The organism is Streptococcus sp. 2342 (genome assembly GCF_013276795.1).
Classification (GTDB): Bacteria; Bacillota; Bacilli; order Lactobacillales; family Streptococcaceae; genus Streptococcus.
Window position 1 is genome coordinate 13,303 of the sequence record NZ_VMLR01000001.1, and the last position, 230,686, is coordinate 243,988.

Sequence of the window (230,686 nt, forward strand, 5' to 3'; positions counted from 1 at the left end):
ATGAGATACGTGAAGTCAAACGTGTGACACCGGATCGTGTTGATGAGGTTGATGATAGAGATGGGGTCAATGAAATCACATTAGTAACCTGTGAAGACCTTGCCGCTACAGAACGTATTATTGTAAAAGGCGATTTGAAAGAAACAAAAGATTATTCACAAACATCTGATGAAATCCTAACAGCTTTCAATCAACCATATAAACAATTTTATTAGTACAAATCAGTGAAATCCAAGATTTCACTGATTTTTTAAGATTTTCATAAAAAAACTTTTATGAAATAGAGAAAACGCTTCCTAAAATCTAAAGTTTGTGATATAATTATCAAGAAAAAAGATTTAGGAGTTTATTATGGTTTCTTCAGAATTTATCTCAAAGATTGAATTTGCTTGCAAGAAGAAAGAAAGTCTTTATAGCCAAAGCAAATTTAAGTATGCGATTCGTTCTATGTTTGCAGGTGCATTTTTAACCTTCAGTACAGCTGCTGGTGCAGTTGGGGCTGACTTGATTAATAAAATTGCACCAGGTAGTGGACGTTTCCTCTTCCCCTTTGTTTTCGCTTGGGGCTTGGCCTACATTGTTTTCTTGAATGCCGAGTTGGTAACATCAAATATGATGTTCTTGACTGCTGGTAGTTTCTTGAAAAAAATCTCTTGGAGAAAGACAGCTGAAATTTTACTTTACTGTACCTTGTTCAACCTTATCGGAGCCTTAATAGCAGGTTGGGGCTTTGCTCATTCGGCAGCCTATGCAAATCTGACTCACGATAGTTTCATCTCAGGGGTTGTTGAGATGAAGTTAGGCCGTTCAAATGAATTAATCTTGCTTGAGGCGATTTTGGCAAATATTTTCGTAAATATTGCGATTCTTTCATTTGTTTTGGTTAAAGATGGTGGTGCTAAACTATGGCTCGTTTTATCAGCGATTTACATGTTTGTATTCTTAACAAACGAGCACATTGCTGCGAACTTTGCTTCTTTCGCGATTGTAAAATTCAGTGTTGCTGCTGACTCAATTGCCAACTTCGGTATTGGAAATATGCTTCGCCACTGGGGTGTAACCTTCATCGGAAACTTTATCGGAGGAGGCCTCTTGATGGGTCTTCCATATGCCTTCCTCAATAAAAATGAAGATACTTATGTAGATTAAGAAAATGAGCACGATTGAGTCGTGCTTTTTTTGTTTCGTAAGAAGTAATAGCCACTTCTTATATCAAAATATAGAAAAGAGCTATTAGTCAAGATAGGTCGATAGTGCTACAATATCCTTAATCAAACTATATGGAGGTCGCCTTATGACTCGTGATTTTAAATTTGAAACCTTACAATTGCATGCTGGGCAAGTAGTTGATCCAGCAACTAAGTCTCGTGCAGTGCCGATTTATCAAACAACATCTTTTGTTTTTGATGACACGCAGGAAGGTGCCGATCTGTTTGCCTTGAGAAAACCAGGGAACATTTATACTCGTATCACCAATCCGACAACAGCTGCCTTTGAAGAAAGAATCGCTGCTCTTGAAGGTGGTGTTGGAGCTCTTGCAACAGCATCAGGTATGGCCGCAGTGACTTATACGATTTTGGCTCTTGCCCATGCTGGTGACCATGTAGTGGCTGCTTCGACTATTTACGGTGGAACCTTCAATCTTTTGAAAGAAACCCTTCCTCGTTATGGTATCACAACAACCTTTGTGGATGTGGATCATTTGGAGGAAGTGGAAGCAGCTATCAATGACAATACCAAGCTTGTTCTGATTGAAACCTTGGGGAATCCCTTGATAAATATTCCTGACTTGGAAAAATTGGCTGAGATTGCTCATAAACACCAGATTCCACTTGTTTCTGACAATACCTTTGCCACACCTTACTTGATTAACGTTTTTTCTCATGGTGTAGATATTGCCATTCACTCTGCGACTAAGTTTATTGGTGGGCATGGTACGACTATTGGTGGCGTTATTGTCGATAGTGGTCGTTTTGACTGGGAAGCTTCAGGAAAATTCCCTCAATTTGTTGAGGAAGATCCAAGCTACCACAATTTGAGCTATACTCGTGATGTGGGTGCAGCAGCCTTTATTATCGCTGTCCGTGTTCAATTGCTTCGTGATACAGGTGCAGCCTTGTCACCATTTAATGCCTTCTTGTTACTCCAAGGACTTGAAACCCTTTCACTTCGTGTCGAACGTCATGTACAAAATGCAGAGAAAATTGTTGATTTTCTTGTAAATCATCCTAAGGTAGAAAAAGTCAACTATCCAAAACTTGCTGATAGTCCTTACCATGCCTTGGCTGAGAAATATTTGCCAAAAGGTGTGGGCTCAATCTTTACCTTCCATGTCAAAGGTGGGGAGGCAGAAGCACGCAAGGTAATTGATAATTTGGAAATCTTTTCTGACCTTGCAAACGTAGCAGATGCTAAATCGCTTGTTGTCCATCCAGCAACAACCACTCACGGTCAATTGTCAGAAAAAGACCTAGAAGCAGCAGGTGTCACACCAAACCAAATCCGCTTGTCTATCGGACTTGAAAATGTAGATGATTTGATTGAAGACTTGCGCTTGGCCTTGGAAAAAATTTAAAGAAAAAGAAGATAAACAGTGGGTTTCGACTCGCTGTTTTTGATTTTCCCTTAGGCATGATATAATGGTTAAAGAAGTCTAGAAAGAGGAACGATATGAACGAAATCAAATGTCCCAACTGTGGGGAAGTCTTTACAGTAAATGAGAGCCAGTATGCTGAACTTTTGTCTCAAGTGAGAACAGCAGAGTTTGATAAGGAACTACATGATCGAATGAAGCAGGAACTGGCTTTGGCAGAGCAAAAGGCCATGAATGAACAACAGTCTAAACTAGCTCAAAAAGACCAAGAAATTGCGCAATTACAGAGTCAAATCCAAAACTTTGATACAGAAAAAGAGTTGGTCAAGAAAGAGGTTGAACAGACAAGTCAACAGGCACTCTTGGCTAAGGACAAGGAAGTGCAGGCCTTGGAAAACCAACTGGCTACCTTGCGTTTAGAGCATGAAAATCAACTGCAAAAGACCCTTTCTGACTTAGAAAAAGAACGTGATCAGGTTAAAAACCAGCTTCTTTTACAAGAAAAGGAAAATGAGTTGTCTTTGGCTTCTGTTAAGCAAAACTATGAAGCCCAGCTCAAGGCAGCCAGTGAACAAGTCGAGTTTTATAAAAATTTTAAGGCTCAACAATCTACAAAAGCGATTGGGGAAAGCCTAGAACAGTATGCAGAGAGTGAGTTTAACAAGGTACGAAGTTTTGCCTTTCCAAATGCTTACTTTGAGAAGGATAACAAGGTTTCTGCGCGTGGATCTAAGGGGGACTTTATCTTCCGTGAATGTGATGAAAATGGGGTTGAAATCATTTCTATCATGTTTGAGATGAAGAATGAAGCTGACGAAACAGAGAAAAAGCACAAGAATGCAGATTTTTATAAGGAATTGGACAAGGATCGTCGGGAGAAGAACTGTGAGTATGCTGTTTTGGTGACCATGTTAGAAGCAGATAACGATTACTTTAACACAGGGATTGTCGATGTCAGTCACGAGTATGAAAAGATGTATGTGGTCCGTCCTCAATTCTTTATCCAGTTGATTGGGCTCTTGCGAAATGCGGCTCTTAATTCTTTAAAATACAAGCAGGAGTTGGCACTTGTCCGGGAGCAGAATATCGATATCACGCATTTTGAGGAAGATTTGGATGCCTTTAAAGTAGCTTTTGCCAAGAACTATAATTCAGCTTCGACCAATTTTGGTAAAGCTATTGATGAAATCGACAAGGCCATCAAACGCATGGAAGAGGTTAAGAAATTCCTAACTACATCTGAAAACCAACTTCGACTCGCAAACAATAAATTGGAAGATGTTTCCGTCAAAAAATTGACCCGTAAAAATCCAACCATGAAAGCGAAGTTTGAAGCATTGAAGGGGGAGTGAGAAAGCAAAAATGAACGGTATTATCAACTTAAAAAAAGAAGCGGGGATGACCTCGCATGATGCGGTTTTTAAACTGCGTAAGATTTTGGGAACCAAGAAAATTGGTCATGGTGGAACCTTGGATCCAGATGTGGTGGGTGTTTTGCCGATTGCGGTTGGCAAGGCGACACGCATGGTCGAGTTTATGCAGGACGAGGGCAAGGTCTATGAGGGGGAAATCACTCTGGGCTATTCCACGACGACTGAGGATGCCAGTGGGGAAGTGGTCGCAGAGACACCTGTTTTGTCGCCCTTGGATGAAAAGCTTGTCGATGAAGCGATAGCCAATCTGATTGGGCCTATTACTCAGATTCCACCTATGTATTCGGCAGTCAAGGTCAATGGTCGCAAGCTCTATGAGTATGCGCGTGCTGGTCAGGAAGTGGAGCGTCCAGAACGTCAGGTGACCATTTATCACTTTGAACGAACAAGTCCGATTTCTTATGAGGATCACCTCGCACGATTCACTTTTCGTGTAAAATGTAGCAAGGGAACCTATATTCGTACCTTATCGGTTGACTTGGGAGAGAAGCTTGGTTATGCGGCTCATATGTCACATCTGACACGGACTAGTGCAGCCGGTTTGCAGCTAGAAGATGCTCTTAGCTTGGAAGAAATTGCTGCAAAAGTGGAGGCTGGTCAGCTGGATTTTCTCCATCCTTTAGAGATTGGGACAGGTGACCTTGTCAAAGTTTTCCTAAGTCCAGAAGAGGCTACGGAAGTTCGCTTTGGTCGTTTTATTGAGCTAGACCAAACGGACAAAGAACTGGCTGCCTTTGAAGATGATAAATTGTTAGCCATTCTAGAAAAACGAGGCAATCTCTACAAACCAAGGAAGGTTTTTAGCTAGTCTAACTGGGTGTAGGGATTGGAAATGTTTCCCTTAGACTATCCAAAATCAGACTATAAATTTTGTAAAAAATGTGATAGAATAGACGACGGATAAAAAAACGGAGGATAGCATGCAAAATAGACCAATCATTATAGGAGTGACAGGTGGTTCTGGTGGTGGTAAGACCAGTGTTTCAAGAGACATTTTATCGCATTTTCCTGATGAAAAGATTTCCATGATTGAGCATGATTCATATTATAAGGATCAGTCTCATTTGACCTTTGAAGAGCGTGTCAAAACCAACTATGACCATCCTTTTGCCTTTGATACAGACTTGATGATCGAGCAAATTAAGGAATTGTTGGCAGGGCGTCCGGTGGACATTCCGACTTATGACTATACAGAGCATACACGAAGCAGCAAGACCTATCGTCAGGAGCCTCAAGATGTCTTTATCGTTGAGGGGATTTTGGTCTTGGAAGACAAGCGCCTACGCGATTTGATGGATATCAAAATTTTTGTGGATACGGATGATGATGTGCGCATTATTCGTCGTATCAAGCGCGATATGGAAGAACGTGGCCGTAGTCTTGATAGCGTTATTGACCAGTATCTAGGTGTGGTTAAACCAATGTACCACCAGTTTATCGAGCCAACCAAACGTTATGCTGATATCGTCATTCCTGAAGGGGTCAGCAATACAGTGGCTATCGATCTGTTGACAACCAAGATTGCTAAGATTTTGGAAGAAGCTCGAAACAGCAAATAATCAGATGTGGAGGCCTTGCCTCCTTTTTCTATTTTTCCCTCATAATGGTACATAAATGAAGATTTTTAGGCATATTTTTGGTATAATAATACCTATGAAAGAGCAAGAAAATGAATAGTAGGTGGAGATGGAAAAGTATTTATCGGTAACAACTTTGACCAAGTATCTGAAAATGAAATTCGATAAAGACCCTTACTTGGAACGGGTCTATTTAACTGGTCAAGTTTCCAACTTTCGTAAACGACCTACTCACCAATATTTCTCCCTAAAAGATGACCATGCAGTTATTCAAGCGACCATCTGGTCTGGGATTTATCAGAAATTAGGCTTCGATTTGGAAGAAGGGATGAAAATCAATGTAATTGGGCGTGTGCAGGTCTATGAACCAAGTGGTAGCTACTCCATCATCATTGAAAAGGCAGAGCCTGATGGAGTTGGTGCGCTTGCGATTCAGTTTGAACAACTCAAGAAAAAATTGACAGAAGAAGGCCTGTTTCAAGAACGCTTCAAGCAACCTCTGCCCCAATTTGCTAAGCGAATCGGTGTAGTAACCAGTCGCAGTGGAGCCGTTATTCGAGATATTATCACGACAGTCAGCAGGCGCTTTCCAGGTGTCGACATTCTTCTCTATCCGACCAAGGTGCAAGGAGATGGAGCAGCAGAGGAAATAGCACGGAATATTGCGCGTGCTAATCAACGGGACGATTTGGATTTGCTCATTATTGGTCGTGGTGGTGGTTCCATCGAGGATCTCTGGGCCTTTAACGAAGAAATTGTGGTACGAGCTATCTTTGAATCTCGTTTACCAGTTATCTCTAGTGTGGGGCATGAGACGGATGTGACCTTGGCAGATTTTGTGGCAGATCGCCGAGCTGCGACACCAACGGCTGCTGCTGAACTAGCAACACCTGTGACCAAGTTGGATCTATTAGCTCATTTGCAAAATCAGGAAAAACGGATGGCAACAGCAGTCCGAAATGTCCTATCTAAGAAACAAGAATCTTTGAAAAAATGTAGTCAGTCAGTCATCTTTAGACAGCCAGAGCGTTTGTATGATGGCTATATGCAACGCTTGGATCAACTGCAACTGCGCTTGAAACAAAGTTTACGAACAAGGATTTCTGATAGCAACCAATTAGTACAAGCAAGGACGCATCGACTGGTTCAGTTATCACCTGTTACCAAAATCCAACGCTATCAAGATCGTCTTGGTCAGCTGGATAAGCTTCTCCGCAGCCAAATGGCTTTAGTTTATGATGCCAAGGTTGCTGAAGTCAAGCGACTTTCAGAAGCCTTGCTCATGTTGGATACCAGTCGAATCGTGGCGCGTGGCTATGCTATTGTCAAGAAAGAAGATTCCGTTGTAGATTCGGTTGAGAGTTTGAAGAAAAAAGACCAAGTGACGCTTTTGATGCGAGATGGTCAAGTAGAATTAGAGGTTAAAGATGTCAAAACAAAAGAAATTTGAGGAAAATCTAGCAGAACTGGAGACCATTGTCCAAAGTTTGGAAAATGGTGAGATTGCTCTGGAAGATGCGATTGCTGCCTTTCAAAAGGGCATGATCTTGTCAAAAGAGCTCCAAGCGACGCTGGACAAGGCTGAAAAAACTTTGGTTAAAGTCATGCAAGAAGACGGAACAGAAAGTGATTTTGAATGAAGAAGCAAGAAAAATTAGCTCTTGTTGAGTCGGTTTTGGAAGACTTTTATGGAGACCAGCAGTTTGCCTCTAGTTTACGAGAGTCTGTTCTCTATTCCATTCATGCTGGTGGCAAGCGTATTCGACCTTTTCTCTTGTTAGAAGTTTTGGAAGCCTTGCATATTGCCATCAAACCTGCTCACGCGCAGGTGGCTGCGGCCTTGGAAATGATTCATACAGGGAGCTTGATTCATGATGATCTTCCAGCTATGGATGATGATGATTACCGTCGAGGGCGTTTGACCAATCATAAGAAATTCGGTGAAGCTATGGCCATTTTGGCAGGAGATGCCTTATTCCTAGATCCTTACGCCTTGATAGCGCAGGCAGATTTGTCAAGTCAGATCAAGGTGGACTTGATTGCTAACTTATCCCTAGCGTCAGGAAGTCTGGGTATGGTGGCAGGGCAAGTTTTGGATATGGAAGGCGAACACCAGCACTTGTCCTTGGAAGAACTTCAGACCATTCATGCTAATAAGACTGGAAAACTACTAGCTTATCCCTTCCAAGCGGCTGCTATTATAGCCGAATTGGAACCTGAAATGCAGGTGAAGCTGAAAATTGTTGGTGAATTGATTGGACTGGCTTTTCAGGTCAGAGACGATGTGCTGGATGTGACAGCTAGTTTTGAAGAAATTGGTAAGACACCACAAAAGGATCTACAGGCAGAAAAGTCAACCTATCCAGCCTTGTTGGGCTTGGAAGAGGCTATTGCCTTTTGTAACCAAACATTGGATCAAGCTAATGCCAAATTAGAAGAAATTGCCCAGCAGGTTCCTTTTGAAACAGAATCGATTGTAAAAGTAGTAGAAAGTTTGAGAATCAATGGCTAAGGAAAGAGTGGATGTACTAGCTTATAAACAGGGCTTGTTTGAAACGCGAGAGCAGGCCAAGCGCGGTGTCATGGCTGGTCTAGTCGTAGCAGTTCTTAACGGAGAACGGTTTGACAAGCCAGGAGAGAAAATTCCAGATGACACCGAGTTAAAACTCAAGGGGGAGAAACTCAAATATGTTAGTCGTGGTGGCTTGAAACTGGAGAAGGCCTTGCAGGTCTTTGATTTGTCAGTAGAAGGAGCTACAACAATTGATATAGGTGCTTCTACTGGAGGCTTTACCGATGTCATGTTGCAAAATGGTGCCGAGTTGGTCTTTGCAGTCGATGTTGGTACCAATCAGTTGGCTTGGAAATTACGCCAAGACCCACGAGTTGTCAGTATGGAACAGTTCAATTTCCGCTATGCTGAAAAGACTGATTTCGAAAAGGAACCGAGCTTTGCCAGTATTGATGTAAGTTTTATTTCCCTCAGTCTGATTTTGCCGGCCTTGCATCGTGTCTTGGCTGAACAAGGTCAGGTCGTGGCTCTGGTTAAGCCTCAGTTTGAGGCAGGACGTGAGCAGATTGGGAAAAATGGAATCATTCGTGATGCTAAAGTTCATCAGAATGTCCTTCAATCTGTCACAGCTATGGCAGTAGAGGAAGGTTTTTCAGTTCTTGGCTTGGACTTTTCTCCCATCCAAGGTGGACATGGAAATATTGAGTTTTTAGCATATTTGAAAAAAGAAGAGTCAGCAAGTAATCAGGTTCTTGCTGAGATTGAAGAAGTAGTAGAGAGGGCGCATAGTCAATTTAAAAATGAATAAAAAAGAGAGACTTGAAAAAATTAGACGATTTGTGACAGATTATCAAATCGGTACACAAGAAGAAATTGTAGAACATTTGAAAGAGGCTGGCATCACTGCCACTCAGGCGACGGTATCACGAGATATCAAAGAGCTAGGCATTGTCAAAATTCCTTTGAGAGACAATACATATGTCTATGAATTGCCAAAATCAATCGTAAAAAGTTTGCAATTGGCTGAAGACAATATCGAATCAGCAGAATTGATGGATAAGATGATCAATCTTCAAGTCATTCCAGGAAATACTGCTTTTGTAAAAGCTCAGTTAATTGAGACTTTTGCGGACAAGATTTTTAGCTGTTTAGCTGATGATAGCTCGATTTTAGTCATTGCCAGAAGTGAAAGTCTAGCTGAGGAAATCTTTGAACAAGTAAAAAATTGGTAGGTCTGTATGTTACTTGAAATTTCGATAAAAAACTTTGCCATTATTGAGGCTATTTCCCTCAATTTTGAAAAAGGAATGACTGTTCTGACTGGTGAAACGGGTGCAGGGAAGTCGATTATCATTGATGCCATGAATATGATGTTGGGAGCTCGTGCTACGACAGATGTTATTCGTCATGGTGCGCCAAAGGCAGAGATAGAGGGGCTTTTCTCAGTTGAGAATAGTCGCCTTTTGCAGGAAATTTTTGATGAGCAAGGTTTGGAAATGGGGGATGAAATTATCATCCGTCGGGAAATCTTGCAAAATGGTCGGAGTATCAGTCGTGTGAATGGCCAGATGGTCAATCTGTCTGTATTGCGTGCTATTGGGCAACATCTGGTGGATATACATGGCCAGCATGACCAAGAAGAGTTAATGCGTCCTCAACTTCATATCCAGATGTTGGATGAATTCGGTGACGCAGCGTTTTGGGACTTGAAAGAAACCTATCAAACGAGTTTTGATGCCTATCGAAAAATGCGCAAGCAGGTTCTTGAAGTCAAGAAAAACCAACAGGAACATAAGGCACGTATCGAAATGTTGGAATTTCAAATGGCAGAGATTGAGGCAGCAAACTTGCAAGCAGGTGAAGACCTGGCTCTCAATCAAGAGCGTGATAAACTTCTCAATCATAAAAATATTGCGGATACACTGACCAATGCTTACAGTATGTTGGACAATGAAGATTTTTCAAGTCTAGCCAATGTTCGTTCAGCCATGAATGACATGGAAAGTGTCGAAGAGTATGACCATGAATACCGTGAAATTTCAAGCTCTTTGTCTGAGACCTACTATGTCTTAGAAGATATTAGCAAACGTTTGGAAGCAATCATTGAGGATTTAGATTTTGATGGTAATCGCCTCATGCAGGTCGAGAATCGTTTGGATCTCCTTCATACCATTACTCGTAAGTATGGTGGGACTGTTGACGATGTCTTGCTTTATTTTGCCAAGATTACGGAAGAATACAATCTCTTGACTGGCAATAATCTTTCGTCTGAGGACATGGAAGCTGAGCTCAAGAAATTGGAAGTCAATCTTGTTGATTTGGCAGGCCAGCTTGCATCTGCTCGTCATGACTTGGCCCAGCAGCTAGAAGCAGAGATTAAACAAGAATTGCAAGACCTTTATATGGAAAAAGCCCAGTTTCAGGTTCGTTTTAGCAAGGGCAAATTCAGTCGTGAGGGAAATGAAATGGTCGAGTTTTACATTTCAACCAACCCTGGCGAAGACTTTAAACCCTTGGTCAAGGTTGCATCTGGTGGGGAATTATCTCGTCTCATGCTAGCCATTAAGTCTGCCTTTTCACGTAAAGAAGGCAAGACAAGTATTGTCTTTGATGAAGTGGATACGGGAGTTTCAGGTCGTGTTGCCCAAGCTATTGCACAGAAGATTCATAAAATTGGTCAGCATGGTCAGGTTCTGGCTATTTCCCATTTGCCACAAGTGATTGCGATTGCGGATTATCAATTCTTTATTGAGAAGATTAGCAATGACCATTCAACGGTTTCGACTGTTCGTCTCTTGACGGTTGAAGAGCGAGTGGAGGAAGTTGCCAAGATGCTGGCAGGTGATGATGTGACGGAAGCAGCCCTGACACAAGCCAGAGAATTGTTGAGAAACAGGGAGAAATAAGATGACAGACTATTATGTTATTGGAGATGTTCACGGAAAAGCTGGGATGCTAGAAGAACTTCTCAAAACCTGGGATGGTCAGACCCAGTTGCTTTTTCTAGGGGATTTGATTGATCGTGGTGAGGATAGTCGCCGTGTTCTTGAAATGGTTAAGGACTTAGTGGACAATCAAGGGGCTATTTGTCTATCAGGAAACCACGAGTATATGTTTCTGACTTGGCTTGATGATCCTGAAGAAAGCTATGACCACTATCGTCGCAATGGTGGAGATACTACCATTAACTCTATCCTAGGTCGTCCCTTGGAAGCACCAGTTGACGGGATTGAGGATGCCAAGCGTGTTGCCACTGAAGCGGCAGACTTGGTCGAATTTATTCGTCAAATGCCTTTTGTGGTAGAGACAGATAAGTATATCTTTGTTCACGCAGGTATTGATTTGACCTTGGATGACTGGCATGAAACCACAGATTACAAGAAAGTATGGCTTAGAAAACCATTCCACGAAGCAGAAAATCATACTGGAAAAACCATTGTCTTTGGCCATACACCAGTTTATGGTTTGTTAAAGCAAGAGCGTGGTACAGCTGAGCTTTGGACTACAGAAGATCGCAAGATTGGAATGGATGGAGGAGCTGTTTATGGTGGTGTCCTTCACGGGATTGTCTTTACAGACCAAGGAATGACAGAACACCACTTTATCGAAAATGACGGCTTTGTCGCTGAAGATTAGTACTCCTAGCAGGGTATGGTCTTGTCAAAATGTCAAAAACAATTTATAATAAATAGATACCCTGAAAGGAAGAGAATCATGAACTTAGAAGAATTGAAAAAACGACAGGAGAAGATCCGTAACTTCTCTATTATCGCCCATATTGACCACGGGAAATCGACTCTAGCAGACCGCATTTTGGAAAAGACAGAGACGGTTTCAAGCCGTGAAATGCAGGCCCAGCTTTTGGATAGCATGGATTTAGAGCGAGAACGTGGGATTACCATTAAGTTGAATGCCATCGAGTTGAATTACACGGCAAAAGATGGCGAGACTTATATTTTCCACTTGATTGACACGCCGGGACACGTTGACTTTACCTATGAAGTTTCACGTTCGCTCGCTGCCTGTGAGGGGGCGATTTTGGTGGTCGATGCTGCTCAAGGGATTGAGGCTCAAACCCTTGCCAACGTTTATCTGGCCTTGGACAATGATTTGGAAATCATGCCAGTCATTAACAAAATTGACCTGCCAGCAGCGGATCCAGAGCGCGTGCGTACTGAGATTGAGGATGTGATTGGTTTGGATGCCAGTGAAGCAGTATTGGCTTCTGCCAAGGCTGGTATCGGTATCGAAGAAATCCTCGAGCAAATCGTAGAAAAAGTACCAGCACCAACGGGTGATGTGACGGCGCCACTTAAGGCCTTGATTTTCGACTCAGTTTATGATGCCTACCGTGGGGTTATTCTCCAAGTTCGTGTTATGGACGGAGTGGTCAAACCTGGCGATAAGATTCAGCTTATGAGCAATGGCAAGACTTTTGATGTGACTGAGGTTGGAATTTTCACTCCTAAGGCAGTTGGTCGTGATTTCCTTGCGACTGGTGACGTTGGATATATTGCAGCTTCTATCAAGACGGTTCAGGACACTCGTGTGGGTGATACTGTTACTTTGGCAACCAATCCTGCGGCAGAGCCACTACATGGCTACAAGCAGATGAATCCTATGGTCTTTGCGGGTCTATATCCAATTGAATCAAACAAGTACAATGATCTGCGTGAAGCCCTTGAAAAATTACAACTGAATGATGCTAGTCTCCAATTTGAACCAGAAACATCTCAGGCACTTGGATTTGGTTTCCGTTGTGGTTTCCTTGGACTTCTCCATATGGATGTTATCCAAGAGCGTTTGGAACGCGAGTTCAACATCGACCTCATCATGACAGCGCCATCTGTTATTTATAAAGTTAATTTGACCGACGGTGAGTCTATGGATGTGTCGAACCCATCTGAGTTTCCAGACCCAACTAAGATTGCGACCATTGAAGAGCCTTATGTTAAGGCGCAAATAATGGTACCGCAAGAGTTTGTTGGAGCAGTGATGGAATTGGCTCAGCGCAAGCGTGGAGACTTCGTGACTATGGACTATATTGATGATAACCGTGTCAATGTTATCTATCAAATTCCACTTGCTGAAATCGTATTTGACTTCTTTGATAAGCTTAAGTCATCTACTCGTGGTTATGCAAGCTTTGACTACGAATTGTCAGAGTACCGCCCATCTAAGCTAGTGAAAATGGATATCCTTCTCAATGGAGACAAGGTGGATGCCCTCAGCTTTATCGTTCACAAGGACTTTGCTTATGAACGTGGGAAACTCATCGTTGATAAACTCAAGAAAATTATCCCTCGCCAACAATTTGAAGTGCCGATCCAAGCAGCTATTGGACATAAGATTGTGGCTCGTACTGATATCAAGGCCCTTCGTAAGAACGTACTTGCTAAATGTTATGGTGGTGACGTTTCGCGTAAACGCAAACTTCTTGAAAAACAAAAAGCTGGTAAGAAGCGCATGAAAGCCATCGGATCAGTAGAAGTTCCACAAGAAGCCTTCCTCAGCGTCTTGAGTATGGATGAAGAATAAGTTATCATAATTGTTTTTCTTGTTCACAGGAAATTTACATAAGAATCAATAGTAAAACAGGCTTAAATAGGCCTGTTTTTTTGCATTTATAATAGGATTAAATCGTTTAAAGTGTTTGTTTTAAATGTTTGTTTTGGTTGTAAAGATAAAAAATAAACAAAATAATCAAAAAAAGGACAAAAAACAACAAAAAAATATTGACAACGATTTCATATAGTGTTATACTTATAGTATAAAGTTAATGGAAAGAAGGGAAAACCTTATGGGATTAGATCATTTCTTTGACAAAAACCTTGTGTTTTGCTTAGAAGCGGATAATCAAGAACATCTCTTTGATCAGGTAGCAACTTTATTGGAAGAACGAGAAATCGTAACTCCAACTTATCGTGAAGCCTTGATCACGCGTGAAAAGTCATTTCCAACTGGCCTAGATATGGAATTTTTGGGTAAGGATTTGCCGAATGTGGCTATTCCTCACACAGATATTGTTCATAATCTTGCCGAAAAAGTTGTGGTCGTTCGATTAGATAAACCAGTGACTTTCCACAACATGATTGCGCCAGATAAGGAAGTAGAAGTATCCTTGCTCTTCTTTATCATTAATAACTCAAGTTCAAGTCAAACGAACATTCTTGCTCAGTTGATGGACTTCTTTACTGGAAATGGTCATCTTGAGGCCTTATCAAAAATTTCTGAACCTGAAGCTCTCTATGCTTATATAGCTGAAGCAACTACATAATCTTGTCTATTAAAAATATAAAATCGGAGGAAATCCATATGATTAAAATTCTTGCTGCCTGCGGTGCAGGTGTTAACTCAAGCCACCAAATTAAAAGTGCTCTTGAAGAAGAACTTTCAAACCGTGGTTTTGATGTTCACTGTGATGCGGTAATGGTCAAAGACGTTAATGAAGACCTTATCAAAGGTTATGACATCTTCACACCAATTGCTGCGACAGACCTTGGTTTTGACCCAGGTATTCCAGTTATCGAAGCTGGACCAATCTTATTCCGTATCCCAGCTATGAGTGCCCCAGTATTTGACAACATTGAAGCAGCTATTAAAGAACACGGATTAAGCTAATAAATACTTTATTTAGTTAACATTCATATAACATAAAAAGGGAGGAACTGTTATGGATGCAATCTTTGGCCTAATCAAAGAATTTTTCACACCTATCTTAGATATGGGTGGACCTGTCATCATGTTAATCATTTTGACAGTATTGGCTTTACTTTTTGGAGTGAAATTCTCCAAAGCGCTTGAAGGTGGTATCAAACTTGCCATCGCTCTTACAGGTATCGGTGCTATCATCGGTATGCTGAACACTGCTTTCTCAGCATCACTTGCAAAATTCGTTGAAAACACTGGTATCCAATTGAGTATCACTGACGTTGGTTGGGCACCACTTGCTACAATCACTTGGGGTTCTGCTTGGACACTATACTTCTTGCTCATCATGTTGATTGTCAACATAGTGATGCTAGCTATGAAGAAAACAGATACACTTGACGTTGATATCTTTGATATCTGGCACTTGTCTATCACAGGTCTCTTGATTAAATGGTATGCAGATAACAACGGTGTGAGCCAAGGGGTTTCACTCTTTATTGCTACAGCAGCTATCGTACTTGTTGGTGTGTTGAAAATTATCAACTCTGACTTGATGAAACCTACATTTGATGACCTTCTTAACGCACCAAGTTCATCACCAATGACATCAACTCACATGAACTACATGATGAACCCAGTTATCATGGTTTTGGATAAGATTTTTGAAAAATTCTTCCCAGGTCTTGATAAATATGACTTTGATGCTGCAAAATTGAATAAGAAAATCGGTTTCTGGGGATCTAAATTCTTTATCGGTTTCATTCTTGGTATTGTTATCGGTATTATGGGAACTCCACATCCAATTGCAGGAGTTGAAGATGCAGATAAATGGCGTCTTGTTATCAGAGGATGGTTGTCTCTTGGTTTGACTGCCGGTGTATCTTTGGAACTCTTCTCACTTATCGGTTCATGGTTCATCGCAGCCGTAGAACCACTATCACAAGGTATTACAAACGTTGCTACTAAACGTCTTCAAGGACGTAAATTTAACATCGGTCTTGACTGGCCTTTCATCGCTGGTCGTGCTGAAATCTGGGCTTGTGCTAACGTACTTGCACCAATCATGTTGATTGAAGCTGTGCTTCTTTCAAAAGTCGGAAATGGTATCTTGCCACTTGCAGGTATCATCGCTATGGGTGTTACTCCAGCTCTCTTGGTTGTAACTCGTGGTAAATTGCTCCGTATGATCATCTTTGGAACACTCTTGTTGCCACTCTTCCTTCTTTCAGGTACACTTATCGCACCATTTGCAACAGAACTTGCTAAAGGTGTAGGTGCCTTCCCAGCAGGTGTGAGTGAAACTCAATTGATTACTCACTCTACTCTTGAAGGACCAATCGAAAAACTTCTTGGTTGGACAATTGGTAACACTACAACTGGTGATATCAAAGCAATCCTTGGTGCTGTAGTCTTTCTTGTATTCTATATCGGTATCTTTGCTTGGTACAGAAAACAAATGATTAAACGTAACGAAGAGTACGCAGCAAAAGCAAAATAATGCGCTCCTATAAAATGTAAGCTCAATGAAAATCAAAGAGCAAACTAGGAAGCTAGCCGCAGGTTGCTCAAAACACAGTTTTGAGGTTGTAGATAAGACTGACGAAGTCAGTGACCATATCTACGGCAAGGCAACGCTGACGAAGTTTGAATTGGATTTTCGCAGAGTGTAAATTGTTGAAACTAGGTTGTCATACCATTAGGAGTGACAGCCTAGTTTTTTATAAACTATTAAGAAATCGGAGAAAATAATGATAATTGAATTAAAATCAGAACAATTAAGAGTTGAATTTAACAGTTTTGGTGGGGCTCTTTCTTCTATAAAAGATGCCGAGGGACTTGAGTATTTGTGGCAAGGGGATGCTACTTATTGGAGTGGACAAGCTCCTGTTCTCTTTCCCATTTGTGGTTCATTGAGAGAGGATACAGCACTTTATATAGATGAGAACGGGCAAGAAAGCAAAGGAAAGATTCCTCGTCATGGTTTGGTTCGAAAGAAAGAATTTGAATTAGTTGAACAGACAGACAATAGTGTAACTTTTGCAATTGAAGACGATGAGAATAGCTATCAGAACTACCCTTATCATTTCCGCCTAGAAATCACTTATATCCTTACTGGCAAGACAATACGGACTCAATACAAGATTTTCAATAAAGAAACTAGCAAGGTCCTGCCTTACTTTATTGGTGGACATCCAGGCTTTAATTGTCCCTTACTGGATGATGAAGTCTATGAAGATTACTATTTAGAGTTTGAGAAAGCAGAGACTTGCTCTGTTCCACGTCCTTTCCCAGAAACAGGTATGTTGGATTTCCAAGATAGAAGTCCATGGCTAGAATATCAAAAAGAAGTAGACCTCAGCTATGATTTGTTTAGCACAGATGCAGTTACCTTAGATGAATTACAATCTAGGACAATTGCCCTTCGTTCTCGGAAACATGATAAGGGATTGAAAGTGTACTTTGCAGAGTTTCCAAACTTCATTATCTGGTCAACTTTGAATAAAGGACCTTTCATTGCCTTTGAACCATGGTCTGGCTTGTCAACATCCCTTGAAGAAGGAGATCATTTAGAAGATAAGAAGAATGTTCGTCTCTTAGAAGCCAATCAGGTTGAAGAATTAGGTTTTGAGATAGAAGTTTTATAAAAAAGTAAAAAATAAATAACAAAAACAAACATAAACTGTTGACTTTTTCAAACAATAGTAGTATATTATGTTTGTGAGGACTAATTGACTGTTTTTTAAAGACAGCCAATACACTGCTGGAATCCAGCATAGAAAAAATAAAAAGGAGTATACAATATGTCTATTGTTATCGGTGCAGATGCTGCAGGTTTGAGATTGAAAGAAGTTGTGAAAGACTTCTTAGAAAAAGAAAATTTCCACGTTGTGGATGTTACAGCTGAAGGTCAAGACTTTGTTGATGTGACTCTCGCTGTTGCTGCAGAAGTAAACAAAGAAGAACAAAACCTTGGTATCGTGATTGATGCTTATGGAGCTGGTCCATTTATGGTCGCAACAAAAATCAAAGGAATGGTTGCTGCAGAAGTATCTGACGAACGTTCAGCTTATATGACTCGTGGTCACAACAACTCACGTATGATCACTATGGGTGCACAACTTGTTGGTGATGAATTGGCTAAAAACATCGCTAAAGGATTTGTTAACGGTAAATACGATGGTGGACGTCACCAAATTAGGGTCGATATGTTGAATAAAATGTGCTAATACTCTTCAAAAATCAAGATAATCTGTTGTCAGCTCACTTTAGCTAACTTCAGTTATGCTTGCAGCTCGCTTCCTAAGCTAATCTTGATTTTTCTTGAGTAGGGATAAATGATATTAGATTTATATAATTAATCGGAGGGAATAACTAATGAGAATTGCAATTGGATGTGACCACATCGTAACAGATGAAAAAATGGCGGTTTCAGAATTTTTGAAATCAAAAGGATATGAAGTCATTGACTTTGGTACATATGACCATACACGTACTCACTACCCAATCTTTGGTAAAAAAGTAGGGGAAGCTGTAACTAGTGGTCAAGCTGATCTTGGGGTATGTATCTGTGGTACTGGTGTAGGTATCAACAATGCTGTAAATAAAGTTCCTGGTGTACGTTCTGCCTTGGTTCGTGATATGACTACAGCTCTTTATGCCAAAGAACAATTGAATGCCAACGTTATCGGTTTTGGTGGTAAAATTACTGGTGAATTGCTCATGTGTGATATCATCGAAGCTTTCATCCATGCTGAATATAAACCATCTGAAGAAAACAAAAAATTGATTGCGAAAATTGAACACGTTGAAAGTCACAATGATCGACAAACAGACGCAAACTTCTTCACTGAATTCCTTGAAAAATGGGATCGCGGAGAATACCACGACTAAGGGGTGACCTATGATTTTAACAGTCACAATGAACCCATCCATTGATATTTCCTATCCCTTGGATGAGTTAAAGATTGATACTGTCAATCGTGTGGTTGATGTAACCAAAACGGCTGGTGGTAAGGGACTCAATGTTACCCGAGTACTTTCAGAATTTGGGGATTCTGTTCTTGCTACTGGTTTAGTGGGTGGCAAACTTGGTGAGTTTTTGGTTGAACATATCGATGATCAAGTAAAGAAAGATTTCTTCTCAATTCAGGGAGAAACTCGGAATTGTATTGCTATTCTCCACGGTGACAATCAAACAGAAGTTCTTGAAAAAGGTCCTGAAGTATTGGAACAGGAAGGTCAAGACTTTTTGGAACATTTCAAAAAACTCTTAGAGTCAGTTAAAGTAGTAGCCATCTCAGGTAGTCTGCCGGCTGGCCTTCCAGTTGATTACTATGCGAGCTTGGTAGAAGTTGCTAATCAAGCTGGCAAGCCTGTTGTTTTGGACTGCTCTGGTGCAGCACTTCAGGCGGTTCTTGAATCACCACATAAACCAACAGTCATCAAACCAAATAATGAGGAATTGTCCCAGCTTCTAGGAAGAGAAGTTTCTGAGGATTTGGATGAATTAAAAGAAGTCCTTCAAGAACCTTTGTTTGCAGGTATTGAATGGATTATGGTTTCACTCGGTGCCAACGGTGCTTTTGCCAAACATGGTGACACTTTCTACAAGGTAGATATTCCTAGAATTCAGGTAGTAAATCCTGTTGGCTCTGGAGATTCTACTGTAGCAGGAATTTCTTCAGGACTTCTTCACAAAGAATCGGATGCAGAATTACTCATCAAGGCAAATGTCCTTGGTATGCTCAATGCTCAAGAAAAAATGACTGGTCATGTCAACATGGCCAACTATCAAGCTCTATATGATCAATTAATAGTAAAAGAGGTATAAAATGGCTTTAACAGAACAAAAACGTGCACGCTTAGAAAAACTTTCTGATGAAAATGGTATCATCTCAGCTCTTGCATTTGACCAACGTGGTGCTTTGAAACGCCTCATGGCTCAACACCAAACAGAAGAACCAACAGTGGCTCAAATGGAAGAACTGAAAGTCTTGGTAGCAGATGAATTGACTAAATACGCTTCATCAATGCTTCTTGACCCTGAGTATGGACTTCCAGCAACTAAAGCTCTTGATGAAAAAGCTGGTCTTCTCCTTGCTTATGAAAAAACAGGTTATGACACAACAAGCACAAAACGCTTACCAGACTGCTTGGATGTTTGGTCTGCAAAACGTATTAAAGAAGAAGGTGCAGATGCAGTTAAATTCTTGCTTTATTATGATGTAGATAGCTCAGACGAACTTAACCAAGAAAAACAAGCTTACATCGAACGTATCGGTTCTGAATGTGTGGCTGAAGATATCCCATTCTTCCTTGAAATTCTTGCTTACGATGAAAAAATTGCTGATGCAGGTTCTGTAGAATACGCTAAAGTAAAACCACACAAAGTTATTGGTGCTATGAAAGTCTTCTCAGACCCACGCTTTAACATTGATGTCTTGAAAGTAGAAGTTCCTGTTAACATTAAATATGTTGAAGGCTTCGCTGAAGGTGAAGTAGTTTACACACGTGAAGAAGCAGCAGCCTTCTTCAAAGCACAAGATGAAGCAACTAACTTGCCATACATCTACTTGAGTGCTGGTGTATCAGCTAAACTCTTCCAAGATACTCTTGTATTTGCTCATGAATCAGGTGCAAACTTCAACGGAGTTCTTTGTGGCCGTGCAACATGGGCTGGATCAGTTGAAGCTTACATCAAAGATGGTGAAGCAGCAGCTCGCGAATGGCTTCGCACAACTGGTTTTGAAAACATTGACGAACTCAACAAAGTTCTTCAAACAACAGCGACTTCATGGAAAGAACGCGTGTAAGAAAGTCCTTCGAGGTTAGGAACATGAATCTAAAAATTTTCAAAAAAAGTTGTATGTAAAGGTTTACAAAATAACTTGCTTGTGATATACTTAAATCACAAGTTAATACAAGGTGAGTGTTACTAAGTAATATTAGGCATGATCACAGGTGAATTAGAAATCAGCTAATTTTCTAGTTCATTTGTGGTCATTTTTTATACTCATATACCTTTAATATATAAAAGGAGGTTGACATGTATCGAATTCTAAATCCAATGAATCACAATGTCTCGCTTGTCAGAAATGATAAAGGAGAAGAAGTGATTGTGATTGGTAAGGGGATTACATTTGGAAAGAAGAAAGGGGATTTGATTGCTGAAAATCAGGTTGAGAAAATCTTTCGGATGAAGACCGAAGAGTCCAGAGAAAACTTTATGGCTCTCCTCAAAGATGTTCCGCTTGATTTTATCACAGTGACCTATGAAATCATTGATAAGCTTTCCAAGAAATATCACTATCCGATTCAAGAGTATCTCTATGTAACCTTGACAGATCATATTTACTGTTCTTACCAAGCTCTAGCACAAGGAAGGTACAAGGATAGTAATCTGCCAGATATTTCCGCTAAGTATCCTGTCGCTTTTCAAATCGCAAATGAAGCATTTGGAATTTATCGTCAAAAACTAGCAGATCATTTTCCTGAAGACGAAATTATTCGAATTGCTTATCATTTCATCAATGCCGAAGGCGAGAATGAAGTAGAAGTAGTTAAGTCGATTGATAAGAGGAAAGAAATTCTCAGGAATGTTGAAGAAGTTTTAAAGGACTATGCAATTCAACGAACCAAAGAGAATACCCATTTCTATGATCGCTTTATGATTCATCTGAATTATTTCTTGGATTATTTAGACAGATCTAGAGATGATAACCAATCACTTCTTGATATGGAAGACCATATCAAGCAATCCTATCCAAAAGCCTTCGAGATTGGTTCCAAGATCTATGATGTGATTACGCAACATACGGGTCTTGATTTGTATAAAAGTGAACGAGTTTATCTAGTTCTACATATCCAACGTTTATTGTCATAAAAATTTATTTAAAATTATATAAGGAGAATTCTATCATGAATAGAGAAGAAGTAACATTGTTAGGTTTTGAAATCGTAGCCTATGCTGGCGATGCTCGTTCAAAACTATTGGAAGCTTTAAAGGCTGCTGAAGCTGGTGATTTTGCTAAAGCGGATATCTTAGTTGAGGAAGCTAGTAGCTGTATTGCAGAGGCTCACCACGCGCAAACAAGTCTATTGACTAAGGAAGCTTCAGGTGAGGACTTAGCTTATAGTGTAACCATGATGCATGGCCAAGACCACTTGATGACAACTATCTTGTTAAAAGATTTGATGCACCATTTAATCGAACTCTACAAGAGAGGAGTTAAATAATGAACAAACTAATTGCATTTATCGAGAAAGGAAAGCCTTTCTTTGAGAAACTATCTCGTAATATCTATCTTCGCGCTATTCGTGATGGTTTCATTGCAGGTATGCCTGTTATTCTCTTCTCAAGTATTTTTATCTTGATTGCCTTTGTACCAAACTCATGGGGCTTTAAATGGTCTGATGAAGTTGTAGCCTTTCTGATGAAACCTTACAGCTATTCAATGGGTATTTTAGCTCTCTTGGTAGCTGGTACAACAGCCAAGTCATTGACTGACTCAGTAAACCGTAGCATGGAGAAAACCAATCAAATCAACTATATGTCAACATTGTTGGCAGCAATTGTTGGTTTGTTGATGTTGGCAGCTGATCCTATCGAAAATGGTCTTGCTACTGGATTCTTGGGGACAAAAGGTTTGCTTTCAGCTTTCCTTGCTGCCTTTGTTACCGTAGCAATCTATAAGGTTTGTGTTAAGAACAACGTCACTATTCGTATGCCTGACGAAGTTCCACCAAATATCTCACAAGTCTTTAAAGATGTGATTCCATTCACTCTATCTGTTGTTTCTCTTTATGCTCTTGACTTATTAGCACGTCATTTTGTTGGTGCAAGTGTGGCAGAATCAATCGGTAAATTCTTTGCTCCATTATTCTCTGCAGCTGATGGCTATCTAGGTATCACCATTATATTTGGTGCCTTTGCCTTCTTCTGGTTTGTTGGTATCCATGGTCCATCTATCGTTGAACCAACAATCGCAGCTATTACCTATGCAAATGCCGAAGTCAACTTGAACCTTCTCCAACAAGGTATGCACGCTGACAAGATTCTTACTTCTGGTACACAAATGTTTATCGTTACCATGGGTGGTACTGGTGCGACACTGGTTGTTCCATTCATGTTCATGTGGTTGACAAAATCAAAACGTAACCGTGCAATCGGACGTGCTTCAGTAGTTCCAACTTTCTTTGGTGTAAATGAACCAATCTTGTTTGGTGCACCACTTGTATTGAACCCAATCTTCTTCATTCCATTTATTTTTGCTCCAATCGCAAACGTTTGGATCTTTAAATTCTTCATTGAAACTCTTGGAATGAATTCATTTACTGCTAATCTACCATGGACAACCCCAGCTCCACTAGGTCTAGTTCTTGGTACGAACTTCCAAGTTCTATCATTCATTCTTGCTGCTCTTCTAATCGTGGTTGACGTAGTCATTTACTACCCATTCCTTAAAGTATATGATGAACAAATTCTTGAAGAAGAGCGTTCAGGTAAATCTAATGATGAATTGAAAGAAAAAGTTGCTGCAAACTTCAACACTGCAAAAGCAGATGCTATTCTTGAAAAAGCAGGTGTAGAAGCAGCTCAAAATACCATCACTGAAGAAACAAATGTCCTCGTTCTCTGTGCAGGTGGAGGGACAAGTGGTCTCCTTGCAAATGCTTTGAACAAGGCAGCAGCAGAGTACAATGTTCCTGTGAAAGCAGCAGCAGGTGGCTATGGTGCTCACCGTGAAATGTTGCCAGAGTTTGATCTAGTTATTCTTGCCCCTCAAGTTGCTTCAAACTTTGAAGACATGAAAGCAGAAACCGATAAACTCGGTATTAAACTTGCCAAGACAGAAGGCGCTCAATACATCAAATTAACCCGTGATGGAAAAGGTGCTCTTGCATTCGTACAAGCTCAATTCGATTAACGATAGGGACTGTGAAACAGTCTCCTCTCGTTACGGAAATCGCTATGGCGAATTTCCTAATCGCCTTGTTAATTCGTCGGTAAAAAGATATCGTTTTTACCTCCTCATGTCACAATTCGGTTAACGATAGGGACTGTGAAATAGTCTCCTCTCGTTACGGAAATCGCTATGGCGAATTTCCTAATCGCCTTGTTAATTCGTCGGTAAAAAGATATTGTTTTTACCTTCTCATGTCACAATTCGGTGACTTAGTACAAGAAGTGAGATGGAGAATAAAGCCTCACTAGCCTCCTCTCCATCTTATTTCTTTTTTAATTAAAAGGAGAATTATATGTCAAAAACACTTCCAAAAGACTTTATTTTCGGTGGCGCAACAGCTGCTTATCAAGCAGAAGGTGCTACACATACTGATGGAAAAGGACCAGTTGCGTGGGATAAATATCTTGAAGATAACTACTGGTACACTGCAGAACCAGCTAGTGATTTTTACAATCGATACCCAGTTGACCTCAAGTTGGCAGAAGAGTATGGTGTCAATGGCATTCGAATTTCTATTGCCTGGTCACGTATTTTCCCGACTGGTTATGGTGAAGTAAATGCTAAAGGTGTTGAATTTTATCATAATCTATTTGCAGAGTGTCACAAACGTCACGTTGAGCCATTTGTAACTCTTCATCATTTTGACACGCCAGAAGCTCTTCACTCAAATGGCGACTTCTTAAATCGTGAAAATATTGAACACTTTGTAGACTACGCGGCTTTCTGTTTTGAAGAATTTCCAGAAGTAAATTATTGGACAACCTTTAATGAAATTGGGCCAATCGGTGATGGTCAATATTTAGTTGGTAAATTCCCTCCAGGTATCCAGTATGACCTTGCCAAAGTTTTCCAATCGCACCATAATATGATGGTATCTCATGCACGTGCGGTAAAATTGTATAAAGAGAAAGGCTATAAAGGGGAAATTGGTGTCGTGCACGCTCTCCCAACCAAGTACCCACTTGATCCTGAAAATCCTGCAGATGTTATTGCGGCAGAGTTGGAGGACATTATCCATAACAAATTTATCTTGGATGCAACTTATCTAGGTCGCTATTCATCTGAAACGATGGAAGGTGTCAACCATATCTTATCAGTCAATGGTGGTAGCTTGGATCTTCGTGAAGAAGATTTCACAGCATTAGAAGCAGCAAAAGACTTGAACGACTTCTTTGGAATCAATTACTATATGAGTGACTGGATGGAAGCATTTGATGGAGAAACTGAAATTATCCATAATGGTAAAGGTGAGAAAGGAAGCTCTAAATACCAAATCAAAGGTGTTGGTCGTCGTGTAGCTCCTGATTATGTGCCACGTACGGATTGGGATTGGATTATCTATCCTCAAGGTTTGTATGACCAAATCATGCGCGTGAAGAAAGATTATCCCAACTACAAGAAGATTTACATCACTGAAAATGGTCTCGGCTATAAAGATGAGTTCGTTGATAACACTGTTTACGATGATGGTCGTATTGATTATGTGAAACAACACTTAGAGGTCTTGTCTGATGCTATTGCAGATGGCGCTAATGTAAAAGGTTACTTCATTTGGTCATTGATGGACGTCTTCTCATGGTCAAACGGTTATGAAAAACGTTACGGTCTCTTCTATGTAGACTTTGAAACGCAAGAACGCTATCCTAAGAAATCAGCTCACTGGTACAAGAAAGTAGCGGAAACTCAAGTGATTGACTAGTAGAATGAGTCATTAGATATAGAATTCTAGTGAGGTGAAAAGATGTTCAAAGATTTTATCCAATCTATTTATGAAAAAGTTTATATTATAAATTTCTAAAAATGTTCTCAAATACCGTGTTTGACGAATGAAGAACTGAAAAGCCTTGGGAAATGGTATGTCTCGACCGGTAAAGAATGGATTTGTCATTCAGATTATGAGCTGGAAGAATTTAAAAATATCTTTTTAAATTTTATCAGTCCTGAAGAATGGGATACTATCTCCTTTGATTCAGATTTTATGCCGTTTCAACAATCGTAACCAATTTCCAAAAAAGTTTTAAATCTTATATCTAGTACTCTGCAAAACTCTTATCTAATCACGTTGCTTATACTCAATGAAAATCAAAGAGCAACTTTAAACTAGGAAGCGAGTCGCAGGTTTCTCAATGCCTAGCTTTGAGGTGGCAGATAAAGCAAATGGGCAAAAAGTCTTTGATACAGAAAAACGCATAATATCAGGTGTTGAAAAACCTTGATATTATGCGTTTTATTGTGGGAAGATTTACTTCTGAAATTGAGTTCTTACCCAGAATCTTTCAGTTGATTAAGGCTTGATGACTTTAGTAAGTTTAGATAGCTCAAAAAGGATTGAATCACTTAGTTTAGAATCTGAAACAATAGTATCAAGATTTGATACATTATAAAAAGTATAAAAATCAAACTTATTGAACTTACTATGATCTGCGAGTAAATATTTTTTATTAGAATTATTTAAAGCGATGCGTTGAGCCTCTCCCTCTTCCTCGCTAAAAGTAGCTAGAGCTCCGTTTTGAATACCATTACAGCTAACGAAAGCTTTAGAAAATTGGAGATTAGAGAGATTTTGTAGGGTCAATGTGCCAACAAAAGCACCTGTAATATCGCGATAATTTCCACCTATCAAAATCAAATCTGTTAATTTTCGTTCGCTTAAAATCAGAAAAACAGGTAGACTGTTGGTCACGACGCGGATATTGTCAATAGGCAACTCACGTGCAAAAAATTCTAATGTTGTTCCTGGTCCAATAAAAATAGTTTCTCTTTCTTCTACTAGACTGCCTGCAAAACGGGCTATTTCTTGTTTTTCTGCCGTTTGGAGGGCTTGTTTTTCAATATTTGATCGCTCATTAGTCAAAAGGGAGTTGGTTCGAAGTTTTTCAGCTCCACCATGCACACGAATCAGCAAGTCTTTATCAGCTAATTCCTGTAAATAGCGCCTTGCAGTCATATCTGAAACGGCTATTTCGTCCATAATCTGCTTAACCGTTATGGTTCCTTTACTATTTACTATCTCTAAAATTTTGGTTAATTTTTCTTGTTTGAGCATATTATCACCTCGTTTCCTACTACTATCTTACCATAAACTAGCTCATCATTCAAATACAAAAACAACAAAATAAAACAAAAACAAAAATATCGAGGTTTATTTTCAAAGCTTTCGATATTTTTATTAAGTTATTATTTTGTTGTTTCTAGTTTACTTTTTGATGGTTAAGAGTGGTAGAGTATTAGTCCAAACCGTAGTTGTAGTCATCATCTTGCATGGCTTCAACTTCGCCAAGAAGGTAACCATTTCCGACTTGAGAGAAGAAGTCGTGGTTGGAAGTTCCTGTTGAAATACCGTTCATAACGATTGGGTTGACATCATCAGCTGAATCTGGGAAGAGTGGATCTTGTCCCAGGTTCATGAGTGCCTTGTTAGCATTGTAGCGAAGGAAGGTTTTAACTTCTTCCGTCCAACCAACACCGTCATAAAGACTCTCTGTGTAGCCTTCTTCATTTTCATAAAGAGTATAGAGTAGGTCGTACATCCATTCTTTGAGTTTTTCTTGCTCTTCTTCAGGCAATTCATTGAAACCAAGTTGGAATTTGTAACCAATGTAGGTTCCGTGAACAGACTCGTCACGAATAATCAATTTGATGATTTCTGCAACGTTGGCTAGTTTGTTGTTACCAAGGTAGTAGAGGGGAGTGAAGAAACCTGAATAGAAGAGGAAGGTTTCGAGGAAGACACTGGCAACTTTCTTTTCAAGTGGGCTACCGTTTAGGTAGATTTCGTTGACAATCTCAGCCTTTTTTTGTAGGTAAGGATTGGTATTGGTCCATTCGAAAATTTCTTCAATCTCAGCCTTAGTATTTAAGGTAGAAAAGATTGATGAATAAGATTTAGCGTGAACAGATTCCATAAATTGGATGTTATTGAAAACAGCTTCCTCATGTGGTGTACGGATGTCTGCGCGAAGGGCTTGAACCCCAGTTTCAGATTGCATAGTGTCGAGAAGGGTTAAACCACCAAAGACTTTTCCAACCAAGTCTTTTTCTTTGTTAGATAGCTTTCTCCAGTCATCCAAGTCGTTTGACAAGGGAATACGTGTATCGAGCCAGAATTGCTCCGTCAGTTTTTCCCAGGTTGATTTGTCGATGACATCTTCGATGGCATTCCAGTTAATGGCTTTGTAGTAAGTTTCCATTTGAAATCTCTTTCTGTGTTTAGTATTGCGAACTCACAATTATTCTATTTTACCATAATTCTATAGGAGTATCGCACAAAAAGTCGGAAGCCCGACTTTTAAAATGTTACATAAATTATGTTATGACATAGTAGATTTGATTTTATCAGTGCTGCTTAGGGAAAAATAGTGTTTCTATGCTAGAAACTAAATCACACAACTTTCACACTGGTTGGCACCGACTTCTCCACCATCATCTGTAAAGGTACGGACGTAGTAGATAGACTTGATACCCTTGTTAAAGGCATAGTTACGAAGGATAGACAAGTCACGTGTCGTTTGTTTGTTTTCTTTCTTCCATTCGTAAAGACCTTTTGGAATGTCACTACGCATGAAGAGTGTGAGTGAAAGTCCTTGGTCCACGTGCTCAGTCGCAGCGGCGTAAACATCAATCACTTTACGCATATCCATGTCGTAAGCCGAAGTGTAGTAAGGAATGGTTTCTGTTGACAAGCCAGCAGCAGGATAGTAGATTTTACCAATTTTCTTTTCTTGACGTTCCTCGATCCGTTGCGTAATCGGGTGGATAGAAGCCGAGACGTCATTGATGTAACTGATCGAACCATTTGGAGCAACAGCTAGACGGTTTTGGTGGTAAAGACCATCTGCTTGAACCTTTTTGCGAAGTTCAGCCCAATCAGCAGCACTTGGGATAAAGACATCTTTGAAAAGTTCTTTAACACGGTCTGATTTTGGAAGGAATTCGCCAGTTACATACTTGTCAAAGTAGCTACCGTTAGCATAGTCTGATTTTTCAAAGTTGTGGAAGGTGATACCACGTTCACGCGCAATATTGTTTGACTCAACCAAGGTCCAGTAGTTCATAAGCATAAAGTAGATGCTTGTAAATTCAACAGACTCAGGTGAACCATATTCAATCAGTTGTTGGGCAAGGTAGCTATGAAGTCCCATGGCACCGAGACCAAAGGTGTGGGCTTGGCTATTCCCATGGTCAATCGTAGGTACAGCTACGATATGCGAACTATCTGTAACGAAAGTTAAAGCACGAACCATAGCACGGATAGAACGACCAAAGTCAGGTGAAGTCATCATGTTGACTACGTTCGTTGAACCAAGGTTACATGAAACGTCCGTTCCCATTTGAAGGAATTCTTGAGCATCGTTGATCAAGCTTGGTTCTTGGACTTGAAGGATCTCAGAACACAAGTTACTCATGATAATCTTACCATCAACAGGATTTGCACGGTTAGCCGTATCAATATTGACGACATAAGGGTAGCCAGACTCTTGTTGCAATTTAGAGATTTCAGTTTCCAAATCACGCGCCTTGATTTTTGTCTTGCGAATATTTGGATTTGCGACCAATTCATCGTATTTTTCAGTAATGTCGATGTAGTTGAATGGCACACCGTATTCTTTTTCTACAGAGTAAGGGCTGAAGAGATACATTTCTTCATTTTTACGCGCCAATTCGTAGAATTTATCTGGTACTACAACACCAAGTGAAAGGGTCTTAACACGAACTTTTTCATCGGCGTTTTCTTTCTTAGTTGAAAGGAAGGCGATAATATCTGGGTGGAAGACGTTGAGGTAGACAACACCGGCACCTTGACGTTGCCCCAATTGGTTGGAGTAAGAGAAACTGTCTTCGAAAAGCTTCATAACAGGAACGACACCTGAAGCAGCTCCTTCATAACCCTTGATAGGTGCACCAGCTTCACGAAGGTTGCTGAGGGTGATTCCCACACCACCACCAATACGTGAAAGTTGAAGAGCTGAGTTGATAGAACGTCCGATAGAGTTCATATCATCCGTCACTTGGATTAGGAAACAAGATACCAACTCCCCACGACGAGCACGTCCAGCATTCAAGAAGGAAGGAGTAGCAGGTTGGTAGCGTTGGTGGATGATTTCATTGGCAATATCGATTGCAACAGCTTCATTCCCATCAGCGAAATAAAGGGCGTTAAAGAAGACACGGTCTTCCATACTTTCAAGATAATATTCACCGTCGTTAGTCTTTAAGGCATATTGATTGTAAAATTTATAAGCTGCCATGAATGACTTGAATTGGAAGTTTTGGTCTTTGATAAATTGAGCCAATTCTTCCAAGAACTCTGGACGGTATTTCTTGATAAAGGCTGTTTCGATGTAGTTGTGTTCAATGAGGTAGTTGATTTTATCAGTAATTGAATCAAAAACCATAGTGTTTGGAACGACATTTTCTTTAAAGAAGGCATCCAAGGCTTCCTTATCTTTATGAAGCATGATTTGTCCATTAACAGGACGGTTGATTTCGTTATTGAGACGGAAGTAAGTCACGTCTTCAAGATGTTTTAATCCCATAAAATTTCCCTTATCTAATTACAAAAGAAAGGCCTCTAAGTTAGCCCTAGAAGCAGTTTCTTCTGGACGATGTACTAAGATTATGCTAATTGTTTCAGTTTTCCTGGTTGGAAACCTGAAAAGACTTCAGTTGGTGTTTGAATAATAGGAGCTGCGCTAAAACCGAGCTCTTTGACTTGATCGATGTACTCAGGCTGCTCATCAAGATTGATTTCTTTATATTCAACGTTATTACTGTCCAAGAAACGCTTGGTCATTTTACATTGGACACAATTGTTTTTAGAATAAACGGTTACCATTGTGTAACTCCTCTTCAAAATTTAATACTATCTTAGTATATCAGAAAATAAAATTTTGTCAATGATTTGAACTAAATATAGTGGTCTGCTTTTCTAGTCAAGCTCACAAAACACAATATATAGTGTTTGTTTTATAAAACAGCAATGATTATCCTATAAATTGTTTTGGAAGAAACTATATCCTGTGTTTGTTATCTAGGATAGAAGATTTTCAGCAAGTTATCTGAAAGGAAATTGAAGGAAAATCCAGAAAATGCTTGAAAAAAATCCTAGAAGATGGTATAATACCAAATTGTAAGGGTTATCACATATAACTCAAAAAAAGAAAGAACAAAAGGAGAGTCAAACTATGGCTTCTAAAGATTTCCACGTAGTGGCAGAAACAGGTATTCACGCACGTCCAGCAACATTGTTGGTGCAAACTGCTAGCAAATTTGCTTCAGATATCACTCTTGAGTACAAAGGTAAATCAGTTAACCTTAAATCAATTATGGGTGTTATGAGTCTTGGTGTTGGCCAAGGTGCTGACGTAACTATCTCAGCTGAAGGTGCAGATGCAGATGACGCTATCGCTGCAATCTCAGAAACAATGGAAAAAGAAGGATTGGCATAAGGGAAATGACAGAAATGCTTAAAGGAATCGCAGCATCTGACGGTGTTGCAGTTGCAAAAGCATATCTACTCGTTCAACCGGATTTGTCATTCGAGACTATTTCAGTCGAAGATACAAACGCAGAAGAGGCTCGTTTGGATGTTGCTCTTGAAGCTTCTCAAAACGAGCTTTCTCTTATCCGCGAGAAAGCTGTAGGTACGCTTGGTGAAGAAGCGGCTCAAGTTTTTGACGCTCATTTGATGGTTCTTTCTGACCCAGAATTGATTGGTCAGATTAAAGAAACAATTCGTGCTAAGAAAGTCAACGCAGAAGCAGGTCTTAAAGAAGTGACTGACATGTTCATCACGATCTTTGAAGGTATGGAAGACAACCCATACATGCAAGAACGTGCAGCGGATATCCGCGACGTGACAAAACGTGTATTGGCAAACCTTCTTGGTAAAAAATTGCCAAACCCAGCTTCTATCAATGAAGAAGTAATCGTCATTGCGCATGACTTGACACCATCTGATACAGCTCAATTGGACAAAAACTTTGTAAAAGCTTTTGTAACAAATATCGGTGGACGTACAAGCCACTCAGCTATCATGGCACGTACACTTGAAATTGCAGCTGTATTGGGAACAAATAACATCACTGAAGTAGTGAAAGACAGCGATATCCTTGCCGTTAACGGAATTACTGGTGAAGTGATTATCAACCCAACAGATGAACAAGCGGCAGAATTTAAAGCAGCTGGTGAAGTTTATGCTAAACAAAAAGCTGAATGGGCACTTTTGAAAGATGCTCAAACAGTGACTGCTGACGGTAAACACTTCGAGTTGGCTGCTAACATCGGTACTCCAAAAGACGTTGAAGGTGTTAACAACAACGGTGCAGAAGCTGTTGGACTTTACCGTACAGAGTTCTTGTATATGGATTCTCAAGACTTCCCAACAGAAGATGAGCAGTATGAAGCATACAAGGCTGTTCTTGAGGGAATGAATGGTAAACCAGTGGTTGTTCGTACAATGGATATTGGTGGAGATAAGGAACTTCCTTACTTCGATATGCCACACGAAATGAACCCATTCCTTGGATTCCGTGCCCTTCGTATCTCTATTTCTGAAACTGGAGATGCAATGTTCCGTACACAAATCCGTGCCCTTCTTCGTGCTTCTGTTCATGGTCAATTGCGTATCATGTTCCCAATGGTTGCCCTTTTGAAAGAATTCCGTGCAGCCAAAGCAGTTTATGAAGAAGAAAAAGCAAACCTTCTTGCTGAAGGTGTTGCAGTTGCGGATGACATCCAAGTTGGTATCATGATTGAAATCCCTGCAGCAGCAATGCTTGCAGACCAATTTGCAAAAGAAGTAGACTTCATGTCAATTGGAACAAATGACCTGATCCAATACTCAATGGCAGCAGACCGTATGAACGAGCAAGTTTCATACCTTTACCAACCATATAACCCATCAATCCTTCGCTTGATCAACAACGTTATCAAGGCAGCTCACGCTGAAGGTAAATGGGCTGGTATGTGTGGTGAGATGGCTGGCGATCAAAAAGCTGTTCCACTTCTTGTCGGAATGGGCTTGGATGAATTCTCTATGTCAGCAACATCAGTCCTTCGTACACGTAGCTTGATGAAGAAATTGGATACTGCTAAGATGGAAGAGTACGCAAACCGTGCCCTTACAGAGTGTTCAACAATGGAAGAAGTCCTTGAACTTCAAAAAGAATACGTTAACTTCGATTAATGTCATTAACCTTGTAACCTAGTTGCAAGGTTTTTTGATACATTCGGGAATAGTATAGTCTTGTAAAGTCCACTTTTCAATGATGAAGAGGCATGATATAATAGGAGAAGCAAATAGAATAAGAGAGAAATCATGTCTAAAGAAATTGATATTGAGTATTACCACCAGCTAGCCATGCAAAAGCAGAAGGAACACCGTAAAGTTTTAGCCAATCTAAAGAAAAAACCTCCTAAAAACCTAGACAAGATAGCCCAGCAGATTCACCAAGAAGTCTTTGAGGAAATTGATTGCACGGCCTGTGCCAATTGTTGTAAGACATTGGGACCGGACTTTAAAGAAGCGGATATTACACGAATCGCCAAGTATTTTAAGATGAAATTACCAGCTTTTGAAGCGGAGTTTCTGCAGGTAGATGAAGATGGTGATAAGGTTTTTAAATCCATGCCTTGTCCCTTTTTAGGAGGAGATAATCTCTGTTCCATCTATGAAGTTCGTCCAAAGGCATGCCGAGAGTTCCCCCATACGGACCGTAAAAAAATTCATCAAATCAACCATTTGACGATTAAGAATACTTTGACCTGTCCAGCAGCCTATCTCTTTGTTGAGAAATTAAAGGATAAGTTATAGAGATTTAAAGGATAAAAAATTTCTAATAATAACTAGAGATATGAAAGGAGTACTCCTGTGCATAGACCGAAAACAAAAGAGGAGCTAATGCTGGCCTCTAAGGAAAATTATGAAAAGCTTAACCTCTTCATCTCTCAATTAAGTGAAGATGAGCTACAGACTCCATTTGATTTTTCAAGAGACCTAAAGAAAAAAGAAGCTCACTGGAAAAGGGATAAAAATCTACGGGATGTCTTGATCCATCTTTATGAATGGCAGCAGTTACTTTTGACTTGGGTACATTCTAATCAAGAAGGTCACGAAAGACCTTTTCTCCCTGAACCTTATACTTGGAAAACTTATGGAGAAATGAATGTCGCTTTTTGGAAGAAGCACCAGAAAACCTCCTTAGAAGAAGCGACTAGACTCCAAGAACAATCACATAGGAAGGTTTTAGAGTTGATAGAAGTTTTTAGCAATGACGAACTCTTTACCAAAGGTGGCTATAAGTGGACCGGCGGAACAAGTCTAGGTTCCTACTTTGTTAGTAGCACGTCAAGCCACTATGATTGGGCTCTGAAAAAACTCAAAGCTCATCGGAAGAATTGTAAAGGATAGATGGACTATTTGAAATAGAAAGAATGAGTTCTTTTAAACGTAAGATAAAAGCAAAGGGCTATCAAGTGATGTAGCCCTTTTGAGTTATATAAGCAAATTACCATGCAAATGCTGTCGTTGGAGCATTGAGCGCTTCTAACCACTGTTTATTTTTTACGGGGCAAAGAGTTACGGATATACCTGCCATATCTAGACTGGTCATAAATGTTCCTGATTTTATAAAGGTAATAGTGACTCCTTCAATTTCTAAGAGTTGAAGGAGATCATTGATAAATATGCCCATTTCTAAGTTGCTGGTAGTGCCTAGATTATTTACAAGCAATATAAAATGATCACCCTTTTTCCAATGATAGTGCAATCTTAATTTACTTATAATTTCATTTGCAAGGATTTCCGATGATTGGAATGGGACGATACGATAACCTTCTTCGCCATGTATCCCAATACCATAAGAAATATTTCCTTCTTCCAAGTTAAATAGTGGAAGGGTGGCTTGGGGGAGACTAGCAGATTTCGTTGCAAAGCCAATTGTTGCGATTTCGGGAGCAAGCTGATGACCTAAATCAGTTAGTTGCTCGATGTCGGCACCATTCTGAGCTGCATATCCTAGAACTTTATGAAGTAAAATAGTCCCTGCAAGCCCTCTTCCTCTAATTTGAAATCTATTGTGAGGTTCAATTGAAATATCGTCGTGTGCTAGACTATAGCCAACTTTAATTCCTTCTTTTCTAGCAGTGTTAATGGCCGAGCTAAATTCTTTGATGTCTGCTTCGAAATTTTTTACAATGATGAAGACACCGTGACCATTGTTTAAAAAACGAATGGACTCTAAGATTTCAGTTCTTGTAGGAGGAGTAAATAATTGGCCATAGATAGCAGCGGTAAGCATTCCTTCTCCCACATATCCAATATGCGCAGGTTCGTGACCGGAACCTCCACCCGACAATATTGGAACCTGATGAGGATTGCGATTTTTTTGATAGATTAATGGTAAGGTAGGATGTTTTTCTAATTCAGGATGACTGCTGACAGTTGCCGAAATGTAACTTGAAATAATTTTCTGTTTATGATTTGAAATAAATGTCATTGTGGTCTCTTTCCAATAATTGTCATGATTAGAAAGTCTGGTTGTGGAACTGGACTTTTTTTATTGACGTAAGCCTTCACGATTTCTGCTAGAGCATGTGAATGATAGTCTAACAAAAAACAAGTATAAGCAGATGAATCGATATCAATCTGACCGTATTCTCTTAAAATTTTTGATACAAGCAAGCGACAGTAGCTGATAAAGTGGTCATAGAAGTTATTTTGTCCTTGAATATCAAACAGTTGAATATAAAAGTCACGCTCTTGTTCGAAATAAAAAAATAATTCTTGTAATAGTTTTTGGCCCGAAATAAAATCCAAGTTATTGGTGATATACTCGGTTAAGTCATTTTCAAATATCCAGTCTAGCAGTTCATATTTGTCAAGAAAGTGATTATAAAAGGTCTGTCTACGAATGCCAGCTGATTCCATGATATCTACAATGGAGATTTTGTCAAATTCTCTAGTAGCTAATAGGTCTCTAAATGCCTTGGCAATCCGTTTTTTTGTAATAAATGATGATGCCATAGGAAACCTTTCTTTTACTTACTTCATTTTACCAAAAAAATGTTTTAAACGGGTTTAAAAGGGGACAAATAATAGAATCTGTCCCTTATCATCCAGCGATAAAAAATATATAATGAAAGCGAAAACAAAGGTACATGCCGAAAGGAGTTTCTCATGAAAAAAATTATAAATGAACCGACACAAGTTGTTGATGAAATGTTGCAGGGATTGTCATTCATGCATGATGACTTGGTAGAACGCTTAGATGGTTTTGATGTCATCGTTAGAAAGGCAGAAAAGACAGGAAAAGTTGGACTCATTTCAGGTGGAGGTTCAGGACATGAACCAAGTCATGCTGGATTTGTAGGAGATGGAATGTTGTCTGCTGCCATTTGTGGAGCAGTCTTCACTTCACCTACTCCGGACCAAATTTTAGAAGCCATTAAGGCGGCTGATGAAGGTGCTGGAGTTTTCATGGTCATCAAGAACTATTCTGGTGACATTATGAACTTTGAAATTGCACAAGAACTTGCCGAAATGGAAGGCATTGATGTAGCAAGCGTTGTGGTTGATGATGATATCGCTGTTGAAAATAGTCTCTATACCCAAGGGCGTCGAGGTGTTGCAGGTACTATATTAGTCCATAAAATTTTGGGTGCTGCAGCTCGTTCTGGTAAATCATTAGCTGAAATGAAGGACTTGGCCGATAAACTTGTCTTAGAAATTAAAACAATTGGGCTAGCCTTGTCTGGAGCAACCGTTCCTGAAGTTGGGAAACCAGGTTTTGTTCTAGAAGATGATGAATTTGAATATGGAGTTGGTATTCACGGTGAGCCAGGATATAAGAAAGAGAAAATGCAACCTTCAGCACAATTGGCCTCAGAGCTGGTTGAAAAATTATCTGAAGGTTTCCAACTTAAGGCTGGTGAACGCTATGGCCTTCTCATCAATGGTTTAGGAAGCACTCCTCTTATGGAGCAATACGTATTTGCAAATGATGTGGCTAAATTACTCCATGAAAAAGGTGTTGAGTTGGCGTTTAAGAAAATTGGAAACTATATGACATCAATTGATATGGCTGGCTTGTCATTAACATTGATTCGATTGGCAGATGATGAGTGGTTGGATGCTCTAAATGCACCTGTTACTACCCCAGCTTGGTAAAACTCAAGGAGGAAATGTCGCATGAATGCTGAACAAGCTCTTGAATGGATGAAGCTTTTTAATGAAAAGATTCAGGAACAGAAAGATTACCTTAGTGAGCTAGACACTCCTATAGGAGATGGAGATCACGGTGGAAATATGGCGCGTGGAATGGCTGCAGTTATGGAAAACTTAGAAGGAAAGCAATTTGAGACCAGCAGTGATGTTTTTAAGCTTGTCTCAATGCAACTACTGAGTAAGGTAGGCGGTGCTTCTGGTCCCTTGTATGGCTCTGCTTTTATGGGAATGTCCAAGGCTGATTCTAATTCGAAATTAGAAGAAATCTTACAAAGTGGTCTGGATATGATTGTCAAACGTGGGAAAGCAGAAGTTGGAGAAAAGACAATGGTTGACGTTTGGACTCCTGTTATTGTTGCCTTGTCTGATGGCCAATTGACTCAAGAGGTTATTGATAAGGTAGTGAATGCTACCAAAGATTTACTTGCAACTAAAGGAAGGGCATCTTATGTAGGAGAACGTTCTATTGGACATATTGATCCTGGATCATTCTCATCAGGATTACTCTTTAGTGCTCTTTTAGAAACTGGGGTGGTTTAATGGGAAGTATTGGTCTTGTTATCGTTTCACATTCCAAAAATATTGCACAAGGTGTTGTTGAACTGATTAGTGAAGTTGCTAAAGATGTTCCGATTACTTATGTAGGAGGAAACGAAGATGGAGGAATTGGAACTAGTTTTGATCAAGTAGATAGGGTTGTTTCCGAAAATCCAGCAGATACTTTACTTGCCTTTTTTGACCTAGGCTCTGCTAAAATGAACTTAGAAATGGTGGCTGATTTCAGTGATAAAAGTATCGTCATCAACAGGGTTCCAATTGTAGAAGGTGCCTATACTGCAGCTGCTCTTCTTCAGGCTGGAGCAGAACTGTCAGTTATTCAAACACAGTTGGCGGAGATTGAAATCAATAAATAAGGAAACTTACTATAACTCTTTTTATAGGTGGGTTATTGATTATCTAAACTATCAATTTTCAGTAGATAATTTCAAAATCAGAAAGGGATTGCTTTAGGCAGTTCCTTTTTAATGTAAAAGGAGTAAAGATATAGTGTTTCTAAATTATTAATCATTCAAAACTAATTGTGATAGGACTCTTCTAGCTTTAGAATTCTTCAAAAATTTAGATTTAAAGCAATCAATGGCTTAGAATAGTACAAAAACATTTAGTTTATAGGAATTCTAGGTCTAGAATTACATGGATATTTATGAAAATAGAGCATTCGATAGTTAGGATTGTTCTATTCTGAAAGATTTGGGCTGTCAATCTTCTAGAATAGTAGTTTGCCAATGAATTTTGTTGAAAGATTCCTTGTTTTATGGTAGTCTAAAGTAAAAGAAAGCCTTATCATTATATTTGTATCTTTAATCTGACTTGGTTTAGGTCTAGAAGAAGGATAGATCTTTTTGGGATTTTTAATAACAATTATATTTTCACTTGCAAAAAATGTATTTCAACTTTACCTAATGTAGAAGAAGGAAATATCATAAAATGCTTATGACTTGTTTGAAATAGAATGTAAACTAAAAATGGATTCCCTTTACATATTAGGAGTAGGTAGATGAGTAATCTAGAGTCAATTCGTAAAGCGCATATCATCGTGTGGGGTGCCTATCTATTTTTATCATTAAGGGCGCCGCTAATTAGCAGCACAGAGTATTTCTTGCTTATTTTTTTAGCGTTTCTCTATTCAATAGTATCGTTACCTATATACTCTGTGAAGAATAAAATAGTATCCATTTGTCTGGCTATAAACTCAATTCTGTTAATGAGTTTCCCGATTTTAATCAATAAATATTTCCCAGGAAAGGTTTCTACTTATATCGTATTAATCAGTATTTTTATCCTGGAGTTCTTAATCTTTAATATAATTGGTAAAGATTTTGATACTAGATTAGCTAGCGAGTATAGGAAAATCAGTCAGTTTAAAAGTAAGATGTCTCAATCCCCTTGGATAAAATATTTAGAGATTTCTAGTTTTATATTAACTATATTTCCATTTATTCTTCATGATACAGTTGCTAATCGTGTATTGGCTCTTATCTTTTTGATAAAAATTTGTGTAGATACTACGATAAAGATTCTATTAAACAGAATCTTTAATTCAAGTGAGATGATGAAAAGGAGGATATTTTCTCTTTTTGTACTAGATTTGATTGTCTATTTATTTTTAGGCTATGTTTTAGTAATGCAAAAAGATGGATACCTATTTTCAATTCTACTAATTTTTTCTAATTTCTCACTTCCCTTTATCAGAGAAAAAAAGTATGAATTATTTAAAAATAAGAAATGAGATAAATATGGTTAAATCTTAGTTCTCTTTAAAATCAAATCAGGTAGAGAAAGGACATCTTATCTAGGTAACAAAGTGCTTTAAACGCAGTCGACGATTACTGATTAGAGAACTATCCTAACCATGCAACGTTAAAGAGGAGAAATCTTATGAAACTCGTATCACCAAATAATTATGCTGCTATTGAGTAAGAAGAGATGAGGTGTATTGATAGGGGATTATCTCTACATAAAGACGGGGGAATGTTACAGTAAACGTTGCCACTGCTTATTTTATGGGGAATTAAATATGTTTAAACTAAGTGATAAAGCCAGAATAATATTTGCTATTATAGGAGTAAGTTCCATATTGGTTAGTATGTATCTTATACCTTTTATTAAAACTGAGAATAAATTTTGGGAAATACTTTTATTTATATTAGGTGTATTGCTAATTGGAATTGCGTTACTAAGTCATAAAAAAAATAAATTTTGGAAATAGCGTTAGTGAGAAGGACAGGATAATAGTATTATGATGGTTGTCTTAATTTCAGTGGTTGTGGCATTTCTGTATTATGTAAGTGCAGAATATTTTAAGAATAGTTATATTGACTGTATACTATTTCTATCATTGCTGATTTCTCATTTGATATGGGATTACTATTTTTTGCCCATTGAAATTTTAGTGGCATTAAGTGGAGTAAATTTGCTGTCAAGATTATTCAAAAAAATGAGAAGTCAATAGATTTGTTAGTGGATTATAAAGATGAAAGGTAAAATTGGGATATTTTAAATGAAACATTTTTTTCTGGTATCGGAGAGATAAGATTTAGTAGTTATCTATTGTCTCTATGTGTAGGATTAGCCCCTCTTTTTTATATATATGTCATAGGTTTGGAAATGAGTTTTGTGAAGATAGTATTATCTATTTTGGGAGTCATATTTGTATGTATTTTAACTATTACTCGAATTTATAGGAGATTTTTCTATAATTCACTAGAATAGTATGGATTAGTTAATCAATTGGAACGATTATTCTTTGTGATACTATACCACTTTTAAGTTTTTACATTAAACAACTGGCTGAAGTGAAAGTTGTTTAATTTAGAAAGGAGAAACATTAAATTGAAATACAAATTCTTACTTTTCGACCTCGACAACACTCTTCTTGATTTTGATGCTGCTGAGGATGTGGCTTTGACGCAACTTCTAAAAGAAGAAGGGGTTGCAGATATTCAGGCCTACAAAGACTTTTACGTTCCCATGAACAAGGCTCTCTGGAAGGACTTGGAGCAAAAGAAAATTAGTAAACAAGAGCTGGTTAACACGCGCTTTTCTCGTTTATTTGCTCACTTTGGACAGGAAAAAGACGGTAGTTTTCTAGCCCAGCGTTACCAATTTTACCTTGCCCAACAGGGGCAAACTTTTTCAGGTGCTCATGAACTTTTAGATAGCCTCATCGAGCGTGATTATGAGCTGTACGCTGCGACAAATGGCATTACTGCCATTCAGACAGGACGTTTGGCTCAATCGGGTCTGGCACCATATTTCAATCAAGTCTTTATCTCTGAACAGCTGCAAACACAAAAACCTGATGCTCTCTTTTATGAAAAGATTGGTCAACAGATTGCTGACTTTAGTAAAGAAAAGACGCTGATGATTGGAGATTCCCTAACCGCCGACATTCAAGGTGGCAATAATGCTGGGATTGATACGATTTGGTACAATCCTCATCACCTCGAAAATCCCCACAAGCCCAGCCAACCTACGAAGTCCATTCTTATCAAGACTTGCTGGATTGTTTAGATAAACTGTAAAAAGTGGTTTAGATAGCCACTTTTTGCTATAATAGAGGCAGTAAAAATGAAGGAGTCGGCTATGGAACATTCGTCTTGGCATGCTTTGATTAAGGCGCAATTACCTGAGGGTTATTTTGGGAAAATCAATCAGTTTATGAATCAGGTCTATGCTCAGGGGACTATTTATCCACCCAAGGAAAAGGTTTTTCAAGCTCTCTTGACAACACCGCTTGAAGAAGTTAAGGTGGTGATTCTAGGACAGGATCCCTATCACGGGCCAGGTCAAGCGCAGGGCTTGAGTTTTTCTGTACCTGACTCTATTCCAGCTCCGCCATCCTTGCAAAATATCTTGAAAGAATTGTCAGATGATATCGGGGTTAAGAAATCTCATGATTTGACAGCTTGGGCTGAGCAAGGAGTCTTGCTTCTTAATGCTTGTTTGACTGTTCCTGCTGGACAAGCCAATGGTCATGCTGGTCAGATATGGGAGCTTTTTACAGATGCTGTGATTCAGGTGGTCAATCATCTAGATAGACCAGTCGTTTTTGTACTCTGGGGAGCTTATGCACGTAAGAAGAAGGCCTTAGTTACCAATCCTCATCACTTGATTATCGAATCAGCCCATCCCAGTCCTTTGTCAGTTTATAGAGGATTTTGGGGTTCCAAGCCTTTTTCCAAGGTAAATACATTCTTAAAAGAAACAGGACAAGAGCCAATCGATTGGCTTAGATAAGGAGAAAATATGCCTCAGTTAGCGACGATTTGCTACATTGATAACGGGAAAGAATTGCTTATGCTCCATCGTAATAAGAAACCCAATGATGTCCATGAAGGGAAATGGATTGGTGTGGGTGGTAAGCTAGAGCGAGGAGAGACGCCTCAGGAATGCGCTGCGCGTGAAATCCTCGAAGAGACAGGACTGAAAGCCAAGCCAGTTCTAAAAGGTGTCATCACTTTTCCTGAATTTACACCAGATTTAGACTGGTACACCTATGTTTTTAAGGTGACAGAGTTTGAAGGGGACTTGATTGACTGCAATGAGGGGACGCTGGAATGGGTTCCCTATGATGAAGTTTTGAGCAAGCCAACTTGGGAAGGGGATCACACCTTTGTTGAGTGGCTTTTAGAGGATAAACCCTTCTTTTCAGCCAAGTTTGTTTATGATGGGGATAAATTGTTGGATACCCAAGTTGATTTCTATGAATAAAGGAGAAAGCAGATGCTACTAATCAAAAACGGTCGTGTAATGGATCCCAAGTCTGGTTTGGATCAAGTGTGTGATGTTCTAGTCCAAGATGGGAAAATTGTCAAAATTGATCCGGAAATCACGGAAGAAGGAGCAGAAATCTTAGAGGCTAGTGGTCTTGTGGTTGCTCCTGGCTTGGTCGATATTCATGTGCATTTCCGTGAACCTGGTCAGACCCACAAGGAAGATATCCATACGGGTGCCCTAGCAGCCGCTGCAGGTGGTTTTACAACTGTCGTCATGATGGCTAATACTAGTCCAACTATCTCGGATATAGAGACTTTGCAAGAAGTTCTCCAGTCAGCTGCCAAAGAGAAAATTAATGTCAAGACGGTTGCGACCATTACTAAGAATTTTAATGGGCAAGATTTGACTGACTTTAAAGCACTCTTAGAAGCTGGTGCGGTTGGTTTCTCAGACGACGGTATCCCACTTGAAAGCAGTAAAGTTGTCAAGGAAGCCATGGAGGAAGCTAAAAAGCTTAATACCTTTATTAGTCTTCATGAGGAAGATCCAGGTTTGAATGGAATTCTTGGCTTTAACGAAAATATTGCTAAAGAACATTTCCATATCTGCGGTGCGACTGGGGTGGCTGAGTATGCTATGATGGCGCGTGATGTCATGATTGCCTATGCAACCAAAGCCCATGTTCATATTCAGCATTTGTCTAAGGAAGAAAGTGTTAAAGTAGTGGAGTTTGCTCAAGGATTGGGAGTGCAAGTAACAGCAGAAGTAGCGCCACAGCATTTCTCCAAGACCGAAGCGCTCCTTTTGACACAAGGAAGCAATGCTAAGATGAATCCTCCTCTTCGTTTGGAATCAGATCGTCGTGCCGTGATTGAAGGTCTCAAGTCAGGTGTCATCACAGTTATTGCGACTGATCATGCGCCTCATCATGCAGATGAAAAAAATGTTGAGGATATTACCAAAGCGCCATCTGGTATGACTGGTTTGGAAACATCCCTATCTCTTGGCTTGACCTATTTGGTGGAAGCTGGTGAGTTGAGCTTGATGGAATTACTCGAAAAGATGACATACAACCCAGCCAAGCTTTACAATTTTGAAGCAGGTTACTTGGCTGAGAATGCTCCAGCAGACATCACTATTTTTGATGCTAAGGCTGACCGCCTTGTGGACTCCCATTTTGCTTCCAAAGCAGCTAATTCACCATTCATCGGTGAAACCTTAAAAGGGCAGGTTAAATACACCATCTGTAAGGGACAAATCGTCTATCAAGCTTGATAGGAGTTGGCATATGAATTATTTTCGAAAACGTAGGGAGAGACAAGCAAAATCTAATAGCGGAATTTACTGTCCCGCATCTAATCGTTCTAAAATTCAATATGAAACTAAAGAAAAAGCTGATCATGCGGTTCAATATGATAATGGAGGTTTAGTTAGAAGCTATTATTGTCGTACATGTGCGTGTTGGCATACTACTTCAAAATCTAATAACCCTCCGATAAGTTTGAAAAACTATGGTCTGAAACTCTTTGGTTTAGATAAATCAGAATAGAAAGAGAAGTATGTATAAGACAAAGTGTTTACGAGAGAAGTTAGTATTATTTTTAAAAATTTTCTTCCCAATCCTGATCTACCAATTTGCCAATTATTCTGCCTCTTTTGTTGACACTGCAATGACAGGTCAATACAATACTATGGATTTGGCTGGTGTGTCTATGGCAACCAGTATCTGGAATCCTTTCTTTACATTCCTAACAGGAATTGTGTCGGCCTTGGTGCCCATCATTGGTCACCATCTTGGTCGAGGCAAACAGGAAGAAGTTGCATCTGATTTTTACCAGTTCATCTATCTGGCCTTGGGTCTATCTGTGGTCTTGCTGGGACTGGTAGTTTTCCTGGCACCACCCGTTTTAAATCATATCGGACTAGAAGTACCAGTGGCAGCAGTAGCGGTTCGCTATCTCTGGTTTTTATCTATCGGGATTATCCCCTTGTTGCTCTTTAGTGTCATTCGTTCCTTGCTGGATTCGCTGGGCTTGACCAAACTGTCTATGTATCTCATGCTTTTGTTACTTCCTCTCAATAGTGGATTTAACTATCTTTTGATTTACGGGGCCTTTGGTGTTCCAGAACTGGGAGGTGCTGGTGCTGGTTTAGGGACTTCTTTGGCCTACTGGGTCTTGTTGGGAATTTCTGTTCTGGTTTTATTTAAACAGGAGAAGCTCAAAGACTTACACCTTGAGAAAAGAATTCCACTTAATATGGATAAAATCAAGGAAGGAGTTCGTTTAGGTCTGCCTATTGGGGGGACTGTCTTCGCGGAAGTAGCTATCTTTTCCGTGGTTGGCTTGATTATGGCTAAGTTCTCGTCCTTGATTATCGCTAGCCACCAGTCAGCCATGAACTTTTCAAGTCTCATGTACGCCTTTCCTATGAGTATCTCATCGGCTATGGCGATAGTCGTGTCTTATGAAGTGGGAGCCAAGCGATTTGATGATGCGAAAACCTATATTGGTCTAGGAAGATGGACAGCCCTTATTTTTGCGGCCTTCACCTTATCTTTCCTTTACATTTTTAGGGGAAATGTGGCTAGTCTTTATGGGAACGATCCAGAATTTATCGATTTGACAGCACGCTTTTTAACTTATAGTCTTTTCTTCCAGTTAGCAGATACTTTTGCGGCACCGCTCCAGGGAATTTTACGGGGCTATAAGGATACAGTTATTCCTTTTTACCTTGGTTTGGTTGGTTACTGGGGGGTGACACTCCCAGTAGCTATGGTATTCGACTCTCTAACAGATTTTGGAGCTTATTCTTACTGGATTGGTTTGATTATTAGTCTAATCGTGAGTGGGGCGCTCTACCGTTGGCGTTTAACGGTGATTATGAAGAGATTTGAATCTTTAGCAAAATATAAATGATAAAAAGTTTGTGAAAAAATATTCTTAGCAAGAAAATCCCTTATTCCTATAGGGTTTTCTTTTTTATTTTGTGAAATTTTCTTTAGAAAAACTTTGACGGTATTTTCCAAAAACGGTAAAATAGTAAGGTAAGAAGAAAGTTAGAAAGGCAAAAAGATGTCAACTTTAGATAAAAATAGAAAATCTAATTTTGGGGGTATTTTATAATTCTTAATTTAGGCTTTTTTAGTATCAAAAGATGTTTCATAAAATATAGACTCAATCTTTCAACTTAATCCTATTTATTACTTACTATCTACAATAAAATTGAAAAGGATGGAAAAAAGGTTGCATTTATGATATAATTTATTTTAAAGACCTTATTAGAAATCTTGAAAGAGTATTGAAAACTTAGAATGAGAAAAATTGTTATCAATGGTGGATTACCACTACAAGGTGAAATCACTATTAGTGGTGCTAAAAATAGTGTTGTGGCCTTAATTCCGGCTATTATCTTGGCTGATGATGAGGTGACTTTGGATTGTGTTCCAGATATTTCGGATGTAGCGAGTCTTGTCGAAATTATGGAATTGATGGGAGCTACTGTTAAGCGTTATGATGATGTCTTGGAGATTGATCCAAGAGGTGTTCAAAATATTCCAATGCCTTATGGTAAAATTAACAGTCTTCGTGCATCTTACTATTTTTATGGGAGCCTCTTAGGCCGTTTTGGTGAAGCGACAGTTGGTCTACCGGGAGGATGTGATCTTGGTCCTCGTCCGATTGACCTACACCTTAAGGCTTTTGAAGCTATGGGTGCCACTGTTAGTTACGAGGGAGATAACATGAAGTTATCTGCTAAAGATACAGGACTTCATGGTGCAAGTATTTACATGGATACGGTTAGTGTAGGGGCAACGATCAATACGATGATTGCTGCGGTTAAAGCGAATGGTCGTACTATTATTGAAAATGCAGCCCGTGAACCTGAGATTATTGATGTTGCAACTCTCTTGAATAATATGGGTGCCCACATCCGTGGGGCAGGAACTAATATCATCATTATTGATGGTGTTGAAAGATTACATGGAACGCGTCATCAGGTGATTCCAGACCGCATTGAAGCTGGAACATATATATCTTTAGCTGCTGCAGTTGGTAAAGGAATTCGTATCAATAATGTTCTTTACGAACACCTGGAAGGATTTATTGCTAAGTTGGAAGAAATGGGAGTGAGAATGACTGTATCTGAAGACAGCATTTTTGTCGAGGAACAGTCTAATTTGAAAGCAATCAATATTAAGACAGCTCCTTACCCAGGCTTTGCAACTGATTTGCAACAACCGCTTACCCCACTTTTACTAAGAGCGAATGGTCGTGGTACAATTGTTGATACGATTTACGAAAAACGTGTAAATCATGTTTTTGAACTAGCAAAGATGGATGCGGACATTTCGACAACAAATGGTCATATTTTGTACACGGGTGGACGTAATTTGCGTGGAGCCAGTGTTAAAGCGACCGACTTAAGAGCGGGTGCAGCTTTGGTTATTGCTGGTTTGATGGCCGAGGGACAAACTGAAATTACCAATATCGAGTTTATCTTACGTGGTTATTCTGATATTATTGAAAAATTACGTAATCTAGGAGCGAATATTACACTTGTTGAGGATTAAACCGTAGAGGTGTTTATGAATATTTGGACCAAATTAGCAATGTTTTCTTTTTTTGAAACGGATCGCTTGTATTTGCGTCCTTTCTTTTTTAGTGATAGTCAAGACTTCCATGAGATAGCCTCAAATCCTGAAAATTTACAATTTATTTTCCCGACTCAGGCAAGTCTGGAAGAGAGTCAATATGCGTTGGCCAATTACTTTATGAAGTCCCCTTTGGGAGTATGGGCTATTTGTGACCAGAAAACTGAAAAAATGATTGGTTCTGTTAAGTTTGAAAAGTTAGATGAAATCAAAAAAGAAGCTGAGCTTGGCTATTTTTTGAGAAAAGATGCTTGGTCGCAAGGATTTATGACAGAGGTTGTTAGAAAAATTTGTCAACTTTCTTTTGAAGAATTTGGCTTAAAACAATTATCCATCATTACCCACCTTGAAAATGAAGCTAGTCAACGGGTTGCCCTTAAGTCTGGATTTCGATTGATTCGTCAGTTTAAAGGAAGTGATCGCTATACAAGGAAAATGCGGGATTATCTTGAGTTTCGCTTTGTAAAGGGAGAAGTTAATGAGTAAACACCAAGAAATTCTAAGCTATTTGGAAGAATTACCCGTTGGTAAAAGGGTCAGTGTTCGTAGTATTTCAAATCATCTGGGAGTCAGTGATGGAACGGCTTATCGCGCTATCAAGGAAGCTGAAAACCGTGGAATTGTAGAGACTCGTCCAAGAAGTGGTACTATACGTGTTAAATCTCAGAAAGTTGCTATCGAAAGATTAACTTTTGCTGAGATAGCAGAAGTGACTTCTTCTGAGGTTCTGGCTGGGCAAGAAGGTTTAGAGAGAGAATTTAGTAAGTTTTCAATCGGTGCTATGACCGAACAAAATATTTTGTCTTACCTTCATGATGGGGGACTCTTGATTGTTGGAGACCGTACCCGTATCCAACTGTTAGCACTTGAAAATGAAAATGCCGTTCTGGTTACAGGGGGATTTCAGATTCATGATGATGTTCTTAAACTGGCCAATCAAAAAGGAATTCCAGTTTTAAGAAGCAAACATGACACTTTCACTGTCGCGACCATGATCAATAAAGCCCTGTCAAATGTCCAAATCAAGACTGATATTCTGACAGTTGAGAAACTTTACCGTCCGAGTCATGAGTATGGTTTTCTAAGAGAAACCGATACAGTCAAAGATTATTTGGATTTGGTTCGTAAGAATCGTAGCAGTCGTTTCCCAGTCGTTAATCAACACCAAGTGGTTGTTGGGCTTGTTACTATGCGTGACGCAGGAGACAAGTCTCCCAGCACGACGATTGACAAGGTGATGACGCGCAGTATCTTCGTAACAGGGTTAGCGACCAATATTGCCAATGTGAGTCAACGAATGATAGCAGAAGACTTTGAAATGGTACCGGTTGTCCGAAGCAATCAAACTTTACTTGGCGTTGTAACTAGACGAGATGTCATGGAGAAGATGAGCCGTTCTCAAGTTTCTGCTCTACCAACTTTTTCTGAGCAGATTGGTCAAAAACTCGCTTATCACCATGATGAAGTCGTCATTACAGTGGAACCCTTTATGCTTGAGAAAAACGGAGTTTTAGCTAACGGTGTATTGGCGGAGATACTGACTCACATGACCCAAGATTTAGTTGTGAATAGTGGTCGCAATCTCATCATCGAGCAAATGCTGATCTACTTTTTGCAGGCTGTTCAGATAGATGATATACTGCGCATTCAAGCACGCATTATCCACCATACTAGACGATCAGCTATTATTGATTACGATATTTATCATGGTCATCAGATTGTTTCAAAAGCAAATGTGACCGTTAAAATTAATTAGAAACTAGGAGAAAAGATGATAACATTAAAATCAGCTCGTGAAATCGAAGCTATGGACAAGGCTGGTGATTTTCTAGCAAGTATTCATATCGGCTTGCGTGATTTGATTAAGCCTGGCGTAGATATGTGGGAAGTTGAAGAATACGTTCGCCGTCGTTGCAAGGAAGAAAATTTCCTTCCACTTCAGATTGGGGTTGACGGTGCCATGATGGACTATCCTTATGCTACCTGTTGCTCTCTTAATGATGAAGTGGCTCACGCTTTCCCTCGTCACTACATCTTGAAAGATGGTGATTTGCTCAAGGTTGACATGGTTTTGGGAGGTCCAATTGCCAAATCTGACCTGAATGTCTCAAAATTAAACTTCAACAATGTAGAGCAAATGAAAAAATACACCCAGAGCTATTCTGGTGGCCTAGCAGACTCTTGTTGGGCTTATGCTGTTGGTAAACCGTCCGATGAAGTGAAAAACTTGATGGATGTAACTAAAGAAGCTATGTACAAGGGGATTGAGCAAGCTGTTGTTGGAAACCGTATCGGTGATATTGGAGCAGCTATTCAAGAATATGCTGAAAGTCGTGGTTACGGTGTAGTGCGTGATTTGGTTGGTCATGGTGTTGGCCCAACCATGCACGAAGAACCAATGGTTCCTAACTATGGTATTGCTGGTCGTGGACTTCGTCTTCGTGAAGGAATGGTCTTAACTATTGAACCAATGATTAATACCGGTGACTGGGAAATTGATACAGATATGAAGACCGGCTGGGCCCATAAGACCATCGACGGTGGATTGTCATGTCAGTATGAACACCAATTCGTGATTACGAAAGATGGTCCTGTTATCTTGACTAGTCAAGGTGAAGAAGGAACTTATTAAAATAATCAAAACCAGATTGGAGAAAAAGTGGCTCTTTGGACAATTTTCGGAGAGCCGTTTTTTTTATTTGCTGAGTCTAGGATAGGTCTTTCTGGTGAAAGATGGTGAGATGAAGAGTCTCGCATGAATGTTATATAAATTTAAAATTTCTGAAAATAATGAAAAATATACTAAATTTACAAATAAGGAATCTCTAAATCCTTTAAAACAAACAACTTGCATATATATATATAATTATCGATTTTCTAAAACAAAGTGAGGTTGAAGGGAGGAGACTAAGTTGATATAATGAAGTGTTAGTAAACACTGGGCTTTTTTGTCATTTTTTCAAGATGAGAAAAGGCCATGTTTTCCTGTTTTTGTAGCGAGTTGATGCTTGCTCAAACATGGATAGATGTGCAAATACAGGGCAGAAAGAAAGGTAAAAAAACATGAAACAGTTTAAAATGAATGAGCGTCAACGCTTTTCTATACGCAAGTTTTCAATCGGAGCAGCCTCAGTCTTGCTAGGGTCTGTCTTTTTTGTGGCTAATCCAGCGACAGAAGTTCAGGCGGCGGAAGCAAGTACAGAAGTGATCAGTCAGGATGGAAATGCTAACACTGGGAATCCATCTGTCTTCCCCCCATCAGATACAAGCAGTCAAAATCCAAGCGTAGGACAAGCAGGAACTGAAGCAGAAACTCAAGGAACAGAGAAAAAAGAGCAAGATAGTCTAGTTGAAGGAACTGAACTAAAGAGTGTAAGTGAAGTAAAAAAATCGGAGAAATCAGGTGAAGAAAAAGTTGATGGAGGAACTAAACCTGTATCCGGTGAATTATCTACTGTGTCTGAGGTAGAAAAAGATAAAAAAGAAGCTCAACCAGAGTCGGAAGAAAAATCCTCAATTATCAAAGAAGAAGCTAACAGAGAAGATAAGATAGATCAATCTCAAGAAGAAGACGGGTATCAGTTATATGATAAATTGATAGATGCATCTAAAAGCTTGAAAGAATCCAATCCTGAGTCGGCAGCAGATTTTAAAAACTTAGCAGATACCATCAACGAAAAGTTAGGACTTTCAGACGACGGAAAGATTTCTGGAGAACTTGTCGAAAAAGCTCACAAGTTACTGGATGGTAATCAGATAGACAAAGCCGAAATAGAAGGAGCTAATAACTCTAGGAGAAGAGGAAAACGTGATACAGAATTGACGGATGTTCAGATTGGCTTAACTAAAGGTCAAGGATTTGATAGTTCTAATATTCGAGTAGTACCTCCGGGGCAGGGCTATATAGCAAAAAATTTACAAGTCAAAATAGTATCAAAAAATGAAAAAATTAAGGGAATTACAGTTGATACTACCAATTATCAGGGAGAAAATTTTTTTGACAAGCATACTAAGGACGGTATTAATACAAAACAAGCGACATTATCGTTTGAAGGGAGAACTCCTAAGGGAGAAGGTGTGATTAAGATAACCGTAACAGGAGAGAGTGGTAAGACTAAATCATTTAGTTTCGGCTACTACCAACCTCTTCAACAACCAACCATTACTGCTATTAATAGAACCCAAAATGATAATAATAAACCTGAGGTAAATATTACAGTTGCAAAGTATCTTTCTCTGCCAGGTGATAGCAAAATGAAAGTGTATCTTGTGCGTAATGGAGAGCAGTACGGAATCTATGATCAAGATTACCATAGGAGTGGTGGTAAGAAGGAAGGAGTAAATGCTTATCCATCTAATTATGAAATTATTGCAACCGCAGAGGTAGGTGAAAATGGGAAAGCAATAATTACTGCCGATAATTATGTGTCTGGGAAAGATATTGGTTCGGGTAAGGTAAAAGCTGTAACTGTCTTAGAGATGTCTGGGAAAGTTAATGATACCGATCCGGGTGATCGCGGTTCGTGGTTCAGTGACGAAGTGACAGTCCCAGTGTTAACACCACAGATTGATAGAAGTAGTGCGATTAAGGCTGTAGAAGATAAGTTGGGATTAGTAGAATCTGAAATTGGTAAACAGACAGCATTAGAAGAATCCGAGCGAACAGCAGCAATAGTTAAGGCTAAAGCGGAAGCTCAAAAAGCAAAAGATGAGATTAATAAAGCTAGTACAAATGATAGTGTAGGGCAGGCTAAAACTGCGGGCTTAGTCTCTCTTAGCAAAGAAGAAGCTTTAGCAGTTGTTGATAATACGTTACGAGCTAAAGATCAGACTATTTCAGATAATTCTGGCTTAACGACAGAAGAGAAAACAAAAGTTAAATCTTCTACAAAAGCAGCGGCTGATCATGCCAAAGAGGAAATTAATAAAGCTGATAAGAATACAGAAGAGTTAGTTTCTCAGGCTAAAACGGCAGGAGTAAGTGCTATTAACTCTGTAGCAATTCCAACAGAAACAGAAAAAGGCAAAGCGATTAAGGCTGTAGAAGTTGCTGCATTTGCTAAGAAAACAGAAATTTCGAATCGTTTTGATTTGACAAGTGAGGACAAGTCAAGAGCATTGCAACAGGTGGATCAAGAAGCCAAGGATGCTAAGACTGCTGTAGACAAGGGCGTAACAAATAAGGATGTAGAACAGGCAAAAGTGGCAGGAATCGATGCTATCAATAACATCAATCCACAACCATCTCCACGTCCACTTCCTACGCCTCAACCGCAACCTTCTACTCCTACTCAGCCAGACCAAGGAGCTACTGAGACTCCAACAGCTCCATCTGAGCCAGCTCCACAACCGTCTCAACCAACTGCTCCGGGTCAACCTGCAAGTCCTGCCCCAGTTCCAAGTTCAGCTCCGACTCAAGCTCCTAGAGTGGCAGCAAGTTCTTCAGCTAGCTCAACGAGCACGCAAGCTCCAGCTCAAGAGCAAGTCGACAAGTCTGAACTTCGTGCCTTGACTCAAGAGTTAGACCAACGCTTGAAAGCTTTGGCAACAGTATCTGATCCGAAAATCGATGCAGCAAAAGCTGTCCTCCTAGATGCTCAAAAAGCTCTGGAAGATAGTGCCTTGACAGAGCAAGGTCTGCGTACTGCAGTAGAGTCTGTGAAGGTTGCCTTGGACTCTCTCAAAGATGTGAAAGCAAATGCTAGCGACAGCAAGCCTACACAGGACAAGAAGGATGCCAAACAAGGAACGGAAGATAGTAAGGATTCAGATAAGATGGCTGAAACAAACTCAGTTCCAGCAGGAGTGATTGTGGCCAGTCTACTTGCCCTCCTAGGCGTGATTGCCTTCTGGTTGGTGCGTCGTAAGAAAGAGTCAGAAATCCAGCAATTAAGCACGGAATTGACAAAAGTTCTTGGACAGCTAGATGCAGAAAAAGCGGATAAAAAAGTCCTTGCCAAAGCCAAAAACCTTCTCCAAGAAACCCTTGATTTCGTGAAAGAGGAAAATGGCTCAGTAGAGACAGAAGCTAAACTAGTAGAGGAGCTTAAAGCAATCCTTGCCAAACTCAAGTAAAACATGATTTATGAAATGTCAAATCTAAAAGACGTTTCCGTTTACAAAAGCAGCGACGAGTAACCCTTGTCGTTGCTTTTTGGCTATTTTGGGGATAAGATCCGCCTTGACTAGCAAAAGAAAAGATTGGTCCAGTAGTGCCCGATCCGATTTTGCGTAGCAGAAAGCATACAAATTAAATTGAATATAGTAAAATAGGATTAGAAATCTTAAGAAAGTTGGTTCTTTATTGGAAACGCTAGTATTTTCAATCTCCGTTTTTTTAGCAGGGGTCTTGTCCTTCTTTTCTCCTTGCATTTTTCCACTTCTGCCAGTTTATGCTGGGATTTTATTGGATGATCAGGAAAGTGCAAAAAGTTTTTCCTTGTTTGGGAGAAAGGTTCTTTGGTCCGGTTTGATTCGAACGCTTTGCTTTATCGCAGGTATTTCTCTCATTTTCTTTATTCTAGGCTTTGGTGCTGGTTACTTTGGTCATATTCTCTATGCAAATTGGTTTCGATATGTCATGGGAACCATTATTATCATTTTGGGTCTTCACCAGATGGAAATTTTTCATTTTAAGAAATTAGAGGTTCAAAAAAGCTTTACTTTTAAGAAATCAGAAGCCAATCGTTATTGGTCGGCCTTTTTACTCGGTATTACCTTTAGCTTCGGTTGGACGCCATGTATCGGTCCAGTTTTAAGTTCTGTTTTAGCGCTTGCGGCTTCTGGAGGCAATGAGGCTTTGCAAGGAGCTATTTATACCTTGATTTACACTCTGGGGATGGCCATTCCTTTCTTGGTATTGGCGCTAGCTTCAGGAGTCGTGATGCCTTATTTTAGTAAAATCAAGCGTCATATGATGCTACTGAAGAAAATTGGTGGTTTCCTCATTATTTTAATGGGAATTTTGTTACTATTAGGACAAGTAAATGTCCTAGCTGGAATTTTTGAATAAAGGAGAAAAAAATGAAAAAAATTATGTTTGCTGGCTTAAGCCTCTTGTCATTAGTCGTATTGCTGGCTTGTGGTAAGGAAGAAACTAAAAAGACTCAAGCGGCACAACAGCCAAAGCAACAAACGACTGTACAACAAATAGCAGTCGGAAAAGAGGCTCCAGACTTTACCTTGCAATCCATGGATGGCAAAGAAGTTAAGTTATCTGATTATAAAGGTAAAAAAGTCTATTTGAAGTTTTGGGCTTCCTGGTGTGGTCCATGTAAGAAAAGTATGCCTGAGTTGATGGAATTAGCTGCAAAACCAGATCGTGATTTTGAAATTCTTAGTGTCATTGCACCAGGTATTCAAGGTGAAAAAACTGTCGAGCAATTCCCACAATGGTTCCAAGATCAAGGTTATAAGGATATCCCAGTGCTTTATGATACCAAAGCAACCACCTTCCAAGCTTATCAAATTCGAAGCATTCCTACAGAATATTTAATTGATAGCCAAGGAAAGATTGGAAAGATTCAATTTGGTGTTATCAGCAACGCAGATGCAGAAGCAGCTTTTAAAGCAATGAACTAGCATAGATAAAGAGAATCTGATTACAAATTTCATGGTATAATAGATGGTAACCGTAACGTTGCCGTCTTTTTTGTCGGCCAATAGAAAGAGAAGAGAATGTTAAAGAAAAATGATATTGTAGAAGTTGAAATTGTTGATTTGACACATGAAGGCGCAGGAGTTGCCAAGGTGGATGGTTTGGTATTCTTTGTCGAGAATGCTTTACCAAATGAAAAAATCCTCATGCGAGTTCTCAAGGTCAATAAAAAGATTGGCTTTGGGAAAGTTGAAGAATACCTTGTCCAGTCACCATATCGTAATCAAGATCTAGATTTGGCTTACCTGCGTTCAGGAATCGCGGATTTAGGTCATCTTGCCTATCCAGAACAGCTCAAATTTAAAACCAAGCAAGTTAAGGACAGTCTCTACAAGATTGCTGGAATTGCTGATGTAGAAGTTGCTGAAACTTTGGGTATGGAAAATCCAGTCAAGTATCGCAACAAGGCACAGGTCCCTGTTCGTCGAGTGAATGGTGTCTTGGAAACTGGATTTTTCCGTAAGAATTCCCACGACCTCATGCCACTGGAAGATTTCTTTATCCAAGATCCTGTGATTGATGAGGTAGTTGTAGCCCTACGCGACTTGCTCCGTCGTTATGATTTGAAACCTTATGATGAAAAGGAACAAGCTGGCTTGATTCGAAACCTTGTGGTGCGTCGTGGCCACTATTCAGGACAAATTATGGTTATTTTGGTAACAACTCGTCCCAAAGTTTTTCGTGTGGAGCAATTGATTGAACAACTAATCAAGCAGTTCCCAGACATTACGTCTGTTATGCAAAATATCAACGACCAGAACACCAATGCGATTTTTGGTAAGGAATGGCGCACCCTTTATGGACAAGACTATATTACCGACCAGATGTTGGGAAATGACTACCAAATCGCTGGACCAGCCTTTTACCAAGTTAATACAGAAATGGCTGAAAAACTTTATCAAACAGCTATTGACTTTGCTGAATTAAAAGAAGATGATGTGGTTATTGATGCCTATTCTGGTATCGGGACGATTGGTCTTTCTGTTGCGAAATATGTCAAGGAAGTCTATGGTGTTGAAGTCATTCCAGAAGCGGTTGAGAATAGCAAGAAGAATGCTCAACTGAACAATATTTCAAATGCCAACTATGTCTGTGACACAGCTGAAAATACTATGAAAAATTGGCTCAAAGACGGTATTCAACCAACCGTTATCTTGGTTGATCCTCCACGCAAGGGCTTGACAGAAAGCTTTATCAAGGCAAGTAGCCAAACAGGAGCTGATCGCATTGCCTATGTCTCATGTAATGTCGCAACCATGGCACGTGATATCAAACTCTACCAAGAATTGGGATACGAGTTAAAGAAAGTCCAGCCGGTGGATTTGTTTCCTCAAACGCATCATGTTGAGTGTGTGAGTTTGTTAGTGAAACGAAATTAATCCTCAAAAAGTTCATTGAACCTTTTGAGTCTGCCAATGGGATAGCTGTCGTAGAGTAAGAAGTTTACGACGAAACGATAGGGTAACAGCGAACCGCCGAGTATGTAGCCTTTAAATGATGTTTTAAGAAGGTAGAAAAAAGAATTTACTATATCCTAAGGGGAACTAATCAGTATTATATTCTGAAAAATCAATCTACGGATAATTTAGATGAGGTTATAAATGATTATATTAGAGTTATATCAAAATAATTATTCAAAAGATTTAGTCGCATTTGATTCCATAGAAGAGGGGAAAGCCTTTGTAGCTCAAATTCCGGGATACACTCTGGAAACAGAAGATGGTTTTGAAGTGGAGTATTTTAATTCTAAAAACATACCGGATTATATGGAAATTATTTTTAACGGAAATATTGTTCCTTTATCTAAATTTATGTTCGATCCTGAGGAAAATGTAGACATTATTTGGAAAGAGATTTCAAATTTATCCCTCAAAAATGATAGAGTGATCGAAGGATATTCAAAAATTGATGCATATATCGTTAACAACCATGAGGTTAAAGACTATGTCGAAACAAGAGAAGCGAGCTATCGTAAAACAAAAGATTACTTAGAGCGTAATGGATATGAAATCGACAGAAGCTTTTTCGGAAGTGAAGACGGTGAAGCGATTCTTTACAGAAAAAAAGGGAGCGAAGATTGGCACTTCTTGTGTCATTTAGACCCAATGTTTGTAGAAATTGAAGATGTAGAAGAATATGTAAAAGAAGAGGTGGGAGAGATTCAATAGTCAACCAAAGTTCCTTGTGAGTATATACCTTTGCTAGTAAAATCATCAAAACGTTGTAACGAAGGGGGTTAAGAAAATCCTTGAGTGTAAGCCTTTTTCTTGTTTAGAGGGAAAGTATTAGAGTAGCCGCTCATAATTTATACTAGATTTGATAACTTATTTGAGACAGATTTTATTTCTATAAATACTGTGAAAATTTTTTAATACCAAAGATTTAAAGTTACTGTGTTAAAAATCCTCTCCACTTTTAAACTAATGTATTATAAAAGCCAGTTGACACAAGTGTTACACCTGTGATAGAATTAACTTGAGGTAAAGTAAATGGCAACTGATAAAAATAGAATAATGATTAGCTTGGATGATAAAAATCTAGAGAAACTTGAAAATTTAGTAGAAGATGCTAGAGATAGAAGGGGAATGCGACTAACAAAGTCCCAGGTTATAGAATTACTCCTAAATACTGTTGATTATTTCGATGATATTATGGGAGCTATTTACTCAAAAAAATAAGAGCAAAAAGCTATTATTTTTTTACAAATAGGTGTAACACTAGTGATATAGGAGTGATGAAATGGTTGTTTATATTAGACAAAGCAAACTACCAAGTGAAGTTTCAATTAATAAGTACAATGCTCAAGTAGGTGCCTACTTACAAGGAGAAGAAGTTATTTTATATCAATCTTTTTCTGAAATAAAACAGTTAACAAGTGAAGATATAGTTGTAGATTATATAACGGAGACTAGAGCATTACTAAAAATGATGGGCTTAAACGTTCCGGTTTATGACTATCCTATTGAGCTTAAAGAGTTTTATGGTCGAAAGATTTATGCTGGTATTTTAGGAGAGATTGTAAATATACCTGATAATTGGGGAAAATTTATTAAGCCTAAAGCTGGTTCAAAAGTCTTTACTGGAAGAGTTGTTAATGGAACACATGATTTAATAGGTATTGGTCTACCTTTCGACTATCCTATATGGATTAGTGAAGTTGTAGAATTCATAGCAGAATGGCGGTGTTTTGTGTTAGATGGTCAAGTATTAGATGTTCGACCCTATACAGGTGATTATCATGCACATTTTGATGCAAGTGTAATTGATAAAGCCATATCATGTTGGAAAGATGCGCCAATAGCTTATGGACTAGATATCGGTGTTACTTGTGATGGCAGGACACTTGTTGTTGAAGTAAATGATGGTTATGCATTGGGAAATTATGGCCTATCTCCTTTAAACTCAATCAATTTTCATAAAGCTAGATGGAAAGAAATGGTAAAACCCTATTTTGAAAAAAATGAAATTTTTAAAATCCAACAGGACATTGTTTTCTAAAATAAATATGTAAGTTAACTAATATAGAAAGTCTCAAAATGAATAAGGAGGAATCTTATGCTAGGAGCAATTATTGGAGATATTGTCGGTTCTGTTTACGAATGGAACAATATCAAAACAAAGGACTTTCCTTTATTTCGGAAGGACTGCTTTTTTACAGATGACACGGTTATGACCTGTGCTGTCGCAGAAGCAATTATGAATGGGGGACAAAAAGATGACTTCATTGACGCGATGAAGAAATATGGCAGAATGTATCCGAATGCTGATTACGGTGCTCGGTTTAATGCATGGCTAAACAGCGATAACCGTGAGCCTTATAATAGCTTTGGGAATGGTTCGGCTATGCGTGTTTCTCCATGCGCTTGGGACATGGACTGTAGTTTTTATGCGAGAACCGGAATGTGGCCATCATCTAGAGAACTTGCGAGCCTTTCTGCAGAGGTAACCCATAATCATCCAGAAGGTATTAAAGGTGCTATGGCTACAGTTGATGCTATCTTTCTGTGTCGTTTTTACTTTGGTGGTTATTGTAGAGAATACGAGCAACCAATTAAGGACAATCCAGCAGAGTGTAAAAGACGGATTAAGGATTATATAGAGAAGACATACGGCTACAATCTATCTCAAACTTTAGATGAAATCCGCCCTAACTATCATTTTAACGAAACATGTCAAGAAACTGTCCCTCAAGCCATTATTGCCTTTCTTGAAAGTAGAGACTTCGAAGATGCGATAAGGAATGCCATCTCACTTGGTGGCGATAGTGATACACTTGCTACAATAACTGGTAGCATTGCAGAGGCAGCTTATGGTATTCCTGATTGGATAAAGGATAAGGCCATTTCTTACTTGGATGAACCCTTAAAGGATGTAGTTATGCGATGGGAAAATAGAATAAAAGCGTTTTAATCTCCAGTACGTCAGATTTCTCTTTTCTATATTTTCATTGTATAATATGTTTACATTTACTTGCATACGACGAAATGTAAACATTTCTATTTAAAAATTAAGGAGTATTATCAATGAAAAAAGCAATGTTAATTATCAACCCTACTTCTGGTGGCGAGAAGGCTTTGGATTACAAAGAAAAGTTGGAGAATAGGGCAAAAAAATACTTTGACCACGTGGAAACCAAAATTACCGAAAAAGCGCTGGATGCAACACATTTTGCTGAAGAAGCTTCTAGTGAGAAGTACGATGCAGTGGTTGTGTTTGGTGGAGATGGGACTGTCAACGAAGTCATTTCGGGTATTGCTGAGAGAGACTACATTCCTAAGTTGGGTATTATCCCAGGCGGTACGGGTAACCTCATTACAAAACTATTGGAAATCAATCAAGACATCGATGGCGCGATAGATGAACTGGATTTCAACTTAACCAATAAGATTGATATCGGTAAAGCAAATGATAACTATTTTGGTTATATTTTTAGTATCGGTTCTCTGCCTGAGGCGATTCACAATGTTGAAATAGAGGATAAGACAAAATTCGGTATTTTAGCCTATGCTGTAAATACCATGAAGTCTGTTATGACGGATCAGGTCTTTAACATTAAGGTTGAGACAGAAAATGGAAATTATATTGGTGAAGCTAGTCATGTTTTTGTTCTCTTGACAAATTACTTCGCCGATAAGAAAATCTTTGAAGAAAACAAGGACGGCTATGCCAATATTTTGATTCTAAAAGATGCTTCTATATTCTCTAAATTATCCGTTATTCCTGATTTACTAAAAGGAGATGTTGTCGGCAATGATAATATTGAGTATATCAGAGCGCGTAATATTAAGATCTCTTCAGATAGTGAATTGGAGTCAGATGTTGACGGCGATAAATCGGATAACCTACCTGTAGAAATCAAAGTCCTAGCTCAGCGAGTAGAAGTATTTTCAAAACCGAAAGAGGATTAGTATATAGAGAAAGCCTTTTTTAAGGCTTTTTGTATACTTTAAAAGATAGTTCCTTTAAGAACGGACATTCCTTGCAAATAATTTACAAAAATAGTATACTGGATTTATTAATTTTGAAAACGTTTGCGTAAAATTTAAATTGGAACTCAAGGAGACAAATTGATGGAATTAAGTGCCATTTACCATAGGCCTGAGTCGGAGTTTGCCTATCTTTATAAGGATAAGAAGCTTCATATTCGGATTCGAACTAAGAAAGGGGATATTGAAAGCATCAACTTACATTATGGTGACCCTTTTATCTTTATGGAGGAGTTTTATCAGGATATAAAAGAAATGGCCAAGATAACTTCTGATGCCATCTTTGATTATTGGCAGGTTGAAGTGTCCGTTGACTTTGCACGTATCCAGTATCTCTTTGAAGTCATGGATACAGAAGGTCAAAGTATTTTGTATGGTGATAAAGCTTGTGTGGAAAATTCTCTAGAAAATCTTCATGCTATTGGGAATGGCTTTAAGTTGCCTTATATTCATGAGATTGATGCCTGTCAGGTTCCCGACTGGGTTTCAGACACGGTATGGTATCAGATATTTCCTGAGAGGTTTGCTAATGGAAATGCTCGATTAAACCCAGAAGGGGCTTTAGACTGGCATTCATCTATCACACCTAAGAGTGATGATTTCTTTGGTGGTGATTTACAGGGGATTATTGACCATCTGGATTACTTGCAAGACTTGGGAATTACTGGACTTTATCTTTGTCCTATCTTTGAATCTACAAGCAATCACAAGTACAATACGACAGATTACTTTGAAATTGACCGTCATTTTGGGGACAAGGAGACCTTTCGGGAACTGGTCGAGCAAGCTCATCAGCGTGACATGAAAATCATGTTGGATGCGGTATTTAACCATATTGGTTCGCAATCGCCTCAATGGCAAGATGTTGTCGAAAACGGTGAGGAGTCTGCTTATAAAGATTGGTTCCATATTCAACAATTTCCAGTGAGGACTGAAAAGCTAGCCAATAAGAGAGATTTACCTTATCATGCTTTTGGTTTCGAGGACTATATGCCTAAGCTAAATACAGCCAATCCAGAGGTCAAGGATTATCTTTTAAAGGTTGCGACTTATTGGATTGAAGAGTTTGATATTGATGCTTGGCGTTTGGATGTGGCTAATGAGATTGACCATCAGTTTTGGAAGGATTTTCGAAAAGCAGTTTTAGCTAAAAAACCTGATCTTTATATTTTAGGAGAAGTCTGGCATAGGTCTCAGCCTTGGCTAAATGGAGATGAATTCCATGCTGTTATGAATTATCCTTTATCTGATAGCATCAAAGAGTATTTCTTACGAGGAATTAAGAAGACAGACCAGTTTATCGGTGAAATCAATGGCCAATCTATGTATTACAAACAGCAGATTTCAGAGGTCATGTTTAATCTCTTGGATTCACATGATACAGAACGAATTTTGTGGACGGCCAATGAAGATGTTCAACTGGTCAAATCAGCCCTAGCCTTTCTCTTTTTACAAAAAGGAACACCGTGTATCTACTACGGAACCGAGCTTTCCTTGACTGGCGGTCCAGACCCAGATTGTCGTCGTTGTATGCCTTGGGAACGTGTCTCAAGTGACGATGATATGCTGAACTTCATGAAGAAGCTGATTAAGATTCGTAAACATGCGTCATCAATCATTTCGCATGGCAAGTATAGTCTCCAAGAAATCAAAGCTGATGTAGTAGCTTTGGAATGGAAATACGATGGACAAATTCTTAAAGCTATCTTTAACCAATCAACAGAAGATTGTATTGTAGAGAAAAAAGCAGTAGCACTAGCAAGCAATTGCCAGGAATTAGAGAATCAGCTTGTCATCTCTCCAAAAGGATTTGTGATTTTTCATTAAAGAGCGACAGGAAAATTGTAGTATAGAGAAGATTTTACAAGCAGACTATTTGTCGTCTTGCTGCAATTGGTATATAATTTAACTTAAAGAAAATAGGAGGACTGACCGAATGGAATTAAAAGATTTTACAGAAAAAGAACAGGAAATGATTAAGAAGGGGCTTACGACGTCTAAGATTAGTGACAAGGAAACTGCTGAAAAGATTCTTGCGCTAGTACCACAAGACTTGATTAAGCGAATCCCATTTTTCGTCAGAAAACATGCTACGACACGTACGATTAAACGCATTTCAATTGAACACCCTGAACTCTACGCTGCAGCTCAAACAAGTGGTGAAATTCCAGAAAAAGAACGCGAAGAATTACGTCAGATTATCACGACTATCTTTGAACAAAAGATGAATAAGCATAGTATTAAGTAGAGAATGAAAAAATATTTTATTGGCGGTCTGGGAAGCAATATCTATCATAGCAAGGATTTTCTTCAAGAACTAGATTCGCAGGTTTATTTTCTAAGTCCATATGAAAAGCATCTTCGAGATGAAACAGAATTGAAATTATGGTTTAAAAATGAGATTGTAGAAGGAGACTCTATCTGTCTGATAGGTCATTCTCTTGGAGGAGATTTGGCGCGTTATCTTGCATCGGAATTTTATGAAGTGACAAAACTGATTCTTTTGGATGGTGGCTATCTAGATTTAGATAAGATTTTACCTTTAGATGTGGAATTAGAGGAAACAAAAAACTATATTGAATCTCAAGTTGTTTCGGACTTAGATGTTCTTATTTCTAAAGAAAAATCTGAAGCAAAGCATTGGTCAGAAAATATGGAGGAAGCTGTAAGACAGTCCTATCACTGGAATTCTGAGTATAATAGATATGAGTTGGCTATAAATTATGAAAATATAGAAGCGATACTCCGCCTACGGAGGAAGATACAAGCTTTTAAGAGAGAAGTGGGAGATACCTTATTTATTAGTCCTCGCTATCCTAATGAAGCTACATGGAGAGAGGAAGCCCTAAAAGAATTGCCAGACTATTTTGATACTATTCTTCTAGAGAACTTTGGCCATGAGCTTTATACTGAAGCACCTAGAGAAATTGCTAGTCTGATTAATGAGTGGTTCTCTTATTCTCACTGGGATATTGAATAAATTATCATAATTAATATATAGTTGATTGGAATAAGATATGAACAAATTGATTAGGAATATCAAATTAATTTGGGCTCTTTGTCAACTGTAGTGGTTGAAGAAAAGATAAGATCTAGAAAGGACACATTTCGTCCTTTCTTTTTTGATATTTGATTCTTTGATATCGAGTGGTTTTGTGATAAAAAGTAATGATTCCATATGATTTTTTCTATGGAACTTTTTCTACACAAAATAGACTCTATAATATCCATAGGGGATTTACCCACTACAAATATTATAGAGTCGCTTTTTCTATTCAGGGCGCTTAAAGGGCTATCATCGGACAAAAGAAAGAAGTCATGATATAATATAAGGTAGATTTCTATATCATAAAACAAAAAACTATTTGAATATCATTCATTTGAGAACTCTCTATGTTCAAACGATAGTAAAATAAAATAGGGTATCTAAACCCTTGCTACGAAAGGAAAAAAATTCAATGGCTACTATTCAATGGTTTCCTGGTCACATGTCTAAAGCACGTCGACAGGTTCAGGAAAATTTAAAATTTGTTGATTTTGTGACGATTTTGGTGGATGCTCGTTTACCTCTATCTAGTCAAAATCCTATGTTGACCAAGATTGTTGGTGACAAACCAAAACTTTTGATTTTAAACAAGGCGGACTTGTCCGATCCAGCAATGACCAAGGAATGGTGTCAGTATTTTGAATCACAAGGAATTCAGACGCTGGCTATCAATTCCAAAGAACAAGTAACTGTAAAAGTTGTAACAGATGCGGCCAAGAAGCTTATGGCTGATAAGATTGCTCGCCAGAAAGAACGTGGGATTCAGATTGAAACCTTGCGTACCATGATTATTGGGATTCCAAACGCTGGTAAATCCACTCTTATGAACCGTTTAGCTGGTAAGAAAATTGCCGTTGTCGGTAACAAACCAGGTGTGACCAAGGGACAACAATGGCTTAAAACCAATAAAGACCTGGAAATCTTGGATACACCGGGGATTCTCTGGCCTAAATTCGAAGACGAAACTGTTGCACTGAAACTGGCCTTGACTGGAGCTATCAAAGACCAGTTGCTTCCTATGGATGAGGTAACTATTTTTGGTCTTAATTATTTCAAAAAACATTATCCAGAAAAGCTAGCTGAACGCTTCAAACAAATGAAAATTGAAGAAGAAGCGCCGGTTATTATTATGGACATGACCCGTGCCCTCGGTTTCCGTGATGACTATGACCGTTTTTACAGTCTCTTCGTGAAGGAAGTCCGTGATGGCAAACTCGGTAACTATACCTTAGATACATTGGACGATCTCGATGGCGACGATTAAAGAAATCAAAGGACTACTTGCAACAGTCAAGGACTTAGATAACCCTATTTTTTTAGAGCTTGAAAAGGATAATCGCTCAGGAGTTCAAAAAGAAATCAGCAAGCGTAAAAAAAAAATTCAAGCTGAATTAGATGAAAATTTGCGCTTGGAATCCATGCTTTCCTACGAAAAAGAACTTTACAAGCAAGGATTGACCTTAATTGCTGGTATTGATGAGGTTGGTCGTGGTCCTCTTGCTGGTCCTGTAGTCGCTGCTGCCGTTATTTTACCTCAAAATTGTAAGATTAGAGGTCTCAACGATAGCAAGAAAATTCCTAAAAAGAAACATCTGGAGATTTTCCAAGCCGTTCAAGACCAAGCCCTGTCAATCGGAATTGGTATCGTGGATAATCAGGTCATCGACCAAGTCAATATCTATGAAGCAACCAAACTGGCCATGACGGAAGCTATCTCCCAGCTCAGGCCTCAACCTGAGCACCTTTTGATAGATGCCATGAAACTGGAGTTGCCCATTTCACAAACCTCCATCATCAAAGGAGATGCCAACTCCCTCTCTATCGCAGCGGCTTCTATAGTAGCCAAGGTGACCCGTGATGAATTGATGAAGGACTATGATCAGCAGTTCCCTGGCTATGATTTCGCTACTAATGCAGGATATGGCACAGCTAAACATTTGGAAGGCCTCACAAAACTAGGAGTTACCCCAATTCACCGAACCAGCTTTGAACCCGTTAAATCACTGGTTTTAGGTAAAAAAGAAAGTTAATTGAAAGGAAATACCATGGAGGAACAGTCGGAAATAGTCCGTTCTAAGAAAGAATTCGCCTTTGCATCTAGCACTATACTATCCCAAGTTGGTCGAGGAATCATTGTCGGCCTCGTCGTTGGAATTATCGTCGGATCCTTTCGTTTCTTAATTGAAAAAGGCTTCCACCTGATACAAGGACTTTATCAAGATCAAGCGCACCTATTTGTTAATTTATTTATTATCGCCCTGTTTTATCTAATCATCTGCTGGCTCAGTGCCAAACTGACACGCTCTGAAAAAGATATTAAAGGCTCAGGAATTCCTCAAGTCGAAGCCGAACTGAAAGGCCTCATGACCCTTAACTGGTGGGGCGTTCTCTGGAAAAAATATATTCTAGGAATTCTAGCTATTGCCAGCGGACTCATGCTGGGGCGTGAAGGGCCAAGTATCCAACTGGGAGCAGTTGGTGGTAAAGGAATTTCCAAGTGGCTCAAATCCAGTCCAGTGGAGGAACGTTCCCTGATTGCTAGTGGTGCTGCAGCAGGATTAGCCGCAGCCTTTAATGCTCCAATAGCAGGTCTCCTCTTTGTTGTAGAAGAAGTCTATCATCATTTTTCGCGCTTTTTCTGGGTTTCCACTCTAGCAGCTAGTCTCGTAGCAAACTTTGTGTCTCTGCTCATGTTCGGTTTGACACCAGTATTGGATATGCCAGATAACATTCCTCTCATGACCCTAGATCAGTATTGGATATATCTCGTCATGGGAATTTTCCTTGGATTTTCAGGTTTTCTCTATGAGAAAGCTGTATTAAACATCGGAAGAGTTTATGACTTGATTGGTCAAAAAATCCATTTGGATAGAGCTTATTATCCAATTCTGGCCTTCATTCTCATCATACCAGTCGGAATTTTTTTACCCCACATCCTTGGTGGTGGAAATCAGCTGGTACTTTCCCTAACTGAGCAAGATTTTAGTTTCCAAGTTCTATTAGCTTACTTTTTAATTCGCTTTATCTGGAGCATGATTAGTTATGGAAGTGGTCTTCCAGGAGGAATTTTCCTACCAATTTTGGCTCTCGGTTCCTTACTTGGTGCCCTAGTTGGTGTCATTTGTGTGAATATTGGACTTGTCAGTCAGGAGCAATTCCCTATATTTGTCATTCTAGGAATGAGTGGCTATTTTGGAGCCATATCAAAAGCTCCCTTAACCGCTATGATCCTCGTAACTGAGATGGTAGGAGATATTCGCAACCTCATGCCACTTGGTTTAGTAACCTTAGTAGCTTACATCATCATGGATTTGCTCAAGGGTGCACCAGTCTATGAAGCCATGCTGGAAAAAATGCTTCCAGAGGCAGTATCCAGTGAAGGAGAAGTGACACTTATCGAAATACCAGTTTCTGATAAAATTGCTGGGAAACAAGTTCATGAACTCAACTTACCACACAACGTCCTCATCACTACCCAAGTGCATAATGGAAAGAGCCAAACAGTTAACGGCTCAACCAGAATGTATCTGGGTGATATGATTCATCTAGTTATTCCAAAAAGTGAAATTGGAAAAGTCAAGGATTTGTTGTTGTAAACTCTGTTTACATAATTTTTATTATGTAATAATAATATTTCTTAATTAAATACATTAGAAAGCCGATTCTCAGCAATGAAATCGGTTATTTTTTACTGAGGATCTTTTTTAATATACGCTTCGCTCCAAAATCATTGAAATTATTGCTCAAATTTGTTATGATATAAATATGAATAAAAGTAGACTGGGACGTGGCAGACACGGGAAAAAGAGACATGTATTATTGGCTTTGATTGGTATTTTAGCAATTTCTATTTGCCTATTAGGCGGGTTTATTGCTTTTAAAATGTATCAGCAAAAAAGTTTTGATCAAAAGATTGAATCGCTCAAAAAAGAGAAAGACGATCAATTGAGTGAGGGAAATCAGAGGGAGCATTTTCGTAAGGGACAAACCGAAGTGATTGCCTATTATCCTCTCCAAGGGGAACAAGTGATTTCGTCTGCTAAGGAGCTGATAAATAAAGACATTAAGGACAAGCTAGAAAGTAAGGACACTCTTGTTTTCTACTATACAGAGCAAGAAGAGTCAGGTTTAAAGGGAGTCGTCAATCGTAATGTAACCAAACAAATCTATGATTTAGTTGATTTTAAGGTTGAAGAGACAGAAAAGACCAGTCTAGGAAAGGTTCACTTAACAGAAGATGGGCAACCTTTTACACTTGACCAACTGTTTTCAGATGCTAGTAAGGCTAAGGAACAGCTGATAAAAGAGTTGACCTCTTTCTTACAGGATAAGAAATTAGATCAAGACCAGAGTGACCAGATTGTTAAAGGTTTCTCTGACCAAGACTTATCTGCATGGAATTTTGATTACAAGGATAGTCAGATTATCCTTTATCCAAGTCCTGCGGTTGAAAATTTAGAAGAGATAGCCTTGCCAGTATCTGCTTTCTTTGATGTTATCCAATCTTCGTACTTACTTGAAAAAGACGCAGCCTTGTACCAGTCTTACTTTGATAAGAAACATCAAAAAGTTGTCGCTCTAACCTTTGATGATGGTCCAAATCCAGCAACGACCCCGCAGGCATTAGAGACTCTAGCTAAATATGGTGTTAAAGCCACTTTCTTTGTGCTTGGGAAAAATGTTTCTGGGAATGAGGACTTGGTGAAGAGGATAAAATCTGAAGGTCATGTTGTTGGAAACCATAGTTGGAGCCATCCGATTCTCTCGCAACTCTCTCTTGATGAAGCTAAAAAACAGATTACTGATACTGAGGATGTGCTAACTAAAGTGCTGGGTTCTAGTTCAAAACTCATGCGCCCGCCTTATGGAGCCATTACAGATGATATTCGCAATAGCTTGGATTTGAGCTTTATCATGTGGGATGTGGATAGTCTGGACTGGAAGAGTAAAAATGAAGCGGCTATTTTGACGGAAATTCAGCATCAAGTAGCTAATGGCTCTATCGTTCTGATGCATGATATTCACAGTCCGACAGTCAATGCCTTGCCGAAGGTCATTGAATATTTGAAAAATCAGGGTTATACCTTTGTGACCATACCAGAGATGCTCAATACTCGCCTAAAACCTCATGAGCTGTATTATAGTCGTGATGAATAAGCAATAAAAAATAGGTCTGTCAGATATGTGATAGACTTATTTTTTACAAAAGATAGTACTACTTAAAAAATGTTTTATGCTATAATTGATGAATAATACTCAATGAAAATCAAAGAGCAAACTAGGAAACTAGCTGCAGGTTGCTCAAAACAGTGTTTTGAGGTTGCAGATAGAACTGACGAAGTTAGTAACCATATCTACGGCAAGGCGACGTTGACGTGGTTTGAAGAGATTTTCGAAGAGTATAAAATAGAAGGAGAAGCATATGAATACCTATCAATTAAATAATGGAGTAGAAATTCCAGTTCTGGGATTTGGAACCTGGAAAGCTGAAAATGGAGAGATTGCCTATCAAGCTGTCCTAGAGGCTTTAAAGGCAGGCTATAGGCATATCGATACGGCAGCTATTTATAAAAATGAAGAAAGTGTTGGTCGTGCCATTCAAGATAGCGGAGTTCCACGAGAGGAATTGTTCGTAACTACCAAGCTGTGGAATAGCCAACAAACCTATGAGCAAGCTCGTCAAGCTTTTGCAGAGTCTTTAGCGAAGTTGGGCTTGGATTATTTGGATCTGTATTTGATTCATTGGCCAAATCCAAAACCGCTTAGAGAAAATGACGCATGGAAAATCCGAAATGCTGAGGTCTGGAGAGCGATGGAAGACCTCTATCAAGAAGGCAAGATCCGTGCTATCGGCGTTAGCAATTTTCTTCCCCATCATTTGGATGCCTTGTTTGAAACAGCAAAAATTCTTCCAGCGGTCAATCAAGTTCGCTTGGCGCCAGGTGTGTATCAAGAGGAAGTCGTAGATTACTGTCGAGAAAAAGGAATTTTATTGGAAGCTTGGGGCCCTTTTGGTCAGGGAGAACTATTTGATAGTAAGGAAGTCCAAGAAATCGCAGCAAATCATGGAAAGTTTGTTGCTCAGATAGCCTTGGCCTGGAGCTTGGCAGAAGGATTTCTACCACTTCCAAAATCTGTCACAGCCTCTCGTATTCAGGCTAATCTTGATTGCTTTGGAATTGAATTGAGCCATGAGGAGCGTGAAACCTTAAAAGCGATTGCTGTTCATTCTGGTGCTCCACGAGTTGATGATGTGGATTTTTAGAAAATCATAAAAAGAATTGTACATTGTTCTAATTTTTGATATAATAGTCAGCAGGAAAGAAAGTCTTATGGCGTTCTTCAAGCGAGCTTGGGATAGTGGGAGCCAAGTAGGGCAAAATAAAGTGCTGGCGCTTTCTGTAGTATTTTCAAAAACAATGAAGTAATAAATTAGGGTGGAACCGCGTTTCTGACGCCCCTAGGTTAAATCAACCTAGGATTGTCGGACGCGGTTCTTTTGCTTATTCAGTCTATTGTGTGAAAGAAAGGAGAGACGTGGAAAACCTTTATCTTGTAAAAGACGATAGTCAACTAGCTACATTTCGTGATTTTGTAGTAAGAAATACTGAAAAGTTGAAAGATTATCAATCTTTTTTAAAGAATGAACTTGCAGTCTGTGATTTACCGCAAGCCGTTATTTGGTCAGATTTTAATGCTGCTACACAGATTATTAGGGAAAGCGCTGTTCCAGCCTATACAAATAATAGACGAATGGTTATGACGCCTGATTTAGCTGTTTGGAAAGAGTTATATTTGTATCAGTTGATGGACTACAAGTGTTCTCAGCAAACTCAAGCAATAGAAAGTCACTATCATTCTTTATCTGAAAATTTCCTCTTACAGATTGTAGGACATGAGCTAGCTCATTGGTCGGAGCATTTTTTAGATGATTTTGATGGTTACGACTCTTATATCTGGTTCGAAGAGGGGATGGTTGAATATATTAGTCGCAAGTATTTCTTGACAGAAGAGGAATTTCAAGCGGAAAAAATTTGTAATCAATCTCTCGTAGAACTTTTTCAGAAGAAGTATGGTTGGCATTCACTGAATGATTTTGGTTCTTCGACTTATGATAAGAACTATGCAAGTATTTTTTATGAATACTGGCGCAGCTTTTTGACAGTAGATAAATTGGTAGAAAATTTAGGTAGTGTACAAACGGTCTTAGATTCTTATTATCTATGGGCAAATACAGATAAAACTCTTCCCTTGTTAAATTGGTTTGTTCAGCAGAAATTAATTGAAAAAGAAATATAAAAACTAAAGGAGTAAATAATGTCTAAAAAATTAACATTTTACTGCGTCAGTGGCAGAAACCTCCTTACAGTCGGGCTGCTCCACGCTCAGCACTAGAGTGCCTGAGCTAGACGCAGTACTAACTCGTCTTGCCTCGTATGATCGACGAGGCAGACTCGTGTCGCAAGAAATCATTTTTTATTAAGGAGTATTCAATGTCTAAGAAATTAACATTTCACTGCGTCAGTGGCAGAAACCTCCTTACAGTCGGACTGCCCTACGCTCAGCACTAGAGTGCCTGAGCTAGACGCAGTACTAACTCGTCTTGCCTCGTATAATCGACGAGGCAGACTCGTGTCGCAAGTAATTTATAAAAAAGGAGTAAACAATGTCTAAAAAATTGACTTTCCAGGAAATCATCCTTACTTTACAACAATTTTGGAATGACCAAGGTTGTATGCTTATGCAGGCTTATGATAATGAAAAAGGTGCGGGAACCATGAGTCCTTACACTTTCCTTCGTGCTATCGGACCTGAGCCATGGAATGCAGCCTATGTAGAGCCATCACGTCGTCCTGCTGACGGTCGTTACGGGGAAAACCCTAACCGTCTTTACCAACACCACCAATTCCAGGTTGTCATGAAGCCATCTCCATCAAACATCCAAGAACTGTACCTTGAGTCTTTGGAAAAATTGGGAATCAATCCTTTGGAACACGATATTCGTTTCGTTGAGGACAATTGGGAAAATCCATCGACTGGATCAGCTGGTCTTGGTTGGGAAGTTTGGCTTGATGGGATGGAAATCACTCAGTTTACTTATTTCCAACAAGTCGGTGGATTGGCAACTGGCCCTGTGACAGCGGAAGTCACCTATGGTTTGGAGCGTTTGGCTTCTTACATTCAAGAAGTTGACTCTGTCTATGATATCGAATGGGCTGATGGTGTAAAATACGGAGAAATCTTTATTCAGCCTGAGTATGAGCACTCAAAATACTCATTTGAAATTTCAGATCAAGAAATGTTGCTTGAAAACTTTGATAAGTTTGAAAAAGAAGCTGGTCGCGCCTTGGAAGAAGGCTTGGTGCACCCTGCCTATGACTATGTTCTCAAATGTTCACACACCTTTAACCTGCTTGATGCGCGTGGTGCCGTATCTGTAACAGAGCGCGCAGGCTATATCGCTCGTATCCGTAACTTGGCCCGTGTCGTAGCCAAAACCTTTGTCGCAGAACGCAAACGCCTAGGTTACCCACTTTTAGATGAAGCAACACGAGTTAAACTCTTAGCAGAAGACGCGGAATAAAGAAAGTGACAAATTACGAAAATGGGCGAACAGTGTGAGCCCTGAACCAGTTGCAGCAGTGATGAAGGTATCCTTAGTGAAACTAAGGATACTAGGCAAAATTGGAGACTTTTGGCTCCAATTTTAGCAATGAAACAACGAAGTTGGTTGCTTGCGTACCAATCACATAAGGCAAACTGGAAAATAAAAAGATATTTTTCGGAGAAAAAACATGACAAAAAACTTATTAGTAGAACTCGGTCTTGAAGAATTACCAGCCTATGTTGTCACACCAAGTGAAAAACAACTAGGCGAAAAAATGGCAGCCTTTCTCAAGGAAAACCGCTTGTCTTTTGAAGCTATTCAGACCTTCTCAACACCACGTCGTTTGGCTGTTCGTTTAACTGGTCTTGCAGACAAACAGTCTGATTTGACAGAAGATTTTAAGGGGCCAGCAAAGAAAATTGCATTGGATAGTGATGGAAACTTCACCAAAGCAGCTCAAGGATTTGTCCGTGGAAAAGGATTGACTGTTGAAGATATCGAATTCCGTGAAATTAAGGGGGAAGAATATGTCTATGTCACTAAGGAAGAAGTTGGTCAAGCAGTTGAAGCAATTGTTCCTGGTGTTGTAGATGTCTTGAAGTCATTGACTTTCCCTGTCAGCATGCACTGGGCTAACAACACCTTTGAATACATCCGCCCTGTTCACACTTTAACTGTTCTTTTAGATGAAGAAGAGTTTGATTTGGATTTCCTTGATATTAAGGGAGGGCGTGTGAGCCGTGGCCATCGTTTCTTGGGACAAGAAACTAAGATTCAGTCAGCATTGAGCTATGAAGAAGACCTTCGTGCACAGTATGTAATTGCAGATCCACGTGAACGTGAGCAAATGATTGTTGATCAAATCAAAGCAATCGAAGCTGAGCATGGTGTACATATCGAAATTGATGCGGATTTGCTTAATGAAGTCTTGAACTTGGTTGAATACCCAACTGCCTTTATGGGAAGCTTTGATGCCAAATACCTTGAAGTTCCAGAAGAAGTTTTGGTGACTTCGATGAAAGAACACCAACGGTACTTTGTTGTCCGTGATCAAGACGGTAAACTCTTGCCAAACTTCATTTCTGTTCGTAATGGAAACGCAGAGCATTTGGAAAATGTCATCAAAGGTAATGAAAAAGTCTTGGTCGCTCGCTTAGAAGACGGTGAATTCTTCTGGCGTGAAGACCAAAAATTGGTGATTTCAGATCTTGTTGAAAAATTAAACAATGTGACTTTCCATGAGAAAATTGGTTCCCTTCGTGAACACATGATTCGTACTGGTCAGATTGCTATTCTCTTGGCAGAAAAAGCAGGCTTGTCAGCGGATGAAACGATTGACCTAGCCCGTGCAGCAGCCATTTACAAGTTTGACTTGTTAACAGGTATGGTTGGTGAGTTTGACGAACTCCAAGGAATTATGGGTGAGAAATATGCCCTTCTTGCTGGTGAAACTCCAGCGGTGGCAGCTGCTATTCGTGAACACTACATGCCTACTTCAGCTGAAGGAGAACTTCCAGAGAGCAAGGTCGGCGCAGTGCTTGCCATTGCAGACAAATTGGATACGATTTTGAGCTTCTTCTCAGTAGGTTTGATTCCATCAGGGTCTAATGACCCTTATGCTCTTCGTCGTGCAACTCAAGGTGTAGTTCGTATCTTGGATGCTTTTGGTTGGCACATTGCTATGGACGAGCTGATTGATAGCCTTTATGCTTTGAAATTTGACAGCTTGACTTATGAAAATAAGACAGAGGTTATGGACTTTATCAAGGCTCGTGTTGATAAGATGATGGGTTCTACTCCAAAAGATACCAAGGAAGCAGTACTTGCAAGTTCGAACTTTGTTGTGGCAGATATGTTGGAAGCAGCAAGTGCTCTTGTAGAAGCAAGTAAGGAAGAAGATTTCAAACCATCTGTTGAATCACTTTCTCGTGCCTTTAACTTGGCTGAGAAGGCAAAAGGAATTGCTACAGTTGATTCAGCTCTCTTTGAGAATGAAGAAGAGAAAGCCTTGGCAGAAGCAGTAGAATCACTCGTTTTGTCAGGGACTGCCAGTCAGCAATTGAAACAGCTCTTTGCGCTTAGTACAGTCATTGATGCCTTCTTTGAGAATACCATGGTTATGGCTGAAAATGAAGCAGTCCGTCAAAATCGTTTGGCAATCTTGTCGCAATTAACCAAGAAAGCAGCTAAACTTGCACGTTTTAACCAAATCAATACCAAATAAAATCTGTTAAACGGATTAAATCTTATCATAAAGGAGAGAAACATGGATCCTAAAAAAATTGATCGTATCAACGAGCTTGCCAAAAAGAAAAAAACAGAAGGCTTGACCCCAGAAGAAAAAGTGGAACAAGCCAAACTACGTGAGGAGTACATCGAAGGTTATCGTCGCACGGTTCGTCACCATATTGAAGGGATCAAAATTGTGGACGAAGAAGGGAACGATGTTACACCAGAAAAACTACGCCAAGCCCAACGTGAAAAAGGCTTACATGGCCGTAGTCTTGATGACCCAAATTCATAATAAGTATTCTTTCTTTTAACAAAGATAGATGAAATAATAACCAAAAGACTATCATACATAAATGGGCTGCACCTCAAAAGTTAGAGCTAGAAAATCTAACTTTTGAGGTGTTTTTATTATGAAATTGAGTTATATAGTGAATTGAAATAAGATGTGAACAAAAAGATTAGTGAATTCAAATTAATTTCTATACAGGTTTTAGAATTATGGGTATACTATTCTATGTTCAATCCACTATAAATATATGCTCTAAAATGATGGTCGTTGAGTCTTCTATCGTCAAGAAAAATCATCAAATCCCTCGTATTATAGTCATTTAGTTTTAAAAAAGCACTTCAAATATTCAAAAATATTTGGGACTTTCCTTAATAAATCCGTCACTTTCTTTTTCAAGATAGCCCAAGCTTGCTCAATAGGATTCAAATCTGGTGAATAAGCTGGTAGAGGTAAGAAAAAGTGTTTATCTTTAATGTAAAGTTCATCCAAGATATGCTTGGGATGAAAACTAGCATTGTCCATGACAATGACGTGAGGTGTCTTCAAAGCAGGCAAGAGCTGCGTTTTGAACCACTCCACAAAGAAATCCCTCGTCATACTTTCCTTGTAAATCATAGGAGCTATAAACTCTCCGTCTACTTGTCCTGCAACAATTGAAGTCAGCTCAAAACGCCGTCCGCTAATCTTGTTATAGACTTTCTCCCTTCTAGGAGCCCGTGCATAAGGACGATAGAGCTAGCGGTCGTTTCCCGTTTCGTCAATATATACGACTGGTAAATCTTTTAGGTTATCCAAAATATCAAGAAACTCAGCGACTTTCTCTGGATCTTGTTCCTTAGAGCTAGTTGTCTTTTTTTTTAAAGTGATATGAATTGCTTTAAAGCTGTCCATACTGAAGGAACAGCACAATCAAAATGTGCCGCAATTTCCCGTTAAAAAGCGTCTGGATGAGCCTTTACAAAGACTTTCAACTCCTCTAAAGGGATTTCCCGCTTTTTGACGACTCACTTTTTCCGCTCTAAGTGTCCTTGTTCACGTCTTTCTTTTCCCACGTGAAGAAAGTTCTGACGCCAACATCAAAAACTTTGACCGCCTCGATATGGCTGTGTCCTCTTTGATGTAATCTAATACTCCTTGTTTAAAATCTGTACTATATGCCATAGCTTTATTATAGATGCTTGTTTAAAACTAAGCATCTATACCATCCAATCTAAAGCATTGTGAAGAGCTACAGTAGTTGTTCCAAATTTCTTCTGAATTTTCTTTGGTTTATTGCTATCTAGTGAACCATCTAGAATACAACAAACAATGGATTTTGGATGGACATCAATACCACAACACGTTTCGATCATAGCTTCCATTATAAAAACCTCCTGTTAACTATTTGAACAATAGAACAAGAGGCTACTAGTAATATGTTTTCATGCTCCAAGCATATTCGAGTTTTCTCATGACTCTTGTTCATCCAGTTTTTTAAACAGGCTAGGAAAAGCCCTATTAAACACCACGGATTGGTATTGTTCGTCTTCATTATAGGCTAAACTTCTTTTTCTGTCACGAGTTAGCAGGCTCTTCCTGCTTAGAGTTTTTTATGAACTTGGTTTGCTTTTTAAAAAGCTCGATAAACATAGGGATTTTCTGGTTTATCGACTTTGGTAAAGCTTTCGATTTCCAAGGTTGGAAGGTTTTGTTTGAGTTCTTTATGGTAGTGATTGACCAGTTTTCCCTTGGCTGTTATCCAAGTATTATTTTCATATTGACGGGTATTTCCCTTGGTCAGTAAGCCATAGACACCTGAATCCGCGATACAGTGGATAATGCCGAAGCGGAACAGAAATTGGCTATTGGCATGACTGGGGTCATTGTAGACAAAGCCTGTAAACTGGATTGTCTTGCCCTCAAACTCATCTGGATAGTCGTAGATAGCCTCCATGACCTCCATATAGTTTTCATTAGTGATCTGAATACTATCTTGGGATAAGTATTTATCCGCCGCCGTTCGCATTTCCTTTTCATAGGCTGATTTTGAAAAATAAGAACTGGTATCTGGTTTCAAATATTGACTTGTTGTCCCTTCGCTTGTCTGAATGGCCAGATCCGTTCCTTCCGATAGGGGGAAATGATAACCTTTAGCAGAAACAGTCTGAGAATCCAAGCTAACAGTTGGGAAAGTTAAGCCGATGACAAGTGGAATAGCCAGAAGAGAAATACTCGTCATCTTGGCCAATCGGCTGTTCAGATGACTGTGGGTTTTGACTTGCTTCATCCAGATATACAGTTGAACAATTGCCAAAATAAAGGAAAGTACCATGGAGATATAGGCCAGATAGGAATAGTGCATGTTGATGTACTGGTTTAATTTGCCCGACAAATGGAGGTAAATAGTCAGTTCAAAATAGCCAGCTAAAACTAAAAATCGAATCATAGGATGACTCCAATCAAGAGAGAATAGACTAAGACGACAAGAGTTACAATCGTTATGAAGTGACTGATAAATCGTGCTTTCAAGTAATTTTTCATCATGAGAATATTTTTGATATCCAGCATTGGGCCAATCACCAGAAAGGCCATAACTGGTGCCAATCCGAAACTCGAGAGAAGAGAAGCACCGATAAAGGCATCCGCCTCACTACAGAGCGAAAGAAGAAAGGCCAAAAGCATCAAGAGCAGGATGGCAAAAAGAGGAGTCGCACTGATAGAGGTCAGAATCCGTGTCGGAACATAGACCTGTATAACAGAGGCAAAGAGACAGCCAAATACCAAATAACGTCCCGTATCAAAAAATTCATCAATGGCTTGCACAAAGACCTGAAAAACCTTTTTTGCAGGGCTTAAGTGAGTAAAATCATGCTCATGACAAGCCAGACGATTTTCTTTTTGAATCGGTTCTTGCCAGAAAAATCCTAGAAAAATCCCTAGTATTACAGCCACAACGATGGAACCCAGAGCTCGTAACAGGGCGATATGGAAGGAGTTGCCAAAGGCAGAATAGGTCGCAAAGAGAACAATGGGATTGATAACAGGTGCTGTTACAAGAAAAGGAACGGCCGTGTAACTAGGAACCTTCTTTTCCAGAAAACGATTGATGATGGGGACGATTCCACATTCGCAAGAAGGGAAAAGTATACCAACGAAGGTGCCAAAAAAGATTCTCCCCCAACGATTTCGAGGGAGAAAATGATAAACCTTGTCAGGTGTGATATAAACCTCAATCAGCCCAGAGACAATACTTCCTATCAGAACGAAAGGGAGTGCTTCAATAATTATAGAGAGAAAAATAGCTCCAGTTTGAAGTACACTAGATGGGAGTTGTTGGAAAGTAGTCATCTAGTTTTTCTTTTCTGTTTTGGCTTTTTTCTCTTTGTCATCAGGGAAAGTAACTTGCTTCAAATCTGGGAGTTTAGCAAACTCTTCAAACATCTTGTCCAAGTCGTCTCGTTTTGTAAATTTTACAGCCATAGGTGTACCTCGATTCTAAATTCTACCTCTATTATACTATTATTTTGAGGAAAAGGGAGTTTTTTAATTTGTTTTCGATAGTTGATACTCTTCGAAAATCTTTTCAAACCACGTCAGCTTCGCCTTGCCGTATATATGTGACTGGCTTCGTCAGTCTTATCTACAACCTCAAAACAGTATTTTGAGCAGCCTGCGGCTAGCTTCCTAGTTTGCTTTTTGATTTTCATTGAGTATGAAAAGGATTGGAGCAAGCCTTCCAGCTTGTGGTATAATAGATTCATGGATAAAAAATATGAAAAAATTTCCCAAGATTTGGGAGTGACGTTAAAGCAAATTGATACTGTTCTAAGTTTGATAGCTGAAGGGGCGACTATTCCCTTTATCGCACGTTATCGCAAGGACATGACTGGTAGTCTGGATGAGGTGGCAATTAAGGCCATTATCGACTTGGATAAAAGTCTGACAAATCTCAACGACCGTAAGGAAGCTGTCTTGGCTAAGATTCAAGAGCAAGGCAAGCTGACCAAGGAGTTGGAAGAAGCTATCTTAGCTGCCGAAAAACTAGCTGATGTAGAAGAACTCTATCTTCCATACAAGGAAAAACGTCGAACCAAGGCAACCATTGCCCGTGAAGCCGGACTCTTCCCTCTTGCTCGCTTTATTTTGCAGAATGTAGCTGATTTAGAAAAAGAGGCTGAAAAGTTTGTCTGTGAAGGATTTGCGACTGGTAAGGAAGCCTTGGCTGGTGCAGTTGATATCTTGGTCGAAGCCTTATCGGAAGATGTGACTTTGCGCTCCATGACTTATCAGGAGGTGTTGAGACACTCTAAACTCACTTCCCAAGTCAAGGATGAAAGTCTTGATGAAAAGCAGGTTTTTCAGATTTATTATGATTTTTCAGAGACGGTTGGAAATATGCAAGGTTATCGTACCTTAGCCCTCAATCGTGGGGAAAAGCTAGGTATCTTGAAGGTCGGTTTTGAACATGCGACGGACCGTATCCTTGCCTTCTTTGCTGCTCGTTTCAAGGTGAAGAATACCTATATTGATGAAGTTGTTCATCAGTCAGTTAAGAAAAAAGTCTTGCCTGCTATCGAGCGCCGTATTCGGACAGAACTAACTGAAAAGGCAGAAGAAGGAGCTATCCAACTCTTTTCTGACAATCTGCGCAATCTCCTCTTGGTTGCTCCGTTGAAAGGGCGCGTGGTTCTAGGATTTGACCCTGCCTTTCGTACAGGTGCCAAGCTAGCTGTCGTGGATGCAACAGGAAAAATGCTGACAACTCAGGTCATTTATCCTGTCAAACCAGCATCAACTCATCAAATCGAAGAAGCCAAGAAAGATTTGGCAGATTTGATTGGTCAATACGGCGTAGAAATTATTGCTATCGGAAATGGTACTGCTAGTCGTGAAAGTGAAGCCTTTGTGGCGGAAGTTCTTAAAGATTTTTCTGAAGTCAGCTATGTCATTGTTAACGAAAGTGGTGCTTCTGTCTATTCTGCCAGCGAACTTGCTCGTCAGGAATTTCCAGACTTGACTGTTGAAAAACGCTCTGCTATTTCTATCGCCCGTCGTTTGCAAGATCCCCTTGCTGAATTGGTCAAAATTGATCCCAAGTCAATCGGTGTCGGTCAGTACCAGCACGATGTCAGCCAGAAGAAGTTGTCTGAAAGTCTGGATTTTGTCGTGGATACGGTTGTTAACCAAGTCGGTGTCAACATCAATACAGCCAGTCCTGCTCTTCTTTCACACGTAGCTGGACTCAATAAAACCATTTCTGAAAATATCGTCAAATACCGTGAGGAAGAAGGAAAAATTACTTCGCGCGCCCAAATCAAGAAAGTCCCTCGTCTGGGGGCCAAGGCTTTTGAACAGGCAGCTGGTTTCCTTCGAATACCAGAAAGTAGCAATATCCTTGATAATACAGGAGTACACCCAGAAAATTACGCTGCTGTTAAGGAGCTCTTCAAACGATTGGATATCACGGACCTGAATGAAGAAGCCCAAAGTAAACTCAAGTCGCTTTCAGTCAAGGAAATGGCGCAAGAGCTAGACCTTGGTCCAGAAACCCTTAAAGATATCATTGCTGACCTTCTCAAACCAGGTCGAGATTTCCGTGATTCCTTTGATGCTCCAGTTCTCCGCCAAGATGTCCTAGATATCAAAGACTTAGTGGTTGGTCAGAAGCTAGAAGGAGTGGTGCGTAATGTAGTTGACTTTGGTGCCTTTGTTGACATTGGGATTCATGAGGACGGTTTGATCCATATTTCCCACATGAGTCGCAAGTTTATAAAACACCCTAGCCAAGTGGTATCCGTTGGTGATTTGGTAACGGTTTGGGTTAAGAAAATCGATACTGAACGTGAAAAAGTCAATCTGTCGCTTCTAGCTCCAAATGAAACTGACTGATTACGTCAAGCAGGTTTCACTAGAAGACTTCGGCAGACCTTTTATCCATCAAGCTCAGTGGAATTCTCGTCTACGTTCGACAGGTGGGCGATTTTTCCCAAAAGATGGGCATTTGGATTTTAATCCCAAGGTTTATCAGGAACTGGGTTTAGACGTTTTTAGGAAAATTGTCCGACATGAACTCTGTCATTATCACCTCTATTTTCAAGGGAAGGGCTATCAACACAAGAATCGGGATTTTAAGGAACTGTTGAAAGCAGTGGATGGATTACGCTTTGTACCAACCTTGCCAAATAGCAACTCCAAACCAATTAAGCTCTATCGTTGTCAATCCTGCCAGCAAAGTTATCAGCGCAAGCGAAAGATTGATACCAAACGCTATCGCTGTGGACTTTGTCGAGGTAAATTGCTACTAATAAATCAGCCTGAGGACTGATGAAAGCCGAGCCTACCCATGATATACTATGTCTAACCTAGCAGAAAGAGGAAAATCATGAACAGTAAATTTTATAAAATGAGACGAAATCGCATGATTTCAGGAGTTTTGGCAGGTCTGTCAGACAAGTGGAACTTTGATGTAACCCTTGTACGTTTTCTGTTTGCCATTTTTACAGTTGCAAACTTTGGACTTGGCGTGATTATCTATATCATCCTAGCTTCTGTCATGCCTACTAAGGAAGAAATTGAAGCAGAAATGTATGGAACAGGCCCACGCAAACGCAAAGAAGCTCAAGCCATTGAAGAAAATGATGGATGGTTTTGGTGAGGTTTTACAGAAGATTTGGAATAAGCAAAAAGCTTTAAATCAATAGTCTAAACTGCTTGATTTAAAGCTTTTTTACTTTTAATAATATTTCGCCAGCTTCATCTACAAACTAAAAGCATGTTTTTGAACTCATGTTTCTAATCTATTTTTGTTGCTGAGACAATACATTTTTTGAAAAATGGTGGATGCTGATAACAACTGATAGCCAGCAAATAGCATAAGCAGTAGCTGTAAATTCTGTACCGATAAAGTATGTTTTTTCAACTAAGAACTGACCGATGAATGGAGAGAGGAGAGAGAGGAGATAGAGAAGTCCGATGAGTATATGTTCTTTATGTTTCATTAAAGCGCCCCTTCTTTCCTTATAGGTTGAACAACTTGCAAGTGTTAAATTTAATGGTATGTTATCTAGGTAAGCTTACTCAAATGTTAGTTCCCGCTTCCTCCTTTCCAAAGTAAGCCTTTTCACACTTATATTTTACAATTTTAAAAATAGGAAATCAAATCATTTTCTAAGTAATTTTGCCTACATTTCCCCCAATCTTACAAAAATGTAAGATTAAAGTCTCTTTTGTAAGGTTATGTTATGGCAAGCGGTCTTTTTTTGATGTAAACTATACTCATAAAGAACAAAGGAGTAACATCATGAAACAAATCTTACATAAGAAAACAAGAAAACCAAGCCACAAAGATATCGAGCGCGTTCAGCTAGGATGCGCTATGATGCAAGCGACATTTCATTTGATGGGATATTAAGAAAGGAGATTCTCATGACACTTTTAGATGTAAAACACGTTCAAAAAATTTACAAAACTCGTTTTCAGGGCAACCAAGTAGAGGCCCTCAAGGATATTCACTTTACCGTCGAAAAGGGTGACTACGTTGCCATCATGGGTGAGTCCGGTTCTGGTAAATCCACTCTTCTCAATATCCTAGCTATGCTGGATAAACCAAGTCGTGGACAAGTTTACCTGAATGGAACAGACACCGCAACCATTAAAAATTCACAGGCTTCTAGCTTCCGTCGTGAAAAGCTGGGATTTGTCTTCCAAGACTTTAATTTGTTAGATACTCTCTCTGTAAAAGATAATATCTTGCTTCCCCTTGTCTTGTCAAGAAGACCCATTACGGAGATGATGAAGAAATTGGTGGTGACAGCTGAGAATCTAGGTATCAACCAATTGCAAGAGAAGTACCCTTACGAGATTTCAGGTGGGCAAAAACAGCGTGTAGCAGTAGCACGCGCCATCATCACTGAACCTGAAATTCTCCTTGCGGACGAGCCAACAGGAGCCCTTGATTCCAAGTCATCTGCAGCCTTACTTGATGTTTTTGATGAAATCAATGAGCGCGGCCAAACTATTCTCATGGTAACCCACTCCACAGCAGCAGCTAGCAGAGCTAAACGTGTACTCTTTATCAAAGACGGCATTCTTTACAACCAAATCTACCGTGGAGAGAAGACAGAACGTCAGATGTTCCAAGAAATCTCTGATACCTTGACTGTCATGGCAAGCGAGGTGAATTAGTATGTTTCGATTAACCAATAAGTTAGCGGTATCGAACTTGATTAAAAACCGCAAACTCTATTATCCTTTTGCGCTGGCTGTTCTCTTGGCAGTCACTGTCACCTATCTCTTTTACTCTCTAACTTTCAATCCCAAGATTGCTGAAATCCGTGGAGGAACAACCATTCAGGCTACACTTGGATTTGGTATGTTTGTCGTCACCCTTGCGTCAGCCATTATCGTCCTCTATGCCAATAGTTTTGTCATGAAGAACCGTTCCAAGGAACTGGGAATTTATGGCATGTTGGGCTTGGAGAAGCGTCATCTTATCAGTATGACCTTTAAGGAGTTAGTGCTATTTGGGATTCTAACTGTTGGAGCGGGTATCGGTATTGGAGCCTTGTTTGACAAGTTAATTTTCGCTTTCCTGCTCAAACTGATGAAATTGAAGGTTGAGCTGGTCGCTACCTTCCAAATGAATGTTGTCATTGCAGTACTTGTTGTCTTTGGATTGATTTTCCTAGGCCTCATGTTCCTGAATGCCCTTCGAATCGCCCGTATGAATGCCCTCCAGCTCTCTCGTGAGAAAGCAAGTGGAGAGAAAAAAGGTCGTTTCCTTCCTCTCCAAACTATTCTTGGTTCGATTAGTTTAGGGATTGGCTATTATCTTGCCCTTACAGTAAAAGATCCCCTTACAGCCTTAACCACCTTCTTCTTAGCTGTTTTGCTGGTTATCTTTGGTACCTATCTCTTGTTTAATGCAGGAATTACCGTTTTCCTTCAAATCTTAAAGAAAAACAAGAAATACTATTACCAACCAAATAATCTTATCTCTGTTTCCAACTTGATTTTCCGTATGAAGAAAAATGCGGTTGGACTAGCAACTATCGCTATTTTATCAACAATGGTTTTGGTAACCATGTCAGCAGCGACAAGCATTTTCAATTCCGCAGAAAGCTTTAAAAAAGTTCTAAATCCTCATGATTTTGGAGTTTCAGGGCAAAATGTTGAAAAAGAAGACTTGAACAAACTCTTGAGCCAGTTTGCAAGTGACAAAGGTTATAAGATTAAAGAAAAAGAAGTGTTTCGTTACACTTACTTCGGTGTTGCGAACCAAGAAGGAAATAAGTTAACCCTTTTTGAAAAAGGACAAAATCGTGTCCAACCCACAACAGTTTTCATGGTATTTGACCAAAAAGATTATGAAAATATGACTGGTCAAAAACTGTCTCTATCAGGAAATGAGGTCGGACTCTTTGCCAAGAATGAGGGAGTTAAAGAACAGAAAACTCTAATTCTGAATGATCATCAATTTTCTGTCAAAGAAGAATTTAATAAAGATTTCATTGTGAACCACGTTCCAAATCAGTTTAATATTTTGACTGCTGATTACAATTATCTTGTTGTACCTGATTTACAAGCCTTTTTGGATCAATTCCCAGATTCGGCTATCTATAATCAGTTTTACGGTGGTATGAATGTAAATGCCAGTGAAGAAGAACAACTCAAGGTCGCTGACGAGTATGATAAATACCTCGATCAATTTAATGCTCAATTAAACACGGAAGGTAGCTATGTTTATGGTAGTAATTTATCAGATGCTAGTACTCAGATGAGTGCCCTCTTTGGTGGTGTCTTCTTTATCGGTATTTTCCTATCCATTATCTTTATGGTCGGAACTGTTCTGGTCATCTACTACAAACAAATTTCTGAAGGCTACGAAGACCGTGAACGCTTTATTATCTTGCAGAAAGTTGGTTTAGATCAAAAGCAAATCAAGCAAACCATCAACAAACAGGTTTTAACTGTTTTCTTCCTTCCTTTGCTCTTTGCCTTCATACATCTAGCCTTTGCCTACCATATGCTTAGTCTGATTTTAAAAGTGATTGGTGTAATAGATACGACTATGATGTTGATTGTGACCTTGTCTATCTGCGCTATCTTCCTCATCGCCTATGTCTTGATTTTCATGATTACTTCAAGAAGCTATCGCAAGATTGTGCAAATGTAAAAAAGATACCTCGACTTCAAAATCGAGGTATTTCTTGTATTTTATACTCAATGAAAATCAAAAAGCAAACTAGGAAGCTAGCCGCAGGTTGCTCAAAACACTGTTTTGAGGTTGCAGATAGAACTGACGAAGTCAGTAACATATCTACGGCAAGGCGAAGCTGACGTGGTTTGAAGAGATTTTCGAAAAGTATTAAATGCTGAAAAGTTGTCCGAGCAAGAAGGTAACTCCCATAGTCAAGAGACCAATAGTGAGGTTTCGAATCATAGCTGTTTTGGTTGGGGCTTTTCCAAGTTTGGCACTAGTGTAACCAGTGAGAAGAAGGGCCACACCGACGATAAGGACAGTAGCAGGGATGCGGTATTCACTTGGGAAAATGGTAATTGAAAGCATTGGTGGTAAGCTACCAAGGAAAAAAGAAATAAAGCTAGAGATAGCAGCATGCCAAGGATTGGTAAATTCTTCATACTCAATCCCATATTTTTCCTCTACCAAAGCCTTGAGCGGATTATTTAAAAAGGCTTTGTTGGTGAGAAGTTGGGCTGATGTTTCACACTCATCATTTTGGATATAAGCAGCATAGAGGGACTTTTTGGCTAACTCTATATCTTGGTCTAGCAAGAGTTGCTCACGCGCAACGGCCGCTTCCTCAGTATCTTTTTGAGTTGAAACGGACACATATTCTCCACCAGCCATTGAAAAGGCACCAGCTAAGATAGCCGCAAAACCTGATAAAAAGATAATCCAGATATTGCTCGTAGCACTAGCAACCCCAATAACCACACCAGCAATGGAAATAATTCCATCGTTGGCACCAAGAACACCTGCACGCAGGATATTTAAACGCCCTGCAAAGTTTGAATCAATTTCGTGATTTGTTTCTGACATACTAATCTCCTTTTTATCCAGTATAAAGGAAAAATATAGGGAAATCAATCTTTTAAAAGTATCTGAAAAAAGTTGCACGATTTTAATGATATAAAAATGTCGACATCTTCTCTGATAGATCAAACACCGAAGGTAAAGAGTATAGAATAGCATAAAAAATTTTAAATTAAATACGATAAACATTTTGTTCACTTTATAATCGTTTGCAAGAGAATAATTAGTATTAAATCAAATAAAATCCAAATATTTTACGAACTTTTTTATATTTTTTTCGTAAAAGGCTTTACAAGTTCTTGGAAACATGATATAGTAATAAAGCTTAGAAAATGAGATGATGTTTTCTAGCAAATATAAACCCGAGTAAAAAATGCCTACGGACAGGCAGGGTTGAATGCCGAAGCGTGGTTGAAAAACCACATTATTGATAGGGTTAAAAGCCTACTTTTATAAGTTGATGTTAGGACACGTGTCCTAATTCATAAATTTTTAGTGTGGTGAAAGCACACGTCATCTTGTGAAACGATCAATAAAGTACGTAATATTTGCTACTAGAGAGTTAGGAAACATCGGGAACAGACATACTCAACAGAAACAAACATAAAAACGTCAGAAGATTGCAGAGCAGGTGAAATCCTGCTCTTTTTTCATGAGTCAACCTTTAGTTCCTTAGTTTTCATAAGGTCCTAAAAATATTGAAAGGAGTATGTCTTGAAAGAGTTAGATCAAAACCAAGCCCCAATTTATGAGGCCTTGGTGAAGTTACGCAAGAAAAGGATTGTTCCCTTTGATGTACCAGGTCACAAACGCGGACGAGGAAATCCAGAACTTGTCGAACTGTTAGGTGAAAAATGTGTTGGCATTGATGTCAATTCGATGAAACCCTTGGATAATCTTGGTCACCCTATTTCGATTATTCGGGATGCAGAGGAGCTAGCGGCGGATGCTTTTGGAGCTAGCCATGCCTTTCTCATGATTGGTGGAACAACTTCATCGGTGCAGACTATGATTCTGTCAACCTGCAAGGCTGGAGATAAGATTATTCTGCCACGTAATGTCCACAAATCTGCTATCAATGCGCTGGTTCTATGTGGTGCCATTCCCATCTATATAGAGATGAGTGTAGATCCTAAAATTGGTATCGCTTTAGGTCTTGAAAATGATCGAGTAGCCCAGGCCATAAAGGACCATCCAGATGCCAAGGCCATTTTGATTAACAATCCTACTTACTACGGCATCTGTTCAGACCTAAAGAGATTGACAAAAATGGCTCATGAAGCTGGCATGATGGTTTTGGTAGATGAGGCCCACGGAGCGCATTTGCATTTCACTAATAAACTTCCAATTTCTGCTATGGATGCAGGTGCTGATATGGCAGCAGTTTCTATGCATAAGTCTGGTGGGAGTTTGACCCAAAGTTCGCTTCTTTTAATCGGGGAGCAGATGAATCCTGAATACGTTCGTCAGATAATCAACCTGACCCAGTCAACATCCGCCTCTTATTTGCTGATGGCTAGTTTGGATATTTCACGTCGCAACTTGGCCCTTCGTGGTAAAGAGTCGTTTGAGAAGGTCATTGAGCTATCCGAGTACGCTCGTCGTGAAATCAATGCTATTGGTGGTTACTATGCCTACTCAAAAGAGTTAATTGATGGTGTGTCGGTCTGTGATTTTGATGTAACCAAGTTGTCAGTTTACACTCAGGGTATTGGCTTAACAGGTATCGAGGTTTATGACCTCCTACGAGACGAATACGACATTCAGATTGAGTTTGGTGATATTGGCAATATCCTGGCCTACATTTCGATTGGTGACCGTATCCAAGACATCGAGCGCTTGGTTGGTGCTTTGGCTGATATCAAGAGACTTTACTCGAGAGATGGAAAAGACTTAATAGCTGGAGAATATATTCAGCCTGAGTTGGTGCTGTCTCCACAAGAAGCCTTCTATTCCGAGAGAAAAAGCTTGACCTTGGATGAGTCTGTTGGACAAGTCTGTGGGGAATTTGTCATGTGCTATCCTCCAGGAATCCCTATCTTGGCTCCTGGTGAACGCATTACACGTGAAATTGTAGACTATATCCAATTTGCCAAGGAACGTGGTTGCTCCCTCCAAGGGACGGAAGATCCTGAGGTCAATCACATCAACGTCATTAAGAGAAAGGAGAACTAGATGGATTTATGGTTTTCTGAAGTTCATACTCCAGATGTCAAATTATCCTTGAGAACAGCCAAGCAACTCTACGCTGGTAAAAGTGAATGGCAGGATATCGAAGTCTTGGATACGCCAGCTTTTGGAAAGATTTTGATTTTAAACGGGCATGTCTTGTTTTCAGATGCGGATGATTTTGTCTACAACGAAATGACTGTTCACGTTCCAATGGCTGTGCATCCCAATCCCAAGAAAGTCTTGGTTATTGGGGGTGGTGACGGTGGTGTTGCTCAAGTATTAACCCTCTATCCTGAACTGGAGCAAATCGATATTGTGGAACCAGATGAGATGTTGGTTGAGGTCTGTCGTGAGTATTTTCCAGACTTTGCTGCGGGACTTGATGACCCTCGTGTTACCATTTACTATCAAAATGGGCTACGCTTTTTGCGAAACTGCGAAGATGATTACGATATTATCATCAACGATGCGACAGATCCATTTGGTCATACGGAAGGGCTCTTTACCAAGGAATTTTACGGCAACAGTTACAGAGCCTTGAAAGAAGACGGTATCATGATTTACCAGCATGGGAGTCCCTTCTTTGACGAGGATGAGTCGGCTTGCCGAAGCATGCACCGTAAGGTTAATCAAGCCTTTCCAATCAGTCGGGTCTATCAGGCCCATATCCCAACTAGCCCAGCTGGCTATTGGTTGTTTGGATTTGCATCGAAAAAATACCACCCTGTCAAAGATTTTGATAAAGAAGGCTGGAAAAAACGCCAGCTTTTCACAGAATACTACACTGCAAACTTACACGTGGGGGCCTTTATGTTGCCCAAGTATGTTGAGGACATTTTAGAAGAAGAGGAAGGAAAAAAATGAGTCGTTTACTAGTTATTGGATGTGGGGGAGTTGCCCAAGTTGCTATTTCAAAGATTTGTCAAGATAGCGAAACCTTTACAGAGATTATGATTGCCAGTCGTACCAAGTCAAAATGTGATGACTTGAAGGCTAAACTGGAAGGCAAAACAAGTACAAAGATTGAGACAGCTGCTCTTGATGCTGACAAGGTAGAAGAAGTGATTGCCCTGATTGAAAGCTATAAGCCAGAAGCCGTTTTGAACGTAGCACTACCATATCAAGATTTAACCATTATGGACGCTTGTTTGGCAACAGGTGTTCACTATATCGATACAGCCAACTACGAAGCAGAAGACACGGAAGAGCCTGAGTGGCGTGCTATCTACGAAAAACGCTGCAAGGAACTTGGTTTTACAGCCTACTTTGACTACTCATGGCAGTGGGCTTATCAGGAGAAATTCAAAGAAGCAGGCTTGACTGCTCTTCTTGGTTCTGGTTTTGACCCAGGTGTGACCAGTGTCTTTTCAGCTTATGCCCTCAAACACTATTTTGATGAAATCCATTATATCGACATTTTAGACTGTAATGGTGGTGACCACGGTTATCCGTTTGCGACAAACTTTAACCCAGAAATCAATCTACGCGAGGTTTCAGCACCAGGTTCTTATTGGGAAGATGGAAAATGGGTCGAAGTCGAAGCTATGTCTATCAAGCGCGAGTACGATTTCCCTCAGGTCGGACAAAAAGACATGTATCTTCTTCATCACGAAGAAATCGAATCATTAGCGAAAAACATTCCGGGTGTCAAACGCATTCGTTTCTTTATGACTTTTGGTCAATCATACTTGACGCACATGAAATGTTTGGAAAATGTCGGTCTCCTTCGTACGGATACCATTAACTTTAACGGTCAAGAAATTGTTCCAATCCAATTTTTGAAAGCCTTGCTTCCAGATCCAGCCAGCCTTGGGCCACGCACTGTAGGTAAAACCAATATTGGATGTATCTTTACAGGTGTAAAAGATGGCGTTGAAAAGACCATCTACATCTACAATGTTTGCGACCATCAGGAATGTTACGCAGAGGTTGGTTCGCAAGCGATTTCTTACACGACAGGAGTTCCAGCCATGATTGGGACTAAGTTGGTTATGAACGGTACTTGGAAACAAGCTGGAGTTTACAACCTTGAAGAGTTGGATCCAGATCCATTCATGGAAGCTTTGAATGAGTATGGTTTGCCTTGGGTTGTGGTTGAAAATCCACAAACGGTGGACTAATGAAGCTAGAACAAGTACCAACACCAGCTTATGTCATTGATTTGGCCAAGTTAGAAGCCAATTGTCGTATTCTAAAATATGTTCAAGAAGAAGCTGGTTGCAAGGTTTTGCTTGCCCAGAAGGCATATTCCCTCTACAAAACCTATCCCTTGATCAGCCAGTATCTATCAGGTACAACTGCAAGTGGTCTCTATGAAGCAAAGCTAGCTAGAGAAGAGTTCCCTGGTGAAGTCCATGTCTTTGCGCCTGCTTTCAAGGATGCAGACTTGGAGGAATTGCTGGAGATAACGGATCATATTGTCTTTAACTCTGAGAGACAGTTGCGCAAGCATAGGGCTCGTTGTCGGGAGGCTGGTGTCAGTGTAGGTTTACGTCTCAATCCTCAATGTTCAACTCAAGAAGATCACGCGCTCTATGACCCCTGTGCACCAGGTTCTCGTTTTGGCGTGACACTAGATAAAATTCCTAGCGATTTGTTGGATTTGGTTGACGGACTACATTTTCATACTCTTTGCGAGCAAGGCTCAGATGATTTAGAGACAACTTTGAAAGCAGTAGAAGAGCAGTTTGGTCCCTACTTACATCAAGTTAAATGGCTCAATATGGGTGGTGGTCATCACATCACAAGAGAGGACTATGATGTAGATTTGCTGATTTCTGAGATCAAGCGTATCCGAGAAACTTACAATCTTGAAGTCTATATCGAGCCCGGGGAAGCTATTGCGCTCAATGCAGGTTATTTAGCAACTGAAGTATTGGATATTGTAGAAAACGGTATGGAAATCTTGGTTTTAGATGCCTCTGCGACCTGCCATATGCCTGACGTACTCGAGATGCCCTATCGTCCACCTTTGAGAAATGGCTTTGAGGCACAGGAAAAAGCCCATACCTATAGACTTTCTTCCAATACTTGTCTGACAGGAGATGTGATCGGTGATTATAGCTTTGAAAATCCAGTTCAAATCGGAGACAGACTTTATTTTGAAGATATGGCCATTTATTCCTTTGTCAAAAACAATACCTTCAACGGTATTGGATTGCCAAGTCTCTATCTCATGGACGAACAGGGAGACTGCAGCTTAGTCAAAGCCTTTGGCTATCAAGATTTTAAAGGGAGATTATCATGATGGACAGTCCCAAAAAATTAGGCTATCGCATGCCAGCAGAGTACGAAGCACATCATGGTACCCTCATGATATGGCCGACTCGACCAGGTTCATGGCCCTTTCAAGGAAAGGCTGCTAAAAGAGCTTTCAGCCAGATTATTAAGACCATAGCAGAAGGGGAAAACGTTTATCTCTTGGTGGAGCGGGACTATCTATCAGAAGCCCAATCTTATCTTGGAGACAAGGTTGTTTATTTAGACATCCCCACCAATGATGCCTGGGCGCGTGATACAGGTCCGACCATTCTTGTCAATGATGAAGGCCAGAAATTAGCCGTGGATTGGTCTTTCAATGCTTGGGGTGGAGCTGTAGATGGTCTCTACCAAGACTATGAAGATGATGATCAAGTAGCCAGTCATTTTGCTGAGGTCTTGGAAATGCCCGTTTACGATGCCAAACCTTTTGTACTGGAAGGAGGCGCAATCCATAGTGATGGACAAGGAACCATTCTCGTAACTGAAAGTTGCTTGCTTAGTCCTGGGCGTAATCCTCACCTAAGTAAGGAAAAAATTGAGAGAAGTTTATTGGACTATCTAGGTGCTGAAAAAGTTATCTGGCTTCCTTATGGTATTTATCAGGATGAAACCAATGAACACGTTGACAATGTTGCAGCCTTTGTTGGTCCTGCTGAGGTTGTTTTGGCTTGGACAGACGACAAAAGCGATCCTCAATATGACATGTCAAAATCAGATCTCGAACTCTTAGAGCAAGAGACAGATGCAAAAGGTCGCCCTTTCACTATTCATAAGCTTCCTATCCCTGCAGTTCGACAAGTTGTTACAGAAGAAGATTTGCCAGGCTACATCTATGAAGAAGGAGAAGAAGAGCGATACGCAGGTGAACGACTAGCAGCTTCCTACGTAAACTTTTATATCGCCAATAAGGCAGTCTTGGTTCCCCAGTTTCAAGATAAAAACGACCAAGTGGCCTTAGATATCCTCAGCAAGTGTTTTCCAGACCGTAAAGTTGTCGGAATTCCAGCCAGAGATATTCTATTAGGTGGTGGCAATATCCACTGTATCACCCAACAAATCCCAGAATAGGAGAAAAAGATGAGAAATGTAAGAGTTGCAGCCATTCAAATGCAATGCGCCAAGGATGTGGCAACAAATATCCAAACCGCAGAGCGTTTAGTACGTCAGGCTGCAGAACACGGTGCCCAAATTATTCTCTTGCCCGAGTTGTTTGAACGTCCATACTTTTGTCAGGAACGTCAGTATGACTACTACCAGCATGCCCAGTCGGTGACAGACAATACAGCTATTCAGCATTTTAAAACCATTGCCAAGGAGCTAAAGGTCGTTTTACCAATCAGTTTCTATGAAAAAGATGGCAATGTCTTGTATAACTCTATTGCTGTCATTGATGCAGATGGGGAAGTGCTAGGCGTTTATCGGAAGACCCATATACCAGATGATCATTATTATCAAGAAAAGTTTTATTTCACACCCGGTAACACAGGTTTCAAGGTCTGGGATACGTGCTACGCTAAGATTGGGATCGGTATCTGTTGGGATCAATGGTTCCCTGAAACAGCCCGCTGTCTTGCGTTAAATGGGGCTGAATTGCTCTTTTATCCAACAGCCATCGGTTCAGAGCCGATTTTGGATACAGATAGTTGTGGTCACTGGCAACGTACCATGCAAGGACACGCAGCAGCAAATATTGTCCCAGTTATTGCAGCCAATCGTTATGGATTAGAGGAAGTCACTCCAAGTGAGGAAAATGGTGGACAGAGTTCCAGTCTTGACTTCTACGGTTCCTCCTTTATGACGGATGAAACAGGAGCTATTCTAGAGCGAGCTGAAAGACAAGGTGAAGCTGTTCTGTTAGCAACTTATGACCTTGACAAGGGAGCAAGTGAACGCCTAAACTGGGGCTTGTTTCGAGATAGAAGACCCGAAATGTATCAACGAATTACGGACTAGTAGGAGAGAAATGAGAGATTCATTCTGCTAGACTAACTTCTTATTAGCAACTATAAGGATACTATGTTGTTTAGCAAGTGGATTTTATATTTTAACCCTCTAAGGCTTTCTCGCGATTTTATGCGAGGAGCTTTTCTGTTTAAGCTTTATCAATAAAACATGCTATAATAGTTGCAGAAAGGTTGGTGTTTATGGCTAGGATATTGGTTATTGAAGACAATAGTGACATTCAAGAAATTTTGCGAACACTTCTCACTGAGGAGCATGAGGTGATTCAAGCCTTTTCTGGTACAGAAGGAATCATGCGTTTTGACCAAGGTGGGATTGACCTCGTTTTGCTAGATATCATGCTTCCTGGAAAAAATGGGGATCAGGTTTTAAAAGCCATCAGGGAACAAAGCCAAACTCCAGTCATTATGCTAACAGCTTTGAGCGATAAAAAGTTAATCAGTCAATATCTCTTAGATGGTGCCAATGATTACATAGTGAAACCTTTTGATTTGGACGAAGTCTTTGCTAGAGTTACTGTTCAATTACGCCAAAGTGCAGAAAAACAGCCTACGGAAATAGAAAAAACTGAAAATCTGCCACAAAACTTAAAAAATATCCAGTTTAATGCAGAAAGTTTTGAAATCAAAAATAGTCAGGAAACCATTCGCCTTGCCAAGAAAGAATGCTTGATTCTCCAAACTCTCCTTAAACACCCTAAGAAAATTTTTACCAAGGAAGAACTTTATGAGTTGGTCTGGGAGGATAGCTACCTACCTGGAGATAATACTCTCAATACGCATTTGAGTAATCTTCGTAAAAAATTAAACCAGCTTGACCCACATCAAGAATATATTGAAACCATCTGGGGAGTTGGGGTAAGATTAAAAGGAGACAAGCAATGACCTACATCTTAATCGTTGTCCTACTGATACTCCTAATTATTTTATCGATTGTATTAATTCGCTACCATCTAGCACTTAAAAACTTGAGTCAACAGATTGAAGACAAGATTCTCACGGGTAGTATGAAAAGAGTAGGGGTCAGCATTTTTTCCAAACATTTTTTACAACTCTACCAGCAAATTGAAAATCTATTTCTGGAAGTAGAGCAATCTCGGTTGGTGATGAAAAGGGAAAAGGAGACTCTGGATATGGCCATCAGCAATATCGCCCATGATATTCGGACGCCTTTGACTATCGCTTCAGGCTACACCCAACAATTGATAAAATCTCCTGAAGATAAAGCAGAAACCTTACAAAAAATCGCCCAGCATCTTGATTTAGTTTCCAAACGTTTGGAGGCTCTCCTAGAATATCGTCGTTTGATGGAAGGAGCTGTCAAACCGAAACTGGAAGAAGTGGATTTTTCAGCTTTTATCACCAAAAAGACTTTGGCTTATTATGATGTTTTTCAGGCGGCAAATATCACGCTTGATTTTAAGGTTGAAGCTGGTTTGAAAATGAGAACCGATGAAGACTTGCTGGATCGAATTTTACAAAATCTGCTTGGAAATGTCCTCAAACATGGCAAGGAAGAAGCGCGGCTATCTTTGCGAAAGGAAAAGGAACAGTTTGTCTTAGAGATTGCAAACCTTGTCAAACAGCCTATCAAAAGAATAGAAAATCTCAGCAACCGTTTTTATTCTGAAAATCTATCTGATACGGAAGAATCCTCTGGTTTAGGTCTTTATATCACTGAGGAATTATGCCATCTTCTTGGTGCAGAAATGAAACTAAGCACAGATGGGCAGTGGTTATCGGTTTTCATTTACTTTTAACGAAAGAAACCTCCTCTGTAGGCTAGAGGAGGTCATTTTTTATAGACTTTTCTTTCTGAAAACTGCCAGTCCACTTAGATTAAAGATTACAATAACAGCTAAGGTAACTATAAGTGTATAGAAAATGGATTCACTATTAGCAGTCATAGCATAGAAAAACTGCAATGATAAATATGGCAAAATTTTGATATTTGGAAAAATGATCATTGGCATAGAAAGTAAGATAGAGCTGACCAAATAACCAATAAATACCGCAATATAAGAATGACTAACATAGAGGATGAAGGAAACAATGGAAAGCCAAGCAAGGAGGCAAAGAAATTGAAGGAAAATGGTTACCAGTAGATTGCCAATAAAGCCATCAGGCATAGTTCCAAATCCATTTAAGATAGTTGCTGGAATAAAGGCAATCACAAGGCTGATGATGACTTGTAAAAGTGCAATAGAAGCCAATACAAAGGCTTTCGCTAGAAAAAACTCGGTACGAGAGACACCCACTGTTAAATTATTTTTATAGAGTTTGCCGATTAAATCAACTCCAAGAACGAGGCAGGCTAGGACGATGCAGAGAAAAACGAGGTTTGAACCTTGACTAGATGCGTTGATCAGGGCTTGTACACCGTCCCAACCATGGGTTGGAATGTCTGGCTCTTCTGTCTGGATTGCCATTAGATGGCCAGTAGCCCCAAAAACAGCCCCCATTAACATGAGTACAAATAGAATGAACTCTGTAATCCAGAATCCTTTGGAACGGAAAAGACGGTAAAAGTCTGCTTGAATGGTATGTATCATGATTTTTCTCCTATTCGACCAATTGAGTGAAGTATTCTTCTAGATTTTGACGGGCATAGTAAATCTCGTCAATGGCAACATCTGCCAAGGTTAATTCCTTAAGAATCTGCTTGACATCTTGTTCCTGACCAAAGATATGGATTTCATTTTCTGGATTAACAACCTTAAACTGGAGCTGGATTTGTTCTTTCAATACTTGACAAGCTTTCTCTTTATCAGCTGTCTTAAGAACAATGTAATCCTCACTTAGTGTTTCAAATTCAGCTTTGCTGATTTCACGGATAACCTTGCCTTGATCTAAAATACCAAAACGATTGGCTAGGAGATAGAGTTCTGACAAGATATGGCTAGAGATGAGAATGGTGATCCCTTTCTCTTGATTGAGCCGTTGAATCATGAGTCGAAATTCTTTGATACCGATTGGGTCGAGACCGTTGATAGGTTCATCTAAAATCAGGAAGTCTGGTTTGGATAGGAGGGCAATGGCGATCCCAAGTCTTTGTTTCATTCCTAGCGAGAAATCACGAAAGAATTTTTTACCTGTATCTGCCAAACCTACATAGTCCAGGGTTTCACGAATGACTTGATCAGCATTTGGAATATGCCGAATCATACAGTAATATTTCAGATTTTGATAAGCTGTTAAGTGATTATGAGCTACAGGTGATTCGATAACAGAACCTACTCGAGATAGAGACTTGCTCCACTCATTTTCCGTTTTGCTGGAGAAGAGGGAAACAGTTCCTTTATCCGCAAAAAGTAGTTGCGTAATAATTTTTATCAAGGTGGTCTTCCCAGCTCCGTTCTTCCCGATAAGTCCATAAATATCTCCCTCTCTTATCGTTAGATGAAGATCCTGAAGAATAGCTTGTTTGGCAAAGTTTTTGGACAATCCATGAATGTCAAGTACTGTTTTCATGATTCTCTCCTTTTGATTTATTTTGATAATTTTAGTATAAAGCATAGAAATCAAAGAAAGCTCAAGCATTTCTAAAGAGTTTCTAAAGTTTTAGGAATTCTTAAATATCAAAACCCAGTTGATATGAACTGGGCTTCTTAATTATAAAATATATTTCTCAATCGCACGCGCAACGCCGTCTTCTTCGTTGCTGACTGTAACAGCATCCGCAAGAGATTTGACATGGTCACTAGCATTTCCCATAGCAATACCGAGGCCGGCAAACTGGAGCATTTCAATGTCGTTATTGGCATCGCCCATGGCCATAATCTCTGAGGAATCAATTTTCAAAATATCTGCTAGTCGAGAAAGAGCAGTAGCCTTTGTCGTACCAAGTGGCATAGCTTCATAAATGACAGGCTGCGAACGAACTCCACTGAATCGTTGGCAGAGTTCTGTAGCAAAACGCTCTTCAAAATCGTCTGTTTGCTCCTCTGTACCTAAAAACATACCTTGGAACATCCGGTACCTGCCACTAGTCGCTTCCTCAAGAGAAATTTCAGTCAGGTCTGAAAAAACTAGTTTGGCGTCATTTTGGATGACTTGATTGGGCTTGCCACCGAGGACAAAATAATGTTCCTCATCAAAAAGAGTCAACTGAACATCACTTTTTTCAGCTAGGTCATAGAGGTATTCGATGTCAGATGGACTGAGTTCTTGCCAATCAACCAGACTCCAGTCACTTGTCTGGTGGGTTGAGCAACCGTTATTGACAATGACATACTCATTCTGGAGGTCCAGCCCCAGTTTTTTATAGTAGGGGAGGACGCCGAAAAGCGGGCGACCCGTACAAAGTACCAGTTTGATACCTTTTTCAATAGCTTGGTGAATAGCAGTAATGTGAGCTTGTGGAATTTCCTTGGCTTCATTGAGGAGGGTTCCGTCCATATCCAAGGCTAGTAGTTTAATCATAAGACTTCCTTCTTTATCTTTTGGTATTATTATAGCATATTTTGGAGAAGAAATTGATAGGAAGCTTGGGGCTAATTGATTTTACAGTTTAAGATGTTTGGAGAACATTTATTAGGAAAGGTTACACGTTATTCAATTAAGCAAATAATTATATTTGGCAAGCTGGTCAAAAAAACAGAGTATTTAAGATGNNCATCTTAAATACTCTGTTTTCCTTAATTTTTTACAAATCAACTTGATTAGACCTGGGGTATGATTTATCTTCTAAATTTTCGTTTGATAATAGAGCGTTGGACTTTTAAAACAAGTAAGCTAAATCCAATTGCTGCGACAAATGCAAGAGCAGTTGATAATTTTAATGATAAAAAGATAAAACTAAAGATAGCAATGCAGATACAAAAAACAGCAATATTAATAAAAAATAGGATTTCCTTGAGATTGGCATCAGATTGTGCTTCAGGTGTATAATCTTGATAGCGAGGAATCTGATGATTTAATTCTTCTTGATTGTCTACCTCATAGGATTGTAATTTTCTTACAGGCATTATTCTCTCCTTAACTGTACATACCTATTTTATCATTTTTTCAGCAGAGAATTATTACAGAAAGGTTACAAAAAGAATAAAGTCCCTTTTCATTTTCAAACTATTGTTCAGGTTGAAAATAGATTAGTAAAAATTGAAACAGTATATTAATACTCTTCAAAACAAGTTAGCGTCATCTTGTATTAGGTATATGTTACTAATTTAGTCAGTTTTATCTACAATCAAAAAACTGTTCTTTGATTTTTATTGAGTATATAGACTGCAAATTGTGTTTAAAAATGGTATAATGATAAAGTTATATAGTCCCGATAAGATGGTAGGTATTTCTATTTTTTCTTTTGCGTCGCAACTCGCAAAGAATGACGGCTCCAAAGTCGTTCGTTATTCTACGGTTGCCGCTATAGGGGGATCACCCTATGCGCCTTACTAGCTTCAGAAATAAANNTTTATTTCTGAAGCTAGTAACTCTTAGATAATGAAAATTCCTATCAGTACTTTGTAACTCTATAACACTATTTTTAAGGGGGGACATTTTTATGTCAGAACGTAAATTATTCACGTCTGAATCTGTATCTGAGGGGCATCCAGATAAGATTGCAGACCAAATTTCAGATGCGATTTTGGATGCTATTTTAGCTAAAGATCCAGAGGCGCACGTTGCTGCTGAGACAGCTGTATATACTGGTTCCGTCCATGTTTTTGGTGAAATATCTACAAATGCCTATGTGGATATTAACCGTGTGGTTCGTGATACCATTGCAGAGATTGGCTACACCAATACAGAATATGGATTTTCTGCTGAGACAGTGGGAGTCCATCCGTCACTTGTTGAGCAGTCACCAGACATTGCCCAAGGTGTTAACGAAGCCTTGGAGGTTCGTGGGAATGCAGACCAAGATCCGCTTGACTTGATTGGCGCTGGTGACCAAGGGCTCATGTTTGGATTTGCAGTGGATGAAACAGAAGAGCTCATGCCATTGCCAATCTCACTCAGTCATAAATTGGTTCGTCGTCTGGCAGAACTTCGTAAGTTTGGTGAAATTAGCTATCTTCGCCCAGATGCTAAATCACAAGTTACAGTTGAGTATGATGAAAATGACCGTCCAGTACGTGTGGATACAGTCGTGATTTCAACTCAGCACGATCCAGAAGTCAGCAACGAACAAATTCACAATGATGTCATTAACAAGGTTATCAAAGAGGTTATTCCAGCCTCTTACTTGGATGAGCAAACAAAATTCTTCATCAATCCTACTGGTCGTTTTGTAATCGGTGGACCTCAAGGAGACTCAGGTCTGACTGGTCGTAAAATTATCGTAGATACTTATGGTGGCTACTCTCGTCATGGTGGTGGTGCCTTCTCTGGTAAGGATGCGACTAAGGTGGATCGTTCAGCTTCTTATGCAGCTCGCTACATTGCTAAAAACATTGTTGCAGCAGGTCTTGCTAAGAAGGCGGAAGTACAATTGGCTTACGCTATCGGTGTTGCGCAACCTGTATCTGTTCGTATTGATACTTTTGGTACAGGAACAGTAGCTGAAAGCAAACTTGAAAAAGCGGCTCGTCAAATCTTTGACCTTCGTCCTGCAGGAATTATCCAAATGCTGGACCTTAAACGTCCAATTTACCGTCAAACAGCAGCTTATGGACACATGGGACGTACAGATATTGATCTTCCATGGGAACGTTTGGATAAGGTAGACGCTTTGAAAGAAGCAGTCAAATAAAATCTTAAGAGTCCGGGGAAAAAGTCAATTTCAAGAAAAAATGAAGTAAAAAGCGTATAGTATCAAGTTTTTTCAATGACTGACACTATACGCTTTTTACTTTTAAAGAATTTTTATTCAGCCTCTTTTACTGACAAGACATTGCACACACAAATAATTGAATTTTGGTAAAAATAAGACTATAATTTAGTTAGAAATGATAAAGCATAAAGCTAGAAAGGAGTTTACTGTATCAAATCTGTACAGTAAGATTAAAATCATGAAAAAGAAAACAATAGCAATTATACAATATGTATTTTGTATCTCATAGCTCCTTATATAGCTCTTCAGTTGTGTAGTATGAACAGAAGTTTAGTGGGTGAGCTCTTTATTATTTTCTTTATTCTGTTGACTATTTCATTCTGGTTTAGTATTTGGAATCTAGAAAAAGCACTAGCTAATGATTCACAATAGAAACTCCAAATATTTAGAACTGTTTTACACAGGTCTAAAAATCTCTACAACATCTTTCCGAAAAACTATAATTTTCTTGAAAAATAAATAAGTCTATGCTATACTACTAGTAGACTTATTTATGGAGAAAATACATGAAACGTGAGATTTTACTGGAACGAATCGACAAACTAAAACAAATCATGCCCTGGTATGTTTTGGAATACTATCAATCTAAGCTGGCTGTACCTTACAGTTTTACAACCTTGTACGAATACCTCAAGGAATACGATCGATTTTTTAGTTGGGTTTTGGAGTCTGGTATTTCAAACGCTGATAAAATGTCTGATATTCCTTTATCTGTCTTGGAAAATATGTCTAAGAAAGACATGGAATCTTTTATCCTTTATCTACGTGAACGTCCTTTGCTGAATGCTAATACAACCAAGCAAGGTGTTTCTCAGACGACTATCAATCGGACCTTGTCAGCCCTCTCCAGTCTTTACAAGTATCTAACCGAGGAGGTTGAAAACGACCAGGGGGAGCCTTATTTCTATCGAAATGTAATGAAGAAAGTTTCAACCAAGAAAAAGAAAGAGACACTTGCTGCCAGAGCTGAAAACATCAAGCAAAAACTCTTTTTAGGTGATGAAACAGAAGGTTTTCTTACTTATATTGACCAAGAGTACCCACAACAGCTCTCTAATCGAGCTCTCTCATCATTCAACAAAAATAAAGAACGTGATTTGGCCATTATTGCCCTTCTCTTGGCATCTGGTGTCCGTTTATCTGAAGCTGTTAATCTGGATCTAAGGGATCTCAATCTAAAAATGATGGTTATCGATGTCACTAGAAAAGGGGGCAAACGTGACTCGGTCAATGTCGCTGCTTTTGCTAAGCCTTATTTAGAGAATTATCTGGCCATTCGAAATCAACGCTATAAGACGGAAAAAATAGATACAGCCCTTTTTTTGACTCTCTACAGAGGAGTTCCTAATCGTATCGATGCTTCCAGCGTTGAGAAAATGGTTGCTAAGTACTCTGAGGACTTCAAAGTCCGTGTAACACCCCATAAACTACGCCATACGCTAGCAACCAGGCTCTATGATGCCACTAAATCGCAAGTTTTGGTCAGTCACCAGCTAGGACATGCCAGCACACAAGTCACTGACCTCTATACCCATATCGTCAATGATGAACAAAAGAATGCCTTGGATAGTTTATAGATTACATAAATTAAATTATGTAATAAATAAGAAAGGGATTCAATAAACTATTAATCCTATCAAATATCAAATACAATTGCTAACAGAGTAAACAGCTTTAAAGAATCTGAAATAAAATTTATGTGCCCATTAGCTTGCTTTTCTTTGTAATATCCTGGATATGCAAATCACTTATAATTGGTATTCATCTCAAAATAAGAGGATTCCACAAAAATAAATCAAATTGAACATCTATAAAAACATGCTACCTACAATGTCCAATATTTTATCAGAAAATAAAATTCCGCTAAAAACAATCACGGGCAGGGTTTGATCATTCCGACTCTGAAGTCACTACTTCTATCTATACCCACGTCACGAAGAACATGAAAGATAAAGCAATCAATGTACTGGATAAAGTTATGAAAAAGATTTTTTAAAAAGTTTGGCTCTATAATATTTGTAGTGGGTAAATCCCCTATAGATATTATGGAGCCTATTTTAGGGTAGAAAAAAAGTCCCATATAACCTATAATGAAAAGCAACCAAACCATCATTAGAAAGAATCATATGGAACAATTACATTTTATCACAAAACTACTCGATATCAAAGACCCAAATATCCAAATTATAGATATCATCAATAGGGATACCCACAAGGAAATCATCGCTAAACTGGATTATGATGCCCCATCTTGTCCTAATTGCGGAAGCAAAATGAAGAAATATGACTTTCAAAAACCGTCTCCTCGAAACCACTGGCAAGGCTACTAGAATTCTTCTGAAAAAGCGACGTTTCAAGTGCTATCAGTGCTCAAAAATGATGGTTGCTGAGACTCCTCTAGTAAAGAAAAATCACCAAATCCCTCGTATCATCAACAAAAAGATTGCCCAGAAGCTAATTGAAAAGACTTCTATGACCGACATTGCTCATCAGTTGTCTATTTCAACTTCAACTGTTATTCGCAAACTCAATGACTTTCGTTTTAAGCATGATTTTTCTCGTCTTCCTGAGATTATGTCCTGGGACGAGTATGCATTCACTAAGGGAAAGATGAGTTTCATTGCTCAAGATTTTGATAAGCTCAATATTATCACTGTTCTTTAGGGAAGAACACAAGCCATCATAAGAAATCATTTTCTGAGCTACAATCGCGCTGTTCGTTGTCAGGTGAAAATCATTACTATGGATATGTTTATCCCCTACTATGACTTGGCTAAACAGCTTCGATTTCGAATTTCTAGGCTCAGGCTGAAACAGTCTCCCAGACTGTTTCACTCCCTAATGCAAAAATTGTACTTGATCGTTTTCCCCTTCGTTATTACATTTCTAAACTCAGGCTAAAACAGTCCACTGGACTGTTTTACTCCAACACTTAAGCCGTGCTATGAGTCGTTTGCGTGTCCAAATCATGAATCAGTTTGAACGAAAATCTCATGAATACAAGGCTATCAAGCGCTACTGGAAACTCATTCAACAGGATAGTCGTAAACTCAGTTATAAACGTTTTTATCGCCCTACTTTTCGCATGCACTTAACCAATAAAGAGATTCTAGACAAGATTTTGACCTATTCAGAAGGATTGAAATGCCACTATCATCTCTATCAACTCTTGATTTTTCACTTTCAGAATAAGGAACCGGATAAATTTTTCGGACTCATTGAAGATAATCTAAAGCGGGTTCATCCTCTTTTTCAGACTGTCTTTAAAACCTTCCTCAAAGATAAAGAGAAAATCGTCAACGCCCTTCAGTTACCCTATTCTAATGCCAAATTAGAAGCAACCTATAATCTCATCAAACTTATCAAACGAAATGCCTTTGGTTTTCGGAACTTTGAAAACTTCAAAAAAACGGATTTTCATCGTTCTAAACATCAAAAAAGAAAGGACGAAATTTGTCCTTTCTAGATATTAGCTTTTCGGCTCTATAATATTTGTAGTGGGTAAATCCCCTATAGATATTATGGAGCCGTTTTTATTGTAGAAAAAAAGTCCCATAAGCTCTATAATGAAAAGCGACCAAACCATCATTAGAAAGAATCCTATGGAACAATTACATTTTATCACAAAACTACTAGACATTAAAGACCCTAATATCCAATTTATGGATGTCATCAATAGGAATACCCACAAAGAAATCATCGCTAAACTGGACTATGAGGCCCCATCTTGCCCTGATTGTGGAAGGCAAATGAAGAAATATGACTTTCAAAAACCGTCTAAGATCCCTTACCTAGAAACGAGTGGTATGGCTACTAGAATTCTACTTAGAAAATGTCGTTTTAAGTGCTATCAGTGTTCAAAAATGATGGTTGCTGAGACTCCTCTAGTAAAGAAAAATCATCAAATCCCTCGTATCATCAACCAAAAAATTGCTCAGAAGCTGATTGAAAAAACTTCTATGACTGATATTGCCCATCAGCTGGCCATCTCAACTTCAACTGTCATTCGCAAGCTCAATGATTTCCGTTTTAAGCATGATTTTTCTCGTCTGCCTGAGATTATGTCTTGGGATGAGTACTCCTTTACAAAGGGAAAAATGAGTTTCATTGCACAAGATTTTGAAAAGCTCAATATCATCACTGTTCTCGAGGGAAGAACACAAGCTATTATTCGAAATTACTTTCTTAAATATGATAGAGTCGTCCGATGTCGAGTGAAAATCATTACTATGGATATGTTTAGCCCTTACTATGACTTGGCTAAACAGCTTTTTCCAAACGCTAAAATCGTGTTGGATCGTTTCCATATTGTCCAACACATGAGCCGTGCTATGAGTCGTATGCGTGTCCAAATCATGAATCAGTTTCATCGAAAATCCCATGAATACAAGGCTATCAAGCGTTACTGGAAACTCATCCAACAAGATAGTAGGAAACTCAGCTATAAACGTTTTTATCGCCCCACTTTTCGCATGCACTTGACGAATAAAGAAATTCTAGACAAGATTTTGAGCTATTCAGAAGACTTGAAACACCACTACCATCTCTATCAACTCTTCCTTTTTCACTTTCAGAATAAGGAACCGGATAAATTTTTCGGGCTCATTGAGGACAATCTAAAGCAGGTTCATCCTCTTTTTCAGACTGTCTTTAAAACCTTCCTCAAGGATAAAGAGAAAATTGCCAACGCCCTTCAACTACCCTATTCCAACGCCAAACTGGAAGCCACCAATAATCTTATCAAACTTATCAAGCGCAATGCCTTTGGATTTCGGAACTTTGAAAACTTCAAAAAACGGATTTTTATCGCTCTGAATATCAAAAAAGAAAGGACGAAATTTGTCCTTTCTAGATATTAGCTTTTCTTCAACCCACTACAGTTGACAAAGAGCCCAAAAATAGCCCTTCGGATAAAATCCGAGGGGCTAGAAACGTTGTTAAATCAACGGCCGAACTTTTGAGTTTCAAGGTTCGGGATAAAATAGTTCACTGAACTATTTTATTTTTTCAAGTTGTAGAATGATTTCAATCCACGGTATTCAGCTACTTCACCAAGTTGGTCTTCGATGCGAAGCAATTGGTTGTATTTAGCGATACGGTCTGTACGTGAAAGTGAACCAGTCTTGATTTGTCCTGCGTTAGTTGCAACTGCGATGTCAGCGATTGTTGAATCTTCAGTTTCACCTGAACGGTGTGATACAACGGCAGTGTAACCAGCTTCTTTCGCCATTTCGATAGCGTCGAATGTTTCAGTAAGAGTACCGATTTGGTTAACTTTGATAAGGATTGAGTTAGCAGCACCTTCTGCAATACCTTTTTCAAGGTAAGAAGTGTTTGTTACGAAGAAGTCGTCACCAACCAATTGAACTTTACCACCAAGACGTTCAGTAAGAGCTTTCCAACCGTCCCAGTCATTTTCATCCATACCATCTTCGATAGTGATGATTGGGTATTTGTTTACCAATTCTTCAAGATAGTCGATTTGTTCTGCAGCAGTACGTACAGCTGCTCCTTCACCTTCGAATTTAGTGTAGTCGTAAACTTTACGTTCTTTATCGTAGAATTCTGATGAAGCACAGTCAAATCCGATAAATACGTCTTTGCCAGGAACATATCCAGCAGCTTCGATCGCAGCAAGGATAGTTTCAACTCCGTCTTCAGTTCCTTCAAAACGAGGAGCAAATCCACCTTCGTCACCTACGGCTGTTTCCAAACCACGAGATTTAAGGATTTTCTTAAGAGCATGGAAGATTTCAGCACCCCAACGAAGAGCTTCTTTGAATGATGGCGCACCAGCAGGTACGATCATGAATTCTTGGAAAGCGATTGGAGCGTCAGAGTGAGAACCACCGTTGATGATGTTCATCATTGGAGTTGGAAGAACTTTAGTGTTGAATCCACCAAGGTAGCTGTAAAGTGGGATTTCAAGGTAGTCAGCAGCAGCACGAGCTACAGCGATAGACACACCAAGGATTGCGTTTGCACCCAATTTACCTTTGTTAGGAGTACCGTCAAGAGCGATCATAGCACGGTCGATAGCTTGTTGATCACGTACATCGTAGCCAATGATAGCTTCAGCAATGATGTTGTTTACGTTGTCAACAGCTTTTTGTGTACCAAGACCACCGTAACGAGATTTGTCACCGTCGCGAAGTTCAACTGCTTCGTGTTCACCAGTAGAAGCTCCTGATGGAACCATACCACGTCCGAAAGCACCTGATTCAGTGTAAACTTCTACTTCAAGTGTTGGGTTACCGCGTGAGTCTAGGACTTCGCGAGCGTAAACATCAGTAATAATTGACATTTTTTACTCTCCTTATGAGTTAAATTTTTTACACCTCTATAATACCTTAAAACCCCTCCTTTTTCAAGAAAAAACGTTATCTTTGTGCAAATTTTCCTTAACTTTATAAAGTAATCGCTTTCTTTTGTCTGTTTTATTCTAACTTTTATGATATACTGTTTTCATGACAGATTTATCAAAACAATTACTTGAAAAAGCTCATGGTGGGCCAAAACTAAATCCGGATGAGCAAAGACGCTATCTTGGTACTTTTGAGGAAAGAGTTCTTGGATATGCAGATATTGACACAGCAAATAGCCCTCAGCTAGAAAAAGGCTTTTTATCTATTTTAGAAAACCTACAGGAAAAAGCAGAGCCACTATTTGTGAAAATCTCACCAACTATCGAATTTGACAAACAAGTTTTCTACTTAAAAGAAGCAAAAGAAACTGATAGTCAAGCTACCATTGTATCTGAAGAGCATACTTCTTCTCCTTTTGGCCTGATTATCCACACCAATGCACCCGTTCAAGTAGAAGAAAAGAACCTTCGACTTGCTTTTGCAAAACTTTGGGAAGTTAAAAAGGAAGAACCATCCAAAACATCCTTATGGAAAAAATGGTTTGGCTAAATATTGCGCATACTTAATAAACGCCCAATATTGGCAGCTGTGCGCTCCAGATAGAGACTGGCATTTTTCAAACTATCTTCCAAAGGTTCACATTTCTCCAAAATTGAAAAGGCAGCTTGAATATTTTCAAATGGTAGGGAAGGTAAATCTTCAGCAAGACTACCACAAATAGCAATGATAGGAACTCCGACAGGGGTTCTTTTTGCAACACCAATAGGCGCTTTACCTGCTAAACTTTGACAATCTAGCCTTCCTTCTCCTACAACAACCAAGTCAGCATCTAAAACTTTCTTATCAAAATCAATCAAATCTAAACAGGTATCAATCCCAGATACGATTCTTGCTTGAGCAAAGGCACACAAACCAGCAGCAAGGCCTCCACCAGCTCCTGCTCCTTTAATTTCCAATGTTGCAGGGGAGACTTTTTCATAAAAATCTTGGATCGCTTGATCTACGGCCTCAAACATAGTAGGATCTAGGCCTTTTTGTTTGCCAAAAATGTAGGTCGCACCTTGATGACCACATAAGGGACTCACGACATCTGCTAAAATACGAATTTGCACATCTTCAGGAATTTCATAGCGATTTTCTGTTGAGACAGAAGCTAAGTTTAGTAAGGATTGACCGCAAGCAGGCAAGACCTTTCCATTCACGTCATAAAATTGATAACCTAAACCAGCAGCAATCCCTATACCGCCATCATTACTGGCCGTGCCACCAACGCCAATATAGATTTCTTTAATATCTTTAGCAATGAGATGGCGAATCAACTCTCCAATCCCACAAGTTTGGATTTGCAGTGGATTTCGTTTCTCTTGCGGAATCTTTCCAAGGCCAACCAAATCAGCAACTTCAAATAGTGCCAGTTTCCCTTTTTGAAAATAGCGCATGGCTTCTTTTTGGCCAAAAGGGCCTGTCACTTGGATCCATTTTTCTTCTAGGTCAAGAGAATGTCGGATAGCATCTACAGTACCTTCTCCCCCATCACCAACAGGGCAGAGGAGATATTCTACATCTGCTATCGATTGTTGGAAACCTCTTTTAATAGCTTCAGCCACCTGTTGAGCAGACAAGCTTTCCTTAAACGAATCTGGTGCAATTACAATCTTCATATTTTCCCTCATTCTAAACAGTCAATCAAAGGTAGAACTTCTAAAAAATCCCTCTTGTCAACATGATTTGGTATTTCTTTTTTGAGTACTTCTTTTGCACAAAAGGCGATTCCTAGTCCCGCTGACTTCAACATCAATAAATCATTGGCCCCATCACCGATTGCAATCGTTCTTTCTTTAGAAAGTTTTAGTTCCTCTCTCCATTGTTCCATAGTCTCTTTTTTAACCTCGGGACTAATAATTTGTCCAACTAATTTCCCTGTTAGAAAGCCACCTTTGACTTCAAGTTGGTTGGCAGAGAAATAGGCAATTCCAAGAGATTTTGCCAATCTTTCAACTATTGGTGTAAAGCCACCGGACACCAGACCAACTAGGATACCATTCTTTTGGAGAATGGAGATGAATTCCTGGGCATTTGGCGATAGATGAATAGTGTTGAAGACTTTATCAAAAACCGAAACAGGAAGACCTTCCAAGAAGGACACTCTGTCTCGTAAACTGCTTTCAAAGTCCAACTCTCCTCGCATTGCCTGACTTGTAAGCTGCGCAATTTCCTCCTCACAAGCTGCCTCTCTTCCTAACAAATCAATCACTTCTTCTAGGATTAAGGTTCCATCAACATCCATGACACACAAGCCTTTTACTTGAGACATCAGTTCTCCTCTCTAAATAGCCAAATAGCCTAAAAATCGTATGAAGTCATCATACGATTTTATCTATTAGTTAACTAAGCTTTGGTACAAGTCTAGATATGACTTGCAGGCTGTATCCCATGAGAAATCACACTCCATAGCTTGTTTTTGTAAGTTTCTCCAAACGTCAGGATGGTTTCTATACAAGTCCAAAGCTGTTTGGAAAGTCCAATTTAACCAATAAGGAGATAGATTGTCAAAGCTAAAGCCTGTACCGCTTCCTTCAATTGGATTGAAAGCGCGAACGGTATCTCGCAAGCCACCAACTTCATGGACCAATGGCAAGGTTCCGTACCGCATCGCCATCATTTGAGACAAGCCACACGGTTCAAAACGACTCGGCATGAGGAAGAGGTCACAAGCAGCGTAGATTTCTTGAGCAAGTTTGACATCAAAAGTGATATTTGCTGATAGCTTGTCTGGGTAAATCTGAGCAAACCATGAGAAAGCTCCTTCAAATGCTGGATCGCCAGTTCCCAAAAGAACAATCTGAACATCATTTTGCAAGATATGGTGAAGACTTTCGACCACCACATCAAAACCTTTTTGACGTGTCAAACGAGAAACAATTCCCACCAGTGGAACGTCGGCTCTAACTGGCAAGCCAACTCTCTCTTGTAATTTTGCCTTATTCTGGGCTTTTCCAGACAAATCTTCCTGATTAAAATGATAGTCTAATAGGGCATCCGTCTGAGGATTATACAGGTCAGCATCAATCCCATTCACGATACCAGAAACTTTACCAGACTCCATTCGAAGAATCTGATCCAAGTTACATCCGAACTGACTGGTCATAATTTCATGAGCATAGCTAGGCGAAACGGTTGAAACACGGTCAGCATAAAGAATACCAGCCTTCATCCAGTTCAGACAGTTGTTCCAGCGAAGGGTACCATCAGCGTAACGTTCAAAGCCAACTCCAAACAAATCCCATAACATTCCCTCTGAAAATTGTCCTTGGAATTCTAAATTATGAATGGTTAAAACAGTTTTAATGCCCTCATAGGCTTGAATCCAACGGTATTTTTCATTTAACAAGAAAGGAATCATAGCTGTATGGTAGTCATGAACATGGAGAAGGTCAGGTATAAAGTCAATCCTTTCCATTGCCTCAATGGCAGCCAGTTGGAAGAAAGCAAAGCGTTCTCCGTCATCAAAATCACCGTAAACATGACCGCGGAAGAAATAATATTGGTTGTCAATAAAGTAGAAGGTTACACCGTTTAAGACGGTTTTCTTAATCCCACAATACTGTCTGCGCCAACCAACACTCACCTCAAAATGAAGCACATCTTCAATTTGATTTCCAAATTTAGCCTCTACCATGTCATAGTAGGGTAAAATCACTGCAACTTCATGTCCCGCTTTTACCAGTGATTTAGGAAGAGCGCCAATGACGTCTCCCAAACCACCTGTTTTTGAAAAGGGTGCACCCTCAGCTGCTACAAATAAAATTTTCATGAATGAATATCCTCTGTTACTTTAGCACCTTTCTTAACGACGACTGGATGTTCTGCAGTTCCACGGATCACAACTCCATCCGCAACTTCAACACCCTTGTCCAAGATAGCATATTCGACCTGAGCACCTTCTCCAATAACAACACGAGGGAATAAGATGCTATCTTTAACCAGGCTATCCTTATGGACATGAATATTACGTGATAAAACAGAATTAGCCACTTGACCTTCAATAATACTACCAGACGCAAACTGAGAAGTACTTACCTTAGATGTATTAGCATAGTAAGTTGGTTCTTCGTTTTTAACCTTTGTATAAATCTTTTGGTTTGGTGAGAAAAGAGAATAGAATTTTTGAGATTCAAGCATATCTTTATTAGCTTGGTAATAAGACTCTACAGAATGAATATTTGCAAGGTAGCCTGTGTACTCGTAGGCAAAAGCCCCTTCTTTTGCAGCCAAATCCCTTAAAACATAACGCAATTTCTCTGGATGTTCTTTCTTAGCCTCTTCTTCCAAACGTTCAATCAACCAAGGTGTATCAACTACAAAAATATCTGTAGACATATTATAGACTTCGTCTGTTGATTTACTATCAAAGAGTTTGTGAGAACGAACATGGTCTGTTTCATCCACTTCCAAGATTGCGTTTACTTCTGAAATGTCTTTCTTAGCTAGTTTTTTATAAACAACAGTAATAGGTCCCTTCGTTGTGTTATGAAGGTGGAACACTTGGTTCAAATCAATATTAATTAAGACATCACAGTTGAGTGATACTGTTTGGTTTGAACCAGAACGCTTCAAATAAGTAAGAAGTTGATGATAGTATTCTTTTCCAACTGTACTACTTTCCACACGAGTATTGTAAATACCTAGATAATAGTGGCTAAGAAGTGTTGACAAACCCCACTCACGCCCAGAACGGATATGGTCAAAGACGGAACTGATATTGTCTTGTTGGAAAATACCAAAGATACTACGGACACCTGCATTAGCAAGACTTGAAAGCGGGAAGTCGATCAAGCGATATTTACCACCAAATGGCAAACTAGCTACTGGACGATGGTCTGTCAGTGTTGACATATCATGAAAACCAACTGTGTTTCCTAAAATGGCAGAATATTTATCAATCTTCATCTGTTGCTACCCCCACTACTTCATCATATCCTACAACTTGTACTTCTTCTGTTCCATCAATTTCGACACCATCAGAAATAACTGCACCTTCACCAATAATAGCACGTTTGATTTTAGCTCCGTGTCCAATAATGGCTCCACTCATGATAACTGAATCTACTACTTCTGCCCCTTCACGAACTTGCGCGCCTGTTGAAAGAATAGAATGTTTAACAGTTCCATCTACGAAACAGCCATCGACAACCAAAGAATCTTCTACGTGAGCATTTGCACCAAGGAAGTTTGGCGGTGAAATCAAGTTTCTTGAATAAATCTTCCATTGACGGTTACGGCTATCTAAGGCATTTTCTGGAGAAATGTACTCCATGTTGGCTTCCCAAAGTGACTCAATCGTACCAACGTCTTTCCAATACCCATTAAATTCGTAGGCATAGACACTTTCACCAGACTCAAGGTAATTTGGAATGACATTTTTACCGAAGTCTGACATATCGACATTGCTCTTTTCAGCAGCGACTAACATATTGCGGAGACGTTGCCAATCAAAGATGTAAATCCCCATAGAGGCTTTGGTAGATTTAGGTTGGGCTGGTTTCTCTTCAAATTCAACAATGCGGTTATTGGCATCGGTGTTCATAATACCAAAACGGCTAGCTTCTTTAAGAGGAACATCAAGAACTGCTACTGTCAAACTGGCATTATTATCCTTGTGTGACTGGAGCATAGCATCATAGTCCATTTTATAGATATGGTCCCCAGAGAGAATCAAGACATACTCAGGATTGACGCTGTCGATATAGTCGATATTTTGGTAAATAGCGTGACTAGTCCCTTCGAACCAACGATTTCCTTCACTTGCAGAATAAGGTTGAAGAATAGAGACACCAGAATTAATACCATCTAACCCCCAACTTGAACCGTTTCCAATATGATTGTTAAGAGCAAGTGGTTGATACTGTGTAATGACTCCAACATTGTGAATCCCTGAGTTGGCACAGTTTGAAAGAGCGAAGTCAATGATACGGTAGCGCCCACCAAATTGCACAGCTGGTTTTGCGATGCTTTGAGTAAGTTTACCGAGACGAGTTCCTTGCCCACCAGCAAGAATCAAAGCTAACATTTCATTCTTCATTTTCTACTCCTTTTTGGTTTTTACTTGTGACGGTTTTTGCAGATTTCAAGCGACGTTTGATTTTCCAAACACTTGCTCCCATAGCCGGTAGGGTAAAGGTCAAGGTCTGCTCATAATCCTTCCATAGTCCTTCTTGTGTTTGCACAGTTTGATTATATTCTTTCCAGACACCGCCCCACTCTTCTAACTCAGTATTCCAGACTTCTTCGTAAATCCCTGCAACAGGAAGTCCGATTGTAAAATCTTTTCGTTCGACAGGTACCATATTAAAGACACAGACTAACATATCATCCTTCTTACCCTTACGGATGAAGGAAAGAACACTCTGGTCTCGATTATCCGCATCAATGATTTCAATACCATCATAGCTGGTATCAATTTCCCACAGACAGCGGTGGTCTTTGTAAAACTGGTTTAGCTGAGAAGTGAAATACTTCATCTTAGCATTCATTGGATCTTCTAGGTTAGACCATTCCAACTGCTCTTCAGATTTCCATTCTAGAAATTGCCCATATTCACTACCCATGAAGAGCAATTTCTTACCAGGGTGACAAATTTGATAAGTGTAGAGATTGCGCAAGCCTGCGAATTGATTGTAACGATCTCCCCACATCTTATGCATCATACTCTTCTTGCCATGAACAACTTCGTCATGTGAGAATGGTAGGAGATAGTTTTCCTTGAAGACATACATAAAGCTGAAAGTCACTAGGTTAAAGTCGTATTTACGATAAATCGGATCTTCTTCATAGAATCGGAGGATGTCATTCATCCAACCCATATTCCACTTATAATCAAACCCAAGACCATCTGAATCCTTGGTGTCAGTAATCTGAGTAGCTGATGAACTTTCTTCGGCAATCATCATAACATCTGGATGAGCTTGCTTAATGACATCATTCAAACGTTTTAAGAAATAATAGCCTTCGTAGTTTAGATTACCACCATCCTTGTTTGGCGTCCATGGTGCATCATCATAATCAAGATAGAGCATGTTGCTAACAGCATCCACGCGAATACCGTCCAAATGGTAAAAGTCAATCCAGAATTTAATACTAGAAATCAAGAAGGACTGGACTTCATTTTTCCCAAGGTCAAAATTGAGCGCACCCCAACCGTAGTTATGAGCCTTATTATGGTCTTGATATTCAAAAGTCGGTGTCCCATCATAATAGGCCAAGGCATCATCATTGATAGTAAAGTGACCAGGTACCCAGTCCACAATGACCCCAATATTATTTAAATGACATTCCTCAACAAAATCTTGAAACTCTTCAGGACGACCATAGGCATGCTCTAAAGCAAAGTACCCCATAAGCTGGTAACCCCAACTCAAACCGAGAGGGTGAGACATCAAGGGCATAAACTCAATGTGAGTATAGTTCATCTCAACCAAGTAAGGAATCAGCTCATCCTTCAGTTGAGCAAAACTATAAGGACCTCCATCTAGATTTCTCTTCCACGATCCAGCATGAACTTCGTAAATATTGACAGGACGCTCTTCAAAACTCAAGCGTTTTCTACGAGCTAGCCAAAGACCATCTTTCCATTTTTTCTCTGGAATCTCTGTTAAAATCGCTCCAGTACCAGGTCGTGCCTCATATCGAACAGCCAAAGGATCAATCTTCATCAGCTGATGACCATTTGCACGAGTGATATGATACTTGTAAATTTGGCCTTCATGAGCAAGGCTGGTAAAGACTTCCCAGACACCAAATTCATTTCGTTCCATTAAGATTTGGTTTTCTACCCAATTGGTGAAATCCCCTACCAAGTGAACAGCCTGAGCATTAGGTGCCCACACACGGAAAGTATAGCCATACTCACCATTTTTTTCTTCCCTATGCGCTCCTAGATAGTGCTGGAGGTGAAAATTTTCACCAGTCATAAAGGTTTCTAAAGCTTTTTTCTTATCCATACACCCTCCTATTTCTGTAAGCGTTTTCTATAGATTTATTATACTACCTTTTTAGAGAAGATTCAAGTAAATTACTATACTTCTTTAATTATTTTGAAAATCTACAACAAGTTCACTTACTCGTTCAATTGTAAATCAATATTTTTTCAAAAAATTGCGAAAACGCCTTTCTTTTCTCTACTATAATACCAAAAAGTTCGTATTTTTTCTATGATTATTATTGTTTTATAGCAAAAAAATAAAATCAGGAAAACAATTTCCTGACTTTACACGTTTGATGAAAATATTTATCAAATTTTCTATACAAGTGAGTTATCAGCTAAGTTCTTTCTATTCGTTCACTTCCAATGATGTGTTAGAATAGCGAGATAGATGGTCTTTATAAAACACTCAAGACAGCTAGACTAATATCATCTAACACATTGTCTTCTTTTGAGCGACTGTTGGTTACCAACGTAGCTAAATTTCCTGCATTTTCAAATGGATAGGGTTCTGATTTAGCATTCACAACCACCAAGAGGTGTTCTTTGCCGTGAACTTCATAGATAAGGCAGCCGCTATGTTCAATCGCAGAATGCACAAAGACATGATGGTAAATTTCATCATAGCTAGAGTAAGAAAAGGCGCCAGTTTTTGTCTTCAATCGGATGACTTGACGGATAAACTCAATACTGTCTTGACGCTCATTGATCAAATCCCAGTTGACTTGGTTCACACTGTCAGGAGCATTATAGCTATTCATCGCACGCTCTCTATCATCATGTGTCAACTCACCATTCTCACCAGTCGCAACCAGTTTGGTACGACCAAATTCTTGACCGATTTCCATAAAGGCCATCCCTTGCATGAGTAGGTTCATAGCTGTGGCTGTCTCAACCTTGTGCATGATTTGTTCTGAACTTTGGTCTGGATGAAGAGTTGCCAATAAATCGTGAAGATTGTAATTGTCATGGGCTTCTACATAGTTAAGCACCTGATTTGGATGTGTATAGGTTCCTAATTCACGACTTCCTAGGATTGCTTTAGCTAGAATTGGCTCTGTCGCAGCACCACTGACAAAACCTGACTTGATAGCACCGTAAACTTCTCCACCTTTGACAGCATCACGCTGATTGTCATTAAAGAAACCAATATTTGGCATTTCGTAGGCGTTGTCTTTCTTAGCCTTATCATAAGGGGCAAGACCTGTTCCCATATCCCATCCTTCTCCATAGAGGATAATGTTGGGGTCAATTTCATCCAAACTCTGACGAATCATCTGCATAGTCTTGACATCATGAATCCCCATCAAGTCAAAACGGAAGCCGTCAATATTATATTCCTGCACCCAGTATAAAAGAGAATCAATCATGTACTTGCGGAACATTTCGTGTTCACTGGCTGTTTCATTTCCAACACCCGTTCCATTCTGGAAGGTACCATCTGGATTCATACGATAATAATAGTCAGGGACAGTTGTTTGGAAAGGTGCATCAACAACTGAGAAGGTATGGTTATAGACCACATCCATAATAACACCAATACCCGCATCGTGGTAAGCTTGAACCATGGTCTTCAAATCACGAATGACCTGAGCTGGATCATCTGGATTAGTTGAAAAACTAGTTTCTGGCGCGTTATAGTTTTGTGGATCATAACCCCAGTTGTAGGTTACATTTCCATCCTCATCGTATTCTTTATGACGGTCTGCAATTGGTTGCAACTGAACATAATTGTAGCCCAACTTCTTGATGTGATCAAAAGCAGTTGACTGACCGTACTGGTTAACCGTTCCAGTCTGAGCAGCACCCAAGAACGTTCCTCGAAGATGTTCATCCACACCTGAGGTCGGTGATTGGGTCAAATCACGAATATGCATTTCACAAATAACTGCCTTACATGGATTTTCCAAACGCCAAGCAGCATCAGAACCATGCTTGACCTCGAAATTTTCGACTTGTTTTTCTGCATGGCTCAGAATAGCAGAACGTTTGCCATCAGGGCTGGTCGCGATTGTATAAGGATCACGTGTCAGTGTTTGGTGATGAGGGAATTGGACTTGATACTGATAAGCCTTACCAGTCAAATCTTCCTCAACATCCAAACTCCAGACACCAATAGTATTGTCCTTATGGTTATAAGAGTAGCGATTGCCTCTCTCCATATCAAAAGTCTTCCAAACAGGTGCATCATTAGTAGCTGATTCATAAACGACAACCTGCACTGCTGTCGCTGTTGGAGCCCAAAGGGCAAAATGAGCCTGATTGTCCTCTACATGGCAACCCAATTCCCCTTGGTAACCCCAGTGGTGGTCGAAACTAGCGCTATTGATAGCCTTGTCAAAGGCAAAAGGATTTTGATTCTTATAGAAAGGACTGGCAATAGCAGGATTTTCAGAATAATAAATTCTATCATCGCCTTCCAAAATCCAGACCTCCGTTAAGAGAGGATAGTGATTAAAACGGATGGCATATTCTTTACTGGTTTGGCCGGTATGAACCACAAAATTCAAGCTTTCTAAGGGATGAACGCTTGGGTGTTCAAAACTAAATAAGGCACCAAAATAATCTTCTTGGTAAGTTAGTAAATCAATTCGTTGATCCTTACTCTTTACAAAAGAGCAAGTGTCATATTCACCATTCTTGCGATGGTAATGAATGCGCATAGGGTAGGTATACATTTTTATTTTTCCTTTTTACTTTTTAATTTGTTTCTGTTTTACTAATAAATTTTTGACTAATTTTGTCCCGATTAACAAACATTGTCATTCTATCTAAACTCTGTTTTTAAAAGATCATTACAAACTTTCGAGCCAAGCTTCATCTCGAACTTCGATACCAAGTTCTTGTGCTTTTTGAAGTTTACTTCCAGCGTCTGCACCTGCAACAACAAGGTCTGTCTTTTTAGAGACACTGCCTGTCACCTTGGCACCCAGACTTTCGAGTTTGCTTTTAGCTTCTGAGCGTTTGAGACGTTCCAATTTTCCTGTCAATACAACGGTCAAACCTGACAAGGCCGCATCTGCCACTACAGTCTGACCTTTATAATCCAGATTGACTCCTGCTTCTTTCAATTCTCTTAGGAGAATTTCAGAGCCTTCTGTCGCAAAATAAGTTTGAAGACTTTTGGCAATCACCCCACCCAGACTTTCAATACTAGCCACTTCCTCTGGATCTGCCTGAGCCAGATTTTCAATTGAGTGGAAATGTTGAAGTAAGAGCTGACTAGCCTTGTTTCCGACATGGCGAATTCCCAAACCAAACAAGAGCTTCTCGGCAGAATTTTCCTTAGATGCTTGGATAGCCTGATACAGTTTAGCAGCGGATTTTTCCTTAACCCCCTCTAAAAGGAGGAAATCCTCTTCTTGCAAACGATAAATATCCGCCACATCCTTGACTAAATTGGCAGCAAATAGCTTCTCAACAATAGATGGCCCAAGGCCTGTAATATTCATGGCATCTCGAGAGGCAAAGTGAATCAAACCTTCCATGATTTGGGCAGGGCAACGTGGATTGATACAACGCAGGGCCACTTCATCTTCAAAGTGCAACAAGTCAGAGTCACAACTTGGGCAGTTTGTAGGGATATCTAGTTTCTCTTCAGAAATCCGTTTGGACTCTACCACACGTAAAACGGCAGGGATGATGTCCCCAGCCTTATAGACGATAACCGTGTCGTCTTTGCGGATATCTTTTTCAGCAATATAATCCACATTGTGCAGAGTTGCACGGCTAACAGTTGTACCAGCCAGTTGTACTGGTGTTAGATTGGCAGTTGGGGTTACAACACCCGTACGGCCAACTGTCCAGTCAACTGAGAGTAGTTGAGCTTCTTTTTCTTCAGCTGGGAACTTGTAAGCCACTGCCCACTTTGGAGCCTTAACGGTAAAGCCAAGTTCTTCTTGACCTGCTAGGTCATTGACCTTGATCACCACCCCATCGATATCATAAGACAGATTGTCCCGTTCTTGTCCTACTTCTTGGATAAAATTCCAGATTTCATCTATGTTTTCAGCCAAAATCCGCTTAGGATTAACTACAAAACCGAGCTGTTCTAGGTGCTTCAAAACCTTTTCTTGGCTGTCACGAGTTGAAGGACTGGCTTCTTGATAGAGGAAAGTCGCAAGATTGCGCTTGGCTACTACTGCTGTATCTAACTGCCGAAGGGTTCCTGCTGCTGCATTACGAGGATTAGCAAATTCAGGCTCTCCATTTTCTTGCCGAGCTTGGTTAACCTGGTCAAAAGAAGCGCGTGGCATGTAACATTCCCCACGAACTGTGATATCTAGTTCTTCTGGCAAGGTCAAAGGAATGTCCTTAACACGTTTGAGATTTTCTGTTATATTTTCACCAATAGAACCATCTCCACGCGTTGCCCCAGCAACTAAAATCCCCTTTTCATAAGTCAGCGAGATAGATAAGCCATCGATTTTCAGCTCACAAATATAGGTCGGATGAGCCACTTCCTTACGAACACGCGAATCAAAAGCTTCAAGCTCCTCACGTGAAAAAGCATCCTGCAAACTATAAAGAGGATACTGATGACTGTATTTTTCAAAACCATCTAAAACCTTGCCACCAACACGATGGGTCGGACTTTCTGCTAACACTTGATCTGGATAAGCAGTTTCTAACTCGACCAACTCACGATAAAGACGGTCATACTCACTGTCTGAAACCGACGGATTATCGCTGGTATAGTACTCAGTCGCATAGCGATTGAGTAAGGTGACTAACTCATTCATTCTTTTATTCATAAGACCATTTTACCATAAACTAAGCCCTCCTCACAAACGAGAAGGGCGGAAAAAATACTTAGATTGGAATTATTTTTGAAGTCCAAGCAAACTTATGTCTCTTTTTCAAAATGAGTTCGAACATAAATAAATGATATACAAGACAAGATGAGAACACCACTTCCAATTATCAGGAAAGAAGAGAGATGTACACTTGGCAAGACTGTCATAAATCCTTTTGCAATAGGCATAAATAGAATAGCTAAGGTAAAAATTGTACTTAGTACTCTCCCAAGAAATTCGCTCTCAACCTTGGTTTGTACTTGAGTAAAAAAGTGAATATTAAAAATCGTCATAAACAATTCACAAACTAAATTTCCAGAAAAGGAAAGAAAATTTGGCAGTGGTAATCCCATCATAAAAACTCCGACACCTGTCAAAGCCAGTAAAATCAACAGATTATAAACATTAGCTTTAATTTTACTAGCTAGAAGAGCCCCAATGATGGAACCAATAGCCCCCATAGTTAAAATACTTGCATAGGCTCCTTCTGACCCGTAAAGCTGATTCGAAAAGGGGAGGAGAAATTCAAAAGCGGCAAAAAAGAAATTAACGCTGGAAGCTACCAGCAAAAGGAAAAAAATTTCTTGCTGATGCCAGATATAGTGTAACCCATCCTTGATATCTACAAAAATATCTCTCCCAGTAAAAGCCTTTTTCTCTTGAACTTTTGCTTCCTCTTTTGGAAGGAAAGCCACTAGAACAAAAGCAATGAAAAAAGTCAGCGAGTCTAGTAATAGCGTCATATGGAGACTTGCAAATTGTAAAACAAGGAAGGAAAGAACAGGAGAGCTAACACCTACAACCTGCAAAACCAGCTCTAAGCGAGAATTATAGATCACAATCTCATCTTTCTCAACAACCTCAGTTATAATGGCTTTATTGGCTGTACGAGAAAATGCGAAAGCAATAGCCTGAACAATATTGGCAACAATCAAAGCGCCAATCATCCAGCTGTCATTCCTTATGAAAGAAATAGCCAGACAAAGAATCCCGCAAACAAGGTCCGTCGCCATTAAAATCCTACGACGAGAAAAACGATCTGAAATGACTCCGCCAAAGGGATTTACGAGAATAGATGTGACGAGTTCAGAAATCTGATACATTCCTAAAACTGTCTGTCCCATAGTTCCCATGGAAGCCAACCAGACACTATTTCCATAATCATAGAGCATATTCCCTATCTTGTTAACAGCTCCGCGGCTAATCAACTGTACTGCATAGCGATTCATATAAAAACTCCTCTCAAATTTTGAAACTATTGTATCAAAACTGAAAGGAGCTTTTTATTTTTTCCCTTATTTGGGAAAATTAACTTTTGACAAATTTTTCGTAGTGTTCCTGATAGTAGGCTACTTGCTCTGGGAGACCTAGCACATCAAAAATATGCATGGTCTCTTGCATCTGCTTACAACCTTCTTTACACTGTCCTTTTTGGTACAAGGCAAAGCCTTTTAGATAATGGAAAATATTACGCTCATAAAGCTTAATACCTTTACCAATAATCTTCTCTGTATAAGTCTCAAAATAGCTTGCATTGTCAAAAGAAAGATGCTCTAAACAATGCTGGTAACAATTGAGGGCCAAAATCAAAACCAATCTCTTATGGCGACCAATCTCTTGGTAAAATTCCTCCCTCTCCATAACTTCTCTACCAATCCGAGTGACATAGTCCACATCGTAGAAACTATAGAGGTTACCGAAAAGAATCAACTCATACATGGTCCATTCTTCTGTTTTGAAGAGATAATCTGCTACCTTATCCAAATCATCCTGCTTCATCTCATAAGTCGAATCTCTTTGACAAATCAGACCTTGTAGCAAAATCCAGTTCAGCTCAAAATAAAGGGGAGTCGTCGAACTCTTAGCCTTTTCAAGTTGTTCTTCTTGAAGCTTTTGAAAACCTGCAATATCATTTGAGTAGTAAAGTGGGATAATCTGTGCCATCATAGACACATGTTCATGATTATGGAAATCCCTTGCCTTATCCATGAAATTTTCGATTGTGACATGAATGTTATCCAAAATCTCAAAGAAACGTGAGACTGCTAGGTCAGACTCCCCAAGCTCAAAGCGAGATAACTGAGAGGTGGAGCAGGACTCGCCTGCCGCCTCCTTTAAAGAATAATTTCCACTTGTCCGAAATTCACGAAATACTTTTCCAAGATGTTCCATTTTACACCTGCTCTGATAATTCTTCCCACTCAAGCATGGCCTCTTCCTGACGATGGCTGATTTTGTCCAACTCAGCCTGCAATTCCATCAGTTTGTCGGCATCGTTTGTTTCCAACATTTGTTCAGAAATGGCTTGACTTTGACTTTCTAACTCTTCAATTTCAGCTTCTAGACTTTCTATTTGTCGCATGAGCTTACGAACTTCTTTTTGACTTTCTTTCTGAGCTTGATAGTCATTAACTGGGCTTGCTTCTTTTGCTTGATTGCTGGTTGAAGCTTCCTCAGTTTGAATCATTTCTACTTCTGATTTCTTCTCAACATAGTAATCGTAATCTCCAAGATAGAGAGTTGATCCATTCTCTGACAATTCCAGTACATGAGTTGCCACACGATTGATAAAGTAACGGTCGTGGCTGACGAATAGAAGAGTTCCATCAAAGTCAATCAAGGCATTTTCTAGCACTTCCTTGCTATCAATATCCAAGTGGTTGGTCGGCTCGTCAAGGATCAGGAAGTTGTTGTTTTCCATAGACAATTTAGCCAAAAGCAAACGAGCTTTCTCGCCACCTGACAGCATGCCAACTGATTTTTTAACATCCTCTCCTGAGAAAAGGAAGGCACCTAGACGGTTACGAATTTCAACTTCTGGTGTCAGTTTAAAATCATTCCAGAGTTCATCCAGTACAGTATTACTTGGTGTCAGCTTGCTTTGGGTTTGGTCATAGTAACCAATCTCAACATTAGCGCCAAAGCGCTTTTCACCCTTGATAAAAGGAATCTGATCCACGATTGATTTGATAAAGGTTGACTTGCCAATACCATTGGGACCAACGATAGCGACAGCATTCATCTTACGAAGGTCTAGGTTAATCGGTTGTGACAAGACTTCCTCGTCATAACCAATAGCCGCATTTTCAACAGTCAGGACAACATTGCCCGACGTTTTTTCAGACTGGAAAGTCATGTTAGCAGATTTCTTACCAGCTTCAGGCTTGTCCAAACGCTCCATTTTTTCCAGTTGTTTGCGTCGAGATTGGGCACGTTTGGTCGTTGAAGCTCGGACTAGATTGCGGTTGACAAAGTCTTCCAGAGCAGCGATTTCCTTCTGCTGTTTTTCATAGTTTTTTGCCTCAGTAGCTAGTTTTTGCTCCTTCAGCTCGACAAAGCGAGAATAATTGCCCACATAGCGATCCAAGGAATGCTTGGTCAAATCCAGCGTAATTGTCGCAACCTTGTCCAAGAAATAACGGTCATGGCTGACGATAATAAGGGCACCGCTATAATTTACCAAGTAATTCTCTAGCCAGGCAATGGTTTCAATATCCAAGTGGTTGGTTGGCTCGTCCAAAACCAAGAGATTGGGCTTTTCAAGGAGCATTTTGGCTAGAGCCAAACGAGTATTTTGACCACCAGAAAGCTCAGCTATTTTCATCTGCCACATAGACTCGTCAAACTTGAATCCATTCAAAATCGCTCGAATATCAGCTTCATAGGTAAAGCCGCCTGCTTGGCGAAAATTCTCAGATAAGCGATCGTAATCTGACATCAGTTTATCCAAATCCTCACCAGACTTTTCACCCATCTCCAGCTCCATCTGACGAAGTTGTTTCTCAGTCCGACGCAAGTCATCAAAGACATGAAGCATCTCATCGTAGATGGTATTTTCAGACTCAAAACGACTATCTTGAGCTAGGTAAGACAGAGAAATATCTTTTTTCTTATTGATTTCTCCACTAGTTGGCTCCTCTTCTCCAACTAAAATCTTCAAAAGAGTAGACTTACCTGCACCATTTTTCCCAACAAGGGCAATCCGATCTCGTTCATCAACTTGCAGGTTGATATTATCGAAAAGAACCTCTCCTGCAAAAGAACGTTCAATTTTATTAGCTTGTAAAATAATCATACAAGTAGTATAGCATGTTTCCCTAAGGCATTCAAGATAATGGTCTTAACCCAAATATCCTAGAAAAACCGACTCTGTTTATGCTTGGTATTAAAAAACATTTGGATTAGAAATTCTATTTATTTTGCAAGATAGATGGTAAAACATTTTTACTCGTTCACAAGAGTGACTCAAACTCGGCGACGGTCATACCCAACTGCTCACTCGCAACCTCAGAAGTCAGAAGACCTTGGCGAACGAGATTTACTAGACCTACTTTTAATCCCTGTTCAATGCCCTCTGCACGACCTCGTTCTAAACCTTGTTCAATGCCTTCCGCCCTAGCAGTTTCCAAGGCATAGTCCTGTGCTAACAAGGCCTGTTCTTCACGCATACGTAGTTGACTAAACATTTTCCTGTCCTCCTCGGACCAGCTCTTGTAGTCCAGCAGTTGGTCTGCTTGGCTGATGGCTCGCTCAGGTTCTTGGGTAAAGGGCTTGTTACCAAAAAACTCCAACTACGGCTTACGAACCTCGTCTTTGCTGGTTTCTCTGTATTTTTTTAGTCCTTATTTGTGATGGCCTTTCAATAGCACCTCAAACTCAGCCACAGTCATACCCAACTGCTGACTGGCAACCTCAGATAGCAGCAGACCTTGGCGAACGAGATTTACTAGACCTACTTTTAATCCCTCTTCAATGCCTTCCGCCCTAGCTGTTTCCAAGGCATAGTCCTGTGCTAACAAGGCCTGTTCTTCTCGCATACGTAATTGACTAAACATTTTCCTGTCCTCCTCGGACCAGCTCTTGTAGTCCAGCAGTTGGTCTGCTTGGCTGATGGCTCGCTCGGGTTCTTGGGTAAAGGGTTTGTTCCCGAAAAACTCCAACCACGGCTTGCGAACCTTATCTTTGCTGGTTTCTCTATATTTTTTTAATTCCAAGAACGCCATCTTGACTAGATGGTTTTCTTGACCGTTATTTGTGATGGTTAAGACCTCACCTGTCGTGTCCTCTCGCATACTAAAGCTATGAAAAGCCAGGTCATCTGAGAAATAATTGCTATCCACAATTGCGATTGCGTATACTGGTGCGATATGTTTGTAACTCTGGTGAGTATTTCCTTCTTGCTGGCGGATTTTTTCAAGATTTTGATTGACCTGACTACACAGGTAAGCCCACAGGCGATTGATGAAAAAATTCTGATGATGAACTTGGATTTCGATAATAGCCTGCGTGCCATTGTCCAACTCCGCCAAGACATCAATACTAATATAGAAATCCTGGGCCGAGTACGGCAGGGAAGGCAAGACGTGAATATTGCTCCCCTCCAAAATGGTCACATTTTTTGCTGGCAAGTCCAACATATCACGAATAAATTGACAAGTGATTTCTGGATTGCTGAAAATTTTCTTAGCAACCAAGTCATTGGTCGGGCTGATTCCCGGATGACGTACAGTCATATTTCTTCTCCTTTCATTATAGCACATTTTTTAATCTAATTTACTAGATTCGATGCTTCTATCTATTTATTCGGAAAAAGAGTAGAAAAACAAAAGAAATATCAAACTTTATAGCAAAATGAAATAAACTCTGAACAAATAGGATAGTAAAGTCGAATCAATTTCTAGCAATGTTTTATAAGTTATAATGCTCTATTCTGAATTTGAGAGAACATATAATTTAAAGAGACTGGACCAAAAACTCAACTTCCGTAAAAAATGAAGTAAATCTTTCCACAATAAAACGCATAGTCTCAAGTTTTTCAATACCTGATACTATGCGTTTTTCTGATTTGAGAGGCTTTTTTCTCAGTCTCTTCTTAATCTTAGCTTTTCTCAACCTGCTACAGTTGATAAAGAGCTTTATTTTTCATCTTCTTTTTTCTTGAAGAATCCTAGTCCTAGACCAGCTAACAAGGTCATGATACCAACGCTAGCCAAGGTAGCATTAGCTTCTGTACCTGTGTTTGGCAATTCCTCTCTTCTATTTGTCTCAGAAGTCGGAGTATTTGCTTCTGGAGTGTTTGGAGTTGGAATTTGACTTTCTGGTGTTGGAATAGTCGGATCTTGTGGAGTTGGAATCGGTGTGGTCGGTTTCTGTGGAACAGGATTATTAGGCTCTACTGGTGTTATCTTTTCAAATCTATGAATTGTAACACCATCCTTCGTTACAGTTGTAATATATCTGTATCCAGGAATATTTCCTGGCTCATGAGTTCCAGATTTTTCTGGTTTCAATGGCTTACCATTTTCATCCACCCAGATTGTAATATGATTACTTTCTGGAGTTGGTTTTACCGGTTCTTCCGGACTAGGTGTATTTGGAACTTTTACATACTCAATCGGTGTATCCTTACCAGGCTCTGTTGGTACTGGTGGTACCTTGTATCCATTTTCTGGATGTTCTGGATCAACTGGTACTAATGGATTTCCATCTGGTGTCTTAGGTGTATAACCTGGCACATATGGAATCACTGGTGTGTTTGGTTCAACTGGTGTTCCTGGCTGTGGATATTCTGGTTCTCCAGGCTTAGTTGGGTCTGTCGGATCGTTTGGATATGGTAGTGGCGTTGGTGTTTCTACACCTGGCACTTTTGGTATCCATGAACCAAGTTTCTTGTAAACCACTTCAATTGTTTGATTTGCAACAGTTGGTGTTATTCCTTTTCTTTCAGCTACTTCTTTTTGAGCTGGGTCTTTAAGGATGTAACCTTTAACTACTGGTGATGATACTTTATCGAATGTACTATCTCCACCAACTGCTTTCCAATCTCCATAAGCAATCTCACCTGTTACTACGTTAATCTTAGCTTCACGTGTGAATGTCACTTTGTCTGTTGATGGTTCAGAAAGTTTGTTTCCTTCTTCGTCAACATAGTTAATTGTACGTGTTACTTGTTTTGTAGTTTCTAGTTTGTTGATTAAGTCCTCTGTCCATCTTGGAATTGTTGGATCATTTGGATTATTTGGATCTACTGGTGTATCTGGATCGATTGGTTGTCCTGGTACTGGTTTATTTGGATCTTTCGGATCTGTTGGATCAAATGGTTTCACTGGTTTAACACGTGGTGTTAATGTCACCTTGAAGTATTGATCAACCTTAGGATCGTTATCAAAAGTACCCTTAGGTGGATAAGTGTTAGTTTCAACATCATATCCTTTTAGTTTTAATTTCGCAATTGTTGCTTTGATTTCACCGTCTTTTGTTAATGGTGTATTTGAATCTCCTGTTTCTGTGATTGGTGTTTCTAATACATTTCCTTTTGGATCTACGAAGCTTGTGATTGCTTTTTGTTGTCCGTCTTTTACATACTCAATCGGTGTATCCTGACCAGGTTCTGTTGGTACTGGTGGCACCTTATATCCATTTTCTGGATGTTTTGGAGCAACTGGTACTAATGGATTTCCATCTGGTGTCTTAGGTGTATAACCTGGCACATATGGAATCACTGGTGTGTTTGGTTCAACTGGTGTTCCTGGCTGTGGATATTCTGGTTCTCCAGGCTTAGTTGGATCTGTCGGATTGTTTGGATATGGTTTAGGTGTCATATCTGTTCCTGTCGGTGGTGTTACACCTTCTGGTAATCTTGGCACCCAATTTCCTAGTTTAGTATAAACTACTTTTTGATCTAATCCTGTCGAATCTACATTTGTTTCCACTTTATCTACTGAAGCTTTGTCTGCTACATAGCCTGTTAATTCAGGTGTGTCTACTTTTGCTAATTCTTTATCCGCACTTTCCCAATTTCCGTATGTGATTGTTCCTGTAACTGCATTATATGTCGCACTACGTTTGAAGTGGGCTGTTTGTTTTACAGTTGGTTTCGCATCCGCTATTTCTGGTCCATCCGCAGTTTCTTTCTTAACGTAAGTAATTGTACGTGTTACTTCTTTTTCTAAGTCAGATTTTGCTAATCCAGTTGCTGGCCATTTTGGTCCTTCTGGTTTATCTGGATCTACTGGATCATTTGGATTTTTTGGCTCTGTTACTTCTACAGTACGTTCCTTAACAAGTAATTTGAATACTTGTGTTGGATCTCCATCTGTTGGATCTTTTTCCTTATCAAATTTTTGATTATTTAATAAGTCTTTATTCTCAACTACATATCCACGTTTTTCCAACTCTGCAATCTTAGTTGTTACTGAATCAGTTGGAATCGGCTCACCTGTTTTACCTGAAAGTTCTACTTTCTCTTCTGGTAATTCTACCTCTGTTCCAGTTGTTGTGTTGAACACCTTCACTACAGCTTTTTGAGGATCTTTTTCATACTCAATCGGCGTATCGTTTTCTGGTGTTTCTGGAATCGGTGGTACCTTGTATCCAATTTCTGGATTATTTGGATCAACTGGTTCTAACGGTTTGTCTCCGATTTTTGGTGTGTATCCTGGTACATATGGAATTACTGGTGGAGTTTTTGGTTTTTCAGGAGTTCCTGGAGTTTCACCGTCTGGGGTGCCAGGTTGAGGGTTTGGTGTTTCTCCTGGATTTCCTGGTGTTGTCGGATAATCAGGATATTTAGGTTTTGTTGGATCGTTTGGATCGTTTGGATATGGAATTGGTGTTGGTGTTGGGTTTTCTACACCTGGCACTTTTGGTACCCAGCTTCCAATTTTCTTGTAGACAACTTCCTCTTCAAACGATTCAGTATCAGCTGTCACTTCACTAGAAGGAACCTTCACTTTATCAGCTATATATCCAGTTAATACTGGAGTTTTCACTTCATCTAGTGTTTGTTTATCACTCCATGCACCTATTGTTGTTAGACCTGTCGCTAAGTTAGTAGTTACTTCGCGGGTAAATTCAGCTGTCTTAGTATTCGTTAATTTACCATTATCAACTTCAACTTTTGTTCCATTTATTTCATCAATTTTATAGTATTTAATCGTACGTGTTACAGATTTTGTTTCTGTTTCAACTGATGTACGCTCTCTAAGAATGAGTTCATAAACTTGCGATGGGTCTCCAGTTTCTGAATCTTTTACTTTATCAAACGTTTCACCTTTTAATGGTGTTTTATTATCTACAATATATCCACGTTTTTCTAAGTCTTTGATTTTTTCATCAAGCTTTGTTGAAGGAATTGCAGCGTCTGGTATACCACTATCGATACTTACTTTTTCATTCGGCAATTCTATTTTTACGCCATCTCTGATCGTATAGACTTTTACTACTGCTTTTTGTGGATCTGGTGTATAGTTTATTTCTATATTTGTTTTTGGATCTGTTGGAGTTGGTGGTGTATATCCTTCCGTTAAATCTGTTGGATTTTTCGGTACTAAAGGAGTTCCGCCAACATTTGGTGTATAACCTGGCACATATGGAATCACTGGTACATTTGGTGTAGTAGGATCCGTTGGATCTCCAGGTCTTGTTGGATCGTTTGGATCGTTTGGATATGGTTTAGGTGTCATATCTGTTCCTTCAGGTGGTGTTACACCTTTCGGTAAGTTTGGTACCCAACTTCCTAGTTTTGTATAAACAACTTCTTTCGTTAGATTAGTCACATCACCAGTTGAAGTTGGCGCTGTTGCTTCTTCTTCTCCTACGCTTGCTATATCTGCGATATAACCTTCTAGTACTGGTGTATCTACTTTCGGGAATTTACTATTTGTGCTTGTCCAGTTCTTGTAAGATACCGTATTATGCTCTGTATCAGTTACTTCTTTTCCTGTGAATGTGACTGTATTTTCTTTCGTTTGTTTTTCAAGAACCGTTCTTTTTATAGTTCCATTCACATTATCTTCTTTTACATAGGTAATTGTTCTCTTAACTGTTCTGGTTGCATCTACTTCTGCCGGCGCTTCGCTTTCTTTATAAACTAAGGTCACTGTTCTACCTTCGCTTACAATATTCCCAGTTAAACTTGCAGAATCTGTAGCTTCTTTTTCAAAAGTATAATATCTTCCGTCAGTAGTAGTCATGCTACTGAGTTTTTTATCTGTGACATTATAGCTGGTACCAATAAGCTGTCTTTTGTTGGTAATGTAGGTTCCGTCGCTTTCTTTTTCTCCAATTCCAGTGTCATTTTTTAATGATAATAAATTCCCTTGTTCATCAACATAACGAACTTTCACATTTCCTGAGATTAGTTCTGCCAATTCTGATGTTTTCTTCTTTTTCTTGATTTCTTCGGTTATTTTATCTTTCTCTGCTGGTGGAATATTTAATTTTGGAATGATTTTTTCAACAACGAATCGTGATGGTTCCACCGTGTCTTGAATAACTGAAAAGTCAGCTAGAATTGGGAGATTATACTGAACACGGTGACTTTGAGGATTGACCCCGACTCTGTTATCATTTCCTGAAAATACTTGTACGGTATAAGAAACAATATCTTTTCCTAGTAAAACATCCCCAGTTGAGAAGTAGCCACCTTTTCCGAGTTTGCTATCCCCAGGGCCCAATGCCGCCCTAATCTTATCCGATAAATCTTTATCAGAAATCACATTCGTTCGCTCAATCCCTTTATCTACCCCTATAAAGCGTGAGAAGTTTTTGAACTCTTCAGAACTAGATCTAGCCCAACCATGATTAAGATTATTCGCTTTTGTATTTGTATTCTCTCTCAAAGGTTTGGGGATTAGCATTATAGGCATCGGCACTTAGAGTTGCTGCTACTTCTGACCCTTGAATACCAACTTCCTTGCTACCGTTTCTAGCGGCAGTATATGTGTATTTATCTGTTTCAACTTCCAGCTGATCATCGTTAACATGATAGGTAATTTTCTTAGCGCCTGGTATAAGAGTCCTCAGTAGTTTATATACTCTGTCATCGGCTTTAGCTTTAGCTGCCTCCTTAGTCGCGTTTATCCAAGTTGGAGTATTAGGAGTCTCTTGATCAGCAAATTTCAATAAAGTATTTAATTCGTTTGATAGCCTTATAGTTGTCTGCGATGTGTTTGTAAAAGTTTTCTTCCACTCTGAATCTCTTTCTTTTGATTTTTCTATACTTAAGAAGTCTTCCGTAACATTCATCACGATATCGCCTTATTTTTTAGCTTCTTCCGTAGCTTCTGCTTCAAGTTTATCGTACAGTTCTTTTTCTTCGTCTGTAAATTTATTTTTGGGTTTACGGTGCAATGAAGTATGTTTTATTTTCTCATCACGAATTTCATTAGCACGCTTTTTTAACTCTGCTTCAAAAAATCTCTTAATTGTTTGGTGCGCCTGTTCTACATCCAAACCTTTTTTATACAAGTCTTCATTCTGAACGATTTCGGCTACACGGTGAATGGTTTCATCGTATACCGTCTTCTCTTGGCCAGCAGTATCCTTAGTTTTAATGACTACTCGATAGGTTCCTTTAGAACCGTTAATATCTGAGATATAGCCAGTTACAAATTCCACGCGAACACGGCTTCCGAAGTCAGGAGAAAAGGCAGTAAACTGCTTCTCTATCCCATTATAGCCAACGACACCTGGAGAATATTTCCTATATTCATCCTTCTTCAAAAATGGAAGGTCTTTATAAGGAGTACCGGCTGAATCCGCACGTTCATTTTGAGCACGTGGATCATACTTCGAATTATCTGAAACTGTCTCGTCACGATTGGCACGTGTACGTCCTTTAACAAGCATGAGCATGTACCTGAAACGACGGTCTAAGGCTTGTTCGTGCACATAGATGTTGTCTAAAGCATCTCCGCCAAGCATACCACCTTGTATTTTTTCACCTTTTTCGTTGACATACCAACCTGTAAAGTAGCCTTGCTCATTTTTCTTACCGATTACAAATTTACCAGGATTCCCTTCTTTATCAATGGCACTCCAACCACCAAAGTCATGAAGCTCTCTAATTTCACCTGGTTTTAAATTCAAAGCATCACCAAGGGTGTTCATATTACGCAAGTAAGAACGTTCATTATTTTGGAAGTCGTCTGGCATATTTTTTACAATATCCCATAATTCTTCGAGAGTCAGATTTTCCTTAGGAGTATCAAATTTCAGGTTGGCATTCTTATCATCCCCACCCGTTTCTCCATCTTTAGGCACAATGACCCCGGGCTGGTGTTCTTTTACTATATCACCCTTACGATTGGCATCCAGTAAATCTGGATCAGTATCTGCTGGGTCTGAACCTCCCTCATTTCCAGAAGTCGGCTCTGATTCAGTTCCTGTAGCTCCATTCGATGGATTACTTGCGTCCCCATCAGCTAATTCTCTTTTACCACGAGTACGAGGTTTGGCACCTTCTGGAGTTACTAGCGGATTGTCAGCTACTGGAGCATTATAGGTGCTAGCTGCTGCATCAGTATGACTGAGGTCAGTCTTGTTTTCTGGCTCTCCAGTTCCAGGCTGTCCTGGATCTACCGAGCTTGCAGTCCTCTCAGCTCCCTTATCTGAGTCCACACCCTCAGCATGAGCAATCCCAGCTCCCATCAAAAGATAGAGCGCCCCAATGACAACACTAGCTGCACCGACACTTACTTTTCGTATACTGTATTTTAATTGTTTTTCTGGACTATTCATGCCCGCCTCCATATATATATATATATATATATATTATTCTACTATTTCTACATAATAGAATACAATTTCATCTAAATATTATACACCAGTCGGCTGTAAATTTCAAACTTTACGAATGGCAGATTAGGATATAGACGACTCTTTTTACTGAGATCAAAGCTAAGCTAGGAGCCCTTCATCAGTCCACAAACGTCAAAAGTCACTTTTATATCGATAGTCTACCCAAGAAATATAGTAATACGTCCATATCCAAGAGTCAGTTACATAAGGGACTGTGTTATACGGAAATAGAAGATTTTTTGACTTCAAGAGCCTATAAAATTTAAGTGTAGTAGCGACGGAGAAAAAAGAAACCCAACTGATTTACAAGCAAACAGCCTTACTATTTTTAAACTTTTCCCTTTCTTTTCCGAATAAATAGATAGAACCATAGAATCTAGTAAACTTAGATTTAAAACTGTGGTATAATAAAAGGAGGAAAAGGATGATTCTCAGACATCCGGGCATTAGCCCAACCAACGACTTGGTTGCTAAGAAAATCTTTAGCAATCCAGAGATCACTTGTCAATTTATTCGCGATATGCTGGATTTACCAGCCAAAAATGTAACCATTTTGGAGGGGAGCAATATTCATGTCTTACCTTCCCTGCCCTACTCGGCACAGGACTTCTATACCAGTATAGACGTCTTAGCGGAGTTGGACAATGGGACACAGGTTATTATCGAAATACAAGTCCATCATCAGAATTTTTTCATCAATCGCCTGTGGGCTTATTTGTGCAGTCAGGTCAATCAAAACCTAGAAAAAATTCGCCAACGAGAAGGTGATACACATCAGAGTTATAAACACATCGCACCAGTATATGCTATTGCTATCGTAGATAGTAATTACTTCTCAGATGATTTGGCTTTTCATAGCTTTAGTATGCGCGAGGACACGACAGGTGAAGTCTTAACCATCACAACTAATGGACAAGAAAACCATCTAGTCAAGATGGCATTCTTGGAACTAAAAAAATACAGAGAAACCAGCAAAGACAAGGTTCGCAAACCGTGGTTGGAGTTTTTTGGGAATAAACCCTTTACTCAAGAACCCGAGCGAGCCATCAGCCAGGCAGATCAACTACTGGACTACAAAAGCTGGTCCGAGGAGGACAGGAAGATGTTTAGTGAACAACGCAGGCGAGAAGAACAAGCCTTGTTAGCGCATGACTATGCCTTGGAACAAGCTGAGGAGAAAGGACTGAAAAAAGGATTAGTAAATCTCGTTCGCCAGCATCTTTTAACCGCTGAGGTTGCAAGTCAGCAATTGGGAATGACTGTCGCTGAGTTTGAGGCGCTATTGAGAGATTATCACCAATAAAAGATACTGGGTAAAAGTCTTCTCATAATAAAACGTTTGGTATCAATGTTTTATTATGAGAAGACTTACTTTTTTTACTGAGATTGAATTTTCCCTAGCCTCAACATCATATAAACCCCAAATTCAATCCGACCTGGTTTGAAAAGATTTTCGAAGCAGATAAGGTTTTACTAAAACTAAAAAAAATGATATAATCAAACTGATTAAATGTTTTAAAAATAAAGGAGAATTTTAATGTCTTACCAAGAAAATTACCAGAAATGGGTTGATTTTGCGGAGCTTCCTGACTATCTTCGTCAAGATTTGGAAAATATGGACGAAAAAACTAAGGAAGATGCCTTCTATACAAATCTTGAATTTGGTACTGCAGGGATGCGTGGCTTGATTGGTGCTGGTACAAACCGCATCAACATCTACGTTGTTCGCCAAGCTACTGAAGGATTGGCTCGTTTGATTGAGTCAAAAGGTGGAAACGAAAAAGAACGTGGTGTCGCAATTGCCTACGATAGCCGTCACTTCTCACCTGAGTTTGCCTTTGAATCTGCTGCAGTTCTTGCTAAACACGGTATCAAATCTTATGTATTTGAAAGCCTTCGTCCAACTCCAGAACTCTCATTTGCGGTTCGTCACCTCAACTGTTTCGCGGGTATCATGGTCACAGCCAGCCACAACCCTGCTCCATTTAACGGTTACAAGGTTTACGGTGAAGACGGTGGACAAATGCCTCCACACGATGCGGACGCTTTGACTACTTATATCCGTGCAATCGAAAACCCATTTGCTGTTGAAGTTGCTGATGTGGAAGCTGAAAAAGCTTCTGGCTTGATTGAAGTTATCGGCGAAGCTGTTGACGTAGAATACCTTAAAGAGGTTAAGGACGTAAACATCAACCCAGCTTTGATTGAAGAATTTGGTAAAGACATGAAGATTGTCTACACACCACTTCATGGTACTGGTGAAATGTTGGCTCGTCGTGCCCTTGCCCAAGCAGGATTTGACTCAGTTCAAGTCGTTGAAGCGCAAGCAACTGCTGACCCAGACTTCTCAACTGTAAAATCTCCAAACCCAGAAAGTCAAGCAGCCTTTGCACTTGCTGAAGAACTTGGTCGTCAAGTTGGTGCAGATGTTCTTGTCGCAACTGACCCTGATGCTGACCGTGTCGGTGTTGAAGTTCTTCAAAAAGATGGTAGCTACCTCAACCTTTCAGGTAACCAAATCGGTGCTATCATGGCTAAATACATCTTGGAAGCCCACAAAAACGCTGGAACTCTTCCTGAAAATGCAGCCCTCTGCAAATCTATCGTATCAACTGACTTGGTAACGAAAATTGCTGAAAGCTACGGCGCAACTATGTTCAACGTCTTGACTGGTTTCAAATTTATCGCTGAAAAAATCCAAGAATTCGAAGAAAAACACAACCACACTTACATGATGGGATTTGAAGAAAGCTTCGGTTACTTGATCAAACCATTCGTACGTGATAAAGATGCTATCCAAGCCGTTCTTGTCGTTGCTGAACTTGCTGCCTACTACCGTTCACGTGGTTTGACACTTGCTGACGGTATCGAAGAAATCTACAAAGAGTACGGCTACTACGCAGAAAAGACTATCTCTGTTACCCTTTCTGGTGTCGATGGTGCCGAACAAATCAAAGCAATTATGGCTAAATTCCGTAACAATGCTCCAAAAGAATGGAATACAACAGCTATCACTGTCGTAGAAGACTTCAAAGCTCAAACAGCTACTGCTGCTGACGGAACTGTTACAAACTTGACAACTCCTCCAAGTGATGTGTTGAAATACACACTTGCTGACGGTTCATGGATTGCTGTTCGCCCTTCAGGTACAGAACCAAAAATCAAGTTCTACATTGCAGTTGTAGGGGAAACAAACGAAGAATCACAAGCTAAAATTGCTAACATCGAAGCAGAAATCAATGCTTTTGTAAAATAAAATCCTATAAAAGATGAGACCAACCAATCTCATCTTTTTTTCGTATCAAATCTAAGCAATTTTAGAAACTTTATGGCATACTAGACATATCAATGAAAGCGAGGTAATCTCATGGAACAATTTTTAGATAATATCAAAGACCTTGAAGTCACTACAGTTGCGCGTGCGCAAGAAGCTCTTGATAAAAAAGAAACTGCAACCTTCTTTATCGGTCGCAAAACTTGCCCTTACTGCCGTAAATTTGCTGGTACCTTGGCAGGTGTCGTAGCTGAAACCAAAGCTCACATCTACTTCATCAACAGTGAAGAACCAAGCCAACTCAATGAGTTACAAGCATTCCGCTCACGCTATGGAATCCCAACTGTACCAGGCTTTGTTCACGTTGCAGATGGACAAATCAACGTCCGTTGCGACTCTTCAATGTCAGCACAAGAAATCAAAGATTTCGCAGGATTGTAAAAAATCAGCTAACAATCACAAAAACGCATAATGAAGCCGAAGAACGCTTTATGAAGCACATAGATTTTTAGGATACGACAAAAATGTTGTATCCTTTTTGTGTCCCTTTTGTGTCCCTTTTGTAAAAATAGGGTCTGTTTTAGGCTCTGTTTGTGACTCCCTTTTTCGCAAAAGAATACCAAGGAATACCAAAGACAAAAATAAAAAACGTTGATTTAACAACGTTTTACCAAGGAATGCAAAAGAATGCAAAGGAATAATGGAGCCGGTGGGAGTCGAACCCACGTCCAAACACCTGCCAACATATTTGTCTACAACCATAGGTTATGTATTATTTTAACAGTCCCTCGACACATAACTCAAGCCTAGAAACTGCGAGTCTATCAATCTCTTATCAAGCCGCTAGACAAGACTTGATCGTATCTCGCTAATAATAAGACCTGTCATTGAACACGAGCAATCCAAATCGGGTCACGCCTGCTGGTTTTTAGGCAGCTAGAGCGTAAGAAGTGTTATTTTTTGCAGTTATATTTAACTGAGCGTTTACGTCGCCACACGAGTCGCAAAATATGCCTCATAATGCCTGTCGAATCCGTAACGACCCCAAAAGACAATAAAACCATTATACCTTATCTAACTCAAAAATGCAAAAAAGAAATTAATTAACTACAAAAGATAGTCTTTCAAAGATATTGTCAAAATCTGATAACCAGTGACACTAAGGTGCAATCCATCAGTTGTATATTCTTTTTTTAGTTGACCTTCTTGGTCTATCAAACTATCAAAAACTGGCACAAATTCCACCTGCATATAGGCAGAAGCAAGTTCTTGATAGGCTTGATTCCAGTTCTGAATTTTTTCATTCGAGCGGATATAGACTGTCTGCTTGTACTCCTCTCCCTCATTGACTGGCAAAATAGAAAGCAATTTTATCTCTGTCAATGGATAATCACGAGCAATAGACTGTATGATAGCTTCGAGATTATTGAGAGTCTCATTCACAGGCACATCTTTTCCGATATCATTTGTCCCAATTAAAAGGACAATTTTATCTACTGCTCCACCGTACAGATGCGCATCGAGGTTCTCAAGTAACAGCCCTGTCTGATAGCCACGAATGCCTCGATTGATAATTGTCTTTGCAGTCCCAAATAGCTCCTGTAGAGGATAATACTCGACAATGGAATCCCCAATAAAAAGAATGTCTGGCTCTACAACAGAAACCTGATTTAAGTGACGATACTTGTTTTGGATTTTTTCTTGTTCCTTTAGTAACCAATTTTCTAATAACTGTACTGCCACTTCATTCTCCTTTTTCTAACCAGTTTTCCAAGACTTGATAAACTCCTCCTTGGCTATTGGCTGGCGCTAGAGCCGTCGCAACAGCTTTGGCCTTATCATCAGCATTTTCCATCGCATAGGCAATTCCAGCCATTTCAAGCATTTCAACATCATTTTCACTATCGCCAAAAGCCATGATTTGTTGGGAGGTCAAGTCCCAGCGCTTGAGTAATTCTTCCAAGCCCCATGCTTTATGAATTCCAGCTTGGAGGATATCAATGCAACCATAGCCACTGGATACAGCCCGAACACGGCCATCAAAGAGGTCATTGATTTCTTCCAAGACCGAATTCAAACGTTCCTCACCAACAACCATACTCATCTTGAGCACACCACCAAAGAGGTCAGAGGTTAATTCATCCACAAACTGCATCCGTTGGTAGAATTTTTCAATCATTTCTGGAGTCATAAAACTTTCAAGATCTGTAAAAATCGTACCTTCTTTGACGAAACCACCCTTCATGCCCGTCACAACAAACTGGTCCTGACACGCTCGATCCTTGAAATGAGCCAAAGCCTTATCGACAATGGCATCATCCCAAGTCTGAGCCTGAATCGGTTCATTGTTTTCAAAAATACGAGCACCGTTGGCAACAACCAGAACCACTCTATCGACCAAGTGCTCCAGTAGTTGCCTCATGCGGTGAATTTCATTGCCCGTCGCGATGACAAAACGAATACCCTTTTGATCCAACTGATCTAAAATCTTTTCCAATCGTGGGAGATCCAGCTGGCCTCTAGCATCCAGCAAGGTCCCATCCATATCTGTCGCAATTACTTTAATCGTCATTTACTTCCCTCTGGATTCAAGCTAATCCCACTTCAATCCCACATGTTCGTTCATTTCTTTATAGGCTGTATCAATTCGTTCCTTAGTCGCTTCATCTAACTGGTCACGATGACTGCCACCCTCTATGAAATCTTCCAAGATATAGGTTTGATAATGATATAAAGGATAGCCTTCTGGTGAAAAGGTTCCCTTTGGTGTTCTATTGACCCAAGTAGGATGAGCTTTAGCTGTTCCGATAGTTGTTTTTCCATCCTTCTTCTTAATGGTCACGTCCATGAGAACGCCACGTTCAGTCCACTTAGCATTTTCTTCATCTCCCATAGATTCAATTCGTTGATTGGAAATGAAGTTCCCCATTGAATAGATAATGAGTTTCTTTTCTCCATCTTTTTCAACCGTTTCAGATGGCTCAACTACGTGTGGATGACCTCCAAAGATAATATCCGCTCCCCAATCAATCATCTTGTGATAAAGAGCTTTTTGTTCCTCAGTTGGTTCCAATCGATACTCAACACCCATCTGAGGCATGATAATGGTGATATCTGCTTCCTTCTCTGCCCGTTCAATTTCATCCTTCATCTTATCTTCGTTTAAATCTGAAAGATAACGATTATAGTCTTCCTGAGAAATATACTGCTCAATTCCATTGAAACCATAGGAATAGGCCAAAAGAGCAACCTTGATACCATTCACTTCCTTAATGACCAGCGGAGCCTGATCACGTGGTTCATGCGTATAAACTCCGATTGGAGTGATTCCAGCTTTCTCAATAATATCGGCCGTTGAAATAACTCCCTCAATTTGCGAATCCAAAATATGATTATGAGCTAAATCCAGCACATGATAACCTGCATCCTTAATGGCATCCATAACTTCAGCAGGAGCATTAAAGAGAGGATAACCTGCTAAATAATGATCCTTATTGATGGTTCCTTCAAAATCACCAATAGCTAAGTCTGCTTGCTTAAGCCAAGGAGTAACATACTCAAAATTCTCATGAAAGTCATAGGTACCGTCTCCTTTTTTAGCTGAAAAGAAAAGTCCATCGTGGTAGAGCAAATCTCCGTTGGCCATAATTCTGGCAGTTTTTTCCTCTTCCTGCTCCTGAGACTTTTGCTTAGTCCCCTCTTGAGAAATAGTATCTCGTTTTTGACTGGTTAAAGGGATTCCTTGGAAACTTTCAAACAACAAGACCAAGCCCATTGATAAAGCAACTGCTAGCAAGAGTATCGCCACAAATCCTTTATTGCTCCACCTGCGATAACTCCTAAAAAAGTTTACCAAGCCCTTCATAAAACGAAAAGCTAAACCACCCTGATTTCTACCTTGTCTTCTTTGCATCTTCATTCTCCCTACTTTCTTATGCAAGCCTTTTCTTTTTATTATATCATAGATAAGTAATTCTTTCACAATTGATACTCTTCGAAAATCTCTTCAAACCACGTCGGCGTCGCCTTACCGTATATATGTTACTGACTTCGTCAGTTCTATCTGCAACCTCAAAACAGTTTTTTGAGCAACCTGCGGCTAGCTTCCTAGTTTGCTCTTTGATTTTCATTGAGTATGAATTGAACTTCCTATCTATTTTCTATAAATCCTAAAGGCTATAACACTTTCAATCCTTGTCATTTTGTGTTATCATGTAGAGGTAATGAAAGGAGAGAAAATGTCTGCTATAGAACGTATTACAAAAGCTGCTCACTTAATTGATATGAACGATATTATCCGCGAGGGGAATCCTACTCTACGCGCGGTTGCTGAGGAAGTCACTTTTCCCTTGTCTGACCAGGAAATCATCCTAGGCGAAAAGATGATGCAATTCCTTAAACATTCCCAAGATCCCGTCATGGCTGAACAGATGGGACTCCGCGGTGGGGTTGGACTGGCTGCTCCTCAGTTGGATATCTCAAAACGCATTATCGCTGTTTTGGTGCCAAATATTGTTGAAGAAGGCGAAACGCCACAGGAAGCCTACGACTTACAAGCCATTATGTACAATCCAAAAATCGTCTCTCACTCTGTTCAAGACGCTGCTCTTGGTGAAGGAGAAGGTTGCCTGTCTGTTGACCGCAACGTGCCTGGCTATGTTGTTCGCCATGCCCGCGTTACTGTTGATTACTTTGACAAAGATGGAGAAAAACACCGTATCAAACTTAAAGGATATAATTCCATCGTTGTTCAGCATGAAATTGACCACATTAACGGAATCATGTTTTACGATCGCATCAATGAAAAAGACCCATTTGCAGTTAAAGATGGTTTACTAATTCTAGAATAAAGAAAATCCCGTTGCAAGACGGGGTTTTGTGTTATAATAGAGGCATGAAAACAAATGATATTGTCTATGGCGTCCACGCCGTTACCGAAGCCCTCCTTGCAAACACAGGAAACAAACTTTACCTCCAAGAAGATCTCCGAGGTAAGAATGTTGAGAAAGTCAAAGAACTGGCTACAGAAAAGAAGGTGTCCATTTCTTGGACTTCAAAAAAATCCCTTTCTGAGATGACTGAAGGTGCTGTCCACCAAGGTTTTGTTCTACGAGTGTCTGAATTTGCCTATAGCGAGCTAGATCACATTCTTGCCAAAACGCGTCAAGAAGAAAATCCTTTGCTATTGATTCTGGACGGGTTAACTGACCCTCACAACCTAGGCTCCATCTTAAGAACCGCTGATGCGACCAATGTTTCAGGTGTCATCATTCCCAAACACCGTGCTGTCGGAGTAACTCCTGTCGTTGCCAAAACGGCCACAGGTGCTATTGAACACGTTCCAATTGCCCGAGTAACCAATCTGAGCCAAACTCTGGACAAACTCAAGGATGAAGGATTCTGGACCTTTGGAACGGATATGAATGGTACTCCGTGCCACAAGTGGAATACAAAAGGGAAAATCGCCCTCATCATCGGAAATGAAGGAAAAGGTATCTCTAGTAACATCAAAAAACAGGTTGATGAGATGATTACCATTCCGATGAATGGACATGTTCAAAGTCTCAATGCCAGTGTTGCTGCGGCCATTCTCATGTACGAAGTTTTCCGAAATAGACTATAAAAATCAAAGAGCAAACTAGGAAGCTAGCTGTAGACAGCTCAAAGCACTGCTTTGAGGTTGTAGATGGAACTGACGAAGTCAGCTCAAAACATGTTTTTGAGGTTGTGGATAGAACTGACGAAGTCAGCTCAAAACACTGTTTTGAGGTTGTGGATAGAACTGACGAAGTCAGTAACATATATCTACTCCAAGGTGAAGCTAACGTGGTTTGAAGAGATTTTCGAAGAATATAAGTTGGATCCTAACAAATTGATTTCTGAGTCTAATCTATATAAGAAAATGAGCATCTCCAACTACGAGAATGCTCATTTTTTAGGATTGTATAGGCAAATTTTACATCTGTTTCAAACGTTCAATCCGTTCTGAGATAGGTGGGTGGGTATAAAAAAGTTTTTGGAACCCTCCCCCTTTCTTGGGATCATTGATATAAAGTGCGCTGCTGGCATCATCAACAGGACGACTCATTGGTTTACTATTATCCAACTTATGTAGAGCATTGATCATTCCTTGTGGATTGCGGGTCAACTCGACACTGGAAGCATCAGCTAGGAATTCCCTCTGGCGAGAAATAGCTAGTTGCACCAAGGTTGCAGCAAGAGGGGCCAGCACAATAGCTAGTAGGGAAACCACGAGCATAATAATTTCTAATCCATTTCCATCTCGATCATCGTCACTTCGTCTGCGACCTGCTCCACCCCACCACATCATACGACCTGCCATACTAGAAAGCATGGTGATAGCACTAGCAAGGGCAACAGCAATAGTCGAAATGCGGATATCGTAATTACGAATATGACTGACTTCATGTCCCATAACAGCTTCTAGTTCTTCACGATTCATGATAGCTAGGAGACCTGATGTCGCAGCAACCGCTGCGTTTTGAGGGTTAGAGCCTGTCGCAAAGGCATTTAAGGCTGGATCATCAATGATGAAAACACGGGGCATAGGAATCTGAGCGACCATAGCCATATCTTCCACTACATGGTAGAGGTCTGGTGCCGTTTGCTCATCAACCTCACGCGCGCCATTCATAGACATGACAATCTCTGTCGATTGAAAAATCATGGACAAGGCATAGATAAAGCCTATAATCAGTGCGATAACCAAACCACCAAACCCAGAACGCATAAAGAGGTAACCAACCGCATAGCCAACAAGAGCTAAGAGTAGGAAAAATACCAGCAACAAAATCCAGGTTTTTCGTTTATTGCTTGCAATTTGATCAAACAACATCTTAGTCACCTAAACCGCTAAAATCAACTTTAGGAACTGCCTTTTCCTCTTCTGGTGTTTGAAGGAAATCTGCTGCTTTAAATCCAAACATTCCAGCGATAATATTGCTTGGGAAAGTTTCTAATTTTACATTGTAGTTGCTTACAACACTGTTGTAGAGTTGACGAGAGTAAGAAATTTTATTTTCTGTGTTTGTCAACTCCTCTTGCAATTTAACAAAGTTTGTACTAGCTTTCAAATCTGGATAGCTTTCTGCAACTGCAAAAATACCTGAAACCTGACGAGTAAGGGCATCACTAGCTTTCATAGCTTCTGCTGGTGAAGTCGCTGCCGCCACTTGGTTACGAAGTTCTGCCACCTTTTCGAGGGTAGAACCTTCATATTTAGCATAACCTTTTACAGTCTCAATCAAGTTTGGCAAGAGGTCATTTCGACGTTTCAACTGAACATCAATCTGGCTCCAAGCCTCCTTTGTTTGCATACGATTCTTAACCAAACCGTTATAGCTAACAATCACAAAAATAACAATAAGAGCGATAACTCCAAGAATAATCCAAGTCATGATATAAGTCCTTTCTGCTTTTAGATTAGTACCAGTATATCAAATTTTTTATGATTGTGGTAAAATAAGATGATACTAAAGAAGGAAATAACTATGAAACCAGAAACATTTTACAACTTGCTTGCCGAGCAAAATCTTCCACTTTCGTACCAGCAAAAAAAACAATTTGAACGTTATTTTGAACTCTTGGTCGAGTGGAATGAAAAGATTAATTTAACAGCCATTACGGACAAGGATGAAGTTTATCTCAAACATTTTTACGATTCGATTGCACCCATCCTTCAAGGTTTGATTCCTAATGAAACTATCAAACTTCTTGATATTGGAGCTGGGGCAGGATTTCCTAGTCTACCAATGAAAATCCTCTATCCTCAGTTAAATGTAACTATCATTGATTCTCTAAATAAGCGCATCAACTTCCTCCAACTTTTGGCTCAAGAACTGGATTTGGACGGTGTTCATTTCTACCATGGACGTGCCGAAGATTTTGCCCAAGACAAGAACTTCCGTGCTCAATATGATTTTGTAACAGCTCGTGCGGTTGCCCGCATGCAGGTTTTATCTGAATTGACTATTCCCTACCTTAAAGTTGGCGGAAAACTATTGGCGCTCAAGGCCAGCAATGCTCCTGAGGAATTATTAGAAGCTAAGAATGCCCTCAACCTCCTTTTTAGTAAGGTCGAAGACAATCTCAGCTACGCCCTACCAAATGGAGATCCGCGTTACATCACAGTGGTAGAAAAGAAAAAGGAAACACCAAATAAATATCCACGTAAGGCTGGCATGCCAAATAAACGCCCGCTTTAATCTTTTTAGTAAAAAAATATTTACAAAGTTTGCAATTTTTGCTATACTATCACAAGCAAAGGTTTTTAATGTCATCCCGTGAGGTGACGAAGACGCAGAAATATTTGAAACTCTTTAAAATCTAAATTTTAAAGAAGTCTTACTCTGAGGGCCTATTGCTGTAAAATAATGGGCTCTTTTTTGATGCCCAAAAGTGAGGTTTATATGAAACAAGAATCAACTGTTGATTTGTTACTAGACGTTGACCAACGTCCTTCGGCTGGAAAAGGAATTCTCCTTAGTTTCCAACACGTTTTCGCCATGTTTGGTGCGACCATCTTGGTACCATTGATTTTGGGAATGCCCGTATCTGTTGCCCTTTTTGCTTCAGGTGTCGGGACACTCATCTACATGATTGCTACTGGATTTAAAGTTCCAGTTTATCTAGGTTCTTCATTTGCCTTTATCACAGCTATGTCACTGGCTATGAAAGAAATGGGTGGTGATGTATCTGCTGCCCAAACAGGGGTTATCTTGACTGGTTTGGTCTATGTCCTTGTTGCTACCAGCATCCGATTTGTAGGAACAAAATGGATTGATAAACTCTTGCCACCAATCATTATCGGTCCTATGATCATCGTTATCGGTCTTGGACTTGCAGGTTCAGCTGTTACCAATGCAGGGCTTGTAGCAGACGGAAATTGGAAAAATGCTCTGGTAGCCGTTGTTACGTTCTTGATTGCTGCCTTTATCAATACAAAAGGAAAAGGCTTCCTACGAATCATTCCATTCCTCTTTGCCATTATCGGTGGTTACCTCTTCGCACTAACTCTTGGATTGGTTGACTTTACACCAGTTCTAAAAGCTAACTGGTTTGAAATCCCTGGCTTCTACTTGCCATTTAGCACAGGTGGTGCCTTTAAAGAATACAATCTTTACTTCGGTCCAGAAACCATTGCCATCTTGCCAATCGCTATCGTAACAATTTCTGAACACATCGGCGACCATACTGTTTTGGGTCAAATCTGTGGCCGTCAATTCTTGAAAGAACCAGGTCTTCACCGTACTCTTCTTGGTGACGGTATCGCAACTTCTGTTTCTGCCTTCCTTGGTGGACCAGCCAATACAACTTATGGAGAAAATACAGGGGTTATCGGTATGACTCGTATCGCTTCTGTCTCAGTTATCCGTAACGCTGCCTTCATCGCAATTGCCCTTAGCTTCCTTGGCAAATTCACTGCCTTGATTTCAACTATTCCAAACTCTGTACTTGGTGGTATGTCAATTCTTCTCTATGGAGTTATCGCCAGCAACGGTTTGAAAGTCTTGATCAAAGAACGTGTTGATTTCGCTCAAATGCGTAACCTAATCATCGCAAGTGCTATGTTGGTCCTTGGACTTGGAGGAGCTATCCTTAAACTTGGTCCAGTTACCCTTTCAGGAACTGCCCTATCAGCCATGACAGGAATCATCTTGAACTTGATCTTGCCATACGAAAATAAAGACTAAGAGACTTGACGCAGAAAGAGAATGAACAAAAACGAGCTTCTCTTTACTAACCCCAAAAAGTTGCACAAATAATTATTGAAAGGATTTAGTTCTGTACTGCACAAGACTAAGTCCTTTTATAGTAAAATGAAGCAAAACAGTACATCATGTGGTATCGTCTGAAACAAGAACAAGACAAAAGAGCCTCAAAAAAAGGTATTGCAACTTGGCAATACCTTTTTGAGGTGCTTTTTGAAAGCCATCAAATGGTGACTTTTCAGAGGGAGCAAAAAACTGTCCTCTTTATATTTTAAACATTTAAATGTCTTCTTTAAACAGTTTATTAAAGAAACCGTCTGTGTTTTTAAGAAGGGCTTTGAATACCTTAGATTTAAGAGCAACAGTGTGAGAGAAGTCATCTGGTTTCTTCAAATCTTCTTCAACTGCTTTAACAAAGATATCCTTCAATTGTGTATAGTTGGTAATTTGACGACCATCAATTTCAATAGTTTCAAATCCTTTTTCTGCTTTTGATTTAACCTCTTTGAACCATTCTTTTTTCCACTCTTCAAGATTATTGAATTTATCCTTAGAAACTTTCTTAATAATGAAATCATCACCTAAGAGACCTTTATTGTCGTTATTAGCGGCGCCTTGATGTTTGCTTGAAACATAATCAATGAATCCATGTTCGTATCCATAGTAACCCCACATACGGAAGGCATTGTGCTTAAATGATAATGAACCTGGGGCACCTTTACTTGTATTACCACCATAAATACCAGCCATCATTTGAACATTAACATATGCTGAATTAGGCCTAAAGTCCTCTGGTCGGAATATACCATTACCTGGATTATTATGTTTGGTCATAAAGTTATTATCAACCAAATCGTTAATACTTGATAATTTCTTAGAACTCTCTTCTTGATTTAAGTCACGCACTTTGTCCCATTGGTGAGGACCACTTAGTTTATTTCTATCCATTGGTCGACGTATTTCACGGTCAATTTTCTTGAACCACTTGCTATTGTCACCATTTAATTTTGGAATTACAGCATCTGCTTCAACATAATCCAACATCATTAACGCTTCATTGTAGTTCTTCATGTAGCGATCAATATCTTCACGAGTTTTAAGTTTATCAGGATTATAATTGTACCATTGGTTACCATCATTTTGACGTTCAAATGCCATATTTAATCCAAGTGCGCCGTATTCACCTTGATGTCCGTGTTCTGCTGGAGTTTGTAACATACCCTGAGCAAATGCTTCAAGGTCTGTACCTTGTCGATGTCTATGGCCTCCCAGATATGCCATTCGGTCATTTACGTGGGTAGTTTCATGTGTAAAGGCAGATGTGCCGTATTCACTTATTAAATTCGACATAACAAAATATACAGCATCCATAGGCTGTGGATCAGCAAAGATGTAAGCATAGGCTCCATATCCAGGTTTATAAGCATGATACTTATCAATACGCCCAAAGAATTCACGAATAGGTGCATAATCCGGTTTATCTTTTCGATGGCCAAATCTATCAGGCCAGCCACCTGGAGCGTTATGATTATCCCATACAGGAGTTGGAACTACATTTTGACTCTTAAGAAGTTTATCGCGGACATTATCAGTAGCAAGACGTGACCAAAAATCTAAGTAATTAACTTGCTCTTTGGCACGTAGATTAATCTCTTTTTTAAAGGCTTCACGTTCTTCTTCAGTATTTTTGTTGTATTTTTCAAACGAACTAAATGAGATAGTATTATACGTTGAAATCATAAATAAATGTGCATTTTTCAAGTTAAGAAGAGGTAAAATCATACGCCCATGCTGCCCATTATTAATTCCTTCGTATAGACGATATTTTTTGTTGGCAAATGCAGGGTTCGTTGATGGTTGTTCAACTACATACGCGTTCTTTTCAATAGCTTTCTTAAACCAGTCATTTATATCTGTATGGTTAGTGAATAGCTTCATATTGTAATGTAAGAATCCATTTAATTCATTTATTCCGATTGTTCCACCTATAGTTTCACGATAAGCTTCTAAAGTTCTATCTCCTTTAACATTTCTTTCATTTGAACCAATTTTGATTAAGAAATCTAAAACATCAACATTCTTACCATAAAAATCAGGTTTAAACATCATAATATCTTTAATTGATAACTCATCGTATTTAAAACCATAATATTGATTTAAGTAGGCCAGCCCCATCATGATTTTAGCTTTATTATCTTCTACTTTCTTGAGTAAAGCACGCTCAACTACTTCCCCACCATTTAACTGATGATCTTCATTTTCTAAAATCTGACTAACAAGTTTTTCTAAGTTTCCTTTTACTTCTTCAAAGCTTTCTTCTAAATACAATCCTTTAATGTACTCAGTCTTCTTCTCAGGAGTGTTTTGCCAAGGCTTCTCACGTTTATCCATCAAAGCACGAACTTCATCTGAAAGTAAGGTAACACTAGCTAACTTCTCTTTAATACCGCTTGCTAACTGGTTACGATTCTTCATAACCATATTTGGAGTATAGACAATGTTTTGACCTGCTACATCATACTCTTTTACTTGAGCTACTTTAGAGTCAGTTTTAGCAGTTACAGCTAACTCTTCTTTTGTACCATCAGAATAGTGAACCATAATCTTATCAATATCCGATAAATCAGTGACAAATTGCCCTGCTTTCATACCTGTTACAGACAGAACAGTTTTCTTAACAAGATTGGAATCATCTGTTAACTTATTCCCTTGGTTTACAATCCACTCTTTGTTATAAAATGGTTGCAGTTTTTCCAAGTTTCGATAAGCTAGGTTTCTTGTTTCTTGGTAGTCCTGAATCGCTTTATATTCAGAATCTCTATCAACGATACGATTTAACTTGTTTACGACAGGATCTTGAATAGTAAAGGTGTTGGCTGTGATATTCATCTTAGCGATTTTAGCATCTGCTTCGGCTTGAGAGATACCAGTAATACGATTTGAATGTTTGTAGGAAGATAAACCACTTGCAACACCATTTACATAATTTACACGTTTGATATTATCTAATCCAAAATATTGGTCATTATCATTCAAGGCTGGTGAACCATAGACAATTTCACCATTATTTACTTTAAGCATTGTTACGACGTCTTCAATAACACCCCAGTTAAAGTTGTTATGAATTACACCTCCACTTTCGCCATGCTGAATCAAATTCATAGTACCTTTTATTACAGCATTTCGGAGAAATCCTTTTTTACCTACTGTCATCGAGTCAATACCATGATCTAGTTTACCAATTAAACCACCATATTTAGATTTATTGGCACTAATCTTAGCATCAACGTAAGCTTTATCAACGTTACTTATCCAACTTTCGCTGACAAGTCCACCAGACCACCAGCCTTTATCTCCAAGACTGTTAATCTTACCAATAAAAGCTACATTGCGCATATTAGCTTCGTCTAACTTATTAACAGCACCGGTTACATCGTTATTTCCTGTTACTGAACCTACTACTTTGATATTCTCAAGGGTAGATTTCTTAAACATATTACCAATAGGTGCAACTTTATCAGCCAAAGGCATATTGATATCTACATTACCTAAGTTAAAGTTTTTAAGTGTAGCACCTTCAGCCTCATTAAACAAAGGTCTTTCTAAGTTATGAATCGTGTACTGATGGTTCTCTACACTTGATAAAGTACCTCTAAACTTAGCCATAACATAAGCTTTACCTGCTGGCTTAACGTTAACTGCATTCAAATCTGCACCAAGTTTAAACTCACCGGTAGGATTTGCTTGCATATCTTTTGCTAAATCATGGAAATTGTAATAAACCTTATCCTCGGTAGCCCTCGGTTTTTCAAGATAATAAGTGTAAATGTCTCTTAACTTACCGTCTTTATCACGTTGAACTAAGTCAGGTGCTTTTGCCGTTACCTTGTAAAGCTGCTTACCTTCTTCAATGACCTCTTCAATCTTATCAATTGCTAAACGAGTCACTTTGTTTTCTCTTGAGGTTACTTTTAAGTAATAGTTGTTAACATCACTTGGAAGAGAAGTTAAATGATTACTATCGCTTTCGACACCGCTTTCGTTTACTTGTACGAGACTGGTGTTTGCAATATCTTTCAACTCAACTTTTTTCAAATCCAAGCGAAGTGGTTTCTCTTCTAATGTTGCAGTTTCTTCTCCCTTACCACGGTCATAGGTCATAGTGGTTTCTATCTTATAGTCTTTGTAGAATTTTAAATCTTCTACCTGCTTATCTAATTGCTCTGAAGTTAAATCTACTGTTTTGACAATTTCATTTCCATCTTTAATTGTCGCAGTAATTTTATTGATCTTGACTCCATCTGTATTAACCAAATGATAAGAAAGATTTGCGGAGCGGTCTAATACATTTGTATCTGTTCGCTCCAAAGTCAAAACAGGAGCCGTTTTTTCTTTAGGCTTTTCTTTTGTACCTTTTACAAGAATTTCAGGCTTCATTTCTTTCAAGATAGTTACTGTTTCAACTGGTTCACTAATTTTTTTGCCATGTAACTCTTCATAGCTAGTAACAATTTGACGTTCGCCATCCTCACCAATTTGTTTAACAGAATTATCGCCTATAAATTTGGTAGGATCAGATTCTTCTATAGTCGTTTTAGAAATAGTCTCGGTCCGGATATCGGTATGTAAAGAAGGCAACTCTTCTCTTTCTGATGCAACTTCTGAAACTGTAGATATTGGTTCAGTATACTCTGGAATGTCGATAACAGGTGGCTCAATCAAGTTTCCATTTTCATCTACTCCTGTTGTACCTACAGGTTCAGTGTATTCTAGTTTCTCATGAACTTCAGGCTCAACAAGGTTTGCACCTATTGGTTGCGTATAGTCAGGCTTCTCATGAACTTCCGCTTCACCTTTATCAGTCACAACTGCTTCTGGCAACTCAGGCTGAACTTCTGGTACGCCTTTATCACTTACTACAGCTTCTGGTAAAGCTGGTTGAACTGCTGGTTCAACAATAGCTCCCGCCTGTACGTCCTTATGTTCTACACCAGTCTCAGGTTGTTCCTTTATAACTTGAGTTTTTTTAGTACCTTTTTCGACTATTCTTGAAACAGGCGCAGTCGTTGAAGTTGAAACAATTTCTCGCGAAACTTCTTCCTTGTTTACAGAGAATATTCTGACGACTTCAACTTTCTTACCTAATTTACCTTCTTGTTTGACTCTTACAGTTCTTTCAGCTAAATCAGGATTTTCTTGAATTTCTTCTTGAAAATCTATTTTTGTCTCTATAGTTTCATCACGATATAAGAGTTCAGGTTTGTTCAATTGACCTGATAAAACTTCATCCTGTGGATTTAATGTATTTACCCCAGTCTTTTCTTTTGGAGAAACCTTCTCCTCTTTCTTCGTCTCTAGATTCTTATGTTCTGCTAATTGTGATTGAGAATTTGAAGATTGTTTCTCTTCTTTTCTTGGATCGGTTAATTCTGTAGAGAGAGGTTTTTCCACTACTTGAACTTCTGTCGGCTTAGTTGAAGAAACAGGTGTTTGTTCCTGAATAGCTTGTACTGTTGATGGATTCTCTACAAAATTCGGTGTAACATTATAATCCACCTTTTGTTGTTTTGTAGGAGTGGCAACTGAACTCTTTTGATTACTTACTTCAGAATCAGAAGTAGTTTTCCCCTCTTTGATATATCCAATATAAGTGTAACCTGAAATCTCTTTAGGAAGAGGTAATTTTTCTCCAGAGGTCAATTCATAGTCCGTATTGTAATTTAGCAAAAGATGATTTTCTAAAGCATGAGCCGATACAAGAACACCGTTTCCTATTCCTGCAACCAATACTAAATGTAATACCGTTTTATTCTTAACTTTTTTCTTGGAAACAGCAAAAATTAAAATTCCCAGAGCAGCTAAGCTAGCACCAGCAACTAAGGCTTGCACCTCATTCTTGCTTCCAGTATTTGGCAATTCCGCCAGTTGATTTTGAGAATTTAACTTATAAACAAGATAATAAGTCTCATCATCATTCTCCACGTATGTCGGAATATCATAGACAAGCTGCTTCTTTTCTTCTGATGATAGCTCTGACTCTGTCACATATTTATAGTGAACTCCTGAAGTTTCTTGAGCATCCACAGATGAACTAGCTAATACAGACATAAAAAATAAACTTGAAATCGTTGCAGATACAAGTCCTACTGATAATTTTCTAAATGAAAAACGCTCTTGTTTTTCACCAAAATATTTTTCCATGATTCCTCCTTGAAATACAATTTATAGATGTTACAAAGACTTTTATTATATTAGTGTATTATCTATAAAAAAGGCAGTATACCTTAATTATACTATTTATTTACCGAAAAGTCTTAAAATTGCGTAGCGTTTTCATACTTTGTTTTATATTATTTTGGGGATACAATAACACCTACCATGGAATTTCCACGGTAGGTGTTACTCATATCAATAATCGTTCTAAAAATGATTTGATGCAGTTGAGGAGAATTCCTTCTATCCAGCTTTCTTGTGCTGAGGATAGATGTTCTGTCTGAAGGCTTTCTTTTAAAAAGTCTCGAACTTGTTCTGGTGCAATTTCAAATTCAAAGGCTTTCATTTTATATAAAAAGTCGAGCAGATGATCTGACAGGTATTGGGTTGAAAAGGGAACTTCTCCGCTTTTTCGATATTCTAATAAGAGGCGAGCAAATCGGGCTTTTTCTTCAGGAAGCTTACGAAAATAGGAATTGAGGAGCCAGGTCTGCTTCTGCTTTCTTTCAATTGGATCCTGACCGGCAATTCGTTGATCTTTTTCCAACTCTTTTTGGTATTGTTTGGCCTTGATAGCCCGTTCTGTCCGATTTTTACCAAAAAGAATTTTCTCCCACTTGCGTTCTTCTTGAGTCAGTGTCTCTGTAAAGCCAAAGTAATCTTGATAAGCCCGCTCTGCTGGGCCCATAGCTAGAACCAGATTGTCTGCATATTGCTTGGCGATTTTATCCCTCTTCTTGCGCTCTTTCTCTGCCTGAATACGGAGTTCTTGTTCGTAGTCAATTTTATCTTTTCCTAGTTTGACAAGGTAGAGTTGGTCATCTGGTTTTCCAAGTAAAAAGGGTTTGATACACTTTTCAAGCACTTCTTCCATCCGAGCCTTTTTCTTTGGCTCCGCCTTGGTCCAACTTCCTCCTTGAAAGACTTCTAGGAAGAGCTGGTAGTCTTTCTCAGGTGAGAACTGATTGCCACGATTGGGTTTAAAAACACCTTTTTCCCAGAGCCACTTTAGAAGACGCTCGTCAAAGTCACTTTTGTTAACCTTGATTTTTTCCTTTTTCTGGGATTTTCTGGTCAGATTTTCAACCTTTCTGAGTAGTTTTTCTTCCTCTTCCAATTGCTGTTCAAGGGTCAATCGATGAAAATGACGAACACAGTCGCTACCAATTGGAAAGAGGCGTTGGCCTGTGACACCGTTAAAGAGTTCATAAGCGTATTTGATAGCATTTCCACAGACACAATTGCTACGGCCGATACCGTTAAAAATCAAGGAAACTTCATTCCATTCCTTGGTAGCTTGTTCCCAAGTATCAGCTTTTGAAGCCTGTAAAACCGCATCATGCAGGGATTTTCTAACTGGAAGTGTCATGAGGTCTCCTTTCTAGATTATACTTTTACAACTTGAACCTTGTCTTTACCTAGTAAAATCAAGTATTTTTCAATATTTTCAATCGAATAGGCTCGAGATAAAGCCTCTCCGTATAGGGCTAACTGACCACGATAACGGTCCATGAGTTGACTTGGTTCATCATAGCGGTCTGTCTTATAGTCGAACAGAACAATTTTGTCTTCGTAAAGTAGATAGCCATCAAGGATTCCACGGACAACGAAGTCTTCCTGACTCTTTTGGTCTCTTTTGAGCATGGAAAAGGGTTGCTCGCGATAAAGATGGTCGGTATTAGCGATAATTTCCTGACCGAGTGCTGTGTCAAAGAATGCAAGAATTTTAGCAAGATTGATATTGTCCCTAACAGCTGGGCTGGTTTGAACTTGTTTGAGAGTTTCTGTCAGGCTAGCAAGCGTTGGTCGCTGGCTGAGGTCAATTCTCTGCATGAGTTCGTGGGTAGCACTACCAATCTCAGCTCCAGTTACCTTTTCTTTGGTTGAAAAATCTGGTAAATCAAAGCTAATTTTCTTGTCTACTGACTGGCCTTGACCTGCAATCTCGACACCTTCCATATCCATAACGGGTTCGTAGAATTTCTTGATTTGACTTGGGGTTTGAACACTAGGAAGTTCAATGGCTGCGCGATGAAGTATATTATAAACTTCCACCTCTTTTAGCATTTCAAGAGCTTCTTTAATGGTTTCTGACTGACGATTGTCTGCTTGATAGCTATTTTGGAGAGGACTCTTGGTTTCCAACTCTCCGATAGCTTCTCTGGTCAACTGATCTTCACCAACAAAACGATAGCTAAAGTTGAGATGATCCTTGGCAAATACTTTACTGATAGCCCAAATCCAATCTTGGAAATTCCTTGCTTGTAGTCTAGTAGAGCTATTTAGTTTTCCATTTTTAGCTGCTGGGTATTCCTTGGCTTCCAGCTTTTCACGAGATCCCTTGCCGACAAGATAGAGCTTTTTCTCAGCCCTCGTCATGGCAACATACAGCAGACGCATCTGCTCTGAATAGCTTGCCAGCTGTAATTCTTCTTCGTTCTGCCTATAGGTCAGACTAGGAATGGAGAGTTTGATGGTTTTAGGATAGTGATCTTCCACTGCTCCCGTCTCCATCTTGGCAATATACTTGACACCTAGTCCATTTTTACGACTGAGAATGACTTCTGACATAGAGTCTTGCTTGTTGAAATCTTGATCCATATTGAGGATAAAGACGTAAGGAAACTCCAGCCCTTTACTCTTGTGAATGGTCATGAGCTCTACTGCATCTTTTGGCGGTGCAACAGCCACGCTTGCCAAATCGTGCTGGGCTTCTAAGACTTGGTCAATCATACGAATAAAACGCGACAAGCCCTTGAAATTGCTCTTTTCAAATTGATCAGCACGCAGTGCTAGGGCATAGAGATTAGCTTGTCTAGCAGGTCCATTTGGCAAAGCTCCAACATAATCGTAGTAAAAACGGTCGTTGTAAATCTTCCAAATCAGGTCATAGAGGGAGTGGGTTTTGGCATACAGGCGCCAAGAATCCAAGATATTCATGAATTGATTTAGTTTTTCAGCTAGAGCTGTGTGAATCAAGTCCTTTTGACTGCTTGCCAGTTTTTGAGCATTGACCAGTTTCTCATAGAGATTCTCTTGAACTTTGTCCTCATCTTTCTGAAGAGATAAACGTGCTAACTCGTCCTCGTCAAAGCTAAACATTGGAGACTTCATAAGGGCAACCAAGGCGTAGTCTTGCAGGGGATTGTGAATGACACGAAGGGTATCTAGCATGACTTGCACTTCTAGGGATTGGAGATAATTGTTTTGCTCTCCGTCAGTTTTGACAGGAATCCCGTACTCAGACAGGGCGAGGAGAATCTGATCATTACGACTGCGACTGGAGGTCAGAAGGGCGATTTCTTTAAAGGCAACAACTTGTTCTCTATGGAGTTTAAGGATTTCCTTGATAACTAATCGCATCTCACCAGTTAGTTTCGTTTCTGTTTGACTCTCTTCTTCCTCACCTGTATCGTCCTTGTCGTAGAGGAGAAATTCTGCCTTATTGTCTGGATTGGGAGTCAGTTTGGTATTGGCAAAAACAAGCTGGTGCATGTTATCATAGTTGATTTCTCCGACTTCTTGATCCATAAGGCGTTCAAAAACATCATTGGTTGCTGATAGCACTTCTGAACTACTACGGAAATTTTCCTTGAGGAGAATGAGCTTGCCCTCTTTTGGATTTTGCGCATAGCGTTGGAACTTTTCATTGAAAATCTGCGGGTCTGCCTGACGGAAACGATAGATGGACTGCTTGATATCTCCCACCATAAAGCGGTTGTGGCCATTAGAAAGTAATTCCAGCATCCGTTCTTGAATATGGTTGGTATCTTGATACTCGTCTACCATGACTTCATGGAAGCGCTCCTGATAAGCCTCACGGACTTGCGGAAAATTCTCCAAAATCTCAATGGTATAATGGCTAATATCAGCGAATTCAAAGGCGTTTTCCTGGCGCTTACGCTGACGATAAGCCTCCACAAAATCCCTCATGAAAGATTGGAAGGTTTTAGCTAGTTCCCAGGTCTCTCCATGATAACGTTCTTGATAGTCGAGAATGGTTATCTGGTCTGCTAGTTGTCCTAGTTTAGCAAACTGGGTCTTTCTCTCTTCGTTGTAGGCATCGGCCAGTGGCTTCAAATCAGCCTTACGGCTGGCATTGGTCAAAGCTCGACCGTTTTTTTCTTTCGAAATGGCGACAACACGCGCAAGTACTGCCTGATAAGCCTGACTATCGGACTCTTGATTTAAGGAGCCAATTTCATCTAAAATCAACTGAACATTCTCTAGATAAGCAGCCTTTGCAAACTCCTTGGCATCATTATCCAGATGATAACGGAAAAAGCTTTCCAAATCCCAAAGGGCTTGCTGGATTTGTGTGGTCAGTTTTTCTTTTTCACTGCTAAAATCAGCTTTTTCAAAGCCTTTGAGAAAAGATTCACTTAACCATTTCTGAGGATTGCTGGTGGATTGGAGGAAGTCATAAATTTTATAGACCTGCTGTCGCAGCCCCCGTTCATCTTTGCCACGTCCAGCAAAGTTTTTCAGCAAATGACTAAAGGTCTCTTTCTGTTTACCTTGGTAATGGGCTTCAAAGACCTCATGAAAGACTTCGTTTTTTAGAAGAAGTTGCTCGCTTTGGTTTTGTAAAATACGGAAATTAGGTGCAATATCAAGTAGATAGCCGTGTTTACCAAGGAATTTTTGTGTGAAAGAGTCCATGGTTCCGATGGCAGCGTTGGGTAGATCAGCCAACTGACGACCCAAGTGTTGTTTGAGCTCGACATCATCCGTTTCTTGGATTTGTTGGCTGATTTTTTTCTCCAAACGTTCCTTAAGCTCTGTGGCAGCCTTGACGGTAAAGGTTGAGATAAAGAGTTGAGAAATTTCGACACCACGCGCTAACTGATCCAGAATACGCTCGGCCATAACAAAGGTTTTACCAGAACCAGCCGACGCTGAAACCAGGATATTTTGACCAGAAGTGTAGATGGCTTCAATTTGCTCGGCAGTTTTCTTTTGTTCCTTGCTCGAATTTGCTTCAGTTTCTTGCAGTTTTTGAATCTCCTCCTCAGTTAAAAAGGGAATAGACTTCATCGATTCAACTCCTCTCTTATTTTTTCAAACCAAGCTTGCTTGAGTTTCTCTCCGACCAGACGTTTGCCGTCAGCCAAGTTCAACTTTTCTAGGAAACGGGCTTGGCCCAAGTGGTAATTGGCTTCAAATCCTGTGATGGCTTGATGTTGCTGAACATACGGTGCAATACTTCTGCCATTTTCAGTATAAGGGTTAATGGCGAACTGACCTGCTAAAATCTTCTCAGCTGCTTTCTTGTAAAGACAGGCATTGTAGTCCAGTAGGAGCTGAAATTCCTCATCCGTCAGCTGATTAGTCTTATTTTTGTTGTAAAATTCGCCTAAATAACTGCTTTCTTTTTCTAAAAAGAGACCTTGGTATTTCATAGACTTGCTGGCTTCTACTACTGCTCCAGCCAAACTTTTAACGGCCATCAGAGATTGGACAGGTTCAGTCATTTCCAAATACATGGCACCGAAAAAGTTCTGCTCCCCCTCTCTTTTTAGGGCAGCTAGGTAGGTTGGCAGTTGGGAATTAAGACCATTAAAGAAATGAGGAAACTGAAACTGAGTTAGACTAGACTTGTAGTCTACTACTCCGATCGCCCCATCAGCTTTCAAACGATCAATCCGGTCCACCTTACCTCGTACAAAGACACTGCGACCATTGTCCAATTGAATAAAGGCTTGCTCTTTTCCGCCAAAATTTGCTTCCTCTTTGATGGTTTCGATGGCTGGATTGTGTCGGAGAATATGGCCAGTCGTCCGTGCAACATCAAGCAGAACTTCCTTGGTAAACTGGGCTTCCAAACTTTCTTGATAAATAGCTTCAAATTCGCGTTCTTGACTGGTTTCTTGAATAGCTTGTTCTAAACGTTGGTCAAAAGAATCTTCGTCAGGCAACTGCAAGGCTCGTTCAAAAATACGGTGTAAGAAATTCCCGTGACTACGGGCATCTGGACGCAGGCGCAATTCTTCCTGCAAGCCTAAAACATAACGTAGGAAATAACTGTATTGGTTCCGATAAAACTCCGTCAAACCAGAGGTAGACAGGTAAAACTCCTGATCAGTAGGATAGAGAGCTTGTAAGGTGTCCTTAGCCAACTGCTTACTGCTTGGACTGGTTGAGAGGGCTGGATTTTCCAGACCTTGCAGTTCTAGTTTTTTACCCATCACACGCGCCAGAACCTTGACAAAGGTCAAATCTTGCTCCCTATCACTCGTCTCGCCCTGCTGGTGATAGGCAACCAGACTGGACAAAAGACTGTGATATGAGCCCATATCCTCCTTAGACAGCCCTTTGTGATTCATCCTCTTCTCTTTTCGACTAAATCCAAAATGGACCAACTCTTGAAGATAGATTGATTCCTTGCTTTCACTTTCGTTAAAAAGGCTTGGAGCCGACAAAACCAACTGCTTACGAGCAGAATTGACCAAGGAAAGCATAGTGTAGCGATTTTTCTTGAGATTTTCACTGCTGGCAATCAGTAATTGAGCCCCCTCTTCAGTCGCTTGGTTTAGACTTTGTCTTTCTTCATCAGTCAAAAGACTAGTGTTTTGCGCAATTTTTGGTAAATGATCCTGAGTCAGCCCAATGGCGTAGACAAAGTCAGCTGTCAGAGGAGCAATCAAATCATAGCTCTGCAACAGAACGGTGTCCACTGTCGCTGGAATGGTACGGTATTGAGATAGGCTCATTCCAGAATGGAGCAAGGCTAGAAAGTCCTCTAGACTAACCTGTGAACTAGCAAAAACAGTCGCAAATTGTTCTAAAACATGACAGAAAGCCTTCCAAACTTCAGCTTGTCTTTCCTTTTCTACAGCTTCCATAGTGGCTGTCAAATCTTGTAACTGCTTGGTCACAGCTCCTTCTTTTAGAAAATAGTTCCACTTTTGCAAGAGATTTTCAGCCTTCTGTTTTCGACTGGCAAAGAGAGTTTCAAGAGGTGTTAAAATACGCAGACGAAAAGTATTTAAACGTTCCAGATTAAATTTTCCATGGTGGGATCTGGTAAAGGCTTGCTGAAAGGATGGTAAGCCATTGATACCAAGATAGCGGATATATTGCTCAAAAGCATCAATATCAGCCTGATTAAGATCGGTATACAGACCTGTTCTAAGAAGGTTTATCAAATCCTCCTGACGGAAACGATAGCGTTTTAAAGCCAAAATAGACTCTACAAACTGTGTCAAGGGATGATGAGCCATGGATTCGCTTCTACCTAGATAGAAAGGAATCTGATACTGGTCAAAAATCGTTTTTAGAGATAACTGATAAGAAGCTACATCCCCCAAGAGAATACGAAAATGCTTGTAGCTCAGGTCTGAGTTCTCATGCAATTTCTGACGAATGCTACGGGCTACTAGCTCCAACTCTTCCTTTTGCGTCAAGCAAGACCAGATTTGTAAGTTTTCACGGTCCTTATCATCAATTTCCAAGGAAAGTTCTGAAAAGTCATAGGACGATTCCAATAAACGAGAGACCTTGTCAAAACTATCCATCTTCTCATGAGTCTGAGAACGGTCTTGAGCAGGCGTTTGGTATTTAGAAGCTAGATGATGGAGAAACTCCACACTGGCTTGGTAGAGATTGCCCTCACTAAAAGGACTGGTATAAGCTTTCCTACTAGCATAAGCCCCAATGACAATCTCAACACCCTTGCCGTGAAGTAAGTCCACAATTCGCTCTTCTTCGGCAGAAAAACGGGTAAATCCATCAATAACCAAGGCGATTTGAGTAAAATCACTACTAACTTTGTCATTCTCAATAGCCTCAATCAAATGGGATAACTGACTTCCCTGAGCTAACTGCCCTTGGTTAAGATAGGCCGTTACTTTCTCAAAAATCAAGAGTAAATCAGCCCTCTTGTCCTCATCCGTCAAACTCTCCAAGTCCAAAAAACTCATCTGAGCTTTGGTCATCTCGTGGTAAAGATCAATCAACTGCTGGATAAATTGAGGATCCTGCTTGATAGCACCATAAACACGTAAATCCTTGGGATCAAGTTCGACCAGGCATTTGTAAAAGGCCATCCCAAGACCGATGTCATCTAGACTAGTCTTGGCAGGCAAGTCATTCAAGACCAGGTAACGAGCCATCTGCGCAAAGCGCGTGACGGTAATCGCAAAAGAAGCCTGCTGGGACAAGCATTCCAGCACGGCACGTTCCTTTTCAAAAGAAAGAGAGTTGGGGGCGATGTAGAAGACCCGCTTGCCAGCAGCAACTAGCTCCTCCGCCTCTCTGGTTAGAATTTCTGTCAAAGAAGTCCGAATATCAGTATAAAGTAATTTCATCTCAGCCTCGTTGGAATTTTTCATTACCTTTTATTATACCATGATTAGCCTCGTAAATCTGTTAAAATATTTAGGACATCCTTTCTTTTCTTCATCATCTACTAAATCTTAAATACTTAGCTTTACTTGTATTAGATAGAATAAATCTGGCTACTGAAAATCACATAATAAAAAAGGCTCTATAATATTTGTAGTGGGTAAATCCCCTATAGATATTATGGAGCCTATTTTGTTGTAGAAAAAAAGTCCCATAAGATCTATAATGAAAAGCGACAAAACCATCATTAGAAAGAATCCTATGGAACAATTATATTTTATCACAAAACTTCTTGATATCAAAGACCCAAATATCCAAATTATAGATATCGTTAATAGGGATACTCACAAAGAAATCTTCGCTAAACTGGACTATGACGCCCCGTCTTGCCCTGAGTACAGAAGTCAAATGAAGAAATATGACTTTCAAAAACCATCTAAGCTCCCTTACCTCGAAACAACTGGTATACCTACTAGAATTCTCCTTAGAAAACACCGTTTTAACTGCTATCAGTGCTCAAAAATGATGGTTGCTGAGACTCCTCTAGTAAAGAAAAATCATCAAATCCCTCGTATCATCAACCAAAAAATTGCTCAGAAGCTGATTGAAAAAACTTCTATGACCGATATTGCTCATCAGCTTGGCATTTCAACTTCAACTGTCATTCGAAAGCTCAATGACTTTCACTTTAAGCATGATTTTTCTCGGCTTCCAAAGACTATGTCTTGGGATGAGTACTCCTTTACCAAGGGATAGATGAGTTTCATTGCGCAAGATTTTGACAATATCAATATCATCACTGTTCTTGAGGGACGAACACAAGCTATTATTCGAAGTCGCTTTCTTCGCTACGATAGAGCCGTTCCTTGTCAGGTGAAAATCATTACTATGGATATGTTTAGCCCTTACTATGACTTAGCTAAACAGCTTCGCTTTCGAATTTCTAGGCTCAGGCTGAAACAGTCTCCCAGACTGTTTCACTCCCATGTGCTAAAATCGTTCTAGATTGCTTCCACATTGTACAACATCTCAGCCGTGCTATGAGTCGTTTGCGTGTCCAAATCATGAATCAGTTTGAACGAAAATCTCATGAATACAAGCCTATCAAACGCTACTGGAAACTCATCCAACAGGATAGTCGTAAACTCAGCGATAAACGTTTTTATCGCCCTACTTTTCGCATGCACTTGACGAATAAAGAGATTTTAGACAAGCTTTTGAGCTATTCACAAGACTTGAAACATCACTATCAGCTCTATCAGCTCTTGCTTTTTCACTTCCAGAATAAGGAACCAGAGAAATTTTTCGGGCTTATTGAAGACAATCTTAAGCAGGTTCATCCTATTTTTCAGACTGTCTTTAAAACCTTCCTCAAAGATAAAGAAAAGATTGTCAACGCCCTTCAACTACACTATTCTAATGCCAAACTGGAAGCAACCAATAATCTCATCAAACTTATCAAGCGCAATGCCTTTGGTTTTCGGAACTTTGAAAACTTCAAAAAACGGATTTTCATCGCTCTGAATATCAAAAAAGAAAGGACGAAATTTGTCCTTTCTCGAGCTTAGCTTTTCATCAACCCACTACAGTTGACAAAGAGCCATAAAAAAAGCCTCGGTAACAAGGCTTTGAGTTTTATGATTGTTTCTTAGGTACGGAATACACTTCAATGTGTTGTCCTAGTACCTTGATGTCGACTGGTAGATTATCTGATTTATCGCCATCAACATCCGACTCTAATTCGATATCAGAAGAAATTTTAATAGTACGTGCCTTTATATATTCAATATTTTCATTCTCTACAAGATCTCCTTTTAACAAATCCGGAATCAAAGATAATTTAGAGAATATAGAAGCATCTTTCAAAATTAGAATATTTGCATATCCATCCTTGTTTTCTTCAAAGATTTTTTTATCTGCAAAATAATTTGTTAGAAGTACTAAAACATGACTTGCTTCCCCAAGGTAATTTCCATTTTCGGTTTCAACTTTAATGTTAAAGACTTGATCTGTCATGACAGACTTCATGGTATTAACTGCATAAGCCAAGATACCAAATTTCGTTTTATCTTCAATTTCAACATTATGAATGGCTTCAGGGAGAGACCCGATACTAAAGATATATCCAAAATAGTGACCATTTGCTTTTCCGATATCAATCTTATCAGTTAAATTGAAATCCAGATCTTCAATAGCTCCGTCAATATCTTGATTGATTTCTAAAAGTTTTGTAATCAGGTTACCAGTACCACCTGGTATAATTCCCAGTTTAGGAATATAGTCCCTTTCAGCAATCCCTGAAATAACTTCATTGACTGTACCATCTCCACCAAAAACTAGAATTGATTCATATCTTTCTCTAGCAGCTTCTTCTGCGAAATTTGTAGCATCTTTAGCTTTTTGAGTAATTTTAGTTTCCACATCATCAAAATACTCTCTTGCTTTATTCTCCAGCTTCTCTTTGTAATCTAAAGCTTTTTCTCCTCCAGAAGTTGGATTGATAATTAGCATTATTTTTTTCACTCTGTATTTTCTCCTTAAAATTGAAATAGAAAGGTTATTCTCGATGAAAATCAAAGCGTAAACTAGGGAACTAGCCGTAGGCTACTCACGATACTGTTTTGAGTCTGTATATTAGCCTGATGTAGTTTAAAAAGATTTTCTAATAGTATTAACCTGATGACACATGATATTTGCGTATATTGCTATTATACAATGAAATATTAAAAAATAGAAATAAATTGCTTTTAATATCGGTTTTTATCTCATATTAAAAAATGATCTATTTTTTACTAGTAGGTTATTCTTAATCATACAAACTAGTCTCTCTCCTCCACACGATGGAATATAGTTTGTAGATATAATTGCTATTTTCTAGTTCCGGATAAAGATAAAACTCACTTGAAAGAAGATTTTCCCCATATATAAGTCAGTCTTTGTCTGACTAGCTACTAGCAGATAGATGAGTTAATGTTCATTATCTATTTATTAAGATGAAAATACTTCAAAAGTCAGTTCAGCTAAGGATGGAAAAAACTCAATTTTAGGAAAAGCTGAAGTATCTAGTATTACAATAAAAGGCATCTTATCAAGTGTTTTTGATACCTGATAAGATGCACTTTTCTGATTTTAAAGATTTTGCCAGTTTTATTATCATTTAAGATAAGACGCTTCCATCATGTTTTGCATCATCATCAACAAACTGTTCTTTTACTAAATCCTTGATATCACTTTTGATACTTTTAGTATCTATAATAGAATCTTCACCAAGTTGGTGAAATGTCGCTTTATCTCTAATAGTATATTCTTGATCATCGTCATATTTTTTGGTTATCAATCGAATCATCTTTCGTCTTAAAGATTTTTCCCCTTTGATGTTTCCTCTTTCTTTTATCCATGCCACTGCTAAAATGACCAGCATTAGACAACCGACATAACCTAAAAGAGGATACATAATGGAGACTAATTCTTTAAACCCCATAAAAGATAAACCATATCCTATAGCGACCGTAGCGATTAGAATAGGGTAAAAGCGCTTAGGTTTGTTTGAAGAGAAACGTTTTGCCAAGGCATAAAATAAACTGAAAGCTGTATTAAAAATAAGTCCAAAAATAATTAGAGCATACAGCAAAGAAAATAGAGGATGAATTTGCTCCGCAATTGTTAACATAGGAATATCAACAGTTGAAACAAGTTTTATATTGGCGTATAAAATACCAGTTGCTACGGTAATAATCAAACTAACTACAAGTCCACCTAAGAGACCACTTTTTTCCGCAACACCAATTCTCATGACAGAACCTCCTAAGACAAATGCCATGGATACACCAGTCATAACAGTTAGTGCGAAATAATTTAGTAAAGAAACCCAGACATTGGGCATCGGAGAAGAAAGTGTAGCTGTGATTGCTTCTAATTCTTCAAAATCAAAACTTTTCCCTACGAACGTATGGACTGCCATAATGATAATCATGACAAAAACCAAAGGAGTAAATATCCCAAGAACGCTGGTAATCTTTTCAAAATTAAGAAAACTGACAATAATGACCAAGATAGCACAAATCAATCCTCCCAACCAAAATGGCAAACCAAATTGTTGGTTAAGGTTTGAACCAGCCCCAGCAATCATAACAAAACCAATTACAAAGCAGGAAACAATTAAAGCAAAATCAAGAATCTTATTAGTAATAGGCCCGGCAATTTGGGAAAGAACTTCAAAATGATCATTTGAACGGAAATAGCTTCCTAAGGTAATGATAATTTTACCAAAAATAATACTTATGATTCCAAGAACAATCGTTCCAATGATACCCCATTTACCAAAACTAACAAAGTATTGCATTAAATCTTGGCCTGAAGATAGTCCAGCACCAATAACAACACCGACATAAGCTAATGCTATATTTAAAATACGTTTTAACACTATTTTCTCCTAACCGTTATCACTACAATAAATGACTGTCTATTTAGTATACTATTTTCTTATATTATTGTCAAAAATATAGGTATTAGAACCCTGTACATAGAAATATTTCTGCACGATATAGCAAGATAACACAAGGACTAGTCAGCTACTAATTAAAATTCTATGGTAATCAGTTGTTTGCTGCTCTTACGCCAGACAAATATCACAAAATAGTAAACTTATAAAGGATAAAATTCTTGAGAAAAAGACCATCCTACTCTTCAAGGTAAAGAATAGAATGGTTTAATAAATATTTGTTTTGGAGCGATATCTAAAAATTGAAACCAGACAATCTATCAAGAAGAACAGTTCTATTAGATAAGCAAAGATACTTCCACTTATGTTTTGTTGAATCAGTACTAACATAACAAATAAAATCAAGATAAATCCTGTAATGACAGTCTGTTTGGCATTTTCTATTTATAGTCGACAGATTTACCAGCCAATGATAATATTAGCTATTCCTAGCATGATCGCCCATGTTCCAATGTAGTAAGGAATATCTCTAGCTAGGCCTTCAAAACTAACATAGACCAACCAGATGGACAGAAGAATAGGGAAAAGTGACTGTGCAAGAGTTCAAACACTTCTTGTCTTACTCAAATATGATAGAAAATCTTTTCCACCTATAAGGATAAAATAGACAGATAAGAGCTCTGAAAAGAAAAGTAATCCTAGATTTTTACGGAAAAAGAAAAGAGACAAATCAAGAGTGAGACAAAAGTTCTTAATAAATGAAACCTATTCCATTTTTACAACATACCAACCTCCTAAAAAACTAAAGAATACAAGGTGATATAAAATAGGGAGCCACCAGCAACCGAAAGTAACATATTCTTTTTTCACTTATGCAAGAAGATAACAACTAAAATAGCTAGCAACTTTGGAAGAAGATCACTAGTATTCGTGAAACTCGTATCTTTGAGACTAAAGACGACCATTAATCCAAAAATAGCTGGAGTGAGAACTTTCCCAAGGTAGAGAATATAAGCTGGCGTTTTCTCTTTGGATGAAAAAAAAATAAACGGGACAAGGCGTGTGATAACAGTTCCCAGTATGACCATAGCAATTGCTATAATTTGTTGATCAAACGTCATTTTATACATTTACCTCCAATTCCTTTCGAAGTACTGTAACTATCAGGATATCTATATTACGGAGTACGAGCGCTTGTCAGATGAAATCAGCATATACGGACTGACCTTACCATGTATATGGATTTTGTAAAACGTGTTGCAGATAGCAAATCACAGTCCAATCTTAGTCAGCCTGTGAAAGAGGCCCTTGACCATATTCAAAGTCATACTAATATAATATCCCATTGTCTGTTCAAATGATCGCAAATCACATTGGTTTTAGTTACTCCTTCTTTGGTAAGCAATTCAAATCTGAAACCAAAAAGACCATTAACGAAGTTATCATAGAAGCCAAAATTGAAGAGGCTAAAGAGTTGTTAGTCCACACATATAAATCCATTAGCCACATCAGTAGCTATCTAGCTTTCTCAAGCCAATCTTATTTTCAAAATCAATTCAAAAAAATAAGTGGCTACACACCACTCCGATATCGAAAAGAAAATGCTGGAAAGTTCCGACATTGTTTTAGTAAGCTAACTTCCTGAAAATAGGAGTAACCACACATTCCAGAAAGCAGTGATATTGATGAAAATATGAACTAGTATTGGATAGTAGAGATTTTTAGTCATGCGATACAATAGAGCCAAAATAAGCCCTCCGCTAACATAAATGAAAAAAGCAAGAGGAGTTAAAGCAAAATTGATATGAATATAACCGAAAATAATAGCAGAAAGCAAGACATCTCCGTACCAAGGCGAGTTTTTGAAAAAGGTTGTCATTAGCACACCGCGATAAATCAATTCCTCAGTAATAGGACCGATGAAGCAAGCTATGAGCAAGAAATAGGGTAATTCCTGTCTCCCTATCATTTCTATCGTTTCATTCAAAGAAATTTGATTTGAAGACGAGGGTATGAAATAAGACAAGAAGAAGTCCGACATATACAAAATGATGTAGCCCAGTAAAAGGTAGATAAAGTACCTCAGCTGCCACTTGAAATGAAAAGTTTTCTTTCCTGCAAAAACTAGTAGATAGATGACCGCTAATAAAAGAACTACACTTTCCAGCAAAAGTAGAATCTGAAAAAACTCACGACTTGCTGGTAGATAGGACTTTGCGAGATGATTGAAAAGCGTCCAAAACCAAGTTGATTTGTAAAAAATTAAGGACAATGCTAGTAAAATCTGAATAATCCGTTTTTTCATCTTAAATCCTCTGTTTTTCTTGACTAGCTTATTGAATATAATAATTTACTTAACTGTATAACAAGTTTAGTATAGCATATATTGGCGAAATATCTTTTTCAAGTCATGAATTGTTATCAAAACATCCTAAACTGTAAAATCAATTACCCTCTCCCCTTTTACCATCATCTTCTCTAACAAAGGAAGACCTATGATTAAGTTACTAACCTTGGATGTAGATTGATTTCTCCTAAATGAAGCCAGAGCCCAAAAAAATCAGGTGATTTATTTAGCCTGAACCTTACGGAGCAAGATAAATAAAAGCCAGTATTGCTACTGACTCTTACATCATTTTAATTTAACAGGATAAATTTATGCTTCTGATTTCGTCATAACTGACTCACTACCTTTTTAACAAAGCAAGTAATTTTTCTGCTTTTGCCATGATACCATTATTATCCATGGTTTGGAGACTCAGATTATTTCGTAAACCAGCTAGGCTCTCTGTCACATTGTTTTTCAAGCTAGCATCCGTTACTGCATCAAGTAGATCTTCTACTTCTTTAAGCTTGGCTTCTACTTTTTCAGTCTCTACTTGAGGGACTTCAGATTCGTCTGTTGTATCATTAGCTACTCCCTCTGTCTCGTCTTCATCAGTGCTTGGTTTATAAAGATTATCTACTGAAGGGTTTAAACCTGCGTGATTCTCTTTTTCATCAGATTCAGGGCGAGTTGGCTCACTTACTTCATCATGTTCCTTATCTTCATCAGGTTTACTGTCTTCTGCTTTATTTTTACGAACATGGTCACTTGCGTTTCCCCAACCATTATCTGAGTGAGGACGTTCATTTGGATGTTCAACATAATATTTTACAGTCGCAAATAAATCTTCTAAGGTATAACCCTCAGGTGCCTTATAGAGTCCTTCGTCAAACCATGCAAACTTAAGATTATGATAGTGATCAAAGTGAGGAATTATAAAGTAACCATTCTGTACAGCTACAGTATACTGTAAATGATTTGGTATTTTTTCTAATGGTACCTTGTTCTCAGCTGTTACGCGGTTATAGATAGCTTCTGTCCCTGTTGCCTCTGGTTTTGCTTCAGTAGAATTTGGAGCTTGTAAGCCTTTTTCTTTAGCATAAGCCTGAGCTGCTGCCCTTTCAGCTTCAGATAAGCTGTCTTTTTTAATCCAGTGGCTATGGTTCAAGTGTGGAGTGACGTAGGCATTTCCTGCATCACTTTCAATATCATGTTCGTCAAAAATGTAGCCATCTGAGGTTGTATATTTACCTGCTAATTTCGCTAATTTAATTTCATCGTTTGTATAGGCAATTTGAGCATTTGGTTTGCCAAGGCGTTCTGGGTGGGTAATCGGTGCTAGAAATGCCAATAAATCATCTACCAATTTTACTTTATTATTAGAAGATTCATTATTCAAGCGTTCTGCTAATTTGTCTAAGGCTTGGAAATCAACAGCACGCCCCTTATTTTCAGACAAGGCTTTATGAGCCTGGGTTAACAGATTATAAGCTTTATCATAAAATTCTTTGTCACGAGAAGAGACGTTTTCTTTCTTCGCAACTAGAGCATGTGTCTCTTGAGTTTTCTTAGACAAGAGATTTTCAATAGCATCAATCTTATCCTTAGCCAAGTCTTTAGCAAAAACATAGTGACTGACACCAGCAATTTCCACAACATATCCTTTTCCAACTTTTCTAACAACCTGTTCTACTGCAAAATTAGTTTGTTTTTTCTCAGTTGACGGTTGAGCTTGCGGTTTTGGTGCTGGTTTCAAATAATGCATTCCTGGCACGACTGCACCATTTTGCCCTTTTAACAGAATCATTCTTGCAATCTTCTGCTCTAAATCAGACATTTGTGAATAAGGGATAAAGTGATAATGATTTCCGTGAGGCACAGCAACACCATTTGCTGTACGATCTGTTATTTGTGCTGGGTCGAATACCAAGCCATCCGATTCCACATGTCGTTCTGACAAAGGTTTGGCATACAATTCACGTAAAAGGCTTGAAATATCTTCCCCTTGATTCTGATGATAAGTTGGAGTGACAGTTAGATTGTGGTTCTCTGACAAGCTTGGTTGAGCTGGATTTGCATTATGACTAAAACTTGAAGAAGGACGAGACCCCTGCTTCCCATTCCAATAGGCTTGGGCAGCAGCCAATTCTCCTGCAGACAAAGCGCCTTTTGGTATATAGTGGAAATGGTTGCCATGCGGTACAATAAAAGCGTCTCCTGTATCTTCAATCACATCTGACGGACTAAAGACATACCCATCATCCGTTGTATAGGCGCCTCCAGTTGCTCTATTCGGTGCCGGCGTATTGAGATTAAAGTTTGGTTTAATGGTTGAACTTAGTTTATCTGTACTGCTTGGTTTCGTATTATCAGAATGCTTTTGAACTGGCTGACCTCCAATTGGTAGATTTCGAGCCAATTTTTCTTCCAAAGCAGACATTTGTGAATAAGGAATGAAATGGAAATGATCCCCATGAGGAACTGCCACACCATTTGCAGTACGTTTTGTAATCTGTGCTGGGTCAAATACTAATCCATCAGACTCCACATGACGTTGGCTAAGTGGCAAAGCGTACAATTCTTGAAGGAGACTAGCTAAGTCCTCACTTTGACTTTCAGAATCTGTTGCAGGATTTTGAGGTGTCTCAGATTGACTCGTTCTCACACTAGATCTTGTTTCTCCCCTACTTGAACGGTATTCAACCGTACTTAATTGACCGCCTTTTCCAGATAAGAAGGCTTGGGCGGCAGCTAATTCACTGGCAGACAAATCACTCTTAGGAATATAGTGGAAGTGATTGCCATGAGGAACGATATAGGCATCACCCGTATCTTCTATAATATCAGAGGCATTAAAGATATAACCATCATCCGTTGTATAGCGTCCTTGGGCTCTGGCTGCAGCAACAGCATTATCTGTGCTTGAATTATGATTATGACTGTGTTCTTGCTTCTGACGTTTAATCTCTTCTTTTGTCCGAATATTGTCCGCATGGGCCGCATCTTTAAGGTAAACATAGTATTTCCCGTTTACCTTAATCACATAACCACCCTTGATTTCATTGACAATGTCTGAATCCTTCAACTGATAATTCGGATCTTTCATGAGAAGTTCTTCACTGATGATGGCATCATAAGGAACCTTACCATTATAGTAATGATAATGGTCTCCATGAGAGGTCACATAACCTTGATCCGTAATCTTGATAACAATTTGTTCGGCGTTGATTCCCTCTCTCTTACTGACTTCATCTGGTGTCAAATTTTCTGCCTTTTGACCAGCCTGATCACCGTCTATATAAGCAACTCGATTAGACTCTTTCTTAGCCTGACCAGCTTGGTAACGACCAAGTTCATAGGAACAAACACTTAGGGCAAGAACTGCCACTGAACCTGCTACATATTTTTTATTGATTTTCATTCTTTCCTCACTTTAATTCTTCTGCTAAAACACTTATATTTTCTTCAAGATTTTCTAAATAAGTCTTGTCATTTTGTGGGTCTGCCTCTAAAGGATTCAGAGTTTTAAGACCCACACCTGTTGATTTGACAAGAGTTTCAGCTACTTTTGAAGAAGCATTACTTTCTGTAAAAATCGTTTTAACCTTATAGGTCTTAACAAATTCCTGAATTTCTGTTAGTTGTCTTGGACTTGGTTCTTGTTCAGGAGAGATACCTGCAATACCAAGTTGATTAAGTCCAAATCGCTTCGCTAAATAAGAAAAGGCTGTATGTTGTGTTACAAAGGTTTTCTGAGTCGCTTTTTCAAATTTAGGCTGGAATTTCTTAGTTAGTTCTTGAGCTTTTTTGATAAAGGCTTGCGCATTTTTCTGGTAAGTTTCTTTATGCCCACTATCCACCTCTGAAAGTTTATCAGCGATAATTTGCGCTTCTTCACCAGCTTTTTCAGGATCTAGCCAAGTGTGAGGGTCATAGAGCGTTTTTTCATCAACTCCATCCCCTGCTTCCACATCCTCTAGTCCAGGGACACGTTCCAAGGTCATTCCCTCAGAAGCCTCTAAGACCTTCACTTTGGATTTTTTTAGATTGGGATCTAAACTTCCTGCCCAAGATTCGAGCGTATGTGAATGGTAAACAAAGACGTCTGCATCATAGATGGCCGCGATGTCATTTGCCGAAGGTTCAAAGGAGTGAATTCCACTACTTGATTGAATCATTCGAACATCATTCAAGTCACCTGACACTTCCTTAACCATAGCGTAGATAGGATAAAAACTGGTCACAATCTTCATCCCTTTACCTGTCTGACTTTCCTTTTGACCACAGGCTCCTAGCAATAAAAGAAAAACACTTAACAAGACTAAAAATAAATTTTGTTTCTTCATGAACAACTCCTTAACCATTTAATTAACTAGTAAACATTCTACTCCTAAAAATTTAATCTGTCAAGCTATTTTAAGAAAAAAATTGAAATTTCTTTCACATATAAAAATCTGCTGAGTTTCAACAACTCAACAGATTCTCACTTTATATACTCAATGAAAATCAAAGAGCAAATTAGGAAGCTAGCCGCAGGCTGCTCAAAGCACGACTTTGAGGTTGCAGATAGAACTGACGAAGTCAGCTCAAAACATGTTTTTGAGGTTGTAGATGAAACTGACGAAGTCAGCTCAAAACACTGTTTTGAGGTTGTAGATAGAACTGACGAAGTCAGCTCAAAACACTGTTTTGAGGTTGTAGATAAGACTGACGAAGTCAGTCACATATATACGGCAAGGCGAAGCTGACGTGGTTTGAAGAGATTTTCGAAGAGTATTATTCTTCTATGGTAGAATGCTTATAACCATAAGTGAAGTAAATGATACTTCCTATCAACAATGCAACTAGGAAAGCAATCCAAGTTTCCATATTATACTGCAACATAAATGATAAACAAATGATGATTGATAAAATCGGTAATAAGGGTACCAATGGTGTTTTAAATTCTCCAGCATTGGGCATTCCTTTTTCTTTCCGTAAGCGAATCAGACCATAAGCCAGCATGATTAAGTAGGCCAAGGTACAAATATTTAAGAAGGCTGCGATACTAGCAAGAGGGAACATTCCTGCTGCTACTGCTGAAGCTAGACCGGTCAAGATAGTAGCATTTTTTGGTACCTTGCTTGTTTTGGTCAGTTCTTTAAAGGCAGCAGGCATCAAGCCGTCACGCGCTAAACTGTAAATCATACGAGATAGGGCATAAGTCATCGAGATACAAACCGTAATCAAGGTCAAGATAGCCACCAATGACACATAATTAGCTGCCCAACTAATCCCAACGCTGCGAAGGGCAAAGGCAACGGCATCGTCGACATTTAGATGACTATAGTGAACCACACCAGTCAAGACAAGCGTCACCAAGGCATAAAGAATGGTTACGATAGAAAGCGATAAGACAATCCCTCTAGGAATATTTTTTTGAGGAGTCTTGACTTCATCTACAGCCATAGAAATAGATTCAAATCCCAAAAAACCGAAGAACATCAAGGACGCACCAGCCATAATACCAGTACTAGCACCATAGATTTGTCCAAAACCATAAGGAGCAAAATTGCTCCAATTATCAAGTTTAATATGCCAAATTCCTACTAAAACAAAGAGAGCTAAAGCGGAAAATTTCAGAATCACTAGAATAGAATTAAAGCGTAAGGCTGCTTTAGCATTAAGTAAAACAAGCGAGGTCACCAATACCAAGACAAGAATAGGCAATAAATCAACAAATGTTCCTGCTTGAGGATTAAAGGTACCATTTAAAGCCTGAGGAAGGGCTATCCCGTATTGAGAGAGCAAGCCTTTAAAGTAAGCTGCCCAACCCGAAGCTACGCCTGATATGGCTGTCATGAACTCCATCATGGTTAACCAACCAGCCAACCAGGCTGGGAATTCTCCTAAAATAGCATAGAGATAACTGTAGGCACCACCTGTAGCAGGTACTCGCGAAGCAAATTCTGCAAAAAAGAGGGCTGATAATCCCACACACAAGGCAGAAATCACGATTGAAATCACTAGGGCTGGACCCGCTAGAGTTGCAGCTGCAGTACCTGTAATTGTAAAGACACCTGTCCCTACCATGGCTCCAATACCCAGCAAAATCAAATCCCATAACTTCAAATGCCTATGCATCTCCGTTTTATCTAAACTAACATTTTTTGTTCTAAATATATTCATCTTTGACTCCAAAATAAAATGATGATTCTATTTTACCATAAATATAGGAGATTTGTGAATATTTATAAAACATTTTTCTGAAAAAATCTGACTACCTTTTTGTAATAGCTTATACTCAATGAAAATCAAAGAGCAAACTAGGAAACTAGCCACAGGCTGTACTTGAGTACGGCAAGGCGACGTTGACGTGGTTTGAATTTGATTTTCGAAGAGTATTAAGAACCAAAACTCTTGAAGAAGTTGACAATGGCTTGCCAGAGGGAGCTTAAAAAGTTCCCGCCGTCCTCTAGCGCCTTATCAGCATCAAAGTTAAGGTTGATATTTTTAAAACTGTCGCCAGCTTGTGAAACAATACTTTGTTTCAGGTCATTCAAGGTTTTAGTGAAGTCTGCATTGCTGAGGATATCACTTTTTGAGAGATTTAAAGCAAAATTGATGATGATATTGATCTGGTTTCCTGTTATAACCTGATCAAGTTTGTAATTTTTTAAGGTATCTTCAACGATTTTACGGACATCTTCCTCTGTCAGATTTCCCTTGCTTTCTTTAGCTTTGGCAAGTCCTGACTTGATATCGGCTAGGGCAACGTTTAATTTATTAGCATCATAGCCTGATTTGTCCTTGTTTTCAGCATTGATATCTGACAAAGCCTTTAGCTCTTCTTGAGCCAAATCTTTGTTGGCTTGTGGCACCTTGGCTCCATTAGCTTCTAGAGAATAGTATATCCCTGCTAAAGCACTCTCACCTGTAACTGGAATGGGGGCGGCTACAGTGATTTTGGCGTGTTCCACACCCAAAGTTACGGCCGCATTGCGGTACATATCCTGCGTCACCTTAGTGATGTTTTCTGGTGTTTCAATCTTGACCTCAAGTGGCGACTTGTCACCTAGTTTTTGAATCTTGGCTGATGAATACAACTGTAAACTAGAGTCATTGGCCACATTCATGATTTTAGAATAGACATCAGGTGTCATAGTCTTGAGTTCTTTGGTATCTGTTGAGGCATTGTAGCCCAGTTTTTTAAGGGTTTGATTTTTTTGGTCTTCAGATAGGGATGAACCTAGGACATATTCAGGTTGGACATAGGTTTCATCGATGACTTTTTGCACATCTGTTGCTGCATGGACACTATTCATAGCTGTTACTGCCCACAAGACCGCAGCACTGGTCAGAAAGAGTTTCTTTCTCATAGGGAATTCCCTCCTTTACCTTTCTAGAGTAATATATCTATCTTAAAGAAAACTTATAACAAAAACACCTGGGCTAGCCAGATGTCGAAAAGAGAGTGAAACATTTGATGATGTAAAGGTTGAGTTGCACCTGTCTAGAATAGTAATAGTTTCCTCCATTTACATAGAGTTCGGCACCATGAAAAATGGAAATGGGGTGAATATAACTATAAGTCTTTCCAGTGGTATTACCAAGCAAGGGGGCAACAGTCTCACGAGAGTACTGTTTGGCCAGAGCCAAGGTATTTTCCTTGCCATTTTGGGCGATAAAATCGATATAGGCAGGTCCAAAATTATAGGCTTGAACAGCCGTCCAGACATCTACATCCTTTTTCTGGGCCAGATAGAGATTGTCTGTCAGAGTTTGAACGCCTTGCCGAATGCTAGAGGCATTATCATTGATGGTGTTGGTGGAACCACTGGCAGACTCACTAGATTGCATAACATCGCCTTCTTTTCCTTTTGTTTCGGTATAAATCATAGCGAGCACAAGCTCTTCGTTTGCTGGAGTGTCTTTTTCACTCAAAATTTCTCGCACCATGGGTTGATAGGTCAGGACCTGCTTGACATCTTGGTGAACACGGTAAGCTTTATAGCCAGCAAAAAGGAAGACTGCTAGTACAAGCACTCTTCGAATTCGTTTAAACATTATTTACTTTGGATATCCTCGATATTTTTGATTAAGATAGAGTAGGTTCCATTGTCATTTTGGATAAACTCAACAGACTCGGCGTCTTGATAGACGTTATTGGGAACGATGAGCTCAATTCCATTTGACAAGGAGAGTTTTTGGTTTTCAAATTTTTTAAGCTGACGACTGGCATCAATTTCATCAAACTGAACTGGCTCTGGTACTGCTTCTTTGACTTGGTCAATAAAGCTTAATCGAGCTGTCAGATTGTTGTCAAAAAGGTCGTTGGCCAATTTTTCAGGTGACAATTCATTGTTTTCTTCTAGGTTGTTGAAAATCGCTGATTTGACCTTAGATTGAAATTGAAAGTCATCTGTATTAAATGTCTCAGCAATTCTCTGGGCTGTTTTTTCCAGTTCCTTGATGGATTTCTTGGGTGAAATCTTAGGGGCGACGGCAAGAAGATTTTCTGAAAAATAGTTCAAAAAAGCCCCGTTGTACTTGATTCGTTTTTCAATCAGATGGTACTTGCGACTTTGAAGATTAACCACCAAGGCTTCATCAGCCCCTGTTCCAAATCCAGGCAGGTTATTCTGAGTCAGCTTGATTGGATTATCAACTTCTCCTCCGAGGTGAGTCAAGGTCTCACGCAGGGCAATTCTCAAGAAAGCAAAATGTTCCACGCCTTCTTTAGAAAATTGCACAAAAATCAAGTCATTGGTCTTGAGGTTTTCAGAAATACTGAACTCTTCTTTCCAGAGATTAGCCAGTGTTACTGATGTCTCCAACAAATCGTCTGTGATATGATTGAAGAAGGGATTTTCTTGCTCGAAAATCCCAGTCTTGGCTTCATCTGAATACACACGTTCAATTTTTTTACGCAAGTATTCTTCGATTTTTGGAGTAATATTGAGAAACTTATCCGCTAGGAACAGCTCGGTATCATCCGGACTGAACTGGTGAATAATAGCTTTCTTAATATAAATGTCCATAAAAGTTTTAGTCCTCGTATAATGGGAAGGCATCTGTTAATTCTTTAACTGCACTTCTCACTTCTTCTAAGACAGCTTCATTTTCTGCATTTTTAAGGGTTTTAATGATGAGTTCAGCCACTTTGCGACTTTCTTCTTCACCAAATCCACGTGCAGTAATAGCTGCTGCTCCGATACGAATCCCACTTGTCTTGAATGGTGACAAGGTTTCGTAAGGAATTGAGTTTTTATTTAGGGTAATATTGACTTCATCCAGCAAGTTTTGAGCAACTTTTCCGTTTTCTACAACCTTAGTAACATCCACTAGGAAGAGGTGGTTTTCAGTTCCACCAGAAATGATACGGAAATCAGAATCTTGCAAGAAGACATCTGCCATAGCCTTGCTGTTCTTGATAACATTGGCAGCATATTCCTTGAAGGCTGGATCCAAAACTTCTTTGAAAGAAACAGCTTTAGCTGCCACAACATGCTCCAAAGGACCACCCTGAATACCAGGGAAAATAGCTGAATTGATTTTCTTAGCAAGTTCTTCGTCATTAGTCAAAATCAAACCACCACGAGGTCCACGAAGGGTTTTGTGAGTCGTTGTTGTCGTGATGTGAGCGTATGGCACTGGGCTAGGATGTAGACCAGCCGCAACCAAACCAGCGATATGAGCCATATCTACCATGAGCTTAGCACCAACGGCATCTGCAATTTCACGGAATTTTGAAAAGTCGATAATTTGAGAATAGGCTGAAGCACCTGCTACAATCAATTTTGGTTTTACTTCTTGGGCTTGTTTCAAGATAGCATCAAAATCCAAAAGTTCCGTTTCAGGATCCACACTATAAGAAACAAAGTTGTAGGTTTGACCAGAAAAGCTAACAGGAGCTCCGTGGGTCAAGTGTCCACCTGCTGCTAAATCCATCCCCATAACGGTATCACCTGGCTCAATTAAGGCCATGTAAGACGCACAGTTGGCTTGGCTGCCTGAGTGAGGTTGGACATTAGCGAATTTAGCGCCGAAAATTTCTTTTGCGCGTTCAATGGCTAGAGATTCTACCACATCTACTACATCCGTTCCACCATAATAACGGTGTCCTGGGTAACCCTCGGCATATTTGTTTGTCAAGATAGACCCTTGAGCTGCCATAACAGCCTTGGAAACTACGTTTTCCGAAGCAATCAACTCAATGTTGTTTTGTTGGCGTTCTTCTTCTTTAGCAATAGCATTCCAGAGATCAGCATCGTATGCTTTAAAATCATCTTTGTCAAAAATCATAGGTCTTCTCCTTTTATTGTGTGACTAGTCCATTAGTTTAATTTTCTTATTAGAAAATTAAACTAAAAGATGCGAATAAACCGTTTCTGCATTTTATCACAAGTATAACCAACTTTTTCATAAAATGCATGAGCACCCAGACGATGATCGGCAGAGTTTAAGCGGATAAACCCATAACCACGTCTTTTTGCTTCTTGATCCAACCCTTGCAGTAAGCTTTTACCAATACCTTGCCCTTGTGCTTGAGGTGAAACTGCTAAAGCTAAGATATTGAATCCTGCTTTGGAATAAAGGGATTCGTAAACCTCAGCGTGGACATAACCAAGTAAGACATGACTAGCTGCATCCTCATAGCCAAGTAGGAAATGATGTTCATCTTGAGACAGTCTAGCTAGTTGATTAGCCGTTTCCTCTGGACTAAAAGAATAGCCCAAAGCATCTTGGTTGATCTCACATATTGTTTTCACATCAGTTTCTCTTAAATTTCTTAGCATTTCATGCCTCCTCAAAAGAAATCTCTGGCAACCGAGCAAGAATATCTTCTCGCTTAATGGCCCCTTGGCGTAAGATTTTCACCTTGTCTCCCGACAAATCCAAAATCGTTGAATCCTGTCCAGTTAGAAAAGCATCGTCTTCCAGACCCAGAACCTCTTGGTCAAAATCCTCTAGAATTTGATTAAAGGTCACTCCACTTGCCTGACCTGAAATATTGGCAGACGGCCCAATCAAGGGACCTATCTCTCGAATCAAATCAAGGGTAATGGGATGACTCGGCATTCGAAATCCAACAGTTTCAAGGCCAGAATTGACCCAATAGGGGACTCTGTCATTAGCTTCGAGAATAATGGTCAAGGGACCTGGTAAAAAGGTCTCTACAAGTTTTTGAAGATAAGTTGGCTGATTCTTTGAAAAACGCAAGATATCCTCTAAAGAGGCAATATTGAGATTGAGTGCCTTGTCTCTGGGACGACGTTTAATCTGGTATACATGATTAACTGCTTTTTCGTCTAGAGCCTTGGCAAAGAGACCGTAAACTGTCTCAGTAGGTAGAACGACCGCTCCACCATTTTCCAACTCTTGTCTAATCCTGTCCATCATCAATTACAACCATCCTATCTTGACCAAACTGGTCCTTGAGCGTTCGTACTCTTTTTTCAGGAAGGTATTTCCTAAAAAGTTTAGGAACACTTTGACCTTGCTTGTATCCAATTTCAAGGTAAATCTTACCACCATCTTTGAGATAGTCTGTTGCATCTTCCGCAATTCTACGGTAAATAGCTAAGCCATTCTCGTCTGCAAAGAGAGCTAGATGAGGCTCCGAATGCAAAACATTCAAGCCGACCTCTGACTCATCTTCACGAGAGATATAGGGTGGATTGGAAACAATTATATCATATTTTTCAGAAATTTCTGTAAAACAGTCAGATTTTTTTAAAAATATTTGAAGATTTTGATTTTTAGCATTTTCCTTAGCTAAATCTAAAGCATCTTGGGAAATATCTGCTGCTGTCACTGACCAATCTGGTCTGTTTTTTGCTAGAGCGAGAGCAATAGATCCACTACCTGTTCCAATATCCAGAACTGAAAGATTCGTCTCAGGATTTTCAGCCAGGATAAGCTCAACCAACTCCTCTGTCTCTGGACGAGGAATCAAAACCCGCTCATCCACTTTTAACTGCATTCCATAAAAATCTGCCTGTCCGATGATATACTGTGCTGGTTTATGAGCTGCTAACTGTTGGAAAATTTCTTTTACAAATACTTCTTCCTCTTCCGTCACTTCCTGCTGGAGGGCAAAAACAAAGTCTGTAAACGTGAGGTCTTTCAGACTACGATAGACAAAAGAGAGGCTTTCTGCTTCCTCTCCTTTTCTTATCAACTCTTCTTCAAAATCTGAAAATAATTGAGCTAATTTCATTATTTGTTTAATTCTTCTAATTTTTGCGTTTGGTCATAGAGCACCAAGGCATCCACAACTTCATCCAACTTACCAGACAAAATGGTATCTAGTTTTTGGAGGGTCAAGCCGATACGGTGGTCTGTGACACGGTTTTGTGGGAAATTATAAGTACGGATTCGTTCTGAACGGTCCCCAGTACCGATTGTTGACTTACGCTCAGCGTCTTGTTCATCCTGAGCAATTTGTGCAAAGTGGTCAGCAACACGCGCACGGATGATTTTCATGGCTTTCTCACGGTTTTTCTGCTGGGTACGTTCTTCCTGCATCTCAACCTTGATATTGGTTGGCAAGTGAACGATACGAACCGCAGTCGCAACCTTGTTGACGTTCTGTCCACCAGCACCAGAGGCGTGATAGATGTCGACACGAAGGTCTTTTGGATCAATATCGTATTCAACTTCTTCTACTTCAGGCATAACAAGAACTGTCGCTGTCGAAGTATGAACACGGCCTTGGCTTTCTGTCACAGGGACACGCTGTACACGGTGGGCACCCGATTCATACTTGAGTTTAGAGTATACAGATTGACCTGAAACCATGGCAACGACTTCTTTAAAACCACCGACACCATTCATAGAGGATTCCATGACTTCAAAGCGCCAACCTTGGGCTTCCGCATACTTTTGATACATAGTTAGAAGGTCTCCAGCGAAAAGTGCCGCTTCGTCTCCACCAGCTGCTCCACGGATTTCAAGGATGATATTTTTGTCATCGTTTGGATCCTTTGGAAGGAGCAAGATTTTCAGTTTTTCTTCGTATTCTTCTTTTTCAGCCTTGGCATCTTTGAGTTCTTGCTTGGCCATTTCTTCCAAGTCAGCATCTCCACCTGATTCCTTAATCATTTCTTCAGCGTCAACGATGTTTTGAAGGACTTGTTTGTACTCACGGTAGGCTGTTACTGTATCACGAGTTGAAGCTTCTTCTTTTGAAAGCTCCATAAAACGTTTGGTGTCAGAGACCACATCCGGGTCACTCAGCAATTCTCCTAATTCTTCATAACGGTCTTCTACAGCTTGTAGTTGATCATAGATGTTCATTTTTCTTCATTCTCCTTATTGATTTCAGGCGCAAAATAATGTTTACGGCAAACCGAGATATAGGTTTCATTGCCACCGATTTGAATCTGCTCACCATCATAGACTGGCAGTCCATCCTGTGTACGCAAAACCATAGTTGCCTTTTTCTTACAATACTGACAGATGGTCTTGATTTCGTCAATCTTGTCTGCTAAAAGCAAGAGATATTTGGAACCTTCGAACAGTTCATTGCGAAAGTCATTTTTCAAACCAAAAGTCATGACAGGTATATCTAACTCATCAACAACACGAGCTAGGTCGTAAACATGGTAACGCTTGAGAAACTGAGCCTCATCGACCAACACACAGTAAGGTTTCTCAGGTAAATCTCGGATAAATCCAAAAATATCTGTTGACTCCTCAATTGCAATGGCAGGGCGTTTCATGCCAATACGACTCGACACATAGCCAACACCGTCACGCGTATCCAGAGCCGAGGTCATAATCACAACACCTTTTCCTTGCTCCTCATAGTTATAGGCCACCTTGAGAATCTCAATCGTCTTACCAGAGTTCATGGTCCCATAACGATAATACAACTGTGCCATGTTTCTTGCTTCACGTCCATTTCTAAATTTTTGCTACATTCTAGTATATCATAATTTTCTTAAGCTTTAAACGGCAAAATGTGGTAAAATAGAAGAAATAAAAACTAGTGGAGGAAGCTATTATGCCATTTGTACGCATCGATTTATTTGAAGGACGCACGCTCGAGCAAAAGAAGGCTCTTGCTAAGGAAGTAACGGAAGCGGTTGTCCGTAACACTGGAGCACCTCAATCTGCTGTCCATGTCATCATCAACGACATGCCAGAAGGAACTTATTTCCCACAAGGAGAAATGCGCACCAAATAAGCTAGCTTAAGCAGAATTGCTTAGGCTTTTTCAATCTCCAAGTAGCATCCATTGAAGAAATAGCCTAAATTTGTTACAATTTGAAAGGATACTTGGAAAAATTTCCAAGAAAAGAGCTATTTATTAAAGGAAACATTATGATTACACGTGAATTTGATACCATCGCTGCTATCTCTACTCCCCTAGGTGAAGGGGCTATTGGTATTGTCCGCCTGAGCGGAACAGAAAGTTTTGCTATTGCGCAAAAGATTTTTAAAGGAAAAGACTTGAGTCAGGTTGCCAGCCACACTCTCAACTACGGTCACATTGTTGATCCTCTGACTGGTAAAGTCATGGACGAGGTCATGGTGGGAGCCATGAAGTCTCCAAAAACCTTTACTCGTGAAGATATTATCGAGATTAACACCCACGGTGGGATTGCGGTGACCAATGAGATTCTCCAACTAGCGATCCGTGAAGGAGCTCGGTTGGCAGAACCTGGTGAATTTACTAAACGCGCCTTTCTAAACGGTCGTGTGGATTTGACACAGGCTGAGGCTGTGATGGACATCATCCGTGCTAAGACAGACAAGGCTATGAACATTGCAGTTAAGCAATTAGACGGTTCCCTTTCTGACCTCATTAACAATACCCGTCAAGAAATCCTCAACACACTTGCCCAAGTTGAGGTTAATATAGACTATCCTGAGTATGACGATGTTGAGGAAGCCACTACTGCTGTTGTCCGTGAGAAGACTAAGGAGTTTGAGCAATTGCTAACCAATCTCCTTAGGACAGCCCGTCGCGGTAAAATCCTTCGTGAAGGAATTTCCACTGCCATCATCGGACGCCCCAACGTTGGGAAATCTAGCCTTCTCAACAACCTCTTGCGTGAGGACAAGGCTATCGTTACAGACATTGCTGGTACTACTCGAGATGTCATCGAAGAATACGTCAACATCAATGGTGTCCCCCTTAAACTGATTGATACTGCAGGAATTCGTGAAACAGATGACCTGGTTGAACAAATCGGTGTTGAGCGTTCGAAAAAAGCCCTTAAGGAAGCTGACTTGGTACTACTTGTGTTAAATGCCAGTGAACCACTAACCGCCCAAGACCGCCAACTCCTAGAAATCAGTCAGGAGACTAATCGCATTATTCTTCTTAATAAAACCGACCTGCCTGAAACGATTGAAACTTCTGAACTTCCAGAAGATGTCATTCGCATTTCAGTCCTTAAAAACCAAAACATCGATAAGATTGAAGAGAGAATCAACAACCTCTTCTTTGAAAATGCTGGTTTGGTTGAGCAAGATGCTACCTACTTGTCTAATGCCCGTCACATTTCCTTGATTGAGAAGGCCGTTGAAAGCCTACAGGCTGTTAATGAAGGGCTGGAACTAGGTATGCCAGTTGACTTGCTTCAAGTTGACTTAACTCGTACTTGGGAAATCCTCGGAGAAATCACAGGGGATGCTGCACCAGATGAACTCATTACCCAACTTTTTAGCCAATTCTGTTTAGGAAAATAAGAAAAATCCATGATCCTTCATTCGGTCATGGATTTTATTGTCTTTATTAGTAATCTGGTCTTAGGACACCTGTTACAGTTGCCTTGGTCGCTTCGTAGTCGCCATCTACGACAACCTTGATAATGCGTTTAGCATCTTCTTCTGGTGCTGGAACAAGAGGTAGACGAGTTGGTCCAGCTTCAAATCCCATGTAGTTCAAAACTGCCTTAACTGGAGCAGGACTTGGATAAGAGAAGAGGGCATTGACCTTAGGAATGAATTTACGTTGAATAGCTGCAGCCTTCTTCATATCGCTTTCTGTAATAGCAGTAAACATCTCGTGCATTTCATCCCCATTTGTATGAGAGGCAACAGAAATAACCCCATCCGCACCAAGGTTCATGGCATGGAAAGCATCTCCATCCTCACCAGTATAGACCAAGAACTCTTCTGGTTTGTGCTCAATCAAGTAAGCCATATTTGCTAAACTAGTACATTCTTTGACACCGATAATATTTGGATGGTCAGCCAAGCGAAGCATGGTTTCTGGAGTCAATTCGACAACCACACGCCCAGGAATGTTATAGATAATAATTGGTAAGTCAGAAGCATCTGCAATGGCTTTAAAATGCTGATACATTCCTTCTTGCGAAGGTTTGTTGTAGTAAGGAACAATAGCAAGTCCAGCAGCAAAGCCGCCAAATTCTGCTACTTCTTTGACAAACTCAATAGAGTCACGCGTATCATTAGTACCTACACCCGCAATCAAAGGAACGCGTCCATTGACAATCTTTTGTACAGCCGCAAATAGCTCCAACTCTTCATCGTGAGTCAAGGTTGGACTCTCAGCAGTCGTTCCAGCTAGAAGAATGCCGTCTGTATGATGAGCCAACAAATGCTCAATCAAGGCTGGAATAGCATCAAAGTTGATGGAACCATCCTCGTGGAAGGGAGTAATAAAGGCAGTGATGATTTTACACTCTTTTAAATCTTGATAAGACATGAAAACACCTCTCTATTTCAAAGAAGGAGTTCATCTGAACTCCTAAACGATATGACTATTTTAATTCAAATTTCAATTCGGCAGTTGGACGAACCAAGCCACGTTCGTGAAGAGTTTCTGCAATCTGAACTGAGTTCCAAGCAGCACCTTTGAGAAGGTTATCTGAAACAACCCACATGTGGATTCCTTTTTCAGCATCCAAGTCTTTACGGATACGACCAACAAAGGTATCACGTGAACCCACTGCATTGATAGCTTGAGGATAAATTTGATGAGCTACATCATCTTCAAGAACAGCACCTGGGAAGGCTGCGATAGCTGCTTTTACTTCTTCAATTGGAGCCACTTCTTTTGTTTCGATGTAAACAGACTCAGAGTGAGCTGACAAGACTGGAATACGGACACATGTTGCCGATACTGCAATGCTATCATCTTCCATGATTTTCTTAGTTTCCTTAGTCATCTTCATCTCTTCGTAAGTGTAATCATTGTCAGTGAAAACATCAATTTGTGGAAGAGCGTTAAAGGCGATAGGATAGTGTTTCTTGTCCCCACCTGAAGGCAAGATTTCCGCATGCAAATCACGTGGGTTTACACCATCATTCAAGACTTCACGAAGTTCACGTTGTGTCTCAAGAATTGCTCCCATACCAGCACCTGAAACTGCTTGGTAGGTTGAAACAATGATACGGTCCAAGCCCCATTTTTGGCGAACTGGCTCAAGAGCTACCATCATTTGGATTGTTGAACAGTTAGGGCAGGCAATGATCCCGTTGTGAGCATCAAGTGCATGAGCATTGACCTCTGGAACAACCAAAGGAACATCTGGATTTTGACGGAAGTAAGATGTATTATCTACTACTACCGCTCCAGCTTTAACTGCGTATGGTGCATACTTAGCTGATGTAGAACCACCTGCCGAAAAGAGAGCAATATCAACTCCTTCAAAAGCTGTTTCAGTCGTTTCTTCAATCGTAATATCTTGGTCTTTAAATTTTAAAGTCTTGCCTGCTGAACGTGCAGAAGCAAGTAAACGAATTTTATCGATTGGAAGTGTTGATTCTTCCAACATTTTTATCATCTGAGCACCGACAGCACCTGTCGCGCCGACTACAGCAACTGTATATCCCATAAATAACCTCTTTCGGAATTTTCTAAAAATTTCTATAATAGAAGTATTATACTACTTTTTCCATGAATTGCAAAGCTTTTTCATCATTTTTTGGAAAATAAAAATCCCCAGTCGCTAGACCAAGGACTAAGAGGCATCTTCATGTGATGAGCAGGTTCACACAACTCATCAAGGTCCGCTCCTGCGTTATGACCTCCTTATGCTCAATAGTAGTCCGAAGACTACCTATCGACTCATCGCATCTACTATTCTACTAGATAGAGTCACTTTTGTCAACAGACGAAACTCTTTAACTTCATTTATACAGGTCGATAAGAAAAACCTTGATCTCCCAAGGTCATTTTGTTTCTATCATGCTAATTGCCGGGATTGAACCGGCGACCTCATCCTTACCATGGATGCGCTCTGCCAACTGAGCTAAATCAGCTTACTTGAAAAGTATACTATAATCAGAAAAGCTTGTCAAGTTTCCTTAGAAATTTTCCATAAGAAAAAGCCAGGTAAAGGCTACCTAGCTTGTCCTATTCTATTTGCTTAAATCAATTCGACGACCAATTTTACCAATAATAATCGCTCCAATAATCAATGAAGCAAATTCACCGATCCCTGTTGTAAACCAAGTAAGGAAGAATGGTAATTCTGCTACAATATTTAACTCTGCAGCGATAGTAAACATGGAAATTGAAAAGAGGATTGAAAAAAAGAAATGATCTTTTCGAATTAATCCATTAAAGAAGTAATCTTTGCTGTATTTTGCAAAAAGCCAAACACCTAGACTGAGGAATACCAAGGTTGATCCGCCACCAACAAAGACATCTAGTAGTCCGAAGCTAAAGAAATTAGCAATCATACAACCGATAGTAACTCCGATGATGTACTTGGGATTGTAAAAAGCCATAAAGTTCATCATTTCTGAAATACGAAACTGATAAGCACCATAGCTGATGGCATTTAGGGGCGGTGTGACAGTCAAAACGACATAAATAGCAGCAACGATTGCAATATCTGCAACATCACGAATAGTTAATTTTTTCATTTTTTCTCCTTTGGCGGTTATCCGCGTGTAATATGCTTGGTGAAAGAAGCTAAGCACCAAGGGTTGCTTTATTCAACCTTACTAGTATAGCACAATAGCCTGCTTTATGCTATACTTAAAGCATGAAAAAACCTATTCAAAAATTTTTTAACAATGAAATCTTAGCCTATCTCTTTTTTGGCCTTGCAACAACTCTAGTTTCGATTCTCTCACGACTAGTCATTTATCAACTAAGTCATCAGGAACTCCTTGCTACTGCTCTAGCAAATATTATTGGTATCCTCTTTGCCTTTATCACAAATGATACGATTGTATTTAAGCAAGCAAGGAAGAATCGACTTATTCGTTTAGTGAAATTTTTTCTTGCCCGCCTTTCTACTTTTCTGTTAGATTTGCTCTTTACTTTTCTGTTTGTGACTCAATTCCCTCATATCATAGGGCAATTCGTAAATGAAAACATTGATAAGATAAATGCTATTGAAACAATAATTGCACAAATACTCATTATTATCATCAATTATATCTTGAGCAAGGTCTATATTTTTAGAAAATAATGTTCCATTTATGAGCCTTTTAATTGCCTTCTATAATGATTTAGGATACAATGAAACACGAAACGTTGAAAGGAAAACAGTATGTTAAAAAATCTAAAATCATTCTTGCTTCGAGGAAATGTTATTGACCTTGCTGTCGGTGTTGTCATTGCCTCTGCTTTTGGTGCTATCGTTACTTCACTTGTAAACGACATTATCACTCCTCTTATTTTAAATCCAGCTTTGAAAGCTGCTAAAGTCGAACGTATCGCTCAACTTTCTTGGCATGGAGTCGGCTATGGTAACTTTTTAAGTGCTATTATCAATTTTATCTTTGTGGGTACCGCCCTCTTCTTTATTATCAAGGGTATTGAAAAAGCACAGAAACTGACTGGCATAAAGGAAGAAAAAACTGACGAAAAAAAACCAACCGAATTGGAAGTCCTTCAAGAAATCAAAGCTCTTCTTGAGAAAAAATAATCGTTTAAAAGGATCTAGCACAAAGCTAAATCCTTTTTTCTTTACTCTTTGGGTAACTTGCCTGCTTTTTCTAGCATCTTCTTGATAAGATAAGGCATCTTGACATTCTCCCGACCTTTTTTCTCAATTAGTTTTTTCACAAATTCAGGCATTTGTAAATCTTGAGATTCAGCCAAAATGTTTTTCGTCTCATCTGAAGGAACTAACTCATCAAAGGTTTCTTCTTCTGGAAGAAATTCCTTAAACTCTTGATGTTCATTGGCTCTGACTGTATTAATCAAGGCAGCAATTAAGCGAGAATCCGTATTTGGCATTGGTGGACGATGGTAGTTTACACCCAATTCCTGACATAACTCATAACATTCCACATCATTATCAAACAAGACCTCAATATGCTCACTAATGAAGCTGATAGGAACAAAAATATAATGGTCTGGATGTTCTGTCTGTTCTCTGAGATACTCCAAAACATCTGGCTTAATCCATGGAATACCGATATCACTTTCACTCTGCCAAGTGTTGGTATATTGTTCGGAACTCAAACCTAGTTTTTCAGCGACTAACTTGCTATTTTCAAAAATTTGATCGATATAGGGATCACCAAAATCCAAGGCAAAAATGGGCACACTGTGGGCTGAAAAGATGACTTTAAAGCTATCCTGCTTTACTTCTTCTTTTAAAATCTTAGCAATTTCATCTGCCCAATAGTTTAAGAGCTCTTCTTCCTGATACCAGTCCTTAATGACCAAAAATTGAATTTGCTTGCTTTCTAAAAATTTCTCATAGCCCATGACAGAGTAAAAAGAATAATGAGGCTCCAAAATCAAGCAAATACACTGTTCAATGCCGTCTGCTTCCATCTGACCAATCACATCTGGGATAAAGGGTTTGGAAAATTTATTGGCAAAATAGACACTATATTCATTTCCCAGTCTAGCTTCTACCAAGGCAACCTCTTCACGGGTAATTCTTTGCAGAGGCGTGCCTCCAATTCGTACATAATTATCATAGAGAGTTTGAATCTCGTGGTCTTGAGGTCTCACTCCGCGACGAATATTTGTGAAAAAATCAGCCACACCTTCAAAGGTAATCTCTTCTGGCGAACCGAATGTCATCATTAAAATTGCTTTTTTCATAACTGCTTCCTTGTGATATTTTTATCAAGTTTATTTTATCATTTATCCATTAATAAGTAAACGCCAACATAGCGAATTTCCCGAACTTCTGTCTTTTGTTTTTCTTTTCTTTCTATGATACAATGGAAAAAATGAATTCAAAAGGAGTTTTTTATGACTTACCCCAATCTCTTGGACCGCTTCTTAACCTACGTTAAGGTCAACACACGCTCTGATGAACACTCTACTACTACTCCAAGTACACAGAGTCAGGTTGACTTCGCAACCAATGTCCTGATCCCTGAAATGAAACGTGTTGGACTGCAAAACGTCTACTACCTTCCAAATGGTTTTGCGATTGGTACCTTGCCAGCCAATGATCCATCTTTAACACGTAAAATTGGCTTCATCTCCCACATGGATACTGCTGATTTTAATGCCGAAGGAGTTAATCCTCAGGTAATTGAAAACTACGATGGTGGTGTGATTGAACTAGGGAATTCTGGTTTCAAACTCGATCCAGCTGACTTTAAGAGTCTTGAGAAATATCCAGGACAAACGCTCATCACAACCGATGGAACAACCTTACTAGGTGCTGATGACAAGTCAGGAATTGCTGAAATTATGACTGCTATTGAATATCTGACTGCCCACCCTGAAATCAAGCACTGTGAGATTCGTGTTGGTTTTGGTCCAGATGAGGAAATCGGTGTTGGTGCCAATAAATTTGATGCAGAAGATTTTGATGTGGATTTTGCCTACACTGTTGATGGTGGTCCATTAGGTGAGCTTCAGTACGAGACCTTTTCAGCAGCGGGTGCTGAATTGCATTTCCAAGGACGCAATGTCCACCCTGGTACTGCCAAAGGTCAGATGGTCAACGCCCTTCAGTTAGCAATTGATTTTCATAATCAACTTCCAGAGAATGACCGACCTGAGTTAACGGATGGTTACCAAGGTTTTTACCATCTAATGGATGTGACAGGTAGTGTCGAAGAGGCGCGTGCAAGCTACATCATTCGCGATTTTGAAAAAGATGCCTTTGAAGCTCGTAAAGCAGCAATGCAGTCTATCGCTGATAAGATGAATCAAGAACTTGGTAGCGACCGTGTCACTCTCAACTTGACAGACCAGTACTACAATATGAAAGAAGTCATTGAAAAAGATATGACTCCAATTACCATTGCTAAAGCCGTTATGGAAGATTTGGGGATCACTCCTATAATCGAACCAATCCGTGGAGGGACAGACGGCTCTAAGATTTCCTTTATGGGAATCCCAACCCCTAATATCTTTGCTGGTGGCGAGAATATGCACGGACGTTTTGAATACGTTAGCCTTCAGACTATGGAACGTGCAGTTGATACCATCATTGGTATCGTAGCTTATAAAGACTAAAAATGGGCTGGGCAAAAACTCAATTTTAAGAGAAAATGAAGTAAATCTTCACACAATAAAACGCATAGTATCATTTTCGGCTCCTGATACTGTGCGTTTTTTGATTATAAATGCGAATTATTTAGTGGCGCTTCTCTTTATTGATGAACAGCTTGGGCTGCTGTGATAAGGGTCAACTTATAAACATCATCTGCATTACATCCACGAGAAAGGTCGTTAACTGGCTTGTTCAAACCTTGTAGAACAGGTCCAACAGCCGCAAAACCACCAAGACGTTCTGCCATCTTGTATCCGATATTTCCTGCCTCGATACCTGGGAAGATGAAGACATTTGCTTGACCAGCTACTGTACTTCCAGGAGCTTTCAAAGCTGCAGTTTCTGGAACAAAGGCCGCATCAAATTGCAACTCACCATCGATTTCAAGATCAGGACGCAAGTCGTGAGCAATTTTAGTAGCTTCCACAACCTTATCAACGCTTTCACCAAACCCTGAACCTTTAGTAGAATAGCTTAGCATAGCAATTTTAGGCTCGATACCAAACATCTTAGCTGTGATTGCTGAGTTGATGGCAATTTCAGCCAAGGCTTCTGCATCTGGATTGATATTGATAGCACAGTCTCCAAATAGGTAACGTTCCGTACCACGAACCATGAGGAAGGCTCCTGAAGTACGAGTCACATTTGGACGAGTTTTGATGATTTGTAGGGCTGGGCGAACTGTTGAAGCTGTTGAGTGAATCGCACCTGATACCATTCCATCAACCAAGTCCAAGTAAACCAACATAACACCAAAGTAGTTGACATCTTCAACCAAAACCTTGCGTGCATCTTCTTCAGATATTTTGCCCTTGCGACGCTCTACCAAGGCAGCAACCATTTCTTCAAATTGAGGATAATGTTGAGGGTCAATGACTTCATAACCATCCATGATCCCTTCAATTTCAAGATAAATTTTAATTTTTTCAGGATTTCCAAGCAAAACAGGAATCACTTCTGTTTCTTTTACCAGGCGTTTAGTTGCTTGAAGAATACGAGGTTCTTCCCCTTCAGGGAGAACGATACGAGCATTTTTACCAACCAGGTTGGATTTGAGACTTTCAAAAACTTCCATGAGTTTTCTCCTTTAAGATAATAATTATACTCTGAATCAGTTTTTATAGAGTATTAGTTGATAACTGGGTAATAAGGTTGCTGAAATCATCCGGCAAGGGACTTTCTAACTGCAAGTCTTGCTCTAAAAACGGATGATAAAAGGATAGGTAATGGCAATGCAGGGCCTGACGTTGGATGCCGTCGTCCAGACTACCACCGTATAAATCATCTCCCAACAAAGGAAAACCAATATGAGAAAAGTGGACTCGAATTTGGTGGGTTCGACCAGTATGCAGGCGAATATCAACCAAGTGAATACTTCCATAAGAAGCTACAATCTTGTAGGATGTATGGGCATACTTTCCACCTTTAGCCACTCGTCTAGTGATAATGGAGTCTTCATCACGCGCAATCGGAGCAATAATTTCTCCTTCCGACTCCAAATGTCCATCCCCCTTAACCAAAGCAAAGTAGCGTTTTTCAATGGACTTCTTCTGCAACTGCTTGTCTAATCGTGCGTGGGCATATCCGTGCTTGGCAAAGAGCATCAAGCCAGAAGTGTCCCTATCAAGCCTAGTTACAATGTGAACCTGCTGATTTTCGTAATTTTGCTTGACATAGTAACCCTTGATAAAATTAGCAATGGTATTGGAGTGATTGACACTAGGAATAGAAGCCACTCCATAGGGTTTATTCAAGACTAGAAAATGGTCATCCTCATAGAGAATGTCTAATGGTCTCTCGATAGCTTCGAGAGTTTCAAAACCTTCCTCAGCGGGAATATCAATGGTAACTCGGTCTCCAATATCCAATAGATAGGTTGCATTTTGCGGTTGGTCATTGACCAGAATAGCTCCGCCTCGAAACTTAATCTTAGCCAGCAGCCCCTTAGAAACCTCGTGCTTTTTTAAGAAGGTCTTAACCTTGACATGCTCATCTGCGATAAATTCAAACCTCATTCGTCCACCTCGCCGATGAAAGCATCCTTAACACGATTCCAGAAACTGGTATGGCTCGGCGATGCGACAAAGTGAATCTTATGATGGTCGATTTGATACTCAATTCGCTCAATATTGCGGAAGGAATAAACGCTATTGTCAACCGAAATGGTATGGTAATCGTTTCTCGTTGGAATGAGTTCAATCTTATCCTTCTTAGGAACAATAATAGATGAACCCAGCGTTCGATAAACACGATTGTTAAGGCTGGCAATTTCTGTCAACTGCAGAGCTTCAATGGTAGGGTGTAAAACAGCTCCGCCGAGCGACTTGTTATAGGCTGTACTACCAGTCGGTGTCGAAACTGTTAGCCCGTCTCCACGAAAACGTTCAAAGGGAACACCATTGATGACAATATCTGCTACCATTGTTCGATCCGACCTTCGGATACTAGCTTCATTTAGTGCTCTAAAAATCTTCACTTCACCATTTCCAAGAAAGACCTTCACATTTAGAACAGGGTAAGAGACTCTTGCTCCTGTATCTAGCTGCAAATTAGTCACTAGCTTGTCCAACTCAAAATCACGGTAGTCCGTATAGAAGCCCAAATGTCCAGTGTGAACACCGATAAAGCGTACCTTGTCAAGCTGATTTTCGTACTTATGAAAGGCCGACAAGAGCATGCCATCCCCACCAATGGAAATAACGATATCTGGATTGGTATCATTGAGTATAAACTGATTTCTCTTCAAACGATCTCGCAATTCATACAAAACCCTTTGACTCTGTGGTTTTCTATTGGCTATCAGGTCAATTCGTTTACCTGTATTCTTCATCTGTATCGTCACTGTTTCCTACACCATCATTTAATTTTCTACTCAAAGGATCAAAAAGTGCCTGGGCTTCTTGGATATCATCACGAATTTTACCCATTTCTTCATCCAACTGATGGGCAATTTTGGCAGTAATTTCCAGTCTCTTTTTAATTTCCTCTGGGAAAGCCCCTTGGTACTTGTAGTTGAGAGAATGTTCTATCGTTGCCCAGAAATTCATGGCCAAGGTACGTATTTGAATTTCCGCCAATATGGTCTTAGCACCATTGATAGTGTCAACCATATATTCTACTACCACATGATAGGAACGGTAGCCTGAAGCCTTTCGATGAGTAATGTAATCTCGCTCTTGTACGATCCGCATATCCTGACGCTTGCGCAAAATAGCCACAACTTCTTGGACGTCATCTACAAACTGGACCATCACACGCAAACCAGCAATATCCTGTAAATCGTGTTCTAAGGTCGCATAAGTAATACCACGTCGAGCCATTTTTTCCTTGATACTTTCAATTGGCTTGACTCGACCAGTCACAAACTCAATCGGAGAATGCTTATTTTGCTTGCGATATTGCTTCCGAATACCACGTAGTTTAATCTTTAACTCACCAACAGCTTGAATGTAAGGATCTAGAAATTCTTCCCATTCTAAGGTCATATATTCTCCCTTGTTCTCATATTATCCTTCAAAAATATCTTTGATTTTTTCTCCAGATTCATATACAATAAATACAATGCTTATTATACCATAAATCCGCTTTCAACGATAAAGAAAAGGTAAGAAAAATGAAACATTTAGAAATTGAATTGAAAACACTATTGAAAAAAGATGAATATGATCGTCTAAAAGAGCAGTTCACTGGTATCACTCCTGTTCTTCAAAAAAATTACTACATCGACACGCCTAATTTTGAACTGCGAGAAAAGAAAGTTGCTATGCGCATTCGAACTTTTGAAGACTGGGCAGAATTGACACTCAAAGTCCCACAAAGTATCGGAAACATGGAATACAATCAAAAATTGCAACTAAAAGATGCTGAAAACTATCTGGCTAAGGAAGAACTTCCTCAAGGGCTAGTAGTGGATGAATTGGTGAAACATGGTATCCAAAGTAAAAAGTGGCAGGTTCTTGGTTGTCTAACAACGCTTCGCTATGAAATGCAAACAGCTATTGGTCTCATGGCGCTAGATGAGAGTCAATACTTTGATATGACAGATTACGAATTGGAGCTTGAAGTGGAAAATCACGAGCAAGGCAAACAAGATTTCCAGCAATTTTTAGAGGAAAATCAGATTGCTTATCAAAAAGCTCCTTCAAAATTAGTTCGATTTGTCAAAAGCATGAAAAATAGCTGAAATAATCTTCATTTTTTGGTAAAATATAAAAGATAAAAATACACAAATCCCAGTTCATATAGGTAAGACAGATATAACTAGGATTTATAAAGTTTACAGAGGACGGTCTATAATGTCAGATAGAAAAAATATGAAACTTTTCGCACTCAACTCTAACCAAGAGATTGCACAGAAAATTGCACAAGCTGTTGGTGTACCGCTTGGAAAACTATCATCACGTCAATTTTCTGATGGAGAGATCCAAGTTAATATCGAAGAGAGTGTTCGTGGATACGATGTTTACATCATCCAATCTACAAGCTTTCCTGTTAACAACCACCTAATGGAATTGTTAATCATGGTTGATGCTTGTGTGCGTGCAAGTGCTCACAGTATCAACGTTGTCCTTCCGTATTTTGGCTATGCACGTCAAGACCGCATTGCTTGTCCTCGTGAGCCACTTACAGCAAAACTAGTTGCCAATATGCTGGTTAAGGCTGGGGTTGATCGTATCCTGACTCTTGATTTGCATGCCGTTCAGGTTCAAGGTTTCTTTGATATTCCAGTCGATAATCTTTTCACAGTTCCCCTATTTGCAAAACATTACTGCGATAAGGGCCTACTTGGTTCAGATGTTGTTGTCGTTAGCCCTAAAAATTCAGGGGTGAAACGTGCTCGTAGCCTGGCTGAATATCTTGATGCTCCTATCGCCATTATCGACTACCCTCAAGACGATGCAACTCGCAACGAAGGCTATATCATCGGTGATGTTGAAGGTAAAAAAGCCATCTTGATTGATGACATTTTAAATACAGGACGTACCTTCTCTGAAGCTGCTAAAATCGTTGAACATGAAGGGGCTACAGAAATTTATGCTGTTTCTAGCCACGGTCTCTTCGTTGAAGGTGCTGCTGAACTTCTTGACAATACTAAGATTAAAGAAATTCTTGTGACTGATTCAGTAGCAACAAAAGAAAAAACTCCTAAAAACGTATGCTACATCACTGCTAGTGAGTTAATTGGTGATGCCATCGTCCGTATCCACGAAAGAAAACCAGTCAGCCCACTCTTTGCCTACAACAAAAAGAAATAAGGTGATTCTTTGATTTATTTGGACAATGCTGCCACGACTCCCATGTCAGCAGTTGCTATTTCAGCTATGACCAAGGTTATGCAAGAAACCTATGGAAATCCTTCTAGTATTCATGCTCATGGTCGTCAAGCTGGTAAACTCTTGCGAGAAGCCCGTCAAGAACTAGCTCAGTTACTGGGGACAAAACCTCAACATATCTTTTTCACTTCTGGTGGGACAGAAGGCAACAATACTGCTATCATTGGCTACTGCCTTCGTCACCAAGAGCAAGGAAAACATATCATCACAACTGCTATTGAGCACCATGCTGTCCTTGAAACCATTGATTACTTGGTTCAGCACTTTGGTTTTGAAGTAACCATTATCCAGCCAGAAAATCAAGAAATCACAGCCCAACAAATTCAAAAAGCTTTACGTGACGATACGATTTTGGTTTCTACCATGTTTGCTAATAATGAGACAGGAAACCTACTTCCCATTGCTGAAATTGGCCAAATACTCAAGCAACACCCTGCTGCCTATCATGTCGATGCAGTTCAGGCTATTGGTAAAATACCAATTCAACCCGAAGAATTGGGCATTGATTTTCTCACTGCTTCGGCCCATAAATTTCATGGTCCTAAGGGAATCGGCTTTCTCTACGCATCTAGCATGGACTTTGATTCCTATCTACATGGCGGAGACCAAGAACAAAAAAAACGTGCAGGGACTGAAAATCTGGCTGCCATCGTAGGCATGCTTGCAGCCCTAAAAGAGGACCTAGAAAAGCAAGAAGACAATTTTCAACATGTACAAAATCTAGAAACTGCCTTTCTGGCAGAGCTAGAGGGAGTTCAGTACTACCTGAATAGAGGCGAACACCATCTCCCTTATGTTCTCAATATTGGATTTCCTAGCCAGAAAAACGACCTCTTACTCCTTCGTCTAGATTTGGCTGGAATTTCTATCTCTACTGGCTCAGCATGTACGGCAGGCATTGTCCAATCCAGCCATGTTCTTGAAGCTATGTACGGGGCAAATTCAGAACACTTGAAGGAATCCGTTCGTATCAGTCTCTCTCCAGAAAATACTGTTGAAGACCTACAAACCCTCGCAAAAACCTTAAAAGAAATTATCGGAGGTTAGCCATATGGCATTTGAAAAAACCATTCAATTAAAAAATTGTCGTTACGACTATACTCTTAGCCCTTCTGTTAAAAAATTCACCCTCAAAGATAACACCTTTTTTGAGACTAAGGTTGGTAACTATGAACTGACTCGCCTTTTGGAAAAAGTGCCAAACAGTGGTGAAGGCTTCCAACTCAAAATCATCATTAACAAGGAACTTACAGGGGCTAAAATCAATATCACTGACAAGTTTGGTCTTCGTCTGGTTGATATTTTCAAATCAGAAGACCACCACATTCATCAGGAAAAATTCTACTTCCTCATGGATAGCTTAGTAGAACGTGGTGTCTTTACAAAATCTGAAAGATAGGTCCCATATGTTTCAACTGACCTATAAAGACAGCTATCATGTAGAGCGGACTCTCAAGTATGAAGATTATGAGGCTCTCATGCTAGCTCTGTCAGGATGTGTGACTCTGCCAGATACACTTTATGTAACTTCTTTGACCTTTAAAGGGCAGGAAGTTTACCAAGGTCTGGTCGGAGACCTCTACCGTTTTCTATCACATGCAGATTTTTTACAACAAAACTAAGATTTTTCTTAGTTTTTTCTTGTTTTTGTTGATTTTTTCACAATGTTTCTATAAAATAGAAGAATAGAAAGGTTGTGATTTTGTGAAAGATAAACAGTCTGCTATTCCAAAAGCTACAGCGAAAAGACTCTCTCTCTACTATCGAATTTTTAAGAGATTTCATGCAGAAAAGATTGAACGTGCCAACTCTAAACAAATTGCAGAGGCTATCGGTATTGATTCAGCGACAGTTCGTCGTGATTTTTCCTATTTTGGTGAACTAGGTCGTCGTGGTTTTGGCTATGATGTCAAAAAACTGATGACGTTTTTTGCCGATTTGCTCAATGATAACTCCATTACCAATGTCATGCTAGTAGGTATTGGAAATATGGGCCATGCCCTTCTCCACTACCGCTTCCACGAGCGTAACAAGATGAAGATTATCATGGCCTTTGACCTAGATGACCATCCTGAAGTCGGTACCCAAACTCCTGACGGGATTCCCATTTACGGAATTTCTCAAATCAAGGATAAAATCAAGGATGCTGATGTCAAGACTGCTATCCTGACCGTTCCCAGCGTCAAGTCACAAGAGGTCGCTAATCTCTTGGTTGATGCTGGCGTAAAAGGAATTCTTAGTTTTTCACCAGTCCATCTGCATTTACCAAAAGATGTGGTCGTTCAGTATGTCGATTTGACAAGTGAACTCCAAACCCTCCTCTATTTCATGCGAAAAGAGGATTAGAAAGCGAAAATCATTTTATGAAAAAACCAGTTATAGGGATTACAGGAAACGAAAAAACTCATCCTGATGATGACATCATGATGAGCTACGCAGCAAAAGGCTTTGTTGAAGGCGTTAAAGACGCTGGAGGGATTCCCATCATCCTACCGATTGGTGATCAAGAAATGGCCTGCCACTATATCAGTATGATTGACAAGCTCATCTTGACAGGTGGGCAAAATGTTGATCCAAAATTCTATGGTGAACCAAAAACCATTGATAGCGATGACTACCACCTTCAAAGAGATATCTTCGAACTAGCCCTCATCAAGGAATCTATCAAACAGCAAAAGCCGATTTTCTCTGTCTGTCGTGGGACTCAGCTTTTTAACGTTGCCATGGGCGGAACTCTGTACCAAGATATCGAAGACCATTGGCAGGATTGTTCTGCCGAGTACACAACTCAACGCTTGGTGACAGAGCCTGATACAGTTCTTCGAGAAATCTATGGAGAAATTTCCCATATCAACTCCTTCCACCACCAGAGCATCAAGGATTTAGCACCAAATTTAAAGATTGCAGCTCATGATCCTAAAGATGGTATCATTGAGGCTGTCATGAGTACGGATGATGTTCCCTTTCTCGGTGTCCAATGGCACCCAGAATTTCTATTTGAAAATCGTCCCAAAGATAAAAACCTCTTTGACTATGTCGTTAATGACCTTTAGATTAAATCCGTCTTTTCACGGTAACTAAAGTAACTAGAATGTGAGACAATCAAATGGTCCAAGAGGACAATTCCCATCAGGTCACAGGCTTCTTTGACAAGTTTAGTGACATGATCATCATTCCGGCTAGGAGCTACTGCTCCCGAAGGATGATTGTGAACCAAGATGAGTGAAGTCGCCATATGCTTGATGGCATAGTGAAGAATCTCTCGCGGTTCAGCGATACTACGAGTTGCAGAACCGATAAAAATGGTCTGTTGATGGATGATTTGATTTTGAGTATTGAGATAGAGCGCCACCAGGTGCTCTTGTTTTTTATGTCCCAATTCCTGCTGCATCTTCTTGGCCAACTTTTGACTGCTGAGAATACTTTCCATTTCAAGGGTCTCATGTTTATGAATACGATGCCCCAATTCAATCATAGCTTGCAACTCTATAGCCTTAACACGACCGATACCAGACAGACTCTGCAATTCCTGCAGGGTCATTTTTTTCAAATCCGTTAGGCTTGAAAGGTTGTTCAAGACTTTCTGGGCAATTTCAAAAACGCTGGCTTGACGTGTTCCTGTCCTAAGTAAAATAGCTAGCAACTCTTGGTTACTGAGCGCTTCTACTCCTTCCTTGGCTAGTCTTTCTCTTGGCAATAGTGAATCTTCTTGGAATGAAATACTGTACATAAAAATCCTCCTCACTTTATTATTCGTGAGAAGGATGGAAAATTAGATTTTTTTCTCAATTGGGGCTACACTAGCTAAAAGTTTTTTCAAACCTACTTCTGGGAAATTGATTTTTAATTCCTGAGTAGCTCCGTTACCTGAAACTTCCAGAACAGTTCCCTCTCCCCATTTCTTGTGGAGGGCAATATCACCAATAGACCAATTTGCCTCGCTAGACGCTGATTTTGTGCCAGCTATAAATTGACCAAATGGGAGACCGCTTGACTGGATAGTTTTTGGAGCAGCACTGCGTTTACGGTCTTGGAGGGCCTGCGCCAAACTCATACCTTGACCGAAGGCAAGGCCACCACTACTATATGATGCTTTAAAGCTTGTATTTGCTGGACGAGCCAACCCTTGATACTCAAGTAAGTCTGAACTGATTTCGTTAATAAAACGAGTCGGACGATTGTAGTTGGTACGACCAAAAAGCAGGCGCGAGTTGGCATTGGTCAGATAGAGAATTTTCTCTGCACGCGTAATTCCTACATAGGCCAGACGGCGTTCTTCTTCTAATTCATCTTGATCTTCAGCTGCACGGCTAAGCGGAAAGACATTTTCTTCCATCCCAATCAAAAAGACAACTGGAAACTCAAGACCTTTGGCAGCATGCAGGGTCATCAAGGTCACTTCTGATGTCTCCTGACTGCCTGAATCTGTGTCTGCAATCAAGGCCAAATCATTTAGGAAACGACTCAGTTTATCCAGACCAGTTTCCTCTTCTGGCCCATCAGAGATGTCATCAAAGTTTTTCGTCACAGAAAGGAACTCTTCAATATTTTCAACCCTAGCCTTGCTTTCTAAGGTCGCTTGAGCATTTAGAATATCGACGTAACCTGTTTTTTCTAGGACGGCCTCAACCAACTCTGTAATATTTAATTGATCTAGCTGCTCTCGTAAATCTAGAATCATATTGGCAAAATCCCAGATAGACTGGACTGCTTTACCCTTGATACCAGATAACATGATATTAGCTGAAGCATCTAGCATGGACATATCTTGCATATTCGCAAAGTCACGGATTTTCTCAACTGTACCTGGCCCAATTCCACGTTTAGGCTCGTTGATAATACGCTCAAAACTGATATTGTCACTCAAATTGGCAATAAGATTAAGATAAGCGATAATATCGCGGATTTCCTTACGGCTGTAGAACTTGGTTCCTCCGACCATTGTATAAGGAATATTGGACTTAAGCAAGGCTTCCTCAATAGTACGGGACTGGGCATTAGTCCGATAGAGAACTGCAAAATCCTTGTGAAGGAAGTTTTGACTCCGACCAAGTTCATCGATGGTTTTGGCTACAAATACAGCCTCATCCAGCTCATCATTGGCACGATAGTAAACGATTTGCTCCCCATCAGCATTTTGAGTCCAGAGATTCTTAGGACGGCGGTTTTTATTGTTTTTAATGACCTCGTTGGCCGCTTGGAGAATGATTTTGGTGGAACGGTAATTCTCCTCCAACAAAACAACCTTGGCTTGGGGATAATCTTTCTCGAAATCCAAGATATTCTGCATGTCAGCACCACGCCAACCGTAGATGGACTGGTCAGCATCCCCAACCACACAGATATTTTTAAAACGGGAAGCCAAGAGTTTAACCAATTGGTACTGTGCGTGGTTGGTATCTTGGTACTCATCAACATGGATGTACTGAAATTTTTGCTGGTAGTAGGTCAAGACATCAGGATTTTGATCAAAGAGACGCAGAGTCAGCATAATCAAATCATCAAAGTCAACCGACTCCGACTGACGAAGCTCTTTCTGATAGGCTGTATAACACTGGGCCACGATTTGCGTGTACATATCTCCAGCTTGGGCAGCATAAGCCACATCATCAATCAAATCATTCTTAGCATTGGAAATAGTTCCTAAAATGCTCCGTTCATTCCATTTTTTCGGATCCAAGTTTAACTGCTTAAGAATGCGTTTCATAAGAGTTCGCTGTTCACCAGGATCCACAATAGTAAAATTACGATTGTAGCCAATATGGTCCGCATCGCGACGCAGAATACGCACACACATGGAGTGAAAGGTCGCTATCAAACAGTCCTGAGTGGCTGGATTGAGGCTATAAGCACGCTCTTTCATCTCACGCGCAGCCTTATTAGTAAAGGTAATAGCCAAGATATTCCACGGATTGACAAGCTTTTCATCAATCAAATAAGCGATACGGTGGGTCAAAACTCGGGTCTTTCCAGAACCAGCCCCCGCCATGATCAACAAGGGACCTTCTGTCGTTTGCACCGCCTCAGCCTGACGGTCATTCATTCCATTTAATAATGCGTTCATCTTCTCTTCCTTACTCTTGAAGTCAATATTTCTATTATATCAAAAATCAAGGAAAATATCTTTAACTAGACTGGTTACGTGTAGAAGGCAACTTCTTATATCTAGATAAAAAATGAGCTTGGATATTATTTCCAAACTCATTTGATTTCAATTAAACTATTAGAACAAGCCTAGAACGGTTCCGTCACTTTCAACATCCATGTTGAGAGCTGCTGGTCGTTTTGGAAGACCTGGCATGGTCATGACATCGCCAGTTAAGGCAACGATGAAGCCTGCACCTAATTTTGGCACCAATTCGCGAATGGTAATTTCAAAGTTTTCAGGTGCTCCAAGTGCATTTGGATTGTCTGAGAAACTGTATTGAGTTTTAGCCATACAGATTGGCAATTTGTCCCAACCATTTTGAACAATTTGAGCGATTTGCGTTTGAGCTTTCTTCTCAAAATTTACTTTGCTACCACGGTAGATTTCAGTGACAATCTTTTCAATCTTTTCTTGGACAGAAAGGTCATTGTCATACAAACGTTTATAGTTAGCTGGGGTTTCAGCGATGGTTTTGACAACTGTTTCGGCAAGTGCTACTCCACCTTCTGCACCATCAGCCCAGACACTAGCCAATTCAACTGGTACATCGATTGAGTCACAAAGTTCTTTCAAGGCTGCAATTTCAGCTTCAGTATCAGAGACAAATTCATTGATTGCTACAACTGCAGGTACACCAAATTTACGGATATTTTCAACATGGCGTTTCAAGTTGGCAAAACCGGCACGAACTGCTTCTACATTTTCCTCTGTAAGAGCATCCTTAGCCACGCCACCATTCATCTTAAGGGCACGAAGGGTTGCAACAATAACTACTGCATCTGGATATGTTGGCAAGTTTGGTGTCTTAATATCAAGGAATTTCTCGGCACCAAGGTCAGCACCAAAACCAGCTTCTGTGACTGTGTAATCAGCTAAGTGAAGGGCTGTGCTTGTTGCCAAGACTGAATTACATCCATGAGCAATATTGGCAAATGGACCACCGTGTACAAAAGCAGGTGTACCGTAAATTGTCTGAACCAGATTTGGCTTAATAGCATCCTTCAAAATCAATGCTAAGGCACCCTCAACCTGCAAATCGCCAACAGAAACAGGTGTACGATCATAACGATAACCGATAACGATATTAGCCAAACGGCGTTTCAAATCTTCAATATCAGTCGCCAAACAAAGAATTGCCATGATTTCAGAAGCAACTGTAATATCAAAACCATCCTCACGAGGAATACCGTTTAGAGGACCACCAAGTCCAACGGTTACATGACGAAGTGCACGATCATTCAAGTCCACTACACGTTTCCAGAGGATACGACGTTGGTCAATCCCCAACTCATTCCCTTGGTGCAAGTGGTTGTCAATCAATGCTGAAAGAGCATTATTAGCAGTTGTAATGGCATGCATGTCTCCAGTAAAGTGGAGGTTGATGTCTTCCATTGGCAGCACTTGGGCGTAACCACCACCAGCAGCACCACCCTTAATCCCCATTACTGGACCAAGAGATGGTTCGCGGATAGCAATCATGGTTTTCTTGCCAATCTTGTTCAAGGCATCCGCTAGACCAATGGTAATAGTTGATTTCCCTTCACCTGCAGGTGTTGGGTTGATAGCAGTAACCAAAATCAATTTCCCAACTGGATTGCTCTCAACTGCACGAATTTTATCAAAGCTGAGTTTAGCCTTGTACTTTCCATACAACTCCAAATCATCGTAAGAAATACCAAGTTTCTCTACAACATCAACGATTGGCTTCAACTCAATACTCTGTGCGATTTCAATATCTGTTTTCATTCAAAACTCCTCTAACCTCTAATGTGATAATTCATTATAACACAAAACAAGATTTTTAACATCCTTAAACTCTCTAAACGTTCGTAAATATCCCTGTTTTTAAGATTTTTAGAGTCCTTTCTTAAATTTTATATGGCTTTATAGTTTGAAACTATAGAATAATGAAAAAATAATTTAGTCAAGAAAATAGCTGTCAATTTCAGATAAATTATGTAAAATTATTGTATCTTCAATTTCTAATTTTTCTGCCAACTCAATAGAATATTCAAAACTAAGTTTAGTGTTTAACGATAAATCAAACGAGTAATCTTGTAATTTACCCAGTTTTTTATATTTTTCTATGATTTCATTATAAATAGCAAGATAATGCTTATCTAATATTTTTATGTAATTATTCAGATTTTCCTGGTAGTCTTGAATGATTTTTTGTTCGCTATCATTTAATATTCCCTTCCCTATTTCCCAAATGATTAAGCTGGCTATTGAACCTACTACAGAACCTAGAACTGGTATAGGAATCATTGCTTGACCAATACAAGCACCAATTGTTGCAAAGGAAGCATCCATTACATTTAATATCAAGAGATTCATAAATTCATCTTGGGTTATTTCTGTAGATCTATACTTTAGAACAATGTCTATCATTCCATAAGTTGCCGTAACTAAAGCACTGGCATTTGGAGCACTAATCCCCAAGACATTTGTTAATCCGTAAATGGAATACCCAGATATTGCACCCTTTACAACTCCTTCAGCTGTATTCAATCCACAATCTAACCAATCTGATTGTTCGAATTCGAAAATACTTTTTCCATCTTTATATTTTCCATACACACTTGACATCAAAGCTAACCCCCCCTGTAAAAAAGCGGCGTTCCTTGCAATCTTGTTAGCTTCTTTTATTCTTGGTAATGAATTTTTTTGTGCTACTAACCGTTTTCTATTTAACTCTTGTTGTTTTAGTCTGACAGTTTTACAAATATTCCTCTCCTCGGAATCTAAAATGGAATTTATTGAATTTCTTTGAGCATCATCATAATTTAGAACAGATGATTTCATCCAAGATTTATATGAAGTAAGTCCCTTGCTTTCGGTAATATCATTAATCATTTGTCGTATATCCGTAATTTGTTTAATAGATAATCGTTTACCATTAAATTCAACTTCTTTGGCCCCAGCCATTATTTTTTCAAATACTAGAACGTGATCTTTTGGAAACATCATTCTCATTTTTGCACTGTAATTAAATGATTGAGCTAGTTCATCACGTAAATTATTATAAAACTTCATTTGAATGGTATTTCTACCAATTAACAAATCAGCTGGTCCATTATCATTCAATACTTTTACAATAGGATGTAATCCTTCAAAAGCTCTTCTCGCATTCACAATTCCTGCTTCTGCAAATTCAGCAATAAAACCGTGACCGCCGTATTCACCTCCACGATTCTTTAGAATAACGTCTTCAATGTTATCTCTAGCATAGTTTAAGATTTTAGAGGCATTGTCCTTGTTTAAAATGACATTACGAGCTTCATCCTCAATCATTTTCATAGCAATTTGTAAGTCTTGAATTCTTAAGTTATTTAAGCAATTGATATATGCTCCAATACCTTGGTTAAATGCTTGATTAAAAATTTGATTAACCATTTATTTTAATTTCCTTATTTATCATAGCTGTCAGTGATAGTGTTGAATTCACTAAATTACCTGCTTTATATTTTTCATCTTCAGTAAATAAGCTATAGTCCATTCCAGTTAAAGATAAATTGGCTAAATAAATTCCTTCTGTTTGTTTTTCAGTTAATTCTATTAATTCCGTAACTTCTATTACTTTTTCTTTAAGTTGTCTAGCCAACAATTCTACCTTTTTCTGTTCCTCTATAGCCTCTTTTGCAACTTCTTCATTTTTCCTATTAGCTACTACACCAGCGCCTACAGAAGCGGTCAACATAACGCCTGCAATTCCCCAACCGACAGGACCAGCCAATGCTAAAAATGCGTTACCGGCTGCCACTCCACCGCCACCAGCTGCTACACTTCCACCACCTAACCAAGCCAGAGCGGCGCTATTTGCTGCAGCACCTGTCAAACTTGAAATTGCAGTACCTGTTGATGCAACACCAAATGTAGTTGCAACACCCATAGCGGCAGTAGGACCTAAAGTTGCAACTGTTACTCCTAATGCGCTAAGAGAAGCCGTAGTCGCTGTGCTACCACTTGCTAATTCAGCTTCCTTAATTGACTGTGAAATAGCAATTTGCTTATCTTCAAAATTCTGAATTTCAACATCAATTTCTTCTAATTTTGTTTCAAACTCTTTTGGCTTATTTGCTAGCTTACTAATTCTTTCTTCAATAATTTTTACAACTTTGACCGCTTTTTCCCTAATCTGATAGAGTTCTGTTGATTTATTAGCTAAATTATCAGCTTCATCGTTATACAATCTTATAGATTCTTTATATCCCTCGACAGCTTCTTGTCTAAGTTTAGAATTAAAAAGGTCAACAGCATCAATTTGTTCTTTCGTATTATTCACTATTTTACCTGCTTCATTAAAAGTTTCCGATGAAGCTTTAGTTACATGTTCTACCACATCACTAGCTACCCCAATAGCTTTTTCAGAAACATCTGTGATAACATCGCCAACCTGACTTGAAACATCTTCAATAACTTTTACAGACTCTGTAATAGCTTCTCCAGTAAATTTACCTGCTTCATTTAATACTTTACTGGTAGCGGATCCAGCATCATTCAATACCTTACTAGCTTCTTTTGTAAAATTGTCAGCAAATTTAAAAAAAATTCATTCAGCATTCTCCTTATTGCATATATTTCTATTATCCTATAAACAGGAGAGATTGTCAAAATCGACCATATATTAATTTACTTAATTTTCATCACTTTCATTTTACTTACCGTTTATTTTTGTGTACAATAGTGCTATGAAAATTTTAGTTACATCGGGCGGTACCAGTGAAGCTATTGATAGTGTCCGCTCTATCACTAACCATTCTACAGGTCACTTGGGAAAAATCATCACAGAAACCTTGCTTGCTGCAGGGCATAAAGTTTGTTTGATAACAACAAAACGAGCTCTAAAGCCAGAAGCCCATCCCAACCTAAGCATTCAAGAAATTAACAATACAAACGACCTTCTCCTTGAAATGCAAGAACGTGTCAAGGACTATCAAGTCTTGATCCACTCAATGGCTGTTTCTGACTACACTCCTGTCTATATGACAGGGTTTGAGGAAGTTCAGGCTAGCTCCAATCTGGAAGAATTTTTAAGCAAGCAAAATCATCAGGCTAAGATTTCTTCAATTGACGAGGTTCAGGTTTTGTTCCTGAAAAAAACACCCAAAATCATCTCTCTAGTCAAGGAATGGAATCCTGCTATTCATCTGATTGGTTTCAAACTGCTGGTTGATGTTAACGAAGACCATCTGGTTGACATTGCTAGAAAAAGTCTTATCAATAATCAAGCAGACTTAATCATTGCAAATGACCAGACTCAAATTTCAACAGACAAGCATCGTGCTATCTTTGTTGAGAAAGATCATCTTCAAACAGTCCAGACTAAAGAAGAAATTGCAGAACTCCTCCTTGAAAAAATTCAAGCCTACCATTCTTAGAAAGGAAAGATATGGCACATATTCTCTTGGCTGTAACGGGGTCAATCGCCTCTTACAAGTCGGCAGATTTAGTCAGTTCTCTAAAAAAACAAGGTCATCAAGTCACGGTTTTAATGACTCAGGCCGCTACAGAGTTTATCCAACCTTTGACACTACAGGTCTTATCACAGAATCCTGTCCACCTGGATGTCATGAAGGAACCCTATCCTAATCAGATTAATCATATCGAACTTGGAAAAAAGGCAGATTTATTTATCGTAGCCCCTGCAACAGCTAACACCATTGCAAAGCTAGCCCACGGCTATGCTGACAACATGGTAACCAGCATAGCTCTAGCCTTGCCCAAAAATATTCCTAAACTAATAGCTCCTGCTATGAATACAAAAATGTATGACCATCCGGCAACTCAGACTAATCTGAAAACATTAGAAACATACGGCTATCAGCTGATTGCTCCGAAGGAATCCCTACTAGCTTGTGGAGACCATGGACGAGGAGCTTTAGCTGACCTCACAATTATTTTAGAAAGAATAAAGGAAACTCTCGATGAAAAAACGCTCTAATATTGCACCTATTGCTATCTTTTTTGCAACCATGCTCGTTGTACACTTTCTGAGCTCGCTTGCCTTTAACCTTTTTCCATTTCCAATCAAACCGACCATTGTTCATATTCCTGTCATTATTGCCAGCATTATCTACGGTCCACGAGTTGGGGTTACACTTGGATTTTTGATGGGGCTACTTAGCTTGACGGTTAACACAATTACAATTCTACCGACAAGCTACCTCTTCTCACCATTTGTACCAAATGGGAACATCTACTCAGCTATCATTGCCATCGTCCCACGTATTTTGATTGGTTTAACTCCTTATCTGGTCTATAAACTGATGAAAAATAAAACTGGTCTGATTTTAGCTGGTGCCCTTGGTTCACTTACCAACACAGTCTTTGTACTCGGTGGAATTTTCTACCTTTTTGGAAATGTTTTTGATGGTAATATCCAAAAACTCCTAGCAACCGTTATCTCAACAAATTCAATTGCCGAATTAGTCATTTCCGCAGTTCTAACCCTAGCCATTGTTCCAAGATTACAAACTTTGAAGAAATAAAAACAATCTCCGCTTTCATGCTTGAAGGTGGAGATTTTGTTCTGTATATTTTATTTTTTAGTGAAATTTTTACCAGTAAAATATATTGAAATAAGATACCAACAAATAGATTAGGGAATTCAAATTAATTTCTAGAAATATTTTATCATTCATGATATACTCTTCCAGTTTCAAACTACTATATTTATACTCAATGAAAATCAAAAAGTAAACTAGGAAGATAGCCGCAAGTTGCTCAAAACACGGTTTTGAGGTTCTGGATAGAACTGACGAAGCCAGCTCAAAATACTGTTTTGAGATTGCAGATGGAAGCTGACATGGTTTGAAGAGGTTTTCGAAGAGTATTAACTAAAAAACGACCTATAAACCCAAGTAAATACTTGATTTATTGTCTTGTTTATTGTACTATACTAGTGTATATACAGTTAAAAAGGAGATTCTTATGAATACACGGAAAAAGACACAATTTATGACAATGACTGCCCTCTTAACGGCTATTGCGATTTTGATTCCAATTGTTATGCCTTTTAAGATTGTCATTCCACCTGCTTCTTACACTTTGGGGAGCCACATTGCTATTTTTATCGCCATGTTCTTATCGCCCTTGATGGCTGTTTTTGTCATCCTAGCCTCTAGTTTTGGATTTTTGATGGCTGGCTATCCTATGGTTATCGTATTTCGAGCTTTTTCCCATATCTTTTTTGGGACTTTGGGAGCTCTTTACCTACAAAAATTCCCCGATACCCTAGATAAACCAAAAGCTTCCTTGATTTTCAACTTTGTTTTGGCTGTTGTTCATGCCCTTGCTGAAGTATTGGCCTGTGTCGTTTTTTACGCAACTTCCGGTACCAATGTAGAAAATATGTTTTATGTTCTCTTTGTACTAGTTGGATTTGGCACAATTATCCATAGTATGGTAGACTATACATTAGCACTAGCTGTCTATAAAGTGCTTCGAAAACGCCGTTAAAAGGAAGAACTATGACAAAAGATCGCAAACAAGCCCTGCTCCAACTCTTGAAAGAAGCTCCTAAAGCCCTCAATGGCCAAAGTTTGGCTGAACATTTTCATGTCACTCGACAAGTTATTGTTCAAGATATTGCAATTTTAAGAGCTGATGGAGCTCCAATTCTATCTACCAATCGTGGTTATATCTATAAGCAAATTGAAACCAATCCTTATGTTCACAAACTTTTTAAAGTCAAACATGAAGTTGAAGAAATCGGTCAAGAACTCCTTGCTATCATCGATAATGGAGGGCGTGTCCAGAATACCTTGATTGACCATCCCGTTTATGGAGAAATTGAAACCTTGCTGAAACTGTCTTGCCGCCGAGACGTGCAACATTTTCTAGAACAAGTCGAGCATTCTGACTTTAGACCTCTGTCTGAATTGACAGATGGCATCCATTACCACCTAGTCGAAGCTGAAACACAACAAGACCTCCGCTATATCGAGGAGGCCTTGGATCAGCTAGGTTATTTAGTAAAGGATTAGAAAATTTTCTTTTCCCAATCGTCTTCTGTACGGCGAGGGTAGAAAAATTCAGATTTGTCCGGAGTTTCCATCATCTCCATCAAGGGTAGCATATCATAGGCCAGATTCAAGTTTGGAATCTGGTCTTTTTGAATCCAATAGCTCAAATAGTAACAATGATATTTAAAAACTACATTGAATGAAGATGAATAAGTACCTACTTATTGAAAATATATCACCAGTTATGTTGATCAACATTATCCTTAGTCACAAGATAAATTGGAGAAACTGTTTCTTTTTCCAGTTTTTTCCCTTGATAATGATCTATTGCTGATTGAATAGCAATTTCACCCATCTTAGCTGGTTGCTGAGCAATAGTGGCAGTAATATCACCTTTTGCAATAGCATCATGTGCATCTGGTTGACCATCAATACCAACAATTAATACATTGCTAAGACCAGCTGCTTTTACTGCTTGTGCAGCTCCTAACGCCATCTCATCATTCTGTGCAAAGATTGCTTGTACTTCTTTGTTTCCTTGAATCATATTTTGCGCTGTATTCAAAGCTTTTGCGCGATCAAAATTAGCAGATTGACTAGAAAGAACATCTAAATTTGTCTTTGAAATTTGTTCAAATCCTTTACCTCTATCTACTGTTGCAGAAGCACCAGGGACTCCTGATAATTCAAAAGTTTTTGCTTTTTCTCCCAATTGCTTGGTAATAAATTCGGCAGCCATTTTACCTGCTTCTACGTTATCAGAAGCAACAGTTGTCAAGACTTCACCACCATTACTACCGCGGTCAATTAAGATTACTGGAATATTTGCATTATTAGCAGCTTTAATAGATGTAACAATTGCATCAGAATCAACTGGATTAATTAGTAAAGCATCTACATTTTGACTAATAAAATTCTGAATATCATCTGCTTGTCTAGCAGCATCATCTTGTGCATCTGCTATCTTCAAAGTTACTTCTTTTTCTCCTGCGGCTTTTTCAAGACCATCTTTCATAGCTACAAAATAGGGATTGTTAGTAGTCGAAATAGAAACTCCTAATTTTAATTCTTTTGCCGACTTTTGAGTCGTAGATTTATTATCATTTGATGAATTTCCTAAACCAGTTTTTCCACAAGCTACTAAAGCAAAAATAAATGTTACAAACAAAGCAAAAATGCTAATTTTTTTAATAATTTTCATGTTATTACTCCTCGTAATATATATCTATAGGGATAGTTTCCATCCCGACTATTGTTCGTCATCTAATAAATTGTTGCTATTTCCAAAAAAATTGAAAATGATTCTACTGTTTTACAACTTTAAAACGATCAATCAGAACAGCAATTAAAATTACAACTCCTTTTACTACTTGCTGCCAAAATGCTGAAACACCAATAATATTAAGTCCATTATTCAAAACTCCAATAATTAAAGCACCTATTAGAGTCCCCAGTATACGACCTTTACCTCCTGATAATGAGGTTCCCCCAAGAACAACAGCTGCAATAGCATCCATTTCATAACTAGCACCTGCTGTTGGTTGAGCAGAACTTAAGCGTGATGTTATAATCAATCCAGAAATTGAAGCCATCATACCTGAAATTGAATAAATGATAATTTTCACTTTATTTAGTTTCACACCTGATATATATGCTGCTTTTTCATTCCCCCCTATAGCATACACAGATTTACCAAATGCTGTTTTATGAAGTAAAACATATAAAACAATAAATACAATAAACATAATAATTACAGGAAATGGAATTCCTACTATGTAACCTTGCCCCAAAAATTGAAATAAGAATGTATCACTTAATCCTTTTGTAATAGGATTCCCATTTGTATAAACAAGTGTTGCGCCTCTAAAAATAGTCATAGTTGCTAAAGTAACGATAAATGGAGCTAATTTCCCGTAGGAAATCAATAACCCATTCATCATCCCCAGAATGCAACCCAAAATTAAAGAGATGAGAATTGCTAACGCAACAGGCATTCCAGATCCTAATAAACCAGCTGTTAGCGCACTGGATAAGGCTAAAATTGATCCTACTGATAAATCAATTCCACCTGTTAGAATAACAAAAGTCATTCCAAAAGCAATCAGTGCATTTGATGTTACTTGCAATAGTAAATTTAACAGATTATTTGCTGTTAAAAAATTTGAATTGATAATAGTGATGACAGCCATTAAAATTATCAATGCTATTACTGTTGTCAATTCTGACATATACTTCATAGTATTTTTCACACTATTGTCCTCCTGTAGCTAGTTGCATAACTTTTTCTTGTGTAGCTTCTTGACGTGTTAATTCTCCACTAATTCTTCCTTCATGCATGACCATAATACGATCACTGACTCCGATCACTTCTGGTAAATCTGAAGATACCATAATAATCGGCACACCTCGTTCAGCCAATTCATTCATTAATTGGTAAATTTCACGCTTAGCACCAACATCTACCCCACGAGTTGGCTCATCTAGAATCAGTACTTTTGGAGCAATACCTATCCATTTTGCTAAAACTACTTTCTGTTGATTACCACCAGAAAGTGTTCCAACTTCCTTATCTGGATAACCTGATTTAATTCGTAGCCTATCTATTAAACGTTGTACAAATATACCACTTGTTTTATTATCGAAAATGCCATTTTTAACAAAATCACGAGTACTAGGTAAAGTCATATTATCTTTAATAGAAAAATCTAAAATCAATCCCTCATCTTTACGATCTTCTGTTAAGAAACCAATTCCATGCTTAATTGCTTCAAAAGGATTTTTAATTATCAGTTGTTCTTCGTTTATTATAATTTGACCAGATTTTAAAGAATCAATTCCAAAAATTGCTCGCATTATTTCAGTACGACCAGCACCCATCAAACCAGAAAAACCAAGAATTTCCCCTTGACGTACATAGAAAGAAATATCCGTAAAAGCATCACCAGAAAGATTCTTAGCTTGAAAAACAACATTCCCAATCTCAGCCTTTTTTTCTGGATAATAATCTTCTAATTCACGACCTACCATCTTCTGAACTAATTCATCCGCATTAGTTAACTTCGTTTTCTTAGTATCAATTACAAACCCATCCCTCATAACAGTTATAAGATCTGTAATCTTAAAGATTTCTTCCATCCGATGTGAAATATACACAATACCTACACCATCAGATTTTAATCCTTCTATCACTTTAAAAAGTGTTTCAGTTTCACGATCAGTTAAAGCTGCTGTGGGTTCATCCATAATTAACAAGGAAACTTCTGATAATAAACATTTTGCTATTTCTATCATTTGTTGTTGTCCGACTGATAATTGACCAATGATTGCATCGAGAGGAATAGATATATTAAGACGTTTAAATGCTTCTTTAGCTTTCCTTTCCATACTAGCTTTATCTAAAAACCCAATCGAATTTTTTATTTCTCTTCCTAAAAAAAGATTATCAAGTACAGTCATATCTGGCCAAGTATTCATTTCCTGATGAATAAAACTCAGTCCAAACCGTTCTGCCTCTTGAGGATTAGAAAATATTTTTTCTTTTCCATCAATAAAAATAGTTCCTGAAGTAGCTGGAAAAAGTCCAGTTAAAATATTCATTAAAGTTGATTTGCCTGCACCATTCTCTCCCATTAAAGCATGAACTTCTCCTGAATTAAGAACCAAATCAATACTTTCTAAAACACGATTATTCCCAAAAGATTTTGAAATGTTCTTCATTTCAATTTTCATAGGCAACCCCCTTCTAAATAATAACTCCTGATTGCAAGATTATATTCGAATATGGTGTATCTTCCCCAGTGCGAATAACTGCCTTAACTTTAGTATTCATAGCTTTCAATTCTTCATGACTAATATATTCAATAATTATATTCGATCCTAAAAGATCTAGAACTGCTTGCCACTGTTCTTTGTTTTTTTCCTTAATTTCTTCTGCTAAGAAAATTTTTTCAATAAGTACATGATCTGAATATTCTTTTAAAACTTCTAAAAAACTTGGACTACCTTTTCTTAATGCTAAATCAATTTTATCAACACCTTTTGGAACTGGCAATCCTAAATCTCCGATACAAACCAAATCCATATGACCTAAATCATCAGCTAGTTTTGCTATATTACTATTTAAAATCCCATATTTCTTCATATCCTGAATGCTCCTTTATTTCTTTCAAACTCGGCATGCCTCCTTGCGCTCCAAATCTTTGAACAGAAAGATGTGAAGCAATTGTTGCAAAGGACAATGCAACATTCATCTCTTTTCCTTTTGAGATAGCATAAGCAAAAGCACCATTAAATGTATCTCCTGCTCCTGTAGTATCAACTACTTCTGCTTTTATAGCAGGAATCTTCTGAACTACTGCCCCATCATAATAAATGGAACCTTCAACTCCTAATGTCACAATCATTTTATTAGGATAAATTTTAATAATTTCTTCTAATTTCTTATCTGGAAAAAGCTCTGAACATTCATGCTCATTAGGAGTAATAAAATCACAAAAAGGAATCATCTCTATATCTGTTTCTCTAGCTGGTGCAGGATTGTAAAGCACCTTAACTTTATTTTCTTGGCAAAATTTAGCTATAGATAGATTGGCTTCATGTGGTATTTCATTCTGTAATACAACAATACTTGCATCACTAATCAATTCCCACTCATTTTTCCAATCATTTGTTTTAACTAAATTATTCGCTCCGGGATAATAAATAATCCTATTATCACCTCCATATAAAGTAATTTGTGCAACTCCCGTAAATTGTGGTACCGTTCCCACATGTTCTGTAGAAATATTATTATTTTGCAGATTACTTAGTAAATCTGCTGAAAAAATATCTTCTCCGACGTTTCCAAATATGTAAATATTATCTTCTACACTGGATAATCTACCAATAGCTACAGCTTGATTTGCACCTTTTCCACCTGGAACTATATTAAACGAATCCCCAAAAATCGTTTCACCTCCTTCTGGAATCCTTTTTGTTCTCATAACTAAGTCTATTGAAATACTTCCAACAACAACAATTTTACTCATTACTTTCTCCTTAATGTATTTCTTTCTACGTATCTAACAGGTAGTTTAATTTTAGCTTCATCTATAGAGAACTTATTTGCCATATTATAGATTAGCTTTGCAGCCTGTTCTCCCATTTTATATGATGATTGGTGAATAGTTGATAAAGAAGGGTAAATAAATTGACTAAGTACAATATCATCATAACCAATGATTTGAATATCATCTGGAATTTTTTTCCCAATTGCTAAAATTTCATGAATATAAGCTATTGCATGAATATCAGAAGGTGCTATAATACTATCAATATTTGGATTTCTTTTTAGATTCTCTTTAGCTTCTTTTTGAATTTTTTTAAAGTCAAACGTTTCACTTTCTTCAATACGAATCTCTAAAGATTTATTCCTCAAATAGTTTAAACTTGCTTCAAACCGTTCCGCGATATTCTCGGCTTTATCATCTAAAACTTTAATAATCAGAACTTGTTTAGCACCTGCATTACAGATTGCTTCAGCAGCCAAACGACCACCTGACTGATTATCAGAAAAAACACCGTAACCTGTATCTTTACTAATTCGGTCAACTACAACAACAGGTAATGATAAATCCGGATATTCTTTTGTGAAGTCATGTGTAGTAATAATGCCAGCAGCATTTGTTTTTAACAGTAAATTAACATATTCACTCAAAGATTCTTGGTCTGAAATCGTACCAACCATAATTCTATAACCTTTATCTTTCAAATATGATTCAGCGCCTCGAACCAATCTTGGGAAGAAGGGATTTGAAATATCTGGTAATAAGAGTCCTACCATTTGGTTTTTTTTAGTTTTCAAAGATTGTGCTAATACATTTGGTGTGTAATTTAATTTTTTAATCGCATTTTTTATTTTCTCTCTCGCATCATCTCCAACATAACCTTTTTTTGATATATATCTTGAAACCGTTGATTTTGATACTCCAGCTTCTTCAGCAACCTGTTTTATTGTAGTCATCATTCCTCCTTCTTACGTTGTGGAACCGTTCCCTTATTCTATAGTAAACGTTTTCTTTTGATTTGTCAATACTTTTCTAAAAATATTTTAAATTTATTTCAGAGTACATATATTTTTCCAAATATATTATTACTATTACACAAGAAACACAACAAGACCTCCACTATATCGAGGAGGCCTTGGAGCAGCTCGGTTATTTAGTAAAAGACTAGAAGATTTTCTTTTCCCAGCCATCTTCTGTACGATGGCGGTAGAAAAACTCTGACTTGTCGGGAGCTTCCATCATCTCCATCAAGGGTAACATATCATAGGCCAGATCCAAGTTTGGAATCTGGTCTTTTTGCACCCAAGAAACTTCTCCCTCTTCTGAAGATTGAAGGGTACCAGAGAACTCAGTCGCCTTATAACAAATGACAATATAGCGCCCACCTGTATCTAGTGGCCAATTTTTAATACCGACAAGTTGAGGATTTTGGATAGTCAATCCTGTTTCTTCATAGATTTCACGAATGACTGACTCTGCAAAAGACTCGCCATTTTCTACATGACCTCCTGGAAAGGCATAACCAGACCAGCGATTGTTTTCAGGAGCGCGATACTGCATCACCACGCGCTGGTTTTCTAGGTCTTCAATCAGACAAATATTTGTTAAAATCGTTAATTGGGAACGGGACATGGATTTACTCGCTTTCTAATTTATTAAATTTTCAGACTTGGTACCATATTAGCTTTTACTTTTGAGAATTATTTAGAATAGAACACCATCCGTTTTTCCTTTATAGGCTTTCCAAGTTCAAGGATTTTTTCTTGGCCATCAAAAGTAAAACCCATTTTTTGATAGAAAGCAATGGCGCGCTTATTATCTTTCAATACCCATAAGAAAATTTCAGAAAAATGATCAAGAGCAGTCAAAGCTGCTCTCACTAACTTTTGTGCAATGCCTTTTCCGTAATAGTCTTTTAAAACATATAAAGCAATAATTTCACCAGCTTGAATAGTCTCATCACGAAAATTACCATAACTGATAAAACCAACCACCTTCACGCCATCCATCGCAATCAATGTATTTTCTGGATACTTTTGACTAAAGAATCGGCATCTTTCTAATGTCATTGTCTCCTGAAATTCTGCAGGCAAAAGGTTATCATAAGCCTCTCTCCACGTTTGCCAGTGAACGAGGGATTTATCTTCTATCTCTTCAGGAGTTTCCATTGATTTGATAATAACCGTCATTTGTTTTCTTCTCCTTAATTCAACACCCTAACTTCCTTTGCCACTTTTTGTAGAAATTTTTGTCTTGTTGAACTTGTATTTACTTCACGGCCTAACTCTCCTAAGATTGAAACCCTCTTTGTTTTTATGCCACAGTGATTCAATACAGCATTCTTTAATACCGATATTCCATAACTGTCTGGAATGTTAATAGGACCTGAAAATACTTTGTACCACCAAGTTGGTGCCATAGAAGTTGCATAGATACTAGCTGTTTTTCCTTTTAGTAACTTTTTGAACTGTCTACCTCTCAAGTAGTTCAAAATAAAGCTTCCTCGATTATTTGCAGAGTATGCAATGCCTGGCGTAAAAACACGATCAATCCAGCCCTTCAATAGACTAGGCATACTACTCCACCAAATAGGATAAACAAAAATGAAATGATCTGCCCACTGGATTAATGATTGAGAGCGTAGAATAAACGGATCGTCCTCCATCCTTTGCCGATAACCATAACGTAAAACAGGATCAAACTCTTCCTCATTAAGATTAATCACTTCAAGTTCATGTCTCTTTGAGTCTATACTTTCTACAATCGTTTGAAAAATTGCTTGACAGTAACTTTCTTTATCAGGATGTCCATTAATAACTAAAATATTCATAAAATTCCCCTAATCCAACGCCTTGACTTCCAGCATCATATCACGAATCTGAGCTGCTAGTTCAAAGTCAAGCACTTCGACGGCTTCTTGCATTTGTTTTTCCAGTTTCTTAACAAGTTCTTTGCGTTCTTGTTTGTTGAGACTATTGATATCGACCTCTTTTTCTTCTTCCTTAGCAACTGCCTTGGTCACGGCAATCAGGTCACGGATTTCTTTCTTGATTGTCTGAGGCACAATACCGTGTTCTTCATTATAAGCCATCTGGATTTTGCGACGGCGGGCCGTTTCATCGATAGCACGTTGCATAGACTGGGTCACAGTGTCCGCATACATAATGACATGTCCCTCACTATTACGAGCAGCACGACCAATGGTCTGGATGAGTCCACGCTCGTTACGAAGGAAACCTTCTTTGTCAGCATCGAGAATGGCAACTAAGCTTACCTCAGGAACGTCAATCCCTTCACGGAGGAGGTTGATTCCGACCAAGACATCAAAGACACCCAAACGCAGGTCACGGATAATCTCTGTCCGCTCTAAAGTCTTGATATCCGAGTGCATGTACTTGACCTTGATGCCCATTTCCTTGAAGTAGTCGGTTAAGTCCTCTGCCATTTTCTTGGTCAAAGTGGTGATAAAGGTACGCTCATTTTTCTCAACACGGGCATTGATTTCACCTAAGAGGTCATCAATCTGTCCCATAGTCGGACGAACTTCCACCTCAGGATCCAAGAGTCCCGTTGGACGAATGATTTGCTCAATCACTGTCTCAGTCTGTTCATTTTCATAGTCACCAGGTGTCGCTGAAACGTAAACAATCTGATGGACATGACTCTCAAACTCCTCCCGACGGAGAGGACGATTGTCCAAAGCTGATGGCAAGCGGAAACCATAATTCACCAGCATTTCCTTACGAGAACGGTCTCCATTGTACATGCCCTTGATTTGCCCCATGGTCATGTGGCTCTCATCAATCATAATTAAGAAATCATCTGGGAAGAAGTCGAGAAGGGTATAAGGAGGCTCACCCTCACTACGTCCATCCATGTGGCGTGAATAGTTTTCAACCCCGTTGGTGTAGCCCATCTCACGCAGCATTTCGATATCGTACTCTGTCCGTTGTTTCAAGCGCTGGGCTTCAAGCAATTTGCCTTCCTTTTCAAAGACAGCTAGTTGCTCTTCCAACTCTGCTTGAATCTTAGCAATGGCAACTTCCATGTGGTCGTCATTGGTCACAAAGTGAGTAGCTGGGAAAATCGCCAAATGATCCACTTCTCCCAATACCTGACCTGTCAGAGCTTCCACTTCACGAATACGATCAATTTCGTCTCCAAAAAATTCTACTCGAAAGGCATGCTCATCACGGGAAGCTGGGAAAATCTCCACCACATCCCCACGCACACGAAATCTTCCCCGTTGGAAATCAATATCATTACGTTCAAACTGGATGTCAACTAATTCATTCAAGAGTTTATCACGAGAAATTTCAAGACCTGGACGCAGACTCACAACACTGTCAGCGTATTCCTTGGGCGAACCCAAACCATAGATACAAGAGACAGAAGCCACGACGATAACATCGTTACGCTCAAGAAGGGCTGAAGTAGCTGAGTGGCGGAGCTTGTCAATCTCGTCATTGACAGAACTATCCTTCTCAATATAGGTATCACTAGAAGGGACATAGGCCTCAGGTTGGTAATAATCATAGTAAGACACAAAGTACTCAACAGCATTCTCAGGGAAAAATTCCTTAAACTCCCCATAAAGTTGTCCTGCCAGAGTTTTATTGTGGGCAATGACCAGAGTTGGTTTACTGACTTTAGAAATGACCTGACTCATGGTATAGGTCTTCCCTGTTCCGGTCGCCCCCATCAGAATCTGAGCTTTTTCTCCACCCTCGATATTATCAACCAACTGCTCGATAGCTTGGGGTTGATCTCCTGATGGTTGATATTTTGATACTAGTTTAAATTGATTATCTGTAATGCGATTGATCATAAGAATCCTCTCTCGATGTGCTATTCCTATTTTAGCATACTTGTAGCATTTTCACGAAGAAAAGGACGGACCGAAGTCACATCCTTTCATTTTCTTTCTTTAATTGATAAGCGAGATAAAGAATCAGCACAAACAAAATAATACTGGACACGATGGAACCCTCAATACCAAAAGACCCACCAGAAAGCCAGTCTTGATTGCCTTGTGGAGTAAATTTCATGATTGAGGTTCCTGAAGACTGACCACTAACTAATACTCCAAAGAGGTTTCCCTGTGCGAAATTCCAAGCTCCATGAATACCACCTATACCCCATATAGTATCTGTTTTAAGAAGATATAGGGACATGGCAACTCCGAATAAAAAGAGATCAATTGCAGATAAGAAAGTTATGCCTGGATTTCCTAAATGAAGTAAGGTAAAGAGACTACTAGATATGATAATAGCGACTTTAAGATTAGTTCTCTTAGCCAATTGTGGAATCAGCCAAGCACGAGTAACCAATTCTTCTGCCGTTCCTTGTAAAATCCAAAAAGGTATTGTAAATAAAGTAAAAGCTAGCGAATAAGTATCCAAGTGAATGGAGTCAAATTGATACTGCCCCAACACTACTAGTCCAGCCAAAGCAAGTATAAAGAGGGATAGACCAAGACCGTATCCTTTAAATAAGGCACTTAAAAAATTTTCTTTATAGAATCCCAAGGTTCGAATCGGTCTTTTCTCTACTTTTCTAGTCCATCTAAACACAGTTAAGATGATAAAACCAAAGGACAATAATTCAAATATTAAATGGATGTCACTTGTTTTATCAGATAAATTCTGAAATAACATTTGAAGGAAATCTGCAATTCTTTGACCACCCATACCAAGATTGCCAAATAGCCCGATCAATGCTAAAAAACTAAGGCCAAAAAATAGAGAAGATATGAACTCAGATATATAGACGAAAAATAGAGCTAACAAGGGGCTTGTGTAAATGTTTAAACTCATTTTTGAAGTTTGGAAGTCTTTAAATATTCTTTTGTTCTTCATATCTCTGTCCTCTTTTCTTCTATTATATACTATTATTATAGCACTTTGTGGTAGCAGTTCAAGAAAGAAAGAAAAGAAAAACAATGTTACATTTTCTGACACAAAAATATAAAAATTTGCCTTTTTTTACTTTTTCTGATATAATAGAAAAATATTCGGAAAAGGAGACTAAAAATGAAGAAAAAATTTCTAGCATTTTTGCTAATTTTATTCCCAATTTTCTCATTAGGTATTGCAAAAGCAGAGACGATTAAGATTGTGTCTGATACCGCCTATGCACCTTTTGAGTTTAAAGATTCAGATCAAACTTATAAAGGAATTGATGTTGACATTATTAACAAAGTCGCAGAGATTAAAGGATGGAATATTCAGATGTCCTATCCTGGATTTGATGCAGCGGTCAATGCGGTTCAAGCTGGTCAAGCTGACGCTATCATGGCAGGGATGACAAAGACGAAAGAACGTGAAAAAGTCTTCACCATGTCTGATACTTACTATGATACAAAAGTTGTCATTGCAACTACAAAGGCACACAAAATTAGCAAGTACGACCAATTAACTGGCAAAACTGTTGGTGTTAAAAACGGAACAGCCGCTCAACGTTTCCTTGAAACAATCAAAGATAAATACGGCTTCACTATTAAAACATTTGACACTGGTGATTTGATGAACAACAGCTTGAGTGCTGGTGCCATCGATGCCATGATGGATGACAAACCTGTTATAGAGTATGCCATTAACCAAGGGCAAGACCTCCATATTGAAATGGATGGGGAAGCTGTAGGTAGCTTTGCTTTCGGTGTTAAAAAAGGAAGCAAATACGAGCACCTAGTTACTGAATTTAACCAAGCCTTGGCTGAAATGAAAAAAGATGGTAGTCTTGATAAAATCATTAAGAAATGGACTGCTTCATCATCTTCAGCAGTGCCAACTACAACTACTCTAGCAGGATTAAAAGCCATTCCTGTTAAAGCTAAATACATTATTGCCAGCGATTCTTCTTTTGCACCTTTTGTTTTCCAAAACTCAAGTAACCAATTTACTGGTATTGATATGGAATTGATTAAGGCAATCGCTAAAGACCAAGGTTTTGAAATTGAAATCACCAACCCTGGTTTCGATGCTGCTATCAGTGCTGTTCAAGCTGGACAAGCTGATGGTATCATTGCTGGTATGTCTGTCACAGATGCTCGTAAGGCAACTTTTGACTTCTCAGAATCCTACTACACTGCCAATACTATCCTTGGTGTCAAAGAATCAAGCACCATTGCTTCTTATGAAGATTTAAAAGGGAAGACAGTTGGTGTTAAAAACGGAACGGCTTCTCAAACCTTCCTAACAGAAAATCAAAGCAAATACGGCTACAAAATCAAAACCTTCGCTGATGGTTCATCAATGTATGACAGTTTAAATACTGGTGCCATCGATGCGGTTATGGATGATGAGCCTGTTCTCAAATATTCTATCAGCCAAGGACAAAAATTGAAAACTCCAATCGCTGGAACTCCAATCGGTGAAACAGCCTTTGCCGTTAAAAAAGGATCAAATCCAGAACTGATTGAAATGTTCAATAACGGACTTGCAAACCTTAAAGCAAACGGAGAATTCCAAAAGATTCTTGACAAATACCTAGCTAGTGAGTCATCAACTGCTTCAACAAGCACTGTTGACGAAACAACTATCTGGGGCTTGCTTCAAAACAACTACAAACAGCTCCTTAGTGGCCTTGGTATCACTCTTGCTCTAGCTCTTATCTCATTTGCTATTGCCATTGTCATCGGGATTATCTTCGGTATGTTTAGTGTCAGCCCCTACAAATCTCTTCGTGTGATCTCTGAGATTTTCGTTGATGTCATTCGTGGTATCCCATTGATGATTCTTGCAGCCTTCATCTTCTGGGGAATTCCAAATTTCATCGAGTCTATCACAGGACAACAAAGTCCAATTAACGACTTTGTAGCTGGTACCATTGCCCTATCGCTCAATGCGGCTGCTTATATCGCTGAGATCGTTCGTGGTGGTATTCAGGCTGTTCCGGTTGGTCAAATGGAAGCCAGCCGAAGCTTGGGTATCTCTTATGGAAAAACCATGCGTAAGATTATCTTGCCACAAGCAACTAAATTGATGTTGCCAAACTTTGTTAACCAATTCGTTATCGCTCTTAAAGATACAACCATCGTATCTGCTATCGGTTTGGTTGAACTCTTCCAAACTGGCAAGATTATCATCGCCCGTAACTACCAAAGTTTCAAGATGTATGCAATCCTTGCTATCTTCTATCTTGTAATTATCACACTTTTGACTAAACTAGCGAAACGCTTAGAAAAGAGGATTCGTTAATGGCAAAATTAAAAATTGATGTAAATGATTTACACAAAAGCTACGGAAAAAATGAAGTTTTAAAAGGAATTACGACCAAGTTCTATGAAGGAGATGTTGTTTGTATCATTGGTCCTTCAGGTTCTGGTAAGTCAACTTTCCTTCGTAGCCTAAATCTTTTGGAAGAAGTTACTAGCGGTCACATCACTGTGAACGGTTATGACTTAACTGAAAAAACAACCAACGTTGACCACGTCCGTGAAAATATCGGAATGGTGTTCCAACACTTCAATCTCTTCCCACACATGTCTGTATTGGACAACATCACCTTTGCTCCTATTGAGCACAAGTTGATGACTAAGGAAGAAGCTGAAAAATTGGGAATGGAATTGCTTGAAAAGGTTGGACTAGCAGATAAAGCTAATGCTAACCCAGATAGCCTATCAGGTGGTCAAAAACAACGTGTGGCCATCGCTCGTGGACTTGCAATGAATCCAGACATCATGCTCTTTGATGAACCAACTTCTGCCCTTGACCCTGAGATGGTTGGAGACGTACTAAACGTTATGAAGGAATTGGCTGAGCAAGGCATGACCATGATTATCGTAACCCATGAGATGGGATTTGCTCGTCAGGTTGCCAACCGCGTTATCTTTACTGCAGATGGCGAGTTCCTTGAAGACGGAACACCTGATCAAATCTTTGACAACCCACAACACCCACGTCTGAAAGATTTCTTGGATAAGGTCTTAAACGTCTAAACTCAAACTGTAAGGATTTCCTTGCAGTTTTTTTCTATCTCGTATTGGATTTTTTGATTTTTCGGAAAATTATGTTAGAATTAAGTTTATGAAATGAGGTTTCCTCATACCTAGCAAGACTAGGAATAAAAATAGAAATTAGGTAGCTAGATGTCATCTAAGGTTATTGTTACAATTTTCGGTGCGAGTGGAGACCTGGCTAAACGCAAGCTCTACCCTTCCCTATTTAGACTATATAAATCCGGCAATCTTTCCGAGCACTTTGCTGTCATTGGAACTGCCCGTCGTCCTTGGAGTAAGGAATATTTTGAATCTGTTGTAGTCGAATCGATCCTTGATTTGGCAGATAGTACCGAACAGGCTCAAGAATTCGCTAGCCACTTCTACTATCAAAGTCATGATGTCAATGATACGGAACACTACATTGCTTTGCGTCAATTGCAGGCTGAACTAAATGACAAGTACCAAGCTGAACACAACAAGCTCTTCTTCTTGTCTATGGCACCTCAGTTCTTTGGAACTATCGCCAAACACCTCAAGTCTGAAAACATTGTGGATGGTAAAGGTTTTGAACGCTTAATCGTTGAAAAACCATTTGGTACAGATTATGCAACTGCAAGCAAGTTGAATGACGAACTCTTGGCAACATTTAACGAAGAACAAATTTTCCGTATCGACCATTATCTTGGTAAGGAAATGATCCAAAGTATCTTTGCAGTTCGCTTTGCAAACCTGATTTTTGAAAATGTTTGGAACAAGGATTTTATCGACAATGTTCAAATTACCTTTGCAGAGCGCTTGGGTGTAGAAGAACGTGGTGGCTACTATGACCAATCTGGTGCCCTCCGTGATATGGTACAAAACCATACTTTGCAACTTCTTTCTCTTCTTGCCATGGATAAGCCAGCAAGCTTCACAAAAGACGAGATCCGTGCCGAAAAGATTAAGGTCTTTAAAAACCTCTATCATCCAACGGATGAAGAGCTTAAAGAACACTTTATCCGTGGTCAATACCGTTCAGGTAAGATTGATGGCATGAAATATATCTCTTATCGTAGCGAGCCAAATGTGAATCCAGAATCTACAACTGAAACCTTTGCATCTGGTGCCTTCTTTGTGGACAGTGATCGCTTCCGTGGTGTTCCTTTCTTCTTCCGCACTGGTAAACGTCTGACTGAAAAAGGAACTCATGTCAACATCGTCTTTAAACAAATGGACTCTATCTTTGGAGAACCACTTGCTCCAAACATTTTGACCATCTATATCCAACCAACAGAAGGCTTCTCTCTTAGCCTAAATGGGAAGCAAGTAGGAGAAGAATTTAACTTGGCTCCTAACTCACTTGATTACCGTACAGATGCGACTGCAACTGGTGCTTCTCCAGAACCATACGAAAAATTGATTTATGACGTCTTAAATAACAACTCAACAAACTTTAGCCACTGGGATGAAGTTGGTGCGTCATGGAAATTGATTGACCGTATCGAAGAACTCTGGGCTGAAAATGGTGCCCCACTTCATGACTATAAAGCTGGAAGCATGGGACCTCAAGCAAGCTTTGACTTACTTGAAAAATTCGGTGCCAAATGGACTTGGCAACCAGATATCGCCTATCGTCAAGATGGTCGTTTAGAATAAAAAAATTTCCTGCAAGTTTGTATCTTGCAGGATTTTTGCTTCTGATTAGATTAAGCCTTCCAAGAGACCCTTCATAAAGTTTTCTGAGTTAAACTCTCCAATATCATCTATTTTTTCACCAAAACCAATCAATTTTACAGGAATATTGAGTTCTTCACGGATAGCTAGAACCACACCACCTCGAGCTGTTCCGTCAATCTTAGTCAAGACAATTCCTGTCAAAGGAGTGATTTTCGAAAATTCTTTGGCCTGTACCAGGGCATTTTGACCTGTTGATGCATCAAGTGCCAAGAAGGTTTCATGGGGTGCTTCTGGCACAACACGTTTAATGATGCGACCAATCTTTTCCAACTCAGCCATAAGGTTTTCCTTGTTTTGCAAACGACCAGCTGTATCAATCATAAGAATATCGATACCCTCAGCCACGGCACGTTCCATACCATCAAAAACCACACTGGCTGGGTCAGCTTTTTCAGGTCCAGTTACTACTGGAACATCAACACGACGGCCCCATTCAGCTAGCTGTGCTACTGCTCCTGCACGGAAGGTATCTGCCGCAACCAACATGACCTTCTTACCAGCTTGTTTAAAACGGTGGGCTAGTTTCCCGATAGAGGTTGTTTTCCCGACACCATTAACCCCAACAAAGAGCATGACTGTCAAGCCATCTTGGAAATGGATACTTTCATCGTAGTTGCCATCCTTTTCATACAGCTCAACCAATTTCTCAATGATGACGCGACGAAGTACGTCAGGTTTCTTGGCGTTTTCGAGCTTGGCTTCGTAGCGTAGCTCCTCAGTTAAGTTAGAAGCGACTTGGACACCAACGTCACTCATGATCAGCAGTTCTTCCAATTCCTCGAAGAATTCTTCGTCAACAGAGCGAAAGTTAGCAAAGAAGGCGTTCAAGCGAGCACCGAAGCCCGTACGAGTCTTCTTAAGACTGCGATCATATTTTTCCTGAACGGTTTCTTCTGCTTGAGGAGTTTCTGGTTCAAGCACTTCAGAATTATTTTCTTCCACAGCTTCTTCAAGCTCAGGGTTCTCTTCCTCTGCGACTTCTTCTTGTTGAACTTCTACAACTGGCTCTAAATTCTTATTTTCTTCAACTGTATCTTGGATTTCCTCTTCTTGGAGCACAGCTTGTTCAACAATTTCAACTTCTGCTTCTTCTTGAGAAACTTCCTCAGCTTCTGTAAGGGCAGTCTCAGTAGCTTCAGATAAATCAAGATTTTCCAGAGCTTCTTTTACAACTTCTTCGATTTTAGGTTCTTCTTTTTTTCCGAATAGACGGTCAAACAATCCCATATCTTAGTTCTCCTTTAGCACGTATTCTTCGATTGCCCAAGCAACAGCTTCTTCATCATTGGTCATAGGAGTCACAACATTTGCAACCGCCTTGACTTCAGGAACAGCGTTTTGCATGGCAACACCGAGCCCTGCCCACTCAATCATAGAAAGGTCATTGGCCTCATCACCACAAGCCATGACTTGGCTTTGGTCTATTCCCAAATGACTGATTAGTTTTGCCAAACCTGTTGCTTTATGAACATTCTTTGGTGACCACTCTAGCAACATTTCACGTGATTTAAAGATTTCATATTGTTCAAACAATTCTGGAGAAATCTTCTGAATAGCTGCATCCAAGGGTCCTTGAGCAAAAGCAGTCACGCATTTGTTGTAGGTCATTTGACTAGAAAGGTCTTCAAAGTCAACTGGTACAAAAGTTAAAGCTGGATTGAATTTGGCATAAAGACTGTCTTGGTCTGATTGGATTTGATAAACTGTTCCTTCTGAGATGGCATCAAGAGGCAGTGATAATTTCTCTGTTTCTTCATACAAGCGTGCCACATCATCATATGAAAAGACTGTTTTATCAAGGATTTCACCTGTATTTTTCTGAACCAAACCACCATTAAATGTAATCGTATACTCATCTTCCTGGCCGTCAGTCCCTAGCTCATGGAGAAAGAAATCCATAGCTTTTAAGGGACGACCAGTTGTCAATACAACCTTAATACCACGATCACGCGCAACTTTCAAGGTTGCCTTGGTACGATCCGTCAGCCTTTTATCAGTAGTCAGCAAGGTCCCATCCAAGTCCAATGCAATCAATTTTATATCTGCCATTATAAGCCCTCCATATAAGCTATAACCGACTGGTCCTTATGGTGACCAATTACAGTCTCTGCTAATTCTAAAATTTCAGGTCGTGCATTCTCAGGAGCTACAGGATGTCCCACAACCTGCATCATGTGCAAGTCATTAAGATTGTCTCCAAAAGCCATAACCTGATCCATTGTGATACCAAGTTTTTTAGCCAATTCAACAATGGCCACTCCCTTATCGACATAGTCCAGAACAATATCAATAGATTCAAAGCCAGTTGTCATGGCCTTAACACCAGGAACATGTTCATTGACCCAAGCTTCTCCAGCTTCCAGCGTTTCTTCTGTGAAGTTGGTCGTAAATTTGAAAATGTCATCAGTGATATCTTCTAAACTCGCTACTTTTTGGATATTTTCATTATAATGCTGGCTCTCTTTCAAATAGGTCTCATCAACCGTATTCAGAACATAAGAGCCTTTTTTCCCTGTTAAAAGCAATTTATTGATATCGACATAAGGTGACGTTTTCAGTTTTTCAAAAGTTGCCAGATAAAAGTCACGAGACATGGTCGCTTCATACAAGTCCTGACCTTGATATTCGACCAAACTGCCATTTTCCGCGATGAAAATAATGTCATCACGAACATCAGCAAATAATTTTTCTAGAGACAGAAATCCTCGACCCGAAGCTACCGCAAAGTAAATCCCTTTTTCCTTGTAGGAAGCTAAGAGAGACTTGAGGCGGTCCATATCAAAGCGCCCATTCCCATCTAGGAAGGTTCCATCCATATCCGTTGCTACTAGTTTAATTGTCATCCTTCAATACTTTCTAAATCTTTTAACTTAACTGAAACAATCTTTGAAACACCTGATTCTTGCATAGTCACTCCATAGATAGAATCAGCCGCTGCCATGGTTCCCTTACGGTGAGTCACGACAATAAATTGACTGTCTTTATCAAAGCGATTGAGGTAATCCCCAAAACGTTTAACATTAGCTTCATCCAGCGCAGCTTCCACCTCATCCAAGATAACAAACGGGATAGTCTTAACTCGAATGATAGAGAAAAGCAAGGCTAGAGCTGATAAGGCTTTCTCCCCACCACTCATGAGGTTGAGAGACTGGATTTTCTTGCCTGGTGGTTGAACAGAAATCTCAACCCCAGCTGTCAGTAAGTCTCCCTCAGTCAAAATCAAGTCAGCCTGACCTCCGCCAAACATCTGCTTGAAGGTCACTTTAAAGGACTCACGGATGGCCTCAAAGGTTGATTTAAAGCGTTCCTTGACCTCATCATTCATCTCTGTGATAGTTTCAAGAAGCAGATTTTTCGCTGACAAAATATCATCTCGCTGGCTATTTAGGAAATCCAGACGATTGTGGACTTCTTCGTACTGTTCAATAGCATCTAAATTGACAGAACCCAGTGAGCGAATAGTCTTCTCTAAATCCTTAACCTCTTGCTCTGCCAGATTGAGATTTTCCAACTCATGAGACTTTTCTAAAGCTTCTGTATAGCTAATCTGATACTGGTCTGTTAATTGACTTTGTAGATGGCGCAAGCGCTCGCTGACCTTTTCTTTCTTGGCTTCAGCACGTGTTTGCTTGCGAATCCACTCCTCATTCTGCTGGCGAGCCTGATCCAAATGACTAGCAATATCATCCAGTTGCCCTTCAATATCATCCAACTCAAACTGCTTGCGAATCAAACCTTGTTGGAGATTTGTTTTCTGGTTTTTTGCTTCTTCAACCTGTTGACTGAGCAATTCTGTATCAACCTTCTCCAGATTATCAACCTTTTCTTGAAGAAGGCGCTGGATTTCCTCTTGTTCGATATCTAAATTGTCCAATTCCTTGCCTAAACGCTCAATATCAGCCACTTCATAACGTTTTTGCCCTTGCAGTTCTGTCTTAAGCAAGCGTGCTTGCGCCACCTCTTCCTGCAAGTTTTGATAGCGTTCTTGGATGGCGTTTTTGTTGGACTTAATCTCTTCAATCTCAGCTTCCAGATTTTGCTTTTCACTGGCAATGGTAGCAAGGCGCTCTTGGCATTTTTCCTTATCTGCTTGCCAATCTCCCTCAGTAAGACGATCTAATTCCTCTTCTTGAAGTTTCCAAAGAGTTTCCAGTTCTTCAACTTGCTGACTGGTCTGCTGATAAGCAAGCGATAAGCCCTGCTCCTGAATACGAGCCTGCTCTCCTTGAGATTTGATAGCTTCTAATCTTTCAGTTAATACTGCCATCTGGTCTTGCAAGGTCTTCAAAGCCACCTCTTCAGAACGCAAGCTTACTTCTTCTTCAGCAATTTCTTTTTGTAATTGCTCCAGTTCTGGCTTGATAAAAATACTGTTGTTCTGGCGATTGGCTCCACCTGCATAAGAACCACCTGTGCGCAACTCTGTCCCATCCAATGTCACCATACGAACCTGATAACGAACCTGTCGAGCAGCCGCACGCGCATGTTCTACTGTATCAAAGATAGCCGTCGTAGCTAGCAAGTTCTTGAAAATGGCTTCCAGTCTAGTATCGAAAGTAACTAACTCGTCTGCCATGCCCAGAAATCCTGGACTTGCAGCAATATCATCTTGGTTCTGACTAGAAATCGTACGCGCCTTGATCGTTGTCAAAGGAAGGAAGGTTGCGCGACCATATCTGTTTCGTTTGAGAAAATCAATGGCCCTAGTTGCTGCATGTTCATCTTCCACAATAATATGCTGACTACTGGCTCCTAGCGCGATTTCCAGCGCAGTTTGATAATGCACATCAAAGCTCAGATGCTCACTAACAGCACCAATAATCCCACCAAGGCGATCTTTTTCTTGGAGAACACTCTTAACACCTGCATAAAAGTTACTGTGATTTCTAAGGATATTTTCCAAACTCTGAGCTCTGGCCTGCTTGTTTTTGAGATTATCCAGACGGTCAAAGAGTTGACTTTGTTGAGCTTGATAGGAAGCTTTCTGCTCTTCTTGCTTCTTGGCAATAGCTTGATAGTCGGCCAATAATTTCTGAACCTGCTCCTTGGCAGTTTCAAACTCTTCTTTTTGCTGACTAGCCTTCTCTTTAGCTGTAGCCAGCTGTTCTTTCAGTTTTTGTAGCTGATCTGCTTGTTTTTGAGAAAGCTGACGGCTATTTTCCAACTCATTCTCAATACGAGTCAGTTGGTTTGAGACATCCGCTTCTTCTTGTAAAAGAGCTACAAAGCGTTCGCGTAAGAGCTCAATCATTTGATCAGGATCATCTGAAAAAGCTAGCAATTCAGCTTCTAAACGATTGAGTTTTTGATTATTTTGGACTAGATTTTCTTCTAAGAGAGCTATAGAGCTTTCCTTATCAGATTTTTCTTTGCTGAGTGAATTTCTCTTATCCTCCAAAGCAGCCAAACGAGCTTGTGCTTCCTGTTGATTCAGGGCTACTTGCTCAGATTCCAGTTTCGATAGGGCTAATTTTCTCTCTAAATCACTAATTAGACTGGTCAAATCCATCAAACCACCCTGATCTTTGGCCATTTCAGCCTGTAAATCTTGCCGTTGCTTTTTAAGAGTTTGATTTTCTTCTTCTAATTTTTCACGCTTTTGGTAGTAGCTCGTCAAGAGTTCCTGAACCTGTGCCAACTCTTCTTCTGTCAACTCTAGTTCAGCCTTATTTTCCTTGATTTGAGCAACCAGCACGTCTAAATAAATAGCCTTGCGTTGACCTTCCAAATCTAAAAACTTACGGGCATTCTCAGCTTGCTTCTCAAGAGGTTTGATTTGATTATCCAACTCGTAGATAATGTCCTCTAAGCGGTCTAAATTATCCTGAGTTTGTTGCAGTTTACTCTCAGTTTCTTTTCGACGAGTCTTGTATTTCAAAACTCCAGCAGCCTCTTCAAAAATAGCTCGGCGTTCCTCAGGCTTGGAATTAAAAATCTCCTCAACCTTCCCTTGGGAAATAATAGAGAAGGAATCTCGTCCCAAACCTGTATCCAAGAAAAGGTCATGAATATCACGAAGACGAACTTTCTTGCCGTCAATCTTGTATTCGCTATCACCACTACGATAGATATGGCGTTCCACCCTGATTTCTTGACCTGCATCCTTGATAAATCCATCATTATTATCCAGAGTCACAACAACAGAAGCATAATTGAGCGGTTTGCGACTTTCTGTTCCAGCAAAAATGACATCCGGCATCTTGCCCCCACGGAGACTCTTAACACTTGACTCCCCCAAAGCCCAACGCAGACTTTCTGTAATATTCGACTTTCCAGATCCATTGGGTCCAACGACTGCCGTCACACCTCGGTCAAAGACGACCTTGGTCTTGTCAGCAAAAGACTTGAATCCCTGAATTTCGATTTCCTTTAAATACATGAATCCAGCCCTTTCTCAACGGCATTTTTGGCAGCTTCCTGCTCTGCTAATTTCTTAGAACGACCTTGACCTTGACCAATGCTCTTACCTTCAACGAGAACTTCTACATCAAAAACCTTATCGTGGGCAGGACCCGTTTCAGAAATTACCTGATAACGAATAGCCACATCCCCATTGACCTGAAGCAACTCTTGGAGATGGGTTTTGTAGTCTGTAATCATCTCAAACTCGCCTGCTTCAACCTTAGGAATCATGACTTGATAGATAAATTCCTTGACCTTGGCCACATCCTTGTCCAAAAGAAGGGCACCTAGAAAGGCTTCAAAGGCATCACCAAGAATGGTGTCACGATTGCGTCCCCCAGATTTTTCTTCCCCCTTACCTAGCTTGATAAACTGGTCAAACTGGCAATCACGCGCAAAACCAGCCAAACTCTCCTCACGGACAATCATAGCACGGAGTTTGGACAAATCACCCTCAGACTTTTTAGGATATTTTTTATACAGATATTCTGAAATCAATAACTGTAGAACAGCGTCTCCTAAAAATTCCAAGCGCTCATTGTGTGAAATTTTTAAGAGGCGGTGCTCATTGGCATAACTCGTATGAGTAAAGGCAGTCTCCAGTAACTTTTTATCTGCAAATTCGATTGCAAAATGGTTTTTAAGTACAGTTTGTAATTCTTTCATACCAACCTCTTTCTAACTGATAACAGTCCTTTTTATTATATCAAAAAAAGCCCCCTGAGTCACTTTAAAACGGGAGAAAACAAGAGACTAAAGGGAACTTATCGACTACTATTAAAATGGAAAAATATTAGAATAACGGGTAAAAGTTATTTACTTTAAGCTACCAGCCAAGGGAAATCGTTTCAAACTGACAACCTAAGCGTCGCAATTCTTTTTGACGGTCCTCGTAGTAGGGGAGGGAAATGCCCGTGATGGTCACATGGGGCAGGTCTTTAAGGTGCAGGCTAACGGATGAGGTAAAATGATAGACATGAACGAACTCGTATTCTTGGATGAGTTGGGCTAGGACATCTTCAAAGATCAGCTCCGTCTCCAAGTAAGTCACGTTTGGAATAGTGAAGGTTTCCTTGGGATGAGGCAGATAGAGATCAATTGCCAAGGCCTTGGCATAGGTACTGATAAAACGGATGGAGATCTGATCGTCCTCTTCAGAGAACTTTTGCCCCAACAGGATCTTGACCGTCTTACCATTTGAGACGGGTGCTTGTGGCAGGTCAAAAAAATGCTCCAGATAAACAAGCTTTTCTCTAGCTACGACATGGT

General features: G+C 39.4%; 197 protein-coding genes, 1 tRNA gene, 1 other RNA gene, 14 pseudogenes and 1 riboswitch (1 of these 214 cut by a window edge). Of the genes and pseudogenes, 119 read left to right on the forward strand and 94 right to left on the reverse strand.

Features of this window, described 5'->3' with window-relative positions; all coding sequences use genetic code 11:
* The 27 genes and pseudogenes from srtA to HT689_RS00180 all read left to right on the forward strand — a co-directional run.
* A pseudogene (gene srtA / locus HT689_RS00045) lies at positions 1-215 on the forward strand (sortase SrtA); the annotation flags it as partial.
* Between the two features lie 136 nt (positions 216-351).
* Positions 352-1,149, forward strand: coding sequence for a formate/nitrite transporter family protein (locus HT689_RS00050; RefSeq protein ID WP_000254780.1), 798 nt, complete (start codon positions 352-354; stop codon positions 1,147-1,149).
* Positions 1,150-1,294: 145 nt separating this feature from the next.
* Positions 1,295-2,575, forward strand: coding sequence for an O-acetylhomoserine aminocarboxypropyltransferase/cysteine synthase family protein (locus tag HT689_RS00055; RefSeq protein ID WP_173280726.1), 1,281 nt, complete (start codon positions 1,295-1,297; stop codon positions 2,573-2,575).
* Between the two features lie 95 nt (positions 2,576-2,670).
* Positions 2,671-3,945, forward strand: coding sequence for a DUF2130 domain-containing protein (locus HT689_RS00060; RefSeq protein ID WP_173251684.1), 1,275 nt, complete (start codon positions 2,671-2,673; stop codon positions 3,943-3,945).
* A 10-nt stretch (positions 3,946-3,955) separates the two neighbouring features.
* Complete coding sequence (gene truB / locus HT689_RS00065; protein ID WP_173227014.1) at positions 3,956-4,834, forward strand: tRNA pseudouridine(55) synthase TruB; 879 nt, start codon at positions 3,956-3,958, stop codon at positions 4,832-4,834.
* 112 nt (positions 4,835-4,946) lie between these two features.
* Positions 4,947-5,585, forward strand: coding sequence for a uridine kinase (gene udk, locus HT689_RS00070; protein ID WP_173280728.1), 639 nt, complete (start codon positions 4,947-4,949; stop codon positions 5,583-5,585).
* Between the two features lie 127 nt (positions 5,586-5,712).
* Positions 5,713-7,053, forward strand: a complete 1,341-nt coding sequence (gene xseA / locus HT689_RS00075; RefSeq protein ID WP_173227016.1) for an exodeoxyribonuclease VII large subunit — start codon at positions 5,713-5,715, stop codon at positions 7,051-7,053.
* Positions 7,031-7,243: an exodeoxyribonuclease VII small subunit gene (locus HT689_RS00080; RefSeq protein WP_033629613.1), complete on the forward strand. Its 213-nt coding sequence runs from the start codon at positions 7,031-7,033 to the stop codon at positions 7,241-7,243. The genes xseA and HT689_RS00080 overlap by 23 nt, the downstream gene beginning before the upstream one ends.
* Complete coding sequence (locus HT689_RS00085) at positions 7,240-8,115, forward strand: polyprenyl synthetase family protein (protein ID WP_173227018.1); 876 nt, start codon at positions 7,240-7,242, stop codon at positions 8,113-8,115. The genes HT689_RS00080 and HT689_RS00085 overlap by 4 nt, the downstream gene beginning before the upstream one ends.
* Positions 8,108-8,923 carry a TlyA family RNA methyltransferase gene (locus HT689_RS00090; RefSeq protein ID WP_173227020.1) on the forward strand — a complete coding sequence of 272 codons (816 nt, stop codon included), beginning with the start codon at positions 8,108-8,110 and terminating at the stop codon, positions 8,921-8,923. The genes HT689_RS00085 and HT689_RS00090 overlap by 8 nt, the downstream gene beginning before the upstream one ends.
* Entirely contained in the window at positions 8,916-9,347 is a 432-nt protein-coding gene (locus HT689_RS00095) for an arginine repressor (RefSeq protein ID WP_020900686.1), read from the forward strand. The genes HT689_RS00090 and HT689_RS00095 overlap by 8 nt, the downstream gene beginning before the upstream one ends.
* A gap of 6 nt (positions 9,348-9,353) precedes the next feature.
* Positions 9,354-11,021, forward strand: a complete 1,668-nt coding sequence (gene recN / locus HT689_RS00100) for a DNA repair protein RecN (RefSeq protein ID WP_173280730.1) — start codon at positions 9,354-9,356, stop codon at positions 11,019-11,021.
* 1 nt (position 11,022) lies between these two features.
* Positions 11,023-11,751 carry a metallophosphoesterase family protein gene (locus HT689_RS00105; protein WP_173280732.1) on the forward strand — a complete coding sequence of 243 codons (729 nt, stop codon included), beginning with the start codon at positions 11,023-11,025 and terminating at the stop codon, positions 11,749-11,751.
* A 78-nt stretch (positions 11,752-11,829) separates the two neighbouring features.
* Positions 11,830-13,653 carry a translation elongation factor 4 gene (gene lepA / locus HT689_RS00110; RefSeq protein WP_001047207.1) on the forward strand — a complete coding sequence of 608 codons (1,824 nt, stop codon included), beginning with the start codon at positions 11,830-11,832 and terminating at the stop codon, positions 13,651-13,653.
* A 262-nt stretch (positions 13,654-13,915) separates the two neighbouring features.
* On the forward strand, positions 13,916-14,392 hold the full coding sequence (locus HT689_RS00115; RefSeq protein WP_173280735.1) for a PTS sugar transporter subunit IIA: 477 nt from the start codon (positions 13,916-13,918) through the stop codon (positions 14,390-14,392).
* A 38-nt stretch (positions 14,393-14,430) separates the two neighbouring features.
* Positions 14,431-14,736: a PTS sugar transporter subunit IIB gene (locus HT689_RS00120; RefSeq protein WP_000590547.1), complete on the forward strand. Its 306-nt coding sequence runs from the start codon at positions 14,431-14,433 to the stop codon at positions 14,734-14,736.
* Between the two features lie 52 nt (positions 14,737-14,788).
* Positions 14,789-16,264 (forward strand): PTS galactitol transporter subunit IIC, encoded by a 1,476-nt coding sequence (locus HT689_RS00125; protein WP_173280737.1) that lies wholly within the window; start codon positions 14,789-14,791, stop codon positions 16,262-16,264.
* A gap of 250 nt (positions 16,265-16,514) precedes the next feature.
* Positions 16,515-17,411 carry an aldose 1-epimerase family protein gene (locus HT689_RS00135; RefSeq protein ID WP_173227028.1) on the forward strand — a complete coding sequence of 299 codons (897 nt, stop codon included), beginning with the start codon at positions 16,515-16,517 and terminating at the stop codon, positions 17,409-17,411.
* A gap of 156 nt (positions 17,412-17,567) precedes the next feature.
* Positions 17,568-17,993, forward strand: a complete 426-nt coding sequence (lacA, locus tag HT689_RS00140) for a galactose-6-phosphate isomerase subunit LacA (RefSeq protein WP_000029277.1) — start codon at positions 17,568-17,570, stop codon at positions 17,991-17,993.
* Positions 17,994-18,141: 148 nt separating this feature from the next.
* Positions 18,142-18,657 (forward strand): galactose-6-phosphate isomerase subunit LacB, encoded by a 516-nt coding sequence (lacB, locus tag HT689_RS00145; RefSeq protein ID WP_001216914.1) that lies wholly within the window; start codon positions 18,142-18,144, stop codon positions 18,655-18,657.
* A gap of 10 nt (positions 18,658-18,667) precedes the next feature.
* The gene (locus tag HT689_RS00150) at positions 18,668-19,597 is read left to right on the forward strand and encodes a tagatose-6-phosphate kinase (protein WP_173280739.1); all 930 of its coding nucleotides are present in this window, start codon (positions 18,668-18,670) and stop codon (positions 19,595-19,597) included.
* A 1-nt stretch (position 19,598) separates the two neighbouring features.
* Positions 19,599-20,579, forward strand: coding sequence for a tagatose-bisphosphate aldolase (gene lacD / locus HT689_RS00155; protein WP_001229114.1), 981 nt, complete (start codon positions 19,599-19,601; stop codon positions 20,577-20,579).
* 233 nt (positions 20,580-20,812) lie between these two features.
* Positions 20,813-21,649 carry a transcription antiterminator gene (locus tag HT689_RS00160; RefSeq protein WP_173227032.1) on the forward strand — a complete coding sequence of 279 codons (837 nt, stop codon included), beginning with the start codon at positions 20,813-20,815 and terminating at the stop codon, positions 21,647-21,649.
* A gap of 35 nt (positions 21,650-21,684) precedes the next feature.
* Positions 21,685-22,002 (forward strand): PTS lactose/cellobiose transporter subunit IIA, encoded by a 318-nt coding sequence (locus HT689_RS00165; RefSeq protein ID WP_173227034.1) that lies wholly within the window; start codon positions 21,685-21,687, stop codon positions 22,000-22,002.
* Positions 22,002-23,693, forward strand: coding sequence for a lactose-specific PTS transporter subunit EIIC (locus HT689_RS00170; protein ID WP_173227036.1), 1,692 nt, complete (start codon positions 22,002-22,004; stop codon positions 23,691-23,693). The genes HT689_RS00165 and HT689_RS00170 overlap by 1 nt, the downstream gene beginning before the upstream one ends.
* Positions 23,694-24,024: 331 nt before the next feature.
* Entirely contained in the window at positions 24,025-25,431 is a 1,407-nt protein-coding gene (gene lacG / locus HT689_RS00175) for a 6-phospho-beta-galactosidase (protein WP_173227038.1), read from the forward strand.
* A gap of 42 nt (positions 25,432-25,473) precedes the next feature.
* Positions 25,474-25,731, forward strand: a pseudogene (locus tag HT689_RS00180) (DUF3884 family protein).
* Positions 25,732-26,016: 285 nt separating this feature from the next.
* On the opposite strand, the gene HT689_RS00185 reads toward HT689_RS00180, so the two are convergent.
* The 4 genes from HT689_RS00185 to nrdH all read right to left on the reverse strand — a co-directional run bounded on the left by HT689_RS00185 (position 26,017) and on the right by nrdH (position 30,567).
* On the reverse strand, positions 26,017-26,778 hold the full coding sequence (locus HT689_RS00185) for a DeoR/GlpR family DNA-binding transcription regulator (protein WP_000917603.1): 762 nt from the start codon (positions 26,776-26,778) through the stop codon (positions 26,017-26,019).
* A 181-nt stretch (positions 26,779-26,959) separates the two neighbouring features.
* Positions 26,960-27,922 carry a class 1b ribonucleoside-diphosphate reductase subunit beta gene (nrdF, locus tag HT689_RS00190; RefSeq protein WP_000451364.1) on the reverse strand — a complete coding sequence of 321 codons (963 nt, stop codon included), beginning with the start codon at positions 27,920-27,922 and terminating at the stop codon, positions 26,960-26,962.
* Between the two features lie 186 nt (positions 27,923-28,108).
* On the reverse strand, positions 28,109-30,268 hold the full coding sequence (gene nrdE / locus HT689_RS00195) for a class 1b ribonucleoside-diphosphate reductase subunit alpha (RefSeq protein ID WP_173280742.1): 2,160 nt from the start codon (positions 30,266-30,268) through the stop codon (positions 28,109-28,111).
* A gap of 80 nt (positions 30,269-30,348) precedes the next feature.
* On the reverse strand, positions 30,349-30,567 hold the full coding sequence (gene nrdH, locus HT689_RS00200) for a glutaredoxin-like protein NrdH (protein ID WP_000259242.1): 219 nt from the start codon (positions 30,565-30,567) through the stop codon (positions 30,349-30,351).
* A gap of 349 nt (positions 30,568-30,916) precedes the next feature.
* Between nrdH and HT689_RS00205 the strand changes: the two genes are divergently transcribed.
* The 4 genes from HT689_RS00205 to HT689_RS00220 all read left to right on the forward strand — a co-directional run bounded on the left by HT689_RS00205 (position 30,917) and on the right by HT689_RS00220 (position 34,143).
* Positions 30,917-31,180 carry a phosphocarrier protein HPr gene (locus tag HT689_RS00205; protein WP_000146947.1) on the forward strand — a complete coding sequence of 88 codons (264 nt, stop codon included), beginning with the start codon at positions 30,917-30,919 and terminating at the stop codon, positions 31,178-31,180.
* 5 nt (positions 31,181-31,185) lie between these two features.
* Entirely contained in the window at positions 31,186-32,919 is a 1,734-nt protein-coding gene (gene ptsP, locus HT689_RS00210; protein WP_173227045.1) for a phosphoenolpyruvate--protein phosphotransferase, read from the forward strand.
* 132 nt (positions 32,920-33,051) lie between these two features.
* Positions 33,052-33,546, forward strand: a complete 495-nt coding sequence (locus HT689_RS00215) for a YkgJ family cysteine cluster protein (RefSeq protein ID WP_049546639.1) — start codon at positions 33,052-33,054, stop codon at positions 33,544-33,546.
* A 57-nt stretch (positions 33,547-33,603) separates the two neighbouring features.
* Complete coding sequence (locus HT689_RS00220) at positions 33,604-34,143, forward strand: ClbS/DfsB family four-helix bundle protein (RefSeq protein WP_084946567.1); 540 nt, start codon at positions 33,604-33,606, stop codon at positions 34,141-34,143.
* 97 nt (positions 34,144-34,240) lie between these two features.
* On the opposite strand, the gene dhaQ is transcribed toward HT689_RS00220, so the two are convergent.
* Together dhaQ and dhaS are read right to left on the reverse strand one after the other, a co-directional pair.
* Positions 34,241-35,230 carry a DhaKLM operon coactivator DhaQ gene (gene dhaQ, locus HT689_RS00225; protein WP_173227047.1) on the reverse strand — a complete coding sequence of 330 codons (990 nt, stop codon included), beginning with the start codon at positions 35,228-35,230 and terminating at the stop codon, positions 34,241-34,243.
* Complete coding sequence (gene dhaS / locus HT689_RS00230) at positions 35,227-35,757, reverse strand: dihydroxyacetone kinase transcriptional activator DhaS (RefSeq protein WP_004254485.1); 531 nt, start codon at positions 35,755-35,757, stop codon at positions 35,227-35,229. Before dhaS ends, dhaQ begins: the two co-directional genes overlap by 4 nt.
* A 153-nt stretch (positions 35,758-35,910) precedes the next feature.
* Here dhaS and dhaK point away from each other — a divergent pair, with 153 nt between their 5' ends.
* From dhaK to HT689_RS00425, 40 genes and pseudogenes are all read left to right on the forward strand, one after another.
* Positions 35,911-36,900 (forward strand): dihydroxyacetone kinase subunit DhaK, encoded by a 990-nt coding sequence (dhaK, locus tag HT689_RS00235; protein ID WP_050242717.1) that lies wholly within the window; start codon positions 35,911-35,913, stop codon positions 36,898-36,900.
* Positions 36,901-36,921: 21 nt separating this feature from the next.
* On the forward strand, positions 36,922-37,497 hold the full coding sequence (dhaL, locus tag HT689_RS00240; RefSeq protein ID WP_173251682.1) for a dihydroxyacetone kinase subunit DhaL: 576 nt from the start codon (positions 36,922-36,924) through the stop codon (positions 37,495-37,497).
* Positions 37,497-37,871 (forward strand): dihydroxyacetone kinase phosphoryl donor subunit DhaM, encoded by a 375-nt coding sequence (dhaM, locus tag HT689_RS00245; protein WP_173251680.1) that lies wholly within the window; start codon positions 37,497-37,499, stop codon positions 37,869-37,871. The genes dhaL and dhaM overlap by 1 nt, the downstream gene beginning before the upstream one ends.
* A 644-nt stretch (positions 37,872-38,515) precedes the next feature.
* Positions 38,516-39,247, forward strand: a complete 732-nt coding sequence (locus tag HT689_RS00250) for a hypothetical protein (protein WP_166731704.1) — start codon at positions 38,516-38,518, stop codon at positions 39,245-39,247.
* A gap of 288 nt (positions 39,248-39,535) precedes the next feature.
* Positions 39,536-39,727, forward strand: a complete 192-nt coding sequence (locus tag HT689_RS09930; protein ID WP_341774808.1) for a hypothetical protein — start codon at positions 39,536-39,538, stop codon at positions 39,725-39,727.
* A gap of 30 nt (positions 39,728-39,757) precedes the next feature.
* Complete coding sequence (locus tag HT689_RS09560; RefSeq protein WP_166731705.1) at positions 39,758-39,970, forward strand: hypothetical protein; 213 nt, start codon at positions 39,758-39,760, stop codon at positions 39,968-39,970.
* A gap of 41 nt (positions 39,971-40,011) precedes the next feature.
* Positions 40,012-40,230 (forward strand): hypothetical protein, encoded by a 219-nt coding sequence (locus HT689_RS09935; RefSeq protein ID WP_341774809.1) that lies wholly within the window; start codon positions 40,012-40,014, stop codon positions 40,228-40,230.
* 120 nt (positions 40,231-40,350) lie between these two features.
* Positions 40,351-41,042: pseudogene (locus tag HT689_RS00255) on the forward strand (YjjG family noncanonical pyrimidine nucleotidase).
* Positions 41,043-41,103: 61 nt separating this feature from the next.
* Positions 41,104-41,757 (forward strand): uracil-DNA glycosylase, encoded by a 654-nt coding sequence (locus HT689_RS00260; protein ID WP_173227049.1) that lies wholly within the window; start codon positions 41,104-41,106, stop codon positions 41,755-41,757.
* Positions 41,758-41,766: 9 nt separating this feature from the next.
* Positions 41,767-42,231 (forward strand): 8-oxo-dGTP diphosphatase, encoded by a 465-nt coding sequence (locus HT689_RS00265; RefSeq protein ID WP_001135768.1) that lies wholly within the window; start codon positions 41,767-41,769, stop codon positions 42,229-42,231.
* Positions 42,232-42,243: 12 nt separating this feature from the next.
* Positions 42,244-43,512: a dihydroorotase gene (locus HT689_RS00270; RefSeq protein WP_166731708.1), complete on the forward strand. Its 1,269-nt coding sequence runs from the start codon at positions 42,244-42,246 to the stop codon at positions 43,510-43,512.
* A 13-nt stretch (positions 43,513-43,525) separates the two neighbouring features.
* Positions 43,526-43,786: a hypothetical protein gene (locus HT689_RS00275; protein WP_173227051.1), complete on the forward strand. Its 261-nt coding sequence runs from the start codon at positions 43,526-43,528 to the stop codon at positions 43,784-43,786.
* A gap of 10 nt (positions 43,787-43,796) precedes the next feature.
* A complete protein-coding gene (gene pdrM, locus HT689_RS00280) occupies positions 43,797-45,155 on the forward strand; it encodes a sodium-coupled multidrug efflux MATE transporter PdrM (protein WP_173227053.1) in 1,359 nt (452 codons plus the stop codon).
* Between the two features lie 395 nt (positions 45,156-45,550).
* Positions 45,551-46,810 carry a UDP-N-acetylglucosamine 1-carboxyvinyltransferase gene (locus HT689_RS00285; protein ID WP_173227055.1) on the forward strand — a complete coding sequence of 420 codons (1,260 nt, stop codon included), beginning with the start codon at positions 45,551-45,553 and terminating at the stop codon, positions 46,808-46,810.
* Positions 46,811-46,825: 15 nt separating this feature from the next.
* On the forward strand, positions 46,826-47,377 hold the full coding sequence (locus tag HT689_RS00290; protein WP_173227057.1) for a GNAT family N-acetyltransferase: 552 nt from the start codon (positions 46,826-46,828) through the stop codon (positions 47,375-47,377).
* Entirely contained in the window at positions 47,370-48,647 is a 1,278-nt protein-coding gene (gene spxR, locus HT689_RS00295) for a CBS-HotDog domain-containing transcription factor SpxR (protein ID WP_173227059.1), read from the forward strand. The genes HT689_RS00290 and spxR overlap by 8 nt, the downstream gene beginning before the upstream one ends.
* A 15-nt stretch (positions 48,648-48,662) precedes the next feature.
* Positions 48,663-49,523 carry a methionyl aminopeptidase gene (locus HT689_RS00300; protein WP_173251678.1) on the forward strand — a complete coding sequence of 287 codons (861 nt, stop codon included), beginning with the start codon at positions 48,663-48,665 and terminating at the stop codon, positions 49,521-49,523.
* A 446-nt stretch (positions 49,524-49,969) separates the two neighbouring features.
* Positions 49,970-52,123: pseudogene (locus HT689_RS09565) on the forward strand (DUF1542 domain-containing protein); the annotation flags it as partial.
* Positions 52,124-52,549: 426 nt separating this feature from the next.
* A complete protein-coding gene (locus HT689_RS00320) occupies positions 52,550-52,966 on the forward strand; it encodes a hypothetical protein (RefSeq protein ID WP_173251698.1) in 417 nt (138 codons plus the stop codon).
* Positions 52,967-53,195: 229 nt separating this feature from the next.
* The gene (gene ccdA2 / locus HT689_RS00325; RefSeq protein WP_173251676.1) at positions 53,196-53,903 is read left to right on the forward strand and encodes a thiol-disulfide oxidoreductase-associated membrane protein CcdA2; all 708 of its coding nucleotides are present in this window, start codon (positions 53,196-53,198) and stop codon (positions 53,901-53,903) included.
* Between the two features lie 11 nt (positions 53,904-53,914).
* Positions 53,915-54,472, forward strand: coding sequence for a thiol-disulfide oxidoreductase-associated lipoprotein SdbB (sdbB, locus tag HT689_RS00330; protein WP_173251673.1), 558 nt, complete (start codon positions 53,915-53,917; stop codon positions 54,470-54,472).
* Positions 54,473-54,568: 96 nt separating this feature from the next.
* Positions 54,569-55,927: a 23S rRNA (uracil(1939)-C(5))-methyltransferase RlmD gene (rlmD, locus tag HT689_RS00335; protein WP_173227149.1), complete on the forward strand. Its 1,359-nt coding sequence runs from the start codon at positions 54,569-54,571 to the stop codon at positions 55,925-55,927.
* A 222-nt stretch (positions 55,928-56,149) separates the two neighbouring features.
* Complete coding sequence (locus HT689_RS00340) at positions 56,150-56,716, forward strand: hypothetical protein (protein WP_173227151.1); 567 nt, start codon at positions 56,150-56,152, stop codon at positions 56,714-56,716.
* Positions 56,717-57,037: 321 nt separating this feature from the next.
* Positions 57,038-57,226 (forward strand): hypothetical protein, encoded by a 189-nt coding sequence (locus HT689_RS00345; protein WP_000179769.1) that lies wholly within the window; start codon positions 57,038-57,040, stop codon positions 57,224-57,226.
* Positions 57,227-57,287: 61 nt separating this feature from the next.
* Positions 57,288-58,046 (forward strand): ATP-grasp domain-containing protein, encoded by a 759-nt coding sequence (locus tag HT689_RS00350; RefSeq protein WP_173227153.1) that lies wholly within the window; start codon positions 57,288-57,290, stop codon positions 58,044-58,046.
* 57 nt (positions 58,047-58,103) lie between these two features.
* A complete protein-coding gene (locus tag HT689_RS00355) occupies positions 58,104-58,958 on the forward strand; it encodes an ADP-ribosylglycohydrolase family protein (protein WP_173227155.1) in 855 nt (284 codons plus the stop codon).
* A 113-nt stretch (positions 58,959-59,071) separates the two neighbouring features.
* Complete coding sequence (locus tag HT689_RS00360; RefSeq protein ID WP_173227157.1) at positions 59,072-59,956, forward strand: diacylglycerol kinase family protein; 885 nt, start codon at positions 59,072-59,074, stop codon at positions 59,954-59,956.
* 162 nt (positions 59,957-60,118) lie between these two features.
* Positions 60,119-61,861, forward strand: a complete 1,743-nt coding sequence (locus HT689_RS00365) for a glycoside hydrolase family 13 protein (RefSeq protein ID WP_173227159.1) — start codon at positions 60,119-60,121, stop codon at positions 61,859-61,861.
* A gap of 109 nt (positions 61,862-61,970) precedes the next feature.
* A complete protein-coding gene (locus HT689_RS00370) occupies positions 61,971-62,282 on the forward strand; it encodes a hypothetical protein (RefSeq protein WP_000420556.1) in 312 nt (103 codons plus the stop codon).
* A 3-nt stretch (positions 62,283-62,285) separates the two neighbouring features.
* Positions 62,286-63,014, forward strand: a complete 729-nt coding sequence (locus HT689_RS00375) for an alpha/beta hydrolase (protein ID WP_173227161.1) — start codon at positions 62,286-62,288, stop codon at positions 63,012-63,014.
* 478 nt (positions 63,015-63,492) lie between these two features.
* Positions 63,493-64,344, forward strand: a complete 852-nt coding sequence (ylqF, locus tag HT689_RS00380) for a ribosome biogenesis GTPase YlqF (protein WP_173280744.1) — start codon at positions 63,493-63,495, stop codon at positions 64,342-64,344.
* Positions 64,331-65,110 (forward strand): ribonuclease HII, encoded by a 780-nt coding sequence (locus HT689_RS00385; protein ID WP_173227165.1) that lies wholly within the window; start codon positions 64,331-64,333, stop codon positions 65,108-65,110. The genes ylqF and HT689_RS00385 overlap by 14 nt, the downstream gene beginning before the upstream one ends.
* A 15-nt stretch (positions 65,111-65,125) precedes the next feature.
* Positions 65,126-66,676 (forward strand): ClC family H(+)/Cl(-) exchange transporter, encoded by a 1,551-nt coding sequence (locus tag HT689_RS00390; protein WP_173280747.1) that lies wholly within the window; start codon positions 65,126-65,128, stop codon positions 66,674-66,676.
* Positions 66,677-66,845: 169 nt separating this feature from the next.
* Entirely contained in the window at positions 66,846-68,237 is a 1,392-nt protein-coding gene (pgdA, locus tag HT689_RS00395) for a peptidoglycan-N-acetylglucosamine deacetylase PgdA (RefSeq protein WP_173227169.1), read from the forward strand.
* A 102-nt stretch (positions 68,238-68,339) separates the two neighbouring features.
* The gene (locus HT689_RS09570) at positions 68,340-68,525 is read left to right on the forward strand and encodes a hypothetical protein (protein ID WP_240148107.1); all 186 of its coding nucleotides are present in this window, start codon (positions 68,340-68,342) and stop codon (positions 68,523-68,525) included.
* Positions 68,503-69,345 (forward strand): aldo/keto reductase, encoded by an 843-nt coding sequence (locus tag HT689_RS00405; protein ID WP_173280749.1) that lies wholly within the window; start codon positions 68,503-68,505, stop codon positions 69,343-69,345. The genes HT689_RS09570 and HT689_RS00405 overlap by 23 nt, the downstream gene beginning before the upstream one ends.
* A 272-nt stretch (positions 69,346-69,617) precedes the next feature.
* Positions 69,618-70,379 (forward strand): elongation factor Tu, encoded by a 762-nt coding sequence (locus HT689_RS00410; protein WP_054393102.1) that lies wholly within the window; start codon positions 69,618-69,620, stop codon positions 70,377-70,379.
* A 367-nt stretch (positions 70,380-70,746) separates the two neighbouring features.
* Complete coding sequence (gene glyQ, locus HT689_RS00415; protein ID WP_023936433.1) at positions 70,747-71,664, forward strand: glycine--tRNA ligase subunit alpha; 918 nt, start codon at positions 70,747-70,749, stop codon at positions 71,662-71,664.
* Between the two features lie 211 nt (positions 71,665-71,875).
* The gene (glyS, locus tag HT689_RS00420) at positions 71,876-73,912 is read left to right on the forward strand and encodes a glycine--tRNA ligase subunit beta (protein WP_173280752.1); all 2,037 of its coding nucleotides are present in this window, start codon (positions 71,876-71,878) and stop codon (positions 73,910-73,912) included.
* 42 nt (positions 73,913-73,954) lie between these two features.
* Positions 73,955-74,212, forward strand: coding sequence for a DUF896 family protein (locus tag HT689_RS00425; protein ID WP_050261374.1), 258 nt, complete (start codon positions 73,955-73,957; stop codon positions 74,210-74,212).
* A gap of 312 nt (positions 74,213-74,524) precedes the next feature.
* Here the strand turns inward: HT689_RS00425 and HT689_RS09575 are convergent.
* The 5 genes and pseudogenes from HT689_RS09575 to HT689_RS09865 all read right to left on the reverse strand — a co-directional run bounded on the left by HT689_RS09575 (position 74,525) and on the right by HT689_RS09865 (position 77,668).
* Positions 74,525-75,370, reverse strand: a pseudogene (locus tag HT689_RS09575) (IS630 family transposase).
* Positions 75,371-75,405: 35 nt separating this feature from the next.
* On the reverse strand, positions 75,406-75,570 hold the full coding sequence (locus tag HT689_RS00440; protein ID WP_173227177.1) for a hypothetical protein: 165 nt from the start codon (positions 75,568-75,570) through the stop codon (positions 75,406-75,408).
* A gap of 248 nt (positions 75,571-75,818) precedes the next feature.
* Positions 75,819-76,634, reverse strand: coding sequence for a TIGR03943 family protein (locus HT689_RS00445; protein WP_050224185.1), 816 nt, complete (start codon positions 76,632-76,634; stop codon positions 75,819-75,821).
* Positions 76,631-77,536 carry a permease gene (locus tag HT689_RS00450; RefSeq protein WP_173227179.1) on the reverse strand — a complete coding sequence of 302 codons (906 nt, stop codon included), beginning with the start codon at positions 77,534-77,536 and terminating at the stop codon, positions 76,631-76,633. Before HT689_RS00450 ends, HT689_RS00445 begins: the two co-directional genes overlap by 4 nt.
* On the reverse strand, positions 77,537-77,668 hold the full coding sequence (locus HT689_RS09865; protein ID WP_049511209.1) for an SPJ_0845 family protein: 132 nt from the start codon (positions 77,666-77,668) through the stop codon (positions 77,537-77,539).
* 279 nt (positions 77,669-77,947) lie between these two features.
* Between HT689_RS09865 and HT689_RS00455 the strand changes: the two genes are divergently transcribed.
* From HT689_RS00455 to HT689_RS00465, 3 genes are read left to right on the forward strand one after another with little or no spacing between them, the layout of a single operon-like run.
* Positions 77,948-80,077 carry a Tex family protein gene (locus HT689_RS00455; RefSeq protein WP_173227181.1) on the forward strand — a complete coding sequence of 710 codons (2,130 nt, stop codon included), beginning with the start codon at positions 77,948-77,950 and terminating at the stop codon, positions 80,075-80,077.
* On the forward strand, positions 80,064-80,513 hold the full coding sequence (locus tag HT689_RS00460; protein WP_173227183.1) for a SprT family protein: 450 nt from the start codon (positions 80,064-80,066) through the stop codon (positions 80,511-80,513). Before HT689_RS00455 ends, HT689_RS00460 begins: the two co-directional genes overlap by 14 nt.
* Positions 80,514-80,570: 57 nt before the next feature.
* On the forward strand, positions 80,571-80,843 hold the full coding sequence (locus HT689_RS00465) for a PspC domain-containing protein (protein ID WP_004269704.1): 273 nt from the start codon (positions 80,571-80,573) through the stop codon (positions 80,841-80,843).
* Positions 80,844-80,985: 142 nt separating this feature from the next.
* Here HT689_RS00465 and HT689_RS00470 read toward each other — a convergent pair whose 3' ends face one another.
* Complete coding sequence (locus HT689_RS00470) at positions 80,986-81,186, reverse strand: hypothetical protein (RefSeq protein ID WP_173227185.1); 201 nt, start codon at positions 81,184-81,186, stop codon at positions 80,986-80,988.
* A 427-nt stretch (positions 81,187-81,613) separates the two neighbouring features.
* On the opposite strand from HT689_RS00470, the gene HT689_RS00475 reads away from it, so the two are divergent.
* Positions 81,614-82,372 carry an ABC transporter ATP-binding protein gene (locus HT689_RS00475; RefSeq protein WP_000173358.1) on the forward strand — a complete coding sequence of 253 codons (759 nt, stop codon included), beginning with the start codon at positions 81,614-81,616 and terminating at the stop codon, positions 82,370-82,372.
* A 1-nt stretch (position 82,373) separates the two neighbouring features.
* Positions 82,374-84,362, forward strand: a complete 1,989-nt coding sequence (locus tag HT689_RS00480) for an ABC transporter permease (protein ID WP_173251668.1) — start codon at positions 82,374-82,376, stop codon at positions 84,360-84,362.
* Between the two features lie 192 nt (positions 84,363-84,554).
* On the opposite strand, the gene HT689_RS00485 is transcribed toward HT689_RS00480, so the two are convergent.
* Positions 84,555-85,250 (reverse strand): VIT family protein, encoded by a 696-nt coding sequence (locus tag HT689_RS00485; protein ID WP_173251751.1) that lies wholly within the window; start codon positions 85,248-85,250, stop codon positions 84,555-84,557.
* 708 nt (positions 85,251-85,958) lie between these two features.
* On the opposite strand from HT689_RS00485, the gene HT689_RS00490 reads away from it, so the two are divergent.
* The 8 genes from HT689_RS00490 (at position 85,959) to HT689_RS00525 (ending at position 94,398) form a co-directional block, all read left to right on the forward strand.
* Positions 85,959-87,419: an aminotransferase class I/II-fold pyridoxal phosphate-dependent enzyme gene (locus HT689_RS00490; protein ID WP_173278902.1), complete on the forward strand. Its 1,461-nt coding sequence runs from the start codon at positions 85,959-85,961 to the stop codon at positions 87,417-87,419.
* Complete coding sequence (gene speE, locus HT689_RS00495; protein ID WP_000366713.1) at positions 87,420-88,280, forward strand: polyamine aminopropyltransferase; 861 nt, start codon at positions 87,420-87,422, stop codon at positions 88,278-88,280.
* On the forward strand, positions 88,277-89,536 hold the full coding sequence (locus HT689_RS00500) for a saccharopine dehydrogenase family protein (protein WP_173251746.1): 1,260 nt from the start codon (positions 88,277-88,279) through the stop codon (positions 89,534-89,536). Before speE ends, HT689_RS00500 begins: the two co-directional genes overlap by 4 nt.
* Positions 89,536-90,663 (forward strand): carboxynorspermidine decarboxylase, encoded by a 1,128-nt coding sequence (gene nspC / locus HT689_RS00505; RefSeq protein ID WP_173251744.1) that lies wholly within the window; start codon positions 89,536-89,538, stop codon positions 90,661-90,663. Before HT689_RS00500 ends, nspC begins: the two co-directional genes overlap by 1 nt.
* Entirely contained in the window at positions 90,660-91,745 is a 1,086-nt protein-coding gene (gene aguA, locus HT689_RS00510) for an agmatine deiminase (protein ID WP_173251741.1), read from the forward strand. Before nspC ends, aguA begins: the two co-directional genes overlap by 4 nt.
* 9 nt (positions 91,746-91,754) lie before the next feature.
* Complete coding sequence (gene aguB, locus HT689_RS00515; RefSeq protein ID WP_173227198.1) at positions 91,755-92,630, forward strand: N-carbamoylputrescine amidase; 876 nt, start codon at positions 91,755-91,757, stop codon at positions 92,628-92,630.
* 191 nt (positions 92,631-92,821) lie between these two features.
* Complete coding sequence (locus HT689_RS00520; RefSeq protein ID WP_173227200.1) at positions 92,822-93,523, forward strand: response regulator transcription factor; 702 nt, start codon at positions 92,822-92,824, stop codon at positions 93,521-93,523.
* Positions 93,520-94,398: a HAMP domain-containing sensor histidine kinase gene (locus tag HT689_RS00525; protein ID WP_173227202.1), complete on the forward strand. Its 879-nt coding sequence runs from the start codon at positions 93,520-93,522 to the stop codon at positions 94,396-94,398. The genes HT689_RS00520 and HT689_RS00525 overlap by 4 nt, the downstream gene beginning before the upstream one ends.
* A 39-nt stretch (positions 94,399-94,437) precedes the next feature.
* Here HT689_RS00525 and HT689_RS00530 read toward each other — a convergent pair whose 3' ends face one another.
* The 4 genes from HT689_RS00530 to HT689_RS00545 form a co-directional block, all read right to left on the reverse strand.
* Complete coding sequence (locus tag HT689_RS00530; protein WP_173227204.1) at positions 94,438-95,190, reverse strand: ABC transporter permease; 753 nt, start codon at positions 95,188-95,190, stop codon at positions 94,438-94,440.
* Between the two features lie 10 nt (positions 95,191-95,200).
* The gene (locus HT689_RS00535) at positions 95,201-96,109 is read right to left on the reverse strand and encodes an ATP-binding cassette domain-containing protein (RefSeq protein WP_173227206.1); all 909 of its coding nucleotides are present in this window, start codon (positions 96,107-96,109) and stop codon (positions 95,201-95,203) included.
* 141 nt (positions 96,110-96,250) lie between these two features.
* Positions 96,251-97,060, reverse strand: a complete 810-nt coding sequence (locus HT689_RS00540) for a Cof-type HAD-IIB family hydrolase (RefSeq protein WP_173227208.1) — start codon at positions 97,058-97,060, stop codon at positions 96,251-96,253.
* A 257-nt stretch (positions 97,061-97,317) separates the two neighbouring features.
* The gene (locus tag HT689_RS00545; protein ID WP_173227210.1) at positions 97,318-97,605 is read right to left on the reverse strand and encodes a DUF3270 domain-containing protein; all 288 of its coding nucleotides are present in this window, start codon (positions 97,603-97,605) and stop codon (positions 97,318-97,320) included.
* A 536-nt stretch (positions 97,606-98,141) separates the two neighbouring features.
* On the opposite strand from HT689_RS00545, the gene metK reads away from it, so the two are divergent.
* The 5 genes and pseudogenes from metK (at position 98,142) to HT689_RS00570 (ending at position 104,272) form a co-directional block, all read left to right on the forward strand.
* Positions 98,142-99,332, forward strand: a complete 1,191-nt coding sequence (gene metK / locus HT689_RS00550) for a methionine adenosyltransferase (RefSeq protein WP_173227212.1) — start codon at positions 98,142-98,144, stop codon at positions 99,330-99,332.
* Positions 99,333-99,919: 587 nt separating this feature from the next.
* Positions 99,920-100,990, forward strand: a complete 1,071-nt coding sequence (gene xerS, locus HT689_RS00555; protein WP_000817860.1) for a tyrosine recombinase XerS — start codon at positions 99,920-99,922, stop codon at positions 100,988-100,990.
* Between the two features lie 259 nt (positions 100,991-101,249).
* Positions 101,250-101,409, forward strand: a pseudogene (locus HT689_RS00560) (integrase); the annotation flags it as partial.
* A 130-nt stretch (positions 101,410-101,539) separates the two neighbouring features.
* Positions 101,540-102,886, forward strand: a pseudogene (locus HT689_RS00565) (ISL3 family transposase).
* A gap of 129 nt (positions 102,887-103,015) precedes the next feature.
* Complete coding sequence (locus HT689_RS00570; RefSeq protein WP_173227213.1) at positions 103,016-104,272, forward strand: ISL3 family transposase; 1,257 nt, start codon at positions 103,016-103,018, stop codon at positions 104,270-104,272.
* Between the two features lie 140 nt (positions 104,273-104,412).
* Here the strand turns inward: HT689_RS00570 and eno are convergent, their stop codons facing one another.
* Positions 104,413-105,717: a surface-displayed alpha-enolase gene (eno, locus tag HT689_RS00575; protein WP_000022821.1), complete on the reverse strand. Its 1,305-nt coding sequence runs from the start codon at positions 105,715-105,717 to the stop codon at positions 104,413-104,415.
* 163 nt (positions 105,718-105,880) lie between these two features.
* Here eno and HT689_RS00580 point away from each other — a divergent pair, with 163 nt between their 5' ends.
* Positions 105,881-106,327: a DUF1694 domain-containing protein gene (locus HT689_RS00580; protein WP_061760006.1), complete on the forward strand. Its 447-nt coding sequence runs from the start codon at positions 105,881-105,883 to the stop codon at positions 106,325-106,327.
* Here the strand turns inward: HT689_RS00580 and HT689_RS00585 are convergent.
* The 18 genes and pseudogenes from HT689_RS00585 to HT689_RS09880 all read right to left on the reverse strand — a co-directional run bounded on the left by HT689_RS00585 (position 106,324) and on the right by HT689_RS09880 (position 131,077).
* Positions 106,324-107,439 carry a glycerate kinase gene (locus HT689_RS00585; RefSeq protein WP_173227215.1) on the reverse strand — a complete coding sequence of 372 codons (1,116 nt, stop codon included), beginning with the start codon at positions 107,437-107,439 and terminating at the stop codon, positions 106,324-106,326. The genes HT689_RS00580 and HT689_RS00585 overlap by 4 nt on opposite strands.
* Before the next feature lie 8 nt (positions 107,440-107,447).
* Entirely contained in the window at positions 107,448-108,092 is a 645-nt protein-coding gene (gene serB / locus HT689_RS00590; RefSeq protein ID WP_023936809.1) for a phosphoserine phosphatase SerB, read from the reverse strand.
* A gap of 66 nt (positions 108,093-108,158) precedes the next feature.
* Positions 108,159-109,592 (reverse strand): glycogen synthase GlgA, encoded by a 1,434-nt coding sequence (gene glgA, locus HT689_RS00595; RefSeq protein ID WP_173227219.1) that lies wholly within the window; start codon positions 109,590-109,592, stop codon positions 108,159-108,161.
* Entirely contained in the window at positions 109,589-110,728 is a 1,140-nt protein-coding gene (glgD, locus tag HT689_RS00600) for a glucose-1-phosphate adenylyltransferase subunit GlgD (protein ID WP_173227221.1), read from the reverse strand. The genes glgA and glgD overlap by 4 nt, the downstream gene beginning before the upstream one ends.
* Positions 110,718-111,860: a glucose-1-phosphate adenylyltransferase gene (locus HT689_RS00605; RefSeq protein ID WP_173227223.1), complete on the reverse strand. Its 1,143-nt coding sequence runs from the start codon at positions 111,858-111,860 to the stop codon at positions 110,718-110,720. The genes glgD and HT689_RS00605 overlap by 11 nt, the downstream gene beginning before the upstream one ends.
* Entirely contained in the window at positions 111,850-113,778 is a 1,929-nt protein-coding gene (gene glgB / locus HT689_RS00610; protein WP_173227225.1) for a 1,4-alpha-glucan branching protein GlgB, read from the reverse strand. The genes HT689_RS00605 and glgB overlap by 11 nt, the downstream gene beginning before the upstream one ends.
* A 379-nt stretch (positions 113,779-114,157) precedes the next feature.
* Positions 114,158-116,437: a type I pullulanase gene (pulA, locus tag HT689_RS00615; protein ID WP_173251725.1), complete on the reverse strand. Its 2,280-nt coding sequence runs from the start codon at positions 116,435-116,437 to the stop codon at positions 114,158-114,160.
* A gap of 117 nt (positions 116,438-116,554) precedes the next feature.
* Complete coding sequence (ligA, locus tag HT689_RS00620; RefSeq protein WP_173251727.1) at positions 116,555-118,513, reverse strand: NAD-dependent DNA ligase LigA; 1,959 nt, start codon at positions 118,511-118,513, stop codon at positions 116,555-116,557.
* Positions 118,514-118,605: 92 nt separating this feature from the next.
* The gene (locus HT689_RS00625) at positions 118,606-119,784 is read right to left on the reverse strand and encodes an MFS transporter (RefSeq protein WP_173225949.1); all 1,179 of its coding nucleotides are present in this window, start codon (positions 119,782-119,784) and stop codon (positions 118,606-118,608) included.
* 79 nt (positions 119,785-119,863) lie between these two features.
* Complete coding sequence (locus tag HT689_RS00630) at positions 119,864-120,727, reverse strand: MutR family transcriptional regulator (protein WP_173225947.1); 864 nt, start codon at positions 120,725-120,727, stop codon at positions 119,864-119,866.
* A gap of 1 nt (position 120,728) precedes the next feature.
* Positions 120,729-122,630, reverse strand: coding sequence for an ABC-F family ATP-binding cassette domain-containing protein (locus tag HT689_RS00635; protein ID WP_173225945.1), 1,902 nt, complete (start codon positions 122,628-122,630; stop codon positions 120,729-120,731).
* A 157-nt stretch (positions 122,631-122,787) separates the two neighbouring features.
* Positions 122,788-123,174, reverse strand: a pseudogene (locus tag HT689_RS00640) (hypothetical protein); the annotation flags it as partial.
* Between the two features lie 3 nt (positions 123,175-123,177).
* Positions 123,178-124,068, reverse strand: coding sequence for an Rpn family recombination-promoting nuclease/putative transposase (locus HT689_RS00645; RefSeq protein ID WP_173225941.1), 891 nt, complete (start codon positions 124,066-124,068; stop codon positions 123,178-123,180).
* A gap of 402 nt (positions 124,069-124,470) precedes the next feature.
* Positions 124,471-128,019 carry an LPXTG cell wall anchor domain-containing protein gene (locus tag HT689_RS09870; RefSeq protein WP_275689831.1) on the reverse strand — a complete coding sequence of 1,183 codons (3,549 nt, stop codon included), beginning with the start codon at positions 128,017-128,019 and terminating at the stop codon, positions 124,471-124,473.
* Between the two features lie 153 nt (positions 128,020-128,172).
* A pseudogene (locus HT689_RS09875) lies at positions 128,173-128,373 on the reverse strand (hypothetical protein); the annotation flags it as partial.
* Positions 128,374-128,403: 30 nt separating this feature from the next.
* Positions 128,404-129,204: pseudogene (locus tag HT689_RS09590) on the reverse strand (MucBP domain-containing protein); the annotation flags it as partial.
* Between the two features lie 110 nt (positions 129,205-129,314).
* A pseudogene (locus HT689_RS09940) lies at positions 129,315-129,586 on the reverse strand (hypothetical protein).
* A 9-nt stretch (positions 129,587-129,595) separates the two neighbouring features.
* Positions 129,596-131,077, reverse strand: coding sequence for a YSIRK-type signal peptide-containing protein (locus tag HT689_RS09880; protein ID WP_275689810.1), 1,482 nt, complete (start codon positions 131,075-131,077; stop codon positions 129,596-129,598).
* A 484-nt stretch (positions 131,078-131,561) separates the two neighbouring features.
* Between HT689_RS09880 and HT689_RS00670 the strand changes: the two genes are divergently transcribed.
* From HT689_RS00670 to HT689_RS00680, 3 genes are all read left to right on the forward strand, one after another.
* A complete protein-coding gene (locus tag HT689_RS00670; protein ID WP_173225937.1) occupies positions 131,562-132,440 on the forward strand; it encodes an Rpn family recombination-promoting nuclease/putative transposase in 879 nt (292 codons plus the stop codon).
* Between the two features lie 234 nt (positions 132,441-132,674).
* Entirely contained in the window at positions 132,675-134,393 is a 1,719-nt protein-coding gene (locus HT689_RS00675) for a phospho-sugar mutase (RefSeq protein ID WP_004254235.1), read from the forward strand.
* Positions 134,394-134,504: 111 nt separating this feature from the next.
* Entirely contained in the window at positions 134,505-134,852 is a 348-nt protein-coding gene (locus HT689_RS00680; protein WP_138702464.1) for a thioredoxin, read from the forward strand.
* Between the two features lie 257 nt (positions 134,853-135,109).
* Here the strand turns inward: HT689_RS00680 and ssrA are convergent.
* From ssrA to HT689_RS00700, 4 genes are all read right to left on the reverse strand, one after another.
* Positions 135,110-135,457: a transfer-messenger RNA gene (ssrA, locus tag HT689_RS00685) on the reverse strand.
* A gap of 61 nt (positions 135,458-135,518) precedes the next feature.
* Positions 135,519-136,154: a GDSL-type esterase/lipase family protein gene (locus HT689_RS00690; protein ID WP_173225935.1), complete on the reverse strand. Its 636-nt coding sequence runs from the start codon at positions 136,152-136,154 to the stop codon at positions 135,519-135,521.
* A 1-nt stretch (position 136,155) separates the two neighbouring features.
* Positions 136,156-136,983, reverse strand: a complete 828-nt coding sequence (locus HT689_RS00695) for an HAD family hydrolase (protein WP_173225933.1) — start codon at positions 136,981-136,983, stop codon at positions 136,156-136,158.
* Between the two features lie 21 nt (positions 136,984-137,004).
* The gene (locus HT689_RS00700; protein WP_173225931.1) at positions 137,005-138,324 is read right to left on the reverse strand and encodes a CapA family protein; all 1,320 of its coding nucleotides are present in this window, start codon (positions 138,322-138,324) and stop codon (positions 137,005-137,007) included.
* Positions 138,325-138,649: 325 nt separating this feature from the next.
* Here HT689_RS00700 and def point away from each other — a divergent pair, with 325 nt between their 5' ends.
* Together def and rlmB are read left to right on the forward strand one after the other, a co-directional pair.
* Entirely contained in the window at positions 138,650-139,261 is a 612-nt protein-coding gene (gene def / locus HT689_RS00705) for a peptide deformylase (protein ID WP_173225930.1), read from the forward strand.
* Between the two features lie 44 nt (positions 139,262-139,305).
* On the forward strand, positions 139,306-140,034 hold the full coding sequence (rlmB, locus tag HT689_RS00710; protein WP_000855742.1) for a 23S rRNA (guanosine(2251)-2'-O)-methyltransferase RlmB: 729 nt from the start codon (positions 139,306-139,308) through the stop codon (positions 140,032-140,034).
* Positions 140,035-140,367: 333 nt separating this feature from the next.
* On the opposite strand, the gene htpX is transcribed toward rlmB, so the two are convergent.
* Complete coding sequence (htpX, locus tag HT689_RS00715) at positions 140,368-141,267, reverse strand: zinc metalloprotease HtpX (protein WP_173225928.1); 900 nt, start codon at positions 141,265-141,267, stop codon at positions 140,368-140,370.
* 1 nt (position 141,268) lies between these two features.
* Positions 141,269-141,829: a LemA family protein gene (locus tag HT689_RS00720; RefSeq protein WP_173225926.1), complete on the reverse strand. Its 561-nt coding sequence runs from the start codon at positions 141,827-141,829 to the stop codon at positions 141,269-141,271.
* Between the two features lie 93 nt (positions 141,830-141,922).
* On the opposite strand from HT689_RS00720, the gene rsmG reads away from it, so the two are divergent.
* Both rsmG and HT689_RS00730 read left to right on the forward strand, forming a co-directional pair.
* Entirely contained in the window at positions 141,923-142,636 is a 714-nt protein-coding gene (rsmG, locus tag HT689_RS00725) for a 16S rRNA (guanine(527)-N(7))-methyltransferase RsmG (protein WP_173225924.1), read from the forward strand.
* 204 nt (positions 142,637-142,840) lie between these two features.
* Entirely contained in the window at positions 142,841-144,124 is a 1,284-nt protein-coding gene (locus HT689_RS00730) for a solute carrier family 23 protein (RefSeq protein WP_054381824.1), read from the forward strand.
* Between the two features lie 297 nt (positions 144,125-144,421).
* On the opposite strand, the gene HT689_RS00735 is transcribed toward HT689_RS00730, so the two are convergent.
* The 4 genes from HT689_RS00735 to rexB form a co-directional block, all read right to left on the reverse strand.
* Positions 144,422-150,343, reverse strand: coding sequence for an SIALI-17 repeat-containing surface protein (locus HT689_RS00735; RefSeq protein ID WP_173251701.1), 5,922 nt, complete (start codon positions 150,341-150,343; stop codon positions 144,422-144,424).
* 202 nt (positions 150,344-150,545) lie between these two features.
* Positions 150,546-151,724 carry a hypothetical protein gene (locus tag HT689_RS00740; protein ID WP_173225920.1) on the reverse strand — a complete coding sequence of 393 codons (1,179 nt, stop codon included), beginning with the start codon at positions 151,722-151,724 and terminating at the stop codon, positions 150,546-150,548.
* Positions 151,725-151,741: 17 nt separating this feature from the next.
* On the reverse strand, positions 151,742-155,392 hold the full coding sequence (addA, locus tag HT689_RS00745; RefSeq protein WP_173225918.1) for a helicase-exonuclease AddAB subunit AddA: 3,651 nt from the start codon (positions 155,390-155,392) through the stop codon (positions 151,742-151,744).
* On the reverse strand, positions 155,389-158,664 hold the full coding sequence (gene rexB / locus HT689_RS00750; RefSeq protein ID WP_173225916.1) for an ATP-dependent nuclease subunit B: 3,276 nt from the start codon (positions 158,662-158,664) through the stop codon (positions 155,389-155,391). Before rexB ends, addA begins: the two co-directional genes overlap by 4 nt.
* Before the next feature lie 298 nt (positions 158,665-158,962).
* Between rexB and HT689_RS00755 the strand changes: the two are divergent.
* Positions 158,963-160,269, forward strand: a pseudogene (locus tag HT689_RS00755) (transposase).
* 67 nt (positions 160,270-160,336) lie between these two features.
* On the opposite strand, the gene HT689_RS00760 reads toward HT689_RS00755, so the two are convergent.
* From HT689_RS00760 to HT689_RS00845, 16 genes are all read right to left on the reverse strand, one after another.
* Positions 160,337-161,224, reverse strand: a complete 888-nt coding sequence (locus HT689_RS00760; RefSeq protein ID WP_057487685.1) for a diacylglycerol kinase family protein — start codon at positions 161,222-161,224, stop codon at positions 160,337-160,339.
* Positions 161,225-161,858: 634 nt separating this feature from the next.
* Entirely contained in the window at positions 161,859-163,124 is a 1,266-nt protein-coding gene (locus HT689_RS00765; protein WP_173225915.1) for a hypothetical protein, read from the reverse strand.
* A gap of 884 nt (positions 163,125-164,008) precedes the next feature.
* Positions 164,009-164,263, reverse strand: a complete 255-nt coding sequence (locus HT689_RS00770) for an AzlD domain-containing protein (protein ID WP_240148110.1) — start codon at positions 164,261-164,263, stop codon at positions 164,009-164,011.
* 512 nt (positions 164,264-164,775) lie between these two features.
* Complete coding sequence (locus HT689_RS00780; RefSeq protein WP_023944277.1) at positions 164,776-165,447, reverse strand: CPBP family intramembrane glutamic endopeptidase; 672 nt, start codon at positions 165,445-165,447, stop codon at positions 164,776-164,778.
* A 382-nt stretch (positions 165,448-165,829) separates the two neighbouring features.
* A complete protein-coding gene (locus tag HT689_RS00785) occupies positions 165,830-168,889 on the reverse strand; it encodes a pneumococcal-type histidine triad protein (RefSeq protein ID WP_173225911.1) in 3,060 nt (1,019 codons plus the stop codon).
* A 7-nt stretch (positions 168,890-168,896) separates the two neighbouring features.
* Positions 168,897-169,814 (reverse strand): zinc-binding lipoprotein AdcAII, encoded by a 918-nt coding sequence (gene adcAII / locus HT689_RS00790; protein ID WP_173225909.1) that lies wholly within the window; start codon positions 169,812-169,814, stop codon positions 168,897-168,899.
* A 430-nt stretch (positions 169,815-170,244) separates the two neighbouring features.
* Complete coding sequence (locus HT689_RS00800) at positions 170,245-171,636, reverse strand: amino acid permease (RefSeq protein ID WP_173251703.1); 1,392 nt, start codon at positions 171,634-171,636, stop codon at positions 170,245-170,247.
* Between the two features lie 215 nt (positions 171,637-171,851).
* Positions 171,852-172,826 (reverse strand): DUF1002 domain-containing protein, encoded by a 975-nt coding sequence (locus tag HT689_RS00805; RefSeq protein ID WP_001227769.1) that lies wholly within the window; start codon positions 172,824-172,826, stop codon positions 171,852-171,854.
* A 73-nt stretch (positions 172,827-172,899) separates the two neighbouring features.
* The gene (gene pmp23, locus HT689_RS00810) at positions 172,900-173,514 is read right to left on the reverse strand and encodes a cell wall hydrolase Pmp23 (protein ID WP_173251353.1); all 615 of its coding nucleotides are present in this window, start codon (positions 173,512-173,514) and stop codon (positions 172,900-172,902) included.
* Positions 173,514-174,488, reverse strand: coding sequence for a nucleoid-associated protein (locus HT689_RS00815; protein WP_173225905.1), 975 nt, complete (start codon positions 174,486-174,488; stop codon positions 173,514-173,516). The genes pmp23 and HT689_RS00815 overlap by 1 nt, the downstream gene beginning before the upstream one ends.
* A gap of 7 nt (positions 174,489-174,495) precedes the next feature.
* Positions 174,496-175,752 carry a serine hydroxymethyltransferase gene (gene glyA / locus HT689_RS00820; protein WP_173225903.1) on the reverse strand — a complete coding sequence of 419 codons (1,257 nt, stop codon included), beginning with the start codon at positions 175,750-175,752 and terminating at the stop codon, positions 174,496-174,498.
* Between the two features lie 62 nt (positions 175,753-175,814).
* On the reverse strand, positions 175,815-176,246 hold the full coding sequence (locus HT689_RS00825) for a GNAT family N-acetyltransferase (protein ID WP_173225902.1): 432 nt from the start codon (positions 176,244-176,246) through the stop codon (positions 175,815-175,817).
* Position 176,247: 1 nt separating this feature from the next.
* On the reverse strand, positions 176,248-176,850 hold the full coding sequence (locus HT689_RS00830; protein ID WP_173225900.1) for an L-threonylcarbamoyladenylate synthase: 603 nt from the start codon (positions 176,848-176,850) through the stop codon (positions 176,248-176,250).
* Positions 176,834-177,670: a peptide chain release factor N(5)-glutamine methyltransferase gene (gene prmC / locus HT689_RS00835; protein WP_173225898.1), complete on the reverse strand. Its 837-nt coding sequence runs from the start codon at positions 177,668-177,670 to the stop codon at positions 176,834-176,836. The genes HT689_RS00830 and prmC overlap by 17 nt, the downstream gene beginning before the upstream one ends.
* A complete protein-coding gene (gene prfA, locus HT689_RS00840; protein WP_173225896.1) occupies positions 177,670-178,749 on the reverse strand; it encodes a peptide chain release factor 1 in 1,080 nt (359 codons plus the stop codon). The genes prmC and prfA overlap by 1 nt, the downstream gene beginning before the upstream one ends.
* A complete protein-coding gene (locus HT689_RS00845) occupies positions 178,746-179,336 on the reverse strand; it encodes a thymidine kinase (protein WP_173225894.1) in 591 nt (196 codons plus the stop codon). Before HT689_RS00845 ends, prfA begins: the two co-directional genes overlap by 4 nt.
* 122 nt (positions 179,337-179,458) lie before the next feature.
* Here HT689_RS00845 and HT689_RS00850 point away from each other — a divergent pair, with 122 nt between their 5' ends.
* Entirely contained in the window at positions 179,459-179,641 is a 183-nt protein-coding gene (locus HT689_RS00850) for a 4-oxalocrotonate tautomerase (protein WP_001117401.1), read from the forward strand.
* Positions 179,642-179,778: 137 nt separating this feature from the next.
* The gene (mnmE, locus tag HT689_RS00855) at positions 179,779-181,152 is read left to right on the forward strand and encodes a tRNA uridine-5-carboxymethylaminomethyl(34) synthesis GTPase MnmE (protein ID WP_173225892.1); all 1,374 of its coding nucleotides are present in this window, start codon (positions 179,779-179,781) and stop codon (positions 181,150-181,152) included.
* Positions 181,153-181,198: 46 nt separating this feature from the next.
* Here mnmE and dapA read toward each other — a convergent pair whose 3' ends face one another.
* From dapA to HT689_RS00875, 4 genes are all read right to left on the reverse strand, one after another.
* Positions 181,199-182,134: a 4-hydroxy-tetrahydrodipicolinate synthase gene (gene dapA, locus HT689_RS00860; RefSeq protein WP_173225890.1), complete on the reverse strand. Its 936-nt coding sequence runs from the start codon at positions 182,132-182,134 to the stop codon at positions 181,199-181,201.
* A 55-nt stretch (positions 182,135-182,189) separates the two neighbouring features.
* A complete protein-coding gene (locus HT689_RS00865; RefSeq protein WP_000542463.1) occupies positions 182,190-183,266 on the reverse strand; it encodes an aspartate-semialdehyde dehydrogenase in 1,077 nt (358 codons plus the stop codon).
* A gap of 354 nt (positions 183,267-183,620) precedes the next feature.
* Positions 183,621-183,693 (reverse strand) — tRNA-Thr (locus HT689_RS00870).
* Between the two features lie 99 nt (positions 183,694-183,792).
* Positions 183,793-184,302 carry a QueT transporter family protein gene (locus HT689_RS00875; RefSeq protein ID WP_173225888.1) on the reverse strand — a complete coding sequence of 170 codons (510 nt, stop codon included), beginning with the start codon at positions 184,300-184,302 and terminating at the stop codon, positions 183,793-183,795.
* A riboswitch (PreQ1 riboswitch) is annotated at positions 184,300-184,396 on the reverse strand. Its footprint overlaps the gene before it by 3 nt.
* Positions 184,397-184,424: 28 nt before the next feature.
* Between HT689_RS00875 and HT689_RS00880 the strand changes: the two genes are divergently transcribed.
* Both HT689_RS00880 and mscL read left to right on the forward strand, forming a co-directional pair.
* A complete protein-coding gene (locus HT689_RS00880) occupies positions 184,425-184,856 on the forward strand; it encodes a GtrA family protein (RefSeq protein ID WP_173225886.1) in 432 nt (143 codons plus the stop codon).
* An 81-nt stretch (positions 184,857-184,937) separates the two neighbouring features.
* Positions 184,938-185,315 carry a large conductance mechanosensitive channel protein MscL gene (gene mscL / locus HT689_RS00885; RefSeq protein ID WP_000916792.1) on the forward strand — a complete coding sequence of 126 codons (378 nt, stop codon included), beginning with the start codon at positions 184,938-184,940 and terminating at the stop codon, positions 185,313-185,315.
* A 41-nt stretch (positions 185,316-185,356) separates the two neighbouring features.
* On the opposite strand, the gene hemH is transcribed toward mscL, so the two are convergent.
* Complete coding sequence (gene hemH / locus HT689_RS00890) at positions 185,357-186,451, reverse strand: ferrochelatase (protein ID WP_173212363.1); 1,095 nt, start codon at positions 186,449-186,451, stop codon at positions 185,357-185,359.
* Positions 186,452-186,604: 153 nt separating this feature from the next.
* On the opposite strand from hemH, the gene pepT reads away from it, so the two are divergent.
* Complete coding sequence (gene pepT, locus HT689_RS00895) at positions 186,605-187,828, forward strand: peptidase T (RefSeq protein WP_173225884.1); 1,224 nt, start codon at positions 186,605-186,607, stop codon at positions 187,826-187,828.
* Positions 187,829-187,965: 137 nt separating this feature from the next.
* Here the strand turns inward: pepT and pta are convergent, their stop codons facing one another.
* Genes pta through HT689_RS00915 form a run of 4 tightly spaced genes read right to left on the reverse strand, consistent with a single transcriptional unit; the run spans position 187,966 to position 191,350 of the window.
* The gene (pta, locus tag HT689_RS00900) at positions 187,966-188,940 is read right to left on the reverse strand and encodes a phosphate acetyltransferase (protein WP_173225883.1); all 975 of its coding nucleotides are present in this window, start codon (positions 188,938-188,940) and stop codon (positions 187,966-187,968) included.
* Positions 188,941-188,983: 43 nt separating this feature from the next.
* Entirely contained in the window at positions 188,984-189,880 is an 897-nt protein-coding gene (locus tag HT689_RS00905) for an RluA family pseudouridine synthase (protein ID WP_173225881.1), read from the reverse strand.
* Complete coding sequence (locus HT689_RS00910) at positions 189,877-190,695, reverse strand: NAD kinase (RefSeq protein WP_033677288.1); 819 nt, start codon at positions 190,693-190,695, stop codon at positions 189,877-189,879. The genes HT689_RS00905 and HT689_RS00910 overlap by 4 nt, the downstream gene beginning before the upstream one ends.
* Positions 190,679-191,350 carry a GTP pyrophosphokinase family protein gene (locus tag HT689_RS00915; RefSeq protein ID WP_173225879.1) on the reverse strand — a complete coding sequence of 224 codons (672 nt, stop codon included), beginning with the start codon at positions 191,348-191,350 and terminating at the stop codon, positions 190,679-190,681. Before HT689_RS00915 ends, HT689_RS00910 begins: the two co-directional genes overlap by 17 nt.
* 128 nt (positions 191,351-191,478) lie before the next feature.
* Between HT689_RS00915 and HT689_RS00920 the strand changes: the two genes are divergently transcribed.
* The 7 genes from HT689_RS00920 to HT689_RS00950 all read left to right on the forward strand — a co-directional run bounded on the left by HT689_RS00920 (position 191,479) and on the right by HT689_RS00950 (position 196,251).
* Positions 191,479-192,048 (forward strand): CYTH domain-containing protein, encoded by a 570-nt coding sequence (locus tag HT689_RS00920; protein ID WP_173225877.1) that lies wholly within the window; start codon positions 191,479-191,481, stop codon positions 192,046-192,048.
* A 112-nt stretch (positions 192,049-192,160) separates the two neighbouring features.
* Positions 192,161-193,120, forward strand: a complete 960-nt coding sequence (locus HT689_RS00925) for a ribose-phosphate diphosphokinase (protein WP_173280756.1) — start codon at positions 192,161-192,163, stop codon at positions 193,118-193,120.
* A gap of 9 nt (positions 193,121-193,129) precedes the next feature.
* Positions 193,130-194,245, forward strand: a complete 1,116-nt coding sequence (locus HT689_RS00930) for a cysteine desulfurase family protein (RefSeq protein WP_173280759.1) — start codon at positions 193,130-193,132, stop codon at positions 194,243-194,245.
* Between the two features lie 4 nt (positions 194,246-194,249).
* Positions 194,250-194,597: a DUF1831 domain-containing protein gene (locus HT689_RS00935; RefSeq protein ID WP_000863540.1), complete on the forward strand. Its 348-nt coding sequence runs from the start codon at positions 194,250-194,252 to the stop codon at positions 194,595-194,597.
* Between the two features lie 7 nt (positions 194,598-194,604).
* Complete coding sequence (locus HT689_RS00940) at positions 194,605-194,820, forward strand: DUF4649 family protein (protein ID WP_173225873.1); 216 nt, start codon at positions 194,605-194,607, stop codon at positions 194,818-194,820.
* A gap of 82 nt (positions 194,821-194,902) precedes the next feature.
* Positions 194,903-195,544 carry a redox-sensing transcriptional repressor Rex gene (locus HT689_RS00945; protein WP_000653417.1) on the forward strand — a complete coding sequence of 214 codons (642 nt, stop codon included), beginning with the start codon at positions 194,903-194,905 and terminating at the stop codon, positions 195,542-195,544.
* A gap of 17 nt (positions 195,545-195,561) precedes the next feature.
* A complete protein-coding gene (locus HT689_RS00950) occupies positions 195,562-196,251 on the forward strand; it encodes a gamma-glutamyl-gamma-aminobutyrate hydrolase family protein (RefSeq protein ID WP_173225871.1) in 690 nt (229 codons plus the stop codon).
* Here HT689_RS00950 and radC read toward each other — a convergent pair.
* The 5 genes from radC to HT689_RS00975 all read right to left on the reverse strand — a co-directional run bounded on the left by radC (position 196,248) and on the right by HT689_RS00975 (position 203,850).
* Positions 196,248-196,928, reverse strand: coding sequence for a DNA repair protein RadC (gene radC, locus HT689_RS00955; protein ID WP_033688879.1), 681 nt, complete (start codon positions 196,926-196,928; stop codon positions 196,248-196,250). The two genes, HT689_RS00950 and radC, sit on opposite strands and share 4 nt — an antisense overlap.
* A gap of 42 nt (positions 196,929-196,970) precedes the next feature.
* Positions 196,971-199,262 carry a DNA helicase PcrA gene (gene pcrA, locus HT689_RS00960; protein WP_173225869.1) on the reverse strand — a complete coding sequence of 764 codons (2,292 nt, stop codon included), beginning with the start codon at positions 199,260-199,262 and terminating at the stop codon, positions 196,971-196,973.
* A gap of 159 nt (positions 199,263-199,421) precedes the next feature.
* A complete protein-coding gene (locus HT689_RS00965; protein WP_173225867.1) occupies positions 199,422-201,092 on the reverse strand; it encodes a formate--tetrahydrofolate ligase in 1,671 nt (556 codons plus the stop codon).
* Between the two features lie 174 nt (positions 201,093-201,266).
* A complete protein-coding gene (locus HT689_RS00970) occupies positions 201,267-202,742 on the reverse strand; it encodes a hypothetical protein (RefSeq protein ID WP_173225865.1) in 1,476 nt (491 codons plus the stop codon).
* Positions 202,735-203,850 (reverse strand): hypothetical protein, encoded by a 1,116-nt coding sequence (locus tag HT689_RS00975; protein WP_188110136.1) that lies wholly within the window; start codon positions 203,848-203,850, stop codon positions 202,735-202,737. Before HT689_RS00975 ends, HT689_RS00970 begins: the two co-directional genes overlap by 8 nt.
* Before the next feature lie 187 nt (positions 203,851-204,037).
* Between HT689_RS00975 and coaB the strand changes: the two genes are divergently transcribed.
* The 5 genes from coaB to HT689_RS01000 all read left to right on the forward strand — a co-directional run bounded on the left by coaB (position 204,038) and on the right by HT689_RS01000 (position 207,334).
* Positions 204,038-204,727 carry a phosphopantothenate--cysteine ligase gene (coaB, locus tag HT689_RS00980; RefSeq protein ID WP_173225863.1) on the forward strand — a complete coding sequence of 230 codons (690 nt, stop codon included), beginning with the start codon at positions 204,038-204,040 and terminating at the stop codon, positions 204,725-204,727.
* Positions 204,728-204,738: 11 nt separating this feature from the next.
* A complete protein-coding gene (coaC, locus tag HT689_RS00985) occupies positions 204,739-205,290 on the forward strand; it encodes a phosphopantothenoylcysteine decarboxylase (RefSeq protein WP_173225861.1) in 552 nt (183 codons plus the stop codon).
* The gene (locus HT689_RS00990) at positions 205,274-205,837 is read left to right on the forward strand and encodes an ECF transporter S component (RefSeq protein ID WP_173225858.1); all 564 of its coding nucleotides are present in this window, start codon (positions 205,274-205,276) and stop codon (positions 205,835-205,837) included. Before coaC ends, HT689_RS00990 begins: the two co-directional genes overlap by 17 nt.
* A gap of 442 nt (positions 205,838-206,279) precedes the next feature.
* A complete protein-coding gene (locus tag HT689_RS00995) occupies positions 206,280-206,807 on the forward strand; it encodes an ECF transporter S component (protein WP_173225856.1) in 528 nt (175 codons plus the stop codon).
* Between the two features lie 11 nt (positions 206,808-206,818).
* Positions 206,819-207,334, forward strand: coding sequence for a transcription repressor NadR (locus tag HT689_RS01000; RefSeq protein WP_138707768.1), 516 nt, complete (start codon positions 206,819-206,821; stop codon positions 207,332-207,334).
* Here the strand turns inward: HT689_RS01000 and HT689_RS01005 are convergent.
* The 7 genes and pseudogenes from HT689_RS01005 to HT689_RS01035 form a co-directional block, all read right to left on the reverse strand.
* Positions 207,331-207,471: pseudogene (locus HT689_RS01005) on the reverse strand (NUDIX hydrolase); the annotation flags it as partial. The gene HT689_RS01000 and the pseudogene HT689_RS01005 sit on opposite strands and share 4 nt — an antisense overlap.
* 77 nt (positions 207,472-207,548) lie before the next feature.
* Entirely contained in the window at positions 207,549-208,514 is a 966-nt protein-coding gene (locus HT689_RS01010; protein ID WP_000691495.1) for a substrate-binding domain-containing protein, read from the reverse strand.
* A 103-nt stretch (positions 208,515-208,617) separates the two neighbouring features.
* Complete coding sequence (rbsC, locus tag HT689_RS01015) at positions 208,618-209,562, reverse strand: ribose ABC transporter permease (RefSeq protein ID WP_119943467.1); 945 nt, start codon at positions 209,560-209,562, stop codon at positions 208,618-208,620.
* A 1-nt stretch (position 209,563) separates the two neighbouring features.
* Positions 209,564-211,042 carry a sugar ABC transporter ATP-binding protein gene (locus HT689_RS01020; protein WP_173225852.1) on the reverse strand — a complete coding sequence of 493 codons (1,479 nt, stop codon included), beginning with the start codon at positions 211,040-211,042 and terminating at the stop codon, positions 209,564-209,566.
* A 13-nt stretch (positions 211,043-211,055) separates the two neighbouring features.
* Positions 211,056-211,454 (reverse strand): D-ribose pyranase, encoded by a 399-nt coding sequence (gene rbsD / locus HT689_RS01025; RefSeq protein ID WP_000759835.1) that lies wholly within the window; start codon positions 211,452-211,454, stop codon positions 211,056-211,058.
* Complete coding sequence (rbsK, locus tag HT689_RS01030; RefSeq protein WP_173251355.1) at positions 211,429-212,340, reverse strand: ribokinase; 912 nt, start codon at positions 212,338-212,340, stop codon at positions 211,429-211,431. Before rbsK ends, rbsD begins: the two co-directional genes overlap by 26 nt.
* Entirely contained in the window at positions 212,340-213,314 is a 975-nt protein-coding gene (locus HT689_RS01035) for a LacI family DNA-binding transcriptional regulator (protein WP_173251358.1), read from the reverse strand. The genes rbsK and HT689_RS01035 overlap by 1 nt, the downstream gene beginning before the upstream one ends.
* Positions 213,315-213,457: 143 nt before the next feature.
* Here HT689_RS01035 and HT689_RS01040 point away from each other — a divergent pair.
* A pseudogene (locus HT689_RS01040) lies at positions 213,458-213,526 on the forward strand (DNA-binding transcriptional regulator); the annotation flags it as partial.
* Here HT689_RS01040 and HT689_RS01045 read toward each other — a convergent pair.
* The 5 genes from HT689_RS01045 to HT689_RS01065 all read right to left on the reverse strand — a co-directional run bounded on the left by HT689_RS01045 (position 213,523) and on the right by HT689_RS01065 (position 218,216).
* Positions 213,523-213,990 (reverse strand): 8-oxo-dGTP diphosphatase, encoded by a 468-nt coding sequence (locus HT689_RS01045; protein ID WP_173251360.1) that lies wholly within the window; start codon positions 213,988-213,990, stop codon positions 213,523-213,525. The pseudogene HT689_RS01040 and the gene HT689_RS01045 overlap by 4 nt on opposite strands.
* A 68-nt stretch (positions 213,991-214,058) precedes the next feature.
* On the reverse strand, positions 214,059-214,547 hold the full coding sequence (locus tag HT689_RS01050) for a GNAT family N-acetyltransferase (protein ID WP_173225846.1): 489 nt from the start codon (positions 214,545-214,547) through the stop codon (positions 214,059-214,061).
* A 14-nt stretch (positions 214,548-214,561) separates the two neighbouring features.
* On the reverse strand, positions 214,562-215,188 hold the full coding sequence (locus HT689_RS01055; RefSeq protein WP_173225844.1) for an NAD(P)H-dependent oxidoreductase: 627 nt from the start codon (positions 215,186-215,188) through the stop codon (positions 214,562-214,564).
* Positions 215,189-215,197: 9 nt separating this feature from the next.
* Positions 215,198-217,186, reverse strand: a complete 1,989-nt coding sequence (gene uvrB, locus HT689_RS01060; protein ID WP_173225842.1) for an excinuclease ABC subunit UvrB — start codon at positions 217,184-217,186, stop codon at positions 215,198-215,200.
* 76 nt (positions 217,187-217,262) lie between these two features.
* Complete coding sequence (locus tag HT689_RS01065) at positions 217,263-218,216, reverse strand: CPBP family intramembrane glutamic endopeptidase (protein WP_173225840.1); 954 nt, start codon at positions 218,214-218,216, stop codon at positions 217,263-217,265.
* Between the two features lie 174 nt (positions 218,217-218,390).
* On the opposite strand from HT689_RS01065, the gene HT689_RS01070 reads away from it, so the two are divergent.
* The 3 genes from HT689_RS01070 to zwf all read left to right on the forward strand — a co-directional run bounded on the left by HT689_RS01070 (position 218,391) and on the right by zwf (position 222,934).
* A complete protein-coding gene (locus HT689_RS01070; protein WP_173225838.1) occupies positions 218,391-220,556 on the forward strand; it encodes an ABC transporter substrate-binding protein/permease in 2,166 nt (721 codons plus the stop codon).
* Positions 220,556-221,296 carry an amino acid ABC transporter ATP-binding protein gene (locus HT689_RS01075; protein ID WP_084887071.1) on the forward strand — a complete coding sequence of 247 codons (741 nt, stop codon included), beginning with the start codon at positions 220,556-220,558 and terminating at the stop codon, positions 221,294-221,296. The genes HT689_RS01070 and HT689_RS01075 overlap by 1 nt, the downstream gene beginning before the upstream one ends.
* A 150-nt stretch (positions 221,297-221,446) precedes the next feature.
* Positions 221,447-222,934 carry a glucose-6-phosphate dehydrogenase gene (zwf, locus tag HT689_RS01080; protein ID WP_173225836.1) on the forward strand — a complete coding sequence of 496 codons (1,488 nt, stop codon included), beginning with the start codon at positions 221,447-221,449 and terminating at the stop codon, positions 222,932-222,934.
* Positions 222,935-222,979: 45 nt separating this feature from the next.
* On the opposite strand, the gene ftsY is transcribed toward zwf, so the two are convergent.
* The 6 genes from ftsY to HT689_RS01110 all read right to left on the reverse strand — a co-directional run.
* Positions 222,980-224,242: a signal recognition particle-docking protein FtsY gene (gene ftsY, locus HT689_RS01085; RefSeq protein ID WP_173225834.1), complete on the reverse strand. Its 1,263-nt coding sequence runs from the start codon at positions 224,240-224,242 to the stop codon at positions 222,980-222,982.
* A gap of 3 nt (positions 224,243-224,245) precedes the next feature.
* Positions 224,246-225,064 (reverse strand): Cof-type HAD-IIB family hydrolase, encoded by an 819-nt coding sequence (locus HT689_RS01090; protein WP_173225832.1) that lies wholly within the window; start codon positions 225,062-225,064, stop codon positions 224,246-224,248.
* Positions 225,064-225,858 carry an HAD family hydrolase gene (locus HT689_RS01095; RefSeq protein WP_173225830.1) on the reverse strand — a complete coding sequence of 265 codons (795 nt, stop codon included), beginning with the start codon at positions 225,856-225,858 and terminating at the stop codon, positions 225,064-225,066. Before HT689_RS01095 ends, HT689_RS01090 begins: the two co-directional genes overlap by 1 nt.
* A complete protein-coding gene (gene smc / locus HT689_RS01100; protein ID WP_173251362.1) occupies positions 225,855-229,394 on the reverse strand; it encodes a chromosome segregation protein SMC in 3,540 nt (1,179 codons plus the stop codon). Before smc ends, HT689_RS01095 begins: the two co-directional genes overlap by 4 nt.
* Positions 229,385-230,083: a ribonuclease III gene (gene rnc / locus HT689_RS01105; RefSeq protein WP_173251364.1), complete on the reverse strand. Its 699-nt coding sequence runs from the start codon at positions 230,081-230,083 to the stop codon at positions 229,385-229,387. The genes smc and rnc overlap by 10 nt, the downstream gene beginning before the upstream one ends.
* 160 nt (positions 230,084-230,243) lie before the next feature.
* A protein-coding gene (locus tag HT689_RS01110) for a glycosyltransferase family 52 (RefSeq protein WP_173251366.1) crosses the window boundary here: on the reverse strand, positions 230,244-230,686 show its 3' portion. 436 nt of this gene lie beyond the right edge of the window; the window shows 443 of its 879 coding nt (coding positions 437-879); its start codon lies off the right edge, out of view; the stop codon is at positions 230,244-230,246.

What these genes read in the sequence shown, in the direction of transcription:
- lepA (WP_001047207.1), top strand. Translation starts at nt 11,830, where the DNA reads ATGAACTTAGAAGAATTGAAAAAACGACAGGAGAAGATCCGTAACTTC.
- dhaS (WP_004254485.1), bottom strand. Translation starts at nt 35,757, where the DNA reads ATGGCATCATCATTTATTACAAAAAAACGGATTGCCAAGGCATTTAGA.
- HT689_RS00350 (WP_173227153.1), top strand. Translation starts at nt 57,288, where the DNA reads ATGGTTGTTTATATTAGACAAAGCAAACTACCAAGTGAAGTTTCAATT.
- HT689_RS01000 (WP_138707768.1), top strand. Translation starts at nt 206,819, where the DNA reads ATGACAAAAGATCGCAAACAAGCCCTGCTCCAACTCTTGAAAGAAGCT.
- dhaQ (WP_173227047.1), bottom strand. Translation starts at nt 35,230, where the DNA reads ATGACATTTATTTCAAATCATAAACAGAAAATTATTTCAAGTTACATT.
- pepT (WP_173225884.1), top strand. Translation starts at nt 186,605, where the DNA reads ATGACTTACCCCAATCTCTTGGACCGCTTCTTAACCTACGTTAAGGTC.
- HT689_RS00050 (WP_000254780.1), top strand. Translation starts at nt 352, where the DNA reads ATGGTTTCTTCAGAATTTATCTCAAAGATTGAATTTGCTTGCAAGAAG.
- HT689_RS00825 (WP_173225902.1), bottom strand. Translation starts at nt 176,246, where the DNA reads ATGCTAAGAAATTTAAGAGAAACTGATGTGAAAACAATATGTGAGATC.
- radC (WP_033688879.1), bottom strand. Translation starts at nt 196,928, where the DNA reads ATGTACAGTATTTCATTCCAAGAAGATTCACTATTGCCAAGAGAAAGA.
- HT689_RS00470 (WP_173227185.1), bottom strand. Translation starts at nt 81,186, where the DNA reads ATGAAACATAAAGAACATATACTCATCGGACTTCTCTATCTCCTCTCT.
- addA (WP_173225918.1), bottom strand. Translation starts at nt 155,392, where the DNA reads ATGAAGTCTATTCCCTTTTTAACTGAGGAGGAGATTCAAAAACTGCAA.
- HT689_RS00340 (WP_173227151.1), top strand. Translation starts at nt 56,150, where the DNA reads ATGATTATATTAGAGTTATATCAAAATAATTATTCAAAAGATTTAGTC.
- HT689_RS00635 (WP_173225945.1), bottom strand. Translation starts at nt 122,630, where the DNA reads ATGATTATTTTACAAGCTAATAAAATTGAACGTTCTTTTGCAGGAGAG.
- HT689_RS00965 (WP_173225867.1), bottom strand. Translation starts at nt 201,092, where the DNA reads ATGAAAACAGATATTGAAATCGCACAGAGTATTGAGTTGAAGCCAATC.
- HT689_RS00525 (WP_173227202.1), top strand. Translation starts at nt 93,520, where the DNA reads ATGACCTACATCTTAATCGTTGTCCTACTGATACTCCTAATTATTTTA.
- ligA (WP_173251727.1), bottom strand. Translation starts at nt 118,513, where the DNA reads ATGAATAAAAGAATGAATGAGTTAGTCACCTTACTCAATCGCTATGCG.
- HT689_RS00345 (WP_000179769.1), top strand. Translation starts at nt 57,038, where the DNA reads ATGGCAACTGATAAAAATAGAATAATGATTAGCTTGGATGATAAAAAT.
- lacD (WP_001229114.1), top strand. Translation starts at nt 19,599, where the DNA reads ATGGCTTTAACAGAACAAAAACGTGCACGCTTAGAAAAACTTTCTGAT.
- HT689_RS00445 (WP_050224185.1), bottom strand. Translation starts at nt 76,634, where the DNA reads ATGATTCGATTTTTAGTTTTAGCTGGCTATTTTGAACTGACTATTTAC.
- HT689_RS00850 (WP_001117401.1), top strand. Translation starts at nt 179,459, where the DNA reads ATGCCATTTGTACGCATCGATTTATTTGAAGGACGCACGCTCGAGCAA.
- zwf (WP_173225836.1), top strand. Translation starts at nt 221,447, where the DNA reads ATGTCATCTAAGGTTATTGTTACAATTTTCGGTGCGAGTGGAGACCTG.
- HT689_RS01070 (WP_173225838.1), top strand. Translation starts at nt 218,391, where the DNA reads ATGAAGAAAAAATTTCTAGCATTTTTGCTAATTTTATTCCCAATTTTC.
- rsmG (WP_173225924.1), top strand. Translation starts at nt 141,923, where the DNA reads ATGAAACCAGAAACATTTTACAACTTGCTTGCCGAGCAAAATCTTCCA.
- rexB (WP_173225916.1), bottom strand. Translation starts at nt 158,664, where the DNA reads ATGAAATTACTTTATACTGATATTCGGACTTCTTTGACAGAAATTCTA.
- HT689_RS09560 (WP_166731705.1), top strand. Translation starts at nt 39,758, where the DNA reads ATGATGGTTGTCTTAATTTCAGTGGTTGTGGCATTTCTGTATTATGTA.
- glyA (WP_173225903.1), bottom strand. Translation starts at nt 175,752, where the DNA reads ATGATTTTTGACAAAGATGATTTTAAAGCATACGATGCTGATCTCTGG.
- HT689_RS00300 (WP_173251678.1), top strand. Translation starts at nt 48,663, where the DNA reads ATGATAACATTAAAATCAGCTCGTGAAATCGAAGCTATGGACAAGGCT.
- HT689_RS00375 (WP_173227161.1), top strand. Translation starts at nt 62,286, where the DNA reads ATGAAAAAATATTTTATTGGCGGTCTGGGAAGCAATATCTATCATAGC.
- HT689_RS09570 (WP_240148107.1), top strand. Translation starts at nt 68,340, where the DNA reads ATGAAAATCAAAGAGCAAACTAGGAAACTAGCTGCAGGTTGCTCAAAA.
- aguA (WP_173251741.1), top strand. Translation starts at nt 90,660, where the DNA reads ATGATGGACAGTCCCAAAAAATTAGGCTATCGCATGCCAGCAGAGTAC.
- HT689_RS00545 (WP_173227210.1), bottom strand. Translation starts at nt 97,605, where the DNA reads ATGCCTGTAAGAAAATTACAATCCTATGAGGTAGACAATCAAGAAGAA.
- lacB (WP_001216914.1), top strand. Translation starts at nt 18,142, where the DNA reads ATGAGAATTGCAATTGGATGTGACCACATCGTAACAGATGAAAAAATG.
- HT689_RS09870 (WP_275689831.1), bottom strand. Translation starts at nt 128,019, where the DNA reads ATGACACCTAAACCATATCCAAACGATCCAAACGATCCAACAAGACCT.
- HT689_RS00425 (WP_050261374.1), top strand. Translation starts at nt 73,955, where the DNA reads ATGGATCCTAAAAAAATTGATCGTATCAACGAGCTTGCCAAAAAGAAA.
- HT689_RS00165 (WP_173227034.1), top strand. Translation starts at nt 21,685, where the DNA reads ATGAATAGAGAAGAAGTAACATTGTTAGGTTTTGAAATCGTAGCCTAT.
- HT689_RS00630 (WP_173225947.1), bottom strand. Translation starts at nt 120,727, where the DNA reads ATGGAACATCTTGGAAAAGTATTTCGTGAATTTCGGACAAGTGGAAAT.
- HT689_RS00265 (WP_001135768.1), top strand. Translation starts at nt 41,767, where the DNA reads ATGCCTCAGTTAGCGACGATTTGCTACATTGATAACGGGAAAGAATTG.
- HT689_RS01090 (WP_173225832.1), bottom strand. Translation starts at nt 225,064, where the DNA reads ATGGCAGATATAAAATTGATTGCATTGGACTTGGATGGGACCTTGCTG.
- smc (WP_173251362.1), bottom strand. Translation starts at nt 229,394, where the DNA reads ATGTATTTAAAGGAAATCGAAATTCAGGGATTCAAGTCTTTTGCTGAC.
- glyQ (WP_023936433.1), top strand. Translation starts at nt 70,747, where the DNA reads ATGTCTAAAAAATTGACTTTCCAGGAAATCATCCTTACTTTACAACAA.
- HT689_RS00830 (WP_173225900.1), bottom strand. Translation starts at nt 176,850, where the DNA reads ATGATGGACAGGATTAGACAAGAGTTGGAAAATGGTGGAGCGGTCGTT.
- HT689_RS00940 (WP_173225873.1), top strand. Translation starts at nt 194,605, where the DNA reads ATGTTTCAACTGACCTATAAAGACAGCTATCATGTAGAGCGGACTCTC.
- HT689_RS00120 (WP_000590547.1), top strand. Translation starts at nt 14,431, where the DNA reads ATGATTAAAATTCTTGCTGCCTGCGGTGCAGGTGTTAACTCAAGCCAC.
- HT689_RS00815 (WP_173225905.1), bottom strand. Translation starts at nt 174,488, where the DNA reads ATGGACATTTATATTAAGAAAGCTATTATTCACCAGTTCAGTCCGGAT.
- glgD (WP_173227221.1), bottom strand. Translation starts at nt 110,728, where the DNA reads ATGAAGATTGATAAATATTCTGCCATTTTAGGAAACACAGTTGGTTTT.
- hemH (WP_173212363.1), bottom strand. Translation starts at nt 186,451, where the DNA reads ATGAAAAAAGCAATTTTAATGATGACATTCGGTTCGCCAGAAGAGATT.
- HT689_RS00455 (WP_173227181.1), top strand. Translation starts at nt 77,948, where the DNA reads ATGGATAAAAAATATGAAAAAATTTCCCAAGATTTGGGAGTGACGTTA.
- HT689_RS00735 (WP_173251701.1), bottom strand. Translation starts at nt 150,343, where the DNA reads ATGGAAAAATATTTTGGTGAAAAACAAGAGCGTTTTTCATTTAGAAAA.
- dapA (WP_173225890.1), bottom strand. Translation starts at nt 182,134, where the DNA reads ATGTCTTATCAAGATTTAAAAGAGTGTAAAATCATCACTGCCTTTATT.
- mscL (WP_000916792.1), top strand. Translation starts at nt 184,938, where the DNA reads ATGTTAAAAAATCTAAAATCATTCTTGCTTCGAGGAAATGTTATTGAC.
- htpX (WP_173225928.1), bottom strand. Translation starts at nt 141,267, where the DNA reads ATGTTGTTTGATCAAATTGCAAGCAATAAACGAAAAACCTGGATTTTG.
- glgB (WP_173227225.1), bottom strand. Translation starts at nt 113,778, where the DNA reads ATGGATAAGAAAAAAGCTTTAGAAACCTTTATGACTGGTGAAAATTTT.
- HT689_RS00645 (WP_173225941.1), bottom strand. Translation starts at nt 124,068, where the DNA reads ATGACTGTACGTCATCCGGGAATCAGCCCGACCAATGACTTGGTTGCT.
- HT689_RS01020 (WP_173225852.1), bottom strand. Translation starts at nt 211,042, where the DNA reads ATGAAAATTGAAATGAAGAACATTTCAAAATCTTTTGGGAATAATCGT.
- sdbB (WP_173251673.1), top strand. Translation starts at nt 53,915, where the DNA reads ATGAAAAAAATTATGTTTGCTGGCTTAAGCCTCTTGTCATTAGTCGTA.
- eno (WP_000022821.1), bottom strand. Translation starts at nt 105,717, where the DNA reads ATGTCAATTATTACTGATGTTTACGCTCGCGAAGTCCTAGACTCACGC.
- prmC (WP_173225898.1), bottom strand. Translation starts at nt 177,670, where the DNA reads ATGAAATTAGCTCAATTATTTTCAGATTTTGAAGAAGAGTTGATAAGA.
- spxR (WP_173227059.1), top strand. Translation starts at nt 47,370, where the DNA reads ATGAGTAAACACCAAGAAATTCTAAGCTATTTGGAAGAATTACCCGTT.
- HT689_RS00405 (WP_173280749.1), top strand. Translation starts at nt 68,503, where the DNA reads ATGAATACCTATCAATTAAATAATGGAGTAGAAATTCCAGTTCTGGGA.
- HT689_RS00275 (WP_173227051.1), top strand. Translation starts at nt 43,526, where the DNA reads ATGAATTATTTTCGAAAACGTAGGGAGAGACAAGCAAAATCTAATAGC.
- xseA (WP_173227016.1), top strand. Translation starts at nt 5,713, where the DNA reads ATGGAAAAGTATTTATCGGTAACAACTTTGACCAAGTATCTGAAAATG.
- pulA (WP_173251725.1), bottom strand. Translation starts at nt 116,437, where the DNA reads ATGTATACCTACCCTATGCGCATTCATTACCATCGCAAGAATGGTGAA.
- HT689_RS00970 (WP_173225865.1), bottom strand. Translation starts at nt 202,742, where the DNA reads ATGGTTAATCAAATTTTTAATCAAGCATTTAACCAAGGTATTGGAGCA.
- rlmB (WP_000855742.1), top strand. Translation starts at nt 139,306, where the DNA reads ATGAAAACAAATGATATTGTCTATGGCGTCCACGCCGTTACCGAAGCC.
- HT689_RS00355 (WP_173227155.1), top strand. Translation starts at nt 58,104, where the DNA reads ATGCTAGGAGCAATTATTGGAGATATTGTCGGTTCTGTTTACGAATGG.
- HT689_RS00540 (WP_173227208.1), bottom strand. Translation starts at nt 97,060, where the DNA reads ATGATTAAACTACTAGCCTTGGATATGGACGGAACCCTCCTCAATGAA.
- xerS (WP_000817860.1), top strand. Translation starts at nt 99,920, where the DNA reads ATGAAACGTGAGATTTTACTGGAACGAATCGACAAACTAAAACAAATC.
- HT689_RS00995 (WP_173225856.1), top strand. Translation starts at nt 206,280, where the DNA reads ATGAATACACGGAAAAAGACACAATTTATGACAATGACTGCCCTCTTA.
- HT689_RS00205 (WP_000146947.1), top strand. Translation starts at nt 30,917, where the DNA reads ATGGCTTCTAAAGATTTCCACGTAGTGGCAGAAACAGGTATTCACGCA.
- ylqF (WP_173280744.1), top strand. Translation starts at nt 63,493, where the DNA reads ATGGCTACTATTCAATGGTTTCCTGGTCACATGTCTAAAGCACGTCGA.
- dhaL (WP_173251682.1), top strand. Translation starts at nt 36,922, where the DNA reads ATGAATGCTGAACAAGCTCTTGAATGGATGAAGCTTTTTAATGAAAAG.
- serB (WP_023936809.1), bottom strand. Translation starts at nt 108,092, where the DNA reads ATGTCTCAAGTAAAAGGCTTGTGTGTCATGGATGTTGATGGAACCTTA.
- HT689_RS00785 (WP_173225911.1), bottom strand. Translation starts at nt 168,889, where the DNA reads ATGAAAATCAATAAAAAATATGTAGCAGGTTCAGTGGCAGTTCTTGCC.
- HT689_RS00845 (WP_173225894.1), bottom strand. Translation starts at nt 179,336, where the DNA reads ATGGCACAGTTGTATTATCGTTATGGGACCATGAACTCTGGTAAGACG.
- HT689_RS01010 (WP_000691495.1), bottom strand. Translation starts at nt 208,514, where the DNA reads ATGAAAATTATTAAAAAAATTAGCATTTTTGCTTTGTTTGTAACATTT.
- HT689_RS00920 (WP_173225877.1), top strand. Translation starts at nt 191,479, where the DNA reads ATGAAACATTTAGAAATTGAATTGAAAACACTATTGAAAAAAGATGAA.
- HT689_RS00250 (WP_166731704.1), top strand. Translation starts at nt 38,516, where the DNA reads ATGAGTAATCTAGAGTCAATTCGTAAAGCGCATATCATCGTGTGGGGT.
- HT689_RS00905 (WP_173225881.1), bottom strand. Translation starts at nt 189,880, where the DNA reads ATGAGGTTTGAATTTATCGCAGATGAGCATGTCAAGGTTAAGACCTTC.
- HT689_RS00385 (WP_173227165.1), top strand. Translation starts at nt 64,331, where the DNA reads ATGGCGACGATTAAAGAAATCAAAGGACTACTTGCAACAGTCAAGGAC.
- HT689_RS00530 (WP_173227204.1), bottom strand. Translation starts at nt 95,190, where the DNA reads ATGATACATACCATTCAAGCAGACTTTTACCGTCTTTTCCGTTCCAAA.
- HT689_RS00125 (WP_173280737.1), top strand. Translation starts at nt 14,789, where the DNA reads ATGGATGCAATCTTTGGCCTAATCAAAGAATTTTTCACACCTATCTTA.
- pdrM (WP_173227053.1), top strand. Translation starts at nt 43,797, where the DNA reads ATGTATAAGACAAAGTGTTTACGAGAGAAGTTAGTATTATTTTTAAAA.
- HT689_RS00150 (WP_173280739.1), top strand. Translation starts at nt 18,668, where the DNA reads ATGATTTTAACAGTCACAATGAACCCATCCATTGATATTTCCTATCCC.
- coaC (WP_173225861.1), top strand. Translation starts at nt 204,739, where the DNA reads ATGGCACATATTCTCTTGGCTGTAACGGGGTCAATCGCCTCTTACAAG.
- HT689_RS00055 (WP_173280726.1), top strand. Translation starts at nt 1,295, where the DNA reads ATGACTCGTGATTTTAAATTTGAAACCTTACAATTGCATGCTGGGCAA.
- lacG (WP_173227038.1), top strand. Translation starts at nt 24,025, where the DNA reads ATGTCAAAAACACTTCCAAAAGACTTTATTTTCGGTGGCGCAACAGCT.
- dhaM (WP_173251680.1), top strand. Translation starts at nt 37,497, where the DNA reads ATGGGAAGTATTGGTCTTGTTATCGTTTCACATTCCAAAAATATTGCA.
- HT689_RS00950 (WP_173225871.1), top strand. Translation starts at nt 195,562, where the DNA reads ATGAAAAAACCAGTTATAGGGATTACAGGAAACGAAAAAACTCATCCT.
- HT689_RS00390 (WP_173280747.1), top strand. Translation starts at nt 65,126, where the DNA reads ATGGAGGAACAGTCGGAAATAGTCCGTTCTAAGAAAGAATTCGCCTTT.
- ftsY (WP_173225834.1), bottom strand. Translation starts at nt 224,242, where the DNA reads ATGGGATTGTTTGACCGTCTATTCGGAAAAAAAGAAGAACCTAAAATC.
- HT689_RS00915 (WP_173225879.1), bottom strand. Translation starts at nt 191,350, where the DNA reads ATGACCTTAGAATGGGAAGAATTTCTAGATCCTTACATTCAAGCTGTT.
- HT689_RS01050 (WP_173225846.1), bottom strand. Translation starts at nt 214,547, where the DNA reads ATGACGGTTATTATCAAATCAATGGAAACTCCTGAAGAGATAGAAGAT.
- HT689_RS01055 (WP_173225844.1), bottom strand. Translation starts at nt 215,188, where the DNA reads ATGAATATTTTAGTTATTAATGGACATCCTGATAAAGAAAGTTACTGT.
- HT689_RS00475 (WP_000173358.1), top strand. Translation starts at nt 81,614, where the DNA reads ATGACACTTTTAGATGTAAAACACGTTCAAAAAATTTACAAAACTCGT.
- HT689_RS00060 (WP_173251684.1), top strand. Translation starts at nt 2,671, where the DNA reads ATGAACGAAATCAAATGTCCCAACTGTGGGGAAGTCTTTACAGTAAAT.
- HT689_RS00440 (WP_173227177.1), bottom strand. Translation starts at nt 75,570, where the DNA reads ATGGAAGCTATGATCGAAACGTGTTGTGGTATTGATGTCCATCCAAAA.
- HT689_RS00500 (WP_173251746.1), top strand. Translation starts at nt 88,277, where the DNA reads ATGAGTCGTTTACTAGTTATTGGATGTGGGGGAGTTGCCCAAGTTGCT.
- HT689_RS01035 (WP_173251358.1), bottom strand. Translation starts at nt 213,314, where the DNA reads ATGACTACAATAAAACAGGTTGCTGAAGAAGCTGGAGTATCAAAATCA.
- glgA (WP_173227219.1), bottom strand. Translation starts at nt 109,592, where the DNA reads ATGAAAATTTTATTTGTAGCAGCTGAGGGTGCACCCTTTTCAAAAACA.
- HT689_RS00730 (WP_054381824.1), top strand. Translation starts at nt 142,841, where the DNA reads ATGAAACAAGAATCAACTGTTGATTTGTTACTAGACGTTGACCAACGT.
- HT689_RS00800 (WP_173251703.1), bottom strand. Translation starts at nt 171,636, where the DNA reads ATGAATATATTTAGAACAAAAAATGTTAGTTTAGATAAAACGGAGATG.
- HT689_RS00480 (WP_173251668.1), top strand. Translation starts at nt 82,374, where the DNA reads ATGTTTCGATTAACCAATAAGTTAGCGGTATCGAACTTGATTAAAAAC.
- HT689_RS01045 (WP_173251360.1), bottom strand. Translation starts at nt 213,990, where the DNA reads ATGTCCCGTTCCCAATTAACGATTTTAACAAATATTTGTCTGATTGAA.
- lacA (WP_000029277.1), top strand. Translation starts at nt 17,568, where the DNA reads ATGTCTATTGTTATCGGTGCAGATGCTGCAGGTTTGAGATTGAAAGAA.
- HT689_RS00695 (WP_173225933.1), bottom strand. Translation starts at nt 136,983, where the DNA reads ATGACGATTAAAGTAATTGCGACAGATATGGATGGGACCTTGCTGGAT.
- pgdA (WP_173227169.1), top strand. Translation starts at nt 66,846, where the DNA reads ATGAATAAAAGTAGACTGGGACGTGGCAGACACGGGAAAAAGAGACAT.
- HT689_RS00370 (WP_000420556.1), top strand. Translation starts at nt 61,971, where the DNA reads ATGGAATTAAAAGATTTTACAGAAAAAGAACAGGAAATGATTAAGAAG.
- HT689_RS00090 (WP_173227020.1), top strand. Translation starts at nt 8,108, where the DNA reads ATGGCTAAGGAAAGAGTGGATGTACTAGCTTATAAACAGGGCTTGTTT.
- HT689_RS09930 (WP_341774808.1), top strand. Translation starts at nt 39,536, where the DNA reads ATGTTTAAACTAAGTGATAAAGCCAGAATAATATTTGCTATTATAGGA.
- aguB (WP_173227198.1), top strand. Translation starts at nt 91,755, where the DNA reads ATGAGAAATGTAAGAGTTGCAGCCATTCAAATGCAATGCGCCAAGGAT.
- HT689_RS00780 (WP_023944277.1), bottom strand. Translation starts at nt 165,447, where the DNA reads ATGAAAAAACGGATTATTCAGATTTTACTAGCATTGTCCTTAATTTTT.
- pmp23 (WP_173251353.1), bottom strand. Translation starts at nt 173,514, where the DNA reads ATGTTTAAACGAATTCGAAGAGTGCTTGTACTAGCAGTCTTCCTTTTT.
- adcAII (WP_173225909.1), bottom strand. Translation starts at nt 169,814, where the DNA reads ATGAAGAAACAAAATTTATTTTTAGTCTTGTTAAGTGTTTTTCTTTTA.
- HT689_RS00095 (WP_020900686.1), top strand. Translation starts at nt 8,916, where the DNA reads ATGAATAAAAAAGAGAGACTTGAAAAAATTAGACGATTTGTGACAGAT.
- HT689_RS00465 (WP_004269704.1), top strand. Translation starts at nt 80,571, where the DNA reads ATGAACAGTAAATTTTATAAAATGAGACGAAATCGCATGATTTCAGGA.
- HT689_RS00185 (WP_000917603.1), bottom strand. Translation starts at nt 26,778, where the DNA reads ATGCTCAAACAAGAAAAATTAACCAAAATTTTAGAGATAGTAAATAGT.
- udk (WP_173280728.1), top strand. Translation starts at nt 4,947, where the DNA reads ATGCAAAATAGACCAATCATTATAGGAGTGACAGGTGGTTCTGGTGGT.
- nrdE (WP_173280742.1), bottom strand. Translation starts at nt 30,268, where the DNA reads ATGGGATTAAAACATCTTGAAGACGTGACTTACTTCCGTCTCAATAAC.
- truB (WP_173227014.1), top strand. Translation starts at nt 3,956, where the DNA reads ATGAACGGTATTATCAACTTAAAAAAAGAAGCGGGGATGACCTCGCAT.
- HT689_RS00720 (WP_173225926.1), bottom strand. Translation starts at nt 141,829, where the DNA reads ATGACTTGGATTATTCTTGGAGTTATCGCTCTTATTGTTATTTTTGTG.
- HT689_RS00675 (WP_004254235.1), top strand. Translation starts at nt 132,675, where the DNA reads ATGTCTTACCAAGAAAATTACCAGAAATGGGTTGATTTTGCGGAGCTT.
- HT689_RS00085 (WP_173227018.1), top strand. Translation starts at nt 7,240, where the DNA reads ATGAAGAAGCAAGAAAAATTAGCTCTTGTTGAGTCGGTTTTGGAAGAC.
- HT689_RS00875 (WP_173225888.1), bottom strand. Translation starts at nt 184,302, where the DNA reads ATGAAAAAATTAACTATTCGTGATGTTGCAGATATTGCAATCGTTGCT.
- HT689_RS00990 (WP_173225858.1), top strand. Translation starts at nt 205,274, where the DNA reads ATGAAAAAACGCTCTAATATTGCACCTATTGCTATCTTTTTTGCAACC.
- HT689_RS00925 (WP_173280756.1), top strand. Translation starts at nt 192,161, where the DNA reads ATGTCAGATAGAAAAAATATGAAACTTTTCGCACTCAACTCTAACCAA.
- HT689_RS00865 (WP_000542463.1), bottom strand. Translation starts at nt 183,266, where the DNA reads ATGGGATATACAGTTGCTGTAGTCGGCGCGACAGGTGCTGTCGGTGCT.
- HT689_RS00115 (WP_173280735.1), top strand. Translation starts at nt 13,916, where the DNA reads ATGGGATTAGATCATTTCTTTGACAAAAACCTTGTGTTTTGCTTAGAA.
- uvrB (WP_173225842.1), bottom strand. Translation starts at nt 217,186, where the DNA reads ATGATCAATCGCATTACAGATAATCAATTTAAACTAGTATCAAAATAT.
- HT689_RS00450 (WP_173227179.1), bottom strand. Translation starts at nt 77,536, where the DNA reads ATGACTACTTTCCAACAACTCCCATCTAGTGTACTTCAAACTGGAGCT.
- HT689_RS00805 (WP_001227769.1), bottom strand. Translation starts at nt 172,826, where the DNA reads ATGAGAAAGAAACTCTTTCTGACCAGTGCTGCGGTCTTGTGGGCAGTA.
- prfA (WP_173225896.1), bottom strand. Translation starts at nt 178,749, where the DNA reads ATGAACATCTATGATCAACTACAAGCTGTAGAAGACCGTTATGAAGAA.
- glyS (WP_173280752.1), top strand. Translation starts at nt 71,876, where the DNA reads ATGACAAAAAACTTATTAGTAGAACTCGGTCTTGAAGAATTACCAGCC.
- HT689_RS00365 (WP_173227159.1), top strand. Translation starts at nt 60,119, where the DNA reads ATGGAATTAAGTGCCATTTACCATAGGCCTGAGTCGGAGTTTGCCTAT.
- HT689_RS00290 (WP_173227057.1), top strand. Translation starts at nt 46,826, where the DNA reads ATGAATATTTGGACCAAATTAGCAATGTTTTCTTTTTTTGAAACGGAT.
- HT689_RS00260 (WP_173227049.1), top strand. Translation starts at nt 41,104, where the DNA reads ATGGAACATTCGTCTTGGCATGCTTTGATTAAGGCGCAATTACCTGAG.
- speE (WP_000366713.1), top strand. Translation starts at nt 87,420, where the DNA reads ATGGATTTATGGTTTTCTGAAGTTCATACTCCAGATGTCAAATTATCC.
- HT689_RS00570 (WP_173227213.1), top strand. Translation starts at nt 103,016, where the DNA reads ATGGAACAATTACATTTTATCACAAAACTACTAGACATTAAAGACCCT.
- rnc (WP_173251364.1), bottom strand. Translation starts at nt 230,083, where the DNA reads ATGAAAGAATTACAAACTGTACTTAAAAACCATTTTGCAATCGAATTT.
- nrdH (WP_000259242.1), bottom strand. Translation starts at nt 30,567, where the DNA reads ATGGTAACCGTTTATTCTAAAAACAATTGTGTCCAATGTAAAATGACC.
- HT689_RS00135 (WP_173227028.1), top strand. Translation starts at nt 16,515, where the DNA reads ATGATAATTGAATTAAAATCAGAACAATTAAGAGTTGAATTTAACAGT.
- HT689_RS00160 (WP_173227032.1), top strand. Translation starts at nt 20,813, where the DNA reads ATGTATCGAATTCTAAATCCAATGAATCACAATGTCTCGCTTGTCAGA.
- HT689_RS00270 (WP_166731708.1), top strand. Translation starts at nt 42,244, where the DNA reads ATGCTACTAATCAAAAACGGTCGTGTAATGGATCCCAAGTCTGGTTTG.
- HT689_RS00520 (WP_173227200.1), top strand. Translation starts at nt 92,822, where the DNA reads ATGGCTAGGATATTGGTTATTGAAGACAATAGTGACATTCAAGAAATT.
- nspC (WP_173251744.1), top strand. Translation starts at nt 89,536, where the DNA reads ATGAAGCTAGAACAAGTACCAACACCAGCTTATGTCATTGATTTGGCC.
- HT689_RS00700 (WP_173225931.1), bottom strand. Translation starts at nt 138,324, where the DNA reads ATGCAAAGAAGACAAGGTAGAAATCAGGGTGGTTTAGCTTTTCGTTTT.
- HT689_RS00080 (WP_033629613.1), top strand. Translation starts at nt 7,031, where the DNA reads ATGTCAAAACAAAAGAAATTTGAGGAAAATCTAGCAGAACTGGAGACC.
- metK (WP_173227212.1), top strand. Translation starts at nt 98,142, where the DNA reads ATGTCAGAACGTAAATTATTCACGTCTGAATCTGTATCTGAGGGGCAT.
- HT689_RS01075 (WP_084887071.1), top strand. Translation starts at nt 220,556, where the DNA reads ATGGCAAAATTAAAAATTGATGTAAATGATTTACACAAAAGCTACGGA.
- HT689_RS00535 (WP_173227206.1), bottom strand. Translation starts at nt 96,109, where the DNA reads ATGAAAACAGTACTTGACATTCATGGATTGTCCAAAAACTTTGCCAAA.
- HT689_RS01065 (WP_173225840.1), bottom strand. Translation starts at nt 218,216, where the DNA reads ATGAAGAACAAAAGAATATTTAAAGACTTCCAAACTTCAAAAATGAGT.
- HT689_RS00680 (WP_138702464.1), top strand. Translation starts at nt 134,505, where the DNA reads ATGGAACAATTTTTAGATAATATCAAAGACCTTGAAGTCACTACAGTT.
- HT689_RS01095 (WP_173225830.1), bottom strand. Translation starts at nt 225,858, where the DNA reads ATGACAATTAAACTAGTAGCAACGGATATGGATGGAACCTTCCTAGAT.
- HT689_RS00770 (WP_240148110.1), bottom strand. Translation starts at nt 164,263, where the DNA reads ATGACGTTTGATCAACAAATTATAGCAATTGCTATGGTCATACTGGGA.
- HT689_RS00935 (WP_000863540.1), top strand. Translation starts at nt 194,250, where the DNA reads ATGGCATTTGAAAAAACCATTCAATTAAAAAATTGTCGTTACGACTAT.
- rlmD (WP_173227149.1), top strand. Translation starts at nt 54,569, where the DNA reads ATGTTAAAGAAAAATGATATTGTAGAAGTTGAAATTGTTGATTTGACA.
- HT689_RS00605 (WP_173227223.1), bottom strand. Translation starts at nt 111,860, where the DNA reads ATGAAGAATGAAATGTTAGCTTTGATTCTTGCTGGTGGGCAAGGAACT.
- HT689_RS00625 (WP_173225949.1), bottom strand. Translation starts at nt 119,784, where the DNA reads ATGAATCGCTATGCAGTACAGTTGATTAGCCGCGGAGCTGTTAACAAG.
- HT689_RS00670 (WP_173225937.1), top strand. Translation starts at nt 131,562, where the DNA reads ATGATTCTCAGACATCCGGGCATTAGCCCAACCAACGACTTGGTTGCT.
- HT689_RS00460 (WP_173227183.1), top strand. Translation starts at nt 80,064, where the DNA reads ATGAAACTGACTGATTACGTCAAGCAGGTTTCACTAGAAGACTTCGGC.
- HT689_RS09880 (WP_275689810.1), bottom strand. Translation starts at nt 131,077, where the DNA reads ATGAATAGTCCAGAAAAACAATTAAAATACAGTATACGAAAAGTAAGT.
- pta (WP_173225883.1), bottom strand. Translation starts at nt 188,940, where the DNA reads ATGGAAGTTTTTGAAAGTCTCAAATCCAACCTGGTTGGTAAAAATGCT.
- mnmE (WP_173225892.1), top strand. Translation starts at nt 179,779, where the DNA reads ATGATTACACGTGAATTTGATACCATCGCTGCTATCTCTACTCCCCTA.
- HT689_RS00580 (WP_061760006.1), top strand. Translation starts at nt 105,881, where the DNA reads ATGACAGATTTATCAAAACAATTACTTGAAAAAGCTCATGGTGGGCCA.
- coaB (WP_173225863.1), top strand. Translation starts at nt 204,038, where the DNA reads ATGAAAATTTTAGTTACATCGGGCGGTACCAGTGAAGCTATTGATAGT.
- HT689_RS00910 (WP_033677288.1), bottom strand. Translation starts at nt 190,695, where the DNA reads ATGAAGAATACAGGTAAACGAATTGACCTGATAGCCAATAGAAAACCA.
- pcrA (WP_173225869.1), bottom strand. Translation starts at nt 199,262, where the DNA reads ATGAACGCATTATTAAATGGAATGAATGACCGTCAGGCTGAGGCGGTG.
- def (WP_173225930.1), top strand. Translation starts at nt 138,650, where the DNA reads ATGTCTGCTATAGAACGTATTACAAAAGCTGCTCACTTAATTGATATG.
- nrdF (WP_000451364.1), bottom strand. Translation starts at nt 27,922, where the DNA reads ATGGAAACTTACTACAAAGCCATTAACTGGAATGCCATCGAAGATGTC.
- HT689_RS00485 (WP_173251751.1), bottom strand. Translation starts at nt 85,250, where the DNA reads ATGTCAGAAACAAATCACGAAATTGATTCAAACTTTGCAGGGCGTTTA.
- dhaK (WP_050242717.1), top strand. Translation starts at nt 35,911, where the DNA reads ATGAAAAAAATTATAAATGAACCGACACAAGTTGTTGATGAAATGTTG.
- ptsP (WP_173227045.1), top strand. Translation starts at nt 31,186, where the DNA reads ATGACAGAAATGCTTAAAGGAATCGCAGCATCTGACGGTGTTGCAGTT.
- HT689_RS00215 (WP_049546639.1), top strand. Translation starts at nt 33,052, where the DNA reads ATGTCTAAAGAAATTGATATTGAGTATTACCACCAGCTAGCCATGCAA.
- HT689_RS00880 (WP_173225886.1), top strand. Translation starts at nt 184,425, where the DNA reads ATGAAAAAACCTATTCAAAAATTTTTTAACAATGAAATCTTAGCCTAT.
- HT689_RS09865 (WP_049511209.1), bottom strand. Translation starts at nt 77,668, where the DNA reads ATGGCTGTAAAATTTACAAAACGAGACGACTTGGACAAGATGTTTGAA.
- rbsD (WP_000759835.1), bottom strand. Translation starts at nt 211,454, where the DNA reads ATGAAGAAATATGGGATTTTAAATAGTAATATAGCAAAACTAGCTGAT.
- HT689_RS00170 (WP_173227036.1), top strand. Translation starts at nt 22,002, where the DNA reads ATGAACAAACTAATTGCATTTATCGAGAAAGGAAAGCCTTTCTTTGAG.
- HT689_RS00285 (WP_173227055.1), top strand. Translation starts at nt 45,551, where the DNA reads ATGAGAAAAATTGTTATCAATGGTGGATTACCACTACAAGGTGAAATC.
- HT689_RS00740 (WP_173225920.1), bottom strand. Translation starts at nt 151,724, where the DNA reads ATGACACTTCCAGTTAGAAAATCCCTGCATGATGCGGTTTTACAGGCT.
- rbsK (WP_173251355.1), bottom strand. Translation starts at nt 212,340, where the DNA reads ATGAGTAAAATTGTTGTTGTTGGAAGTATTTCAATAGACTTAGTTATG.
- HT689_RS00105 (WP_173280732.1), top strand. Translation starts at nt 11,023, where the DNA reads ATGACAGACTATTATGTTATTGGAGATGTTCACGGAAAAGCTGGGATG.
- HT689_RS00585 (WP_173227215.1), bottom strand. Translation starts at nt 107,439, where the DNA reads ATGAAGATTGTAATTGCACCAGATTCGTTTAAGGAAAGCTTGTCTGCT.
- recN (WP_173280730.1), top strand. Translation starts at nt 9,354, where the DNA reads ATGTTACTTGAAATTTCGATAAAAAACTTTGCCATTATTGAGGCTATT.
- HT689_RS00360 (WP_173227157.1), top strand. Translation starts at nt 59,072, where the DNA reads ATGAAAAAAGCAATGTTAATTATCAACCCTACTTCTGGTGGCGAGAAG.